Genomic DNA, 225,905 nt, shown 5'->3' on the forward strand with positions numbered 1-225,905 from the left:
ACAGCATCAGCGGCAGGATCAGTACACCAATGCTGCTGCCGGCAAACAGCACCTGAGCCATGGGCACGCCGGTGGCCAGGCTCTTCTTAGAGCCGGCAAAGAGGATGGTGATACGGTCTTCCAGGCCGAAACCCAGCCATTTGCCCAGGCGGCTGGTGATCAGCAGTACCATCGCCAGCAGCGCACAGCACACCAGCACCAGAGTCAGCAGTGTCTGCAACGGTACCTGACGCCACAGGCCGCCGATTATCGCTGCGCTGAAGGCGGTGTAGACCACCAGCAGGATCGAGCTTTGGTCAACGTATTTCAGCCAGCTCTTGTTCTTCGATACCCAGCCACCGATCCAGCGCTGGGCGATCTGCCCGGCGATGAACGGCAGCAGCAGTTGCACGCAGATCTTGCCGATGGCGTCGAGGGTCGAGCCGTTGTCGCCATGGACATCCATCAGGAAGGCCACCAGCAACGGAGTGAGGAAGATGCCCAGCAGACTGGAGGCCGCTGCGCTGCAGATGGCGGCGGGAATGTTGCCGCGTGCCAGCGAGGTGAAGGCGATGGCCGACTGTACCGTGGCGGGCAGGGCACACAGGTAGAGCATGCCCAGGTACAGCTCGCGGCCCAGCAAGGGCTCCATTACCGGTCGCAGGGCCAGGCCGAGCAGCGGGAAGAGTACGAAGGTACAGGCGAACACCAGCAGGTGCAGGCGCCAGTGGCCGGCACCGGCGAGGATGGCCTGGCGCGACAGTTTCGCGCCATGGAGGAAGAACAGCAGGGCGATGGCCAGGTTGGTGATCCACTCGAACAGCGTCGCGATCTGGCCGCTGGCAGGCAGCAGGGTGGCAGTGAGCACCACGGCGAGCAGGGTGAGGGTGAAATTGTCAGGCAACAGGCGGCGCAGGAACATGGCGAATCTCGGACTTGCGATACAGGAGGGCGCCAGACTATCGTCAGTGAAAATTTCCGGCTAACGCCAAAGAGCCAGCAAGTGTCGACAAACAGACATCCCTCCACGGTCTATCGCAACCTTCCCGAGTTACCGAGCCTGCCCAGGCCGCTCTACGGTCGGGTCGAGTCGCTGACCAACCGTGCCCTGACCTTTCGCCATACCCATCCCTGGGTGCAGCTGTCCTATGCCATTGCCGGGGTACTCGAAGTGCAGACCGCCGGCGCCCGTTTCGTCGCGCCACCACAGCGCGCGGTATGGGTGCCGGCCGGTGTCGAGCACCGTGTATTCAGCTCGCCGCGCACCGAGATGCGCAGCCTGTACATCGATGGCGATGTGGTGCCATGGGGGCCGGATGCGTGTCGGGTGCTGGCGGTCAGTCCGTTGCTGCGTGAGCTGATTCGTCGTTTCAGCGATCTACCCGTCGAGTACGACGAGCATGGTGCGCCAGGTAGATTGGTCTCGGTGCTGCTGGATGAGTTGCACGCTGCACCGGAAGTGGCACTGGTGCTGCCGCTGCCGCAGGATGCGCGCCTGCGCGAGGTGTGCCACGGCCTTGAGGACGCCAACCTGCGTCAGTTGGGCCTGGGTGAATGGGGCCAGCGCCTGGGTGTTTCGGAAAAGACCCTGAGTCGGCTGTTCCTGCGTGAAACTGGCTTGAGTTTCCGCGCCTGGCGCCAGCGCCAGCGCCTGCTCGATGCGCTGACTCCGCTGGAGCAGGGCGAGCGTGTCACGGACGTGGCACTGGCTTGCGGCTACGAATCACTATCAGCCTTTATCGCGGCTTTTCGCCGCCAGTTCGGCGCGACACCGGGGGAATTCTTTCGCCAATAGCGTCTGTCTGCAGGGTTATCGCTCGCGTGCGCATTTCGCGGACAAGTCCGCTCTCACGAATCAGTCACAGCCACCTGTGGGAGTGGACTTGTCCGTGAATCTCAGCATCGTGGTGGGCAACAGGGTCGCTGAGCTCGATGCGAAAGGAGCGGCTGGTTTCAGTCCAGAACCACCGGCAGCGCCTTGCCGCCTTCCTGCTGCCAGGTGCCGACTAGGGAGCCATCTGGTTGCAGGTGCAGGTCGAAGCTGGCCGGGGTGTCGCCGCCTTCCTGAAGGCGCAGGCGGCCGTTGTGCAAATCTCGATCATCCAGCTCAATGCGCGTGGCGTACTTGTCGTAGAAGTAGGAGCTGGGTTGCGGGCGGCTGTTCTCGCGGGTGCCGACGACTAGGGTGATGGGATAGCGGCCGCCAATCTTGCCCCAGTACACGCCGCCGGCCTTCAGATCGGCCGGATGCTGGCAATCGCTGCGTCGCTCCAGCAGCAGGCAGCGCCCGTAGATGCTGAGGTCAGCGTCAAGCTCGGCATAGGGCACGCTGTTGGCGAACTCGCCAAGGTCATCCAGGGCTCGTGCTGCATGGGGCGCGCAGCTTTCGGCGGTCAGCGTCAGTTGTTGCTTGCCGAGTTGCAGGCGGTCGTAGCGGAGCTCGGCTTTGCTACGACTGGGCAAACACTGACGATACATATCCCGCTGTTCGTCGCTGCGTTCGTCGTGGTCGTCAGGGGGGAGCGATAACAACTCGTCGGTATGTCCGCCGGGTACCGGAATACCGGCCAGATAGTCTTCGATGCGCTTGCTTCGTTCCCTGCCGATGCGTTCGCCCAGCCGTTGCAGGCCGGCCGATGTGAAGAGTTGGCGCAGGCCAATGGGTTGGCCGCTGGCCAGGTCGAACAGGTAAGTGACATGGCCCATGCTGGTATAGGCCCCGGTGTACTCGCCGCTGATGGTCAAGGACAGAAAGCCGGGTTGCTCCGTGTCGATCCGGTAATCCAGGCTGTTGGTGCCCCAGATCTCACCTTCCTTCGGCCAGATTCGCTCGAAAGGCGAGCGCTCGAAGCGCCCCGGCAACCCTTCCAGTTCCATGACGTGCAGGTAAGTGTTGATTCGCCGCACCGCCAGGCTGTCGCCTTGCAGTACGGGAAAGCGATAGTTCGCCCAGTTGCCGCGTTTGGCTTCCAGGTTTTCGAAGCGTAGTTCGGCGGCCACCGGCATCACGGTAGCGAGCATCAATAGCGCTAGGTAACGCATCCTGTCCTCCCTGGATATGCAACATGCCGAATCAGGCGCGACGCACCTGCAATCCCTGGTAACCGTATTCTCCGGGTTCGCCAGTGAGCGCCAGCTGGCCGGCGGCCGCCAGTTCACGGGCGCGCCAGAACAGAAAGAAATCGGTGGCGAAGAATCCATCGTTGCGCGCCATCACCTCGGCCATGATTCGCGCCAATGGTTGCGCCTGGGCGCTGGCGCTATCGATCAGCGCGGCATCGATGATTTGGTAATTTTCACCGCTGAAGGTCCCCGCTTGCCAGCGGCGGACCGGTGCGTCCTCAGTCACTGCCTCTCGCCACTGCGCAGCCAGTGCGGCCCGGCGATTGACATCGACCAGGCGCGGCTTGGCGATCTGCGCCAGTGTCTCGGGGTTATGCATGGCCACTGCCTTGCGCGTCTGCACACGGCTGTCGCCATTGCCACAAGCCACTTCCCAGAGCTCGACGCTGCTGCCTTGCAACGCGCTGGCGACGCGCGCCAGCAGCAACTGCTCGCTGCTGCTGTCGCCATGCCAGACGCTGACGGGCCGATCCTGACTCGCTAGGCTGGCGAGCCAGCGAGCATCCTCGGCCAGGCCTGTGGAAAAATCTGGTCGTGGTGTTACCGCAGCTGGCCACACTTCGCCCCAGAATACGGCGCGGGCGGTGCAGGGCGGATTGTCCACGTCGCCCAGCGGGCCGACGGCGAGATCGTCACGCAGCACGCGCAGACCAGCCTCGGCAGTCTTCTGGCCGATCACTCGCGTCACACCGGCTACCGCGTTGTCGCCGCAAACCAAGTGCCACACGCGGCTCAGTCCTTCTTCAGCTTCGGATTGGGAAAGAACTGCACTGTCTGCACATTCGGGTCGGCGGCCTTGGGTTTCAGGCCGCTGACGTTGACCCGCGTGGGCAACTCCTTGGGCACCGAGTTGCCGCGTGCGTCGAGGGTGTCGGCGTAGCCGCACTTGACGCATTCACGGTGCGGCACGTCGTCGACGCTCCACATCTTGATGCTGTCGGTTTCGCTGCACGCCGGGCACACGGCGCCGGCGATAAAGCGTTTCGGGGTGCTGTTCACAGGCGCATCGCTCATGCGGCCTCCTGGCTCAGGCCGCTGTGGCGCAGCAGGGCGTCGATGGAGGGCTCACGACCACGGAAGTCGACAAACAGCGTCATGGGTTCCTGAGAGCCGCCGCGAGCCAGGATGGCTTCACGGAAGGCACGTCCGGTGTCCGGATTGAGCACACCTTCTTCCTCGAAACGGGAGAAGGCGTCTGCGCTCAGTACTTCGGCCCACTTGTAGCTGTAGTAACCGGCCGCGTAGCCGCCGGCAAAGATATGGGCGAAGCCGTTGGCGAAGCGGTTGTAGGCCGGCGGGCGCAGTACCGACACCTCGTTGCGCACGGCTTCGAGTACGTCCAGCACGCTGCGGCCGTCGCCGTGGCTGGCGTGCAGTTCGAAGTCGAACAGGGAGAACTCCAGCTGGCGCAGCATCATCAGTCCGGATTGGAAGTTCTTTGCCGCCAGCATCTTGTCCAACAGCGCCTGCGGCAGTGGTTCGCCGGTCTCGTAGTGGCCGGAGATCAGTGCCAGGCCCTTCGGCTCCCAGCACCAGTTCTCCATGAACTGGCTTGGCAGCTCCACTGCGTCCCAGGCCACGCCGTTGATGCCGGAGGCGCCGGCATGCTCGACCCGGGTCAGCAGATGGTGCAGGCCGTGACCGAACTCGTGGAACAGGGTGGTGACTTCATCGTGAGTCAGCAGTGCCGGTTTGCCCGGAGCCGCCGGAGTGAAGTTGCACACCAGGTTGGCCACCGGTGCGATCAGACGGCCGTCGGCGGCACGGCGTTTGTCGCGGGCGCCGTCCATCCAGGCGCCGCCACGCTTGTTGGCGCGGGCGTAAAGATCGAAGAAGAAGCGGCCAACGTGCTCGCCGTTTTCACGGATTTCGAACAGGCGTACGTCCGGATGCCAGCTGTCGAACTCATGCAGCTCGCGGATCTCGATGCCGTAGAGCTTTTGCACGATGGCGAACAGCCCGGTCAGTACCTTGTCGATGGGGAACCAGGCGCGCACTTCCTCCTGGGATATGCTGTAGCGCTGCTGGCGCAGCTTCTCACTGTAGTAGCCGACGTCCCAGCTCTGCAGGTCATCCACGCCCTGCTCGGCGGCGAAAGCCTTGAGCTCGGCCAGATCCTGCTCGGCGAAGGGCTTGCTGCGTACCGCCAGGTCCCGCAGGAAGCTCAGTACCTGATCGGTACTTTCGGCCATCTTGCTGGCCAGACTCAGCTCTCCGTAGTGGACAAAGCCGAGCAGCCGGGCCAGCTCCTGACGTAGCTCGAGGATCTCGGCCATCAGCGGGCCATTGTCATGCTGGCCGGCGTTCGGCCCCTGGTCGGAGGCGCGGGTGCAGTAGGCGACGTAGACCTCCTCGCGCAGAGCACGGTCGTCGGCGTAGGTCATCACCGCGTAGTAGCTGGGGAATTCCAGGGTGATCAGCCAGCCGTCCAGCTCCCTGGCCTCGGCAGCCTGCTTCATCTGCGCACGGGCCGAGTCGGGCAGGCCGGCCAGACGCGCCTCGTCGGTGATGTGGCAGGTCCAGGCCTGGGTGGCATCGAGCAACTGGTTGGAGAAGCGGCTGCTGAGTTCGGACAGGCGCATCTGGATCTCGCCGTAACGTTTCTGCTGCTCGGCCGGCAGGTCAATGCCGGACAGGCGGAAGTCGCGCAGGGCGTGTTCGAGGATGGTTTTCTGCGCCACGTCGAAATCTTCGGCGGCCGGGCTACTGGCCAGTGTGGCGTAGGCTTCGAACAGCGGGCGGTTCTGGCCCAGTTCGGTCCAGTATTCCGACAGCTTGGGCAGGCAGGCCTCGTAGGCGGCGCGCAGTTCCGGACTGTTGCACACCGCGTTGAGGTGGCTTACCGGGCTCCAGGCACGGCCCAGGCGTGCGCCCAGCTCGTCCAGGGCCAGTACCAGACCATCCCAGCTGGGATTGCTCTGCTGGCTTTGGAGCAGTTCGACGATGGCGGCACGGCTGTCGGCGAGGATTTGCTCAATGGCGGGTTCGACGTGTTCCGGTCTGATCTGCGAGTAGGGCGGCAGATCGAAGTCTTGCAGCAGGGGATTGTTCACGGTCACGACGGGATACCTGTAGCGAATAGGGAGACTGGCGGCGATCCGGATCGTGACCCGGATGCGATAACCACCGACATGGGGGCCATCTTAATTACAATCAAGCTTTCCCGCAGCCCAGGAGAACCTATCGTGGCCATTCGCAGTTTCCGACAGCATACCCCCAGACTTGGCGAGCGGGTCTTCATCGACGCCAGTGCCGTGGTGCTAGGCGATGTCGAGATCGGCGATGACAGCTCGGTCTGGCCGCTGACGGTGATCCGCGGCGACATGCACCGCATCCGTATCGGGGCACGTACCAGCGTGCAGGATGGCAGTGTGTTGCACATCACCCATGCCGGGCCCTTCAACCCCGAGGGTTTTGCCCTGACCATCGGCGACGAGGTGACCGTCGGACACAAGGTCACCCTGCATGGCTGCACCCTGGGCAGCCGTATCCTGGTCGGCATGGGCAGCATCGTGATGGACGGTGCGGTGGTCGAAGACGAGGTGATCATCGGTGCTGGCAGCCTGGTGCCGCCAGGCAAGCGCCTGGAAAGCGGCTACCTGTATGTCGGCAGTCCGGTAAAACAGGCCCGTCCACTGACGGAAAAAGAGCGCAGTTTCTTCAGCTACACGGCAGGCAACTACGTCAAACTCAAGGATCAGTACCTCAGCGAGCAGTAATGCTCACCCGGAGATTGCGCGGTCGCGTGGAATGCTTCGCCGCAGCAGGTCGCAGAAATATTCTGCGGCCGGAGTCAGTGGCAGATCGGAGCGGCTGATCAGCACGATATCGGGTGCGTCGAGGTTCTCCTCGACCTCAATGGCCGTCAGCGCATCAGAGGCTATCAAGGTAGTGCTCCACTGCATAGGCAGTATCGCCAGCAGGTCGCTGCTGGCCACAGTGAGCATGACCGAGAACACCGAGAGGCTTTGCATCATCACTCGCGGCTTGGCCAGCCCGTGGCGCAGGAACAGGCGCTCAAGGTCTTCCGTCGCGTTGTAGTCGAGCGAGGTGACGGCCCACTCCTGATCATTCAGGTCGCGCAATGACCGGGCGTGCGCGCATGGATGGCTGCGCCGACACACAACCGTGCGCGAATTGTGGAACAGAGGCTCGTAATTGAAGCCCTGCCCGGGCGGCTGCATGGGGGCGGGCCCTGCGTAGAAGTCGACGCTGCGATCTCTCAGGGCTGCCTCCACTGCCGGAAACGCCCCTTCGATGACATTGATCTTTACATCCGGGAAGCGTAGTCGAAACGGCGACAGAACCTGAGGCAGCAGGCCAGCCAGAAGTGCGAAGGAAAGCCCAATGGACAGCGTGCCGTGCATCTTGCCGCGTATCTGTTCGACCTCTTCGCGGGCTCGCTGCAGCTCATTGAGTACTGCGCTGGCGCGCTGGTGGAACAGCTGGCCAATGGGAGTCAGCACCATGCCCTTGGATTCCCGCTCGAACAGCGGAGCCCCCAGATCCTTTTCCAGCGCCTGCAAACTGCGCGTCAGTGATGGCTGAGGCAGGTTCAGATGCCGGGCGGCTGCACGCAGGCTGCCACGCTCCACGATGGCCATCAGATCACGCAATTGATTGAGCTTCATGATGTTCCCAAAACTTGCACAGGTGATAACAAAATTGTAATCACGCTTATGTTTTTGCCATCTTTTTGAATCCCTGTCACTCGTCAAGAATGAAGCCAAGCCGGCAGTACGCCAGTGTCGGCCCGGGGACCCGCGTGTCCCCTTTTCATAGCCGTTAGAGGCGTCCGCGTTTATTCCGAGCAGCAAAGCGATGTACAGGCAGGTGTTCTTGATCGGCAGCGACGTGCATCCAGAGGTAATGCTTCTGCACATCTACCCGGCTGCCAACTAGCTCGGCGTTTCCAGGCAGGGCAATTCTTCCGCTGCCTTTCCGGGCAAGCCGTGGCTTTTTACCTGGTTGTCTCGGCGCCCAAACAGTCCAGCCACAAACAAGAGCCAGATGAATCCCACGACCTATGCCATCGCCATTTCAAGCCTCGGGGCTGTGGCCGGCACCACGTTTTCCGTCATGACCATCCTGACTATCGGCGATATTGCGGGTGGTCTTTCGGTAAGCGCGGACCAGATTTCCTGGTTCAACACCCTGTTCAACGTCGGTGCGATCTGTGGTTTGCCGATTGTCATGACCATGGCGGCATCACTGGGCAGAGGCCGGGCCATGGCAATTGCCGGGCTCTGCTACGTCCTCGGATCTGTCGCTGTTGCGCTGTCGCCCTCATACGAGTGGGCACTGGTCGCACGTTTTCTGCATGGTTTCTTCAGCGGCATGCTGCCCGTCCTGATGATGCTGATGGTCATGACCAGCCTTTTCCCCGGGAAAGGTCAGCTTGAAGGCATGACACTATTTGCCTTGGCCACCTCAATCGGCACCGGTGTTGCTGCGTCAATCGGCGGATATCTGGTGAGCGAGCTGAGCTGGCGCTGGCTGTTCTGGGTTCAGGTCGTTGTCGGAGTCGTCTACACCCTGCTGGCTTGCAGAGCCTTGCCTGGCGAGCTTGGCAATCTGGACTACCTGCGCACCAAGGACTGGCTCAGCTACTTTTTTCTGACGGCGGGCCTCGGTGGCCTGATGGTGGTCATGGCAGAAGGCGAGCGGCGCTTCTGGCTGGAGACCTGGTGGATACCCGGCCTGCTGCTCGGCAGTCTGGTCGGTCTGGCCTATGGCGCCCACTCATTGTGGAAGGCTGAACGACCACTGCTGGTACTGAGAATTTTCAAGAAGCCGACCTTTACCTGGGCCATCATCCTCTCGCTGATATTCCGTTTCGGCACATTGCTCAGCGTATGGATAGCACCGCAGTACCTGATGCGCATGCAAGGTTTCAAGGCCGGGGATATTGGTGATCTGCTGCTGGTCATGGTGCCAGCGGTGCTTGCAGGCTTTCCCCTGGCCTACTGGCTGGTGAAACGGTTCGACTCGCGGCTGGTGCTTTCGGCAGGGCTGTGTCTCTTCGCTCTGGCCGCTGCGTTATGCGGTGAATTGTCAGCGGACTGGTCAACCGATCAGTTGCGCCTGCCGATCATACTTGTCGGGGTGGGACAGGCTCTCATCTCCGTTGCGCTGCTGCGCTACGCGGTCTTTGGGGTGGGCAAGGAGGAAGGGCCGAGCTGCGGCATCATATTCAATCTGGCTCGTCTGTACGCGTTGCTGGGAGGCTTGGGCGGTCTGTGGCACCTGGTGACCGAGCGCGAGAAATATCACTACGCACGCATTGCTGAAAGCCTGGCCGTCACGGATCCGACCGTGATCCGGCAGCTGTCGCAACAGGCCATGTCACTGGCGCCTTTCACAACCGACAGCGCCGCCGCCCAGGGCGCGGCTCTTGGCGCACTCTATCTTGAAGCCAATCAGCAGGCCTACACCCTGGCATACGGTGATGCCTTTCTGCTAACGGCGCTGGTCATGCTGATCGGCGCGATATTCGTCTGGGCGCTGCCGGGCCTGCCCGAGGCCATTGCCGCAGCCCCGTCTCCGCAACAGTCAGGCAACGAGCCACATCGATGAATACATCCCCGGAAGAAACCAGGAAAACCTCTCGTTCCTTCAGTTGGGCCAGCGCCCGGCGGGTGTTGATTGCCGCCATTACCGCCAACGCCTGCCTGGTGGCGGTAGCTTTCATCTACGCGCAGTGGCACCAGCGTGTGGATTTTGAAGTCACGGACAACGCCTACATCAAGGGTGATCTGACTTTTATCTCGTCGAAGGTTGGCGGCTACGTGATTGCACTGGAAACCGAAGACAACAGATATGTCACGCCGGGTGAGACTCTGGTGCGCATTGATCCGGCGGACTATCAGGTTGCAGTGCTGGCTGCCAAAGCCAGCGTCGAACAGCAGAATGCCGCTCTGGCCGAGCTGCAGGAACAGCAGCGTTTGCAGGGCGCGCAGGTTCGCGTGGCCGATGCAGAAGTCGAAGCGGCGCAGGCCAGCTTCAGACAACAGGAAGCCGAGTACTTGCGAGCCAAGGCACTGGTTGTGAAGGGAGCGGTCAGCCGCCAGTTGTTCGATCAGACGGAGACCGCCTTTATCCGAGCCCGGGCAAGCCTGGCTCAGGCGCGCTCGCAGGCCGAATATGCGCGTCAACAGCTCAAGGTGCTCAGTGCCCAGCAGGACGTCATAGCTGCCCAGTTGAAGGTGGCCAGGGCCAGCCTGCAGCGTGCCCAGATCGATCTCGATCAGACCGAGATCAAGGCTCCTCGGGAAGGACGGGTTTCCGCACGCAATGTCCGCCTCGGCGAATATGTATCGGTGGGTAGCCGGTTGATGGCCATATCCCCAACTCGGGATCTGTGGGTGGAGGCCAACCTGCGTGAAACCCAACTGGCGAGAATGCGCAGCGGCGACCGGGTTCAGATCGAAGTTGATGCCTTCCCCGGACAGGTGTTCTGCGGTTATGTCGAAAGCATATCTGGCGCCAGCGGTTCCGAGTTTGCCGTTATTCCGCCGGATAATGCTTCCGGAAACTTCACCAAGATCGTGCGACGTTTTCCCGTGCGCATTCTGTTCGACCCGGACCAGTCCGGCCTTGAACGCCTGGGCGTAGGTATGTCGGTAGTCCCGGTCATTGCCCTGGGATCAGGCGAGGATGGTCGCTCACAGGGCGGAGTACTGTCGAACCTGCTGCTGGGCACATTCCAGTGCGATAAAGGCTAAGCATTCTTCGCTGTAGCGCAGGCATTCCGAAGAGCGCTGCATGGTCACCGGTGTATAGACCCGAGTCCGTGCAGGGCTTTGTTAATCAGCTGCCTACGCGGCAGTGAACGTTGAGCATGACCTGCACCTCGGGCACGCTGGTTTCTGAGCTGCCTACGCGGCAGTGAACTCGCGGCGGCCAGGGTTGCGGCGGTTGCCTCCTTTCTGAGCTGCCTACGCGGCAGTGAACATTCGCACCGTCGCCACCGCCGTGGTGGGCATTTTCTGAGCTGCCTACGCGGCAGTGAACAGCAACCCATGCATCGGCATCCGTCGCCACCATTTCTGAGCTGCCTACGCGGCAGTGAACTGCCACGCCCTCGTCGCTGATGTCGGCCAGGCTTTCTGAGCTGCCTACGCGGCAGTGAACAAGAATGGTGGCCTCGGGCGTTGATTCGAGGATTTCTGAGCTGCCTACGCGGCAGTGAACGAGATAGCCGTCGCGCACGTCATCAAATCGCATTTTCTGAGCTGCCTACGCGGCAGTGAACTCCGTGAGCCGGAGGATGTGATTGAAGCATGGTTTCTGAGCTGCCTACGCGGCAGTGAACGAAACCACACGGCAGGCCAAGCTGGTTTTAGATTTCTGAGCTGCCTACGCGGCAGTGAACAATTCTCCCGACCATGTGACATTACGCCCAGCTTTCTGAGCTGCCTACGCGGCAGTGAACGAGATCGAGCGCGCCCAGGCGCTGGCGGGCAATTTCTGAGCTGCCTACGCGGCAGTGAACGCGGCCAGCCGGCAGAATCCCCGACTCGCGCATTTCTGAGCTGCCTACGCGGCAGTGAACTCAGTCGTGACCCTGTACATCCTCGACGCTGATTTCTGAGCTGCCTACGCGGCAGTGAACTTTTGCGTGATGGTGCTTCCGGCGCCCGTGCTTTTCTGAGCTGCCTACGCGGCAGTGAACCTGACGCATGAGCTGAGCATCGATGCGCAGACTTTCTGAGCTGCCTACGCGGCAGTGAACACCTCGGGAATCTCCGGGCCGTTGGCGGCATTTTTCTGAGCTGCCTACGCGGCAGTGAACCCTCTGGCGGGCCTTCCCCGAGGCTCGACCAGTTTCTGAGCTGCCTACGCGGCAGTGAACTTTTGGCTGTTCGGGCCGCTGGTCCCGCACAATTTCTGAGCTGCCTACGCGGCAGTGAACAAGAGCCTAATCCGTTACAGACCTTTTGAATACCGGGTTTTTGCCTGTTTGGCAGGTAAAACCCTTTTTCTGGCTGCGCTCCAGGTTATTGATTTCAAAGGGGCTGAAACAGGCTTTCAAAAAAGGGTGGTGATACGGGCGGTACTATCGGTGTTGTTTGGCGCTGCTGGTAACGCCATTGCAGCAGAACGTGATGGCGGGTTTGAGCCGGGCCTGGGTCACAGCTGGTGCAGTGTTATGGCCAGTGTGGAAGGTGGGTGCCCGTTCGTCGCCAGTCGGGACTTTGGGCAGCTATCTCCGGGTCTACGCGACTCGCGTTTAAGACTAACGGAGATAGACGAGATGGCCGGTAAGAAGAACAAGAACGCACCTAACGCACCTCAGGCCGCTGTGGATACAGCGTATCTGAACTCTGACAGCGCCCCCGCGCTGCCGCCGAGGAATACGAAGGCTCACCCAGCCCTGCAGCAAGCCCGGGATGTTGGAGATACGGCCGGTGCGCGTCCTTGCAATGGCAACAAGGCTGACGAATATGGCGAGCAGGCCGCTACTCCTCCTGTCGGTGAGACGACCGGGGATATGTCGGAGCTGGCTTCGGCCAGTTCGCTGAGTGAAGGCAATGATACCGGCAAGAGTGGCAAGCCCGTCGCCCCAGGAGTCTGTCAGGCCGCTGGCTCGCTCGACGGTCATCGCTGTGATGCCAGTGGCCGCCGACTGACCACCAACCAGGGTGTGCCGGTATCGGACAACCAGCACTCGCTCAAGGCCGGCCTGCGTGGCCCTGCGCTGCTCAAGGATTTCGTACTGCGCGAGAAGCTCACTCATTTCGACCATGAGCGCATTCCCGAGCGTATCGTGCATGCTCGGGGTTCGGCGGCCCATGGCTACTTTGAGAGTTATGCCGATCATTCCGCGCTTACCGCTGCCGCGCTGTTGTCGGAAAAGGGCAAGCGCACGCCCGTTTTTGTGCGTTTCTCCACCGTGGCTGGCGAGCGTGGTTCCAAGGATACCGCCCGTGACGCGCGCGGCTTTGCCGTTAAGTTCTATACCGAGGAAGGCAACTGGGATCTGGTCGGCAACAACATCCCGGTGTTCTTCATTCAGGATGCAATGAAGTTTCCGGATCTGGTGCATGCGGTAAAGGCCGAGCCGCATCACGGCATGCCGCAGGCCGCTTCGGCACACGACACCTTCTGGGATTTCGTCACCCTGATGCCCGAAACGGCGCATATGCTGATGTGGGTGATGTCGGATCACGGCATCCCGCGTAGCTACCGGATGATGAAGGGTTTTGCCGTGCACACCTTCCGTTTTATCAACCGTGAGGGAAAGGCCAGCCTAGTGAAATTCCACTGGACGCCGAAGCAGGGCACCCACTCGCTGGTCTGGGATGAGGCGGTGAAGATTTCTGGAGCCGATCCGGACTACCACCGGCGTGACCTGTGGGAAGCGATCGAGGCCGGCGAGTACCCGGAGTGGGAATTGGGCGTGCAGGTGTTCAGCGAGGAGCAGGCCGAGCAGTTCAGCTTCGACGTGCTCGACGCCACCAAGCTGATTCCCGAGGAGCTGGTGCCCGTGACCCCGCTGGGGCGCATGGTACTGAACCGCAACCCGGACAATTTCTTCGCCGAGACCGAGCAGGTGGCGTTCTGTACGGCGCACATTGTGCCGGGCATCGACTTCACCAACGACCCGCTGTTGGCCGGGCGTATCCACTCTTATGTCGATACGCAGCTGTCGCGGCTTGGCGGGCCGAATTTTCACGAGATACCGATCAACGCGCCGGTCGCACCAGTGCACAACAATCAGCGTGATGGCATGCACCGGCAGGCTGTGCACCGCGGCCGGGTTGCCTATGAGCCAAACTCTCTGGCCGGAGGCTGTCCATTCCAGGCCGGCGGTGCCGGTTTTGTCTCCTTCCCCGAGCAGGTGGCGGCGGACGAGCTGCGCGGCAAGCCGGAGAAGTTCGCCGAGCACTACAACCAGGCCCGGATGTTCTATGCCAGCCAGGCGCCGCATGAGCAGAAGCATATCGCCGACGCCTTTGGCTTCGAGCTGTCCAAGCTCACGGTGCCGGCCATCCGGCATCGTGCCGTGGCCCTGCTGCGCAACGTGGATGAAACGCTGGCGCAAAAGGTGGCAGACCATCTGGGCATGCGCGAACTGCCCGAGCCGTTGCCGCTGGCCAGCAAGCAAGGTTACCAGCCTGAGGTGCAGCGTTCCGAACACCTGTCGCTGCTGGCCCACCCTGGTGAAGTGGGTATCCGCACTCGCAAGGTGGCGATCATGTGCGCCGCCGGCACGGATGCTGCGGAGGTGCAGGCCATTGCCCAGCCGCTGATGGATAAGGGCGCCGTCGTGCGTTTGGTCGGCCCGCATGTGGGCCTGATCCAGGCCAAGGGGGGCGAGCTGGATCTGGACGCCAGCTTTGCCAACAGCCCGGGGCCGCTGTTCGATGCCCTGGTGATTGCACCGGGGAGCGAGGCGGTCAAGTCACTGAGTGACGACGGACAGGCTCTGGAGTTTGTCAAGGAGCAGTTCCGTCACTGCAAGCCGCTGCTGGTGATTGGCGAGGCTCGGGAGGTGCTCCAGGCGGCTGGCATCCCTCTCGATAACCCGGACAAGGGTCTGCTTCTGGTCAGCAAGGCCGATGACAAGGCGTTGCGGCAGTTTGTCAGTGCACTTGAGGCTCACCGCCATCCGGAGCGGGAAACGGATCCGCCTCGCGTCTGATCCGGGAGGTCAAACCGAACCGGGCCGGTGCCAGGACTGCTCCGGTTCGGTAAGCCTTGCGCTGTTCCTGCAACCTAGGCGGGTTGTGCCGCCTGTACTGCCATCGTCAGAAAGCCCAGCACTTTTGCCGATAGCCAGGTGCCTTGCGCCAGGCGCGGTTCTTCAGCCAGCGCCTGGCGGATCTTCTGCCGGGTCTGGGGGTCGGGCCCGGCATAGGTGTTGAACATGGCCAGCCAGCGTCCGGCCAGCGCCTGGCCTTGTTCACTGATCGGGCTGGTGTTTTGCTCGATGGCTTCGTTCAGCTCCACCAGCAGGTGTGGCCAGAGAGCCATCTGTTCGAGATAGCGGGGCCGGGTAAAGGCCATTTCCTCGGCGCAAAGATAGCGCACCAGCAGGCTCAGCTTGCTTTCGCCGAAGGCCTGCAGCAGGAAGGCTACCACTTCGGGCGCCAGGCCCAGGTGGGCCTGGAACTCCGGCTCGTTCTCATGCATCTGGCTAATCTTCAGCAGCCATGCGGGGTTCTGCGCGGTGTCGCGCTCAAGAGTGGTCATCCAGCGATGAGCGAGATTCTGCGCCGCCTCACTGGCTGGATCTGGATTTTGCGCATGCAGCGCCGTCGCTTCGTTTGCCAGGGCCAGCCATTCGCGGCTGGCCTGGGGAAAGGGTAGCCGCGAAAGTTCGTCCTGAGTGAAATATTGTTCGTACATAGACATCAGCTCCAAGGTCGTAAGCCAGTCGTCCAGTGCGGGTTCTTCTCCTGCCGCAAGCTGCGCTCTCAGCAGCATTAGGCGTTTGCGCAGCCGGATCTGCTGTCGCAGATTTGCCTCAATGGCTTCGATCTGCCGGTCAAGGGTGGGCAGCAGAGCCTGTCCTGGACGTTCCAGTGCCGTACCGATGGCTGCCAGCGGCATTCCCAGTCCGCGCAACGCCTGGATCTGATGCAGACGTGCAATGTCGTCACGGTTATAGAGCCGGTATCCAGCCTCGGTACGGGTCGAGGGGCGAAGCAGACCGATCTGGTCGTAGTGGTGCAGGGTGCGCACCGTAAGCCCTGTCCGTCTGGCCAGTTCGCCTACTTTCAGCAACATCGCTTTGCTCCTTTTCCTTCGACACCAGCCATGCTGGACCCTGACGCAGCGTGAGGGTCAAGCATAAAAGTCCTGTGTCGCGGCGTCTTTACAGGGTAGAGACGGTAGTCCGCTCAGCTCCAGAGCGCCCCAGCCGGAGTGGTTGCCGGGTAGTGGGTCGCCACCTGCGCCTGTAGCAGTTCGGCGCAGGCCAGGGCGTCGGTCAAGGCGTGGTGGGCGCTGTACAGCGGCAGGCCGTAGCGCAAGCGGCTGTCGGCCAGACGGATGGAGACGGGCTGACGGCCGCGTAGGCGATCCCACCAGCCGAGGCGGCGCTTGGGATGCAGGCGGGCTTCCAGTTCCATGGTGTCGATGATCGGGAAGATCAGTCCTTCGCCCAGATACTGCTGCACGGCCCGGTCGAGAAAGCTGCGTTCGATGCGACCATAGTGTGCGACCACCACCCTGCCGGCCAGCGCCTGCAGCAGTTCGTCCAGTACATTGGCCAGGCGTGGCGCATGGCGGATATCGCTGTGGGTGATGTGGTGGAAAGTGATCGATTCGGCGCTCAGCTCACTGGTCGGTTTGACCACCCAGTAGCGGGCCTCGGCGCAGCGGATTCTCTGCAGGCTCAGGGGTACTAGACCGAGGCTGACGATGGCGTGCCGTTGCGGATCAAGGCCGGTGGTTTCCACGTCCAGGGCGACCAGTGGCAACTGCTCCAGCGGTGTGTCGGCACTGGCGCAGCCGGCGGCGTAGTAGGCCTGCAGGCGCGGGTCGCGGCTGGCTTCGGCACGTTGCCGGAAGAGCTGCGGCCACTCTGGGGTGGTGGCTGTGTTCATTGCCCGCGCCCTGTCGGTTGGGCCGGGTAGCGGAAGCGCAGGAACTTCTGTGCGTTGCTCACCACCTGAAAGGCTTCCTTGAGATGTTGGCGTTCGCTGGCGCTGAATTTTTCCGGCTCGATGTAATTGTCGGGCGGGTTGCCGGCCTCCACGTCGCGGGCCTGATGCCGTGCACGCACCAGGCTGAGGAATTCGAAGGCGTAGCGCAGGTGTTGCAGTGCTTCGCCAGGCAGCAGCCGGGTGGCCGCAATGGCGTCGAGACGATCCAGCGAGTTTTGCGCGGTGGAGCCGCTGGCCAGGGCGTGCACGCGGATCAGGTCGGTCAGCGGTGCGGTGCCACGGCCCTTGAGGTTGATGATGTTGCGGTGTCGGCCGTCGACTTCCATCACGAAGGTGCGGAAGAAGCCCAGCGGCGGCCTGCGGTTGAGGGCGTTACGCGCCAGCGCGGCAAGGAAGGCAGGACTGGCACTGGCCTTTTGCGCCAGCAGCGTCTTGAGGTTTTCCACCAGTGCAGTGTCGCCATGGAGACCATCGAGATCGAAGAAGATGCTGGCGTTGAGCAGGGTCTCCGGGTTGGGACGCTCGATCCAGTTGCTGAAGTATTGGCGCCAGATCTTCAGCGGCTGCCGCCAGCGCGGGTTGCTGGCCATGATGCCGCCCTTGCAATAGGCATAGCCGCAGGCGGCCAGGCCGTCGCTGACGAACTGTGCCAGCTCGGCGAAGTAGGCATCATGCTCGTCAGGGTTGAAGCGGTCGTCGAGCACCAGGGCATTGTCCTGATCGGTGAGCAGCAGCTGCTCGTCGCGGGCCATGGAGCCGGCGACCATAAAGCAGTAGGGCACCGGCGGCGGGCCGAGCTTCTGTTCGGCCAGTTGCAGCAGACGCTGGCTGAAGGCGCGACCGATGCCGCTCATGGCACGGCCGATCATATGTGCACTGGCGTCGTCGGCAACCATCCGTACGAAGGTGGCACGCAGATCCGGCAGCAGGCTTTTGAGGCCGTCCACTGACTGTTGGTTGAAGATGCCGTTGACCAGATACAGGCTGCTGCGTGATTCGTAGCGGACGATGTCGGCCAGGGCGATCACTCCTACCGGCCGGCGACGCTGCAGAATCGGCAGGTGGTGGATGTTGTGGCGCAGCATGCACAGCATGGCCTCGAATACCGAGTCGTCGGCCTGCAGGGTGATGGGATTGGGGGTCATTACCTGGCTGACTGGCGTATCCAGCGGCAGACCTTCGGCCAGTACCCGGGTGCGCAGGTCGCGATCGGTAAGAATGCCGGCCATCACCTCGCGCTGTGGTTCGGCTACCTGTACCTGGGCGGGGTTGGGCCATTGCCGCTGCGGATCCACCACGATTACCGAAGACACGCCGTGCTCGGTCATCACCTGGGCCACCTGCTGGATCGGCGCATGCAGCGGTACGCTGACCGGCTCTCGGCCGATCAGCTTGCGTACACGGATCTTCATCAGTTCGCTGGCCTGGCCGTGGCTGTCTTCCAGTGCGGACTTCAGCCGCGACTGCCCCTCGGCCTCGACGAAGTCGGCAAAGCTGTCGAACTGTTCGCACAACTGCTGAAACAGTGTGGCGGGAATGAAATAGATCAGGCTGTCTTCCAGCGCAGTGGCGCCGAGGCGTACCCGGTTGCCGCGCAGCAGGCCGGCCTGACCGAAGATGTCGCCCTCACTGAGACGGTTGTGCAGCTCGCCACCGCGCCGGTGGATCTCCACGGCACCGCTGCGCACGTAGTGCAGGTCGTGGATTGGTGCACCGACTGCTAGGATTTCGCTACCAGCCTTGAAATAGCCGACCTGAATCTGACAGGCAAGCTCGTCGAGGGTCTGCTCCGGCAGATTGTCGAAGGGGGCGAAGCGGCTGAGGTGGTCGCGGATTTCGATCAGCTCGATCTGCATGCGGGCCTCGCAGAGTGGCAGGCACTACAGGATACGGGCTGCCGTCACGGCGGTGCAAAGCAGCAGACGATTGGCCGGAGGGAAAGAGTCGATGCAGGCGAGCGGGCTTTGGTGGGGAGCAGGCATGTTGCTGGCGCTGGGCGCGCTAGTGGTCTTTTACTACAACCGGCTGGTGTTCAATCGCCATCGCGTCGCGGAAGCCTGGAGCGGTATCGATGTCCAGCTCAAGCGACGCTCCAGCCTGATTCCGGCCCTGGTGGAGTGTGCCCGACAGTACATGACCTATGAGCACGACGCCTTGCAGGCGCTGGTGCAGGAGCGCATGCACGCCGTGCAGCTGGCGGACTCCCCTCTGGGCCAGCGCGCGCCGGTGGAGGCGCAGCTGAGCAGCCAGCTTCGGCAACTGTTCGCGCTGGTCGAGGACTATCCGGATCTCAAGGTCGACAGTCAGTTCCGCGAACTGCAAGGCAGCATCAGCGAGGTGGAAAACCAGATTCAGATGGCCCGGCGTTACTACAACGGCGCCGTGCGTGAGCTGAACGTGCTGGTCGAATCGGTGCCGAGCAACCTGGTGGCGCGGCTGTGCTCTTTTGCCCCGGCCGAGTATTTCAGCCTGGATGATCCGCGCGACATACAGTCGCCACAGATGGAGTTCTGAACATGACGCTCTGCTTGCGGGTGTTGCTGCTGTGCTGGCTGCTGCCGCTGGCAGCCCTGGCGCAGGAGCGGATCGAGGACTTCAGCGTGCGCCTGCAGATTGAGGAGGACGGCAGCCTGCTGGTGACCGAGCGTATTCGCGTGCGCGCTGCCGGGCAGGAGATCCGGCGCGGCATTTACCGTGATCTGCCGGTGCGCTACCAGTTGCCGAGCGGCCTGACGCAAAGCAGTCCGCTGAGCCTGCTGGAGATAACTCGCAACGGCAGCGAGGAGCCAGTGCGCAGCGAGCATAACGGTGCCTGGCAGCGCTTCTACATCGGTACGCCCGAGGTGTTGCTGGAGCCGGGCCGGCATACCTACGTGCTGCGCTATCGGGTGGAGCGTGCATTGTTGCATCACCCGGACTCCGACGAGCTGTACTGGAACGTTACCGGTAATGGCTGGGTGTTTCCCATTCGCCGCGCGATGGTAGAAGTACGCCTGCCGCAAGGAGGCCGAATCACCGACTGGGCCGCCTATACCGGTGCAGAGGGCGAGCAGGGCGAGGATTTCGAGTTGCTGGAGCAGGGCAACGATTACCTGCGCCTGGCAACGACCGGAACGTTGCCCGCCCATCATGGACTGACCGTCGCAGTGGGTTGGCCGGCGGGGTTGGTGCCGCGCCCGGATGTGAGGCAGGAGGCTGTCTGGTTGCTACACGACAACCTAGGGCTGGTGCTGGGGGCGCTGGCTTTGCTGGGGGTGTTGGCGTTCTATCTGCTGGCCTGGCGGCTGGTCGGCCGCGATCCGCAGAAGGGGCTGATCATCCCGTTGTTCCAAGGGCCGGAAGGAATGACACCGTTGCAGGCCGGCTACCTCTGGCATCGGGGGCTGCGTGGTGGCTTTGCGCCGTCGCGAGCATTCAGTGTGTGGCTGACAGACATGGCCATCCGCAGGCAATTGGCGCTGGAGGACAAATCTAAGGGCGGCTTTCTACTGTCGCGGCGCAGGTCGGCAGGCCAGCTGTCGGACGAGCTGGATCGTGAATTGTGCAGGCACCTGTTCGGCCAGAGCGGGGGCAGTGGCTCGCTGCATCTGGATCGGCGGTATGAGCCCCGCCTGGCGGCGGCACTGGGTGAACTGGCAAGCCGGCTGAAAGTGCAGGGGATGGTCTGGTTCAGCAACAATCGTGGGCTCTGGAGTCTTGGCCTGCTGCTGGCTGTGGCCGGCTGTACGGCGATGTTGCTGCTCGACAGCCATGGTGATGAGGAGATGGAATGGGTAGCCGGGCTGGCGCTCATTTTCGGCTTTGGTCTGCCTGCACTTCTGCTGCTGGGCCAGCTCCGCCACGAAGTCGGGCTGTGGCGCCGCATACGGCGTGGTGGGTTGGCGCTGCTGCTGACCGCTCCGGCACTGCTGGGAGTGCTGCTTCTGGGCCAGTCGCTGGCATTGCCGATGCTGATCTTGCTGATGCTGCACGGGGCAGTGGTGGTGCTGTTCTACTATCTGATGCCGGCTCCGACAGTGCAGGGACGGCGCCTGCTCGACGCGCTTGAGGGGTATTACAACTACCTGCAACTGGCCGAGCGCGATGTTCTGGCACTGGCGGATAAGGCGCCGGCCATGAGTATCGCCCTGTATGAGCGGCACCTGCCCTACGCCATGGCGCTGGGAGTGGAGGACAAGTGGAGCGCCCGTTTCGCTGCGGCGCTGGCCAGCGGGTTGATCGACCCGCAGCAGCGCGACTACCAGCCGGCCTGGTACCGTGGCCACGAGCGCTACAGTTCTCCGCAGGCACTGAGCAGCGCCTTGACTGCCGGCCTTGGCAGTGCCACAGCGCTGGCCTCGACGCCGCCATCAAGCAGCTCGTCCGGTGGTGGACTGTCTGGCGGTGGCTCCTCCGGTGGAGGTGGCGGCGGTGGCGGCGGTGGCGGCTGGTAGCGACTCAGTACCAGTTCCAATGGCTCTGCGCGGTGGCATCGTGAGCGTGCAGGCTTTCAGCATGCACAACCTGCAGGTGAAAAGCGCTAACCCGGGGAAAGTGAGCCAGGGCCTTATGCAGGCGCCGCGCGGCATCTTCGCAGAACATCAGGTTCTGGCCATTGGCCAGGGCGAAAGCCTGCTCATCGGCGCGCTTGACGGCTGTCTGCACCGGTGTCCCCAGCGCTTGCTCGGCCTGATCGATCAAGTCCAGCAGCGGTATTGCATGAACGTCAGCAGCAAGACGCAACTGCAGGGTGGCGGTGCTGCGCTGGCTGTGCGGTGTGGCGACTATGCCTTGCGATGAGCCCAGCCAGTCGAGCACTTCGAGGGACTCTGCCTGATGGCAGGGGAAGTCTTCGAGGAAGCGCTGCTGGATCAGTTGACGTGCCAGCGCGGCCGAGCAGGGGCAGGTGGAGGAATAGCTGATCTCCAACTGCAGCTCCACTTGCAGGCCGGCTTCGTCGAGCCGGGCACGAATTTCAAACGGGTAGGACTTCCAGCCGCTTAAAGGGCTGATCAGTGCCGCTCGCTGCAGGGGAACCTCGCCGCGCAGGCTCAGCGTTGTACGAGATGAAAGCCCGCGGTGGCTGGCCAGACAGTCCTCCAGCACCTGACGCAGAGCGTTCACTTCCACCTCCTGGTGCACCAGGCGCTGTACTGCCAGATAAAGCCGTGACATGTGAATGCCGCGAGCGTGGCTGTCATCAAGGTTTACGCCGATGTCGGCGTAGGCAGTCACGGCCTCTCCAGCCAACCTCACAGGCAGCGTAATACCGGTCATGCCAACCCATTCCAGTGGGTGAACATGCTGCGAAGTCTGGGACGCGATATCCGGCAGCGACAGGTCGTTCATTTCCCGATCCACGGTAACTTGCAATTGATATGTTATGTTATAACAAATAAAAATTGCCGTCTAATACCGACTTGCCTTCTTGAGGAATCTCCCATGACCCAGCGTCTACCCGTAACCGTGCTATCCGGCTTTCTCGGTGCCGGCAAGAGCACCCTGCTCAACCACGTACTGAAGAACCGCGAGGGCCGTCGTGTAGCGGTCATCGTTAACGACATGAGCGAGATCAATATTGACGCCAGCGAAGTGCAACGCGGTGTCAGCCTCAATCGCGCCGAGGAACGCCTGGTGGAAATGAGCAATGGCTGCATCTGCTGCACCCTGCGCGAGGATTTGCTGGAGGAGGTCAGTCGCCTGGCCCGGGAAGGTCGCTTCGACTACCTGCTGATCGAGTCCACCGGTATCAGCGAGCCATTGCCGGTGGCCGAGACGTTCACCTTCCGTGACGAGCAGGGACGAAGCCTGTCGGATTTGGCGCGGCTCGACACCATGGTCACGGTGGTCGACGGGGTGAACTTCCTGCGCGACTTTCATGCTGCCGACAGTCTGGCCAGCCGGGGGGAGACGCTGGGCGAGGAAGACGAGCGCTCGATCACGGACCTGTTGATCGAGCAGGTGGAGTTCGCCGATGTAATTCTGGTGAGCAAGATCGATCTGATCAGCCAGGCCGAGCGTGAGGAGCTGATTGCCGTGCTGCGTCGGCTCAATCCTCAGGCCGATGTGCAGGGAATGAGCATGGGCCGGGTTGATTTGGCGAGCATCCTTGATACCGGCCGCTTCGACTTCGAGCGTGCCGCACAGGCACCCGGCTGGCTCAAGGAGCTGCGTGGCGAGCATGTGCCGGAAACCGAGGAATATGGCATCGCTTCAAGTGCCTATCGCGCACGCCGGCCCTTTCATCCGCAACGTTTCCACGACTTCCTTGCTCGGCCTTGGCAGAACGGCCGCTTGCTGCGTTCCAAAGGTTTCTTCTGGCTGGCCAGCAAATACCGTGAGGCCGGTAGCTGGTCGCAGGCTGGCGGCCTGATGCGCTATGGGGTGGCCGGGCGCTGGTGGCGCTTTGTACCGCGCGAACAATGGCCGCAGGACGAAGAGGGATTGCAGGCAATCATGAAACATTGGGATATCGACGTAGGCGATTGTCGCCAGGAGCTGGTATTCATCGGCCAGAACATCGATTTCGACCGCCTGCGGCAAGAGTTGGATGCCTGCTTGCTGAGTGCGGCCGAGATGATGGAAGGCCCGGAAGGCTGGAAGAAACTTCACGACCCCTTCGGTAACTGGCAGCAGGAGGTCGCCTGATGTTCGCGCTGCAACTGCCGCAGCTGACCCGGCAGGTGTTGGGTACGGATCTCCCGGTGCTTGGCGAGGTGCTGCGCGATGGTGTCAATCTGGCCGTCTGGCAGCGTAGCCTGCCGCTGCACATTGCTGATTTCGCCTCGGCGCTTCTGGCCCAGGGTGAACCCCTGGCGCAATCCATGACCCTGGAGCTGCCGCGAGAGGATAGTGAGCCTAATCTGACCGGACTGCTGGAGCAGTATGCTGATCTGCCGGGACAGAACGCCTTCCTTGCCGACGTGGCCTGGCTGGTGCGCATCTTTGCCTGTCTGCTTGACGCCCGCACTGTAGGCTTGCGTCTGCGGGCCCTGGACAAGGCTATGTGCCCACGCTTCCACGTGGATCAGGTGCCACTGCGGCTGATCACTAGTTACGCCGGAGCCGGCAGCGAATGGCTGGAGGCCGCCGCTATGCCGCGCCAGTGGCCTGGTCAGGCCGCTCTCGACGAGCCGGACGAGCGGCTGATTCGGCGTCTGCAGGCCGGCGATGTGGCGCTGGCCAAGGGCGAAAAGTGGCAGGGCAATGAGGGGCGCGGGTTGATTCACCGCTCGCCACAACCCCCGGCCGGACAGCGGCGTCTGTTGCTGACGTTGGACTGGCTGGCCTGAAAGGCTGTCGGTTCAGGGCGTGACCCACTGGCCCCGGTACTGACTGGCGCAGGCCGGTGCCAGAAACAGGGCATCGCTGGCCACACCGTAGTAGTGGATATCCTGTCGGTACAGCTCGCCGCCGCCCTGAGCGTTGCGGCAGATGCCGTAGGCTCCGGGCGGGCACTGTTCAAGAAACTCCACTTCCACCGTCTGGCCCTGCAGCTGCGGCTGGCAGAAACCGTCGAGAAACAGCGAAGCAGGGATGCTGCGGTTCTCCTGACAGAGCTTCACATCCAGGCGCTCGGCCTGGCTGTGCACCACGCAGGCTTCGCCCAGGGCCAGGCCTGGTAACAGGCTGAACAGCAGAAGATAGACGCGCATCGGTATGACTCCGGAAAACCGCCGGTGACTCTAGCATGCAGTCAGAATCACGTCTGTGCTGGCAGTTGCAGCGCAAAACATCGACCATAGGTTTCATGCTCAGCCAAATTCCCACGCATCTCATCGCTGGCCCGCTGGGAGCCGGCAAGACCAGCCTGATCCGTCATCTGCTGGCACAGAAGCCCGCGCAGCAGCGCTGGGCGGTTCTGATCAACGAATTCGGCTCGGTTGGTCTGGACGCCGCTTTGCTGGAGCAGGGCGACGACGATATCGCCCTGGCCGAAGTGGCTGGCGGCTGTCTGTGCTGCGTCAACGGTCTGCCGTTCCAGGTTGCGCTCGCCCGCCTGTTGCGCCGCGCCCGGCCACAGCGGTTGTTGATCGAGCCTTCTGGCCTGGGCCATCCGCAGCAGTTGCTGGAACAGTTGCGTCAATCGCCATGGCTGGGCGTGTTGGCTGTGCAGCCGCCAGTGATGGTGCTGGATGCCGCTGCGCTGGCCGCGGGCCAGCCATTGCCGGCCGTGCAGCGACAGGCGCTGGAGCAGGCCGGGCTCGTATTGCTGAACAAAAGTGAGGGGTTGGACGAAGTCGCGCGCCGGCGGATTGCTGCCGGCTTGCCGGATTTGCCGCTGCTCTGGAGCGAGCAGGGGCGGCTCGATCTGGCAACGTTGCCGCAGCCTGTGCTGCCAGGTGGTGGGCCTGTGGCAGCACGCAGCGTTTTACCGGATGCCGCGCCACCGCTCGCGCGGCTCTGGCGCACGCCGAGCGAGCCGATCTGTCAGGTGCAGGCGCAGGCCGAGGGTTGGAGTATTGGCTGGCGCTGGCACCCGAGTCAGAGCTTCGATCTTGGCAAGGTCAGTCAGTGGCTGCAGGGTTTGAGCTGGAGTCGGGCCAAGGCAGTGTTGCATGGTACCGCAGGCTGGCGCTCGGCCAATGCACTGGCCGGCTGTTCTCTGCAGTGGCAAGACAGCGCCTGGCGCCGGGACTCGCGGCTGGAGCTGATCTTTGCCAGCGCGCAGGAGGTTTCCTTGCTGACTGCCGGGTTCTGCGCCTGCCGGATCGAGCCGGAGCCCTGATACACTCGCCGCGCTCCTGACGCTGCGGATCTTCCTTCCATGCAACTGCTGCCCTGGTCCTTCGCCACCTCAGCCGGATTTACCCTGCGCGGCTGGCATACCCCGCCCTCTGGCCGACCGCTGCTGCACTTCCTGCACGGCAACGGCTACTGTGGACGGGTCTACACGCCCATGCTGGCGCTGCTGGCCGAGGATTTCGACCTCTGGCTGAGTGATGTGCAGGGGCATGGGGACAGCGACCATGGTGGCCGCTTCCACGGCTGGAACCGCAGTGCCGAGCTGGCTGTGGAGGCGTTCGATGCGTTGCGCCAACCCTTCGGTGAAGTGCCTCGCTTTGCCCTTGGCCACAGCTTTGGCGGGGTGCTCACCAGCCTGATTCTGGCGCGCAGGCACGAACTGTTCGAACGAGCCGTGCTGCTCGACCCGGTGCTGTTCAGCCCGGCGATGATCGGTGTCATGGCCTTGTCCGACGTGGTCGGTCTGGCGCAGCGCAGCGGACTGGCAAAGCGGGCGCGCAAACGTCGCCGGCATTGGCCGGATCGGGCCGCTGCCCATGCCGCGCTACATGGCCGGGGTATGTTCCGGGGTTGGGACGAGACCGCTTTCGACGCCTATATCGAGCACGCCCTGCGCGATGTGCCGGACGGTGTCGAACTCAAGTGCCGGCCCAGCCGCGAGGCCGAGATATTTGGTTCCTTCCCGCGTCGCCTGTGGCCGTCGCTGGCGCGGGTCACGACTCGAACCGAAGTGATCCATGGCACGCATACCTACCCCTTCGTCGCTCGTTCGGTAGCCCGCTGGTGCGCCGGCAATCCGCATATCCGCACCCAGATAGTACCGGGCGGACATTGCTTTATGCAGGAATGGCCAGCGGATACGGCAGAGCGAGTCAGCAACTTCCTACTGCAGCGCAGCTAGCGCTGCTGGTTTTTCTGAGCTGCCTGTGCGGCAGTGAAGTTTCGCCGGGCCGCTTCGCGGGCGACCACGATTTTCTGAGCTGCCTGTGCGGCAGTGAAGCAATTGGTCAGCGGCTCGTCCGCGAGCGGCGTTTTCTGAGCTGCCTGTGCGGCAGTGAAGTAAAGCCTTAAGCTCAGCAAGACGGGCGTCCATTTCTGAGCTGCCTGTGCGGCAGTGAAGAATCTGCCACGATTAACCGCCCAGCTCGATTATTTCTGAGCTGCCTGTGCGGCAGTGAAGCGAGGCGGCTGTATACGTTCAGGCGTGTCGCGTTTCTGAGCTGCCTGTGCGGCAGTGAAGGAGCCGGTTCGCGCTGGCAGCCTGATCGACTTTTTCTGAGCTGCCTGTGCGGCAGTGAAGACCGCCGTCTCGAAGGCGTTCAACACCGGCAATTTCTGAGCTGCCTGTGCGGCAGTGAAGTCCGCGGCATCAACCTGGAGTAAAAGGGTAATTTTCTGAGCTGCCTGTGCGGCAGTGAAGGCGCCGTGGCCGGTCTATCTGGCTCTGGCGATTTTCTGAGCTGCCTGTGCGGCAGTGAAGGATGATCGAGGAAGAGGCCGGCATAGACGCACTTTCTGAGCTGCCTGTGCGGCAGTGAAGTTCCATCAATCGATGGCTCAACGGTATTGGTTTTTCTGAGCTGCCTGTGCGGCAGTGAAGCCCGCCTTTCACCTGGCGCTGCGCTTCCTCCATTTCTGAGCTGCCTGTGCGGCAGTGAAGTTCAAACTGGATATTGAGGCGGTCGATCTCAGTTTCTGAGCTGCCTGTGCGGCAGTGAAGATAGTCGGTATGGGATTCCATACCAATTTGGGTTTCTGAGCTGCCTGTGCGGCAGTGAAGAAGAGCTTAACACCCTCCAGGCCTGCGCAGTAAAAGGCCTGGAGGGTGTTGGTGCGTCCAATACCCTATTTTTTAGCCGCTTTGTAACTCATTGATTTTTAAAGAGCTAAATTTACGGCTGAAAAAAGGGTCAGAACCAGGGCACGCTGGCGGTACTGCTTAGGCCGTAGCGGTTGAAGGTTCCGGGTTGTGGGCTGTCGAGCAGTGGCCCGTGGCGGATAAAGAGGTTAAAGCGCTCCCCCGAGCTGTTGCTGCGTATGGCCACATAGGGCAGGTTGCAGCGTTTGCCGGCGCTGTCCGGGATGCGCTGGCGGGCTTCCTCAAGGCTAATGCCGTGGCGCTTGATCAGGCGCCGGCGGGCGCGCTCGGGGTTGCTGTCGACCTGTACGCGGCTGACCAGGCGATGCTTTGCCCCAGCCGGTACCTGTGCCAGCTCTCCGGTATGCAGGTGGTCGCGCATGCCGCTCAGCCAGTTAAGTGCCAGCAGTTTATCCAGTGCCTCGGCGCTGCCGTGCAGGCGCAGACAATCGCCCAGGCCATGCCCGCCTGATTCGACGGCAGGGAAGCTGACGCCAATATCGTTGCGGCCCAGATCGCATAGACCCCGATGGAGTTTGCTGAACAGCGCACTCATCAACTGAGTGGCGGCAAACTCCGGGTCGGGCAGCAGTTTTAGGTCAAGGTAGTAATCCATGGCTTAGCCCTTGTCGGAGTCGCCAAACACACCGCCACGAATCAGCGTGGCCATAACAAAGTGCTGCTGCTCGGTGGCTGGCGCCTTGTCTTTCAGTACCCAGTTATCCAGCAGGTTGTAGAAGTCCATTTTCTGCTTGGGCTGGCGATAGGCTTTGCCTTGTGTGGTGACGGAGCCGTAGGGCTCGATGGCAATAGGGCCGTTGATTTCGGCGCCTTCGTACCAGGTGTCGATGCTGCGCAAAGCGTTGCCGATTTTTTGCGAGTGAATGCCGGCGACTTCGTTAACTTTATAAAGAGTTTTGCTCTTTTCGCCCCGGCCACGGTCAAGGATCAGCTCTTGGGACGGGAAGACCTCCTGCCCATTTCCCATACGGACAAAAGCCGTCACTTGCAGCAGCACATGATGTTCGCCGGCCAGCCCGGAGGCGATCAGGGCGCTAAGTTGTGCGAGATTGTCAGCCTGCTGGTGATCGGCGGGTTTGTCGAAGTTGCGCAGGGAAAAGGCGAAGGCATCGAAGGTCCACTGCTTCTGTGCCTTCCCGTCTACCAGGTGGCTAACCTGCACTTCAACCTGCTCCGCACCGATGCGGTTACGCCACAGGAAGCGGCCGTTGGCCAGGTTATGGGCGTAGCGGCGAGCCAGTTCAGTAAAACCGTGGCTGTCTACGTAGCCTTTTACCGTGGCCAGCAGTTTGTCGCGGTAGGCCGCCTCGTTGCAGGCGGAGGGTTCCCCGGTGCCGGCCAGCACACGCAGGGTGAACTGAACCTTGAGGGTGTCTGCATCAGCAGGCAGGGCGGCAACGTCTACGGTTTGCAGGTTGGGGTTTTCGATGGCGGCATCGAGCTTGGCTGGATCCTGATCCTTGGTTTTCAGGCGGTTGGAAATGGTGCCGCGGACAGACTTCTCGCGCACGGCAATCGGGCTCCAGTCCGCACTGTTGTCGCGCGTGGTCCAGTTGCCGGCGTAGAGCAGGGCGTCGGAGGGGTCCAGCTTGCGCTCAAAAGCCAGTACGGATGCGGTTTTCAGGGCTGCGTTGCTCATCGTTAATATCCTTATCAGTGATTAGTCGAGTTCAATAACCGGCGCTGACCGGTAGTCATTGCGGCAGCGATAGAGGCCGCTTTCGGGTTGGCTGTCGGTGTACCACAGCAGTTGTTGCGGAGCGTTCAGACGGTGCGGGCTGATCCATTCGCCGATGCCGTAGAGGCTTTCGACGAAACAGAACGGCACGCTGCGGTCACGTACATTGGTCACGCTACCTGCGGCGTGCAGCTCGCCAAGAGCGCCGTAGCCGACCGGGATGGGGACGATCCAGCCAAGGCCTTTGCGGTCATGTTGCCAGGCCTCTTTACCCTCATCGTCGGCTTGCCATTGCCAGTTGATACGCGCCAGTGACAGCCAGGCATCCAAGCGGGTGGCCTGCGGTTGGCTGGCTTGCAGCGCTTGATGGCGTTGTTCCAGCAAATCCTCGCGCTCAACCAGGGCAAAACCCGGCAGCAGGCGTAGTTTGAGTTTGCGAAAGAGTTCATCACGGCCTTCTTCATCTCCCGTCATAGACATGACATAGGGACGTTGACGTGCGGATGGCAATGCCGCTTCAAGCACGCTGCCGCCGGCAATGCGCATTTGGCTGAGCAGCTCGCGTACCTGTCTGGCGATATCCACCGCTGTTTGCGGGTTTTCCAGCGCCTGGCTTTGCACGGCAAAAATCAGGCTGATATCCAGGTGGATGCGGCCCTCCTCAACAATGGCCAGGGTGCTGCCGTCTTTGTCGACCGGGTTGCGGGTCAGGCGAAACGCGCTGACGAAGTCGCTATCGGTAATTTGCTCTTCAAAGTCGTGAGCCACCACGCCAACGGCGTTAAAGCGCAGATCCAGCCCGGCGGCCCGGGCCTTGCGCTCCAGCGCCCACATCAGCCCGGTAAAGGCGGTGATGGAGGGAAACCCGTGGGTCAGCGGGCTGGAAATGGCATTGGCGTTTTGTACCCGCAGGCGGGGGATCACCAGCAGGTGTTCAAAGTAGGGGCACTCAGCCATGCTGCACCTCCGCCTCAGGGTTTGCACTGGGCACACGCCGGCGCTGCATGGTCGCTGGCCACTGCGCGTCAATCAGTGCCTGGCGCGCCCAATGTGCGTGTTCGGCATCACCTACCGGCAGGTCATGGCTGCGCAAAATGGCGTTAAGCCAATTGCCGAAGGCATGGGCGACCTGATCGGGCCAATCCTTCTGTTCATAGGCGACTGAGAAGGCCCGGTCTTCTTCCAGGTGGCTCACCCGTGGCGGCAGCGTGGCACGCTCGGGATCCAGCCAGAGTTTTTCGTACTCGGGCAGGCGGCAGTCCGGGTCGCGGCTCCAGCCAGGTTGAAGCTGGGCATGCAGGGTGGCGCCGAATGCGGCCAGTGATTCGCCCAAGGCCCGCTCAATACGCTTGCGCTTATGGCGGGTTTCTAGGGTCGCGGAGGGATTGCTTTTCAGCAGCGCGATCAAGGCCTGAAGCAACTCCGGCACCTCTTCAAAGCGGGCGAAGCGCGGCAATGTTGAGTCAATAAACAGCAAGTGACGCGGGCGGTTGTGCTGCCAGGATGGCGGCAGTGAGGCCAGCAGGTAGTTGACCCCGCCACGCTCACTGTTGAGTTGGCTGATGTTTTGCGGCTTGGTGCCACCGAGCTTACGCACGACTAAGTCGCGGTAATCGCGGTAGGTGTCGTCGTGGCTTTTTTTGTCGCGTTTGGCCTGGCGCGCCAGCTTGTTGCGCTCACCAAAACGCGCCTCGTTAATTTCCTGATGCACCGTATGGGCCAGGCTGCTGGCGAACATCGGTTGCAGCAGGTGATAGCCGCTATCGTCTGCGGGTTCACCGCTGACGCACCAGTAGAGTTGTTTGGCCAGGGTATGAGAGGCCGGTTTATCGCTGCTGCGTAGCAGCCCTTTGAATGCGCTGGCCCATTGCTTGGCAATTTCGCTGTCGGGATGCAAGGCGGCCAGCAGGTCGCTATCGTCGGCCTGGAGCCAATCCAGCAAACGGCGGCCTTCCACCTCGATTTTCAGAAATTTGTACACGTCCAGCGCAGCGGCGTTGCCAACGATGTCGTCATCGTAGTGCTCGCCCAGCAAGTGACTGCCAATTTCGCTGTGTGTGGGCAAGCCCTGTGGCCGGATGTACAGGCTGCTACCCCGTGCATCCGGGTGGGTGGCTTTGAGCACATGGGTCACAGCCTGGATTTGCGACACCCGCCGCGCGGCGTCGGCCAGCCAGGTTGAGTAGTCGTATTTGGCAGCGGCCTCTACCGCCGCATCTTCCTTCAAGCCCTTTAGCTTGGTCTCGCGCCTTTCATCAATGAAGGCGGAGATGGCGTTTAGGAATGCTGTTTTGCGTTCATGTCCCATCGCATCCTCCCATGGCTTAACTCCTGTTTGCCGAGCAGATCATTGGTACAGATCCTTTGGCTTAGTGCTTTCTTCTTCCAAACCCCAACATCGGGTGATAGCGCCAGCCTTGCGTATAGTTCGGCACGCTGACGGTGGTGAAACGTTCGGCGCAGTGTTGCAGTGACAGGCCTTGCGCTTCGGCCTGTTCATTGAGCAGTTTCAGCAGGTCGTGCTGCTCCCAAAAGCTGATGCCAGGACCAAGATTCGGCTGCAGGTAGACGACCTGGCTTTCCGCGCGGGTGTAGATCGCGCGCTGTTTGCCTTTGGCCGCTTGATGAATGCGGTGAACGATCAGTTGTTCGCCGTCATCGTCCGGCAGGAACAGCAGGTCTTCCTCAAAACCCGGATCGTCCCGGAACGGCTGCTGCTGCGGCAGTGCCCAGGTCAGTGCGGCATCAGGAAATTGCCAGGCGCAGGCGGCGTCCAGCTCCAGGCCGGCGGGTTTTACCCCGCGTTGCGCACGGGGAGCAGCGTTGCGCGGCTTGGGCAGCATTTGTTCGGCCAGGCGGGCATGTTCCAGATCGACCAGGCTGGTTTTCGGTTGCCACTGCGGCATGGGCCTTGGCTGGATGCGCGGGGTCGCGGTAATGATCTGGTATTCGTCGGGTTGCAGCAGATTGCCCAGGCGGCGTTTGACCAGCCGGAAGGGGCTGTCAATGCGTCGGCTGTCGCTTTCAAAGCCCGGATGGATAAACGCGGCCAGGGGATAACCCTGATCCCCTTTGTCCGGCGAGAAATACTTCAGGTTGGTCTCGAAAATCAGAATATTGGGCGTCTGGCAGGGCCGATTGCGGTGGCGCTGCACGCGTCCGGCCAATTGGATCAGCGAGCGCATGGACGAAGGCTCGACCACCGCCCAGTCGTAATCGTGGTCGCGGCCCACTTCGGTCACCGGCGAGCCGAGCACCACGAACAACTGATTGGCCTCTGGGTGCTGGTCGATGGCAGCGCGGACGCTGGCGTGCTCATAAGTAGCTTCGGCGTTGCGCCGGTTCAGGCAGGTGTCCAGTTGATGCTCAATGGCCGAGCGCAGCAGCAGTGGGAAGCGTGAGTGATAGACGCACAGGTGGATGCGGTAGCCATCCGGTGCACCGAGGCGCAGCAGCTCCAGCGCAACGTCGAACAGCGGGCCGATATTGGCCATGCGCACCAGGCCGAAACTGACTCGCTTGCCGCTGTGAGGGCAGGTTTCGTGGTGACGCTTGTGGGCCTGAATGATCGCTTTTTGCACCTCGCCGGCAAAGGCGCTGCGCACCGCGTCTTCCTGTTTGGCGCTGATCTCCAGCGGCAGCAGTTCGGCGCGGCGCCTGGCGCCCTCTTGTTCAGTGACCTGCGCCAGTGATTGCACGCGGCGTTGTACAAATTGTTGGTGGGCGCTGTTGAACTGCTGGGCATCGCTGCAGGTGGCCTGTTGCGGGGCGAACTCATCCAGCCACAGGCAGGCAATCTGTAGGGCGCTGTCCTGCCCGCCATGTTGCCCGCGATTGCGCTGGTACTGTTGCCGACCGGCGCGGTAGGCCTGAAACATGCCATCGACCAGTGCTGGCGGCAGCGTGGCCGAGGACAGCAGCACGCGGCTGCCGAGCAGGCCTGCCCAGTGCACCAGACGGGTAAGAGCGGGAAGATCGGCCAGGTCGAAGTCGTCCAGTTCATCCAACACCAGATCGCTGCTCATCAGGCGCAGCATGGGGGCGATTTGCCGTCCGGCGCGCTGGGCTTCGGTGGCGGGCATCAGGTGGTCGATGGTGCAGACCAGCATGGGCGCCGACAGCAGCGAGCGAATGCGCTCATCGTGCATGGCTTTGGCCAGTAGCGGGTGATCGGCGTGCTGGCCTTCGTAGAGCACGTGGCTGTCTTCTTCGAGCAGCGCCTGGATCGACTCCGAGCCAGTGTTGTGGGCTTGCTCCTGGTAGTACTCAAACAGGCGGCGGCTGGCCGAGCCGCCCACGCGGATGGCCAGCTCGTCGTCGCTCAAATGCAGGTCTTCGCGGTAGCTGCGTCCAGTTTGCAGGGTGAGGGTGCGCAGGCCCAGGGCGAAGGTGGCGCGCATGCCCTGCTGCGGATCGGCCAGAGCATAGAGCACACGTGCGTTGGCCAGCGTCTTGCCACAGCCGGTTGAGGCCATGTTGATGATAAATGCGCCGTGTTCGGCGGCCTGTTCACGCAGGGTTGTGGCGGCATCAAAGGCTCTGTCTTGCCAGCGGAAGCGTTCGCTGGCGCTGCGTTTCTTTAAACCGCGATGGCGCGCCAGGCGCGGCAGGTAACGTTCAAAGCCGGGCAGGCTGTGGCAGATGCTGCCCGCCATACGGGCGACGCCCAGCAGGTGCTCGTCCAGCGGCTGCTTCAGTTTCCCGTCGCGGTCGGTATTGGCGTAAAGCCTGCAGGCACTGTCGCCCTTGATGCGCTGTGTCGAATCGGCAGGCAGGCTGGAATAGTGATGGTCAGCCAGCATCAGGCACAGGCGCGCCAGGTGCATCACGTATGGGTTGCCCAGCCAGCTTTGCCGGTCAGCTCTGCTGTTGAGTGCCAACAGGCGAGTGGCCAGTTTGGCGGCCTGGGTACGCCATTTGGGCAGCACCACGGGTAACTCGTCGGCAAACTGCCAATAAGGGCTGATGGCTTCTGGCTCGGCACTTTGGCGCTGTTCGTTCCAGTCGTGCTCCACCATTTGCAGCAGGTTCGCCAGTTGACTGGCATTGAAGGTTTTGGACTTTTGTCCAAACCAGCTCTTGCCATCCTCCGCTGTGGTGCAGGGCAGTACTGGCAGCCGGTGATGGGTGACGACCAGCCAGGCGATGGCTGCAGCCAGTGGCGGCAAGTCTTTAAAGGGCGCTGGAGCCTGTGGGTCTAATCCGTCGCGCCAGTAACGTTCGGGGGCCAGCCAGTGGGTGTCGTCCAGGTTGTCGGGATTGGCCATGCGTTGCAGCCAGGTGACGTCATCATCCGGGCCGACAAAAGCAAGAAACAGGCGCAGCGATACCCATTCGTGGCGATACAGGTTTCTTTCCCGGTGGTTATCACGCAGGCGTTGCTGGAAGGCGACGCTGGCTTTGCCCAGGTCGTGCAATAGCGCCGCCATCTGCGCCAGCAGCTTGATGTCCTCGCCGCTGTGCCAGTCATTCTCGTCATCCTTGCGCAGCACGTCACGGCGGCTGGTATTGGTCGGCACGGCGCCCTGCTCGTTGAAGCGGCTGGCATCGCCGACGATCCACAGCAGCTCGCTATGGTCTTTGCCGCGAATCCAGTGGCAGGCCACGGCGGTGTTCTTACGGGCGGTTTTACGCAACAGTTTGCGCAGAGTATCCAGGCCCGCTTGGGTGATGGGGGTTTGCCAGGTGCGCTCGCCACGGCGCTCGGCGAATTGATCGAGGATGCGGCGGGTTTCGGTCAGTGCGCGTTTTTCGCACTGGGAGATCAGCAGGATGTTCATGCGTCCGTGTGCTCGGCCACGTCCTTGAGGGTGTCGATCATAAAATCCAGTGACCCGCTGCGGGTCAGGTTATCGATACAGGCCTGACGAAATTCTTGCTCCTCATCGCCACGCACCGCCGATATAAACGCCTGCGGCAGAATGGTGGCGTCCTTGACCAAATCGGCCACGTCAAACACCAGCCCACCGCGCCGGGTTTTGCCGTGCAGCACGGCCAGACCGTGGGGATGCCCAGCACCCAGGTAGCGCTGGCCGCCAGGCCGTAGGCCAGATAATTGCCGTGGTCGAGAAAACGGTTGGCCGGGTCGCCGCCAGTACCGTTTTTGGCGCGTACAAAGTCACCGTAACCGGTTGCCCGTGCCGCCAAGGCAAAGAGTTGTTTACTTAGGCGTGCCTCTTCGGTGAGCAGATGGGCGTTGTCGGGCACGCTGTCGATGGTCGTCAGGGAGGCGTCCAGGGCTTTTTCCAGCTCAGGCGCATTGATTTCGAAGCCCGCGTCGCGCAGGGCCCTGTTTTGCCAGCTTTGACGGATGCGCTGTAGACGAGCGCGTTGGAAATGCTTGGCTGCCGTCAGCCTGTGGGCGTCATCGAACCAGAACTTTACCCAACGCTGCAGGTACTCAGTTGGGCGGTACTCACTCTGCGGGGAAAACCAGGCGACTTCCACGCTCACTTCATTGGCTGAAAACAGAGGCGTGCCCCCGCCACCGCAGAACCCGACCAGCACGCCGGCCTTGGCCAGCTCGCGCATGGCCGCTTGGGTAATCGAGGTGCCAGTACCGAGCAGGATTGTGGTGGTATTGGCGATGGGGATATTCCAGTACAGCGACTGTTTTCCTGCATCGGTGACGTACTCGACTCGCCCGCCATTGACCAGCACCCGGCAGTGCTGCAGATAGTACAGATTGGCGCGCTTGGAGTGGAGAATGGTCTTGAGATCAGAAGGGCTGATGTCGTCCATGAGTGACTCCTGATACCGCCGCGAAAGGCTAGGCAACCCATTGGCACATTGCCATCTTTTGCTTGCGGCAGTCCAGTGCCCAAGCGCGTCGCAGGGGTCGGAGTTGGCTGCGAAGCCCAGTAGCAGACCAGCGTGAGATGCCACCTAGGCCCCAGCTTCGGACTTTCAGATTGATGTCTCTATCGAGACATCAGGAGCGTTTATTGTCGGAAACTATGCTGCCGTCTTTCACTCCATCTCGAACAGCCCATCACGCAGCTTTGCCCCGGCAAGGCGTTGGCGGATGTCGTCGTCGATGCGCGGATCGTCCGGGGCGTAGAGCATCAGCTGGCGGTAGGCGTTGACCCGGTTGATCTCGCTGCCCAGGTAGTGCCAGACCACACGGGTGCAGGCCGGGGTTCTCCGGTCGCCGCTGGATACGCCGGTTTTGATACCGTTGAGTCGGTTGATGCGGCTTTTGAAGCTGGGAATCAGAATGGTGTGGCTGATCTCGTTGCCGGTCAGGCTTTCGTAGTCCGTGAGGAAAATCCGATCCTGCAGGAGGAAAGCGGCGCCCAGATAGCGGCAGCGTACCCAGTCTTCGCTGTCACCGCGGGTACGCTCCTGGCGTTCCTGACGTTCCTGGCGCTCGAACAGGTAGGCACCGCGCTCCAGGCGCAGGTGCACCAGTGACAGCAGGACGTGCCCGGGAACCGACATGCAGTTGGCGTATTCAAAATAGTAGCCACAGTAACGATCCAGCGAACTGGCCTGGCGGCGTAGCGGTGAGAACAGTTCCAGCAGCGGGTCGCCATCGGCTGGCAGAGTGCCGCCGTCGCGAACGCCGATCAGGCGGGCGAACTGCTCGCTCGGCATCTCCAGTTCGTATGGCTCGACGCCAAAGAAGTCGCAGATACGCTTGAGGTTATGGGCGGTGGGGCGACTTTGCCCGGCGAGGTAGCGATTGAACTGGGCGCGGTTGAGCGCCAGCTTGCGGCATACCTCGGCAATCGAGCGATAGTGGCTGCACAGCAGTTTCAGGTTGCTGCCGAACTGATTCGACATGGAGGATCCGAAGATGATGCGAGTGTCGCGATTGTAGCATCAAGTCGCATCAACTCTACACGATCAGCGAAATTGCCCGGCGAGGCCTGATCGCCAAACATGCGCCGGCTGCCCAGTGGGCCGCGTTCCGATTTCAAGAACAAGAGAGATAGCCACTCATGCTCGACCTTCTTAACGACCTCATCTGGAGCAAGCTGCTGATCGTGATGCTGATCGGCCTTGGCCTGTATTTCACTCTCGCGTCGCGTTTCGTCCAGTTTCGTTACTTCGGCAGCATGTTCCGCATCTTCGGCGAGGCATTGCAGCGTAAGGCCGGCCAGCTCAGTTCGTTCCAGGCCCTGATGCTGTCGGTGGCCGGCCGTGTCGGCGCTGGCAACATCGCCGGGGTCTCTGTGGCAATCATGCTCGGTGGCCCGGGTGCGGTATTCTGGATGTGGGTGGTTGCGCTGGTCGGCATGGCTACCAGCTACTTCGAGTGTTCGCTGGCGCAGCTGTACAAGCGCCGTGAGAGCGACGGCACCTATCGCGGCGGCCCTGCGTTCTACATTCAGCACGGCTTGGGCCAGCGCTGGCTGGGTATTCTGGTATCGATCCTGCTGCTGGTGACCTTCGGCTTCGGCTTCAATGCGGTGCAGTCCTTCACCGTGGCCAGCTCGCTGCACGACACCTTCGGCCTGCCGACTCTGGCCAGTGGCGTGGCGCTGGCAGTAATCATGGGCTTGATCATCTTCGGTGGCGTACGCCGCATCGCCAGCATTGCTGATGTGCTGGTACCGGTCATGGCCTTCTCCTACATCGGCATGGCACTGGTGGTGATCGGCCTGAACCTGCCGGAAGTGCCGGCTACTCTGGTGCTGATCGTCAAGAGCGCGTTCGGCCTGGAGCCGGCTTTCGCCGGTGGTATTGGCGCGGCCATTCTGATGGGCGTCAAGCGCGGGCTGTTCTCCAACGAGGCTGGCCTGGGCAGCGCGCCCAACGTAGCAGCAGTGGCAGAGGTGAAGCACCCGGCCGCTCAGGGCATCGTGCAGTCGCTGAGCGTGTTTATCGACACCCTGCTGGTATGTACCAGCACCGCGCTGATCATCCTGCTCTCGGGCATCTATCAGCCGGGCAGTGAAATGGCCGGTGTGGTTCTGACCCAGACCGCTCTGGCTGCCGTTGTTGGCGAGTGGGGCCGGGTGTTCGTCAGCCTCGCCCTGCTGCTGTTCGTTTTCACTACGCTGATCTACAACTACTACCTCGGTGAGAACGCCCTGGGCTTCTTCACCAGCAAGCGTTTGCCGGTCATGCTCTATCGCGCTCTCGTGGTATGCCTGGTGCTGTGGGGCTCGGTGCAGGATCTGGGCACGGTGTTCGCTTTCGCCGACGTGACCATGGGCTTGCTGGCCATTTGCAACTTGATCGCCGTGGCTCTGTTGTTCAAAGTTGGCCTGCGCCTGATGCGCGACTACGACAACCAGATCCGTGCCGGCGTGCAGTCTCCGGTATTCGATCCCCGACAGTTCTCCGATCTGGATCTCGATCCGGCTGCCTGGCAGGCCCCTGCAGCAGGTGTGCGTGCCGATCACGAAATAATCGCCGAGCGCCATCAGCGCTGATTGCATCCTGGCAGGACGAAGGGGGCTCAGGCCCCCTTTTTCCTGCCGGCCTTTGCCGAGGAGAGCCCATGGCAACCCCTGAAAACCTGCTGGTGTTGTACACCGGCGGCACTATTGGCATGCAGATGACTTCTTCCGGGCTGGCACCAGCCTCCGGTTTTGAGGCGCGCATGCGTGATCAGGCGCTGGCAGAGAAGCGGCAGGATCTGCCTTCCTGGCAGTTCCGCGAGCTACTGCCGTTGATCGACAGTGCCAACATGACCCCCGCTCACTGGCTGGCTCTGCGTGATGCGGTGGTGCAGGCAGTGGAGAGCGGCGGTCATGATGCCGTGCTGATACTGCATGGCACCGATACCCTGGCCTACAGTGCTGCAGCGCTGAGCTTCCTGCTGCTCGGACTGCAGGTGCCGGTAGTCTTGACCGGTGCCATGCAGCCGGCCGGCGTGCCGGGCGGCGATGCCTGGCCCAATCTGTTCGGAGCGTTGCACGCTCTGGGTGCCGGCGTAGCGCCCGGCGTTTACCTGTATTTCAACGGTCAGCTGTTGCACGGCGCGCGCTGTTCCAAGCTGCGTAGCGATGCCTTTGACGCCTTCCAGGTGCTGGCACGCCAGCGTCGCGCCGAGCATGTCGCCTTCGATGCGCGGATCGACTACCGCTGTATGCGCAATATGGTGAACCTGGCTGTGGTGCCGCTGCATCCGGCGCTGCAAGCGGATCATCTGCGTGCTCTGTTGGTCAGCAGTGTGCAGGGTATTCTGCTGGAGTGTTATGGCAGCGGCACCGGACCGGCCGGTGATGCCGGGTTGATGGCGGCACTGCGTGAGGCCCATTCCCGGGGCGTGGTGCTGGCAGCGATCAGCCAGTGCCAGCAGGGGCATGTAGAGTTCGGCGTCTATGCAGCCGGCAGCCGTCTGGCCGAGGCTGGTCTGATTTCCTGTGGCGGCATGACCCGCGAGGCGGCTCTGGGTAAACTGTTCGCGCTGATCGGCGCAGGGTTGGCGCAGGATGAGGTGGAGTATTGGCTGGCGCGCGATCTGTGTGGTGAGATGAGCGACTGAGCAATCCGCCGAGAGGGAACCACCGTATGAGTGTTTCAATCCGTCCCGTGGAGGCAGCCGATCATGCTGTCTGGCTGCCTCTGTGGCAGGGCTATCAGCGTTTCTACATGACCGAAATCCCGGCCGAGGCCAGCACTGTCACCTGGCAGCGCTTTCTGGATCCGAACGAGCCCATGGGGGCCGCGCTGGCCTGGCGTGACGGGCAGGCCATCGGTCTGGTGCATTGGGTCATCCACCGCTCCACCTGGACAGTCGGCGACTACTGCTACCTGCAGGATCTGTTCGTTGCCAAGGGGCAGCGCAGTGGCGGCGTCGGCCGCCAGCTTATCCAGTTTGTTATCGAGCAGGCGCGTGCCGCCGGCTGTGCTCGGGTGAACTGGCTGACCCATGAGAGCAACAGTCAGGCGATGCTGTTGTACGACCGCATCGGCGAGCGCTCCGGCTTCGTCCAGTACCGCAAGCTGTTGTAGCCGGCCTCAGAACACGGACCAGCCGATGCGCTGGCTGAGCAGCTCCAGCGCCGCCATGCCGGCCAGCGAGTTGCCGGCGGCGTTGAGTTCGGGCGACCAGACGCAGACGCTGAAGCGTCCCGGAACCACTGCGACGATACCACCGCCCACGCCGCTCTTGCCCGGCAGACCGACCCGGTAGGCGAAGTTGCCGGCTTCGTCATACAGGCCGCTGGTGGCCATGATGGCGTTGATCTGCTTGCACTGGCGCGGCGAGAGAATCTGTTCGCCGCTGTGCTTGCAGAACCCCTCGTTGGCCAGGAAGCCGAAGGCGCGGGCCAGATCCACGCAGCTCATGCGCAGCGCGCAGCAACTGAAGTAGCTGCGCAGCACAGCTTCCACCTCGTTGTGGAAGTTGCCGAACGACTGCATCAGGTAGGCCGCTGCCGCATTGCGGGCCCGATGCTGGTATTCCGATTCGGCGACATGGTTGTCTACCACCACTTCCGGATTGCCCGAAAGACGCCGGACGAAGTCGCGCATCGACAGTACCGGTGCGACGAAGCGTGACTGGTTGATGTCGCAGATCACCAGTGCTCCGGCATTGATGAACGGGTTGCGCGGGATGCCTCGTTCGAACTCCAGCTGCACCAGCGAGTTGAACGGCTGGCCGGACGGTTCATGGCCGAGGCGCTGCCAGATTGATTCGCCGCTGTGGCTGATGGCCTGCACCAGGCTGAACACTTTGGAGATGCTTTGGATGGAAAAAGGCGTGCGGGCGTCGCCGGCCGTGTGCAACTGGCCATCGTTGCCATATACGGCGATACCCAATTGATTTGGTTCCACACCGGCCAGCGCCGGGATGTAGTCGGCCACTTTGCCCCGGCCGATCAGTGGGCGGACTTCATCGAGGATTTCGCTCAGCAGTTCTTGCATGGTCAGCTCACGGATACGTCGGGCCATGGCCCGTCAGGTCGAAGGTAGACGCCGGTGGGCATGCTGGAATCACAGCCACTTCTTGCCCTGTGGGGGTCCAAGCCCCTAGGCTCCGTCTCTTCCCATCGCCAGCGTGAACCGATGTCCTCCGTTCTCAACGTCCTGCTGCCCATCTTTGGCCTGATCCTGGTTGGCTACCTGTGCCGGCGTACCAATCGCCTGGGGTCTGCCGCTGCCTCGGAGATGAACCGTTTCGTGGTCTGGCTAGGGCTGCCGGCGCTGCTGTTCAGCCTCACTGCCAAGGCGCAGTGGGCGCAGATCTGGCAGCCGGGTTTTCTGCTGGCCTTCACCGGCGGGATGCTGGCGGTGTTTCTGGCCACCCTGCTGTATCGCTGGAAAAGCACCGGCAGTCTGGTCGATGCCAGCATCGACGGGCTCAGTGCCGGCTACGCCAATACCGGTTACATTGGCATTCCGCTGTGCGTGCTGGTGCTCGGGCAGGATGGCATGGCGCCGGCGCTGATCGCCTCGCTGATGGTGGTCTGCGTGCTGTTCGGCCTGGCGGTGGTATGCATCGAGGTGGGCCTGCAGAGCAACAAGGGTCTGGGCGCCGCGATCGTTCAGGTGGTCACAGCGCTCCTGAAGAATCCGCTGGTGGTAGCACCCTTGCTTGGTGCAGCGTGGGGGGCGGGCGGTATACCGCTGCCTGCGGCGCTGGATGAATTCCTGCGTCTGCTTGGCGGCGCCACCGTGCCCTGTGCGCTGGTCTCGCTGGGCCTGTTCCTGGCCCAGCGCCAGAGCGGGCCGAGCCAGGGCGCCGGGCCGCTGGTGCTGCTCAAGCTGGTGCTGCAGCCGTTGGTGACCTGGTTCATCGCCTTCGTGCTGCTCGACCTGCCGCCGTTCTGGGCGCACGCCGCGCTGCTGCTCAGCGCGCTGCCGACCGGCACCGGACCGTTCATGCTCGCCGAGTATTACCAGCGCCAGGCGGCACTGGTCTCGCGGACCATCCTGTTCTCCACGCTCGGTTCACTGTTGACGCTTTCGCTTATCCTGCTGCTGATCACGCCCTGAGCTGCAGCTCCAGTCCCAACTGTCGCGACAGGCAGGGCCAGCGCTGCCAGGCCGAGCAGGTTGCCGGCGCTGCCAGGCGCTCACGGTAGGCCTGCACCGAGGGTTGCTCGAAGCTGGCCTCATCGAGCATCCCGGCCAGGGCGTGTTGCACGGCTTCGTCGAGCTGGTTGGCGAATGGCTCTCCGATCAACTGATGAGCAATGAGGTTGGCGCGGGTGGTGTCCAGCGGGATCAGCGGCTGGCCGAAGTGGGTGATGTAGCGGTCGTTGACCTCCTCGACCAGGCGATGGGCCAGATAGGCTTCGTCGAGCAGGCCTTCGAGCCCCTCATGCCCATCCAGCAATAGTGGCGGCTGCAGGAAGAATTGTTCGGCAATCTTCAGCACCGGTTTGACTGCGTCTTCGATGCCGGCCTCGCGGGCCACGCTGGCAGCCGCGTCGAGCACGTCCGGCACTTCCTCGATATAGGTGATGACAAAGCTGCTCAGCGCGCCGGGGGCATCGTCCGCCGGAAGGTGGATGGCTGGGTGCAGGCGCTCGAGCTGTGCTTTCAGGAAGTGCTCAAGAGCCTGGTCGGTGCTCTCGTGCTGACGGGCCTTATCGATTATCTGGCGAAGGGCGGTGGTGTTCATGACAACTCCTACAATTCAGGACATGGACGAGAACCTTAGCCGGCGTTCTGGTCAGGCTAAGACGCGATTTTCATAACCTTTTCGTACTTATGCGAGCTCGCTATATCAGAAGCCGGAGCCCTAGGTTCCAGGCCGCATTGGCTGTGGCTTGGAGGCATGGCCGATGTTCATGTGAGGCTGCTTTCTCACACATTGCGGGCTGAAAGTCGCCGTCTATACTCGATTTCGAAAGGCAGTACCTGATGGAACCGGACGAGCTTTGGCACGGTAAGGTTTTGACAGCATTTGCCAGCAGTCAGACAAGCGGGCCCCGGCAGTGAGCCACGGCCAGCTTGTCAGTACGGCAGTCGATCCCTTTAGCCGCAGGCTCAGCCGGCGGGATAACAAGAACAACCAAGGGGAACCCGCGATGATGCGACATCCACGAGTCTGGATGGGTCTCATGCTGTGGCTGGTATTCGACTCGGCGCATGCCCAGTGGGGCATCAACATGAGCCCTGGCGCGACCGAGGTCAGCCGTTCCGTTTTCGATCTGCACATGACCATCTTTTGGATCTGTGTCGTGATCGGCGTGGTGGTGTTCGGCGCCATGTTCTGGTCGATGCTCGTGCACCGTCGCTCCACTGGCCAGCAGCCCGCGCACTTTCACGAAAACACCAGCGTCGAAATTCTCTGGACCGTGGTGCCGTTGCTGATTCTGATTCTGATGGCTGTCCCAGCAACCCGGACGCTGATCGAGATCTACGACACCTCTGAATCGGAGCTGGATATCCAGATCACCGGCTACCAGTGGAAATGGCACTACAAGTACCTGGGCCAGGACGTCGAGTTCTTCAGCAACCTCTCTACTCCGCGCGAACAGATCAATAACCGTGCCGTAAAGGGTGAGCACTATCTGCTGGAGGTGGACGAACCGCTGGTGGTGCCGGTTGGCACCAAGGTGCGCTTCCTGATCACTGCGGCCGACGTCATCCACTCCTGGTGGGTGCCGGCGCTGGCGGTGAAGAAGGATGCCATTCCCGGTTTCATTAACGAATCCTGGACGCGCATCGAGCAGCCCGGCATCTATCGGGGGCAGTGCACCGAACTGTGTGGCAAGGATCATGGCTTCATGCCTGTGGTAGTCGAAGCCAAGAGCAAGGAAGACTTTGCCGTCTGGTTGGCCGAACGCAAGGAGACTGCTGCCGCCGAGCGCGAGCTGACCAGCAAGCAGTGGACCATGGAGGAGCTGATGGCGCGTGGCGAGAAGGCTTACAACACCGCCTGTGCCGCCTGTCACCAGCCTACCGGCGAGGGGCTGCCGCCGATGTTCCCGGCGCTCAAGGGCTCGGCCATCGCCAAGGGGCCGGCTCAGGGCCATATCGAGATCGTTTACAACGGCAAGTCGGGTAGCTCCATGGCCGCCTTTGGCAAGCAGCTGTCGCCGGTCGACCTGGCCGCCATCATTACCTACGAGCGCAATGCCTGGGGCAACAACGTCGGCGACATGGTCACGCCCAAGGACATTCTCGATTTCGCCAAGGCTCAGGAGTAAGGACATGAGTGCAGTGATCGACCACGGTCATACTGACCACCACCATGGCCCGGCCAAGGGCCTGATGCGCTGGGTGCTGACCACCAACCACAAGGACATCGGCACCATGTACCTGTGGTTCAGCTTCTGCATGTTCCTGCTTGGCGGCTCGATGGCGATGGTGATTCGCGCCGAGCTGTTCCAGCCGGGCCTGCAGATCGTGCAGCCGGAATTCTTCAACCAGATGACCACCATGCACGGCCTGATCATGGTCTTCGGTGCGGTGATGCCGGCCTTCGTCGGCCTCGCCAACTGGATGATCCCGCTGATGATCGGCGCACCGGACATGGCTCTGCCACGGATGAACAACTTCAGCTTCTGGCTGTTGCCGGCGGCCTTCGGCCTGTTGGTCAGTACGCTGTTCATGGAGGGAGGCGGGCCGAACTTTGGCTGGACTTTCTATGCGCCGCTGTCGACCACCTACGGGCCGGAAAGCACCACCTTCTTCATCTTCGCCATTCACCTGATGGGTATCAGTTCGATCATGGGCGCGATCAACGTGATCGCCACCATCCTCAACCTGCGTGCCCCGGGCATGACCCTGATGAAGATGCCGCTGTTCGTCTGGACCTGGCTGATTACCGCCTTCCTGCTGATCGCGGTGATGCCGGTTCTGGCTGGCGTGGTGACCATGATGCTGATGGACATTCACTTCGGCACCAGTTTCTTCAATGCCGGCGGCGGCGGTGATCCGGTGCTGTTCCAGCACGTGTTCTGGTTCTTCGGCCACCCCGAGGTGTACATCATGATCCTGCCGGCCTTTGGTGCGGTCAGCTCGATCATTCCGGCCTTCGCGCGCAAGCCGTTGTTCGGCTATACCTCGATGGTCTACGCCACGGGGGCGATCGCCTTCCTCTCGTTCATCGTCTGGGCGCACCACATGTTCACCGTCGGCATTCCGCTGACCGGCGAATTGTTCTTCATGTACGCCACCATGCTGATCGCCGTGCCTACCGGGGTGAAGGTGTTCAACTGGGCTACCACCATGTGGCGTGGCTCGATGACCTTCGAGGCACCGATGTTGTTCTCGGTGGCCTTCGTCATCCTGTTCACCATCGGTGGTTTTTCCGGGTTGATGCTGGCCATTGCCCCGGCAGACTTCCAGTACCACGACACCTACTTCGTGGTGGCGCACTTCCACTACGTGCTGGTACCAGGTGCGATCTTCGGCATCTTTGCATCCGCCTACTACTGGCTGCCGAAGTGGACCGGTCACATGTACGACGAGGTGCTTGCCAAGTTGCACTTCTGGATGAGTTTCGTCGGCATGAACCTGGCGTTCTTCCCGATGCACTTCGTCGGTTTGGCCGGCATGCCGCGGCGCATCCCCGACTACAACATGATGTTCGCCAACTTCAACATGGTTTCCAGTATCGGCGCCTTTCTGTTCGGGGCGACACAACTGCTGTTCCTGTTCATCGTCATCAAGTGCATTCGTGGCGGTAAGCCGGCACCGGCCAAGCCCTGGGACGGTGCCGATGGTCTGGAGTGGACGGTGCCTTCGCCGGCGCCCTACCACACCTTCAGCACGCCGCCGGAAGTGAAGTAGGAGCCTGGCCGTGAACGCAGCCATCGGTACCCGGCGCCTGGTCATCCGCCTGTTGGGCGTGGTAGTGGCCATGTTCTGCTTCGGCGTGTTCGTCCTGCCGCCGTTCTATGACGCCATGTGCCAGGCGTTCGGCATCAACGGCAAGACAGCCGGCGCCTACCAGGGTACGCAGGCGGTCGACGAGCAGCGTCAGGTGCGGGTGCAGTTTCTGGCAACCAACGCGGACGGGATGGTCTGGGAGTTCGGCCCGCTGGCCGACGAACTGGTGGTTCATCCGGGAGAGGCGCGCGACATGCTGTTCGTCGCCTACAACCCAAGCGACAGGCCGATGACCGCTCAGGCCATCCCCAGTGTTTCGCCTTCCCGGGCGGCGGCATTTTTCCACAAGACCGAGTGCTTCTGCTTCACCCAGCAGGTACTGCAGCCGGGCGAGCGGATCGAGATGCCGGTGCGTTTCATTGTCGACCGCGACCTGCCGCAGGATGTGAAGCACCTGACGCTGGGCTACACCCTGTTCGATATCACCGAGCGCAAGCCGCCAGTGGTACAGGCGACGCTCGCACGGGCGACTCCATAAGGAGAACAACAATGTCGAGTCACGAAAACTACTATGTCCCGGCCCAGAGCAAATGGCCGATCATCGCTACCCTCGGGCTGCTGGTCAGCGTCTACGGGGTTGGTACCTGGTTCAATGACCTGTCGGCCAGTCGTGACGAGTCCAGTGGCCCGCTGATCTTCTTCGTTGGCGGTCTGATCCTGGCCTACATGCTGTTTGGCTGGTTCGGCAATGTCGTTCGGGAGAGCCGCGGCGGGCTGTACAGTGCGCAGATGGATCGCTCGTTCCGCTGGGGCATGAGCTGGTTCATCTTCTCCGAGGTGATGTTCTTCGCCGCGTTCTTCGGCGCCCTGTTCTACATCCGCTCATGGGCCGGCCCGTGGCTAGGGGGTGAGGGCGACAAGGGCATCAGCAACATGCTCTGGGAGGGCTTCGAGTACAGCTGGCCGTTGCTGCAGAATCCGGACTCCAAGCTGTTCCCGCCGCCGAGTGCAGTGATTGATCCATGGCATCTGCCGCTGCTCAACACCATCCTGCTGGTGGCGTCGAGTGTGACGGTGACCATTGCGCATCATGCGCTGAAGAAGAACAGGCGCGGCCCGCTCAAGGCCTGGCTGGCGCTTACCATTCTGCTGGGCGCGACGTTCCTGTTCTTCCAGGTCGAGGAATACATAGAGGCGTACAACGAACTGGGCCTGACCCTGGGTTCGGGCATCTACGGCGCGACCTTCTTCATGCTTACCGGTTTCCACGGTGCACACGTGACCATCGGCGCGATCATCCTGACGGTGATGCTGGTGCGCATCCTGCGTGGGCACTTCGATGCGCAGAGTCACTTCGGTTTTGAGGCCGCTTCCTGGTACTGGCACTTTGTTGATGTGGTCTGGTTGGGCCTGTTCATCTTCGTCTACGTATTGTGAGGACATTTACCAGGTGGCGTGGGATATCAGTTGTCCCGAATAGAAGCCCCATGCCACCAGGGCGACGGTCAGAGCAGTAAGCACCACGCGAACGGTCAGGGCGTTGATCACGCGGGTGGCGCGGCTGTCGTCCTTGACCAGGAAGAACAGACCGCTGAACAGGCTGGTGAGGGTTGCCAGCAGCAAAAAGATGATCGCGGCCTTGAGCATGTGTAGCTCCGGGGGGAGTGGGTGATGAGTGGCAGTATAGCCAGCCGGCAGAGTGACAACGGAGGCATCCTGTGAGCGGCTTTCGGCCCGGCTGGCTGCCCAGTGTACTGGTGCTTTTGCTGATGCCGGTTCTGCTTGGCCTGGGCTTGTGGCAGTTGCAGCGCGGTGAGCAGAAGCAGCAGCTGCTCGACAGCTTCGAGGCCCGTCGGCAGGCCGCTCCGGTTTTTGCTGACGCACTACTACACAGTGCTGATCCGGGCTATCAGCGCGTTCGTCTGCAAGGCTACTTCGACCGTGGGCACAGCCTGCTGCTGGATAACCGCGTGCGTGACGGCCACGCCGGGGTTGAATTGCTGCAACCCTTTCATGATCAGCTCAGCGGCCTTTGGGTGCTGGTCAACCGCGGCTGGCTGCCTTGGCCGGATCGTCGGGTTGCGCCGGCCTTCAGCACTCCGGATGGCACACTGCAACTACAGGCCTGGGCCTATGTGGCACCGGGTGGCGCCCTGCAACTGGGTGGCGGCGCAGACGGAGAAGGCTGGCCGCGTCTGGTCACGACCGTTGAGGCCGATTCGCTCTGGCGGCAGCTTGGCCGCAGCGGACTGCCGTTCGAACTGCGTCTGGAGCCGGGGCCGGCCAGCTATCGGCTGGGCTGGCCGGTTGTGGCCATGAGCCCTGGAAAACACCAGGGCTACGCAGTGCAGTGGTTTGCCCTCGCCACAGCCCTGCTCGGCCTATACATCTATCTTGGAATTCACAATGCACGGGAGCATCGTCATGAACCCAGCCATCGCCATGCCTGAAGTACCGCGAAAGGGCCGTGGGCGCCTGCAACTGCTGCTGCTGCTGGCCATTGCCATCGGCCCGATGCTGCTGGCCAGCGCCATGTATCAGTGGCGTTTCTGGGTGCCGGAAACACGCAGCTATCACGGTGTACTGATCGGTGACGGGCGCACGCTGGCCGATCTCGGTGTTCAGGGGGAGCTGGCTCAACGCTGGCTGATTTTGGTGACAGCTCCCGAGGCGTGTGCGGCTGACTGCCAGGAACTGGTCTACCTGGCGCGGCAGATCCATATCGGTCTGAACCGCGAGGCTTCCCGCGCCGAGCATGCACTGGCCTTGGCCAATCCCCTGGACGACGGTTATCGAGCCAATCTCAGACGCGAATATCCCCGCCTTGGCCTGCACTCACTGGATCCGGCCGTTTATTCACGGGTAGCCGGGGACGAGTCGGGCGCGCAGCTGTGGCTGGTGGATCCGCACGGCAACCTGGTGTTGCGTTACCCAGCCGGCAGCAACGGCAAGGCGATACTCGATGATCTGCGTTACCTGCTGAAGGTTTCCCTGATTGGCTGATGTCAGGCCTTGTTCATTCCACTGATGGCCCAGAGCCTGAGGAGTAGAGATGCACAAGCCCGGATACCGAATCGCGTTGTTCGCCACCCTGCTCGCGGCTGTGGTTGTGGTGCTGGGGGCTTATACCCGTCTGACCCATGCTGGCCTAGGCTGCCCGGACTGGCCCGGCTGCTACGGCTTTCTTGGCGTGCCAATGAGCGAGCATAAGCAGGCGATCGCCGAGGCGCGCTTTCCCGAGGCTCCGCTGGAGGTAGCCAAGGGCTGGTATGAAATGATCCACCGCTATTTCGCCGGAACCCTGGGGTTGGTGATTCTCGGTCTTGCCATGCAGGCATTGAGGCTGCGTGGTGAACCCGGACAGCCATTCAAACTGCCGCTGTTCCTGCTCGCGCTGGTTGCCTTGCAGGTCCTGTTCGGCATGTGGACGGTCACTCTGAAACTCTGGCCCCAGGTGGTCACGGCTCATCTGCTTGGTGGCTTCGCCACCCTGAGCCTGCTGTCGCTTTTGACGATGCGACTGTCCGGGCGCATGGCCGCAGAGGCGGTTTGTCCAAGCCTGCGAAGGCTGAGCCTGGCGTGCCTGTTGCTGGTGATCGGGCAGATTGCCATTGGCGGCTGGGTCAGCTCCAACTACGCCGCGGTGGCTTGCGCCGATCTTCCTACCTGCCATGGGCAGTGGTGGCCGGCGATGGATTTCGGCAAGGGCTTTCATCTGACTCAGCATATTGGCCCCAACTACCTCGGTGGCCAACTGGACAGTGATGCCCGTACGGCCATTCACATGAGCCATCGAATTGGCGCGCTGCTGGTCACTCTGGCGCTGCTGCTGCTGGCCTGGCAACTGCAGCGAACCGGGCTTTCCCGGCTGGCCGGTTTGCTGTTGATGGCGCTGGCTATGCAGGTCGGCCTCGGCATCAGCAATGTGATGTTCCATCTGCCGCTGTTGGTGGCGGTGGCGCACAACGCCGGTGGTGCGGCGCTGCTGCTGGTTCTGGTGCTGATCAGCTATCGCTTGCGTGCGGTCACACCACAGCCGGCTGCCGGGTCGGCAAAAGAACCAATGGCACGGCTGCTGGTGCAGACCGGCAAATAAAAAGAGCAAGGAGAAAGGCCATGGCGACAACTCTGAGCGTTCATTCCGGTCATGCCACCTGGCGCGACTACCTTGAGCTGACCAAGCCGCGGGTGGTGTTGCTGATGCTGATCACCTCGCTGGTTGGGATGTTCCTTGCCACCCGTGCCGGCGTGCCCTGGACCGTATTGCTGTTCGGCAACCTGGGGATCGGTTTGTGTGCCGGTTCGGCGGCGGCAGTCAACCATGTGGTTGACCGTCGTATCGATGCGATCATGGCGCGTACCCGCAAGCGCCCGGTGACTACCGGAAGGGTGTCGCCGCTGGCGGCACTGACCTTCGCACTGGTGCTGGCGCTGGCTGGCATGACGCTGCTGCTGGTGTTTACCAACGCCCTGGCGGCGTGGCTGACCCTGGCTTCGCTGCTCGGTTACGCGGTGATCTACACCGGCTTTCTCAAGCGCGCCACACCGCAGAACATTGTCATCGGCGGCCTGGCCGGTGCGGCACCGCCGCTGCTTGGCTGGGTGGCGGTCACCGGCCATCTGAGCGCCGAGCCGCTGCTGCTGGTACTGATCATCTTTGCCTGGACGCCACCGCACTTCTGGGCCCTGGCCATCCATCGCAAGGAGGAATACGCCAAGGCCGACATCCCCATGCTGCCGGTCACTCATGGCGAGCACTACACCAAGGTTCACATCCTGCTCTATACCCTGGCGATGTTTGCCGTGACCCTGCTGCCTTACGCCATCCATATGAGCGGACCGCTCTACCTGGCCAGTGCGATGGTTCTGGGTGGGCGGTTCCTCTACTGGGCCTGGGTGCTGTACCGTGACAGCAGACCGCATGCCGCGATCAACACCTTCAAGTACAGTATCTGGTATCTGTTTCTGCTGTTCATCGCGCTGCTGGCGGATCACTACCTGCTGCTGAATATCTAGCGTTTCGCCGAGGGATTAATGACTCGTACCCACGCCACCGTCTTCGTCCTCGTCGCCATCGTTGCTCTGGTGCTTGGGCTTACCGTCAACAAGGTGCTCACCAGAAACGGCCAGGGCGACCCGGCGGCGCTACTCGATGCGGGGATCGTGCTGTTGCCGCAAAGTCGCAGCCTGCCGGCACTGAGCCTGTTGAACCAGGACGGTGAGACGGTGATGGTGGATCAGCTCAAGGGCAAGTGGAGTCTGCTGTTCTTCGGTTACACCTTCTGCCCGGATATCTGTCCGGCGACCCTGGCTCAGTTGCGTCAGCTGCAGGGGCAGTTGCCCGAGGAAACCCTGGAGCGGCTTAAGGTGATGATGGTCAGCGTGGACCCGCATCGTGACACGCCTGAACAGTTGAGCAAGTACCTTGGTTACTTCGACGCCGGCTTCCAGGGCCTGACCGGGCAGGAGGAAACCCTGCAGAAGTTCGCCAATGCCGTCAGCATCCCCTACATTCCGGCCGATACCAGCAAGGAAAACTACACCGTCGACCACAGCGGCAATCTGGTGATCATCGGCCCGGATGGTACCCAGCGCGGTTTTATCCGTGCCCCCATAAATCCAGCCAAGCTGGCTGCGCAGCTGCCGGGGCTGGTGGCCGGCAGCTGATGCATCGAGGGCGCTTCTAGAGAGCGAAGGGCAGCGCCAGGTCGATCTGCTGGCGTTGCGCCAGGCGCTGGCGGAATTCGTCCGGATCGTGAATCAGTACTTCCTGCCCGGCGAAGGATTCGGCGGCGATCAGGCGTGACAGCCAGAAGCGTACACAGGCGATGCGCAGCATGACCGGCCATAGCTCGGCCTCGGCTGCACTGAACGGCCGCAGTGCTGCATAGGCGCCGAGCAGCGTACGGGCGCGTACCGGGTCGAGACTGCCGTCCTCGTGCGAGCACCAGTCATTGAGGGTGATGGCCAGGTCGTAGAGCATCGGCCCGGAGCAGGCATTGTAGAAGTCGATCACCCCGGTCAGATGGTTGCCGTCGAACAGGACGTTGTCGCGGAACAGGTCTGCATGCAGATTGGCCCGGGGCAGGGCGCGCAGACGGGGAGCCAGCTCGGAGATTTCCGCCAGCACGGCATTGAGTAATGGCACATCGGCCTCTGCCAGTTTTGCCGCCTGGCTCTTTCCTTCGCGCAGCATCCAGTCCAGGCCGCGGTCACTCGGTCGTTCGAGGCACTGGTCGCGGGTCGCCAGGTGCAGACGTGCCAGCAACTGGCCGACCTCCTGACAATGGTGGGCATGAGGTGTGCGCACATGTCGGCCCGACAGTCGCGGCTGCAGCAGCGCCGGCTTGCCGGCCAGGCTGCGCAGGGCTTCGTCGTCCTGCGTGCGCAGGGCATAGGGCACGGGCAGGCCGGCATCATGCAGCACATCGAGCAGTTCTATGAAAAACGGCAGATCATCCACCGGGCCGCGTTCAACCAGGGTGAGCACGAACTCGCCCTGTTCCAGACTGACGAAGAAGTTGCTGTTCTCGCTGCCTGCCTCGATACCCTGGAAGTCGATCAGGCGACCGAGGCCGTAAGGCCTCAGAAAAGTTTCGAGTTCATGACGTTCCAGGGGAGTGAATACCGACATATCAGACCTTAATTGCCTTACCAGCTGAAGAGTTGCCACGCAGGGATCAGCATGTCCGGGTCGTCCGCCCGGATAAAGTTGCCGTCGCTGCCGTCGGCGCGAACGAGGAAGTAGGGTTTGCCGTTTTTCGGGGTGACCTTGATGGCATAGAGGAAGCCGTTGACCCGGTATTCCTCGATGGTGCGGTCGCCGTCCTGGCGGATGGTTACGTCGGGATCCGCGGAAACCGGCTCATCGGCCGCAGCTCCCAGCGGAAGGCAGGCCAGCAGGCCAACCAGTAACAGGCGATTGAGTGTACCCATGGTAACCTTGCTCCTTAATGTTCACCGATGCAGCCATTCTAACAGCACGCCGAGAAACTACCCGTGTCGCCGCCGTGTTCGGTACGGGCGCCTCCTTCCGGGGGCTGCGGCAGGTCGATGGCGCTGCATCCGCCGAAAAGGTTGATTCCGCGCATGAGCCAAGCTCCCCTCGTTCTGGTCGACGGTTCCTCGTATCTGTACCGCGCCTTCCACGCCCTGCCGCCGCTGACCACCTCCCGGGGCATGCCCACCGGAGCAGTCAAGGGTGTGCTGAACATGCTCAAGAGTCTGCGCCGGCAGTACCCGGACAGCCCCTTTGCGGTGGTATTCGACGCCAAGGGCGGCACCTTCCGCGATGAGCTGTTTGCCGAGTACAAGGCCAACCGGCCGTCCATGCCGGACGAACTGCGTGTTCAGGTCGAACCGCTGCATGCGGCGGTGCGCGCCCTGGGTCTGCCCTTGCTGTGCGTCGAGGGGGTGGAAGCCGACGACGTGATTGGCACTCTGGCCCGCCAGGCTGCCGGCGAGCAGCGCGACGTGGTGATATCCACCGGCGACAAGGACATGGCGCAGCTCGTTTGCCCGCACGTTACGCTGGTCAACACCATGACCGGAAGCGTTTACGACGAAGGTGGCGTAAAAGAGAAATTCGGTGTCGGGCCTGAGCTGATCATCGACTACCTGGCCCTGATGGGCGACAAGGTGGACAACATCCCGGGTGTGCCCGGAGTCGGCGAGAAAACCGCACTGGGCCTGCTGGTCGGTCTCGGTGGTGGCCTCGATGTGATCTACGCCAATCTCGACAAGGTGCCTGCCTTGCCCATTCGCGGCGCCAAGAGCCTGCCGGCCAAGCTCGAGGAACACCGCGACATGGCCTACCTGTCCTACCAGTTGGCCACCATCAAGATCGACGTGGCGCTGAATATTCGGACGGACGAGCTGTATCCGGGGGAGCCGGACAGCGTTGCGCTTGCGGAGCTGTATGGCGAGCTGGAGTTCAAGAGCTGGCTGGACGAACTGTTGCGACAGGACAAGGCGCTTGCCGCTCGGACTTTGGCGCCGGCAGGTGATCTGTTCGCCGAGGCTGCTGGCGAGTCTGCCGGAGAAGCTGCCGAGCCGACGCAGGTAAGCGTTGAGGACTACCAACTGATACTGGAGCAGGCGCAGCTCGACGACTGGCTGGTAAAGCTGGAACAGGCCGAATTGATCGCCTTTGACTGTGAAACCACCAGCCTCGACGCGCAGCAGGCGCAACTGGTCGGCCTGTCGTTCGCGGTCAGGCCCGGTGAGGCGGCCTATGTGCCGCTGGCGCACAGCTACATGGGCGTACCGCCGCAGCTGGATCGGGATGCGGTGCTGCGCGCACTCAAGCCGATCCTCGAGGATCCGGCCAAGATCAAGGTTGGCCAGCACGCCAAGTACGACATCAATGTACTGGCCAATGCCAGCACTCCCATCACCGTGCGCGGCGTGGCTTTCGACACCATGCTCGAGTCCTATGTGCTGGACTCCACCGCCACCCGCCATGACATGGACAGCCTGGCGTTGAAATACCTCAACCACAGCACCGTGCGTTTCGAGGACATCGCCGGCAAGGGTGCCAAGCAGCTGACCTTCGACCGGATTCCGCTGGAGCAGGCCGGCCCCTATGCCGCCGAGGATGCCGACGTGACCCTGCGCCTGCATCAGGAATTGTGGGGCCGTCTCCAGGCCGTGCCATCGCTGGCCAAGGTGCTGCGTGAAATCGAGATGCCGCTGGTGCCGGTGCTGGCGCGTATCGAACGCAACGGCGCGCTGGTCGACGCCCGGCTGCTTGGCCAGCAGAGTCTGGAGCTGGGTGAGAAACTGGTGGAGCTGGAACGCCAGGCCTTCGCCATTGCCGGCGAGGAGTTCAACCTGGCATCGCCCAAGCAGTTGGGCGTGATCCTTTACGAAAAGCTCGGCTATCCGGTACTCAGCAAAACCGCCAAGGGCCAGCCGTCCACCGCCGAGGCGGTGCTTGCCGAACTGGCCGAGCAGGACTACGAGCTGCCCAAGCTGCTGATGCAGTACCGTTCCCTGAGCAAGCTCAAGAGCACCTACACGGATCGTTTGCCGGAGCAGATCAATCCGCGTACCGGCCGTATCCACACCAGCTACCACCAGGCGGTGGCTGCCACCGGCCGGCTGTCGTCCAGCGATCCGAACCTGCAGAACATCCCGATCCGCACCGCCGAGGGGCGGCGCATCCGCCAGGCTTTCGTGGCTCCGTCGGGTTACCGCCTGATGGCGGCCGACTATTCGCAGATCGAGTTGCGCATCATGGCTCACCTGGCCCGGGACGAGGGTTTGCTGGAGGCTTTCCGCAACGATCGCGACGTGCACCGGGCGACCGCTGCCGAGGTCTTCGGAGTGGCGCTGGACGAGGTGACTGCGGATCAGCGGCGCAAGGCCAAGGCTATCAACTTCGGCCTGATCTACGGCATGAGCGCTTTTGGTCTGGCCAGACAGATCGATGTCGAGCGCAAGGAGGCCCAGGCCTATATCGACCGTTATTTCGCCCGCTATCCCGGAGTACTGGCCTATATGGAGCGAACCCGCACGCAGGCTGCCGAACAGGGCTATGTGGAAACGGTATTCGGCCGTCGCCTGTACCTGCCGGAGATTCGCGCGCAGAACCAGGCGTTGCGCAAAGGTGCCGAGCGAGCGGCGATCAACGCGCCGATGCAGGGCTCGGCGGCGGACATCATCAAGCGGGCGATGATCGCGGTGGATGTCTGGTTGCAGGACAGCGGCATCGACGCACGCATCCTGCTCCAGGTACACGACGAACTGGTGCTGGAAGTGCGTGAGGATTTGGTCGAGCAGGTTGCTGAGCAGCTCAAGACACTGATGGGCGCTGCTGCCGAGCTGGCGGTGCCGCTGCTGGTGGAAGTGGGCGTCGGCGCCAACTGGGATGAAGCACACTGAGCGGGGAGCCATTACGACCACTGGTCGTAATGGCTAAGGCCTGATTGAGAAGTTTTTCAATTTCCGCTGAACTTTTTGGAAAGGCTCTCGTCAGAGTAACTGAATGGCCGCGAAGCCCTTCATTGCTCCTTTGTTGTGTTAAGTGTTGGCAGACATCTGAACCCCGCCCTAGCGGTTCAGACCTTGAACCCCGAACTTCCCCCTCCCCATACGAAGCTCGGGGTTTTTTTTGTCTGCGTAACTCCTGGCGGCGACCTGCGGACCTAAAAATACGTCCGGCAATTTTTGCCGGCGGCTCAGGCTTCTTCGCCGCCAGCATCCTCGTTTTCAATCAGGCCCAGCCATTGCGCCAGGACGAGCTGCGCCTCTTCCACTCCCATGCGCTTGGGAGCCGAGAACAACTGGATGGTGATTCCGCCGTTCCATTGCTTGCGGATTTCCTGATGCACCTTGAGCAGCGTGTTCTTGGCCGCGCCGAAGGCCAGCTTGTCGGCCTTGGTCAGTAGTACGTGCAGAGGCATGCCGCTGGCCACGGACCAGTCGAGCATCATCCGGTCGAATTCGGTCAGTGGGTGGCGGATATCCATCAGCAGCACCAGACCGCAGAGACTCTCGCGGCTGCCCAGGTAGGCTTCAAGGTGCTTCTGCCAGTGTTGCTTGAGCGGAATCGGTACCTTGGCGTAACCGTAGCCGGGCAAATCGACCAGGCGCCGCTGGTCGTCCAGGCGAAAGAAATTGAGCAACTGGGTGCGCCCCGGGGTTTTCGAGGTGCGTGCCAGGCTGGCATGGGTCAAGGTATTGAGAGCGCTCGACTTGCCGGCGTTGGAGCGTCCGGCGAAGGCGACCTCTAGGCCGCTGTCCTCGGGGCACTGGTCGACCTTGGCGGCACTGGTGAGAAAGCTGGCCTGCTGACACAGACCGATGATGGGATTCTTCGGGAGCATGGGGTATCCGGTGATGGCCCGGATCGGCAGATCGGGGCTTGCGACATTTCCGCGCACCTGCTGCACGCCGCGTGGCGCGGCAAGAGGCGTCGTTTCCGTTTCGGCATTGCCAGTATATAATGCCGCAGATTTTGTGTGCGCTTTGTCCCACCCGCAGGAATTATGTAGCCGGGAACGATTAGATTTGCTGCCCATAGAAGGCAAACGTTCCTACCCTGATGAGGTTGACCTGATGAAGAAGATGCTGCTCGCAGCGGCCTTGATGACCATGTCTTACAATGGTTTTGCCGCTCAGGAACCGCAGGCCGTGTATGACCGTAGCTGCGGCATTTGCCACGGTGGCCAGATTCCGACTGCGCCGCAGAAGGGCGACAAAGCCGCCTGGGAGCCGCGCCTGGCCAAAGGAATGGATGCGCTGGTACAGAGCGTTACCAATGGTTTGAATGCCATGCCGCCCCGCGGCCTGTGCATGGACTGCACGGACGAGGACTACCAAGCGGTCATCAAGCTGATGACCGAATGAGTGGTTCCGGACGATAACCCTTTTCTCTCTTAGCCGTAGTTGGATTAGCTGATGAACAAAGTACTCGTGAGTCTGCTGTTGACCCTGGGCCTCACCGGCGTGGCGCAGGCTGCTGGCGACGCCGAAGCCGGTCAGGGCAAAGTCGCTGTCTGTGGCGCCTGCCATGGTGTCGATGGCAATAGCCCCGCGCCGAACTTCCCCAAGCTGGCTGGTCAGGGCGAGCGCTATCTGCTCAAGCAAATGCACGATATCAAGTCCGGCGCCCGTCCGGTCATCGAGATGACCGGCATGCTGGATAGTTTCAGCGACCAGGATCTGGAAGACATCGCGGCTTACTTCGCCAGTCAGAAAATGAGCGTTGGTGCTGCCAACGGTGATCTGGTCGAGCGTGGCGAGGCGCTGTTCCGCGGCGGCAAACTGGCCGAGGGCATGCCGGCCTGCACCGGCTGCCATTCGCCGGATGGCGCCGGCCTGGCAGCGGCCGGCTATCCGAAGCTGGGTGGTCAGCATGCGCAGTACGTGGCCAAGCAACTGACCGACTTCCGTGAAGGCAACCGTACCAACGACGGCGACACGATGATCATGCGCAACATCGCGGCCAAGCTGAGCAACAAGGATATCGAGGCGGTTTCCAGCTTCCTCCAGGGGCTGCACTGATCTCCTGCGGCGATATGCCGCAGCTTGCTTCAGGCAATGACGAAGGGTGGCTCAGGCCACCCTTTTTCGTATTGGGCGCGGTTACAATGAGCGGAACCGGCCCGGCTGCTATCTGTCATAGTTTCGGATCGCCCTCGGGCGAGGCCTATCCAGTCAAGGAGTACATCGATGCGTAATCTGATCTTCGGCGCCGCTCTGGCGATCAGCAGCCTGTTCGGCATCAGCGCTCATGCCGAGCCGGTCGCCGGCCAGCAGTATGTCGAGCTGAGTAGCCCGGTGCCGGTATCCAAGCCGGGTCAGATCGAGGTGGTCGAGCTGTTCTGGTACGGCTGCCCGCACTGCTATCAGTTTGAGGCAACGCTCAACCCCTGGATCGAGCAACTGCCCGAGGACGTCAACTTCGTACGCATTCCGGCCCTGTTTGGCGGAATCTGGAACGTCCACGGCCAGGCCTTCCTCACCTTGGAAAGCATGAAGGTTGAAGCCAAGGTGCATGAAGCGGTTTTCAACGCCATCCACCAGGAAAAGAAGAAGCTGGCCTCTGCCAATGAGTTCGCCGACTTTGTCGCTACTCAGGGCGTTGATCGTGATGCCTTCCTCAAGACCTTCAACTCCTTCGGCATCAAGAGCCAGATGGAAAAGGCCCGTAAGCTGGCCATCTCCTATCAGATCACCGGTGTGCCGGTGATGGTTGTCGGCGGCAAGTACCGCTTCGACATCACGTCCTCTGGCGGCCCGCAGCAGACGCTGCAGGTAGCCGACTATCTGATCGAGAAGGAGCGCGCCGCCAACTGAGCGGCGACTCGGGTATGACCGTGCTGCGCCGCTGGCGACAGCCTCGCGAGGTCGGCCTGTGCGATCCGCAGGTCAATCCGCACTGCCCGTCGCCGACCGGCTGGCCGGAGGACGGTTTGCTGCGCCTGCTGAGCTTTAACGTGCAGGTGGGCATCAACACCCAGCGCTATCACCATTACCTGACCCGCAGCTGGCAGCATGTGCTGCCGCATGCCGGGCGAACCCTGAATCTGCAGCGTATCGGTGATCTGCTTGCCGACTTCGATCTGGTGGCCTTGCAGGAGGTTGACGGCGGCAGCCTACGCTCGGGCTACATCAATCAGGTCGAATACCTGGCACAGTTGGGAGCCTTCCCCTACTGGTATCAGCAACTCAATCGCAACCTCGGTCGCCTTGCGCAGCACAGCAATGGTGTACTCAGTCGCCTGCGGCCGACGCTGCTGGAGGACCATCCGCTGCCGGGCCCGCCCGGGCGTGGCGCGATTTTCCTGCAGCTCGGCGAGGGCGAGCATGCGCTGGGAGTAGTGGTGATGCACCTGGCGCTTGGCGCACGAACCCGTACCCGACAGTTGGCCTATATCCGTGAGCGTGTTGGCCAGTTCCGTCATCTGGTACTGATGGGGGACATGAACACCCACGCTGTCGACTTGCTGGAAAACTCTCCACTGCGGGATCTCGATCTCCTGGCGCCGCAGGTATGCGCTACCTTTCCCAGCTGGCGGCCGCAGCGCTGTCTCGATCATATTCTGCTGACGCCCGGACTGGAGCTGGGGCGGGTCGAGGTATTGAGTGAACCGATTTCCGATCACCTGCCGGTTTCCGTGGAAATCCGCTTGCCGAGAGCACCGAGTAGTGGCAAAACGCCGATACTGAATTCGTCGGACATCGGATAGAACGCGTCATGAGCGACGAAGCGCAACGCTGGAAGGACAAGTACCTGATCAGCCTGGAGCAGCAGGAGCAGCTCGAGCAGCGCTGGGCCGGACGTGTGGATTTGTTGCGTCGTGGGTTGGTGCGCAGCAGTTTGGCGGCCGAAGGGGTTGATAAGGCGGTGGATGCGTGCATGAAGGAGATGCGCGAGATTCTCCGTCGTGACGACATAGATAGTGCACTTGGCGAGTTGATCCCGCGGCTGGAGAAGGCCGTGCTGGATTCCGATCAGCGTCGTCAGCAGCGTACCGGCGAGGCGCTGGAGGCTCTTCAGTCCATGGTGGTGCAGTTGTTGAAACTGGAGCCGCCACGCGAGGTGCGTAAATCTCTCAAGGATCTCGGCCGGCAGCTGGAAGATGCTGCCGGGCAGGTCTATCTGTTGCCGGCCGTGCTCAGTCGTCTGAGCAGGTTACAGGGGCAGAGTCTGGAGCAACTGCGTGACGCACTACCGGAGCCGCCAGGCCTGCTGCAGCGGCTGTTTGGTTCTCGTGGCGAGGGTCAGCCTGCTGGTTCACCGGCAGACGATGCGGAGCGGCTGGCAACGCCACTGTCGCAAGCGGTGCTAGCGGACTCGCTGCCGGTACCACTGACCGCTCCCCCCGCCGCAACGGTTTTGCTCGACAGCCTGCCGCTGTCGGCTGCCCTGTTTCTGGCCGAAACCGATCAGGCATACGACCTGCCGGAACGTGAGCCCGGTTACAGTGCTATTGCCCCTCGCGTTGCCGACAGCCTGCGGCACCTGCTGAGTGAGCTGGAGCTGCCTGTCCGCCATCAGCCGCAGGGCGAGGCATTGTTGCAGCGCCTGCAGGGGCCGCTGAACTGGTACGAACTCATACCGGTACTGGATGACCTGGCGGTGTTGGTACTGGCGGCGGCCGACAGCGGCCAGCGCGAATTCGCCGTGTATCTCAAGCAACTCAACGAACGCCTGGAAGCCTTTATCGGTACTCTCAGCCAGGCTGGCGAGGGTTATGGTGAGGCCTCCGAATGCGCCCGCCACTTTGACCGTGAGCTGCGGGCTCAGGTGGCGGACTTGCAGAATAGCGTGCAGGGTGCTGCTGACCTTGAGTCGCTAAAGCAGGCTTTGGAGCAGCGTTTGGAAGGTCTGCTACAGAGCGTTAGTGTCCATCAGCGCCAGCGTGACGAGCTGGAAGGGGTGGTTGCCGAGCGGCTGCGCGGGTTGATGCAGAAAGTGGCCGAGATGGAGGAGGAAGCGCAGCAGTTTCGTCAGCACATCGAAGAGCAGCGACGGAAGTCGCTGCTCGATCCTCTGACCGGTTTGCCCAACCGGGCTGCCTGGAACGAGCGGCTGGAGCTGGAAGTGGCGCGCTACCAGCGTTATGGCGGCCAGTTGCTGCTGGCAGTGCTGGACATTGACCATTTCAAGCGAATCAATGACGGCTACGGTCACCTTGCAGGAGACCGGGTTCTGAAGATCATCGCCGCGGAGCTGCAGAAGCGCTTGCGCAAGACAGATTTCATCGCCCGTTTTGGCGGCGAGGAGTTTGTGCTGCTGATCCCTTCGACGCCGCTGGAGGGCGGGCTGCAACTGCTGGAGACTCTGCGTGCAGCTATTGAGGCCTGTCCCTTCCACTTCAGGGGAGAGCCGGTAACCGTCACGCTTTCTGCCGGTGTTGCACCCTTCAGCGAGGGGGCGAGTGGTGATGCGGTATTCGAGCAGGCCGATCAGGCGCTGTACCGTGCCAAGGGCGCCGGGCGTAACCGGGTTGAAGCCGCCTGAGCAGATGCTTTGTCCAAGCTTGACTCCCAGCTTTCGAACAGGGTGCGAGTAAATCGCCGCCGGCCTTTGCCGCAGGCCGGCGGCGCTGATTCAATCAATTGCCCGTACAGCAGGTCGCCTAGGACACAACCCCTTGCTGCTGCCTTTCGCCGACAGTGGCATTGCGTGGTTGTGTCGGTGGAGCATGTTCGTCCTGTTCCCCGTCTATAAGGGGTACTTCGTTGCCCTGAGCGTCGTACAGCTTGCCATCGACGAAGCGGTCTCCGTCGTGTAGGGCGGCGATGTCCTGATAGCGCAGACTGCGTTCGGTGCCGGCGACGAACACCGATTGCTGATCCGAGTTGCCCGCAGTGAGGTGGTTGAACAGCAGGTTGAGCAGAATCGCCATGATTGCTGCCGAGCTGATGCCCGAGTGGAAGATGGTCTCAAACCAGGACGGGAAGTTCTGGTAGAAGCTCGGCATGGCAATCGGAATCATGCCGAAGCCGATGGAGGTCGCCACGATGATCAGGTTCATGTTGTTGCGGTAGTCCACCTTGGCCAGGGTGCGGATGCCACTGGCGGCCACGGTGCCGAACAAAACGATACCGGCCCCGCCTAGCACTGAGGTGGGCACGGCAGCAATCACGCGGCCGATGATCGGCAGAAGGCCCAAGGTCACCAGGATCAACCCTCCAGTGGCCACCACGTAGCGGCTCTTGACCCCGGTGACGGCCACCAGACCGACGTTCTGGGCGAAGGCGCTCTGGGTGAAGGAGCCGAACAGCGGTGCCACCATGCTGGAAATCATGTCTGCGCGCAGGCCGTTGCCCAGTCGTCGCGAATCAATCCGGGTGTCGATGATGTCGCCAACGGCAAGGATGTCCGCCGAGGTTTCCACCAGGGTCACCATTATCACGATAAGCATGGAAATGATTGCCGCGACCTGGAATACCGGCATGCCGAAGTGCAGGGGGGTGGGGAAGGCCACCACCGGCCCGTCAGCGACCTTGGAAAAGTCGGCCATGCCGAACGCCAGAGCTACCAGGGTGCCGATCACCATGGCGATGAGAATGGAAAGTCGCGAGATGGTAGCGCTGCCGATCTTGCTCAGTAGCAGCACGGTGGCCAGGGTGAAGGCTGCAAGGCCGATGTTGGCCATGCTGCCGAAGTCTGCCGCCTGACTGTTGCCGCCCATGGCCCAGCGTGCCGCAACCGGCATCAGCGTCAGGCCGATGGTGGTGATGACGATGCCGGTCACCAGCGGCGGGAAGAATCGGGTGATCTTGGAGAACACCGGGGTGATTAGCAGGCCGATAAAGGCCGCGCTGATCACGGCGCCAAACACTACGGGCAGGCCGCCCTCTCCTCCTTTGGTGCCGACGATTGCCACAATGGTGGCGACACTGGCGAAGGACACCCCCTGCACCAATGGCAACTGGCAGCCAAAGAAGGGCAGGCCGATGGTTTGCAACAGGGTGGCAGCACCGCCGACGAACAGCGAAGCAGCAATCAACAGGCCAATCTCGGCGGGTGAAAGGCCGGCTGCCTGGCCGACAATCAGGGGCACGGCGACAATGCCGCCGTACATGGTCAGGACATGCTGCAGGCCATACAGCAGGTTGGCTCCCAGACCAAGGTTTTCATCCTCTGGGCGCGGCTTTGGGGAGGGGGCGATAGAGGTCATGGTGATGTGCTACTCGCTGTTGTTCTTGTTCGATCAATGTAGACACTTTTTTGTGTATTTGGCTACTATTTTGTATACATTCTTACGAGCGGCGCACGAATGACCAATCAGGCGGGGTTGGATCAGCAATGGTTTGATCGCACATGCCAGCGCACGGCTTTCTGCGTGACGCATCAGCCTTGAGCCTCTTTAAAAAAGTGCCCATGCACAGTCAAAGTGGCGTAAGGACAAGGTCTAAATGCTTGTTTACAGTGCGTAAGCCGTACTTGCGCAGAAGTTCTTGCCCGCCAGCGCTTTGCTCGACGACCTTTCGTACAGAACCTAGACTATGGGCCTCATTCTGCGGAGGCACCCATGGACATTTTCAGCATTGCTGTGCTGATCTTTCTGGTCACCGACCCTTTCGGCAACATAGCCATCTACATTGCCGCGCTGAAAAACCTCGAACCGCGTCGGCGGCTTTGGGTGGCTGCGCGCGAGCTGCTGTTTGCCCTCGGCCTGCTGCTGCTGTTCCTTACTTTTGGCGATATGTTCCTCAGCAGCCTGGGGCTGTCACGCGAGGCGATTGCCATTGCCGGTGCGATCATTCTGTTCGTCATTGCCATGCGCTTGATCTTTCCCAGTCCGCAGGGACTGCTCGGTGATGTGCCGGACGGCGAGCCGATGCTGGTTCCGCTGGCCACGCCGGCGGTGGCCGGTCCGTCAGCCCTGGCGGTGCTGATGACTCTGCGCAATACCCATACCGGGCCGCTCTGGGAGCTTTACCTGGCGCTGGTGCTGGCCTGGGCGGCCACTGCCTTCATCCTGCTGCAGGCTTCCTGGTTGCAGCGGCTGTTGGGCAGCCGCGGACTGACCGCAGTAGAGCGTCTGATGGGCATGTTGCTGATCATGCTCAGCGTCGATATGTTGCTGGACAACCTGCAGAGTGTGTTTGCCCACACATGAAGTCTTTCATTCTGATTCTCGCTCTGGCATTGCTTGCCGGTTGCCAGGGTAGCCTGCACATCGACGACAGTTATGTCGCTCAGGGGCAAAACAGCCGCGTGCAGTACGTGGTATTGCACTACACCTCGGCTGATCTGCAGCGTTCGCTGCAGTTGCTGACGCAGACCGATGTCAGCAGTCACTACCTGATCGGCGACAGGCCGGCCACGGTCTATCGTTTGGTGGATGAAAACCGCCGGGCCTGGCACGTGGGGGACAGCGAGTGGCAGGGGCGAACCTGGCTCAACGCGACCACCATCGGTATCGAGCTGGTCAATCAGGGGTATTACGATACCCCTGCCGGGCGCTACTGGCAGCCGTTCTCACCGCAGCAGATCGACAAGCTGATCGTGCTGCTCAAGGATATCGTCCGGCGTCATCAGTTGCCGCCAGGAGCGATCATCGCCCACAGTGATGTGGCACCGCAGCGCAAGGTGGATCCGGGGCCGCTATTTCCCTGGAAGAGGCTGGCCGATGAAGGGCTGGTGCCCTGGCCCGATGAAACCGCAGTGGCCCGGCAGCAGGCGCTATTTGATGCCAGCTTGCCCAGTGTCGGCTGGTTTCAGGCGCAACTGGCGCAGCAGGGTTACAGCGTGCCGCAGCACGGTGAGCTGGACGAGGCGACGCGTAATGTTATTGCCGCGTTCCAGATGAAGTACCGCCCGGCCCGTTACGACGGCCAGCCAGATGGCGAAACTGCGGCGCGCCTGCTGGTTCTGAATCAGCAGCGAGCCGGTTAGGCAGGGGCCTTTAGTTGGTCCGGCGACGCCAGTCCTCAAGGTGGATTACATTGCCAGGGTGCTGCACTGCCACCGGTTCGGGCTGGGGTTCCAGTACGGGATGTGGTTCCAGTTCGATGTGCCCCAGATGCTGGCCGAACATGGACAGTTGACCGCGCAGACGCTGCTCGCCAGTAACCGTGAACTCGAAGTCGTAGAGCCGGGCCAAACGCCGATAGCCCTTGCCGTCGCGGCGGATGGCCAGGCGCCGCAGTGCCACGGCGCCGTCAAGCAGCTCCACATCCAGTCTGGCACAATGCTGCTGGGCCAGTAGCAGAGCTCGCTCGCGAATGCCGTGCCCGCGCCACAGCCAGGCACAGACCGCAGCGAACAGGATCAGTAGAAAAACATCGAATAGATTGATCATGCGGGCTCCAGCATGGCAGGACGTACTCGGCTGTTGGCGTCAGCGCCCGCAGAGTACAGCTGGCATGTGGGCGGGCGCGTCTGCAAGTTTACAGGCTGTACTGGCAACTGGCGCGCCTGTCGGCCATGACAGGCGCCGATTTTAGCCAGGCATTCAATGTGGCCGTAGGGCGCCGGTGAAGCGCAGAGCGAATCTGCCAGTCAGTTCTCAGTATGGCGCTTGTGGCAATCAGTTGGTGGCGCTAACATCCGCTTCTTGCTCGCAAAGGGATTTCGCCATGCCCTGTCTGCCCTGCCCGGCTGCAACCTGCCTGACTGCAGAGTCATTCCGAACTACTTGACGATTGAGTCTGGTGCTTTTCATCGGCCAGCGCCCGGTAGCGCTGTTGCAGTTCTTCGCGGATCTGTCGGCGCTGACGAGCCTGACGCTGCCGGCGCAGGCCATCGGCGGTAGTTGGCTGCAGCGGCGGCACAGCCACCGGTCGTCCCTGGCTGTCGACCGCGACCATGGTGAAGAAGCAGCTGTTGGTGTGGCGTACGGAGCGTCCGCGGATGTTTTCGGTGATTACCTTGATGCCGATTTCCATGGAGGTGCGTCCGGTGTGGTTGACCGAGGCGAGGAAGGTGACCAGTTCGCCTACATGCACCGGCTCGCGGAAAATCACCTGATCCACCGACAGGGTCACCACGTAGCAGCCGGCGTAGCGGCTGGCGCAGGCGTAGGCAACTTCGTCGAGGTATTTCAGTAGTGTGCCGCCATGAACGTTGCCGGAAAAATTGGCCATGTCCGGGGTCATTAGTACGGTCATCGTCAGTTGTGCGGTTCCGGCTTCCATGATGACTCCGAGAGGGATCGTGTCGGCAATGCCGGCTGCAACCCCGATAGAGAAGGATTTGTCTTTTCTTGGATGAAAACAGATGAACAAACGCCACATTTCGTTCGTGTTCGCCATGTCAACTCCGGCGCTGGCGGTTGGCGGGGTGTGCGACAGTGCCGCGCAGTGCAATCAGGCCGGAACCGCCGCCTATCAGGCGAATCGTCTGGACGAGGCTATCGAGTCCTTCGAGCGGCAGTTGCGCCGGGTCGAGGGTGTGGATATATCCGGCCTGGAACTGGCCCTGAACAACCTGATCGTTGTCAATCTGCGTGCCGGCAGGTCCGGCATGGCGCGGGCCTGGTTGGAGGTGGCGCTGGACAACAATCTGGCAGGATCGGCCACCCGTCACAATCTGGCCAGCGTCACCCGGGTTCTGGACTATCCAGCCCTGGAGGCTTCGCCGGAGGGGCGCTACCTACGTTATGCCGGGCAGGCCGCCTGGAGCGAGGTGGTAATTAGCGCGGACGGTCAGGGCGGATACCATGCCAGCTTCGCAGCAGTACGTGCCGGCCAGCAGTACGAAAGCTACGGGCCGGCTGCCATCGGTGAGCTGCAGGGGCGGCTGCGGGGCGATGCACGGCAGATGCGTCTGGAAAGCGCGGATCTGAGTGACGACTGCGCAGTGCAGTTGCTGCGTGAAGGGCTACGCCTGCAGGTACTGGAAGTGTTCGCCCCGGGTTGTCAGGACTATGCCGGTATGGGCATCAGCCTTGCCGGCAGCTATCTCAAGGTACAGCCATGAAGGGCAGCAGCACTGCTGACGGGGGCGGCAATGAAACGCTGGGTCAAGGTAGCGCTGGGGGGACTGGCCGGCGTGGTGGTGCTGACCGGTTTGTGGCTGTGGGACGAGCCTCTGCAGCCGCAGGCGCAGCAGTGGCTGAGTCACGACGGCAGTGGTGAAAGCCAGGCCTTTCTGCAACTGCTGGGCATGGCGGCGCCGGCGGGAGTCGATGTGCGGGATTACGCTCGTCAGTTGCTACAGCGCCATCGCCAGTTCGGGCTGAACGACGCCATGCCGGAGGGTTCGCAGAGCCTTGCGCTACCGGAGTTGTGCCGGCTCGGCGAGGGGCGATGTCTGGCACGTCTGCAGACGCGGCCGGAACAGATCGGGCGCTGGCTGGAGGAGCACGCCGAGCTGCGCCGGCGCTATCTGGAGTTGCTGCCGCTGAGCGACTATCGCAGTCTCACCTCGCCAGGGCCGGACGAGCCGTTGCCGGCATTTATGGTGCTGGAGCGGGCTAACCGGCTGCTGGCTCTGGAGGCCCTGCAACTGGCCAGCCAGGGGCAGGCACAGCAGGCCATGAATTTGCTCACGGACAAGCTGGCTCATCTGCGGCGCTGGTTGGCACAGTCGGATCGGCTGGTGATGAAGATGGTGCTGGTGAGCCTGATCAGCCATGATCTGGAAAGCCTGGCGGCGCTTTATCAAGCCGGGCTGATCGGGCGACCGCCGACGCTCGCGCCACTCAGTGCCGAGGAACTCTCAATGCTGGTGCCGTTGCGCCACGAATTTGCCGCGGTAGCTGAAGGCCTGAGAGCCCTGCCTGTCGGCCTTGCCGACGAGGTGGGCTGGCAGATGTTCTGGCTGTTCAAGCCCAACATGAGTGTCAACGATCTGCTGCCGCGTTACCAGGCTGCCCTGCAGTGGCCGGCGGTGACGGACGAGTTGCCGACCGGGCCTGACTTCTGGCGCCGGCTGCGCAATCCGATCGGCTCAATCCTTGTAAGCGTGGCGAGTCCGGATCTGTCTCGCTACGTGGCACGGGTGCACGATCTTGACCGCAAGATTGAGCTGTTCAACCAGCTTGGACGTTCGCGCCCGCAGTCGGCCCGCTGGGACGAGGTGCGTCGGGCCTACTGTGCCGATGGGCCGCTGGAGGACCCGCGCGGGCTGCGTTGCCTGCCCTGGCCGGTTCCTGCGCAGTAGGCCCGACCTATTTGCCGGCGGACAGGCCCAAGTCGATGGCCAGGTCGGCACCGGTGATGGCGGCGGCCTGAGGCTGGCAGAGGAAGTAGACCAACTCGGCCACTTCCTCCGGCTGGATGAAGCGAGCTGCCTCACCCTGCGGATACTTGGCCAGCAACTCGGCAAAGTAAGCCTGTGGATCGCCGTTGCCGTAGCGTTCGGCCTGGAACTGCAGCATCGGCGTGGCAATGTCGCCAGGCGACACGGTGTTTACCCGTACGCCGTAGGGCGCCAGATCCAGTGCCAGGGTCTTGCCGAAGAGGGTCAGACCGCCCTTGCTGGCACAGTAGGCGGCGGCATTGCGGTTGCCCTGATGGCCGGCGTCACTGGAGACGTTGACGATACAGCCACGGCTTGCCTTCAGATGGGGAATGGCGGCCGAGCACATGAAAAACGGTGCCTTCAGGTTGGCAGCCATGACCAGATCGAAGTCCTCTTCGGAGAATTCCTCCACCGGCCCTTCGCGCCAGACGCCAGCGGCGTTGACCAACGCATCCAGACGGCCAATACGGCCGACGCAGCGTTCGACCACCTCGCGGCAGCTTGCCGCGCTGCGCAGATCCGCAGCCGTGGAGCCGGCCAGCGGCAGCTCGTGACCCAGTTGCGCCAGGCCGACAGCATCCAGATCCGTAACGGCCAGGCGCCAGTTGCCCTGGTGAAAGCGCCGGGCCAGGGCGCGGCCGAGGCCGCCGGCAGCTCCGGTGATCAGTACGACGGGTTGCATGGAGGTTTCTCCGTAAGGGGGAGCGGATGATATGGGGCGTTTTTCAGGCGTGGCTGAGGTACCAGCGCCAGTCCTGCTCGCCCACCTCGCTCATGAATTGACGCAGTTCCTCCCACTTGATTGCCAGGAACACCTTGAGGAAGTCCTCGCCCAGTGCCTCGCGGGCCCAGGCCGATCCTTCCAGGTTGCGCAGTGCGGTCAGCCAGTCGGTGGGCAGGGTTTCGCGAACCTGATCGTAGCCGTTGCCGACGACGGGCGCGCCCGGATCGATGCGCTCGCGGATGCCTTTGTGGATGCCGGCCAGAACTGCCGCAGCGGCAAGATAGGGATTGGCGTCTGCTCCGCAGATGCGGTGTTCGATATGGCGGCTTTTGGCCGGGCCACCAGGTACGCGGAATGAAACGGTGCGATTGTTCACCCCCCAGCTCTTGGCCAGTGGTGCGTAGCTGTTGGCCTGAAAGCGGCGGTAGGAGTTGGCGTTGGGGCAGAAGATCGCCAGGGCGTCGTCGAGCGTGGCCATCATGCCGCCGATCGCATGCTTCAGCAGCGGCGTGCCGTGCGGGTCTTCGCTGGCCATCAGGTTGTTGCCGTCGGCATCGGCCAGGCTCACATGCAGGTGCAAACCGCTGCCGGCCAGATCGCCGAACGGTTTGGCCATAAAGCAGGCCTGCAGGCCATGGCGGTTGGCTACGCCCTTGACCAGACGCTTGTAACGCACGCCTTCATCCACCGCCTGCAGGGCATCGAAGCGGTGCTCCAGGGTCAGCTCCAGCTGGCCGGGGGCGTATTCGGAGATCGCCGTGCGCACCGGCAGGCCCTGCACCTCGCAGGCGGCGTAGAGGTCGTCGAGGAACGGCTGCAGCTGCTCCAGCTCGTACACGCCGTAGACCTGCGGCGCCTGTGGTCGTACGCCGTTGGCCTGCAGCGCGGGTTGCGGCCGGCCACTGGCGTCGCGCTGTCTGTCGAGCAGGTAGAACTCCAGCTCCACGGCCATTACCGGGTGATAGCCGTCGGCTTTCAGTGCATCAATGGTGCGTGCCAGTACATGGCGCGGGTCGCCCGGAGTGGCGGGCATGCCCTGATCCGGATGCATGCTCACCTGAACCTGGCCGGTGGGCACCTCGCGCCAGGGTTGCAGGGTCAGGCTGCCGGGCAGCGGATAGGTCAGGCAATCGGCGTCGGCAACCTCCCAGACTAGTCCGCTCTCCACAACGTCCTCGCCCTGGATAGTCAGCGAAAGGATCGAGCTGGGCAGTGGCCGGCCGTTCTCGTACATGGCCAGCAGCTCGTCGCGGTGCAGCAGCTTGCCGCGCGGAATGCCGTTGGCGTCGATCAGCATCAGCTCGATGCTGCGCACTTCGGGATGCTGTTGCAGAAAGTCTCGGGCTTCTTGCGGATCGGCAAATAGCATCATGCAATCTCTCGTAGGGTGGAAATCCGCGCAACGATTTCCACCGGATGGGGAACAGGGGAAAAGGCCTGGCGGCCGTTTTCCACCCTGCCTCGGGTATGGGATGGTGGACATCCGCGCAGCAATGTCCACCGTGCGGGTCATTCGCGGGCGCCGGGAATCGCCAGCAGCTCGCTCAGCGCTTCATCCAGCGTGGCGATCAGCCTGTCCACATCCTCTGCCGTGGTGCTCGGGCAGCACAGGGTCATGTTGTGGAACGGGGTGATCAGGATGCCGCGGTTGATCAGGTACAGGTGCAGGGCCATCTGCAGCTCGTCGTGGAAGGCGGCTTCGGCCTCGGCCCCGGTCTTCGGCGATACCGGGCAGAACTGGAACTCGCTGCGCGCGCCCAGCTCGGTCACCGACCACTTCAGCTCGTACTTGGCGATCAGCGAACGGAAGCCGTCGGCCAGGCGTTTGGCCAGCGGCAGCATGTGCGCGTAGGCGGCCGGGGTCATCACCTGTTCCAGGTTGGCGCGCATGCAGTGCATGGCCAGGGCGTTGGCCGATAGTGTGGTACCCATGCCGCTGTGACCGTGGCCATGGCTGTTCTCGCTGGCGCGCTGACGCGCTTCGGTCATGGCTTCGGCCATTTGCGCGCTGCAGCCGAAGATGCCGCAGGGTACACCCCCGGCAATCGGCTTGCCGACCACGAAGAAGTCCGGATCAAGGTTCCACAGCCTGGTGCAGCCACCGATATCGGTGGAGATGGTGTGGGTTTCGTCGATGATCAGCAGGCTGCCGTATTTGCGGGTCAGCTCGCGGCATTTCTGCAAAAAGCCCGGCTCCGGCAGGACCATGCCGATGTTGGTCATCGCCGGCTCGCACAGCAGGGCACAGACGTCGCCCTGAGCCAGCGCGGCTTCCAGCGCCTGAACGTCGTTGAAGGGAATCGAGCGGCTGTGCTGGGTCAGATCGTAAGCCTGACCGATCAGCCCGGAGCGATGCACGGTCTGGCCGTCGCGATAGCGCACCATCACATCATCGACGGTGCCGTGGTAGCAGCCGTCGAATACCAGCAGGGTCTTGCGGCCGGTGATGGCGCGGGCCCAGCGCAGCACGTAGCGGTTCGAATCCGTGGCGGTGGCGGTGACCTGCCAGAACGGCAGGCCGAAGCGCTCCGCCAGCAGCTCGCCGCAGACCACGGCGTCCTCGCCCGGCAGCATGGTGGTCAGGCCGTTGTTGCCCTGTTCGGCGATGGCCTGGGCAATGGGATCCGGCGAGTGGCCGAACATGGTGCCGGTGTCGCCCAGGCAGAAGTCGATGTACTCGTGGCCGTCCACGTCATAGAAGCGCGCGCCCTTGGCGCGTTCGACGAACAATGGCACCGGCGTCGACCAGTCGGCCATCCAGTGCATCGGCACGCCGCCGTACAGCGAATGGCGGGCACGCTCGGCAAGGGCGACGGACTTCGGGTTGCGGGATAGGAAACGCTCGCGTTCACGGGCGGCGAAGGTTTCCACTGCTGCTGGACTGATACCGCTGGCGGTCATTCTGAACACCTCGTTTTATTTTCGAAACATCGTGCATTTGTGATCACAATTCTGTCAATATCTTTGGAAGAAACGCCAGTAAAGGCGATTGGTTGATATTTTGTGATCACAGGGAATCTGTCATGACTGAGATATTGAGCGGGCAGGTTGCGTTGGTCAGTGGTGCCGGCGCCCATGACGGGATCGGTATGGCCATCGCCCGGCAACTGGCTCGACAGGGGGCGCGGGTACTGCTGACAGCCAGCAGCGAGCGTGTCCACCAGCGCGTTGCCGAGTTGCATGCCGAGGGTTTCAGCGCCGCCGCTGCGGTGGCGGATCTGACCGACGAGAATCAGGTCCGGCGTTTGGCGGACTGGGCTCAGGCTCAGTTCGGCCCGGTGCAGATCCTGGTGAACAATGCCGGGATGGCCATGCAGGGTAGCCCGGAACCCTTTGCCGAAGTGGTGGCAATGGATCTTCCCACCTGGGAGCTATCGATCTCGCGCAACCTGAGCACGGCCTTCCTGCTGACCCGGGCGCTGCTACCGGGCATGCTTGAGCGCGGCTACGGACGCATCGTCAATATCAGCTCCACCACAGGCACCCGTGGCGCCAATGTCGGCGAGGCCGCCTATGCCGCCGCCAAGGCCGGCATGCTGGGGCTGAGCATGGGGCTGGCGCTGGAGGTGGCAAGGCTGGGCGTGACGGTCAACAGTGTGGCACCCGGCTGGATCGCCACCGGTTCCAGTACCGAGGAGGAGCGTCACGCCGCCAGCTATACGCCCATGGGCCGCGCCGGACGCCCTGAGGAGGTGGCCGCAGCTGTGGCTTTCCTCGCCTCACCGCTGGCCAGCTACATCACCGGCGAAGTGCTGGTGGTGGACGGTGGCAACTGCCTGATCGAAAACAAGGCGCCCTGCTAGCTGCTGCGCTGATCTGCTGTCGCAGCACATGCTCACTGGCCAGGGGCGGTCAGCTTCGATTTAACTTTCAGAACCGTGGAGAATTCCATGCGCAACTGTCTGCTTACCTTGTCCCAGCTTCCTGCACCACCAGGAGGGCACTGAAATCATGGCCGACAACCTGCAGGAGGTGATGTATCAGAATCTGCGTTCGGCTCTGCTGGCTGGGCGTTTTCAGCCGGGGCAGCGGCTGAAGATCCGTGATCTGGCCGCGCTCTGGGGAACCAGTTCGATGCCGGTGCGGGCGGCGCTGCAGCGGCTGGTGGCCGAGGGCGCGCTGGAGGGGGAGCCGCAGCGTTCGGTACGCGTGCCGCAGATGACCCGTGAGCGTTATGAGGCGATCTTTCAGGTGCGCATCGCTCTGGAAGGGCTGGCGGTGGAGCTGGCCGTGCCGCGCCTGGGCGCGGAGGATCTGGCGAAGCTGCGTGACTGCGTGGCGCAAATGGAGGCCGCTATCGGCCTGCGACAGGTGCAATCCTATCTGGAGGCCAACAGCCGTTTCCATTTGCTGCTATACGGCGCGTGCGGCAATCCGGTGCTTTTGCGTTCGATCGAGTCTCTTTGGCTGCAGATAGGACCTTTTTTCAACCAGTTGTTTACCGAGTCCGACCTGTCGTTGCGCCTCAACGATTTTCACGAACAAGCCTTTGCCGCCATTGAGACCGGCGATGCACAGGGGGCCAGGCAGGCCATGGAGCAGGATATGACCTATTTCGCTCGCTATCTGCTCAACTTGCTGGCGCTGCAGGAGGGGACATAGTCTGTGAGGCCTAGCTTTCCAGCCAGACGTCGCGGCACCAGTGCCAGACCGAGTCCCAGCTCTCGTCGGTCAGTTCGCCTTCGTCGCCATCCCACAGCCAGACCGTGCCCTCCACGTCCACCGCATAGTAGTTGCGGCCGTCCTGGCACAGTGGCACCAGGTCGCGTGGCAGGCCGAGATCCCAGGCCTGGGCGGCTACTTCGGGCAGGTAGGTGTGCGACTGCGGGTCGCTGGCGGTGACCGGCTCCAGGCGGCCGTAGACCACATCGCTGGCCTTGAGCAGGAATTCACGCAGCTCAAAGGGCAGGTGGATCAGGATCTGCTCTTGGATCTCGACCAGGGTTTCCTCGTCCGGCAGCTCCAAGGGGACCGGAACCGGCTCGTTGAGTTCGCGCAGTTGTTCGATAACTTCTTCCATTGGGCGACTCCTGCAGATTGAGGAAGCGTTTATACCGAAGCCTTGGGGCACTGTCTGCCCGCAGGCAAGGTTTTGATCGACTGCGACGCTGGCAAGAAGGTGACACCTTTGCGAGCATATCCGGGTTGGTCGATTGTGGATAAATTCCCAGAGTGCTCGTTGCCTCGCAGGAGGCGCGGTGTCCCGGATCGTCGTACTGTTGTTCAATTCAGGAAATCTTATGTTGTCTCTCTCTATCGATCAGCAGGTACAGCAGTGGCGATTGCTGCTCGCACAATTCCCTGCCAGCCTCGCGGTACGGCTGCAGGAGCTGATCGAGCGTCATCAGGCTGAGCTGGCCGGCTATTTTTACGAGCGGATGCTGGCCGACGAGGCCGCTTCGCAGTTTCTTTCCCATGACGAGGTCAAGCTACGTCTGGATAGTGCGCTGCAGCGTTGGTTGCGAATGCTGTTTTCCGCCTCGCTGACCAACGACCTGCAGCCGCTGGTGGGGCTGCAGAAGCAGGTCGGCGAGATCCACGCGCGCATCGGCGTGCCGGTACATCTGGTGTTGCAAGGCGCCGGCTGCCTGAAGCGGCGCTTCTATGCCCTGCTTGAAGATGAGGGCTGGAGCGATGCTGACAGACTGCTGGCGCAACGCATGTTCGTCGAGCTGATCGATCACGCCATGGAGATCATCAGCCGTGCCTATGCCAGCTCGCACGATCGCAACGCGCGCAACGAGGAGGCATACCGGCTGTTTTCGGTAGCGCAGAACGTCGGTGCCGAGAAGGAGCGTCAGCGTGCCGCCCTGCTGGACTGGGAGAACCAGTTGATGTTCGATCTGGCCATGGGCCTGGAGTCCCAGCAGTTGCCACGCTTGGGCGCTTCCGAGTTTGGTCTGTGGTTCCGCCACAAGGGTTCGTACGCCTTTCAGGGCACCACAGAGGTGAATCAGATCCTGGAAAGCATGGAGCGTATCGATAACGTACTGCTGCCCATGTTTGGCGGCAGAGAGGTGGATGCCGAGACGCGCATGCAGCGGTTACGTGACTTGCGTGAGCAGGCCAAGAGTGTGGTTTTCCACCTCGATACGCTGTTTGAACAGGTCAATGAACTGGAGAGCGGCCGCGATGTGCTCACGCGCATGCTCAATCGCAAGTTCCTGCCGGTGGTAATGGCCAAGGAGGTGGCCTACTCGCGCAAGAGCGGGCGGCCGTTCGCCGTGCTGGCCATCGACATCGACCACTTCAAGATGATTAACGATACCCACGGTCACGAGGCCGGCGATCTGGTGTTGCAGCAGGTTGCTCTGCTGTTGAGCAACCACAGTCGTGGCGGTGACTATGTGTTCCGACTTGGTGGCGAGGAGTTCCTTATGCTGCTGGTGGATATCAGTGCGTCCGGCGCGGTGGGGGTAGCCGACAAGCTGCGCCGGCAGGTCGAGAAGGAGGTGTTCCGCCTGCCGCGTGAGCAGAGCCTGCAGCTCACCATCAGTGTTGGCGTGGCCGGCCATGACGGCCATCCGGATTACCAGAATCTGCTGCGCGCAGCTGACGAGGCGCTGTATCGCGCCAAGCACGGTGGGCGCAACCGCGTCGAGCTGGCCTGAAACGAACGAAAAGGCCCGGGGAAGCTCCCGGGCCTTTTGGTCTTGCGCAAGATGGAACCCGGCCTTGGCCGGGCTTCGCCAGTATCAGTTCTGACGGATACCGGCGACCAGCCAGGGCTGGTTTTCGCCCTGCACGCGCTCCAGACGCCAGCTCTCGCTGAACGGCTCGCCCTGGTCGAAGCGCGAGGTCTTGGCCACGCCGCTGAAGGTCAGGGTGGCGATGGTCTTCTCGGCATTGTCGTCGACGCCGTCGAGTTGTACCTGCAGGTTGTCGATGTAGGTGGACTGGAAACCGTCGCCCAGCTCGGCGCGTTCGCGCTTGAGGAATTCCAGCAGTTGCGGGGTGACGAACTCGGCGATCTTGTCCATCTCGTTGGCATCCCAGTGCTGCTGCAGGCTCATGAAGTGCTCACGGCCGGCGGCAATGAAGCTCTGCTCGTTGAACCAGGCCGGAGCATTGATTACCGGGGCAGCCGGGGCCAGACGGGAGCCAAAAATATTGCTGCCAGCGGCTGGCGCAGCGGGGCTGTCCGGCATTTCGCGCTGGAAGGGGACGCCACCGGCGGCGGCCATTTGCGGTTGCTGGCGGGCACGGCGTGCGGCGAGGAAGCGGAACAGCAGGAAGGCGATCAGGCCGAAGATCAGGAAGTCCATGATCTGCAGGCCTTCGAAGCCGTCACCCATCAACATCGAAGCCAGCAGGCCGCCAGCAGCCAGACCGGCCAGTGGGCCGAGCCAGCGCGAGGCGCCACTGGCCGCGGCAGCCGGTTGCTGGCGACCGGGCGCCTGAGCGGTAGGTTGCGTCTGCGGAGCAGCCTGACGGGTCTGGTGGCTCGGCGCAGAGCCGAAGGATTTGCCGCCGCCGAAGCGCTTGGCGTGGGCCTCGAAACTGAAGGTCAGTGCCAGGCAGATCACCATGGCGATACTGAGGAGACGCTGCATCACGGTTTTCTCTCTTGTGGGAAACGCTGGCGGGCATCTTGCCCGTCATGCGCGGCGCTGACTAGTCACAGAATGTTTCCGGCTTTTGCCCGGGATCGCCGCCACGGATGCAGCCACAGTGCCGGTGACATAACAGTCGGTATGCTCAGCGCCAGTTATACAGCTCCTGCTCCGACAGCCTGTGCATCGACTCGGCCTGGGCCTGGAAGGCCTTCATCGAAGCTCGGATGCGGCCGTTCAGTTCGTTCTGCGCCGCCAGCTCGGTCAGTACCTGTTCGGTCTCGCGCTGCATGGCCTGCAGTACTTCGTCGGGGAAGCGCTTGAGCAGGGTGCCGTGTTTTTTCAGCTCATCCAGAGCCAGAGCATTGTGGAATACGTAGTCGTCCATCATGTCGAGGGTTGAAGCCCGGGCCGCCTCGCGGACGATGGCCTGCAGATCAGATGGCAGGGCATCGAAGGCCTTCTGGTTGATCAGCAGTTCCAGCACCGATTGCGGTTCCTGCCAGCCCGGATAGTAGTAGTACCGTGCAGCCTTGTGCAGGCCGAAGGCCAGGTCGTTGTACGGGCTGACCCAGTCGGTAGCATCGATGGCGCCGCTCTGCAGCGCGGTGAAGATTTCGCCGCCCGGCAGTACCACGGTGGTGGCGCCGAGGCGGCTCCAGACCTCGCCGCCAAGCCCGGGCATGCGGATCTTCAGGCCGCGGATGTCGTCCAGGCCATTGATCTCCTTGTTGAACCAGCCGCCCATCTGCATGGTGCTGTTGCCGGCGGTCAGCGGTTTCACGCCAAACGGTGCGTAGGCCTCGTCCCATAGCGCCTGACCGCCGCCATGGCTGAGCCAGGCGTTCATCTCCAGGGTGGAAAGGCCGAATGGTACGGCCCCGAAGAATTGCGCGGCCGGAACCTTGCCCTTCCAGTAGTAAGGAGTGCCGTGGCCCAGTTGGGCAGTGCCGCGTGAGACGGCATCGAACACTTCCAGGGCCGGAACCAGTTCGCCGGCGGCGTAGACCTTCACTGTCAGGCGTCCGGCGCTCATGGCGTTGATGCGTTCGGCCAGGCGTTCGGCAGCGGTACCAGTGCCTGGCGCGTTCTTTGGCCAGGTGGTGACCATTTTCCAGTAAAAGCTCTGTGCCGGCGTGACGGCTTGGGTAGCAGGCGCCGGCTCGTCCTTGCAGCCGGTCAGGCCAAAGGCAAGCAGGGGCAGAAGTAGCAGGGAGGCAAGGCGCATGGGCATTGGTCCACATGAAAAGCGGGGCCGGTACGGCCCCGTAGATAAGCGATCAACGCCAGTTGTACAGCTCTTTTTCGGACAGCTCGTGCATGGCGCTGGCCTCTTCTAGGAAGGCCTTCTGCGAAGCCAGGATGCGCGCATGCAGGTCGTTCTCGGCCGCCAGGGCTTCGAGTACGGCCTCGGACTGCTGGCGCATGGCCTGCAGCACGTCGTCGGGGAAGCGGCGGAACTGTACGCCTTGCTCGCGCAGGCTCTGCAGAGCCTTGGCGTTGTTGAACACGTAGTCATCCATCATGTCCAGGGTGGCGGCGCGGGCGGCTTCGACGACAATGGCCTGCAGGTCGGCCGGCAGGGCGTCGAAGGCCTTCTGGTTGACCATGGACTCGACTACCGCTTGCGGCTCCTGCCAGCCCGGGTAGTAGTAGTACTTGGCTACCTTGTGCAGACCGAAAGCCAGGTCGTTGTACGGGCTGACCCAGTCGGTGGCATCGATGGCGCCGGTTTGCAGCGAGGTGAAGATTTCACCGCCGGGCAGGTTGATGGTGGTGGCGCCGAGTTTGCTCCAGACTTCGCCGCCGAGACCGGGCATGCGCATTTTCAGCCCGTGGATGTCGGCCAGGCTGTTGATTTCCTTGTTGAACCAGCCGCCCATCTGCATGGTGGTGTTGCCGGCCGCCAGCGGTTTTACGCCGAAGGGGGCGTAGGTTTCTTCCCACAGGGACTGGCCACCACCGTGGCTGAGCCAGGCGTTCATTTCCAGGGTGGAGAGGCCGAACGGCACGCTGCTGAAGAACTGCGCGGCCGGCACCTTGCCCTTCCAGTAGTAGGGGGTGCCGTGACCCATTTCGGCGGTGCCGCGGGAAACTGCGTCAAATACTTCCAGTGCCGGCACCAGTTCGCCGGCAGCGTAGACCTTGACGGTCAGGCGCCCGGCGCTCATGGCATTGATGCGCTCGGCCAGACGCTCGGCAGAAGTCCCCAGGCCGGGAAAGTTTTTCGGCCAGGAAGTGACCATCTTCCAGTGGAAGGTCTGCGCCGGAGCAGTGCTTGTGGTGGCCGGGGCGGACTCGGCCTTGTTGTCCTCCTTGCAGCCGGCCAGGCCGAAGGCGGCCATCAGAGCCAGGGCAGCGCCGAACAGGTTACGGCGATTCATTGCGTGTTCTCCAGATACGGTAGTTTGTCGAGGCCGTTCAGGCTGCGCGAGCCGCTTTTCCAGCGGCTGCAGCGCTACCGGAGCGGCGCCTTACAGGGGCTGTAGCTTGGCATACGCCAGCATCAGCCATTTGCTGCCTTCGTTTTCGAAATTCACCTGTACCCGCGCCTGTGCTCCAGCTCCCTCGAAATTGAGGATGGTACCTTCGCCGAACAGGCTGTGTGATACGCGCTGACCGAGGCTGAAGGGGGTTTGCGGTACGGCACTGCCGGCAAACAGGTTGCCGCCACCCATCGCACTGGTGCTCACGGGGCGGCTGACGCTGCCTGACAGACGTACTTCCTGAATCAGCGGCGCGGGGATCTCGCGGACGAAGCGCGACACCTTGTTATAGGTCTCGCTACCGTAGAGACGCCGGGTTTCGGCGTAACTGATCACCAGCTTCTGCATGGCACGGGTAATGCCGACATAGGCCAGGCGGCGTTCTTCTTCCAGTCGGCCCGGTTCTTCCAGGCTCATTTTGTGTGGGAACAGGCCCTCCTCCATGCCGACCAGGAACACCAGGGGGAATTCCAGGCCCTTGGCACTGTGCAGGGTCATCAGTTGAATACTGTCCTCGTTTTCGGCGGCCTGGGTATCACCGGCCTCCAGCGAAGCGTGGGTGAGGAAGGCCTGCAGTGGTGTCAGCTCGTCGTCCTCGTCGTTTTCAAAGGCGCGTGCGGCGCTGACCAGCTCCTCCAGGTTCTCTACCCGGGCCTGGCCCTTCTCGCCCTTTTCCGCCTCATGGTAGGCGAGCAGACCGCTCTTTTCGATGACCACCTGGGTCATCTGGTGCAGGGGCATGGCCAGCACCTGTTTGGCAAGGTTGTCGATCAGCTCGGTGAAGCCGACCAGCGCGGCGGATGCCCGGCCCGGCAGGGCCTTGTTGGCGAGCATCAGGCGGATCGCCTCCCACATGTGTACACCGTGGCTGCGTGCATATTCGCGGAGGGCCTCGATGGTCTTCTCGCCGATGCCGCGCGGTGGCACGTTGATGATGCGCTCCAGTGCCGCATCGTTGCCGCGGCCGTCGAGCAGACGCAGATAGGCCATGGCGTTCTTGATCTCTGCGCGTTCGAAGAAGCGCTGGCCGCCGTAGATGCGGTAGGGGATCTTTTCGCGCAGCAGCGCCTCCTCCAGCACCCGCGACTGGGCGTTGGAGCGATACAGGATGGCAATCTCGCTGCGCTTGAGACCGTCCTTGCGCAGGGCGTCCTCGATGCTCTCGACCACGTAGCGTGCTTCGTCGTGCTCGTTGAAGGCGGCATACAGGGAAAGCGGCTCGCCGTCACCTCCGTCGGTGCGCAATTCCTTGCCGAGGCGCCCCTGGTTGTTGGCGATCAATGCGTTGGCGGCATTGAGGATGTTGCCGGTGGAGCGGTAGTTCTGCTCCAGGCGAATGATCTCCGCGTCCGGGAAGTCCTGATCGAACTGCTGGATGTTCTCGATCCGCGCGCCGCGCCAGCCGTAGATCGACTGGTCGTCGTCGCCAACTACCATCAGGCTCTCGCCGCCCTTGGCGAGAAGGCGCAGCCAGGCGTATTGCACAGCGTTGGTGTCCTGGAACTCGTCCACCAGAATATGGCGGAAGCGCCGCTGGTAGTGTTCCAGCAGCCCCGGGTTGTCACGCCACAGATCGAGGGCGCGCAGCAGCAGCTCGGCGAAGTCGATTACGCCGGTGCGCGCGCAGGCTGCCTCATAGGCCTCGTAAATGCCGCGCATGGTGGCCAGGAAAAGGTCGCCGCTGGCCTGGATGCCGGTCGGGCGGATGCCTTCGTCCTTTTGCCCGTTGATAAACCACTGTGCCTGCTTGGCCGGCCAGCGCTGCTCGTCCAGACCCAGTTCGCGGATCACTCGCTTGATCAGTCGCTGCTGGTCGTCAGAGTCGAGGATTTGAAAGTTCTCCGCCAGCCCCGCTTCGCGCCAGTGAGCACGCAGCAGTCGATGGGCCAGGCCATGGAAAGTGCCGACCCACATACCGGTTGGGCTGATGCCTAGCATCTGTTCGATACGCGCACGCATCTCGGCGGCGGCCTTGTTGGTGAAGGTCACCGAGAGGATCGAGTGCGGCGAAGCATTCATCCGCTGGATCAGGAAGGCGATACGGTGTACCAGCACCCGAGTCTTGCCGGAGCCGGCACCTGCCAGCACCAGTTGGCGGCCGGGTGGCGTAGTAACCGCATGGAACTGGGCGGGGTTGAGGTTGTTTAGCTGCTGTTCGAGGTCGTTTTGCATCGCGGCATTCTAGGGGGCGTGGCGGGGCAGGGCAAACCGCGTCGACGAGGCGAAACAGGTCGAGTAGCCAAGGCATGCAAGGGGTGACTGGCAGCGGCTACAGCATTTTGCCGGTTATCCCTGTCTGGCTGGTTGGGCAGCTCGCCGCTCTCGGGTATTCTGCCGGGACAACAAGGCTGTACGCGTTGGATAAACGCGACACAGAGCCCCGCACAGCCATCGAAGAAACCGTCTATGACCGCCACACCTAGCGCCGTAGTACATGAGGTGACGCTGGACCCGCAGCAGGTGGAGCGCCAGTTTTCCAGGGATATCGCCGCTGAGCGAACGCGTTTGCTGTATCAGGGCTCGCGGTTGCCGACCCTGCTGATGTTGCTGGTCGGTATCGTTGGCGGGGTGTTGCTGTGGAGCCAGCAGGATCTGGTGCTGCTGACTGGCTGGAGCGCCTGGGTCGGGTTGCTGGTGTTGCTGCGCCTGACACAGGTGAAAGCCTTTGCCGAGGCTTCGCCGGCCGGCCAGGCCCGTCCATATTGGCGCCGCATGTTCCTGGTGGGGGCCGGCGTTTCCGGACTCACTCTGGCTTTTGCCGTGATCGCACTGCTGCCGGCTGACGTGTTTTATCAGCAGGCGCTGATTTACGGTCTGATTGCTGCGGCGATCCTTTCGGCCAGCGTTGCCTACGCCGTCAGTCTGCCCGCCTTTCTTGCCTTTGCCCTGCCCTGTCTGCTGCCGTCGACCGCCGTCCTGCTGTTTAGCGAGAGTGGCCTGCTGCGCGGTTGGGGGTTGCTCGGACTGATTATCTTTGTCGCGTTGTTGCTGGTGGCCTGGCAGGTCAATCATCTGGTGCAGCGCAGCCTTATCCGGCGCTTCCAGAACCAGGCTCTGATTGCACATCTGCAGCTGGCCACGGAGCAGGCCGAAAGCCTCAATACCGAACTGGCTCATGAGGTGGAGCAGCGGCGTCTAGCCGAGCGCGAGTTGCGCAGTGCCCATGACCAGTTGGAGATGCGCGTTGCCGAGCGTACCCGGGAACTGGACGAGGCCACCTGTGCGCTGAGCAAGAGCCAGGCCCGCCTGAGTCTGGCCCTGGAGGCCAGTGAGCTGGGGCTGTGGGACTGGGACCTGCAGAGCGATCAGGTCTATCACTCACACCTGCATGAACTGTTCGGTCTGTCGTCCGAGCAGGTGCAGGTAATGCTGCGCGACCTCACTCCGCGGTTGCACCCGGATGACCTGCCGACGCTGCGCCGTGCTCTGGTGGCGCACATGAAGGGACGCAGCGAGGACTACCAGGTCGAGTACCGCGTGCGGCATGCCAATGGTCATTGGGTGTGGGTCGAGGATCGCGGCCGGGCGGTGGAGCGTAACGCTGATGGCCGGGTACTGCGCATGCTCGGTACTCGCCGCGACGTTAGCGCCCGGCGCCAGCAGCAGGAGCAGCAGCGGCTGGCGGCGACGGTGTTCGAGGCGGCCAGCGAAGGCATTTGCATCCTTGACCCGGACTACCGCCTGCTGGATGTCAACCGCGCCTTCAGCGCGGTCACCGGCTACAGTCGCGAGGAGGTATTGGGGCAGCCGGCCACCCGGATGATGGGCAGTCGGGAAATGCGCCAGCAGTACCAGATCATCCGCCAGGAACTGGAGCGCAGCGGCAGCTGGCAGGGCGAACTGATCGAGACGCGCAAGAACGGTGAGCTCTACCCGCAGTGGCTGCAGCTGAATCTGGTGCGTGACGAGGCCGGGAGGCCCAGCCATATCGTCGGCTTCTTCGCCGACCTGAGTGCGCGGCGCGAGGCCGAGGAACGGTTGCGTTACCTGTCGCATTACGACGAGCTGACGGGGCTGGCCAACCGCACCCTGTTCCGTGAGCGGTTGCACGACGCCAGCCTGCGCGCCCGCCACAGTGGCCGCAGTATTGCCCTGGTGCAGGTGGATCTGGATCGATTCAAGCTGCTCAATGACAGTCTTGGTCACGAAGTAGCGGATCAACTGCTGCGGCAGGTGAGCCGCAGGCTGACTCAGACCGTGCCGGAGGCCGACTGCATTGCTCGGCTGTCGGGTGACGAGTTCGCCATCATCTTCGATGCCTATGGCAGCGTCTCCAGTCTGGCGCGGGTAGCCAGCCGGCTGCTGGCCAAGCTGCGGGTGCCGATGACCGTGGCGGGTCACGAATTGGTGATCAGTGCCTCGCTGGGTATCAGCTTGCTGCCCGACTATGCACGCGAGACCGGTGCACTGATCAGTCAGGCCAACATGGCGGTGCAGCACGCCAAGCATCTGGGTGGCAATACTTTCCAGTTCTTCACCGAGAACCTGCAGGCCTGCACTCTGGAGCGTCTGCAGCTGGAAAACCGCCTGCGCAAGGCGATCAGTGAGGGACAACTGGAAGTGTTCTATCAGCCCAAACTGGATTTGCGCGACGACACTATCAGCGCCGCCGAGGCGCTGGTGCGCTGGCGCCATCCGGAGCAGGGGCTGGTGGCCCCGGGCGAGTTCATCGGTTTGGCCGAGGAAACCGGATTGATTGTACCAATCGGCGAGTTCGTCCTGCGCCAGGCCTGTCGCCAGGCCTGCGAGTGGCAACGCCAGGGGCTGGCCGGTATCCGCGTATCGGTCAACCTGTCGGTGCAGCAGCTCCGCCAGGGTAACCTTGCCAGTCTGGTGCGTCAGGTGCTGGAGGAAACCGGCCTGGAACCGCAGCGGCTGGAGCTGGAACTGACCGAGAGCCAACTGCTGGATAACGTCGAAAGTGTCACCACGACTTTCCGCCAGCTGCGCAACCTGGGCGTCAAGCTGGCCATCGATGACTTCGGTACCGGTTATTCTTCGCTCGGCTACCTCAAGCTCTTGCCGGTGGACTTCGTAAAGATCGACAAGACCTTTATCCGTGATCTGTCGGCAGGCGGCGAGGATGCAGCCATCACCCGCGCGATTATCGCCATGGCGCGCAGCCTGGATCTGAAAGTGGTCGCCGAGGGTGTCGAGACCTTGGTACAGATGGATTTCCTCAGAGACCAGGACTGCGACGAGGTTCAGGGCTATCTGATCAGCCGGCCGGTCGAGTCCGAGGTCTTTGCCGAGCTGCTGCGCCGACGCATCAGCCTGGCATAGGCCGCGCGATCCGGTTACTTTGCAAATAGCTGGCCGATGTCACGAAAGGCCTTGAACTCCAGGGCATTGCCACAGGGGTCGAGAAGAAACAGGGTGGCCTGCTCACCGACCTGACCCTTGAAGCGTACATAGGGCTCGATGACGAAACGGGTGCCGTAACGACGCAGGCGTTCGGCCAGCGCCTCCCAGTCTTGCCAGCTCAGCACCACACCAAAATGCGGCACCGGTACATCGTGACCATCGACCGGATTGCTGTGCGCGGCCTCCTGGTGGGGCATCTTTGGCGCCTGGTGGATAACCAGCTGATGGCCGAAAAACTCGAAGTCCACCCAGTGATCGCTGCTGCGGCCTTCGGCGCAGCCAAATACTTCACCGTAGAAATGGCGCGCGGCGGCCAGATCGTGGACGGGAATCGCCAGGTGAAAGGGGGCAAGGGACATTGCATTATTCCTCTGTGGTTTTGCACCAGCCTATCAACGAAAGTTTTGCTGAAAAGCGAATATCCTTGCTGGCAAGCTCAAAAATATTTGATCAATAGAGGTGGCAGTGCTGCGCGAGCTGAAAACCTTCGTGACCGTCGCCCGGCTTGGCACTTTCGCGGCAGCCGGGCAGCAGATTGGGCTGACCCAGTCCGCGGTCAGTGCGCAGATACGCGTGCTAGAGCAGCACCTTGGTGTGCGCCTGTTCGATCGTAGCGGACGTGCTGCGGTGCTCAATGCGGCCGGTCGGCACGCCTTGCCGCTGGCTGAGCAGATGCTTGCTCTGTATGCACAAATGGCTCTGCCGCAGAGTGCCGGACAGTTTTGCGGCGAGTTGCGGGTCGGCGCCATTGCCACCTTGCAGACTGGCCGGTTGGCCGAGGCGCTACCACGCTTCCGGCAATTGGCACCACAGGTGGACTTGAAGCTGGTACCTGGTGTGTCGTTGCAGTTGTTCAGCCAGCTGGATGCCGGCGAGCTTGATCTTGCCCTGCTGATTCGGCCGCCCTTCCCGCTGCCCAAGGAGTTGCTGGAGGTAGAGCTGGCGTGCGAACCCTTTGTGCTTATTGCGCCGCTGGATGTGGTTGGCGACGATCCGTTGCAATTGCTCTCTGAGCAACCCTTCGTCCGCTACGACCGCACCTCGTTCGGCGGTCGCCAGGTCAGTCGTTTCTTGCGTGAGCAGCGCCTGAACGTTCGTGAGGCTCTGGAGCTGGACGAACTGGAGGCCATCGTGCGGCTGGTGGAAAACGGCATGGGCGTGTCCCTGGTACCGCGCGCCGGGCTGTGGCTGCAGCGGCCGGCGCAGTTGCGGGTGATCGAACTGGGCGAGCTGACTTTCCATCGCGAGCTGGTAGCGCTGTTGCGCCGGGCGCAGCGCCAGCCAGCCCTGGACTGCCTGCTGGAGTGTCTGGATGCAGCGAATTAAGCCCGCGCAAGGCGGCGAGTGCATCGTCAGCGCTGCCATCCTTTACACTGTTGCGCCTATTTCATGATCCGGCCCGACCGGATTTTCATCACTGGCGTCATGCTGAAACGGGAGAGAGGATGAAGCGTGCGGACGTGAAACGCAGACTCGCCGAGGGTGTGTTATTCGACACCCAGATACTGGTCAATCCAGCCAATACCTGCGAGTGGATCGTGTTCTTTAAAAAGAACGCCGGCCGCAGTTTCCTGCTGGTAGACGAGAACGACCAGGTGGAGACATTCGCCAGTCTGGACAGGCTGATCAGCGAGCTGCGCAGTCTCGGCATCAAGCGTACGGAAGTCCGGCTCTAGGTTCTGCACGCCGCATTACCGGGAGCAGGTACTTTTCGTTCCGCACCCAACCTGCGGCCTTGCCCACAGTCGCCGTGGATCAGCCTGTGGATATCCTGTCCAATGTTGTCTGTGTCCTTCTGCTCACGGGCGCTCCGGCGATTCGTGCAGAATTTGAGCAGACATGCGGGCCTTTTCCACAGAAAGATGGGATAACTTCCGGGCAAAGCTGTGAATAGATTGCTGGGGAGACCGCTTGGCGGGATTTTCAGCCTTATGGACGGTTTTTTCTCAGTGGTTGCAGCATTGCCTGTGGGTAACTGCCCCGTTCCACGTGGAGCTGATTGTTCAGCGAGCCAGCGGCAGAGCGACGCCAATAAGCATGAACAGTATGCCGCAGCAGCGGTTGAAGGCGCGTCCGCCACGCTCCAGCCAGGGCCGCACACGGAACGCCAGTAGTGCCAGCAGCAGCTCGACAAGGAACTCCACTGCCGCAAAGGTGGCGGCCATTACCACAAACTGCACGGCCAGGCCGCGCTGCGCATCGACGAACTGCGGCAGGAAGGCGCCGTAGAAGAGTATTACTTTGGGGTTCGCCAGAGCTGACAGCAGTCCCTGGCGAAACAGGCCTGTCGCGCGTGGGCGCACGCCGCTGTCGACCAGCATCAGGCTCATCGGCGGCGAGCGCCAGAGCTGAACTCCCAGCCATATCAGGTACGCGCCTCCCAGCCATTTCAGTGCCAGCAGTGCGGCGGGAGCGGTTTTCAGTAACGCACTGAGGCCGAACATGGCCAGGGCGATCAACAGGCTGAAGCCCAGCACGCCGCCGAGGATGGTAGCCAGCGCCAGGCGGGCGCCGTAAAGGCCGCCATGGGTCAGGGCCAGCAGGCTGTTGGGGCCGGGCGTCAGGGCCAGGCCGAGGGTGGCAAGGAAGTAGACAAACCAGAGATCTAAGGCCATGCGGCTCTCCTGTGCGGGGTGGCGGCCAGTCTAGTCAGCGCTGTGATACCAATTGAGGTAGATTCTGGTCATCCAGTGGTAGATTTCGGACGTCATCAATGTACCAGACCCCGATCCTGCGATTTCTCCTGCTGCCTTTGCCGGAGTTCGCCCTGCTGCCGTTTGGTGGCTTCCTCGACACTCTGCGTTTCAGTGCCGACGACGAGGATTACAGTCGCCAGCGTTACTGCACCTGGTGCATCTCCGGGTTGCAGGCGGGGCAGGTGCAGGCCAGCAGTGGCGCTGCGCTACAGGTCGAAGCGGTGCCCGAGGCGCTGGAGATCTTCGACTATCTGGTGCTGTTCGGTGGACGCAATGCTCAGGCCACAGCGGCGCTGGCGCCGGCATACCGGCCGCTGCTGCGTCGCGCCGTACGTGCCGGACTGAAGCTGGTGGCGATCGATAACGCCAGCTTTCTGCTGGCCGCGTGCGGTCTGCTTGAAGGCCACCAGGTGGCGGTGCACTGGCGTCATGAGGCGGAATTTCGCTCCAGCTTCCCGCAGCTGCGACTGGCGCGCGGTCGACTGTACTGTCTCGATGGCGCGCGAATTTCCTGTGCTGGCGGCGCTGCGGCAATTGACCTGGCGGTAGAACTGCTGGCCCGCGACAGCGGCCGGTCGCGAGCGCTAAAGGGCCTGGCCGACATGCTGGTGGACGAAACGCGCAGCAGCCAGCATGCGTTGCGCTCGCTGCAGGTGGCGTCGAGTGGCGAGCGTCATGTGGATCGCGCTGTCGCACTGATGCGTCGTGGTCTGGCCAGTACCGACGGTATCGAGCAACTGGCCGGCCGTGTCGGCCTCAGTCGTCGTCAGCTCGACCGTCTGTTCCGGGCGCGGCTGGGCATGAGTGCCCGTGCCTACTGGAACGAGCTGCGCCTGCAGCATGTCTGCTGGCGACTGCGCAATTCCAGCCACAGCCTGGCGCAGATTGCCGACGAGATCGGCGTTGCCGATGCCAGTCACCTGGGCAAGCTGTTTCGCCAGCGTTTCGGCCTCAGCCCCGGGGCGTATCGCCGCCAGAACTAGTTGCTGAACTTGCCTGCCAGCAGCGCCGGCAGCCATGCCGAGGCCAGCAGCAATAGCGCCATCAGACGATTGAACAGCAGCGCTCTCGATGGCTTGCCCAGCAGGTGCGCACTGCCGGCGCCGAGCAGCCCCCAGAGCATCAGACAGGGCGTCGATAGCAGCAGAAACAGCAGCGCGTACTGGCCGACGCTGGCCAGCGTGTTGGCGCCGTCGAGGAAAATGGCGCTTACCGACAGGCTCATCAGCCAGGTCTTGGGATTGACCAGTTGCAGTCCGGCGCCCTGCAGCAGGCCCTGACGTCTGTCCACGGAGGCGGTCTGCAGGGTGGCAGGATGGTGCTGCATCAGACGCCAGGCCATAAAGCTGATCCAGGCCACTCCGACCCAGGTCATGGCCAGTTGCAGCAGAGGGCTGCGCAGCAGTAGTCCTCCCAGGCCGAGCCCTACGACCAGCAGCATGGTGCTGGCGGCGACGCTGGCGCCCAGGGCAATGGCCAGGGCCAGGGGCAGGCCGAAGCGGGCAGCGCTGCCGAGGATCAGCAGGTTGGTCGGCCCAGGCGTGACCGAGGCGGCCAGGACGAACAGGATAAAGGGCAGCCACTGGCTCATGACTCGCTCCGCAGGCGTTGGCAGAACATTGCTGCTGGCATCCGTGAAGATGCCGGGCAGCAATTGTCATGGGCAGGTTTTCAGCGGTCTTGAAGCTTTGTGCGCAGGTTGCGGTAGGTGCCCGGGGTGAAGCCGTTGGCACGGCGGAACCAGCGGCCGAGGTGGCTCTGGTCGGCAAAGCCCAGGTCGCTGGCGACATCTGCCGGGGCCGCGCCCAGGGCCAGAAGGCGACGTGCCTGGGCCAGGCGCAGCTGGATCAGGTAGCCATGAGGAGCGATGCCGAAGGCTGCTTTGAAGGCACGGCTGAGATGAAAGCGGTCGACCTCGCAAACCCGTGCCAGCGCCTCCAGGCCGATGTTTTCCTGATAGTGGGCGTGCAGGTATTCGCGGGCGCGCAACGCCACTGCCGGAATCTGTGCGCTGCAGGCGGTGCGCTGGCGCCAGCTGAGGTTGCGCGAGATGCGTTCGAGCAGCGCGTCCAGTGCTGCATCGCGCACCATGCGTGGTTCGCCATCGCGTAGCGCATGCAGGGCATGGGCAATATAGGGCAGCAACTGCGGATCTTCCGGCTGAGTGCGCGGTACGCCCGGCAGGCAGTCGCTCGGGGCCTGTTCGAACAGCGCTGCAAGCGCCTGCTGCAGCCAGTTCGGATGCAGGTACAGGGTGGAGTAGGTGAAGCCGCCCGGAGTCGGGGCGTGTCCGTCGTGGATGTCGCCAGGTTCGAGGAAGAAGGTCTGCCCGGCCACGCTGCTGACCAGGGTGCGACGGCAGTGAAACTGCTGCACGCCCTGCTCGGTGAAGCCGATCAGGTAGCTGTCGTGCCAGTGCGGGTCGTAGGCATGGCCGACGAAATGGGCACGGATGACCTCAATGCCGGTATCGACATCCTGCCTGAGATCGACCCACGACTGCTTCTTCATCGTCTGTTATGTGCCTCCGTATCCGGTCTTCGAGGATAACGCGTCCGGTGCTTGGCACTAGAAGATTTGTGCAGGTGGCGGGCAGTCGTCGGCTTCGCTGAACCGACCAGAGAAAGTACCGGTCTTTTGAACGAGGCTCGCTGTTTATCCACAGGCCAGGAGGGACGACCATGCTCACGCAACTGCCCACTGCTCTAAGGGAACTCCAACTGCCGCTGCGCCTGCAGCTTTGGGACGGCAAGCAGATCGACCTGGGGCCCAGGCCCCGGGTAACGCTGGTGCTGAAGGATCCCGGCCTGGTGCAGCAACTGATGCGACCCAGCCTGGATGCACTGGGCGCAGCCTATGTCGAGGGCCGGCTGGATCTGGAGGGGCCGATTGACCAGGCCATCGAGGTTGGTGATGCGCTGAGCGCGGCACTGCTGGACGAGGATGCGTCCACTACAGTTGCCTATGGTCGCCATGACAAGCACAGCGACGCAGAAGCCATCAGCTATCACTACGATCTGTCCAACGATTTCTACCGCCTGTGGCTGGATCGCGACATGGTCTATTCCTGCGGCTATTTCGAAAGTGGTCGGGAAGATATCGATCAGGCCCAGCAGGCTAAGCTACGCCATCTGTGTCGCAAGCTGCGCTTGCAGCCGGGGGAGCGTTTGCTGGATGTCGGCTGTGGCTGGGGCGGGCTGGCGCGTTTTGCCGCGCGCGAGTTTGGCGTCGAAGTTCATGGCATCACCCTCAGCCGCGCGCAACTGGAACTGGCGCAGCAGCGGGTCGTCGAGGAGGACCTTCAGGAGCGGGTGACGCTGGAGTTGCTCGACTACCGCGACCTGCCGCAGGACGGTCGTTTCGACAAGGTGGTCAGCGTCGGCATGTTCGAGCATGTCGGTCATGCCAATCTGGCCCTGTACAGCCAGCGTCTGTTCGCGGCGGTTAGACCAGGCGGACTGGTGATGAACCACGGTATCACCTCGCGCTTCACTGATGGGCGGGCGGTAGGCCGAGGTGCTGGAGAGTTCATCGACCGCTATGTGTTCCCTCAGGGCGAGCTGCCACACCTGTCCACCATCATTGCTGCCGTCAGTGAGGCTGGGCTGGAGGTCGTCGATGTCGAGAGCCTGCGTCTGCATTACGCGCGTACTCTGCAGCTTTGGAGCCAGGCCCTGGAAAGGCAACTGGCACAGGCCGCGCAGTGGGTGCCGGAGAAGTCCCTGCGCATCTGGCGACTGTATCTGGCCGGCTGCGCCTACGGCTTCCGGCGCGGTTGGATGAATTTGCATCAGATCCTGGCGGTGAAGCCGCTGGCGGACGGTAGTCACGAGCTGCCCTGGACGCGTGCCGATCTCTATCGCTGAGCTGGCGGCATCGACGTCGTATGCTGGGTTAACATGCGGCCTTCCTCGCCGATGGGTTGGTCATGTTCCGACTGCCGCAACGTCGCCAGCGCCTGCTGGCCATCATCCTGCCGATTTTGCTCGGTCTGCTGCTCTGCGCATGGCTGGCCGGGCGCTATGCCGAGCAGCGCGCCTGGATCGAGCGCAGCGCCGAGGCGCGCGGCCAGCTGCAGTTGTATGCGCAGTCGATTCGAACGCTGATCGAGCGTTTCAATTCTGTGCCGGCGGTGCTTTCGCTCGACAGCGATATCCGCAGCCTACTGCGGGCGCCGCAGGATCGCCACCTGCGCATGGCGCTTAACCTGCGCCTGGAGCAGTTGAACAAGGCCGCCGGATCCACCGTGCTGTATTTGCTCGACACCGAGGGTGAAACCCTGGCAGCGAGCAACTGGCGGGACTGGAGCAGTTTTGTCGGTAACAACTATGCCTTCCGTCCCTATTTCCAGAATGCCCTGCGTGAGGGGGGCGCGCGTTATTTTGCGGTGGGCGTGACGACAGGGGTTCCCGGCTACTTCCTGTCGCATGCGGTGCGTGAGGAGGATGGAACGCTGCTGGGGGTTCTGGTGGTCAAGCTGGAACTTGAGGAGCTGCAGCGTCAGTGGGTCGAGCAGCCGGGCGTACTGCTGGTGACCGATAGCCACCATGTTGCAATTCTCAGCAACCGCCCGGCCTGGCGCTTTCGTGCGCTGCAGTCGCTGGACGAGCAGGCCCGTGCCGAGCTGGTGGAGGTGCGCCGTTACGCTGAACAGGCGCTGCAGCCGTTGCCCGGACGCCTGTTGCGGCAGATCGACGAGGACACCGCCTGGATGCGTCTGGATGGGCCCGAGGGTAACCGCGAATATCTCTGGCAGCGACTCGATCTGCCGCAGGAAGAATGGACGCTGTACCTGCTCAGCGAACCGACCTCACTGACGACCGCCCGCCGCAGCTATGCACTGGCTGCGGCCGGAGTCTGGCTGGCACTGGCCTTCCTGCTGCTGTTTCTTGCTCAGCGGCGCAAGAACCAGCGCCTGCAGGCCGGTATTCGCGAGCGTCTGGAGCGCGAGGTGGAAATGCGTACCGCCGAGTTGCGTCAGGCTCAGGAAGAGCTGGTGCATGCGGCTCGAATGGCTGCCCTGGGGCAAATGTCGGCCGCCATGGCGCATGAGATCAACCAGCCGTTGACGGCTCTGCAGATGCAGCTGGGCAGCCAGCGCCTGTTGCTGGAAAGCGGTCGCCCACAAGCCATGCGTGAGGGCCTGCAACGTATGGAGGGCTTGCTACAGCGGATGGCAGCGTTGACCAGCCATCTCAAGACCTTTGCCCGCAAGAGCCCTGCCGGCCTCGGCGAGCGGTTGCGGCTGGACGAGGTACTGGGGCAGGCGTTGCAGTTGCTGGCGCCACGCATCCGCGTCGAGCAGGTGGAGTTGAACGTCCGTGCCGTCAGCGATGCCTGGGTGCAGGGCGATGCCATTCGCCTCGAACAGGTGCTGCTGAATCTGCTGAACAACGCTCTGGATGCCATGCAGGACAGCGAGTGGCGGATCGTTGATGTGCTTATCCAGCGTCAGGGGGAACGCTGCAGGCTGACTGTCGAGGACAGTGGCGGCGGTATCGACGAGGAGGCACTGCAGCATGTGTTCGAGCCGTTCTTCACCACCAAGCCGGTAGGTCAGGGGCTCGGACTGGGCCTGGCGGTGTCCTACGGCATCGTTCGCGAGCTGGGCGGCACCTTGAGCGCCGCCAACGGAACGTGCGGCGCGGTGTTCATTCTGGAGCTGCCGGCGGTTTCCTGACGGCACGGATGGATGGTGCGTGGAGCAGGGTTCGCCGGCTCTTCATCCGGGATAAACTGCCGCGATCGAAAAGGGAGGTGCCATGAGCGATCAGGTGATAGTGGTCGATGACGAAGCAGCGATCCGCGAGGCCATCCAGCAGTGGCTGGAGCTGTCCGGCCTGGCGGTGCGAACCTGCGGCAGTGCCGATGCGGCCATGGCGTTGGTCGATCATGACTATCCCGGCATCGTTATCAGTGATGTGCGCATGCCCGGTAGTGACGGACTGCAGTTGCTCGACCGGCTGATGCAGCTCGATGCGGATCTGCCGGTGATCCTGATTACCGGTCATGGTGATGTGCCGATGGCGGTACAGGCCCTTCGTCAGGGGGCCTACGACTTCATCGAGAAGCCCTTCGCGCCCGAGCGTCTGCTCGACAGCGTACGCCGGGCCTTGGACAAGCGCCGGCTGGTCTGCGAGAACCGCCAGCTGCGCCGCCAGGTGGCGGACAAGGGGCGCATCGAGAGTCAGTTGATCGGTATGTCGCGGGCGATGGAAAACCTGCGGCGACAGATTCTCGAACTGGCCGGCACCTCGGTTAACGTGCTGATTCGCGGCGAGACCGGCAGTGGCAAGGAACTGGTGGCTCGCAGCCTGCACGAGTTCAGCCCGCGTACTGAAAAGCCCTTTGTTGCACTGAACTGCGCCGCCATTCCCGAAACCATCTTTGAGAGCGAGTTGTTCGGCCACGAGAGCGGTGCCTTCACCGGTGCCCAGGCCCGGCGCATCGGGCGCATGGAACATGCCGATGGCGGCACCCTGTTCCTCGACGAGGTGGAAAGCATGCCACTGGCGCAGCAGGTCAAGCTGCTACGGGTGCTGCAGGAAAAGACCCTGGAGCGGCTTGGATCGAACAAGAGCATCAAGGTGGATCTGCGGGTGATCAGTGCGGCCAAGCCGGATCTGCGGGAAGAGGTGCAGGCCGGGCGTTTTCGTGAGGATCTGCTCTATCGGCTCAACGTCGCCACCCTGCAAATCCCGCCTCTGCGAGAGCGTCGCGAGGACATTCCGTTGCTGTTCGAGCACTTCGCCAGTGAGGCTGCGCGCCGCCATGAGCGTGAAGTGCCGCCCCTGGCCCCCGGACAGTTGGCCCAGCTGCTGAGCCACGACTGGCCGGGCAACGTGCGAGAACTGGCCAATGCTGCCGAGCGGCATGCGCTGGGGTTGTCGGCTGCAGCCGTGGAGGAGCCTGCGGCCGTTCAGTCGCTGGCGCAGCAGATGGAACGCTTCGAGGCGCAGTGCCTGCGCCAGGCGCTGCAGCAGTGCCGGGGCAATATCGCTGCGGTGATGGAACAACTGCAGCTGCCAAGGCGTACGCTCAACGAGAAGATGCAGCGCCACGGCCTGAGTCGTACCGACTATCTGCCGGGAGGCGCCGAATAGGCGCAGGGATTCTGCCAACAATAGGCGGATTTTTGCCGATCGATTCGGGGCGGATAGGCGGTGTCTCGCTTATAGGGTGCTCTGAAAATCTGGTTTTTCCTTTTAAATCAATATTTTGACTCTTTGGCATGGTGCCTGCTTAAGGGATTGTCAGCTGTACAGCCTTCCAACGGCTGACGGCCTACAACAATCACAAAAGGCTATCAGTTGCACCTGCGTCCGGTTTGACCGGGCCGCATCAAGTCTTTTGGGCGACTCGCATGTCGCCGTCCGTGTCTCTCTGAGCCGGGTTGATTGCTTGCCGCCAATCAATAAGAAAAACGGAGAAACCTCCATGCGACTGACCAGGAAAATCAGCTTGTTCGCCGCTGCTGCGGTGTTCACTGCCAGTACTGCGGCGTTTGCCGCTCCTACCTTCATCAACGTGCTCACCGGTGGCACCAGCGGGGTCTATTACCCCATCGGTGTGGCCCTGTCGCAGCTCTATGGGCAGATCGACGGAGCTCGTACCTCTGTGCAGGCGACCAAAGCGTCGGTGGAAAACCTCAACCTGTTGCAGTCCGGCCGTGGTGAACTGGCGTTTGCCCTGGGTGACTCGGTGGAGGACGCCTGGAACGGCGTCGAGGATGCCGGCTTCAAGGCACCGCTGAAAAAGATCCGCGCCCTGGCCGGTACCTACCCGAACTACATCCAGATCGTTGCCAGCAAGGAATCGGGCATCAAGACTCTTGAAGACCTCAAGGGCAAGCGGATTTCCGTGGGTGCACCGCGTTCGGGCACCGAGCTTAATGCCCGCGCCATCTTCAAGGCTGCCGGCATCAGCTATGACGACTTCGCTCGCGTCGAGTACATGCCCTATGCCGAGTCTGTAGAGCTGATCAAGAATCGTCAGATCGACGCCACTCTGCAATCCTCCGGTTTGGGTATGGCAGCCATCCGTGACCTTGCGTCCATGGTGCCGCTGAATTTCGTAGCTGTACCGCAGGAGGTCGTTGCCAAGATCGACAGCAAGGCCTATCAGGCCGGCGTGATTCCGGCCGGCACCTATGACGGTCAGGACGAGGACGTGCCCACCGTGGCCATTACCAACATCCTGGTTACCCATGAAGGAGTATCCGAGGAAGTGGTCTACCAGATGGCCAAGCTGATGTTCGACAACCTCGGTCGTCTGGCCAACGCGCATTCCGCTGCCGCCGACATCAAGCTGGAAACTGCCACCAGCAACCTGCCGATCCCGCTGCACCCGGGCGCCGAGCGCTTCTACAGGGAAAAAGGCCTGATCCAGTAAACCCCGGATCTGCCCGGTGGCCGGCAGCATGCCTCAATCCGGTCGCCGGGTAAGCGCCCAGCCCCTCTCCCTGAGTCCAGGGAGTGCCACCTTTAGCCCCAGAGAGCTTGCATCATGAGCGAACAAGAAGGGCTGCATGCCAGCCCCAGCCAATGGCCGAAGACACTGTTCTATGTGGCATTGGCCTTCTCCGTCTATCAGATCGTTACAGCCGCCTTTCACCCCGTATCCAGCCAGGTATTGCGTGCCGGTCACATCGGCTTTCTGTTGCTGCTGGTGTTTCTCTGCTATCCGGCGATCGGCAACAAGCGTCCGTTCCAGCCTGTGGCCTGGGTTCTGGGTTTGGCCGGCATGGCCACTTTCGGTTACCAGTGGTACTTCGAGGCAGACCTGATCCAGCGCTCTGGTGACCTCACCACCACCGACATGATCATCGGTCTGACCCTGATGGTGCTGGTGTTCGAGGCGGCGCGCCGGGTCATGGGCATTGCCCTGCCGATCGTCTGTGGCACCTTCCTGCTCTATGGCATGTTCGGACAGTACCTGCCGGGCGACCTGGCCCACCGGGGCTACGGGCTGGACCAGATCGTTAACCAGCTGTCGTTCGGCACCGAAGGCTTCTACGGTACGCCGACCTACGTTTCGGCCACCTACATCTTCCTGTTCATCCTGTTCGGCGCCTTCCTCGAGCAGGCCGGGATGATCAAGCTGTTCACCGACTTCGCCATGGGCATGTTCGGCCACCGTACCGGTGGCCCGGCCAAGGTTTCGGTGGTGTCCTCGCTGCTGATGGGCACCATCACCGGTTCCGGCGTGGCCAACGTGGTCACTACCGGTCAGTTCACCATCCCGCTGATGAAGCGCTTCGGTTACAAGCCGGCCTTCGCCGCGGGCATTGAGGCTACCGCCAGCATGGGCAGCCAGCTTATGCCGCCGGTAATGGGCGCCGTGGCCTTCATCATGGCCGAGACCATCAACGTGCCGTTCGTCGAGGTGGCCAAGGCCGCGCTGATTCCGGCGTGCCTGTACTTCGGCTCAATCTTCTGGATGGTTCATCTGGAAGCGGTGAAGAACAACCTCAAGGGCCTGCCGAAGGACGAGTGCCCGAGCGCCTGGGCTGCGGTCAAGGAACGCTGGTTCCTGCTTATTCCGCTGGGCGTGCTGGTGTACCTGCTGTTCTCCGGCTACACGCCGATGTTCTCCGGCACCGTGGGCCTGGCCCTGACCGCCATCGTCATCCTCGGTTCGGCGATCATCCTGCGTTTCAACTCGTTCTGGCTGCGCATGGCCTTCTGGGTCGCGCTGGGCGTACTTTGCGCCGGTTTCTTCCAGATGGGTATCGCGGTGATCTTCGGCGTCATCGCCGCGCTGGTCGCCGGTTGCTGGTTCGTCAAGGGCGGTCGCGAGACCCTGCGTGCCTGCGTGCACGCGATGGTCGAGGGCGCCCGTCACGCCGTTCCGGTGGGCATCGCCTGTGCATTGGTCGGGGTGATCATCGGTATCGTGTCGCTGACCGGCATCGCCTCGACGTTCGCGGGCTACATCCTCGCCATCGGCCAGGACAACCTGCTGCTGTCGCTGGTGCTGACCATGCTCACCTGCCTGGTGCTGGGCATGGGCATTCCGACCATCCCCAACTACATCATCACCAGCTCCATCGCCGCACCTGCGCTGCTGGAACTGGGTGTGCCGCTGATCGTCTCGCACATGTTCGTCTTCTACTTCGGCCTGATGGCGGACCTGACGCCGCCGGTGGCGCTGGCCTGCTTCGCTGCAGCACCGATCGCCAAGGAGAACGGCCTGAAGATCAGCCTGGTAGCGGTCAAGGTGGCCATTGCCGGCTTCATCGTGCCGTTCATGGCGGTCTATGACCCGGCGTTGATGATGCAGGGCGATGACTGGGGGGCGACCGTCTACATGGTGATCAAGACCATGTTCGCCATCGTTCTGTGGGGCATCGCCGTGGTGGGCTACTACCGCTTGCCGCTGTCCTGGATCGAGCGTCTGGTCGCCGTCGGTGCGGGTTTCGCGCTGGTGCTGGCGATGCCGATCAGCGATGAAATCGGCTTTGTTGTGGGTGCCGTGCTGCTGGCTCAGCACATCTGGCGTGCGCGCCGTCGGGCGCAACTGGCGGCTGCGTGATCGGTCTATGTCTGGGTTTGGCCGGTGTGGTCTGGGCAGAACTGCCTGTGCCGGCCTTCACCCTGGCCTGGGATCACACAATCGAGAAAATCCGCTGGGAAGAGGATTACCGAGTCAGCGCCGAGGGTTTGCTTCTCGGCGAGGCACGGATCAAGGGTTCCGGCGCCGGGATGGAAGTCCCGGACGGCGCCGAACTGCGCAATGGCAGCTGGCACTACCAGCGTCAGCTACCGCCTTTGCAGCCTTTGCGTCTCGGGCGTACGCCCGAGGCCGGGGACTATCAACTCTGTATTGACCAGCACTGTCGCCCCTTGAGCGACTGGCTCGGCCCGCCACAAGCGAGCCAGCCGATGCTGGAGTTCTGGAGCTGCGGGCCTGGCTCGGCTGTCTCCGGATAATTCCCTCTCAGGTGAGGGAGGAGGAAACCCCCATGCGGTGAGAGCTGCTGGGGGTTTTGTTCGTGCGCTGCCTGCTAGGCTTCAGGAGGCATTCGTTCAGGAGGTTCGTTATGCGCTTAGCTCTTCATCTGGTTATCCCGCTGACCTGCTGCCTGTCGTCAGTGCCAACCTGGGCTGTGGATATCCGGCCAGGATTATGGGAAGTCAGTCAGCATCAGGTTAGGGTCGGTGATAAGCCCATACCCGCCATACAGGTTCTTCTGGGACAGATGCAGAACCTGCCACCCGAGCAGCGCCGGAAGATGGAGGAAGTGCTGGCTGAACAGGGCATCTGGCTGGATGCGGGTGGTGTACGGATATGCCTTACCGAAGAGCAGATCCGCGAGGAGAAGCTGCCATTGCACGATTCGGAGTCCGGCTGCAGCAGCGAAATTCTCGAACGCAGCGCGATGCTGTGGCGGTTTCGCTTTACCTGTCCGCAAGCCAGTGGTGAAGGAGAGACGCGCTTCGTCAGTGACAGGGAGTTCACCTCCCGGATCCAGGGTATCTACAACGGACAGTCCAGTAGCATGGAAAGTCGGGCACTTTGGCTTGGCGAGGATTGCGGATCACCAAGAGCCAATTGAGATTAGCTGGTAAATGTAAGTCAATTGTATTGACTGAGATGGGCGTCTGTTGCGAGAATCTTATCGATAATTGTTATCGTTTGCATTATTTGCGGCGCCGTCAATGAGACAGTTGGCTGCAAATGGACTTTCTGCAGCTATCGAAAGTGCAACAGGAGCCCCCTTGTTCAGCAGAAAAACCCGACTGGTCCTGGCGATTGCCTCGGCCTGCGGCCTCGGTCAGGCCATGGCAGAGGAAGCACGGCAGCTGGAGCTCGATGCCCAGACCGTTACCGCCAGCCCTGAAGCAGTCAACACCGACAGCTATCGCGCACCATCAAGCAGTGCAGCGACCCGGCTTGACCTGACGCCGCGGCAGACACCGCAGGTGATTTCGGCTATCGGCCGGGCGCAGATCGACGACTTCCAACTCAACGGCATCAACGACGTACTCAAGTTCACCCCAGGTATCACCGTCGAGGAGATCGAAACCGATCGAACCTATTTCACCGCCCGCGGTTTTGACATCACCAACTTTCAGTTCGACGGCGTTGGCATTCCGTTTTCTTCCGGCGGCCAGGAGGGGGCTGTGGATCTCGCGCCGTTCGAGCGGGTGGAGGTGTTGCGCGGCGCCAACGGCCTGATGAGCGGCACGGGCAATCCGTCGGCGACCGTCAACTTCGTACGCAAGCGTCCCACCATGGCGCCGCAGGCGCGCGTGGACATGAGCGCAGGCTCCTGGGACAAGCGCCGCATCGAGGCCGATGTATCAGGCGCGCTGACCGATAGCGGCAACATCCGCGGGCGCGCGGTGTATGCCCACGACGCCAAGAACTCCTATCTCGACCGCTACTCACGGGAAAAGCACGTATTCTATGGCGTGGTGGAGGCCGACCTGCGTGACGATACGCTGCTCTCCGTCGGCTATACCCTGGACAAGACGGCCGCCAACAGCCCGCTGTGGGGAGCTCTACCGCTGTTCGATTCGGCGGGCAGGCCGACACGTCTGTCGCGTTCCACCAGCACTGCTGCCGACTGGTCCTGGTGGGATAATCAGGAGCAGCGCATTTTCTCTGAGTTGACCCACACCTTGGCCAATGGCTGGCAGGTAAAGGGCAGTTTGACCCGTGTTAAGAGAGAGAGCGACTCAGCACTGTTCTATGTATTCGGTACGCCGGATGCCGCCACCGGAGAGGGGCTGTTTGGTTACCCTTCAACGTACACCGGCGATACACACCAGTGGATAGCCGATCTGTCGCTGGGAGGTGCGCTCAACCTGGCCGGGCGTGAACATGAGCTGGTGTTCGGTACCAACTGGTATCGCTCTGAGGTGGATGAGCGATCACGGTATATCCCGGGCAACTCCCTGGCATTGCCCTCGGACATCATTTTCGATGGTGACTTTCCCAAACCGGACACGTGGGATCGCAGTGGCGGCGGAGGCTACGAGGACAAGCAGAAAAGCTTCTATTCGGCTGCGCGTCTGAGCCTCACCGATGCGCTTACGCTGATTGCCGGTGCCCGGGTGGTGGAGCTGGAGAGCGAGGGTCTCTCGTACGGACAGGATCGTCAGCGCAAGGATGATGCGGTTCTGCCTTATGCCGGGCTGGTCTACGACCTGAACGAGCAGTTGTCGCTCTATGCCAGCTACAGCGAGATCTTCAATCCGCAGAAGGAGGAGGGTGCCGACCTGCGTCGCCTTGATCCGGTCGAAGGGGAGAATTACGAGATCGGCGTCAAGGGAGAGTTGCTGGATGGGCGGCTCAATGTCTCGGCAGCAATGTTTCGCACCAAGCAGTCGAACCTGGCCGAATCCATTGGTTTTGATAGCGGCAGTGGCAAGCAGATCTACGCCGGGGCTGATTATCTGAGCGAAGGTTATGAACTGGAGGTGTCCGGCGAGCTGTTGCCGGGGCTGCAGATCATGGGCGGCTATACCTATGTCGACATCCAGAATGCCGATCATAGCCATGGCCGTACCTATGCACCCAAGCACATGTTGCGGGCTTCCACCGTCTACCGCGTGCCGCAACTGCCGCAACTGAAGGTTGGTGCGAATCTCAGCTGGCAGGACGACATCTACCGTGCTGTCACTCTGGCTGATGGCAGTCGTGCCCGGATCGAGCAGGATGACTATGCCCTGCTTGGTCTGATGGCCAGTTACGACATCGACCCGAACTGGAGCGTGTCGGCCAACCTGAACAACCTGACCAACGAGAAATACATCTCCAGCCTCTACTGGGAGCAGGGCTTCTACGGTGCGCCGCGTAACGCCAGCATGACCCTGAGCTGGAAGTACTAGGACATACCATGCGCCAGATCTTGGTATTGCTGCACCGCTGGTGCGGCCTGTTCATCGCCTTGTTCCTGTTCGTCGCCGGCCTGACCGGGGCGGTAATCTCCTGGGATCATGAGCTGGACGAGTGGCTTAACCCGCACCTGTTCGACGCTCGCAGCGAAGGGCTTGTGCAGGATCCGCTGCAGTTGGCCGATGCGCTGGAAGCACGTGACCCGCGCCTGCAAATTAGCTTCATGCCGTTGGCTCTTGAGCCTGGGCATGCACTGAACGTTTTCGTCGATCCGCGTATTGACGAGCGCACCGGCAAGGCCTACGAGTTGGGCTTCAACCAATTGGGAATCGACCCGGTAAGCGGCGAGATCCAGGGCCAGCGCGAGTGGGGAGCGATTTCTCTGAGTCGGGAAAACCTCCTGCCGTTTCTCTACAAGCTGCACTACAGCCTGCATATCCCGGACGGCTTCGGCATTGAGCTGGGTGTGCTGTTCTTCGGTATCGTCGCCATGGTCTGGTGCATCGACTGCCTGGTGGCGCTGTGGTTGTCGTTCCCCAATCGTCGTAGTTGGCGCAAGTCCTTCGCCTTCCGCTGGCGTCAGGGAGGCTACAAGCTCAACTTCGACCTGCACCGCTCAGGCGGCGTCTGGCTCTGGTTGCTGCTGCTGATTCTCGCCGTCACCTCGGTATCGATGAACCTGGAACGCCAGGTCGTCCGACCGCTGGTGGAAGTGTTTTCGCCGCTGACACCGAGCCCGTTTGCCAGCCGTACGCCAGTTACCCTCGACCAGCAGATCGTGCCGCAGATCGACCGGCACAAGGTGATTGCCATCGCTTCGGCCGAGGCACAGAGACTGGGTTGGGAGTCACCCGCCGGAGGGCTGTTCCACTCCGCCGAGTTTGGCGTGTATGGCGTCGGTTTCTATGCGCTGGGTGAGGATCACGGCGATGCCGGGCTGGGCAATCCGTGGATCTATGTCGACAGCCGTAGCGGCGAGCTGGCCGGAGCGCATGTACCGGGCAGTGGTAGCGCCGGTGATATCTTCCTGCAGGCACAGTTCCCGCTGCATTCTGGACGCATCATCGGCTTGCCCGGACGCATTCTGGTGTCGCTGCTGGGGCTGGTGGTGGCTGGCTTGTCGGTCACGGGCGTGGTGATTTGGGCGAAGAAGCGCCGCTCACGCCAGCTGAGCGAGCAGCGTCAGCGCGACGGCCAGGCTTTGCCGGTGCGCAGCTGAGTCTCAGAGAACCGGGGAGATCAGCCGCGCCACGCGCATGCCCAACTGCTGCAGGCGGCGAAGGTTTCGTCGATCCTCGTTGACTAGCTCGCGAGCCTGGCTGAAATCCTCTTCCAGCATGGCTGCGACCTCGGCATTGAAGCCCGGGTCGAAGGTCAGCAGGCTCACCTCGAAATTCAGCCGAAACGAGCGGTTGTCCAGGTTGGCGCTTCCCAGCACGCAGGCGTCATGGTCGATCAGCAGCGCCTTTTGGTGCAGGAAGCCGGGCTGGTAGCGAAACACCCGTACACCGGCGCGTAGCGCCTCGAAGGCATACAGGCTGGAGGCGGCGTAGACCACGTGGTGATCCGGGCGCGCCGGCAGCAGCAGGCGCACATCTACTCCACGCATTACCGCCAGGCGCAGGGCAGCGAACAGCGCCTCATCGGGGACGAAGTAGGGGCTGCTCAGCCAGACACGTTCGCGGGCGGCGTGGATCGCCTCGACAAACATCAGTGAGCAGGTTTCCTGCGGATCCGCCGGGCCGCTGGCGATTATCTGGCAGAGCAGGCCGGGCTCGTCCTGCTTGCTTGGCATCAGCATGGGCGGCAACTGCCGGCAGGCCCAGTACCAGTCTTCGGCGAAGGCTTCTTGCAGGCTGGCCACTACTGGCCCGCGCACTTCCACATGGGTGTCGCGCCAGGGGGCCAGTGGTGGTTTCTGTCCGAGGTATTCGATACCGACGTTGAGCCCGCCGAGAAAGCCGACTTCACCGTCGACCACAACGATCTTGCGGTGGTTGCGGAAATTCAGTTGAAAACGGTTTAACACTCCTGCACGGGTGGGGAAGGCGTGTATCTTTACGCCTCCCTGGCGCAGGCTGTCGATATAGGTACGCGGCAGTGCGTGGCTACCCACGCCATCGTAAAGCACATGCACTTTCACACCGGCCGCCGCACGCTCCAGTAGCAGTTGGTGCAGGCGGCGGCCGAGTTCGTCATCGCGGATGATAAAGAACTGCAGCAGGATCACCCGACGAGCGCTGGCCAGCGCCTCGAACATAGCGGCAAAGGTGGCCTCGCCATTGATCAGCAGCCGCGCGCGGTTGCCGGTCAGCCCAGGCAGGTGGGATAGCCGCGGCAGCGCCCGCAGGCGTTCGTAGGCAGGTGACAGACTGGCGGCCTTGGCCTCTTCGACCCAGGGTCGCCAGTCCTGAGCAGCCATGGCCAGGTGCATGGCCTTGTCCGCCTCGCGCCGCGCTCGCACATAGGCATCAAAGCGGCTGCGGCCGAAGATCAGATAGGGCAGCAGCGTGAGGTAGGGCATGAAGAACAGCGACAGCGCCCAGGCCAGCGCGCCCTGGGCGGTGCGCACGGTAAGCACGGCATGAATCGCGGCGAGCATGCCGAAAGCGTGAATGGTGGCAATCAGGTAGCCAAACAGGTGCGGAATGCCAAAGTCGACGGGCATGCGGGATTGTCCTTTGAACCGGGCAGCGGGTGCCGGGCAGGCCGTAAACGCCGCTGTTGTGCGGCCATCGTGCCACGCCAAGGAATGTAATGGCAGGGGCTGTCACCTGGCCATTATTTGTAATTTTCAGCGCTAATTCCTTCTACGTGAAATAAATTCATGTGTTACCCTCTTTCGTTCGACTCAAGTTCGGGTCGTCTTTAATTCGAGGAGGGCATCCAGTCCTGTTCACGCTCGTCTAGCGAGTCAAACGCATCAAGGAGTACGCCACGTATGGGAAACATTCCTTCGCCTGAAACGACCCCGCCATCCACAGTGGACACAGCAGACGGCATCCCGGCTCCGTCCGGAGCAGCAAACCTGATCGACACCGACTATGTCATCGGCCAGGACAACATCCGCGGTCAGTTCGTATTCTCCCTGGACATTCACGGCAAGGTCTTCACCATCTCCGCACTGGTCGCGGTAATCTTTGTCATTCTCACTCTTGCCCTGCAGACTGAAGTGGAGCCGTTGTTCACCGCACTCAGGGACTGGCTGACTCATCACATGGCCTGGTTCTTCCTTGGTGCCGGCAATATCTTCGTATTGCTGTGTTTGGGCCTGATCATCTCGCCGTTGGGGCGAGTGCGCATCGGCGGCCGCGAGGCGACGCCTGACTTCTCCTACCTGACCTGGTTCTCCATGCTGTTCGCTGCCGGCATGGGCATTGGCCTGATGTTCTACGGCGTGGCCGAGCCGGTGTCGCACTTCAGCGCTGCACTGGGCGGTGTGACGATGGAGAACGGTGTGCGTACCGACTGGGCACCACTCGGCGGAGCCGCCGGAAATGCTGTTGAGGCGCAGCGTCTGGCGATGGCCGCCACCATCTTTCACTGGGGCCTGCATCCCTGGGCGATCTACGCCATCGTGGCCCTGGCGCTGGCAATCTTTTCCTTCAACAAGGGCCTGCCGCTGGCGATCCGCTCGATCTTCTATCCGATCCTTGGCGAGCGGGTATGGGGCTGGCCAGGTCACGTGATCGATATCCTCGCCGTGTTCGCTACGCTGTTTGGTCTGGTTACCTCTTTGGGTATCGGTGCAGAGCAGGCGGCCGGTGGCATCGAGCATTTGTTCGGCATCGAGGCCAACAATGCCAGCAAGGTCCTGCTGATCATCGCCATTACCCTGGTGGCGCTGGGTTCGGTAGTGTCCGGGCTGGACAAGGGCGTGCGCCGCTTGTCGGAAATCAACATCTTCCTGGCCTTCGTACTGCTGGCGTTCGTGGTCATCGCCGGGCCAACCCTGGCCATTGCCCTGGGTTTCTTCGACAACCTGGGCGCCTATCTGAGTTATCTGCCGGCGCTGTCCAATCCGGTCGGGCGTGAGGACGTCAACTTCACTCAGGGCTGGACCGCCTTTTACTGGGCCTGGTGGATCAGTTGGTCGCCATTCGTTGGCATGTTCATCGCCCGCATCAGCCGCGGCCGCAGCGTGCGCGAATTCCTTATCGCCGTGTTGCTGGTGCCATCGCTGGTCTCGGTGCTGTGGATGACCACATTTGGTGGTAGTGCCTTCGCCCAGATCGGTGCAGGACTCGGTGGAGTGGTAGACGCGGCGCTGGAGCTGAAGCTGTTTGCACTGCTCGGTGAATATCCTCTGAGCGGAATCACCTCGTTCGTCACCATCCTGCTGGTGGTGTTGTTCTTCATCACCTCGTCGGATTCCGGCTCACTGGTGATCGATACCATCACTGCAGGCGGCAAGGTCAATGCGCCTGTGGTACAGCGGATATTCTGGGCCAGCATCGAGGGGGTGATCGCCATCGCCCTGCTGCTCGGCGGCGGCCTAGTGGCGTTGCAGGCGATGGCCGTGTCCACCGGCTTGCCATTCGCCGTCGTGCTGCTGTTGGGCTGTATTTCCGTCGTGCGGGGGCTGATGAGCGAGCCGCGCTGAGGCTCTGCAACTCATCCCGCCGCTTACGCGGCGGGATGAGTGATCTTACTGCCAGTTGGCGGAAATCAGCAGATCCAGCTGCTCGCGCTGCGGTACGGACAGATCCAGTTCACCACCGTCTGGGCTGCCGAACGCGGCCATGGCATCCACCAGGTTGTTGACCTGTTTGAAGTTTAGGGCGCGCCCGTCGTCGAGCTGGAACTGCTCGAGCTGGTTGACTGTGCCGCGATACCAGTCACGGATGATTACCTGATCCTCACTGCCCAGCAACTGCACCTGCAGGTCGTTGCCGCTACGACCGAGCCAGAGGTGCTCGGCAGCGATACCCTCGCCAAAGTGCAGGACGTCGACTGCACCACTGTTACTACCTGTCTCGATGATGGTGTCGACACCATCGCCGAGGTTGAACAGGTAGGTATCGCTGTGATTGCTGCCGTAGAGGGTATCGTCGCCGGTGTCGCCGACGAAGAGGTTGTCACGGGCAGAGGTGCTGACCTTGAGCACATCGTTGCCGGAGCCGCCATAGAGGCGGTTGGAACCACTACCACCATCGAGCAGGTCATCGCCTGCACCACCATAAAGCTGGTCGTTCTGCGCTGTCCCGGTCAGGTGATCTGCGGCGGCGCTGCCGAGCAGCAGTGTGGGGCCGAATTCGCCCTGAAGTTGCTGCTGCTCTGCCGGGCTCAGTTTCTCCACCCAGTTGAGCAGCGATATGCTGACGAAGTCAGCGAGCAGACTACCGTTGAAAGCCTGATGCTTCTGCAGATCGAATAGATCGGATACGGCTTTTGCGACGTTCTGCTCGGCAACCTGCTCAAGTATTTCGGTGATGCCGGAGTAGTCGAGTTCGACCCCATCAACTCCAAGTGTCAGGCCGATGGCATCGACATAAGGCTTCAGGCGTGTTTGCAGTAGCAGACCTTCGTAAACGGAATCCAGCAGTGCCTGGTAAGCGGATCGAATACCTGCCATCTGTTGTGGGCCAAAAGAGAAGGAACTCTCGGTAATGTAGGTCGTGCCCCCCAGAACTGCCGCAAGAGCGACACCAGAGCGCTGCTGTGCTCCAGCCTTATGATTTAGCGAGGTCTGTCCGCTGCTCGTGATAGTGGGCGCGTCGAAACTGAAAAAGTACTGGTTATTGAATACCTCCAATACCTTGATCTTCTCCAGAAGCTCTTTCCTTTCCAACTGTGTAACCGTGAGCCCAGAGTTGTTTCCAGCGTTTCCCATCGTGGCCGATCCACCACCACTTCCTCCGCTGCCCATTGCATCCGAACCATGCACGGTCCAACTGTAAGCAAACGCGAAATTGTAAGGTGTGCCGTTGCCCAGATCGCCAATGCGCTGATCGAAGGTACGAAATTCAGCGGTTTCCGACCAAGCGCTGACAACTTGCTCCAGCAAGGCTTTCTGGGCCGTGCTCGTTTCAGCCTGTGCATAGCTGGTGAGCAGATCCTGCAATTTTTGGCTGCCTACGGCCGCTTCGCGCAAATCGCGTACTGCACCGGAGCCTTGCATATCCGGCAGCCCACGAAGCGTTTCGGGAATCTCGATACGGTCGCCAAACTTGCGGTAGAACTGATTGTCTTCGAAGTACACGTCACCGCTGACACCGGTGCCGCCACCACGGCTTTCGTCCCACTCGAAGGTACTGAAACCATCGATATGGTTGTTATTGCCCAGGTTCTGGAGTTTGCCGTCCGAACCGGTATTGATGCTCTTGATACCCAGTTCTTCCAGAGTGAACAGTTCGCCACCTTGGCTGATACCGTCGCCATTGAGATCGCGCCATACGCGCAGGTCGGCCCACACGGCATCGCTGGCATCCAGTTTCCCATCGCCGTTCCCGTCGACCGCCTGCATGGCCTCGAAGCCGTCACGGGCCTTCTGTCCATTGGCCAGCAGGGTGTTTTCACCGAATAACTCCAGACCGCTATCGATGGTGCCATTGCCATTGCGATCCAGCACCAGCAGGCCGTCGTCGGACTTGACCCAGCCGGTTCCGTGTTTATTACCATCACCATCGTGGTCGAATAGTACCTGGCCATGGGCGCCGAAGGTTTCGATGCCATCGCCGTCGAGGTCTAGGACGATGGGGGATGCGGTTTTTAGTGCAAGATCAAAGTGGGTGTTGACATCGGAGTTGATCCCGAAGGGGTCGAAGTAATCAAAAAGGAAGTTGGCCAAGGCTTCTACTCCCATTCCGAGACCAACGACTAGCAGAACAGCCGGGATTCCTACGATGCCCGCCGCTGCAAGGCCCGCCGCTATAGCGATGCCGGCACCAAGGGCAATTAGCGATGAGGCTGCTCCGTAGTAATTGCCTTCTGCAGCCTGCCATCCCATGTTGGCGATATCTGCCAATGGGCCAAGGAAGTCCGCCCCCTTGGCGACTAATTGGCGATTGACACTACTCAGGAGGCTTTGGTCAACCTTATCCAAGGCACTCATCCCTTGGGCTCTCAAGTTCTCCGCATGCTGTCTGAAGGCTAAAGAGGTACTATCGAGTGCATTCTGGGCAGAGTTCCTCATATCCATACCTGCTTGAGATGCACTCTTGGCCAAGTCAGACGCTCTCTGGGAGAAGTAATCGAACTGGCTAGCTAGGGTGTTCGCAATTTCTTGTTGTTTTACTGCGTTGTTGAAATCCGCCTGGGAGTAAGAAGAGGATATTTCTCTGAGAGTGCCAGTTAACGTGTTTGTTATACTTGTCCAATACTGATTAAGGATGTCACTGTTGTTTGGTGCTGTAGTGTCATTAGCCATTATAAGTCCCTTTGGTGGTTGCTGCTGAAATTAGAAATGCTGTTATCCATAGGTAGATGAATACAATCAGTGCCGCGCCAACCCAATCCCAGTTATGAATAAAAAAAAGTGCTAGCTTGCTGTACTTTGTATTTCTTTCCAGTGGGACGATGTCTAGCGCCATGGGTAGGGATATGAAAGTTAGGGTAATTAAGAAGAATTTCCCTTTGATTGATTTTGTTTTTGACTTGAAGCCGTGTTTGCGCATAAGGCAGATGATAATTGGCAGCGTTGCCAAATATGTGAGGCAGGCGAGCAGGAATGACGAAGCGTCATCTACTTTTCGCGACAAATTGCTATAGATGTGCAAGTTTACGATTGCACTATCTGAAGTAATTGTGGGTAGCAAATTGGCTGCAGTTATGCCGAGCAGCAACCAAGCAAAAGAAATATAGGCTAATTTCTTGGATATTTTTAATTTGTTGCTTTTTGGGTGCATGGATTAGCCTTTATAGGGGTGGTGATAAATATATAGAGGCATTCAAGCAGGCTCTTTGTGAGTTCGTTATGTATGAATTAATTTTTTAAAGTTTGCTCGTGGTTGGCTATTGCGTTTTTCTGGTGCTCCGACCGTCTCACGGTTTCATTTTTCTCTTTGATACACCAATGGCCCTCATGGGGACGCCTCCCCTCTGTCTGAGGGTTAAGATATGTAGAGTCTTTGGGGGCGATCTTGACTGTTACTGTATAACTCATAAGGTCTCCTATACCTTAGAGTTGTGTCGAAATACAGCAAGATAAGTCTCGAGTGGCTTGTATTTACCTACAGGCCTCGTGGTGTGATAGCTTATCTTGTAATTCCCTTTTTCTAACCAAATTGCTTTTAGTATCTTGTGATGTCCATCTTCAACTTGCCCATTCAGTCTGAAGGCGTGTCTCCCGTCAGTTCCTGTTACATTGAACTGCCCTTCAAAGACAACGCTCTTGCCATTCTTCAGAGTTATGCTAAGTCTAGGAGCGCTACTGGATGGCTCTCTGATTATTTTAGAGAATTCCTCGTATGAAAACGAACTGGGAGGGTCTCGAAAAATAACCCCTACCGTGTACCAGCCCTCTTCCTTTATGCTGACATCTTCTGATCGTTGTGTTTTCTCATCCCAAAGCTCGACAGGGTAGAGTTGCTCTAGCCCTGAATTGATGCATCCTGTTAATCCAAGTATTGATAGTATTAGAACTGGAAGCTTCACTGTTATCTCCTTCGGATCGTGATCTTGTTTGCTTTCAAGAATGCACCGGAAAAACAAATTCGCTTTGCTTTACGGTCAATATCTGAGCGCTCAGTTTTTCTAGGCGCGCGGTAGTAGACAGAGATGTCTAAGAAATATCTGGTGAATAAAGTACATTCATGTGCAGCCCTCCTTGGGCTCCTGATTAGCGGACTGTCAGCGCTCTGCCAGGCTCTCGTCCACATACTGCTGCAACGGGCTGAGGAAGTAGTCGATCACCTTGCGCTTGTCGGTCTTCACCTCGGCCCTGATCGCCATCCCCGGCGACAACGGCACCTGCTGGCTGCCCACCAGGATGCTGTTTTCCCTGAGCTGGATCCGTGTGCTGTACACCAGCCCCAGGCGCTCGTCCTCGATGGCATCGTCGGAAATGCTCTGCACCGTGCCATGCACCACGCCGTACTTGGTGAAGGTGAAGGTATCCACCTTGACCTCCACTTCCTGGCCCGGACGCACAAAGCCGATGTCCTTGTTCTCCAGCAGGGCCTCGACTTCCACCGGCTGATTGCTCGGCACGATGACCATCAGTGGCTGGGCTTCGGTCACCACCCCGCCCGTGGTGTGGATGGCCAACTGCTGGACGGTGCCGTCCACCGGCGCGGTGAGGTGCATCAGGCGGTTGCGCTGTTCGGCCTTGCTCAGTTCCTGCTGCAGACCGGCGGCGCGTTGCTGCGATTCGTGCAACAGGTCGAGCATGGCCCGACGGGTCTGCGCCAGTACACTCTGGCGGCGGCTTTCGGCCTGTTGCCTCGCCGCCTGCAGCTCCAGTACGCGGGCTTGCTGTACGGCCAGTTCGCGCTCCTGATCCAGGCGCTGCTGTTCCTTTTCCAGGTAGGCATGCTTGGCGATATAGGCCTTGTCCAACAGGCGTTTGTAGTCCGCCGCCAGTTGCTGGGCGATGGGCAGGGATTCCTGCAGCTTGGCTACCCAGGCGCGGGCGGCCTGGATTTCCGCCGTGCGCTGGGCGATCTCGGCGTCGCTCTGCTGCAGTGCGCTTTGCAGTTCCAGGTATTGGCCTCTCAGCCAGGTCTGGGCCGATAGCTGCTGTGACTCGGCGACCTGGGGAATGCGCGTGGCCAGGGAGGCGGGTTCACGGTTCTCTTCGATGGCTTCGAGCAGGCTACTGGCCCGCGCGCTGTCGATCTGGGCCGCCAGCAGGTCGCTCTTCAGGCGCTGGACGTCCGCGCCGGTGATCTGGGTATCCAGCTCGACCAGCAGCTCCCCGGCTTTCACGGTCTGTCCGTCGTAGACATGGATCGCCTTGACCACCGCCACTTCGCTGGGCTGGATGACCTTGCTCTTGCCGCTGGGGACGATCTTGCCGGTAGCCGTGGCGACCACATCGATTTCACCGATGCAGGCCCAGAGCAGTGCCAGGGCGGCGAAGGCCATGATCGTCCACTGGATGATCCGCGGCGCAGGATGTACCGGTGCTTCCTGCAAGGCCAGGGCGGCGGGCAGGAAGTGCACTTCGTGACTCAGGCGTGGCGGCGCATCCATGCTTCTGCGCCGTTGCCAGGCATGGCGCCAGGCCTGGCGGTAGCGCTCGATCAGCTCGCGTTTGGCACTCATGCGGCACCGCCTTGTTGCAGGCGGTGCAGACGGGAGTAGTGGCCAGCCTGGTGGGCGAGCAGTTCGGCATGGCTGCCCTGTTCGACGATCTGGCCGCGGTCCATGACCAGAATACGGTTGGCATCGCGCACGGCGCTCAGGCGGTGGGCGATGATGATCACCGTACGGCCCTTGCAGATGGCCTGCATGTTCTGCTGGATGATGCGCTCGGACTCGTAGTCCAGGGCGCTGGTGGCCTCGTCGAAGATCAGGATGCGCGGGTTGCCGATCAGCGCGCGGGCGATGGCGATACGCTGGCGTTGCCCGCCGGACAACGAGGCGCCGTGCTCGCCGACCACCGTGTCGTAGCCTTCCGGCAGTTCCAGGATGAATTCGTGGGCGCCGGCCATCTTGGCGGCCTGCATCACCTGCTCGATGGGCGCGCCCGGATCGGTCAACGCGATGTTCTCGCGGATGCTGCGGGCAAACAGCATGTTGTCCTGCAGCACCACGCCGATCTGCCGGCGCAGCGAGGAGACGTCGGCCAGCGCCAGATCCATGCCATCGACCAGCACCCGGCCGCGCTCGGGCGTATAGAGACGCTGCAACAGTCGGGTCAGGGTGCTCTTGCCCGAGCCGGAACGGCCGACCACGCCGATCACTTCGCCGGGCTGGATGTGCAGGCTGATACCCCGGAGGATTTCCGAGCCGTCCGGCCGGTAGCGGAAGTGCACCTGATCGAACTCGATCTGCCCCTTGAGCGGCGGCAAGGCGCTGCGGGTGGCCTGGGACAGTTCGGTGCGGGTGTTGAGGATGTCGCCCAGGCGCTGCACCGAGACGCCGGTCTGCTGGAAGTTCGTCCACAGCTGGGCCAGGCGCATGATCGGCTGCGAAACCCGCCCGGCGAGCATGTTGAAGGCGATCAGTTGCCCCACTGTCAGATCGCCTTCGATCACCAGACGCGCGCCCAGCCAGAGCGTGGCCACGGTCACCAGCTTGCCGACGAAGCCGACGCTTTCATTGGCGAGGGTGGACAGGTTCTGGGTCTTGAAACTGGCGGCCACATAACCCGCAAGCTGGTTGTCCCACTTGCGGTTGATCTGCGGCTCGACCGCCATGGCTTTCAGGGTGTCGATGCCGTTGACCGTCTCGACCAGAAAGGCCTGGTTCTCGGCGCCACGCGAGAAGCTTTCGTTGAGCCGGGCGCGCAGTACCGGCGTTATCAGCAGCGAGATCACGAAGTACAGCGGCAGCGACAGGATCACTACCAACGTCAGCCAGCCGCTGTAGAAGAACATCACGGCGATGAACACCACCGAGAACAGCACGTCGAGAATCAGCGTGATGGCATTGCCGGTCAGGAAGCTGCGGATGTTCTCCAGCTCGCGTACCCGCGCCACCGAGTCGCCTACCCTGCGCGCCTGGAAATAGGCCAGTGGCAGGGTCACCAGGTGACGGAACAGCCTCGAACCCAGCTCCACGTCGATACGGCTGGCCGTGTGGGCGAACACGTAGGTGCGCAGACCCGACAACAGGGTCTCGAAGATCATGATGCCGAGCAGGCCGATGGCGATCACGTCCAGCGTCGACAGGCCACGATGCACCAGCACCTTGTCCATCACCACTTGGAAGAACAAGGGCGTGAGCAAGGCGAAGATCTGCAGCACGAAGGACACCAGCAGCACCTCGCCGAGCAGCTTGCGGTACTTGACGATGGCCGGGATGAACCAGGTGAAATCGAAGCGCGACAGCTCGCCAGCCATCGAGGCTTCGGAGCGGATCAGGATCAGCTCGCCCGTCCAGCGCGCTTGCAGGTGTTCGAGCGAGACGACTTCGGGGCGTTGCGCCTGGGGATCGTGAATCAGTGCCTGATGCTTGCTTTCGTCGACACGGGCGATGATGAAGAAGCGGCCATCCTGATCAGCCGCAATTGCAGGCAACGGGACATGCGGCAGGCGCTCGAGTGAACTGCGTGCGGACTTGGCCTTGAGGTCGAGCTTCTTCGCCGCCAGCAGCAACTCGGCGCGACCGAATGCGTGGCCATTTTCGGCGAACTCATGGGCGAGCTGTTCAGGCGAGGCGGCCACGTTGTGGAAACGAGCCAGAATTACTAGGCATGCGAGGCCACTGTCGGAGAGGAAGGGCTGATCAGGCTGCCGATTTTCTTGAGTTTGCATTCCATTGCACCAGAGCGGGTCGGATGACTGGGCCGGCAATTTACTGGAGGTGACAGTACCCTGTTCGGTTGGTATGCAATCGTGTCAAGCTCGTCACGCAAGTCTTGTGAAATCTGCCACAAGCACATTGGAGGCAAGGTGTTGCGTCTCCAGAGTAGCTTCGCTCAGCAGTTTCGCTGTTACTTGCAATGAGGCTTTGTTCTGTTGCAGGCGATGCCGAGCGTTCCGGCATATCGAAGAGCGTATTCAATATGATCTGTGATCATCTCCGGCGTTCATGTGGAGACGTCCGCGTCCGATTGGCTGCTCCCGTCCTCTAGGGAGTTAAGCTTCCTGCGCCTGGCAAGTGGAGTATTCAGCTGTGTGGGCCCTGAGACACGTCCTGTAAGCCCCGAACTGCAGGATGGTTGTTATCGGCTAGTCTATCGAAGGGCCTGCCGAGGGATGGCAGGTGCCCGGCTCTACAGGGAGGTGAGCATGAGTATTCGGGACTGGCCTGCGGCGGAGCGGCCGCGGGAAAAGCTTTTGCAGCAGGGGGCTAGGGCGCTGACTGACGCTGAGTTGCTGGCGATCTTTCTGCGCACCGGAGTGGTTGGTTGCAGCGCCGTGGAGTTGGCGCGCCGGCTGCTGGCCGAGTTTGGCAGCCTACGGGCTTTGCTGGAGGCGGATTTGCCGAGTTTCAGCCGGCATCTGGGGCTGGGGCCGGCCAAGTATGCGCAGTTGCAGGCTGTGTTGGAGATGGCGCGGCGGCACCTGGCTGAGCGGCTCAAACGGGATTCTGCGCTGGAAAGCCCGCAGGCGGTACGGGACTATCTCAAGGCCATGCTGCGCCACGAGCCGCATGAGGTATTTGGCTGCCTGTTCCTCGATGCCAAACATCGTGTGCTGGCGTTCGAGGTGCTGTTTCATGGCAGCATCGACAGTGCCAGCGTCTACCCCAGGCAGGTGGTAAAGCGAGCATTGGCACACAACGCTGCTGCGCTGATCCTGACTCATAACCACCCCTCTGGTGTAGCCGAGCCGAGTCAGGCCGATCAGGCGCTGACCCGGCGTTTGCGCGACGCTCTGGCGCTGGTCGACGTGCGCGTGCTCGACCACTTCATCGTCGGTGACGGTGAGCCGCTGTCGATGGCTGAGCAGGGCTGGATTTAGCCTCAGTCAACGTGGCTCACCTCAGAAGCTGACTCGTGAGAAGTCCTGGCGGCCGAACGGGTTGACCTTGTAACCCTGCACGCGGTTGTCCAGTAGAGCAAAAGCGGTCGGATGGGCCAGCGGCAGCCACAACGCCTGCTCCTGAATGATTCTCTGCGCCTGCCGGTAAAGCCGGCTGCGCTCTTGCTGGTCGCTGCTGGCTTTGCCGTCGGCGATCAGTTTGTCCAGCGTTTCGTCGCAATAACGGGCGAAGTTGAGGCCGGATTCAACCGAAGCGCAGGAAAATTGCGGCGTCAGGAAGTTGTCCGGATCGCCGTTGTCGCCGGCCCAGCCCATGAACAGCAGGTCGTGTTCGCCGGCCTTGGCGCGGCGGATCAGCTCGCCCCATTCGATCACACGGATTTCCGCATCGATGCCGGCCTTGGCCAGGTCGGCCTGCAGCAGTTGCGCGCCGAGGCTGGGATTGGGGTTGAGCAGACTGCCGCTGGGGCGTGTCCAGATGGTGGTCTTGAAACCCTCGGGCAGGCCGGCCTCACTCAGCAGGGCGCGGGCTTTTTCGGGATCATGACGGTAGCCGGGCAGATCACCGGCATAACTCCAGGTGTTTGGTGGGTAGGGGCCGCTGGCCGGTTCGGCGCTGCCCTCGAACACGGCCTTGACGTAGCTGGCCTTGTCGAACGCTAGGTTGATCGCCTGGCGCACCTGCGGCTTGTCCAGTGGCGGGTGCTGGCTGTTGATGCCGACGAAGGCGGTCATGAAGGCGGCGGTCTGTGCGCTTTTCAGCCTGGCGTCGCCGGCGATGGCCTGCACATCCTGGGGTTTGGGCGACAGGGCAACCTGGCATTCGCCGCGCCGCAGCTTTTGCAGGCGCACATTGCTGTCCGGGGTGATGGAAAAGATCACTCGCTCCACAGCGGGCTTTCCGGCGAAGTAGTCAGGGTTGGCGCGATAGCGCACCACGGCGTCTTTCTGAAAGCGCTCGAAGATGAACGGGCCGGTGCCGATGGGGGCAGTGTTGAGCTTTTCCGGTGTGCCGTTGGCTAGCAGGTGTTCGGCATATTCGGCTGGATAGATGGAGGCGAAGCCCATGCTCAGAGTGGCGAGGAAGGTGGCGTCGCGGCGGCTGAGGGTGATGCGTACGCGGTGTGCTTCCGGCGCCTCGATGGCGCTGATCAGGCTTGGCCACTGCATTGACTGAGCATGCGGGTAGCCGCTGGCAGCCGTGGCATGCCAGGGATGCGCGCTATCGAGCATGCGGCGGAAGCTGAACAGTACGTCCTCGGCGTTCAGCTTGCGGCTGGGGGTGAACTCGGCGCTCTGGTGAAAGCCGACGTCGTCGCGCAGGATGAACTCGTAGGTCAGCCCGTCTTCGGATACTGTCCAGCTATGCGCCAGGCTCGGCAGCAGTTGGCCGCGCTCGGCGTCAAACTCCACCAGGCGGTTCATCAGCATGTCGGCTGAGGCGTTGGTGGTGGTCAGCGAGTTGTACTGCACCACATCAAAACCTTCCGGGCTCGCCTCGGTACAGACGCTCAGGGTGGCTGCCTGGGCCAGAAGGGGAGTGCACAGCAGGGTGGCGAAGAGCAGGCGCATAGGGACTCCTTGTTATCCGAATGCCGGTATGCTGATGGCAGACCTGCAACCCTAGACGATTTGCCAGGCGCTGGATACCATCGACGGGCGACGAATGGTAGAGTCGTTTCGGACGCCTACAGTGCCGGCCCCGCGTGGCGCTACGCCATCTTGCGGATGGGCGTGTCCTGCGTTTTTCCTTGTTGCCTGCCCGGCTTTCTGGTATAAAGCAGCGCTCTTTTCTAGGGGCTCGGTTCCTGCGAATGCAGGTGCATCCGGTAAGACCCTCGAGAAACGCGGCGCACGGCGCCAAAATGACATTGAGTTTAAGCGGCCAACCCATGCCGGGTTGGGCATGTGGTTTTAGAGGGCTGAGGCATGTCGAGAGTCTGTCAAGTTACCGGTAAGGGTCCGGTAACCGGGAACAACATTTCCCACGCGAACAACAAAACCCGCCGTCGTTTCCTGCCGAACCTGCAGCACCATCGCTTCTGGGTCGAGTCCGAGAAGCGCTTCGTACGTCTGCGCGTCTCCGCCAAGGGCATGCGTGTAATCGACAAGCGTGGCATCGACGCTGTACTGGCCGAGCTGCGTGCTCGCGGCGAAAAGGTTTAAGGAGAGAGTCATGCGTGAACTGATCCGTTTGGTGTCCAGCGCCGGTACCGGCCACTTCTACACCACTGACAAGAACAAGCGCACTACCCCCGACAAGATCGAAATCAAGAAATACGATCCGGTCGTGCGTAAGCACGTGATCTACAAGGAAGCCAAGATCAAGTAATTGATCGAGTGCCTGCGGGCACTCTGGCTACCTAAAAAATCCGATGGCGGTTTCCGTCATCGGATTTTTTATGCCTGCAGGAAGGTGGGAGCGTTTCAGGCGAGCCAGTCGGCGAGCAGGGCTGGCAGTTCGGCCAGGCTGGAGATCTGGGCGTCCGGGCCTGTCTCGTTCTGCCACTCAAGGCCTTGCGGGTTAAACCAGATGGCGCGCAGGCCGGCGGCTTGGGCGCCGGCGATGTCGTCGTGCGGATGGTCGCCGATGTGCACGGCCTGCCCGGCATTCACTCCGGCTCGCCTCAGGGCCTCGTGGAATGGCACGGGATCAGGTTTGCCCACGCCCAGTTCTTCGGCACAGAGGGTGAAGCGGAAGTAGTCGGCCAGGCCCAGGCGGCGCACGTCAGCGTTGCCATTGGTGATCACGCCAAGGTGGTAATGGTCGGCGAGATGTTCCAGGGTCGACAGCGTCTCCGGGAAGAAGGTGATGCGGTGGCGAGCCTCGAGCATTGCCTGAAAGGCGCCCTCGGCCAGCTGCAGGGCCTGTTTCTGGCTGTAACCGACTTCCATCAGGGCGTGGAACAGGGTGCGTCGGCGCAGTTCGCTGAGGCGATAGCGTAGACCAGGTTCCTGTGTCAGCAGGCGGCTGCGCACGGCAGGAAGGAAGTCCGCCGGCTGTTCTGCCAGGTGCGGGCTGTGCAGTGCCAGCCAGTCGTGCATGGCGGTTTCGGCGCCCTGGATAACCGGGCGGTTGTCCCACAGGGTGTCATCAAGGTCGAAAGTGATCAGGCGAATGCTCATTGGTCGGCTCCGCCACGGCGTTTAGCTCGCGGGTGGGCGCTGTCGTAGACGTTGGCCAGGTGCTGGAAATCCAGGTGGGTATAGATCTGCGTGGTGGCGATGTCGGCATGCCCGAGCAGCTCCTGTACCGCGCGCAGATCCTGTGAGGATTCCAGCAGGTGGCTGGCGAAGCTGTGACGCAACATATGCGGGTGCAGATGCTGGCCCAGCTCACGTACGCCGGCCTGGCGCACCCGCAGTTGCACGGCGCGGGGGCTGAGGCGGCGGCCCTGGCGGCCGATGAACACGGCTCCGTCAGCTGGATTTGCCAGGCGGCGCAGGGGGAGCCAGTGTTCCAGTGCCTGGCGTGCCAGGCGGCCGACTGGCAGTTCGCGCACCTTGTTGCCTTTACCGCGTACGCGCACCAGGCCGGCGGCCAGATCCAGACCGTCGAGATTCAGGCCAACCAGCTCGGACAGGCGCAGGCCTGAGGAATAGAACAGCTCCAGCATGGCCTGGTCGCGGCGAGCGATGAAGTCGTCTTCCACTGCGCCATCGAGCAGTTGAGCACTGCGGTCGGCGTCCAGTGTGCGCGGCAGGCGTCGCTCGCGTTTCGGGGGGCTGAGTCCTGTGGCTGGATCGTGATGGCACAGGCCTTCACGCAGCAGGTAGCGATACAGTCCGCGAGTGGCGGAGAGCAGACGAGCCAGACTGGTGCTGGAGTGGCCCTGGCCATGTAGCCGGGCCACCAACCGGCGCAGACTGCGGGTATCCAGCTTTGCCCAGTTGTCCAGCGCCTGTTCCTCACAGAACTGCACAACCTTGCCGAGGTCGCGGCGGTAGCCGTCCAGCGTATGGGGGGAAACCTGGCGTTCGCGGCGCAGGTGCTCCAGATAGGCGTCGAGGTGGGCTTGAAGTGTCACGTGGCGGATTCTCTCCGGCGGCTGTCATTCACCTGTCGCGTCGTTTGGCGAAAGGCCCCGGAGCTGCGACGGTACCTAGCGAACCGAGCGCAGCGGTGTGGCGAAGTTCGGCAGCACGCGTGACAGCACTTCGGCTATGTAACCGAGGAATAGTGTGCCGAGCGAGCTTTTATAGTGCTGCGGATCGGCGCTGCCGATGGCCAGTACGCCGTGCAGACCCTGGTGATTGAGGCTGACTACGGCGGCGGAGCCAACCTGTGTGGCTTCCTCGGCGCCGAAGAGGAACTCCAGCTCGTGCGGGCGCAGCACACCGCATATGGTCTTGCCGCCGCTGAGCAGGCCGCCGATCTGTTGGTGTGCTTCGGCCAAGCTGACCGAGCGGCCGACCGGCAGTTTGTTGTCGCTGAACAGAATCAGGCCGACGAAGGGCACCTGAAACTCGTGGCGCAGGCTGTCTTCTACAGCGCCTACCACTTCTTCCAGGCTGCCGGCATCGAGTAGATCGAGCACCAGGCGGCGGGTCTTGTCGAACAGCCGATCATTGTCGCGCGCCACATCCATCAGTTGCCCGAGGCGGTGGCGCATCTCGATGTTGCGTTCGCGCAGCAGCTTGACCTGACGCTCCACCAGTGACACGGCATTACCCGGTTGGTGCGGAATGCGCAGTTCGGGGATGAGTTCCTCATGGTCGATGAAGAACTCCGGATGCAGGCGCAGATAGGCGGCAATCGTTTCCGAGTCGAGTGGCTTGGCGGAATCCTGCTGGTCGGTCATAGGCGAACCTGTCCTTCGTATACGCGGGCAGCGGGTCCGGTCATCATAACCGGCTGTCCTTCGCCTGCCCACTCGATAGACAGCCGTCCGCCCGGTAGTTCCACCTGCACCGGGGAATCCATCCAGCCCTGGCGGATGGCGGCCACGGCAGCGGCGCAGGCACCGGTACCGCAGGCCTGGGTCTCGCCAGCACCGCGCTCCCACACACGCAGGCGTGCATGCTTGCGGTCGAGTACCTGAAGAAAGCCGACGTTGACCCGCTGCGGAAAGCGCGGGTGGTGTTCCAGTTTCGGCCCGAGCGTGTGCACCGGCGCGCTGTCGACATTATCGACGCGCAGCACGGCGTGCGGGTTGCCCATTGACAGGGCGGCCAGTTCGACGCTCTGACCATCGACATCGACGCGATAACTGAGGGCGGCCTGTTCGGCCTGGAACGGTACCTGGGGCGGATCCAGCCGCGGTGCGCCCATGTTCACGCAGACCTGGCCGTCGTTCTGCACGCGTAGTTCGATGATGCCGCCTTTGGTCTCGACGCGTATGACCTTCTTGGTGGTCAGGCGCTTGTCCAGCACAAAGCGGGCGAAGCAGCGTGCGCCATTGCCGCACTGTTCCACTTCCGAACCATCGGCGTTGAAGATGCGGTAGCGGAAATCGACATCCGGCTGGCTTGGCGGCTCGACGATCAGCAACTGGTCGAAACCGACGCCGGTGTGGCGGTCGCCCCACTGCCGGGCATGCTTGGGCTGCACATGGGCGTGCTGGCTGATCAGATCAAGCACCATGAAGTCATTGCCCAGGCCGTGCATCTTGGTAAAGCGCAATAGCATGGCGTCGCCCTCAGGTCGGCAGCAGGCTTTCGCCGGCGTAGAGCTCTTGGATGGTCTCGCGGCGACGGACTTCGTAGGCCTGCTCGCCATCGACCATCACCTCGGCTGCTCGGCCGCGGGTGTTGTAGTTGGAACTCATGACGAAACCGTAGGCACCGGCCGAACGCACGGCCAGCAGGTCGCCTTCCTCCAGCACCAGATCACGCTCCTTGGCGAGAAAGTCACCTGTCTCGCAGATCGGTCCGACCAGGTCGTAGCAGCGGGCTTGCCCTTCGCGAGGCTGTACCGGCGAAACATCCATCCAGGCCTGGTACAGGGCCGGGCGGATCAGGTCGTTCATCGCTGCGTCGATGATGGCGAAGTCCTTGTGCCCGGTGTGCTTGAGGTATTCCACCTGGGTCAGCAGGACACCGGCGTTGGCCACGATAAAGCGGCCCGGCTCGAACACCAGAGTCAGATCCCGGCCTTCCAGGCGCTTGCGCACGGCGGCAATGTAGTCGCCGGCCAGCGGTGGCTGCTCGTCGCGGTACTGCACGCCGAGACCACCGCCCAGATCCAGGTGCCTGATCCGGATGCCGCGAGCTGTCAGTCTGTCCACCAGTAGCAGCAGGCGATCCAATGCATCGAGGAAGGGATCGAGGGTGGTCAGTTGCGAGCCGATATGGCAGTCGACGCCGATCACCTCCAGATTCGGCAACTCGGCGGCGCGGGCGTAGACGGCCTCGGCCTGCTCGATGTCGATGCCGAACTTGTTTTCCCGCAGGCCGGTGGAAATGTACGGGTGGGTGCCGGCGTCCACGTCCGGGTTGACGCGCAGCGACACCGGGGCCTTGACGCCCAGCTCGGCAGCTACCTTCTGCAGGCGCTCCAGCTCCACGCTGGATTCGACGTTGAAGCAGTGCACGCCGACTTCCAGCGCCCTGCGCATGTCGTCACGGCTTTTGCCGACGCCGGAGAACACGATCTTGCCCGGCTCGCCGCCGGCGGCCAGTACCCGCTCAAGTTCGCCACTGGAGACGATGTCGAAGCCGGCGCCCAGGCGCGCCAGCACGTTCAGCACGCCGAGATTGGAGTTGGCCTTGACTGCGAAGCAGACCAGGTGCGGCATACCGGCCAGCGCATCAGTGTATGCCCGGTACTGCGCCTCGATGTGGGCGCGGGAGTAGACGTAGGTGGGGGTGCCGAAACGGCGGGCCAGCGCGGACAAGGCGACGCCCTCCGCGTACAGCTCGCCGTCGCGGTAGTTGAAGGCTTCCATGGTGGGCTCCTGTCAGAATTCGAAACGGTCTCGGCTGTTGCCGGCATTTTCGTCGCCCGGCAGATACAGCGGGCCTTTCTGGCCGCAGCCGGCCAGCAGGCAGGCAGCGGCGAGGAGCGCGAGGGTCAGTCGCTTCATGGGGTGATCCTTGAAAATTAAGCATGAATTGCGCTGGAGTATACCGGCCCCCCGTCCCCTTGCCTATGCGCAGGCGCCCGTCCGGCGGGGCATCAGACGGGATCCGCAGCGTTCTTGAGCGTCGCTGGGTGTTACGGGTTGGTATGGGGCGCATTACGAGGAGAGATGATGGAAAACCCTGCGATTCTCGCCGGCTCGGTGTCGGTGGCTTACCTGCAGGGGCTGGTCGAGCATCTGCAGCGTCGTGATATCGCGCCGGAGCGACTGCTTGCCCATGTCCAACTGACACCCGAGATTCTCTCTCAGCGCGATCAGCGTATTGCCGCCAGTGCCTACCTGAGTCTGCTTGGCGCTGGCGTACGGTTGAGCGGTGACGACAATCTTGGTCTGCATCTGGGCGAAGCCGTCCGCCCCGGTTATTACGGCGTGCTTGGTTACCTGGTGATGAGCTGCGCGACGCTGGCCGATGCCCTGCACCGTCAGGCCCGCTATGCCGCGCTGGTGGGTGGCCTGGGACTGGTCAGTCTTGATGACGAACCGTCGCGTGACGGCAGTGAACCGCTGGTAGCGCACAGATGGAAGCCGCTTCTGCCGCAGCAGCAACGTCAGCAGTGTGAAGAAACCCTGGCCGGCTGGGTCAGTTTCGGGCGCTGGATCAGCGGCCTGGACATCGCGCCTACGGAAGTACGTTTCCAGCATCCTGCACCGCCCGATATCCGCGAACATCAGCGCATCTTCCGTTGTCCGGTACTGTTCGGTCAGGCGGACAACGCACTGGTGTTTCCCCGGCGCTTGCTCGGGGTCCCGTTGGGGCAGGCGGATGCGCAGGTGCAGCGCATGCTCGATGCCTACGCCGAGCGTTTGCTGGGCGAGCTACGCAGCAGTCATGCTGTGCTCGACCAGGCTCGTCTGGTTCTATCCCGGCAACTGCCCGAGCAGGGGCCGGATCTGGAGGCCGTGGCCGGTGCGCTGGCGCTCAGCCCGCGTACCCTGCAACGGCGTTTGCGCGAGGCTGGCCTGTCGTTCAGTCAGCTGGTGGATGAGACCCGCCAGCAATTGGCGCTGCACTACTTGCGCGATCCGGCGCTGGAGCTGGCGGAAATCGCTTTTCTGATCGGTTTCAGCGAGCCCAGTTCGCTGACTCGTGCGTTCCGTCGCTGGACGGGAGAGAGTCCTGGCGAGTACCGTCGCCACCTTTCCGGCCTGTCAGACTGTGCAGAGTGCGTGTCGCTATAACTGGCAGTGCGTTTACGCCGGCCTTTTCAGATAACTTCTTTATTTGCTGTACCCATTGAGGACAACCCGATGAGTCTTAACGAAGCCCGATTCCATGATCTGGTCGATGCCACCCAGCAGGCGGTGGAGGACATTTTCGACGACAGCGGCCTGGACGTTGATCTGGAAAACACCGCGGGTATTCTCACGGTGCGTTTCGACAATGGAAGCCAGCTCATCTTCAGCCGTCAGGAGCCCATCCGCCAACTGTGGCTGGCTGCGCGTTCCGGTGGTTTTCACTTCGACTACGACGAGAGCGAACTGAGCTGGATTTGCGACACCAGTCACGAGCGGTTGGGCGAGATGCTGGCGCGCATCACTCTTGAGCAGGTAGGCGTCGAGCTGGAGTTCGACGAACTCTGAGCCATGCCCCGCTTGTGCAGGGGGCAGTCTTGTTTATTTATCCGGCTGTGGTAGGGTCGGCAGGACATTTTGCAGAACCCCGCCTTCGGGCGGGGTTTTTACTTTTTGAAAACCGTTCAGGATGGTGGCCGTCGGAGTCACGCAAGCCGGTGCGGGAGAGGGGCGCTGGCCTGATCCTTCCTGCCCGCTGTTTGTGCCCGACTGCTGGCGCTGAACGGTTGAGAAGACCTATGCAAGGAGACTGCTTGGGATCATGAATAAAACACCCGCCATTACCGTAACCCGCCTCGATATGCAGCGTCTGGAGCGCCTGCTCGACAGCCTGGACGACTTCGGCCCTGCCGCTATTGCGTTGCAGGCCGAACTGGATCGTGCCGAGGTTGTGGGGCACGAAGAAGTGCCGGCAGGGGTGGTGACCATGAACTCGCGTGTGCATTGCCGCGAAGAGAGCAGCGGCAAGGATTACCACCTGACCCTGGTCTATCCACAGGATGCCGGTGGCGAAGGCAAGGTCAGCATCCTGGCGCCGGTAGGCTGTGCGTTGCTCGGACTGACGGTTGGCCAGGAGATCGACTGGCCGGCGCCCGGTGGCAAGCAGCTGAAGCTCAAGCTGTTGTCGGTCGAATATCAGCCGGAAGCTGCAGGCGACTACGACCTCTGAGTACGTCTGTGCTCACCAGAAAGGCCGCCAGCCTCCCGCTGGCGGCCTTGTTTTTGTGGCGTGCATCGGTGTCCACAGAACCAATTTCGTTGGCTAAGCGCCCTGTATTCGGGGCCCCGCGCGCGCGTTGCCTCACGGCTGTCGGCAATGAAGCCTTCCTGTAGAAATCGCTCTCTCGCGGCGAAGGGAATGATGCTGGTATCCGGGCACGGCGTTGATCCGGGCTGGAGGCCTTAGGGCGTGCGTAGGGCCTGGTTCAGGGCATCCTCCAAGCTGGCCTTGTAACGCAGGTAGCGCACTGTCGACGGCGGACGTTTGCCCGTCAGTGCCGAGAGATCCAGATCCGTGATGTAACAGGGGTAGCGCTCGTTGTTGCGTCGATGGGCCAGAATGTGCCGGGCTACGCGGGCATACAGCGCCTGGCCGTGTTCCAGTTCGGAGAACTCGCGATGATTGCAGTACAGGGTGACCTGGCGCTGGCGGCCTTCGCCGGCTTTGATGATGGCCTGCACCTCGTAGAACGGCTGGCCGGCGCATGCCTGTGGGGCGGGACGTGGTTCGATACTGCGCGGACGTAACGGTGCATCCGGCAGTATCTGGTAGTAAAGCACTTCCAGCGGTGCGGCAGCGGCAGTGCCGTCCAGCGGTAGCTGGGCATTGCGCCGGTACAGCAGTGACTGCAGGAAGCGTTGCAGCGGCGTGAGCAGGCTTTGTTCGTCACGGAACGGTACGCGCCGGCGCCACAGCGCGTTGTATTCGTCGATTACGGTCAGCTCGGCTTCGTCTTGCGCCTCGTTGAGGCGATAGAAAACCTGAATTGCCTGTGGTCGGGCCATGGGCAGGATCAGTGCCAGATCCGTGTCATGCAGTGCGTAGCGATCCAGTCGCAGGGGACTGTAGTCCTTTTGCTCGGTGCCGAGATGATCCAGCAGAGCCTGCAGATCACCCAGCGCGACGTGTCGTACCTGGCCGGGTTTGAGGTATAGCACGTGATAGTGCTGACGTATTTGCAGCACATAGCGCGAGTGAATACCGCTGGAGTAGCAGTCCAGCAGACCGCGCAGCAGTTCCTCGACCCGTTCGGCGATGGCCTTGGCACGATTGCGACAGAAACAGCGCACGCGAATGTCTATTGGAGTGCCTGGTGGTAGCTGGTTGAGCAATTCGCTGAGGCAGTCGAGCAGGGCATCTTCGCCGTCGTGGCGGGACACCAGCAGTTCGTTCCAGCTGTTAAGGCTGACCTGATCAAGAGTCAGTACCAGATTCTCCCGCATGCCCGAATAGCCGAGTGCATCGGTGCGCCCTGTGGTCATGTGCAGGTTCATCTGGCTGTGCTGTCTCAGTGGATCCACTCCGACGTTGATCAGCAGCAGGATTCGTGTCGGCTGGCTGGCGCGCAGCAGTGCGGTGTCGTCCATGGGCGGCAGCGGCAGGGGGAAGCATTGCTGCAGGCTTGCGATCAGGTTGGTCAGCTCGAATTCGTTCAGGTCACTGACGCCCGGGTGCAGGGACAACCGGGTACTGGCGTCGATTACCCCGTTGCGGTGACACCAGGCCAGCAGTTCGATCAGCTCCCGGCTACGCCGGATCGGTGCAAAGTCCGGCCAGTCTTGCGCGCCCAGGCTGCCGCCGAACAGTGCCCAGTGGTTTTCCTCCGGGATTTCCGTACTGGTCTGGTGCACCAGGGTCAGGGTGTCCTCGGCCAGATCCGGAGCGATGCCCGGGTTGGTGAATTCCACCTTGCCGGCCCGTCGCTCAAAAGCGGCGTACAGGCGCCGGCCGAGCACGGCCAGGTCGCGATTGTTCGGCAAGCTGCTGATGCCGGCGTTACGGGTAAACTGGCCGAGGAAGCGGTAGCTGTAATTGAGCTCGTTGACCAGCACGCGGCGCTCGGCGCTGACCTGGCGGACTTTCCACTGACTGCGGCTGTCGAGTACGGCCAGTTGGCGCAGCGGCCAGCCCCAATCGCCGGTCAGACGCTCCAGCAGCACGCGCTGCCAGCTTTTCTGGCGGCCGCGTGCTGGAGGCCGGCTGATCTTCTTGTTCACCTTGAGGTACAGGCAGCGGCGTACCAGCTCGAGGCGCTCGTGGTCGCCGCGGGCGCCGAGATAGTCCTCCAGACGACGGTAGACCATGATGTAGGGGTCGAGCTCGTCAAGATCGAGGCGACCCTGGTAGACCGCCTGCTTGAAGCGCAGCGCGAGGCATTCGACCCGCGGATATTCGCTGGCATAGACCTCGGTCAGCAGCAGTTTGAGGGCTGACTTGTAGGGCGATTCGATGCCTTTGTACAGCTGCCATAGACCGGCACCTAGGAATTCCTGCGGTGGAATATGCGCCAGGTGGCCGAGGTCGAGTACATCCTCCTCGCGTACGAAGCGCTTGTTCAGCAGCGTTCGGCAGTACTCTTCGTAGCGGCTCTCCTCGTACACCGGAACCAGCCACCAGATCGGCGTACGTCCGGCGAGCCAGATCGCTGTACGGTAGAATTCGTCGAGCAGCAGGTAGTGCTGGGTGGTGCCGCAGTCGTCCGAACTCAACGTGGCGGCGCGCTCGCCCTGAACGAAACGCTGCGGGTCGATCAGGAAGATATGTGCCTCGGCTCCCTGGGTGGTTGCCCATTCCTCCAGCAGGCGGCACTTGCGGTTCAACTCCTGCAGGGCTTGCGCAGTCAGGTTCGTGCTGTGGCACAGCCACAGATCCATATCGCTCTGCTCAGCCTGCGCTATTGTGCCCAGGCTGCCCATCAAAAACAGCCCGTGAAGTGGTGCGGCACCCTGGCCGCGGCGCGGCTTGTAGGCGAACGAACGGGCCAGGCGCTGGATTTCGGCCAGGCTGTCGTCGTCCGGCTCGAAGCCGCTGAGCCCGGCCGGGGTGGTGGCCGAGACGTAGCCGGGCAGCAAAGGATGATTGACGTGCAGCAAAAGCGGTAGCAGTCGCAGCACCAGTTGCTGGCGCGGAGACAGAGCCTGCAGGGTACGCTCCAGCCGACCCTGGTTGATTCGCAGAAAGCGGCTGCGCAGTTGTGCCAGAACCTTGCGGTCAATGCCGTCGTCGATATCCGGGCGAATTTCCTGCATGCGCGTCATGTTCGAACTCTACTGGTCAGGCTGCAAGCCTATCAGCGGTGTGCCGGCCAGAGCAGTCTCCATGACGTCATCTTGCCCGCCGCCGACTTGTTTGTACGGCGGCGGGCACAGATTTCAGGCGGGGGAGGTCTGGCGGGAAGCGAGAATGGCCAATAGTGCCTGCGTGTGCTCAGCCGCATCAATGCCCAGGCTAGTCAGGTAGCCGCCATCGGCCTGGCTGACCAGACCCTTCTGATGCAGGCGGGTAATGGCGCCCTGGGCCTTGAACGAGGCGTTGTTGTGTACCTTGAGACCTTCCTGGAGGTTACCCAGGTTGTACAGGGCGAGGATTTCCAGCTCATCGATCAGATCAGCAGTGAATGACTTCATGGTGGCTCCGCTTTCCGCTAGGACGTGCATGGAGTGTAGACCCCATGGCGTCACATGCGCGGCCGTTACTGTTCCTCGTCGGGCAGCGTCGGCAGCTCCCGCAGAGCCTGTTCGTACCGAGCGCCGTCGAAGGGGCGGTCCTCGCGCAGCATGGCGTCGACTTCATGCGCCAGCACCAGAGCCATCAGCTCGAGAATCTCCTCGCGCTCGTAGCCGACCAGCGTGAGCTTGTTGTACACCGCCTTGGCGGCGGCAGGTTCGCCGCTTTCCAGCTGGTTCTCGATCGCCTGGATCAGGGTGGCCTCGGCGAAGTCTTCGTCTTCCTGGTCGTTGTTCTGGCTCATGTCGGATTCCTCATTGATTACCGGCGGCAAAGTCCAGCAGGGCCTGGCCGGTCAGGCGATAGGTGGTCCACTCGCTTTGCGGGCGGGCGCCGAAGGACTCATAGAAGTCGATGGCCGGCGTGTTCCAGTCCAGCACTGACCACTCGAAGCGACCGCAGCCGCGCTGCACGGCGATCCTCGCCAGATGCTGCAGCAGGGCCTTGCCGGCACCCATGCCGCGAGCCTCGGGGCTGACGTAGAGATCTTCCAGATACAGGCCGTGCCTGCCCAGCCAGGTGGAGTAGTTGAAGAAATACACTGCGTAGCCGATGGGCTTGCCGTCGTGCTCGCAGATCAGGCCGTGAGCGGTGCTGCCGTCAGCGAACAGGCTGTCGCGGATGCCTGCGGCGTCGGTTTTCACCTCGTGCTCGGCCTTCTCGTAGATGGCCAGGTCGGTGATGAAGCGCAGGATCAGCTCGGCGTCTTCAGGGGTGGCGGGGCGGATGTCTATAGGCATGGAAATGTCTCGTGGCAGCGTTCAGCTGTAAGTGGCGGTCAGCCACGTCAGGGGCAGGCCAACCAGGCAGAGAAAGCCGAACGTTGCGACCCAGGCGCTGCGCGAACCCATCGAATCGGCCACGCGCAGCGGCAGGCGCGGGTAGCGCCCTAATGTCAGCAGTCGTAGTGCCAGCCAGCCGGTCGTGTAGAAGACGTAGCCGATGATGATTTCAAGCGCGATCTCGGCCAGTAACGCCAAGCCGCGCAGCAGTAATTCAGGCATGGGAACTCCTTTTCCCGTTTCTTGCCAAGCGCTGCTCAGCGGTTGGCCAGCAAATCCTTGCCACGCGCCACCGCCGCACGCACCTGGGCCGGTGCGGTACCGCCGATATGGTTACGGGCATTCACCGAACCTTCCAGAGTCAGCACGGCGAATACGTCCTGCTCGATCTGGTCGCTGAACTGGCGCAGCTCGTCCAGCGTCATTTCCGCCAGGTCCTTGCCGGTTTCGACGCCGTACTTCACCGCGTGGCCGACGATCTCGTGGCAGTCGCGGAACGGCAGGCCCTTGCGCACCAGGTAGTCGGCCAGGTCGGTTGCGGTGGAGAAGCCGCGCAGCGCCGCTTCACGCATGATGGCGTGCCTGGGCTTGATCGCCGGGATCATGTCGGCGAAGGCGCGCAGCGAATCACGCAGGGTGTCGGCGGCGTCGAACAGCGGTTCCTTGTCTTCCTGGTTGTCCTTGTTGTAGGCCAGCGGCTGGCCCTTCATCAGGGTCAGCAGGCCGGTCAGGGCGCCGAACACGCGGCCGGTCTTGCCACGCACCAGCTCCGGCACATCCGGGTTCTTCTTCTGCGGCATGATCGAGCTGCCGGTGCAGAAGCGGTCGGGCAGGTCGATGAACTGGAATTGGGCGCTGGTCCACAGCACCAGCTCTTCGGAGAAGCGCGACAGGTGCATCATCGCCAGGCTGGCGGCAGCGCAGAATTCGATGGCGAAGTCGCGATCGGACACGCCGTCTAGGGAGTTGCCGCCCACGGCTTCGAAGCCCAGCAGTTCGGCAGTGATTTCACGCTGGATCGGATAGGTGGTGCCGGCCAGCGCGGCAGAACCCAGGGGCATGCGGTTGGTGCGCTTGCGGCAGTCGACCAGGCGCTCGTAGTCGCGCGAGAGCATCTCGAACCAGGCCAGCAGATGGTGGCCGAAGGTCACCGGCTGGGCGGTCTGCAGGTGGGTGAAACCGGGCATGATGGTGTCGGCCTCGGCTTCGGCCAGATCCAGCAGCCCCTGCTGCAGGCGGGTGATCTCGGCGAGGATGGTATCGATCTCGTCGCGCAGCCAGAGGCGGATATCGGTGGCTACCTGGTCGTTGCGGCTGCGTCCGGTATGCAGTTTCTTGCCGGTGATACCGATGCGATCAGTCAGGCGCGCCTCGATGTTCATGTGCACGTCTTCCAGATCGACGCGCCAGTCGAAGGTGCCGGCTTCAATCTCGCCCTGGATCTGCTTGAGGCCATCGATGATCGCATCTCGTTCGGCATCGGTGAGCACGCCGACCTTGGCCAGCATGGTGGCGTGGGCGATGGAGCCCATGATGTCGTGGCGATACAGGCGCTTGTCGAATTCGACCGAAGCGGTGAAGCGGGCGACGAAGGCATCGACGGGCTCGCTGAAGCGGCCGCCCCAGGACTGATTGGTTTTTTCGCTGCTCATGGTTTGGGCTCTGGATCGGGCAGGCCATGTTGCTGGCCGGCATGGCGGACAAAAGTGGGGCGATGATAACAGGGTCCGGAAGAATTTCGCCGATCCGGCTACGCGGCTGGTCGCTTCGGCAGCGCTCGTCCTCCAGGTGTCGGCTGCTTCACAGTTTTGTCGTGATGGAAGCATTTCGGTGCAATATTTCGCCCGGCCGGGCCCGTTGAACTTGCCGCCTGGCGGGCCTGAGCGGACACTGCGGGCATGAATATTCGATCCCTTGCCAAGAACTCTCGCAACCTCGTCGTCGACGAGTTTTTCGTTCCTGAGCTGTGCCAGTCAGAGGCCTTGCTGAGCATGGTGCTGCTGGCCGAATTGCTGGTGCTGGTACTGGTGCTGGCCGAGCCCATGGGCGCCGGCTTCGACTGGATGAGGCTGGCGCTGACCTCGCTGTTCGTGCAGTGGATCGTGCTGCTCTCGGCAGCCCTGCTTTGCCGCTTGCGCCCCCTGTTGGCCCGTTTGCGCCCGGCTCTTGCTGGTGGACTGTGCTGCTTGCTGGTGGTGCTGTTGACCCTGGGCTGCACAGCTGTGGCCGGGCACTACGGACTTGGCAGTGCTGGCAGGCCGGGCGAGGAGGGCAACCTTTATCTGCGCCATGCCCTGATCAGCCTGATCATGTCGGCACTACTGCTACGCTATTTCTATCTGCAGAGCCAGTGGCGCAGGCAGGAACAGGCTGAGCTGCGTGCGCGGATCGAGTCGCTGCAGGCGCGAATCCGCCCGCATTTTCTGTTCAACAGTCTCAACAGCATCGCCAGTCTGGTCACGTTCGATCCGGCCAAAGCCGAGCAGGCAGTATTGGATCTTTCGGATCTGTTTCGCGCCAGTCTGGCCAAGCCGGGCAGCCTGGTGACGTGGAGTGAGGAGTTGGAGCTGGCGAGGCGCTATCTGTCGATCGAGCACTATAGGCTCGGCGACCGTCTACAGTTGCAGTGGGAGGTCGAGGATGTGCCGGAGGATTTGCCGATTCCCCAGCTCACCCTCCAGCCTCTATTGGAGAACGCGTTGATCTACGGCATCGCGCCGCGCGTCGAAGGCGGCCTGGTACGTATTGAGGCGAGTTACCAGGAAGGTGTGTTCAGCTTGTGTGTCAGCAATCCGTATGAAGAACGGGACGAGCCATACCGGTCACGGGGAACGCAGCAAGCGCTGGGCAATATTGATGCGCGTTTGACGGCACTTTTCGGGCCGCATGCGAGTCTCAGCGTGGAGCGCCGTGACGGCCGTCACTACAGCTGTCTACGCTATCCATGTGCGAGACTCACGCAGGAAGCCAGAGCAATATGAATGTCCTGATTGTCGATGATGAACCTCTTGCCCGCGAGCGTCTCACCCGCTTGGTCGGTGAGCTCGAGGGCTATCGGGTTCTGGAGCCCTCCGCCAGTAACGGCGAAGAGGCTCTAGCCCTGATCGATAGCCTTAAGCCGGAAGTGGTGTTGCTGGATATCCGCATGCCCGGCCTCGACGGCCTGCAGGTGGCCGCCCGGTTGTGCGAGCGCGAGGCGCCGCCGGCGGTGATCTTCTGCACGGCACACGACGAATTTGCCCTGGAGGCGTTCCAGGTCAGTGCCGTTGGCTATCTGGTCAAGCCTGTGCGCCCTGAAAGCCTCAGCGAGGCGTTGAAGAAGGCCGAGCGACCCAATCGGGTGCAGTTGGCGGCCCTGACCCGGCCGGCAGCCAAGAGTGGCGCTCCACGTAGTCACATCAGCGCCCGCACCCGCAAGGGTATCGAGCTGATACCTCTGGAGCAGGTGATCTACTTTATCGCCGATCACAAGTACGTGACCCTGCGCCACGAGGGGGGCGAAGTGCTGCTGGACGAGCCACTGAAGGCGCTGGAAGATGAATTTGGCGATCAGTTTGTGCGCATCCACCGCAATGCTCTGGTAGCCCGTGAGCGTATCGAGCGTCTGCACCGAACGCCGCTGGGGCACTTTCAGCTCTTTCTAAAGGGGCTTGAGGGGGATTCGCTGGTGGTCAGTCGCCGGCACGTGGCCGGTGTACGCAAACTGATGCAGTCGCTGTAGGGCAGCCCCGGATGCGGCCGATGGCCGCCTCCGGCAGTCCTCCGCGGGCGAGCCTGTTATGATGCGCGGCAATCATTTTCTGGAATGAATTGCCTTATGCCCCGCGAAATCCGTATCGCCACCCGCAAGAGTGCCCTGGCCCTGTGGCAGGCCGAATACGTCAAAAGTCGTCTGGAACGGGCCCACCCGGGCCTGCAGGTCAGCCTGGTGCCGATGGTCAGTCGTGGCGACAAGCTGCTTGATGCGCCACTGGCAAAGATCGGCGGCAAGGGTCTGTTCGTCAAGGAACTGGAAACTGCTCTGCTGGAAAACGAGGCTGATATCGCCGTGCACTCGATGAAGGACGTGCCCATGGAGTTTCCAGAGGGGCTTGGCTTGTACTGCATTTGCGAGCGCGAGGATCCGCGCGACGCCTTCGTCTCCAACATCTTCGACAGCCTCGATGCCCTGCCCGCCGGCAGCGTGGTCGGCACCTCCAGCCTGCGCCGTCAGGCCCAGTTGCTGGCACGTCGTCCGGATCTGCACATCCGCTTCCTGCGCGGCAACGTCAACACCCGTCTGGCCAAGCTGGATGCCGGTGAGTACGACGCCATTATCCTCGCTGCGGCGGGACTGATCCGCCTTGGTTTCGAGACCCGCATTCGCAGCTTCATCAGTGCTGAAGACAGCCTGCCGGCTGGTGGCCAGGGCGCCGTGGGGATCGAGTGCCGCAGCGCTGACCAGGAAGTCCATGCTCTGCTGGCGCCGTTGCACCACAGCGAGACTGCACTGCGGGTGACGGCCGAACGCGCGCTGAACCGCCGGCTCAATGGTGGCTGCCAGGTACCGATAGCCTGTTATGCGCTGTTCGAGGACCGCCAACTATGGCTGCGCGGCTTGGTTGGCCAGCCTGACGGCAGCCTGCTGCTGCGGGCGGAGGCGCGTGCTGACGCTGACGAGGCTGAGGCCCTCGGTGTGCGTGTAGCCGAAGCGCTGCTGGCGCAGGGTGCCGATGCCATCCTCAGTGCCGTCTACGGCGAGACCGTTGATTCGTGAGGCACTGGCGTCTGCTACTGACCCGGCCCGCCGAGGACTGCGCCCATCTGGCGCAGACTCTGGCGCAGCAGGGGGTCGTCGGCAGTTGCATGCCGTTACTGGCGATTGAGCCGCTGGTCGAGACGCACGAACAGCGCGATACCTTTGCTGCCCTGCAGCGCTACCAGGCGGTGATAGTGGTAAGCAAGCCCGCCGCCCGGCTGGGGCTGGAGTTATTGGCGCGACATGCGCCGCACCCCAGACCGTCGCTGGCCTGGTTCACGGTGGGGGTTGCCACCGCGATGGTGCTGCGGGAGCAGGGACTCACTGTGCACTGCCCGCAGCAGGGCGACGACAGCGAGGCACTGCTTGCTCTGCCGGTGCTACGCCAACTGCTGGCGACGACGCCTTCGCCCCGCGTGCTGATCCTGCGTGGCGAAGGCGGTCGTGAATTCCTCGGCCAGAGCTTGCGCAGACAGGGCGCGACAGTCGACTATCTGGCCCTGTACCGCCGTTGCCTGCCGGAATATCCCGCCGGGGAGCTGATGCGACGGGTGCGAGCGGAACGCCTGAACGGCCTGGTGGTCAGCAGTGGACAGGGATTCGAGCATTTGCTGCAGCTGGCAGGCGATGACTGGCCGAGCCTGGCTCGACTACCCTTGTTTGTGCCCAGTCCGCGCGTTGCCAAGCAGGCGAGCCTGGCTGGTGCGGCGCAGGTTGTGGATTGCCGTGGTGCCAGCGCTGCGGCCTTGCAGGCAGCTCTGGAACAGTTCCCGGCTGCCGCCTTGTAGAAGGACGGATACGTGAGCGAAGCACCTACCCCGAAGACGCCCGATGAAACCCCGGCCGACGAGTTTCAGCCGGTCATGCCGGTTACTGTCGAGTCGAAGCCCCGTCGTGGTGCGACGGCCTTGGCAGGTTTTGCCTTGCTGGTCGGCCTGGCTGGTGTGGCGGCCGGAGGCTGGAGCCTCTGGCAGTTGCAGCAGATGCAGATCCAAGATCAGCAGCAGGCAGAGGCACTGCAATCGGCGCGTGATGACAATGCCCGGCGCTTGCAGGGGCTGGCGCAGCAGTTGGACTCGCGACTGGCGGCGCTACCGACGCCTGCCGAGCTGGACGAGCGCCGGCGTCTGCTTGCCAATCTGCAGAGCGACCAGCAGCGCCTGAGTCACCGTCTGGAGTCCGTGCTGCAAGGCACCCGCCAGGACTGGCGTCTGGACGAGGCGGAGCATTTGCTGCGCCTGGCCGCGCTGCGGCTTTCCGCCATGCAGGATGTGACCACCGCCGAAACACTGGTGCAGGCAGCGGACGACATTCTGCGTGATCAGGACGACCCGGCCTCTTTCGCCGCCCGCGAGCAACTCAGCCTCAGCCTGGAGGCGCTGCGAACCACTCCGCGGCCGGATCGTGTCGGTTTGTTCCTGCAGCTGGGTGCGCTGCGTGAGCAGGCGGCCCGCCTCACGCCGCTGGCACCCACCTTTGATGGCCAGGGCGATGTACTTTCCGATCTGGCTGCCGAAGGGGATGGTGCGGCCTGGTGGAGCGAGTGGCTCAAGACACTGTCCGAATACTTCCGTATCGAGTTCGACGCAGACAGCAATATCCGTCCGTTGCTGTCCGGGCAGAGCCTATCCCGGGTGCGTCTGAGTCTGGCGCTGGCGCTGGAACAGGCGCAGTGGGCCGCCCTGCACGGACAGCCTCAGGTGTACAGGCAGGCGCTCGAACAGACCGGGCAGATTCTTGATGCCCATTTCAATCTGGATAATCCGGACAGCCGGGCACTGCGCCAGCGTCTGGGCGAATTGGCCGAAGCCCGCGTCGAGGTTGAAACGCCGAATCTTGATAATGCGCTCGATGCGCTGCGCGCCTACCTGCAGCGCAACCAGGCCCGGCGAGCCGCCGTGGCCGAGGAGGCGCCATGAAGCGTCTGGTCTGGCTTGCCTTGCTGCTGCTGGCCGCAGCTGCACTGTACGGCCTGAGTCTGGCGGTTGAAGCGGATCGCGGCTATGTGCTGTTCGCCTACAAGGGCTTTCGTTACCAGTCCGGACTGTGGGCCTTTCTCGGTCTGCTGCTGGTCATAGTTCTCCTGGTTTATCTGATTCGTCTGCTGCTGCGTCTGTTGCTCAGTTCGACGCGTCTGGCCAATCCCTGGTCGCGCCTGCATCGTGAGCGTCGTGCCCGGCAGGCTGCCGCTCAAGGCATGCTCGACCTTGCCGAAGGGCGCTGGGCTCAGGCGTTACGTCAGCTTAGCCGTGCCGCCGAGGCCGACAGTCAGCCGCTGATTTACTACCTGGGCGCGGCGCGGGCGGCGCACCGGCTTGGTGATCACGAGCAGAGCGATGCATTGCTCGAACGGGCGCTCAACCGTCAGCCGCATGCCGAACTGGCGATCGCCCTCACCCATGCCGAGTTGCAGCGTGGACGCGGCGAGAGCGATGCCGCGCTGGATACCTTGCAGGCCATGCGTGAGCGTCATCCGGGGCAGCATGAGGTGTTGCGCCAGCTGCACAATCTGTACCTGCAGCGTCAGGACTGGTCGGCTCTGCTCGGGCTGCTGCCGGAGCTGCGCAAGGAAAAGGCGCTGCCAGCTGCCGAGCTGGATGAGCTGGAACGGGAAACCTGGCGTGGGCGTCTGGCCGCTGCCGGACAGACATCCGCAGAGGATGCGCTGCAGCCGCTGATGCAGGCCTGGGGGCAGTTGTCCGCGTCCTTGCGCCAGGAGCCGGAGCTTATCGCAGCCTATGTCGAGCAACTGCGTCGACTGGGGGCTCAGGAAAGCGCCGAGGAAGTGCTGCGCGCCGCGTTGAAGCGTCGTTACGACAGTCGCCTGGCGCGCTTCTATGGCGTCGTGCGCGGTGCCAATCCGGCCCAGCAGCTGCAGACTGCCGAGCTCTGGTTGCGCCAGCATCCGCAGGATCCCGCGCTGCTACTGACCCTTGGGCGACTGTGCCTGCAGAATCAGCTGTGGGGCAAGGCGCGGGACTACTTCGAAAGCAGCCTGAGTCTTGAGCGACATCCGGAAACCTGTGCCGAGTTGGCGCGTTTGCTGGCCCGGCTGGGTGAGCTGGAGCGCAGCAATCAATTGCTGCTGGAAAGCCACAGTCTGTTGCACCAGGGTCTGCCACAGCTGCCACAGCCGGCCGCTACGCAGGCCTGAACGGACGGAATGGCTGTTGTACCGGACGAGCCGTCGTCCGCCAGGTGCCGGGAGCCTTGAAAGGCTCCCTCGCTTTCCTCTACCGTACTGCCCTCGAATTTCCTCCCGGAGCCGTCATGCAACTGGCCAGTCCGCGTTCCCTGTTTCTTCTGGCATTTCTTGGCTGCGTGCTGCTGATGGCCGTGGCGCTCTATCTGGAGCACGTGGTGGGACTCGAACCCTGCCCTATGTGCATCGTCCAGCGCATCTGTGTGATCGGTTTCGGCCTCGTCTGCCTGGTGGCGGCACTGCACGGCCCTGGGCGTCTGGGGCGGCGCGTCTATGCGTTGTTGTCCCTGCTGTTCGTGCTGGTCGGCGGTGCTACGGCAGGCCGGCAGATCTACCTGCAGAGCGTGCCGGCTGACCAGCTCGAAGCCTGTCTGCCGAGCTTGGAATTCATGATGCAGGCCTTGCCGATGCAGGACATCGTGCGTCTGGTGTTTCAGGGTTCGGCAGATTGCGCTGAGGTGAACTGGACGCTGTTCGGCATGAGTATTCCGGAGTGGAGCCTGCTGGCCTTTATCGGCATGCTCGGTTTCTGTCTGCTCCAGCTCCTGCGTCGCGACTGAGCTCAAAGCCGCGGCAGCTTTGTCTTGCCGATCAAACAGTCGTATGAAATTACTCGTCGGCATGCCTTGATGGTGTCTTTCGGCGGGCATAATCTGGCCAGCATGCACCGCCCGAATGCCATTGTGCGGTTGCCTTCCCAAGACAAGCACTGCTCGGCAGGAACCTGTCGCGGCGGTGACGTATAACATGCACATCGATAAGGGAAGCGAGGCTCATCATGCTGGAGAGTTGCAGGAACGCCCAGGAGCGCTGGGGAGGGGTTCACCAACTGATTGATCGCTGGCTGGGGGAGCGCCGGGAGCTGGTGCAGGCCTATACGGATCTGACCCGAGCCTCGCAGGCACCAACGGTCAATGGCGAGGCGCTTGAGAACTTCTGCGAGCTGCTGTTGGACTATGTCTCGGCAGGTCATTTCGAAGTCTACGAGCAGCTCACCAGTGAGGCTCGGGCCTTCAATGACAGTCGTGGTCTGGAGCTGGCACAGCAGATTTACCCGCGTATTCAGGCCATCACCGAAGTGGCGCTGACCTTCAATGACCACTGCGACAACGGCGACTGCCGCGACAGCGTATCGCTGGTGGCCGAGCTCAACAGTCTGGGGCAGCTCCTGCATGAACGCTTCGAACTCGAAGACTGTCTGATCGAGGTGTTACACAACGCCCATCAGGAGCAGGCTGAGGCGCTTTGAGCTGCCTCAGTCGGCAATCTCGATCAGTTCCAGTTCAAACAGTAGTGGGCTGTGGGGCGGAATCAGTTCGCCGGCGCCGTCGCGACCATAGGCCTGGGCCGAGGGAATGGCCAGCCGCCAGCGGGATCCCTTGGGCATCTGGCGCAGAGCGGTCTGCCAACCTGAAATCAGGCTGTCGAGGCGGAACCATTGCGGCGATTCGCTTTCATCGAACACTTCACCATTGGCCAGGGTGCCACGGTAGTGCACCAGAACCCGACTGCCTGGCGAGGGGCGCGGGCCGTTACCTGTGCGCAGTTCATTGACGATAATTCCGCCTTCCAGTTCACGGGCCCCGGCGCGCGCACGTTCACTTGAGAGAAAGCGTTGCTCCGCTGCGATGACTTCATTCGTTGCCGGCAGATTGGCTGCGAGCCGGGCTTCGTGAGCTTCCAGCAACCGTTCGATGTGCTCGGGAGGCAGCCGCAGTGGCTCGTCTCGGTAGGCCTGGCGCAAGCCGTCCAGCAGGTCTTCCAGCGGCAGCTCCGGCATTTCCGCCTGCAGGCGCTCGCCCAGTCGTACGCCCAGGCTGTAGGCCAGATCCCGCTGTAGCGGATCGGCTCCGGCCGGCAGGCTGCAGCAGAGAAGAACGACGGCAGGCAGGATGCGCTTCATGACGGAGCTTCCGATCAGGCAGGAAGGTGATTATGCCAGCGCGCACCAGTTTGCGTATGCGTGGCGAAAAGGTCTATGGCGGTGCATGGCGCCTGCGTCTAGTATGGTCGCATCCACATCCGCCAGGAGGCGCGCCATGTCGGCCAAGAAGAAAACCATTACCACTCCGCTGCACCTGCTGCATCAACTGTCTGCCAGTCTGCTCGAACACCTCGAGAGCGCCTGTTCCCAGGCTCTGGCCGATGCCGAGAAACTGTTGACCAAGCTCGAAAAACAGCGGGGCAAGGCTCAGGAAAAGCTGCACAGGGCCCGTGGCAAGTTGCAGGATGCCGCGAAAGCCGGCAAAGCCAAGGCGCAGGCCAAGGCCAGGAAGGCTGTTGATGAGCTGGAAGAACTGCTTGAGGCGTTGCAGTCCAGCCAGCGCGACACACGAGACTACATTGCTCAGCTCAAGCGCGATGCCCAGGAGAGCCTTAAGCTGGCACAGGGTATTGGCAAGGTGCGTGAGGCAACTGCCAGGGCATTGTCCAGCCGTGAAGAGAAGGCGACGGTCAAGAAGCCGGTAGAAGGTAAGGTGGAAAAAGCACCGGCTGCCGCTAAGGCGACTACCAAAACTGCTTCCAAGCCCCCCGCCAGCAAACCTGCCGCCCGACCGGGCGCCCGGGCCGCGAAGTCGGCCACTGCCAAGACTGCTGCAACTAAGGCGCCGGCCCGGAGAGCCGCAACAACCACCGGGAAACCGGCCAGCAAGCCAGCCGAAAAACCATCAGTGAAGAAGCCGGCGGTACGTCGTAGGGCAACACCGAAGCCGGCGGCTGCGCCTGCTCCGGCTGCAAGCCCGGAAACCGCTGCACCTGTCAGCGCCTCCTAGTCACTGCTAAAGCCTGTGGGCGGCGTCGCGCAGCCGTTGCAGCGCGGAGCCGTCTCCTTGCGCAAGCTGCTCCAGCCACGGCTGGCCGGCATTGCCGCATGGCCAGTCGGCACAGAGTGCCTGCAGTCGCTGCAGCAGCAGGTGCTCGGCCTGCAGTTCCAGTTCCTTGACCTGCTTGCGCAGTTCGGCCAGCCCGGCATCATTACCGGCCTGTTCGCGCCAGGCGCAGCGGATTTTCCGCAGTGGGCCAATGACCTGTTGTTGCCAGGGGCCGGCCAGTGCCTTCAACTCATCCCTTCGGGCGTCGCTGTAAAGGCTGTGGCGTTGTTCGAGCCAGGCTGCAGTCAGCAGCAGGCAGACATCACTGCCGCTCTGCTGCAGTTGTAGGCAGTCGTCCTCCACGCCGGGGCAGGCGTACAGGCGCAGGGCAAAACTCCACAGGTCGGGCATACAGCCTCCGCAAGGGGCAGCCGACCGCCCCGTTCAAATGTTGTCGGAGCTTTCCCCATGCGGTGTTTGCAAAAACGCCTGCGCCGCAGTTGTGCTGTACCGGGACTGCCCCTAGACTCCGCGCCATTATGATCCGACTCCAGAACCTGACTCTACAACGCGGCCCGCAGCGCCTGCTTCAGGGCGCCGAGCTGACCCTGCACGCCGGCCAGAAGGTCGGTCTGATCGGTGCCAACGGTGCCGGTAAATCTAGCCTGTTTGCCCTGCTGCGCGGCGAGCTTGGCCCTGACGCCGGGGACTGCCAGCTGCCGCCTGACTGGCGCATTGCCCACATGCGCCAGGAAGTCGATGATCTTGAGCGGCTGGCAGTTGACTATGTGCTCGATGGGGACCAGCAACTGCGCCAGGTGCAGCGCGAGCTGGCGGCCGCCGAAGCAGCCCACGACGGCGCCGCCATCGCCCGCCTGCATAGCGAACTGGACAATGCCCAGGGCTACAGTGCGGATGCCCGCGCCCGCAAGCTGCTGGCCGGGCTCGGCTTTACCAGTGAACAGATGGAGCGCCGCGTCGGTGACTTCTCCGGTGGCTGGCGCATGCGCCTGAACCTGGCCCAGGCGCTGATGTGTCCGTCTGAGCTGCTGCTGCTCGACGAGCCGACCAACCACCTCGATCTCGACGCCATCCTCTGGCTGGAGGAGTGGCTCAAGGGCTACCCCGGTACCTTGCTTCTGATCTCCCACGACCGCGATTTCCTCGATGCCGTGGTCGACCACGTGGCGCATCTGGAGCAGCAGAAGCTGACCCTCTACCGCGGTGGTTACTCGGCTTTTGAGCGCACCCGTGCCGAACGCCTGGCGCAGCAGCAACAGGCCTACGAGAAGCAGCAGACACGGCGTGCGCACATGGAGGACTTCATCCGCCGCTTCAAGGCCAAGGCGACCAAGGCCCGCCAGGCGCAGAGTCGGATCAAGGCGCTGGAGCGTCTGGAGGAACTGGCCCCGGCTCACGTCGATTCGCCTTTCGACTTTGCCTTCCGCGAGGCGGACAAGGTCTCCAGTCCGTTGCTCAATCTGTCCGAAGCGCGCCTTGGTTACGGCGACAAGACCGTGCTGGACAAGGTCAAGCTGAGCCTCGCCCCCGGCGCGCGCATTGGCCTGCTCGGGCCCAACGGCGCCGGCAAGTCGACCCTGATCAAGACCCTGGCCGGCGAGCTGACGGTGCTCGGTGGCGAGCTGGCTCGTGGAGAGAATCTCGCTATTGGCTATTTCGCCCAGCATCAGCTCGATGCCCTGGACGCCAAGGCCAGCCCGCTGCTGCATCTGCAGCGCATTGCTCCGAGCGAGCGCGAGCAGACCCTGCGCGACTTCCTTGGCGGCTTCGACTTCCGCGGCGAGCGCTGCGAGGAGCCGGTACTGAACTTCTCCGGCGGTGAGAAGGCGCGCCTGGCCCTGGCGCTGATCGCCTGGCAGAAACCCAATCTGCTATTGCTCGACGAGCCGACCAACCACCTCGATTTGGAAATGCGCCTGGCCCTGACCATGGCCCTGCAAGGCTTTGCCGGCGCAGTGCTGGTGGTTTCCCACGACCGGCATCTGCTCAAGAGTACTACTGACGAATTCCTGCTGGTGGCTGACGGTCGCATCCAGTCGTTTGATGGCGACCTGGACGATTATGCCCGCTGGCTGGTCGACTACCGTGCCCGCCAGCAGCCGCAGAGCAGTACCACTTCGGTCACCGAAAAAACCGACAAACGCGCCCAGCGCCAGGCTGCTGCCGCTTTGCGTCAGCAATTGGCTCCACACAAGCGCGAAGCGGAAAAGCTGGAGAGGGAGCTGGGCAAGCTGCAGGAAAAACTTGCCGAGGTGGAAACCCGTCTGGGCGACAGCGCTCTGTACGAGGCCGCCCGCAAGGATGAGCTGCGCAGTTGCCTGACAGAGCAGGCACGGCTCAAGGCCCGTGAGGTGGAGCTGGAAGAAGCCTGGTTGCAGGCGCTGGAAGCTCTGGAGGTGCTGCAGCAACAGCTGGAGGAAAGCGAATGATGGAATACATCGAACTACTGACCAGCTGGAGTGATCCTCTGGTGCGCACCGGCCAGGTGCTATTGATCCTGCTGTTGGCCTGGCTTGCCCAGCGCATTCTGACTCGCGCCATCAGTCGTCTGGGGGCGCGCTACAGCCTGTTGCCGCCAGAAGTGTTGCTGCCGCTGCGCGGGCTGGTGCGCTGGCTGATCATGGGCAGTGCACTGCTGATGGTGCTGGAGCGTCTGGGCGTCTCGGCCACGGTATTGTGGACGGCGATCACCGGCTTTACAGCAGTGGCTGCGGTGGCCTTCTTCGCCATCTGGAGCGTGCTGTCGAATATGTTCTGCGCGCTGCTGATCTTCACCATGGGCCCCTTTCGCATCGGCGACACGGTGGAGGTGATCGATAGTGCCGATAAACCGGGGGTCAAGGGGCGGGTGGTGGCCATCAATCTGTTCTATACCACTATGCAGGATCTTGCCGAGGAAGCCGCCGGGGCGATGTTGCAGGTGCCCAACAGCCTGTTCTTCCAGAAATCCGTACGGCGTTGGCGTTAACCCGAGAGAATAGCCGCAATCCATTGTCTGTATGCAGGAACGCGCCGTGCAGGTACTGGCCTGTCCGATCCTATCAATCTGAAATCTTTTCGGAGTAAGCGCAAATGGAATGGTTGAGCAGCCCGGAAATCTGGGTCGCATTTCTGACCCTGACTGCCCTGGAAATCGTCCTGGGCATAGACAACATAATTTTCATCTCCATTCTGGTTAGTCGTCTGCCGGTCGAGCAGCAGCCCAGGGCACGGTTCTTTGGCCTGGGATTGGCGATGGGAACCCGCATCCTGCTGCTGCTGTCGATCAGTTGGGTGATGCAACTGACGACGGATCTGTTCCATATTTTCGGCGAGGGTATTTCCGGACGGGATCTGATCCTGTTTTTCGGCGGCCTGTTCCTGCTGTTCAAGAGTACTGCCGAGATCTATCACAGCCTGGAAGGCGATGAGGGTGGGGAGGAGGGGGCGCCGAAGAAGAGCTACGGCTTTCTCGGCATCATCATTCAGATCGCCATCATCGACATCGTTTTCAGCCTCGACTCGGTGATTACCGCCGTCGGCCTGGTGCAGCACGTACCGGTGATGATTGCGGCCATTGTCATCTCGGTGATCGTGATGATGCTTTCGGCCGGCACTATCTCCGCATTCATCGACAAGCATCCGAGCCTGAAGATGCTGGCATTGTCGTTCCTCATCGTGGTCGGCACCGTTTTGATTGCCGAGAGCTTCGATGTGCATGTGCCCAAAGGCTACGTGTACTTCGCTATGGCCTTCTCGCTGGGGGTGGAAGCGATCAACATCCGCTTGCGCAGCCGTATAAGCAAGAAGGCCAAGAGCGAGCCGGTGCGCTTGCGCAAGGGGGCACGCAGTTAGGCCATGACGTGGCGCCTGCGGGCGTCACGCAGCAGGCCCGTATGAAACTCGTGCCGGAGTAACGATGCTGGAGTAAGCTGTGGGTGCTCCGTTCCCTTTCCTGTTCGAGGTGCAGCGCCATGGCTCTGGAAACCTGGCTCGCTTTCTTCATTGCCTGCTGGGTGATCAGCCTGTCACCCGGCGCCGGTGCGGTGGCTTCAATGTCTGCCGGGCTGCAATATGGCTTCTGGCGCGGTTACTGGAACGCGGTGGGGCTGCAACTGGGCCTGGCCCTGCAGATCGCCATTGTCGCTGCTGGTGTGGGTGCCGTATTGGCCACCTCGGCCATGGCCTTTAGTCTGATCAAGTGGTTCGGTGTGGCCTATCTGGTCTATCTCGGCTACAAGCAATGGAAGGCATTGCCCAGCGATCTGACGGCCGATGCTGCCGAGCGGCCTATTGGGCGCCCGCTGACGTTGATGTTGCGCGGCTTTCTGGTGAATTCCAGCAATCCCAAGGCCATCGTCTTCATGCTGGCGGTGCTGCCGCAGTTCATTGATATGCATGCACCGCTGCTGCCGCAGTACCTGCTGATGGGAGTCACCATGATTCTGGTGGATCTGATCGTCATGGCCGGTTATACCGGTCTGGCCTCGCACGTGCTGAGGGCCTTGCGCACGCCGCGCCAGCAACGCCTGATGAACCGCAGCTTTGCCGCATTGTTCGTCGCTGCCGCCGGCCTGCTGGCCACGGTCAAGCGCGCTGCAGTCTGATTCGGAAGGAGAGCGCGGCGTCCGCAGCGGTCGCTGCGGACGCCGTTGCATGGCGGGTTCAGTGCAGGATGACCGGCGCCTCGTCCGGGGGCAGTTGGCCGCCGCCGGAGGGATCACCATAGCCTGCCGGGCGGCTGCCCAGCAGTTGTTCCTGCAACTGGGCGGCGACATCCTCGCCCAGTGCCTTGGAGACATCACGGATAACCCGGCCACGGTTCGGGGTGACGCGGACATCGTAGCTGTTGACCAGCTTGACGTCCTGCGCCTCGCCCATGGCGGTGAAGGCTGAGGTGATCTCGTAGGTTTTGGTGTTGATAAGGCTGAAATCGGCCACCAGGGTCAGGCCGAAAACCTTCGAGTAGCTGTCGGTGTTGGCGATGTCGTTGACGTCCATGCGGAAGTTGATGTCCGAGACGCTACCGAACAGCACGTAGTCGGCGCCCTGGAAATGCCCCTGCTTGATGCGTGCGATCACATCGTACAGGCTCTCGTTTTCCTTGGCGGTATACGGCCGGCCCTGAATCAGCTGGAACATTCGCGACTTGAGGATCTCGCCCTTGATATCGCCGCCGAACTTGCGCAGCTCACCGCGATCCACGTAGCTGTAGGTGCCCTCCAGCTCGCTGTAGCTGGCCGAGCCACTGGCGCTGAAAGTGCTGGCCTGGGCCTGGCTCTGCGAGCTGACCACACGGATGTACTCACGTACCCGTTCCTCGTAGGCCAGGTCGGTCACAGCCACCTTGGGAGCTGCCTGGCACAGGCCGGTAAGGCCGAGCAGCAGTAATACGATCAGATGCTTCATGTCATCAGCGCTCCGTGGTCTTGCGGATTTCCTTCTCGTCCATCCATTCCGCCAGGCCGCTTTCCACGTCGATCAGTTGCAGGCTGAACTTGTAGAATACGTCCTTGTAGTCGCTGCTACGTTTGACGATGGAGCTGATCGAACCTTCCAGACGGTACTTGGCGGCGATCATGTTGCCGGTCTTGGCCACGGTCGAGTCCTTGTACAGGCCGCTCTGATTTTGCAGCTTGAGCTGGTCGATCTGGCTTTGCATATCGGTGTTGTCGCTGGCGAAGCGAGCGACTCCGGACTTCATCAGCTGAGTTTTGATCGAGGTGGTGATCTCGCGGGTATCGATGTACTCGCTGGTCTTGTTCTTCACGTCGTACACCTGCACCACCGGGCGACCCTGTAGAACGCCGGACTGGGCCAGGGAGCGGGTCATCGACTCGGCGATCATTTGCAAGTCGGTGGAGCCGAACTCGTTGGTGATCAGCTCGACGGCCTTGCTGTCGCCGTAGCTGATGTTGCCGCCGCCGAGCACGGGCGAGGAGGTGGAGGCGCAGCCGCTGGCCAGCAGAGTGAGGGCGGTGATGAGGGAAAGGCGTGCAAACAGCATGGCGGGCTCTCTTAACGGAACAGGTTGACGGAGTTTTCAGGCGTCTGCACTTCCAGGCGGAAGTCAGTGGCCTGGGGCACTGGTGCAATAGCCGGCAGATAGCTGGTCTGGGTGCCGTAGAGCGTCAGGCTCTTCCAGCTTTCCTCGTCAGCCACCGGGAAACCGTCGTTTCCAAGCCAGGCGAAGCGGTAGTACATCGACTTGTTCTTGTGGCTGGTATTGGTCAGTTCCACCTTGACGGTGAGAAAGCCGTTTTCGCGAGCCACACGCATGGCGCCGACTTCGATGTGCTTCATGCTGCCGAGGGAAACCACCTTGCTCGCAGCACTCCCGGGGGGCGGCGGTGGTGGGCTGGCGCAGCCCGCTACAAGGGCGAGGGCAAGCATGGCGTAGAGGGGGCGGGACATCAGAGATCTCCTTATAGGCTGGTGGCCTGCGCTACATTCTGTAGCGACTCCGTGTTGAGAGGGGTGACGCTATTACCGCTGGTGAAAATCTGGCTGCCAAGCAGACGCAGTGGAACTACCTGATAGTCACGTTCGACGTTCAGTCGCAACTGGGTAGCGCCCAGCTGCAGCTGATGCTCGCCCTTCTTCAGGCGCAGGCGCACGATCTGCGTGCTGTCCGGCAGGGTGCGCCAGGTGCGCTCGTCGGCACCTTCGGTGATGGCTGAGGCAAGACCCACGGCCAGGCCGGCCAACGGGTTGACTTCGTTGAGCTGCTTCTGCGCGATGGTACGGGTGGCGGCGCGTACGCTGGTGCGCAGGATGATGCCGGGCATGTCGTCACGCAGGGCTCGGCGCGACATGGCCTCGGTGCTGTTGAGTTCGGTCAGGGGCAGTACTTCACCGTTCAGGCTAAGGCTCTGCAGGCTAATGCTGGAGGTGTCGCTCTTGATCACCGGGAACGACAGCGGAGTGATGATCAGGCCGTCGGGTGTCGGGATGGGCAGGGGAATGCGTACCGAGTCGCGCGCCGGGGCCAGGCCGCTCTGCACCACCAGTAACACGTCGCTCTCATCGGAGCCACGACTCAGTGGCTTGTCCAGATCCAGCAAGGCTTGCTCCAGCAGCGGGGTGTCCGGGCGCAGCTCGACCGCCTTGCGGTAGCCCGGGGCAGCCAAGCCACGCTCACCCAGCGCCTCGTAGACAAAGCCAGACAGGTAGTGGCTGAAGGCACTTTGGTAGCTATTCTTCAGGGCAAGTACTTCCGGAGCGTTGAGAGTTTCCACCGGGTATCCCTGCAAGTCCTTCATCTCGGCGGTAATGCCCTGCTGCTCGGCTTCCTCTTCACGCTTGAGGTATTCCTTATCCCGCAGTTCGGCAATCAGCGCCTCACGCTCATGGGTTTTCTTGATTTCGACGCGGGCCGCTTCGAAGTCACCCAGGGCCAGATGGTTGACTGCCATCTGGGTGGTCAGCATGACCTTCTCGTAGTCATAGCCTTCGTAACGGCGGACGCGGTCATTGACCAGCAGGCTGCCGATATTGGCAAGGTGTTTGGCCGGATCGCTGCGTACCGATTCCTCCCACTCGAAAATCTGCCGATCGGCCTGGGCCCAGGCCTCCAGACTGCCCTGCAGGTCGCCTTTGTTGCGTAAAAGCTCGCCCTTTTCGAGGTAGTAGAGGAGATCCTTGTTCTCTCCGCTGTTATTGCTCTCCAGCAGGGCGATGGCTGCGTCCACGTTGCCGCTCTGCAGGTGCAGGCTGGTCTGGGTCAGCTCGTTTTCATAGCTGCGGAAGGTTTCGCAACCGCTGAGGAAGGTGGAGCAAAGTGTCAAGGCCACTAGAGCTCGGAATTGCATCGTAAACACACCTAGTCCTTTTAAGTTGAAGTTCGTAAATGCAGCTGATTCCCTTGATCGGCCTGGCTCTATCCACCGGTATCCGTTGTAGCTGGCCGCGCATCAGAGTGCGTGAGGCTAACGTCCAGTTACCTATGTGGAGGGTCGCAAGTATATTCAGAAACAGCTGTCAGACAGTGGCTATTTATCATTCTTTCAATATCACCAGGATATTAGTCCGGATTTCATGACAGGTGGAGATATCAATGCGTGAACGGCTGCCGCGACAGAGCCGGCGACGGGTTCTAGGCTGGCTGAAATCTTTCGTAGAGCCCCAGCATGTCCGCATCCATACGTCACACTCGTTATGCCGACAGCCCGGATCTGGCATTGGCACCTCTGCAGCATCAGGCGCTGGAGCAGGCACTGGCAGCGGCCTGTGCCCAGCTCGAGATACAGCAGGCCTATCTGGCAGCACTCCGTGATCCGGCACGCGGACGGCAGCCGAGTCTGCTGCTGGCGGTGGCCGGAGCTGACGAGCAGGCCTTGCGGCGCCTGGCTATACTGGCAAGTGAGCTGCTGCCGGATCGGCTGGAGCTGGATCTGATCGAGCTGGCCGACGACAGCCTGTCAGACGCATTGCGGGAGCATTGCGAGGCCTTCTACCGGCGTTAGCAGCACACAAGCTGGCATACTGGGTGCCGGATTTGCGGCTTCGAGGGTGACATGCGTGTATGGATTGACGCCGACGCCTGCCCACGGGCGGCTCGGGATCAGGTGGTCAAGTTTGCTCTCAAGCGGAGCTTCGAGGTGGTGCTTGTGGCCGGGCAGGTCGTTGCCCGGCCGAATTTTACCTGTGCCAGGCTGGTGGTGGTGCCGAGCGGCCCGGATGCAGCCGATGACCACCTGGTGGAGCATGCGCAGCCGGGAGATCTGGTGATCTGCAGCGATGTACCGCTGGCAGACCGGTTGCTGAAGAAGGGCGTGGCCGCGCTGGATCCGCGTGGGCGCGAATTCGACGAGCGCAACATGGGCGAGCGTCTGGCACTGCGCAACCTGTTCACCGATCTGCGCGAGCAGGGACAGGTCGGCGGTGGTCAGGCGCCATACTCGGACAAGGATCGACAGGCTTTCGCCAATTCGCTGGATCGTCTGCTTACCCGCCTGATCCGGCCCCTGTCGTCAGCGCCTTAGGCAAGGCGGCTGCTTCCGGCTAGCCGCACAAATAGGTGCCGGTGCCCACGGCCACCAGCACACCCTCCTCGTTATGCAGTTCCATGCGGATCACCGCCACCTTGTTGCCGGCGCGCAGTGGTATGGCCGTGGCGATAAAACGCTGGCCGCGTCCCGGGCGCAGGTAGTCGATGCGCAGGTCGATGGTGCCCAGCTTCGACAGGCGGCTCATACGTTCCGCAGCCGGCAGGTGCTGATGGTTGGCGAAGGCTCCGATCAGGGCCATGGCACCGCCGCAGACATCGAGCAGCGAGGAAATCACGCCGCCATGAAGGATGCCGTGGAGAAAGTTGCCGATCAGCTCGGGTCGCATCGGCAGGTGCATGGTTACTTGCTGTTCGCTCAGCTCATCGATTTCGATGCCAAGCAACTGGTTGAACGGGATGCGCTGGAAGAAGGCGGAGACTGCCTGATGCAGTTCCGGGCTGAGCACGAAGGCGGCAGACACGGCGGTTACTCCCTGGAGTTTTTTGCCACGCTGCCGCAGCACTGGCGACTTGACCAGCCGAACGGCAGGGTTGCCCTGTGCTATGACCGAAGAGCCCTTTACAGGGCCTGCCCGTGCCTGTCACAGCCGAAGCAGGCACTGGCCGGTATGTTGTTTTGCGCCGTTCTCAGGAGTGAGTCAGTTCAAGTACCCGGTCGACCAGCTTGTTGATGCCGGCGGCTGCTTCGGAAATGGATTTGGCCAGCATATAGGCCGGAGTGGTGACCAGCTTGCGCTCGCTGTCTTCGATGATGTCGCTGACTTCGCACTCCTCGTGTCGGGCGCCCATTTGGCTCAGGGCTGCGGCGGTATCGGCATCGTTGCCGATGGTGCAGGTCACCCCTTCACCGAAGATTCTTGCTGCCAGTGCCGGGGCGATGCATATCAGGCCGACTGGCTTGCCGGCGTCCACGAAGGCCTTGCAGGCTGCCAGTACGTCCGGTTGCACGCTGCAGTTGGCGCCGCTGACGGCGAAATCGGAAAGGTTTTTGGCTACGCCGAAGCCGCCTGGCAAGATCAGGGCATCGAAGTCGGCCACGTGCAGCGCTTTAACGTCCTTGATCTGGCCACGGGCGATGCGTGCCGATTCGACCAGCACGTTGCGTGTTTGGTCCATCTCGTCGCCGCTGTAATGGTCGACCACGTGTAGTTGCGGGATGTTGGGTGCAAAGCAGCCCACCTCGGCACCACGCTGATCGAGACGCAGCAGGGTGATCACGCTTTCGTGGATCTCGGCGCCATCATAGACGCCACAGCCGGACAGAATCACTGCCACTTTCTTGCTCATGCTCGACTCCTGGTGAGGACGGGCGCGCCGCAGGGCGGGCGCGCTTGTTGATTATTCTGGTAACGCAGGCTGCTGGCGTTAAATGCCGCTTGGGTTGTCATTTGCCGCCGTGAGGCCTGCTGGCTGATCGCATAGGATGAATAACAGCTCAATCCCGATACAAGTACAACGATGTGGCGCAGTCATGAACTATGTCCTTTACGCAGTGCCTTTTTTCTTTCTGCTGATCGGTCTGGAGTTGCTTGCCGACCGCTGGCGAGGCATGCACAACTACCGTCTCGCCGACGCCCTCAACAGTCTGAGTGCCGGAGTGCTGTCCCAGGCGGTCGGGATACTGACCAAGGTAGTTGGTCTGCTCACCTATACCTTCGCCTGGGAGCATCTGGCGCTGCTGGAGCTGTCTGCCAGCGATCTTTGGGTCTGGGTGTTTGCCTTCGTCTTCTATGATTTCTGCTACTACTGGAATCATCGCCTGGGACATGAACGCAACGTGCTCTGGGCCGCTCATGCGGTGCACCATCAGAGCGAGGACTACAACCTCTCCACCGCACTTCGCCAGACCAGCACCGGTTTTCTTTTCAGCTGGATCTTCTACTTGCCGCTGGCGTTGCTCGGAGTGCCGCCGCTGGTGTTTTTGAGCGTGGCGGCACTCAATCTGCTCTACCAGTTCTGGGTGCATACAAAACACATTCCCAAGCTCGGCTGGCTGGAGTGGCTACTGATCACCCCGTCCAATCACCGTGTTCATCATGCACAGAATCCTCTTTACATGGATCGTAATTACGGCGGTGTGTTCATTGTCTGGGATCGACTGTTTCGCACTTACCAGGAGGAGTTGGAAGAAGAACCGGTGATCTTCGGTGTGACCGTCCCGCTGGCCAGCTGGAACCCGCTATGGGCCAACCTGCAGGTGTATGCCGGGCTCTGGTGTGATGCGCGTAGAGCCGCCTCCTGGTGGGACCGGTTGCGCATCTGGTTTATGCCCACCGGCTGGCGTCCGGCCGATGTGGCTGCGCGTTACCCGCAGGAGAAGCCGGATCTGAGCCGCTTCCGCAAGTTCGAGGTGCCGTTGGGACGTGGCGCGCAGGTTTATGCGCTGCTGCAATTCATCGTTTATCTGCTGGGCGGTGTCTGGCTGCTGGCGCAGGGTGACGGGCTGAGCACTGTTGCGGCCCTGCTGGGCTGCATTTGGGTGGGGCTGGGCCTGTATAGCATCGGCTGTGTGCTGGAGAGCCGCCGCTGGGCCAGGAGGGTGGAACTGTTGCGTCTGACGCTGAACCTGCCGCTGTTCTGGCTGGCTGATGCGCTGGGTGTGCTGAGCATGGGTGTTGCCGCCTGGGCTGCTCTGCTGCTCTATGGGGGGCTCAGCCTGCTGGGCTTGTGGTGGCTGCGCCAGGACGACTCAGCCCCGGCGTCGCTGACGCCATCGATATAGCCAGCCGAGGCCGATCAGCAGTACCACGAGCAGCAACAGCAGCAACTGATAGCGGCGTAGTTCCTGCAGAAGCCCCTCCATGGCCTGGCCCAGATTGTAGGCCAGCAGGCTCAGGCCGGTGGCCCATAGGCCAGCGCCGATGGCATCGAGCAGCAGATAGCGGCGCCAGGAGTAGCCGGACAAACCAATAGCCAGTGGCATTACCGTACGCAGGCCGTACATAAAGCGAAAGCCGAGCACCCATAGATCCGGGTGGCGGGCCAGCATGGCATTGGCGCGAGCGCCCAGCGGTTGCCAGGCCGGCTTTCGCTGTAGCAGGGCGCGGCCATGGTGGCGGCCCAGGTAGTACCACAGCTGATCGCTGGCAAAGGTGCCGAGGAAGGCGCAGGCTATCACTCCCTCGATACGGAGCAGGTCGCGTACGGCCAGGTAGGCGGCCAGCAGCAGGGACACCTCGCCCTCAAGGAAGGTGCCCAGTACCAGCGCCGGGTAGCCGAACTGGGCGATCAGGTCTTGCAGCATGCGGAACACTCAGGCCAGGAGGAGGCATCAGCCTAACCCGACGGCGATGCCGCAGAAAGATGGCGGGCGTGCCACAATGAGCGACCAGCTATGCGACCTGCCGTCGCACGGAGCCATGTGGCTGTCATCATCCGGTCATAATGGCTGCTTATAACTGTCACACTGGCCCGCCCGTGCGGGCTCTGGAGTCTGCCGTGAGCGTTACCCTCGCCAACCGCCTGTTCCCCGCCACCCGCCTGCGTCGCAACCGTCGTGACGAGTTTTCCCGTCGCCTGGTGCGTGAGCACCGCCTGAGCGTGGATGACCTGATCCTCCCGGTGTTCGTTCTTGATGGTGAAAGCCGCCGCGAGGCCGTGCCCTCCATGCCGGGCGTCGAGCGTCTGTCCATCGATCTGCTGTTGAAGGAGGCCGAACACTGGGTGGAGCTGGGCATACCGGCGTTGGCGCTGTTTCCGGTTACGCCGCTGGAGAAGAAGTCGCTCGACGGCGCTGAGGCGTGGAATCCGGACGGCATTGCCCAGCGTGCGATACGTGCCCTGCGCGCGAAGTTTCCGGAGCTGGGAGTGATCAGTGATGTAGCCCTGGATCCCTTCACCACTCATGGCCAGGACGGCATCCTTGATGCCGACGGTTATGTGCAGAACGATGTCACCGTCGATGCGCTGGTCAGGCAGGCGCTGTCTCACGCCGAGGCCGGTGCCCAGATTGTGGCTCCGTCGGACATGATGGACGGACGCATCCAGGCGATCCGCGAAGCACTGGAGCTGGCCGAGCACACCAACGTGCGCATCATGGCTTACTCGGCCAAGTACGCCAGCGCCTATTACGGACCGTTCCGCGATGCGGTCGGCTCGGCGGCGAACCTCGGCAAGGGCAGCAAGAACACCTACCAGATGGATCCGGCCAACGGTGACGAGGCGCTGCACGAAGTGGCGGCGGATCTGGCCGAAGGCGCCGACATGGTCATGGTCAAGCCGGGTATGCCCTATCTGGACATCGTCTGGCGAGTGAAGGAGGCCTACAAGGTGCCTACCTTCGCCTATCAGGTCAGCGGCGAGTACGCCATGCACATGGCGGCGATCCAGAACGGCTGGCTGTCCGAGGCGGTGATCCTCGAATCGCTGACCGCCTTCAAACGCGCCGGCGCCGATGGCATCCTCACCTATTTCGCCGTGCGTGCGGCAGAACTGTTAAAACAGGGGTGATACCCCTCAGGAACCCAGTGATGAACAGCGAAGGACTCAACAGTGATGTACTCGACAGCAGCCCAGCAGCGTCGCTAGAGGCACCCATGGAGCCGGTTGTGGTGGAAACTCCCCCGCCCCCGCCACCTGTGCCGGGGTTGGACGATATCAGCCTGTACATCCATCGCGAGCTGTCGCAACTGCAGTTCAACATCCGCGTGCTGGAGCAGGCACTGGATGAGTCCTATCCGCTGCTTGAACGTCTGAAGTTCCTGCTGATTTTCTCCAGCAACCTCGACGAGTTCTTCGAGATTCGCGTTGCCGGGCTGAAGAAACAGATCAACTTTGCCCGTGAGCAGGCTGGTGCTGACGGCCTGCAGCCACACCAGGCGCTGGCGCGGATCAGCGAGCTGGTGCACGAGCAAGTCGAGCGCCAGTACGCCATCCTCAACGACACACTGTTTCCGGCGCTGGCCAAGCACAACATCAACTTCATTCGCCGGCGGCACTGGACGACCAAGCTCAAGAGCTGGGTGCGCCGCTATTTCCGCGACGAGATCGCGCCGATCATCACGCCCATTGGTCTTGATCCGACGCACCCCTTCCCGCTGCTGGTGAACAAGAGCCTTAACTTTATCGTCGAGCTTGAAGGCATCGATGCCTTTGGCCGCGATTCCGGCCTGGCGGTCATCCCGGCGCCGCGCTCGCTGCCGCGGGTGATCCGCGTGCCGGAGGAGGTAGGCGGGAGCGGCGATAATTACGTGTTCCTCTCGTCGATGATCCATGCTCATGCCGACGATCTGTTCCACGGCATGAAGGTCAAGGGCTGCTACCAGTTCCGCCTGACTCGTAACGCCGATCTGTCGGTAGATACCGAGGATGTCGAGGATCTGGCCCGCGCCCTGCGCGGCGAGCTGTTTAGCCGTCGTTACGGCGATGCGGTACGCCTGGAAGTGGCAGATACTTGTCCTAAGCACCTGTCGGATCAGTTGCTCAAGCAGTTCGGCCTGTCGGAAAACGAACTGTATCGGGTCAACGGCCCGGTGAACCTGACCCGGCTGTTCTCCATCACCGGTCTGGACAACCACCCGGAGCTGCAGTACATGCCCTTCACTCCGGTGATTCCCAAGCCGCTGCAGAATGCCGAGAACATCTTCAACGTCATCAGCAAGCAGGACATCCTGCTGATGCACCCCTTCGAGTCCTTCACTCCGGTGGTCGACTTGCTTCGCCAGGCTGCCAAGGATCCGCATGTACTGGCGATCAAACAGACCCTGTACCGTTCCGGCGCCAACTCGGAGATTGTCGATGCCCTGGTAGAGGCTGCACGCAACGGCAAGGAGGTCACTGCGGTGATCGAGCTGCGCGCACGTTTCGACGAGGAGTCCAACCTGCAGTTGGCCACTCGCCTGCAGCAGGCCGGTGCGGTGGTGATCTACGGCGTGGTGGGCTTCAAGACCCACTCGAAGATGATGCTGATCCTGCGCCGCGAGAATGGCGAGATCCGCCGTTACGCGCACCTGGGCACCGGCAACTACCACGCCGGCAACGCTCGCCTGTACACCGACTACAGCATGCTCACCGCCGACGTGGCGCTGGGTGAGGACGTCGGCAAGCTGTTTAGCCAGTTGATCGGCATGGGCAAAACCCTGCGCATGAAGAAGCTGTTGCATGCGCCCTTCACCCTGAAGAAGACCCTGCTCGACCTGATCGCCAGGGAAACGGCAGCGGCCAGCGAAGGGCGACCGGCGCACATTATGGCCAAGGTCAACGCGCTGACCGACCCGAAGATCATCCGTGCGCTGTACAAGGCCAGCCAGAGCGGCGTCAAGATCGATCTGGTGGTGCGCGGCATGTGCTGTCTGCGCCCGGGCATTGCCGGGGTTTCGCACAATATTCAGGTGCGTTCGATTGTCGGCCGCTTCCTTGAGCACAGCCGGATCTACTACTTCCTTAACGGTGGCGACGAGCTGGTTTACCTGTCCAGCGCCGACTGGATGGAGCGCAACCTCGACAAGCGGGTTGAGACCTGCTTCCCGGTCGAAGGCAAGAAGCTTATCAGCCGGGTCAAGAAGGAGCTGGAGCTCTATCTGAGCGACAACACCCAGGCCTGGGTGCTGCAGTCGGACGGCCGCTATGTGCGCCAGCAGCCAACCGGCAACCAGAACCCGCGCAACGCCCAGGCGGCTCTGCTGGAGAAGCTCACCGCACCGATCGTGGTAACCCGTTGAGCACGTTCACAGCCAGCCCGGTGCAGTCGCCCTGTGCCGGGCTCAGAGCCGGGCGCGCACCTGCCTGGGGCTGATGCCGAAGGCGCGCTTGAATGCTGTGGAAAAGTTTGCGGCGCTGCTGTAGCCGGCAATCCAGGCCGCCTGGCTGACGCACACACCCTGCTGTTCCAGCGCGTCACGCGCCTGTTGCAGCTTGCGCTGGCGCTGATACTCGAAGATCGACAGACCATTGACCGCCTGGAAGTGACGCTGCAGGGTGCTGGCGCTGCAGCTCACGGCTTGGGCGATTTGCTCCAGCGACCAACCGTCGGCCTCGCCGCTGTGCAGTAGCTCCAGAGTACTGCGAATGCGCTGATGCTCGTGCGGGCGCAGCCTGGCTGAGGCAGCCGGTGCTTGTCGGGTGATCTGGCCGAGTGCCTCGCCGGCGATTTCCAGGGCCCGACTTTCCAGATACAGGTTCTCCAGCAGTCGGTTGCCACCGGCCGGGTGCAGAACCTGCTCGGCCAGGGTCAGCAGGCGCGCTGAAGGTCTCCAGCGCAGCACGTTGAGTGGCCGGTAGTCGCCCTGTAACAACGCTTTCAGTTCGGTCTGGCCGTCGAAACCGCAGGAGTCGAACCATTCCTCGCTCAGGCTGATCGATACCTTGCGAATGTGCTGGCCACGGCGGGCATGGCGAGCGAACTGCATCGGCTCGTTGAGTGCGATGATCACCCCTTCGCCGCTGCCGCCAGAGGTGCCGAAGGTGAAGGGGCGGCCGTTGTAGCTGACTTCGCTGCGGCCCTGCAGGAAAAGGATGAGGTTAAGGTGCGGGTGTGCCTGCGCCCGAGTGGCGAAGTCCTGCAGCTCCACGCAGTCGGAGCAGTGCAGTGACAGGCCTTCGCGCAGTTGGCGCCAGCTCAGGTGGCCGCGGAACAGGCTGTCGCGACTGCACTGGCCATTGACCAACTGAATCTTGTCGCCCGACAGCTGCGCCAACTCGGCGGCGCGGACGACATGGTTCTGGGCGTTCATAAGCACTCCCTCGATGCATCTGGCGCAAAGAACAAATCCCGGCGCGCAAACCTTTTGTTACATCCAGGCTGGCAGACTACGCCTCGTTCTTTACTGATGCAAATCATTCGCATTTAAATTGTGCGTCTTCCTGGCGGGGAAGCGCGAGGAGGGAACGATGCATCTGCCACCACTTAATCAGTTTTCCATCAGGCCGTTGAGTCTGGCCGTACTGTTGGCGCTGCCACCTCTGAGTCTGGCAGCCGAGCCTGTCGAGTTGCAGGCTACCGAAGTGCTCGGTACTGCCCAGGAGGAGTTGCGCCAGGCGCTGGGTGTTTCCCTGATTACTGCCGAGGACATCCGCAAGGCGCCACCGGCCAATGACATTGCCGAGATCATCCGCAAGCAGCCAGGGGTGAATCTGACCGGTAACAGCGGCTCCGGTGCGCGCGGCAACAATCGGCAGATCGACATCCGCGGCATGGGGCCGGAAAACACCCTGATTCTGATCGATGGCAAGCCGGTCAACTCGCGTAATGCCGTGCGCTACGGCTGGCGTGGCGACCGCGATACCCGCGGTGACTCCAACTGGGTGCCTGCCGAGCAGATCGAGCGCATCGAAGTGCTGCGTGGCCCGGCGGCAGCCCGCTACGGCAGCGGTGCGGCTGGCGGGGTGGTCAATATCATCACCAAGAAGGCGGGCATCGAGCATCAGGGCAATCTCAGTCTCTATGCCAACATGCCGCAGCACAGCGAAGAGGGTGCTACCCGGCGCTTCAGCTTTGGTCTTAGCGGCCCGCTGAGCGAAACCCTGTCGTACCGTGTGTACGGCAATCTGAACAAGACGGACTCGGACGACGAAGACATCAACGAAGGTCGTGCGGCGAGCCCCGACAGTTCCGCCGTGGCCGGCCGCGAAGGTGTGCGCAATCGTGATATCGACGCCACGCTGAGCTGGCGTATGGATGAGTCGCAGACCCTCGATCTGCAGGCTGGCTTCAGCCGGCAGGGCAACATCTACACCGGCGACAGCATGAACAATCTGTCCAGCTCGGCACCCATCAATGCCATACGCTCGAACTGGATTGGCCGCGAAACCAACCGCATGCTGCGCAATACCTACGCCATCACCCACCATGGCGACTGGGACTTCGGTACCACGCTGAACTACCTGCAGTACGAGCGCACGCGCAACAACCGTCTCAAGGAAGGTCTGGCCGGCGGTCCGGAAGGTGCCATCAACGGCAACGAGTTCGGCACCATCGAGCTGGAAAACCTGACCGCACACAGTGAGGTCAGCCTGCCGCTGTCGGCCGGCTTCGAACAGGTGCTGACCCTGGGCGCGGAGTGGAACGAGCAGCGCATGGACGACGGCGTCTCCGATCTGGCTGTGGTACAGAACATCGGTTACACCGACGCCTTCAAGGGCGAGACGACGATGCGTACCGCATCGCTTTTCGTCGAAGACAACATCGAGCTGCGACCGGGCACCATCCTTACTCCCGGGCTGCGCTTTGATCACAACAGCTTCTCCGGCAGCAACTGGAGCCCGGCGCTCAACCTTTCGCACAGGCTGGACGAGAACTTCAGCCTCAAGGCCGGTATCGCCCGCGCCTACAAGGTACCCAACCTGTACCAGAGCAACCCCTCCTACGCGCTGTACAGCAATGGCATCGGTTGCTGGGGAACGGTCGGCGTCGGCTGTTTCCTGGTCGGCAATGACAGTCTCAAGGCTGAAACCAGTGTCAATAAGGAACTGGGGCTGGAGTTCGAGTCCGGTGAGTACCAGGCCAGCCTGACCTGGTTCCGCAACGACTACCACGACAAGGTCGAGGCCGGGCGCACGCCGGTAGCCAATATCACCGCCAACATCATGGGCAACAACCGCCAGGTCGATGTGTTCCAGTGGAGCAACGTGCCAAGGGCGGTGGTCGAGGGTTTTGAAGGCAACCTGAAAATGCCGCTGGCCGAGCGTCTGAGCTGGAATACCAACTTCACCTGGATGCTGCAGTCGAAGAACAAGGAAACCGGCGAGCCGCTGTCGATTATTCCCGAGTTCACCGTCAACTCCACACTCGACTGGCAGGTAAGCGACCCGCTTTCGCTGCAGGCCACGGTCACCTGGTATGGCCGGCAGACCCCGGGCAAGTATGACTACAAGGGCAATGTGCTGGAGGGCGATGCCCGTCGTGAAATCTCGCCCTATGCGCTGGTTGGCATCGGCGGCAATTACCAGATCGACAAGAACTGGAGCGTTGGCGCGGGCATCAGCAACCTGTTCGACAAGCGCCTGTATCGCGAGGGTAATGCCCGTGAGGCCGGTGCCTACACCTACAACGAACCGGGGCGTACCTTCTACGCCAGCCTCAGCACCAGCTTCTGAGTCTCGAGCGGGAGGCCATGGCCTCCCGCTTGCCACTCGTTGCCACGATAATCAGGCGGGACCACCCGCCAGCCAGATGAGTCTTCCTGCATGATTCGATTTCAAGGTAGCGCGGCGACCACCTCGGCCTCGCTGTATATGACCAAGCTGTGCAAGCACTTTCGCCACAAAATCAGCGTCGAGTTCGATGAGCAGAGCGCTGATGCTCACTTTCCCAACGGGCGCTGCCTGATGCAGGCCGAGGCCGGAGCGCTGCACTTCGACTGTAGCGCCGAGAATGCCGAGGCGGCGGCGCGCATCCGCTTCGTGCTGGACGACCATCTGCAGCGCTTCGCCCGCAAGGAAAACCTGTCCATCGCCTGGCGTGCGGACATTGCCGATGAGGGCTAGGCTGCTCGGTTTTCTGCTGCTGACACTGGCGCTGCCGGCGCTGGCCGGAGAATCTGCCTGGCAGCCGGCGAGTCTGGTGCAGGCCGAAATGCGCGAAGTGCAGTCGCAGCATACTGGGCGCAGTTATCGGCTGTACCTGTCCCGGCCGCAGGGGGAAGCACCGGCGCAGGGCTTTCCGGTGGTCTACGTGCTTGATGCCAACCTGTTTTTTCCCCTGCTTTCGCAGCAGGCGTTGATGTACCAGCCCCATGCTGCGCGTGAAGGTCGCGAAGCGGTGCTGGTGGTCGGCATCGGGCATCCCCATGACAGCCCTTTCGACCTTGCCGCGCGCGCGGAGGACTTTACTCCGCCGGCCCCTGACCTGAGCGATACCGGAGACCGTTCCGGGCGGCCGCAGGGTGGTGCGCAGCGTTTTCTGGACTTCCTTGAGGATGAGGTCAAGCCACTGGTGGCTGCGCGTTATCCTGTGGATCCGCAGCGCCAGACCCTGTTCGGCCATTCCTACGGCGGACTGTTCACCGTCTACACCCTGCTCACCCGGCCCGAGGCTTTTCAGCGCTACTACGCCGCCAGCCCCTCGCTGTGGTGGAATCGGCGCCATGTCTTTGGGTTGCTGGAGACGTTCGCTCGAAGCCGGCCGCATCCATCCGTGCGGCTGATGCTAAGTGTTGGTGGTGCCGAACAGCCGGCTTTCGATGTGGCGCCGACCGACCCTCGTCAGCGGCAACTGGCCGAGCGGCGCATGTTGGACAATGCCCGTGAGCTGCAGGCGCGTTTGGTTGATCTGGGCATTGCCAGCGACCTGCAGGTGCCGCCTGCTACCGATCATGCCGGCAACGGTTTTATCAGTAGTGTGCAGGTGCTGGATTTCGCCCTGACGCGGTGAGTGCCTTCAGCGCACGCTGAGGCTCAGGTCGATGCGCTTGAGCCATTCGGCCTCGGCCTCGAAGTCGGCCTGGGTCAGCGGGTTGGCGGCTAGCCAGCCCTCGGGGAAGACGATTTCCAGACTGTCCTCGCTGGCCTGCAACTGTACCTCCGGCATGCTCTGGGTGCCGCGGATGTGATGGAAGAGGATGGCGAAGCGCAGCAGCACGCACAGGCGCATGAGTTTAATGCCGTCCTCGCCGAACTCGGTGAACTTGTCACGGGGAATGCTGCGCCGGTGGCCGCGTACCAACAGTGCCAGCATCTGCTGATCCTGGCGCGAGAAACCTGCCAGATCCGAGTGCTCGATCAGATAGGCGCCGTGCTTGTGGTAATGGTAGTGGGCGATGGCCAGGCCCACTTCATGCACCCGGGCTCCCCAGCTGAGCAGCTCGCGCAGCCAGTCGTCGGTCAGTTGCCAGGCCTGGGCCACTTCGTTCAGAGCAAAAATTGCCTTGGCTTCGACCCGGGCGGCCTGCTCCAGGTCGACGTGGTAGCGCTCCATGAAGGCCGACAGGGTGCGTTCGCGTACATCCTCGTGCTTGCGCCGGCCGAGCAGGTCATAGAGCAGGCCTTCTCGCAGCGCCCCCTCGGAGTGACTCATGCGCTGGATTTCGCAGGCGTCGAAGATTGCTTCCAGAATGGCCAGGCCCGCCGGGAAGATTGCCCGGCGATCCGGTTTGATGCCTTCTAGGTCGATTCTGTCCACCTCACCCAGCTTGAACAGCCTGCGCTTGAGCCAGGCGAGGCCTTCCTGAGTGACCTCACCGCTGCCCAGTCCGGCGGCCTTGATCGCCAGGCCCACGGCCTTGATCGTGCCGGAGGCACCGACAGCATCTTCCCAGCCCAGCCGGCGCATGCTCTGCTCGATGTTCATCAGCTCCAGCCGTGCCGAGGTGTAGGCCTGGGCATAGCGGGCCGGCGTGATCTTGCCGTCGCGGAAGTAGCGCTGGGTAAAGCTGACGCAGCCCATCTGCAGGCTTTCGCGCAGCAGCGGCTCGAAACGCTGGCCAATGATGAACTCGGTGCTGCCGCCGCCAATGTCGGCTACCAGGCGCTTGCCCGGGGTGTCGGCGATGCTGTGGGAGACCCCGAGGTAGATCAGCCGCGCTTCCTCGCGGCCGGATACCACCTCCACCTGATGACCGAGAATCTCCTCGGCGCGGCGGATAAATACCGCACGGTTGCGGGCTTCGCGCAGCGCGTTGGTACCGACGATGCGCACCGAACCCTCCGGCAGGCAGGCGGTGAGCTGGGCGAAGCGGCGCAGGCAATCAAGCCCGCGAACCATTGCCTCTTCGCTGAGTTGACGCGTTTCATCGATGCCGGCAGCCAGCTGCACTTTGTCACCCAGGCGTTCGAGAATGCGAATTTCGTGATTGTCGGTCTTGGCCAGAACCATGTGAAAACTGTTCGAGCCCAGATCGATGGCGGCAATCAGGGGGAAATTCTCGGGAGCTTCTGGGGGCATGTCGGGGCATCTCGTTTCTGGACGGCGCAATCGTGCCACGACTGGGGCCATGAGCCAACGCAAAGGAGATGACAGCGGAGTTGAATCGGATGGCTTGCCTAGCCAGTCAGACGTTCTACTGGCGGCAGTTGCATGGCCTGAACCTCGGCCAGCAGGTAGTCGCGCAGACGCTGCAGACGCGCCTGAGTGCGGTGGCCGCGGGGCCAAACCAGGTAATAGCTGTCGCCGCTGAACACCGCTGTCGGCCAGGGCAGGCCGAGGCGGCCGGCCTGTACGTCCTCGGCCACCATCAGCAGATCACCTATGGATACGCCGTAACCGCGTGCAGCAGCCACTATGCCCAGCTCCAGCATGTCGAACAGTTGGCCGGTCTTCAGTGGAACCTGCTCACTTAGTCCGGTCACCTGCAGCCAACGCCGCCAGTCGCGTCGATCCGGGGTCGGGTGCAGTTGTTCGGCTTCCAGCAGGCGGGATAGCGTCCAGGGGCCGGCGGCAGCATCGGTGGTGGCGCAGACAGGTATCAGCCATTCTTCGAACAGCAGGGTGCTTTCCCAGTCCTCGGGAAACTGGCCGTCTGACAGGAGCACCGCGCAGTCGAACGGTTCGTGGCGAAAATCCACCTTGTCCACATCCATCCAGGCGCTGGTCAACTGAACCTCGCTGTCGGGGTTGGCCAGGCGGTAGTGTGAGAGCCGTGCCAGCAGCCAGCGCATGGTCAGGGTCGAGGGTGCCTTGAGGCGCAGCGCATGGTCGTCTGCGCGCAGGGCTGCGCTGGCCCGCTCGAGGGCATCGAAACCATCGCTGATTCCTGGCAGCAGAGCCCGGGCCGGGTCGGTCAGTTGCAGACTGCGGCCACGGCGCTCGAACAGGCGGCAGCCGAAGTACTGTTCCAGAGTCCGGATATGCCGGCTCACCGCGCTTTGGGTTAGAGCCAGCTCCTCGGCTGCGCGGGTGAAGGAGGCGTGGCGCGCGGCGGCCTCGAAGGCGCGCAGGGCGTAGAGCGGTGGCAAACGTCGGGTCACGGCATCAAACCATGAGTTTTAATCATGTCAGACATGGTTATTTTCCTTTTGTGGGTAATTCGCTCAAGCCGGAGAATAGTCGCCATTGCTCATTCCTGGACAGCCCGGGGATGCTTGTCCTGCCGAAGTTTTACTCATCATGAATCGTTCCCTTGGTCACGAGCTGGGTGCATTGCTGCGTCTGGCCGCCCCGTTGATCTCCGCCCAGTTGGCCCACGCGCTGATGATTTTCACCGACACGCTGATGATGGCCATGCTTGGCCCTCAGCAGTTGGCCGGTGGCGCACTGGGCGCTACCTGCTATTTCATCTTCTCGATCTTCTGCACCGGAGTGATCGCTGCCGTGGGCAGTCTGGTTGCCATCCGCCATGGCGCCGGAGATCCTGGCGCGGTCACGCGGCTGATGCGCAATGGCTTATGGCTGGCCATTTCGCTGGGGATCGTCAGTGCGCTGTGCCTCAATGCTCTGGGCCCGTTGCTGCCACATCTTGGCCAGGATCCTGCGGCGGCCAGCCAGGCTCTGGAGTTCCTCCGCCCGCTGTCGTTGGCCTTGCCTGGCTACCTGTGCTTCATGGCCTTGCGCGGTTTCACCAGTGCCATCGGCTACCCTGGCCCGGTCATGGCCATCAGCATTGTCGGTACCGTGGCCAACTTCGTTATCAATTACGCTTTGGTCAAGGGCTGGTTTGGCCTGCCCAGTCTGGGCCTCGCCGGCATCGGCATGACCACTGCGCTGGTCAGCAGCGCGATGGCTCTGGCCCTGGCGCTGTACATCCTTATTTCACCGACCTATCAGCATTATCAGTTGCGCGCAGGCCTTGGTCGCCCGCAACGTGCGGAAATGCGTGCGCTGTTGCGTCTTGGTCTGCCCATCGGCGGCACCTACGCTGCGGAGCAGGGGCTGTTCACCTTCGCTACCCTGTGCATGGGAGCCCTTGGCAGCGTGCAATTGGCAGCGCATCAGATCGCCATACAAACAGTGGCGCTGGCGTTCATCGTGCCGCAGGGGCTGTCCTATGCGGTGACCTTCCGTGTCGGCCTGCATTACGGTGCCGAACGCCTGCACCTGTCACGTCTGTCCGGACACCTGGGTATGATCCTTGGGGCGTCGCTGATGCTGCTGTTTGCCCTGCTGTTCTGGCTGCTGCCGGAGTGGATCATCGGTCTGTTCCTTGACCGTCATGACCCGGCCTTCGCCGAGATCGTCGCCCTGGCGGTGAGCCTGCTGGCGATAGCCGCCTGGTTCGAGCTGTTTGATGGTCTGCAGAGCATCGCCATGGGCGCGATAAGAGGGCTTAACGACGGCCGGACAACCCTGTTGATCGGTCTGACCGGCTACTGGTGCATCGGCGCACCACTGGCCTGGCTGCTTGCCTTCCCGCTGGGTTGGGGCGCGCCCGGTGTATGGTGGGGCCTGGCCGCCGGCCTGGCGGTCACGGCTACGGGCCTGGTGCTGGGCTTCGAATGGAAGCTCAGGCAGATGAGCTGGCGCCGGACCGGTTCTCGGGCGACGCCAGCTTCTAGTGATCAACTCGCCTAGCGACGATCAAGCGCGCTGCAGTTGCCGTTTCCAACGCTGCTCGACGCTTTCCACCGAGGTCAGACCGAATTGGGCCCGATTGGCACCGGTAGACCAGGCCCACAATTGATTGCCGAAGTCGTAGTGCCACCATTCACTGGCCAGATTGCTGAAGCCGGCAGCCAGCATGGCGTTGTAGAGCATGCGGCGACGTGCACGAACCTCCTGCTCGTCGACACTCGGCTCTGCGATTTGCTCGTAGTAGTGGGTGAAGGAGCGCGCACAGGCCGCATCGAACTCACTGCCCATGTCCAGCCAGCGACCAGCCTCGTCGGTCAGAATGACGTCCACCGAGCCGCCCGTGAGGTGGGGGCTCGGTGCCTCCGGGCATACGCTGGGTACCGAGACAAACTGTCGGGTCAGCGTCAGCAACTGCTCTGCATTCAGTCCGGGATTGGCCCCGGCAATCGCCTGAGTCAGGCTGCGATACAGGTGTTGCTGCACCGCCAGCGGGCGCCAGCCATCGAGCACCGCCAGGCGCACGCCTGACGGCAAGGCCGCCGCCGCCAGCAACAAGCGCTCGAACACCTCGTGGCGCACATGACAGTCCGGCAGCGCCTCTGGCACTCCCAGCCGGTGGTAGGCCGGATAGACCACCAGGCGCTGGCTAAGGCCTAGTGCCACCAGCGGCTGGTCACTCTCGACGATGGGGATCGCGGCACAGGCATTCCAGTCAGGTTCGTCCTGTAGCGGGATCGGTTTTAGTAGATCAGTCATGGTCAATGAAACACCGAAGGCAGCCACAGTGTCAGCGAGGGGAAGATGATCAGCAGCGCAAGTACGACCAGCGCCACTGCGATGAACGGCAGAATGCCCGTGAACATCTCGACAATATCCAGCTTGCTGATGCTGGCGACGATGAACAGGCAGGCCCCCATCGGTGGTGTGATCAGCGCGATGGTTACGTTGAGGGTGAAAATCAGGCCCAGATGCACCGGGTCGATACCCGCGGCCAGGGCGACAGGGGCGATCATCGGGGTGAGCAGCATGAGCACCGAGACCTCCTCCATGAACATGCCGCACAGGAAGATCACCCCACTGATGACGAACAGCAGCAGTGTTGGCGAGTGCATAAACGGGTGCAGCAGTTCGGCAAACTGCGCGGCTACCTGGGTATAGGAAAGCAGCCAGTTGAGCACCGAGGCCGAGGCGATGATGGCGTAGATACACGCGGTCAGGCGCGCCGTTTCGGTGAACGCAGCCCACAGCCGAGCGAGGCTCAGGTTGCGCTGAGCCAGGCCGGCGACGATGACATACAGCGCCAGCAGGGCACCGGATTCGGTCGGCGACACCAGGCCGAAGACGATACCTGCAACGATGATCACTGGCGCGACCAGAGCCGTCGCAGCACCGCTCACCGCAGCCAGCAGCTCGCTCAGGGTCGCGCGTTTGCCGCTGGGTGCCAGGTTGTGGCGATGTGCATGCACGGCGTTCATCAGCAGAAACGCCATGGCCAGAATAAAGCCTGGAATGACCCCGGCCAGGAACAGATCGCCCACCGATGTATTGGTCAGGGACGAATACAGGATCATGAAGATGCTCGGCGGGATGATCGGGCCGATCAGCGAACTTCCTGCGGTCAGGCCTGCGGCGAACTTGCGGCTATAGCCCTCCTTCTCCATGGCCGGCACCAGCAAGGTGCTGAGTGCCGAGGCATCCGCGGCAGCCGAGCCGTTGACCCCGGCAAAGAACACGCCAGCGACCACGTTGACGTGGCCAAGACCTCCGCGAAAGTGACCGACCAGTGTATTGGCCAGGCGAATCAGACGTGGAGTCATCCCGGAGTTGTTCATCAGGTTGCCGGCCAGGATGAACAGAGGGATGGCCATCAGCGAGAACACGTCCATCCCACCGAAAAAGCGCTGCGGCAAGGTGTTCATGAACAGGCCGGGATCGATGAAGAGAAATCCTACGGCTGCGGCCAGCAGCATGCAGACGAATAGCGGCACACCCAGCAGCAGGTTGATGATGAAAACGGCGAACATCGCGTAGGTCATGGATCGACCCCTTCATGCAGACGATTGAGGTGTTCCTGCCGCGGCCACGGGCCTTGCAACAGCAGTTGTATCCACAGCAGGCCGAAGCCCAGCGGCACCACCAGCAGTGGCCAGGTTCGGCTGATGCCCAGCCCCATCGAGCGGAAACGTCCGGCATTCAGGGCATAGCGATAGCTGGCCCAGGCCGCGAAGCCGAACAGCACCAGCGCCAGCAGCCATTTGTACAGGTGCACCCAGCGCATCCAGCGTGCCGGCAGGCGTTGATCGAGCAGACTGACCTGCATATGGCCGCTTTCGACCCAAACCGCACCCACGGCGATCATCACGCAGCCGATCACCAGATAACGGGCCAGTTCATCCGACCAGATCGGCGAACCGCCAAACAGGTAACGCGCAGCGATACTGCCGATCAGCAGCAGCAGATTGAGTAACAGCAGCACAGCCGCGCCATGAATCAGCCAGCCACGCAGCCGATAGACGAAGGGAAGGGAAGCCATTGGGCGAACTCCAGCATGGAAGCAGCGCACGGAGCCAGAGCGGCTCCGCGCGAGAGGGGGTTTTACAGGCCCAAGCCCACGTCTTGCAGGGCCTTATCGATCCAATGCTGATCGATATTCTGTTTCTTCAGCCACTCAATGTAGGACGGTTGGGCAGCCTCACGGAACGCTTTCAGGTCATCAACATCCGGCTGAATGATCTGCATGCCGTTGGCAGCCAGAAACTCCAGATCTTTCTCCTGCGCCACAGCAATGGCCTGGCGGTTGAGCACGGTGGCTTCCTGTGCCGCTTCGGTCAGAGCCCGGCGGTCAGTTTCGCTCATGTCGGCGAGCATTTCCCCGTTGGCTACCAGGAACTGATCCGAATACTGGATGTTGGCCAGGGTCAGGTACTTCTGCACCTGATACAGACTGCCCATGATGATGTAGGAGGTCGGGTTCATCTGGCCGTCGACCACACCAGTACGCAGCCCCATGTACAGCTCGGTCCATGGAATCGGGGTGCCGGAGGCGCCGAACGACTCATACAGGGCGATCTGGCTCGGATCCATGGCGCGGAAGCGCAAGCCCTTGAAGTCCTTCGGCGACTTGATCGGCTGCTTGTTGTTGGTGAAGTTGAGGAAGCCGCCTTCCTCTACCACCGCCAGCAGCTCGGTATTGGTGCGCTTGGCGAACTCCGCCTTGGCGGACTGCCAATAGCTCCCCTTGTCGAAGAACTCATGGGCTGCCGCCGCGTCTTTGAACATGAACGGGATTGCGCTGACGTAGATTTCCTCGAACAACGGCGCGATGCCGCCGAACGAAGCGATGTTCAGGCCTGGCGAGGTCATGACCTGCTCCATGCGCTGCTCTTCTTCACCCAGCATGCTGTTGGGGTAGAGCTTGATCTGCAGGTTGCCGCCACTTTTCTCTTCAGCCAGGCGCTTGAAGTTCTCGGCGAACAGGTGAACCGGGTTCTTCTCGGCATCGGATGTGCCGTTGTAGCTGAGGTTGATGGTGGTCGCGGCCAAGGCAGGCGCCCCCGAGGTCAGGCCTCCAAGCAGGCAAAATGACAAACAGAGACGACGCACCACAGTGCTGAGACTATTCGATTGCATACATTTGTACCTTGTAGTTATGGCAGTTCGAACAAGGAGAGACTCGCAGCGTCCTCTTAAGCGGGAACGCTTGCGTTAGCGGGAAGGAAGCTATTCGTTGCGCTGTTGACTATTCAAGCCCTAGGATGATGCATTAATTGCAACACCTGCCAGGTGCATCGCTGCTGAAGAAACGGGTCGCGTTGCGCAGATACTCCAGACAGGCACTACTTGCCAGGCTCAGCTCGCGATCACGGTGGCTGACGATGCGCGCTCTTGCCCCCCGTAATGCAGGTGCCGCGACCGGCACACAGCAGATGCTGCCCTGCTCGATCTCATGCTGCACGGTCAGGCGCGGCATGAAGGTCACGCCGATGCCGCTTTTGACGAAATGCGTGAGTACGGCCACCGAGTTGGTGCGCAGCTTCGGTTTTAGCTCGACCTGTTCCAGACGCGCGGCGATCAGGGCCAGTTGACCCATCCCGGTGCTGCTGTGAATCAGCGCCAGCGATTCACCCTCTATGGCGCGCATGCTGATCGGCTCGCTGCTGGCGAGCAGCGGATGCCCCGGCGGTGTAATCAGCTCCATGGGCTGCCAGGTATCGGCATGCACCAGGAGCTGGCCATCCTCGGGGGGCGAATAGATAAAGGCGAAATCCACCGCGTCCTCCTTGACCAGCCCGACGGCCTCATTGGCTCCTGCCATGCGTACTTCCAGCTCGATACCCGGGTGCTTGCGCAGGAAAGCCTGCAAGGGGTGGGCGATCAGGTCGGCGATAAACCCTTCGCCGACGGCAATGCGCACCTGCCCTTCGTGCAAGCCGCGCAAGGCGCCAAGGCGCGACAGCGTGGCGGCCTGGCTGGCCAGTTGCTGGCGGTGAAAATCGATCAGTAAGCGGCCTGCTGCAGTCGCCCGTGCACCCTGCGGCGAACGTTCCAGCAGGCGCTGGCCAACGGTTTCCTCGAGGATACTGAGCTGTCGACTGATGGCAGAGGGATCGATATTCAAATGCTGCGCCGCCCGACGCAACGAGCCATGGTGGATCACCTCGCAGAGGTAAGCCAGGGCGCGGGGACTGAGACTGATCATCGCAAGACTCGCGGCATATCAAATGACAGGAGAGGCACTGCCTTGCCGGCTGCGACTGTATCGCCTCACCTCTGGCAGATAAAGTCCTTGAGCTAATGACTGCTCAACAGCGGCTGGTGCATGCCGAACACCAGAAAACGCGCCAGCTCGGCCAGAGGCACGGCCTTGCTGATCAGGTAGCCCTGCACCTGATCGCAGCCGAACTGACGCAGCATGTCTAGCTGTTCGACGCTCTCCACCCCTTCTGCCACTGCTTCGAGGTTGAGGTTGTGTGCCAGGTTGATCATGGCCCGAACCAGCTGGCGATTCTCCGCCCGGTCGCTCATGCCGCCGACAAAGCCCTTGTCGATTTTCAGCAAGGCGATTGGCAGGTTGTTGAGATGGACGAAGGAGGAGAAACCGGTGCCGAAGTCGTCCAGTGAGAAGCGCACCCCCAACTGTGCCAGCGCCTGCATGGTCTGCTGCACCTGCTCGCTGCGACGCATCACCGCGGTCTCGGTCAGTTCGAACTCCAGCCACTGTGCATCCACTCCGCGTTCTTCGATCAGGCGACTGAGGGTGGTCAACAACTGGCTGTCCTGGAACTGGCGAAACGACAGGTTGATGGCCATGTGCAGCGGCGGCAGGCCGCGTCCGAGCAGCCACTGCATGTCGCGCAGAGCGCGGGCGATGACCCAGTAACCGAGTGGCACGATCAGCCCGCTTTCCTCGGCCAGCGGCACGAATTCGCCGGGGGCAAGCAAGCCGCGCTGCGGATGCTGCCAGCGCACCAGTGCCTCTAGGCCGACGATACGTCCGCTTTTCAGGCATAGTCTGGGCTGGTATTGCAGTTCCAGCTCGTCGCGGCGAAGTGCCCGGCGCAATTCTCCTTCGAGATCGGCGCGGCTGCGTGCCCCCCGGTTAAGGCGCTCGTCATAGAAATGAAAGGCGCAACCCTGCTGACTCTTGGCTTGCTGCATGGCGATGTGTGCGTGCCATAGCAGCGGATCCGCCGTTTCTCCGGGGTGGGCATGGGCCAGGCCCAGGCTGCAGCCCAGCAGCAGGCTTTCGCCGTCGATCCAGTAGGGTTCGGCGAGCGCCTCGGTGATGCGTTCGGCCAAGTGCCCGGCGCGCTGTGGATCGCGGCCTACATCCAGCAGCAGGGCAAACTCGTCGCTGCCCAGGCGTGCCATCTGATCACCGGGTTGCAGCAGGGCGGAGAGCCGTGTCACCACCTGCAGGATCAGTCGGTCACCACTCTGGTAGCCAAGCGCGTCGTTGACGTGGCGGAAGTTGTCCAGGTCGAGGTGGCCCAGTACCAGACCGCCTTCACGACACTCGCTCAGGCGAGCGTTGAGCAGGGCCTGGAAGCCCTGGCGGTTGGCGATGCGGGTCAACGGATCCTGCTCGGCCAGCCGTTGCAGGCTGTATCTGAATCGGTTCTGCTCATGCAGATAGCGCAGGCAACGACGCAGTACATCGGCGTTGAGGCTGCTGCGCACCAGCCAGTCACTGACTCCGGCAGGTGGCTGATCGGGTTCCTGCTCCAGTAGCAGCACTACCGGCAGCGGGCACTGATCCAGGGAGGGCAGTCGATCCGGTGTGGCCAGCAGCAGGCCGTTGTCGGGGCTGTCGAACAAGCTGCTGGCCGCCTCCCAGTTCGGTGCGGTGATCAGCGGGGAGGGGTTGTCGATGGTGTTCAGCAACTGGCCGAGCAATTCAGCCCACTCCGACGAGTCGGCGAGCAGAACCATGCGCAACGGTTCGACGAGCGTGGACAAACAACCTCCCCAATGCCTCAAGAATGATGACGAGCAGTCTTACCCGATTGCGCCGTGATCGGCGTCTAATTCACCACATCCCTGCGGAAATACACTGCTGATCCTGAACCATAGTCGCCAAAGCGGCAAGGCGCAGCAGAGTACTTCAGTCGATTCGGCCGACCCGTTGTTATCTGCGATATCGTGTACTGGATCACGCTTCCAGCCGGTCAAGGCATTCATCTTCAGGCCTGCTAGAATGCGTGCCTTTTCTTAGCGAACGACTCCATGTCCCGACTGAACCCCCGGCAACAGGAAGCCGTGAACTACGTCGGCGGCCCGCTTCTGGTGCTCGCCGGCGCCGGTTCAGGCAAGACCAGCGTGATTACCCGCAAAATTGCCCATCTGGTGCAGAACTGCGGGATTCGTGCCCAGTACATCGTCGCCATGACTTTCACCAACAAGGCGGCGCGTGAGATGAAGGAGCGTGTCGGCACGCTCCTTCGTGGCAGCGAGGCACGTGGCCTGACCGTGTCCACTTTCCACAACCTGGGGATGAACATCATCCGCAAGGAGTATGTGCGGCTCGGTTACAAGCCCGGTTTCTCGATCTTCGATGACGGCGATATCAAGGCCCTGCTGAGCGACATCATGCAGAAGGAATACGCCGGCGATGATGGTGTGGATGAAATCAAAAGCCTGATCGATGGCTGGAAGAATGACCTGATCCTGCCCGAAGAGGCTCTGTCCGGGGCCCGTGGCGCCAAGGAGCAGACCGCCGCCATCGTCTACCTGCACTACCAGCGCACGCTCAAGGCGTACAACGCGGTGGATTTCAACGACCTGATCCTGCTGCCGGTGAAGTTGTTCCAGGAACACCCGGACATCCTCGAGAAATGGCAGAACCGTGTTCGCTACCTGCTGGTGGATGAATACCAGGACACCAACGCCAGCCAGTACCTGCTGGTGAAACTGCTGGTGGGTATGCGCAACCAGTTCACCGTGGTGGGTGATGACGACCAGTCGATCTACGCCTGGCGCGGTGCGCGTCCGGAAAACCTGATGCGCCTGAAGGAGGACTACCCCTCTCTGAAGGTGGTGATGCTGGAGCAGAACTACCGTTCGACCAGCCGCATCCTCAAGTGCGCCAACGTACTGATCGCCAACAATCCGCACGTGTTCGAGAAACAGTTGTGGTCGGAGATGGGGCACGGCGACCCGATCCGAGTGATCCGTACCCGCAATGAGGATGCCGAGTGCGAGCGGGTGGCGCTGGAGATCCTTACCGAGCACCTGCGCACCGGCCGCCCCTATAGCGACTTCGCCATCCTCTACCGAGGCAACTACCAGGCCAAGCTGATGGAGCTGAAGCTGCAGCACCACCAGATTCCCTATCGCCTGTCCGGCGGCACCAGTTTCTTCGCTCGCCAGGAGGTGAAGGATCTGATGAGTTACTTCCGCCTATTGGTTAACCCGGACGATGACAACGCCTACCTGCGGGTGATCAACGTACCACGCCGGGAGATCGGCTCGGCGACGCTGGAAAAACTCGGCAATTACGCTAGCGAGCGCGGCATTTCCATGTACGCCGCCAGCGACGAACTCGGCCTGGGCGAGCACCTCGATGCCCGTTACACCGAGCGTCTGAGTCGCTTCAAGCGCTACATGGACAGGCTCCGCGAGCTGTGCGCCGGTGATGATCCGATCGGCGCAATCCGCAGCATGATCATGGACATCGACTACGAAACCTGGCTGCGTTCCAATGCCTCCAGTGACAAGGTGGCTGAGGCGCGCATGGGCAACGTCTGGTTCCTGGTCGAGGCGCTGAAAAACACCCTGGAGCGCGACGAAGACGGCGACATGACCATCGAGGACGCCATCGGCAAGCTGGTGCTGCGCGACATGCTCGAACGCCAGCAGGAAGAAGAGGAAGGCGCTGAAGGTGTGCAGATGATGACCATCCACGCTTCCAAGGGCCTGGAATTTCCCTCGGTCTACATCCTCGGCTTCGAGGAGGACATTCTCCCGCATCGTTCCAGCATCGAGGCCGACACCATCGAAGAGGAACGCCGCCTGGCCTATGTCGGCATCACCCGCGCCAAGCGCAACCTGGCACTGACCTTCGCCGCCAAGCGCAAGCAGTACGGTGAGGTGATCGATTGCTCGCCCAGCCGTTTCCTCGACGAGCTACCGCAGGAGGATCTGGTCTGGGAGGGTCAGGAGGACGCGCCGCAGGAAGTGAAGAAGGCCAGCGGCCAGTCGGCGCTGGCCGATATCCGCGCCATGCTTCGACGCTGACTCCTACCGTTCGCCTGATTGCCCGCTATCGGCCTCTACAAGAACGGCGCGTTTTGAGCGAAAATGGGCCGCTTTCACCCAGAGGTAGTCATCGTGGAAGCGCTGAAACAGAAAATTCGCGACGAGGGCATCGTACTGTCGGAGCAGGTGCTCAAGGTCGATGCCTTCCTCAATCACCAGATCGACCCGGTGCTGATGCAGAAGATCGGCCTGGAGTTCGCCCGGCGTTTTGCCGGCCAGGGGATCACCAAGATCGTCACCATAGAAGCGTCGGGCATTGCACCGGCGGTGATGGCAGGGCTTGAACTGGGTATCCCGGTGATCTTCGCGCGCAAGTTCCAGTCGCTGACGCTCAAGGACGATCTGCTGATTTCCCGGGTGTTCTCCTTCACCAAGCAGACCGAGAGCACCATCGCCATTTCTGCCCGTCACCTGACCTCGCGCGACAAGGTGCTGGTGATCGACGACTTTCTGGCCAACGGCCACGCTGCCAAGGCGCTGATCGACCTGATCCAGCAGGCCGGGGCCGAAGTGGCGGGGATCGGCATCGTTATCGAGAAATCCTTCCAGGACGGTCGTGGCCTGCTGGAGAGTGAAGGTTACCGGGTTGAGTCGCTGGCCCGCATCGCGGCGCTGGAAAACGGCCAGGTTCGCTTCCTCGACGACTGCTGCGCGGACTGAGTCGCCAGACACGCTGGTGGCAATGCTCCTGCAGCAATCACGCCCTTTGCGGGAGTGCACCCCAGCGGCGAACAGGCCCTTCCACTATCTCCGGCGAAAGAGCTTGTGTTGCCTGAGGGAACCCAGGCCCGGCTTTCGCATCTAGACTCAGGTATCCAGACGCCATGTCCGGGTACGTCCATGCAACGAGAGGAATCATCATGAGTCTGTTTGCCTTTGTAAAAGATGCCGGGGTCAAACTCTGGGAGTCATTGGTGGGTCAGGAAGCACAGGCCGCCGAATCACTGAAGGAACATGTGGCCAAGGTGGGCCTGGGCAATCCGGCCATTGAACTCAGCGTTGAGGGCGACAAGGTCATCGCCCGCGGTGAGGTGGCTACTCAGGAGGAAAAGGAAAAGATCCTGCTGGCCCTGGGCAATGTCGCCGGGGTTGGCGAGGTGGATGACCAGATCAGTGTGGCCACGCCTGCGCCGGAGGCGCGCTTCGTCACGGTGAAGAAGGGCGATACCCTAAGCGCTATTGCCAAGGCCGAGTACGGCAATGCCAACGCCTACATGAAGATTTTCGAAGCCAACAAGCCGATGCTCAGTCACCCGGACAAAATCTACCCGGGTCAGGTGCTGCGTATTCCTGAATAAGCCGTCCGGTATCACGGATGCGATCCGGGGCGCCGCAATGGCTCCCCGGATGACTCTGCCGGCAGGCCTTTCAGCAGTTGTCGATAATCCTCGACAGCGGCGAACTCCTCGGTGTCTTTCGCGGCGCCGCGGCTGTCCGGCAGGCGCACGGCGAGCCGGTGGGCAATGCCGAAACGACCGGCACTACGCAGGATCGGCAAGCTGTCGTCGATAAACAGGCTGCTTGCCGGATCGAAGCCGACATCCGAATGCAACGCCTGCCAGAACTGCTGATCCTCCTTGGGGAATCCATAGTCATGGGAGCTGATCAGGCGCTCGAACCAGGGCGCCAGTTCCACCCGCTCCAGTTTCAGCGAAAGCGAGTCGCGGTGCGCGTTGGTGATCAGCAGCACACGCTTGCCGGCTCTGCGCAGGGCGCGCAAGAAGGGTTCGGTGTCCGGACGAGGGGCAATCAGATGGGCTACCTCGCGCTTGAGGTCGCGTATCGACAGGCGCAGCTCGCGGCTCCAGAAGTCCGTGCAGTACCAGTTCAGTGTCCCGGCATGCTGGCGGAAAAGCGCTAGCAGCTCCGAATGGGCCTGCGCCAGGCTGATACCGTGATGTTCAGCATAGCGTTGCGGCAGGTGGGTCAGCCAGAAGTGGTTGTCGAAGTGAAGATCGAGCAGGGTGCCGTCCATATCCAGCAATACGGTGTCGATCTCGTTCCAGGGTAAAAGTGGCATGCAGGTTTCTTCTCATCGGGCCGGATCGGCGCACTGTTTTGCGGCAATGCAATCTCGACCGCAGACAATCGGACGAGGCGCTGTATGATAACCCGCCAGGTTCCGCCAAGGAGTTGTCCCATGCGTCAGAAGCCCACGGTGCTCGCTCGCGAAATTGTCGCCAGCAGCCGACTGTTTCGTGTCGAGCAAGTGCAGTTGCGTTTTTCCAACGGCACCGAGCGAACCTACGAGCGTCTGGTCGGCAGGGGCACTGGTCATGGTGCGGTGATGGTGGTGGCGCTGCTTGATGACGAACACGCGGTGCTGGTGGAGGAGTACTGCTGCGGTACGGATGACTACCAGCTATCACTGCCCAAGGGCTTGATCGAACCAGGTGAGGACGTTCTGCTGGCCGCCGACCGTGAGCTCAAGGAGGAAGCGGGCTTCGGTGCCCGGCGTTTGGAGCACATCACCGAACTCAGCCTGTCACCGGGCTACATGAACCAGAAGATTCAGGTGGTGTTGGCCCGCGATCTATACGAAGAGCGCCTACCGGGTGACGAGCCGGAGCCAATGCGGGTTGACCGCGTCAGCCTGCGAGAGCTGTCGGATCTGGCGCAACACCAGCAGTTCAGCGAGGGACGCGCACTGGCGGCGCTCTATCTGGTGCGTGATCTGCTGATTGGCAGGGGGGAGCTGAAGCTGTGATGCAGCCACCGATCGACGCCGTTATCGCGCTGGTAAGGCAGGCCGGTGCGGCCATTCTGCCGTACTGGCGCAGCCATCTGGCGGTGATCGAGAAGGCCGACGCCTCACCGGTCACTGCGGCGGATCTGGCGGCCCACCGGCTGCTGGTTGATGGTTTGCAGGCACTGGCGCCGGATATTCCGGTACTGTCCGAGGAGGCTGCCGATATTCCTCTGGCTGAGCGCGCTACCTGGGAACGCTGGTGGCTGGTCGATCCGCTGGATGGTACCAAGGAGTTCATTGCCGGCTCCGAGGAGTTCACCGTTAATGTCGCTCTGATCGAGCGAGGCCGGGTTGTATTCGGGGTAGTCGGCATTCCCGCTACCGGGCGCTGTTATCACGGTGGCGCCGGTATTGGTGCCTGGCGCAGCGAGAGTACCGGGACGGCGCAGCCGGTTCGGGTACGTCTGGCACCTGCCGCCGGTTTCACCCTGGTGGCCAGCCGGCGCCATTCCAGTGCACAGCAGGAGCGCCTGCTCGATCGCCTTGGAGAGCGCTTCGGCCAGCCACGCCTGACTAGCATCGGCAGCTCGCTGAAGTTCTGTCTGCTGGCCGAGGGCGAGGCCGACTGCTACCCGCGGCTGGCACCCACCTCGCAGTGGGATACCGCATCGGCGCAGGGAGTGCTGGAGGGAGCCGGCGGAGAGGTGCTCGACCTTGCCGGTGCGGCGCTGAGCTACGAGGCGCGTGATGATTTTCTCAATCCGCATTTCCTCGCGTTGCCCGCCGCTGCCGAGTGGCGCGCGGCGCTAATCGAACTGGCCGGCGCGCTGTAGAGCAGGGCGATTTTTCAGTCGAGCATATCGCTGTAGCGCTCGTCCTTGCGGAACACCAGCGGCTGCTCGAAGCCCGGTACCCGTACCTGCTCGTGACTGATGCTGATCGCCTGATCGTCGATCATGTTGTTGCCGAAGTTGTAGATGATGTCCAGCCTGCCCTGCAGCGCCTGTTGGTCATAGGCCGCGGCTGCGGCACGGGTGACCTCGCGGCGCGCCAGGTAGGCGTCAAAGGCCGCCTGGCCGTGACGCTTGCGCAGCATGCGTTCGGTCACGTGCGGAGCCAGTACCAGAGCGCTGGCATTGTTGCCGCCAAAGCCCTTGGAGTTGATCAAGGCCACATCCAGTGCCCGTTCGCCAAACTGGCGATCACTCAGCGACAGACTCAGGCGCTCCTGGTGCACGTCGCCGGCGACCGCGTCGATGGTCTTGAGGCCAGGTACTATGCCGTAGCGGAAGCTACCGAGGGCGGCGATCACCTGGTCGCCGCTGGCGGTGGCCAGAGAATGACCGACAAAGGCCTTAACTGCGGTAACCGGCCATTGCTCGATGCCGAAGGCGGTGGCGACGCGATCAAGGATCTCCGACTCGGTGACCCGGTTGGCCGGCGTGCTGGAGCCATGGGCATGGACGAAGCTGCGTGTGCGCACGGCCTCCAGGCCAAGCAATTGCACGGCACTGGCCACTGCCTTGGCCACGGTCAGGTAGTTGCCCGGGCCGGGGGCGGAGATGGACTTCTTGAAACCGTCGGCATTGATGAAAACATCCGGTACCGCGCCGTGGATGTCGGCGCCCAGCTCCAGCGCCAGTTCATCGTCCATCAGCACCACGAACTGGCAGGCCTCGGCCAGGGTGAAACCGCAGTTGTCGCCAAATGGCCGGCTGGCGCGGCGGAAGTCCACTTCCTGCTTGCCTTCGATCTGGCGCAGGCCTTCTTCGGTAGCCAGAGCACCCATGGCGCCATAGCCCTCGATGCACTCCTGGTTGATCGGGGCCTCGCTGCTGCCGACGATCACCACCCGTGCCTTGCCCGAAGCGATCTGTTCGATACCCTTCTGCAGGTTGTAGAGGAAGGTGGCGCAGGCGCCGGTGATGCTGCCAGTGGTGCCAACACTGCCGAGCACGTAGGCGTTGATGAAGTCGGCCGGCATGCTGTTCAGACCCAAGGCCAACTGCTTGGCAGTGACGCGGCCGCCTTTCAGACGCGCCTGCATCATGCCACCGAAACCGTTCTCGTCGAGCTGGCTCATGATGCAGCTGACGAACACGGCAATTTCGTCCGGCGCCACATGGCTGACGATGCGTTGCCAGTCGATGCCCACCGAGTGCAGGGCATCGGTGACGCCGACCACGCTCATGGCCAGTCCGCGCGGGTGGAAGCGCGAGTTGTACAGCTCCGCCGGCTCAAAACCGGTGGGCAACTGGCCGGCGGATTTCACCGCCAGCGGACGGTAGCTGTCCACCTTGAACTCGCAACAGCCGTGCAGGGTGACGCGCACTTCGCCTCCTTCCAGCTCCTCGATCGACCAGTTGGCGGGCAGTGGTTCGGGGAGGTGCTTGCGCGGGGTGATGAAGCTCAGGCTGGTGCCGTTTTCCGGTGTCACGGCGATGTTCTTGTGCCAATGCGCGGCGTCCGGATCCAGATGCTGGCGCTCGATCCGGCGCACCAGGGTGCCGTCGAGAATCTGCCGGCTGTAACGCTGCTCGATATCGGCCAGGCTCAGTGGCTGGCCGTCCTGATCCTGGTACTGACTATCGACCACTCGCACCAGCTTCATCATCTGTGCCAGACCGGCCAGGGTTTCCTGACGGGCTCGGGGCTCCAGAGATTCTTGCACCATGCGGCGGAATCCATGGTGGAAGGAGCTGCGTCCAGCTGCGTTGTAACCCCCAAAACCCACGATCACGGGTAAGCGCGACATAAATCAAAAGCTCCTGAACAAGGCCAGCGCAATGCCAGGCCGGCGCCGTCGGGGCGCGGACAGGCTTATGGGGCGGTGGCGTTTGGAAATTTCCGGATGCCTATCCTGACGTGAATCATGACTGTCGAGTCACGCCTTCGTCCAATGTCGATGTGCAAACACAGATGCTGGTTCAATGACGAGCCGGTGAGTAATGAGTGGGAGAGGGCCCGCCAGACAGCGGGCCGGAAAGGTCAGCGCGCGTAGCTGATACGACCGTCGAGCAGGGTGTAGCGCACGGCGCCCGGCAGTTGCTGACCGATAAAGGGACAGTTGCGCCCGCGCGAGTGCCAGGTTTGCCCGGCCTCGGTGCTGCCCTGCGGGTCGAACAGAACAATGTCGGCAGCGCTGCCGATGCTCAGTTGGCCAGCCGGCAGGCGCAGGGCCCGGGCTGGACCGCAGGTCAGGCGAGCCAGTAGGGTGGGCAGATCCAGCAGGCCATCTTCGACCAAGGTCAGAGCCAGCGGCAGCAGCAGTTCCACGCTGCTGATTCCTGGTTCAGTTGCGGCGAACGGAGCCAGCTTGGCGTCGCGCTCGTGAGGCTGGTGATGGCTGGCGATGGCCGAGATCACGCCGGCCTTCAGTGCTTCGCGCAGACCGTCGCGGTCGGCCTGCGAACGCAGCGGCGGCTGTACGTGATAGAGGCTGGAGAAACCTTCCAGTGCCTCGTCGGTAAGCAGCAACTGATACATGGCCACGTCTGCCGTCACTGGCAGGCCGCGGGCCTGTGCCTGGGCGATCAGCTCGGCGCCACGGGCGCTGGTGATCTGGCTGAAGTGCGCGCGTACACCGGTCTGTTCGACCAGCAGCAGATCCCGCGACAGGGCCACGGTCTCGGCAGTTTCCGGAATTCCCGCCAGACCGAGGAAACTGGCGGTGGGGCCTTCGTGGGCCAGGCCGCCTTCGGCCAGATCGGCATCCTGGGAGTTAAAGACTACCTGCAGGTCGAAGGTGGCCGCGTATTCCAGCGCACGGCGCAGGGTGCGGCTGCTGCGGAAGTTGTTCAGGCCGTTGCCGAAGGCCACACAGCCGGTGTCGCGCAGGGCCACCAGTTCGGCCAATTGCTCGCCGGCCAGGTCGCGGCTCAGGGCGCCGATGGGAAATACCCGGGTGTGTCCGGCCTCGCGGGCGCGATCCAGGATCAGTTCGGCCACTGCCGGGGTATCGAGGATCGGCCGGGTCAGTGGCGGGCAGCACAGGCTGGTGACGCCACCGGCAGCTGCAGCCAGGGTTTCGCTGGCGATATTGCCCTTGCGGCTGTAGCCGGGCTCGCGCAGGGCTGCGGATAGATCAACCAGGCCCGGGGCGGCTACAAGACCACGGGCATCCAGCGTCTGTTCGGCGGCAAAGCCGGCCGGCACCTGGCCGATGGCTGCCAGCTTGCCGCTATCGATATAGAGATCGGCGACCTGATCCAGGCCGTTGGCAGGGTCGATGATGCGGGCACCCAGGATTGCAATGCGCATCAGTTGGCCTCCTCGGTGTTGAGCTGACGTTGCGCGGCCTGGCCGCTCATGGCCATCGACAGTACAGCCATGCGGATAGCGATGCCGTAGGTCACTTGATTGAGAATTACCGATTGCGGCCCATCAGCCACCGCCGACTCGATTTCCACGCCGCGGTTGATTGGTCCCGGGTGCATCACCAGGGCATCGGGCTTGGCCAGTGCCAGGCGCTGCTCGGTCAGGCCGAACAGGCGGAAGAATTCTCCCTCGCTGGGCAGCAGGCCGCCCTGCATGCGTTCGCGCTGCAGGCGCAGCATGATGACCACGTCGACATCCTTCAGGCCTTCGCTGGCGTCGCTGAACACGCGCACGCCGTAGCGTTCTTCCAGGCCCACGGCCAGCAGGGTTTTCGGTGCGATGACACGAATGTCCGGGCAGCCCAAAGTCTTGAGTGCCAGCATGTTCGAACGTGCCACCCGCGAGTGCAGGATGTCGCCGACGATGGCTACCGAGAGGTTCTCGAAGCTGCCCTTGTGGCGACGGATGGTGAGCATGTCGAGCATGCCCTGGGTCGGGTGTGCGTGGCGCCCGTCGCCACCGTTGATGATGGCCAGGTTCGGGCACACGTGTTCGGCGATGAAGTGTGCGGCGCCGGAGTCGGAATGGCGCACGACGAAGATGTCGGCAGCCATGGCCTCAAGATTGCGCAAGGTGTCGAACAGCGTCTCGCCCTTGCTGGTGGAGCTGGTGGAGACATTCAGGCTGATGACGTCGGCCGACAGGCGCTGGGCCGCCAGCTCGAAGGTGGTGCGGGTGCGCGTGGAGTTCTCGAAGAACACGTTGCACACGGTTTTGCCGCGCAGCAGCGGGACTTTCTTCACCGCACGGGCGCCAACCTCAAGGAAGGAGTCGGCGGTGTCGAGGATCTCGGTCAGCAGTTCGCGCGGCAGGCCGTCGAGCGAGAGGAAATGGCGCAGCTGACCTTGGTCGTTCAGCTGCAGCGGGCACTTGGCGGTGAGTGGCGTCATCGCGGGGGTCTCAGTTGGCGAGCGTCTGGAGTTCGAGGGTCAGGGGCGTAGGGCCGGTCAATTTTACCCGCTCGTTGGCCGCCAGCGACAGGGTGGCACCGATTACGTCCGGACGGATCGGCAGTTCCCTTGCGCCCAGGTCGAGCAGCGTGACCAGGGTCACGCTGGCTGGGCGGCCGTAGTCGAACAGCTCGTTCATGGCGGCACGGATGGTGCGCCCGCTCATCAGTACGTCGTCAATCAGCACCAGGTGCTGGCCTTCGATCTCAAACGGCAGCTCGGAAGGTTGCACCTGCGGGTGCAGGCCGTTTTGGGTAAAGTCGTCGCGGTAGAAGGATACATCGAGAATGCCCAGCGGCTCGTCGCGGCCCAGCTCGGCCAGCAGGGCCTGGGCCACCCAGATGCCACCAGTGCGAATGCCGATGAAGCGTGGTTCGTCGATCCGGCGTTGCTGCAGGTGGCGGGTGAGATCGCCGGTCATGGCCGGCAGCAGGTCGTGGGGGTTGGGTAGCATGGCGATACTCCAGAGGAAACGTCTGCCGAGAGCGTAAGCGAAGCTGTTGGAGACAGGCAAAGAGCTGGTTTCAGTCTGCCGTATGCTGTTCCAGCCAGCCCTGCAGCAGCAGGGCTGCGGCCAGGGCATCCACCGGGCGCTGCCGGTAGCCGCCGTTCTGGCCTTGTTGCAGGCGTTGGCCCTTGGCTTCAAAGGTGGTCAGGCGCTCGTCGTGGGTGTAGGCCGGCAGGTTGAAGCGACCGTTGAGCCGACGGGCGAATTTTTCCGCCCGGGAGCACATTTCGCTGGGTGTGCCGTCCATATTCAGCGGCAGGCCAACCACCACGGCGTCCGGCTGCCATTCGTGAATCAATGCTTCGACCTGCTGCCAGTCCGGGACGCCGTTCTGGGCCTTGAGCACGCAAAGCTCCCGGGCCTGGCCGGTGATCACCTGGCCGACGGCAACGCCGATCTGTTTGGTGCCGTAATCAAAACCCAGCAGCAGGCGTAATGGTTTGTCGCTCATTATGCGTGTCCGGCCTGAGTGGTTATCAGGCTGAGGTTGATTCCCAGGCATGCGGCGGCGGCGTTGAGTCGCTGGTCGTGCGGCAGATCGAAGAGGATGCTGCTGTCGGCGGGGCAGGTCAGCCAGGCGTTGTCGGCCAGCTCCGCCTCCAACTGGCCGGCTTCCCAGCCGGCATAGCCGAGGGTGATCAGATGGCGTTCCGGGCCACGCCCGTCGGCAATGGAGAACAACACGTCCTGAGAGGTGGAAAGACCCAGTTCGCCTAGTTCGATGGTTGCCTGAAAGCGTGGGCCAAGCGGGTGCAGGACAAAGCCGCGATCCGTCTGCACCGGGCCTCCGGCGAAGATCGGCAGGTCGTGGCAGCGTGCATCGGGCTGCTCGTCCGGACGCAGTTGTTCCAGTACATCGGCCAGGGTGAGCCCGTTGGGTTTGTTAATGACCAGGCCCATGGCGCCCTGCTCGTTGTGTTCAACCAGGTAGGTGACGGTGTGCGCGAAGTTCGGATCGGCCATATGCGGCATGGCGATCAGAAAATGGTGCTTGAGAGAAATGGAGGCTGAAGTCTTCATGGCACCTAGTTTGGAGCGACACGCAGCAAGCTACAAGCCGGGAGTGCTGAGGCGCCCTCCGGCCCTAGTTGCTGGACAGGCGGTCGCCGCGCTCGAAGCGCCAGGTCCGGATGATTTCCAGGCGGTCGATGTCGGCCAGATCGCCGGTGAAAGGGGCGTAGGGTGCGGCCAGGCGAACGATGCGCAGCGCGGCCTGATCCAGCACTGGCTGGCCGGACGACTCCAGCACCTGCACCTCGTACAGCGAACCGTCGCGATTGATCGATACCAGCAGGCGCAGGCTGCCGTAGATACGCTGGCGGCGTGCCTCGTCCGGATAATTGAGATTACCGATGCGCTCGACCTTCTTGCGCCATTCATCCTTGTACCAGGCGCCTTTGTCGCGCATGGTCGAAGCGGCACTGAGACGGTGGATCTTCGGTCGCTTGGCGTAAGCTTGGACTTCCTGGGCCAATTCGGCTTCCAGGCTGGCGATTTCCGCCGAGAGCTGAGCCGCGTCAAACACCGGTGCTGGTCGCGTCTGCGGAGTGGCTTTGACCTGCTCGTGCTTGGCCGGTGCTTTCTGTGGCTGGGGCGTGCGTGTGGCAACGGCCGCCTTGGGTGCTTCCTGGCGGGTAGCGGGCTGTTGTGGAGTGGCTGGCGGCGAGACTTTGCGTACTTCGTTGTTCTGGAATGTGGCCTGCTCGGTGGTTTTGGGGGCTGCGGCGTGTTCGAGCGAACCGCTGCCCTGCTGATTGTCCTGAGCGAGGAAGTCGGCCTTCTCCGGTGTCTTCTCGCTGTTGAAGGTGGACAGGGTGATTTCCAGCGTCTTGCTGATTTCCGGTGGTGGCTCCAGGGTGAAGCCGACACCAAGAATCAGCGCCACATGCACGGCTGCGGCGAGAAACAGGGTGAATCCCAGTCGATCCGCCGGGCGGACGGTGGCCGAGGATGCGGTGGCTGCTGCGTTCATCACGTATCGGGTCTGCTTGCGAATGGTGCGCAGTCTGCCGGGTGGCGATGGGCGCCTGCAAGTTGCAGACGTCAGGCTGCCACCTGCGTCAAGCTTTTAGACCGCGCTTGCTGGCAATGCAGTCCATCAGGCGTTCGCCGATGCGAGTATCGAAAGCCGCATCAATCTCGCGGATGCAGGTCGGGCTGGTGACGTTGATTTCGGTCAGATGCTCGCCGATCACGTCCAGACCGACAAAGATCAGCCCCTTTTCGCGTAGGGTAGGGCCGACTGCCATGGCAATTTCATGGTCACGGGCTGTCAGTGGGCGTGCCTCGCCACGGCCTCCGGCAGCCAGGTTGCCGCGGGTTTCGCCGGCAGCGGGAATGCGCGCCAGACAGTAGGGCACCGGCTCGCCGTCTATCATCAGAATGCGCTTGTCACCATCCTTGATGGCTGGCAGGTAGGCCTGCGCCATGATTTGCTGGCGCCCGTGCAGGGTCAGGGTTTCGAGAATCACCGAGAGGTTGGGATCGCCTTCGCGGTGGCGAAATATCTGCGATCCGCCCATGCCGTCCAGGGGTTTGAGAATGATGTCACGGTGCTCAGCGGCAAACTCGCGCAGAATATCCGGGCGCCGACTGACCAGGGTCGGCGGCGTGTATTGGGGAAACCCGGTGGCGAAGAACTTTTCATTGCAGTCGCGCAGGCTCTGCGGCCGATTGACCACCAGCACGCCGTCGCGCTCGGCCTGTTCGAGCAGATAGGTGGAGTAGACGAACTCGTTGTCGAACGGCGGATCCTTGCGCATCAGGATCACGTCCAGCTCGGAAAGCGGGTTGTCTTGCTCTGCGTCAAGGACGAACCAGCGATCAGGATTGTTGAATACCTGCAGCGGGCGCATGCGGGCGCGGGCTTGGCCACGTGCCTGATAGAGATCCTGCTGTTCCATGTAGAACAGTGTCCAGCCGCGAGCCTGGGCAGCCAGAAGCATGGCCAGGGAGCTGTCCTTCTTGAAGGAGATGCTGGTAATTGGATCCATGACGATGCCGAGGCGAAGGCTCATTGGAAGGTCTCCGTGAGTGGTGGCAGGCTGGATGGATGATGGACGAGTTGGCCTGCGGGAGGTCGAAGGAATTTCAGCTAGTCTAAAGGAGCCCTTCGGGGCAGTGGCAAATGCTTCGGGAGGATGCCGCACGATTGATGTCGGCAGGCGGCCAAGAGTGGCGCTGTACGAGGGGACGGTCAAGGCCTGGCGGGCTTATAGCTTGCATTTGGAGAGTGTGCTACAAAGGCCGAGCGACTGGGCAAACTCCGTCGAACAAGGCCTCAGGCATACTGATAACGCGAAAATAACGACTCACCGAGGCGATGGTAGGGCGAACATGGAACAGCATTCCGACGGTTTGAAAGTGATGGTGATTGACGACTCGAAAACGATTCGTCGCACCGCGGAAACTTTGCTGAAGAAGGTGGGTTGCGAGGTCATCACTGCGGTCGACGGCTTCGATGCTCTGGCCAAGATTGCCGACACCCATCCTAGAATCATCTTTGTCGACATCATGATGCCGCGTCTCGATGGCTATCAGACCTGTGCCCTGATCAAGAACAACAGTGCGTTCAAGTCCACTCCGGTGATCATGCTGTCCTCCAAGGACGGCCTGTTCGACAAGGCCAAGGGTCGCATCGTGGGGTCTGATCAGTACCTGACCAAACCCTTCAGCAAGGAAGAACTGCTCGGTGCAATCAAGGCCCATGTGCCGGATTTCACACCGGTTGAGCAAGCCTCCTGATGTAGGCCCCGTGAGGGCTGCACGCCACTTCTTTATTGGGAAACACCATGGCTCGAATTCTGATTGTTGATGACTCCCCAACCGAGATGTACAAGCTGACTGCCATGCTGGAAAAGCATGGTCATCAGGTTCTTAAGGCAGAAAACGGTGCCGATGGCGTGGCGCTGGCTCGTCAGGAAAAGCCTGATGCCGTGCTCATGGATATCGTTATGCCCGGTCTTAACGGCTTCCAGGCCACTCGCCAACTGACCAAGGACGCCGAGACCAGCCATATTCCAGTGATCATCGTTACCACCAAGGATCAGGAAACCGACAAGGTCTGGGGTAAGCGCCAGGGTGCCAAGGACTATCTGACCAAACCGGTGGACGAAGACACCTTGCTGAAAACCCTCAATTCGGTACTGGCCGGCTGATGCCGAGTCGTCCCTGCACTAAATAAATAAGAAGGCCACGGCTGGCATGTCGGACGCGCAGAGCCCTTTCCAGATTCTCCTCGAGATCGACCAGCGTTGCAGAGCTCTGGCGGCCGGCCTGCCGTCGCAGCAGGCGGCGATACAGACCTGGAGCGGCATTGGCTTTCGCATGGGCGATCGCCATTTTGTGGCGCCCATGGGCGAGGTTGGGGAAATTCTGCACGAGCCGCGCTACACGCTGCTGCCAGGAGTGAAGAGCTGGGTCAAGGGCGTGGCCAACGTACGTGGTCGTCTGTTGCCGATCATGGATCTGTGTGGCTTTTTCGGCCATGAACTGTCGCCGCTGCGCAGGCTGCGGCGCGTGTTGGTGGTCGACCATCGGGAGATTTTCGCCGGCCTGACGGTCGACGAAGTCTTCGGCATGCAGCATTTTCCCGTGGATACCTTTTCCGAGCAGTTGCCGCCTCTCGAGGCGAGCATCGTGCCGTTCATCCATGGAGTATTTCAACGCGAACAACCCTGGCTGGTATTCAGCCCGCATGCGCTGGCGACCGATCCGGGGTTTCTTGATGTCGCGTACTAGCAGGATTTCGGTTGGGCCGGTTCTTCCGGCTCTTTGGCGTTACATGGGAACCGTAGTGCGGTCGGTCCAGGCGGGGGCCAGATGATGAAAAAACTCAATGCAGGCAAATTGTTGGTCGGGGTACGCAGTAGCACGCTGATCGCAGCGCTGTTCGTCGTGCTCATCGTTTCCATCGTGCTGTTGTTCGCGAACTTCGCCTACATCAACACTCAGTCCAACTACGATACCGAGTACATCAGTCACTCTGGCGAGCTGCGCGTACTGTCCCAGCGTATCGCCAAGAACGCCACCGAAGCTGCGGCCGGTACCGCCGAGGCCTTCAGCCTGCTGCGCGATGCCCGCAACGACTTCCAGCGTCGCTGGGGCTTCTTGACAGACGGTGATGCGAGTACCGGTCTGCCGCCGGCACCCGATTCGGTTCAGGCGCAGATGGCCATGGTACAGAAGGACTGGGACAGCCTTCGGCAGAACACCGATGCCATTCTGGCCAGCGAACAGACCGTATTGTCGTTGCACCAAGTAGCCTCCACCCTGGCTGAAACCATTCCGCAATTGCAGGTCGAGTACGAAGAAGTAGTCGATATCCTGCTGGAAAGCGGTGCACCGGCGGCTCAGGTTTCCGTGGCTCAGCGCCAGTCGCTGCTGGCAGAGCGTATTCTCGGCTCGGTAAACAAGGTTCTGGCCGGTGACGAGGACTCGGTACAGGCCGCCGACATGTTCGGTCGAGACGCCAGCCTGTTCGGCCGGGTGCTGGCTGCGATGCTGGAAGGCAACGCAGCAATGGAAATCAGCCAGGTGACCGACGAGGAGGCGCTGGAGCGTCTGGCCGAGATTTCCGAGCTGTTCGAATTCGTTTCCGGTTCGGTGGACGAGATTCTTGAAACCTCGCCGGAGCTGTTCCAGGTGAGGGAGTCGGCGCACTCCATCTTTACCGTGTCGCAGACCCTGCTTGACCGCGCCTCCGAGCTGGCACTGGGTTTTGAGGGGTTGGTCGAAGGACGCGCCATCAACACCCTGATCGGCTATGTGCTGGGTGCTCTGGCACTGGCATCCATTATCCTCATCGGTCTGGTGATGGTTCTCGAGACCAACCGCCGTTTGGCCGAAACTGCCGAGAAGAACGAGCGCAACCAGGCAGCGATTCTGCGACTGCTCGACGAGATCGCCGACCTTGCAGACGGTGACCTGACCGTGGCCGCGACGGTAACCGAAGACTTCACCGGTGCCATCGCCGACTCCATCAACTACTCCATCGACCAGCTGCGTGATCTGGTGGAAACCATCAACCAGACTGCCGTGCAGGTGGCTTCTGCCGCCCAGGAGACCCAGGCTACGGCAATGCACCTGGCCGAAGCGTCTGAGCACCAGGCGCAGGAAATCGCAGGTGCTTCCGCAGCAATCAACGAGATGGCCGTGTCGATTGACCAGGTATCGGCTAACGCCGCGGAATCCTCTGCGGTAGCGGAGCGCTCCGTAGCCATTGCCAACAAGGGCAACGAGGTGGTGCACAACACCATCACCGGCATGGACAACATCCGCGAGCAGATCCAGGACACCTCGAAGCGGATCAAGCGCCTCGGTGAATCCTCCCAGGAGATCGGTGACATCGTTAGCCTGATTAACGACATTGCCGACCAGACCAACATTCTCGCGCTGAACGCCGCGATCCAGGCGTCCATGGCCGGTGACGCAGGCCGCGGCTTCGCGGTGGTAGCGGACGAGGTACAGCGCCTTGCGGAACGTTCCTCGGCAGCGACCAAGCAGATCGAGGCGCTGGTAAAAACCATTCAGACCGATACCAACGAAGCGGTTATCTCCATGGAGCAGACCACCGCGGAAGTGGTACGTGGTGCCCGCCTGGCGCAGGACGCCGGTGTGGCTCTGGAAGAGATCGAGAAGGTATCCAAGACCCTCGCGGCCCTCATCCAGAACATTTCCAACGCTGCTCGTCAGCAGGCCTCTTCGGCCGGCCATATTTCCAACACCATGAACGTGATCCAGGAGATCACCTCGCAGACGTCCTCGGGTACCACCGCCACCGCCAAGAGCATTGGTAACCTGGCCAAGATGGCCAGCGAGATGCGTAAGTCGGTGTCCGGTTTCACCCTGCCGGACGCTCGATAAAGGAGCGCGGTGGCTGCCTGCAGCCGCCGCTACATGGCCATGACCCAGGGCGAAGGTATGCAGTCAGCGGGTGTGTGGGCCTTGCGCCCTGTGGCAGATATGTCGCAAGCCGATTTCCACGACTGGCAGACGTTGCTCGAGGCGCGTACCGGGGTGGTGATCAGCGAGCGTCGTCGCTCCTTTCTGCAGACCAACCTGAGCGCACGAATGCGCGAACTGGGCGTGAACGATTATGCCAGCTACTACCGCCAGGTCATCCATGGGCCGCGTGGTGCGGTGGAGTGGACGACTCTGCTCGATCGCCTGACGGTGCAGGAAACCCGCTTCTTTCGCCATCTGCCATCCTTCGAGGTGCTGGGACAGTACTTGCGGTTACGAGTGGCGCGGGGGCTGGGCAAACCATTGGAGTTGTGGAGCGTAGGTTGTTCCAGTGGTGAGGAGGCGTACTCCCTGGCGATCATGGCCGCCGAGGCCCTCAGCGGCAGTGAGACGCCCGAACGCTTTGCGGTGACTGCTACCGATATCAGCCAGGCGGCGCTGAGCAAGGCGCGCGCGGGCTGCTACTCGGAGCGACGCATGGAGCAGGTCGGAGCACAGTGGCGCGAGCGCTACTTCCTCATGCAGCCCGACGGAAGCTTCAAAGTAGTACCGAGCCTGGCGGAGCGAGTGTGCTGTGCCCGGCTCAATGTGCTGGAGTTGGCCAAGGCGCCGATGTCCGGCATGGATGTGATTTTCTGTCAGAACTTGCTGATCTATTTCCGCCGCTGGCGTCGCCGCGACATCCTCAACTGCCTGGCTGAAAGGCTGGCGCCGGGTGGACTGCTGGTGGTGGGTGTAGGCGAAATGGTCGGTTGGCAGCATCCGGAGCTGGAGCCGGTGCCCGACGAGCGAGTACTGGCGTTTACCCGCAAGGGATAAGGCCAAGTTTATGAGTGGAGTGGCTATGGGTGATCGGCATGACTATGTCGCCCTGGAGTGGGTAAAAGGCGAGATCGCGGAAACCCTGAAGCAGGCGCGGCAGGCCCTGGAGGCGTTCGTCGAGAACCCGCAGGATCCGACGCGCATGCGTTTCTGCCTGACCTATGTGCATCAGGTTCACGGCACCTTGCAGATGGTCGAATTCTATGGCGCGGCTCTGCTCGCCGAGGAAATGGAACAGCTGGCCAAGGCGCTGCTGGACGGCCGTACGGCCAACCAGGGCGAAGCGCTGGAAGTGCTGATGCAGGCCATCCTGCAGCTACCGGTGTATCTGGATCGAATCCAGACCGCCCGACGCGACCTGCCGATGGTACTGCTGCCGCTGCTCAACGATCTGCGTGCGGCCCGTGGCGAGAAGTTGCTGTCGGAAACCAGCCTGTTCTCTCCGGACATGTCTTCCCGCCTGCCGGCCCTGCCGGAAGGCAGTATGGTGCTCCTGCGTACTGCCGAACTGCCGGTGCTGCTGCGCAAGCTGCGGCAGATGATGCAGATGGCGCTGGTCGGGGTGATCCGCAACCAGGATCTGCCGACCAACCTCGGTTACCTGGCGCGTGTCTTCGCCCGCCTGGAGGCGCTGTGCAAGGAGGCTCCGCTGGGAAGCCTGTGGCAGATTGCTTCCGGCCTGGTCGAGGGGCTAGCCAACGGCAGTGTGGTCAACGGCACCTCCGTGCGCACTTTGTTGCGTCAGGTCGACAGAGAGTTAAAACGTCTGGTTGAGCAGGGCGCCGACGGCATTAATCAGTCGGCCCCGGATGAGCTGGTCAAGAACCTGCTGTTCTACGTGGCTAAGGCGCAGAGCCAGTCGCCGCGCATTCGCGCACTGAAGGAGCGTTACCGCCTCGACGAGGCGCTGCCGGACAGTGCCGTGGTAGACGAGGAACGCGCCCGCTTGGCCGGTCCGGATCGAGATGCCATGCGATCGGTAGTGACTGCACTGTGCGAGGAACTGGTTCGGGTCAAGGACAACCTCGATCTCTTCGTGCGTAGTGATCGCAGCCGCACCGCCGAGCTGGATGCCCTGCTGGCACCGCTCAAGCAGATCGCCGACACCCTGGCGGTACTGGGCTTCGGTCAACCGCGCAAGGTGATCCTCGATCAGATTGATGTGGTACAGGCGCTGTCGCTGGGGCAGCGCGAGCCGAATGATGCGGTGCTGATGGATGTGGCTGGCGCACTGCTGTACGTCGAGGCGACGCTGGCCGGCATGGTCGGCCCGAGTGACGACAGCCAAAACGAGCAGAACCATCTGCCGACCACTGATGTGGCGCAGATTCACCAACTGGTGATCAAGGAGGCGCGCAACGGCTTGGAGCAGGCCAAGGATGCGATCATCGAATTCATTGCTTCGCAATGGAATCACGAGCACCTGGCTCGCGTACCGGAACTGCTGACCCAGGTGCGCGGCGGGCTGGCAATGATTCCGCTGCAGCGCGCCGCCGACCTGCTTAATGCCTGCAACCACTATATCCAGGAGCAGTTGCTGGCGCGCAAGGCAGTGCCCAACTGGCAAAGCCTGGACACTCTTGCCGATGCTATTACCAGTGTCGAGTACTACCTTGAGCGCCTGGCCGAGGAGCACGGCCCGCAGGGCGACCTGATTCTCGATGTGGCCGAGGAAAGCCTGGAGAACCTGGGTTATCCGCTCAGGGAGCGACTCTCGATCCTCGACCTTGTTGAAGAATCGGTCGAGACACCGGCGCCGCTGGCCGATCCGCTGCAGGAAGTCGAAGTCCTGGTGGCAGGGCCGGCGAATGTCGATGAACCGCTAGGGCTGCCCGAGGCGGAAACCTATGACCTTGCTACTGAGTCCTTTGAGCAGGTAGGCGAACTGCAGCCGCTTGATGACGAGCCGGCGCTGGCCGAGCTGCCGGCTTTGGGCGAGCTGGAGTCGCTGACCTCGGCCGACGAGGCACCGCAGCTGCCAGAGAGTGGATTCGAGCCTGAATTCGTGCTCGAGGAACTGAGCCTGGAGCCATTGCCGGAAGAGCCCGTGCAATGGGACGATCTGGAACTGGAAGCACTGGAGCTGCCCGAGGTGGAGCTACCCAGTGCTCCAGAGGTCGTAATGCTGACCGAAGAGGCACCGACGGAAAAGCAGCTGTCGATTGCCGATGTCATGGCTGCGCCGGTGCAGGCGATCAACCCGCCTGCTGCCGACGTTCCGCCAAGCCTGCTGCCGCCACCGGCCGATGAAGAGCCGGTGGATGAAGAGCTGCTCGAGGTCTTTATCGAGGAAGCCGGCGAGGTGTTGGAGACCATTGCCGAGTACTTGCCGCAATGGCAGACCGACACTGAAAACCGCGATGCGCTGGTGGAAGTACGTCGGGCCTTCCATACCCTCAAGGGCAGTGGCCGGATGGTGCGGGCATTGGTGATCGGTGAGCTGGCCTGGTCCATCGAGAACCTGCTCAACCGGGTGCTGGATCGCAGTATTGAGGCCAATGCGCCCGTGCAGCAGGTGGTGGTCGACGTGGTCGCCTTGATGCCGACGCTGGTTGAGGAGTTTGCTGCCAAGGCGCAGCGTCAGCGCGACGACGTCGATCACCTGGCTGCCACCGCCCATGCGTTGGCCAAGGGACTCACTCCCCCAAAATCTGACGCCCCGGCTGTCGCGCAGGTAGCTGATTCCGTGGGCGTTACCCAGGCTACCGATGTGCTTGAGTCAAACAGCACAGCCGTTGCCGAGAGCAACGATGACGAGTCGCCGGATCCGCAGTTGCTGGAGATTTTCCGCAACGAGGCCGAGACCCACCTCGATACACTGGTGGGCTTTCTCGCCGACTGCGCACAGGAGTTGCCGCAGCCGGTTACGGATCAGTTGCAGCGTGCCTTGCACACCCTCAAGGGCAGCGCCTATATGGCCGGCATTCTGCCGATGGCGACTATTGCCGCTCCGCTGGAGAAACTGGTCAAGGAATTCAAAACCAACCTGGTTCAGGTGGATCTGACTGCTGCCGAACTGCTGAGTCGTGCCGAGCAACTGTTCCGGGCCGGTCTGGAGAATCTCGAGCGCCAGCCGTTGGCGCCGATCGAGGGTGCTGATGAGTTCCTCGAGCGCGTCCAGGCCCTGCATCAGGAGCATCTGGCCAGTGCTGAGGACGAGCGCCAGGTACAGAGTGGTGAGACCCGCGATCCGCAGTTGATCAGCATCTTCCTGGCCGAGGGCATGGACATTCTCCTCGACGCCGAGGGGTTGCTGCGCAAGTGGCGCGAGCATCCGTCCGAGCGTCAGGAATTGTCGGCCCTGCTGGAAGAACTGACCACTCTGGGGCGTGGCGCGGAAATGGCCGAGCTGCCGCAGATCGACGAGTTGTGCGAAGCCCTGCTGGATCTCTACGGTGCGGTGGAGGAAGGCAGCCTGGCGGTCAGCGAGCGTTTCTTCGATGAGGCGGAAAGGGCCCATGAAGCCCTGATCGACATGATGGATCAGGTTGCTGCGGCGTTGCAGGTCAGTGCCCGGCCCGAACGGGTAGAGGCGCTTCGGCAACTACTTGGCGAGGCCATCGATCCGGCTGCCCTGGCACTGCTTACTCAGGGTGAGCAGAGTCCGCAGCTGATCGAGCTGGAGGCCGCCACCGCAACTCTGCAGGCCAAGGAAGCTGAACCGGAGGAGCAGGTCGATACGTCCGTTGCAGCCTCTGCTCAGCCAGCGGATAACCCCGAGCCAGCCTTCAGCCCGGAGGAGGTCAATCTCGACGAGGAAATGGTGGAGATTTTCCTCGAAGAGGCTGTGGACATCCTCGACAGCGCCGGCCAGGCCCTTGAGCGTTGGCTCGGTGAGCCGGACAACACATTGCCTCTGTCTGCACTGCAGCGCGACCTGCATACCCTCAAGGGGGGGGCGCGAATGGCCGAGATCAGCCAGATAGGAGATCTTGGTCACGAACTCGAATCTCTCTACGAAGGCCTGGTCGATCGCCGCTACGGTTACAGCCCTGAGCTGGGCAATCTGTTGCAGCAAAGTCACGACTACCTGGCGCAGATGCTGGAGCAATTGCAGAATCGTCAGCCGCTGGCCGGTGCAGAACGACTGATAGAGGAAATTCGCGCGTTTCGGCAGGACGCCGCCCGCCAGAGTCTGGCAGCAAGTGCACCGCTGCCTGAGACGGAGCAGCCTGTCGAGGTTGAGCCGGCCTGTGTTGATGCCTCACAAGTGCATGATGAGGTACCAGAGACTGTGGCGGTCGAGCCACTGGACGTTCATTTGCCGCCGGTCACAGAGCTGGATGAGGCAGCTCTTGAGGAAGAGGCCGCGCCGCCAATCGAATGTACTTTAGAGCCTGAGCCTGAGCCTGAGCCTGAGCCTGAGCCTGAGCCTGAACTCCAGGCCATCGAGCTGGCAGAACCGGTTTTCGAAAGCGATCCGCGTGAGCAGGCGCAAGCGTCGGCTGCCAGTCCCGTCGGGGATGCAGTCGAGAGCCTGGTGCCCTCCGACTGGCACGACGAACGCGATCCAGAGCTGGTAGAGATCTTCCTTGAGGAGGGATTCGACATTCTCGACAGTGCCGGTACTGCATTGCAGCGCTGGATGGGCGATGTCGATAACAGTTTGGAGCTGGAAGCCTTGCAGCGTGACCTGCACACCCTCAAGGGCGGTGCGCGCATGGCCGAAATTCGCGAGATCGGCGACCTGGCCCATGAGCTGGAGTTTCTCTACGAAGGGCTCTGCGGCGGCCGTCTGCGCGCCAGTCCGGAGCTATTCAACCTGCTGCAGACCTGTCACGACCGCATGGCCGAGATGCTTGAGGCTGTACGCGACCGGCGTGCACTGCCGTCTGGTGAGGTGCTGATCAACGCCATCAGGCGCTTCCGGGCCAATCCGGATGAGCAACTGAGCATACCGTCGGCGGTACAGCTCAAGGCTGTGGCCGAGGAAGATCGTGTCGAAGAAGCGGACAGCGACATTCTCGGCATCTTCCTCGAAGAGGGTGATGACCTGCTTGAGGAGATGGAGCTCGCCATTGGTAAGTGGGAAAACCAGCGTGACGATGTCACGCCCATCGACGAGATGTTGCGCATCCTGCACACCCTCAAGGGTGGTGCGCGTCTGGCTGGTCAGCGTCGTCTGGGTGACCTGAGTCACGACCTTGAGCAGCACCTGAGTGAGGCGTTGCAACAGGGGGCGCCATGGCCAGAGAGTCTGTTCCACGATGTTCAGGCCGGCTTTGATGGTTTGCAGAAAGAACTTGAACAACTGCGTGGACGACTGGATGCCAGCCAGGCTGCCGAGCCGCAACCGGAGCCAGTCGAACCGCCTGCAGCAGCTTCCACGCTGGTGGCTCCTATCGTGGCGGCCAGTCAGGAGCCGGTGCAGGTCGAGGCGCCCAAGGTGCTGCCCTTTGTCCAACGTGCTCAGCAGGCCGCTGCCGAGGCAGCCGCTCGGCGTGCCCCGCAGGAGTTGGTCAAGGTGCCGGCCGAACTGCTCGAAGGTCTGGTCAACCTGGCCGGTGAGACTTCGATCTTCCGAGGCCGTGTCGAGCAGCAGGTAAGCGACGTCGGTTTCACCCTGAGCGAGATGGAAGCAACCATCGACCGGGTGCGCGATCAGTTGCGCCGTCTCGACACCGAGACCCAGGCACAGATCCTCAGTCGCTACCAGGCCGAGGCCGAACGTGCCGGCTACGAGGATTTCGACCCGTTGGAGATGGATCGTTACTCGCAGTTGCAGCAGTTGTCCCGGGCGCTCTTCGAGTCGGCCTCCGACTTGCTTGACCTGAAGGAAACCCTGGCGGCGAAGAACCGTGACGCCGAGACCCTGTTGCTGCAGCAGGCACGGGTCAATACGGAGTTGCAGGAAGGTTTGATGCGTACCCGCATGGTGCCCTTCGACCGTCTGGTACCGCGTTTGCGGCGGATTGTGCGACAGATCGCCGGTGAGCTGGGCAAGCAGGTCGAATTCGTCGTCGGCAACGCCGAAGGGGAAATGGATCGGACGGTGCTCGAACGCATTGTCGCACCGCTGGAGCACATGCTGCGTAACGCCGTCGACCATGGTATCGAACCATTGGCTCAGCGTCGTGCGGCAGGCAAGCCGGAGAGTGGCACGATTCGCCTGAACCTTGGCCGCGAGGGGGGAGACATCGTTCTGACCCTGGAGGACGATGGTGCCGGCATCCGCCTGGAGGCTGTGCGGCGCAAGGCGATCGAGCGTGGTCTGATGGATACCGACAGTGACCTTTCGGATCATGAGATCCTGCAGTTCATCCTTGAGGCTGGCTTCTCCACCGCCGAGCAGGTGACCCAGGTATCCGGGCGCGGCGTCGGCATGGATGTGGTGCATTCGGAGGTCAAGCAGCTCGGTGGCTCGATGAGCATCGACTCGACGCCAGGGCAGGGAACGCGCTTTACCATCCGCCTGCCGTTTACCGTATCGGTCAACCGGGCGCTAATGGTTTATTCGGGCGAAGATCTCTATGCCATCCCGCTCAACACCATCGAAGGTATCGTGCGGGTTTCGCCGTACGAGCTGGAGGCCTACTACGCCCCTGATGCGCCGCGTTTCGAGTACGCCGGGCAGGCTTATGAACTGAAGTATCTGGGCGACCTGCTGAGCAATGGCCAGCAGCCCAAGCTGGTTGGCCAGAGTCTACCGCTACCGGTGATCCTGGTTCGCTCCAGCGAACACGCGGTGGCGGTGCAGGTGGACAGTCTGGCCGGTTCGCGCGAGATCGTGGTGAAAAGCCTCGGCCCGCAGTTTGCCGGGGTGCACGGTATCTCCGGTGCGACCATCCTCGGTGACGGTCGGGTGGTGGTGATTCTCGACCTGCTGGCGACCATCCGTGTGCTGCACGCACACCTGCAGGGGCAACTGGCTCCGCGGCTTGCGTCGCGTCAGCTGGCCGTTAGTGATGAGATGGAGGTTGAGCGTCCAACGCTGGTCATGGTGGTGGACGACTCGGTCACCGTGCGCAAGGTCACCAGTCGCCTGCTCGAGCGCAACGGCATGAACGTGATCACCGCCAAGGACGGGGTGGACGCCATCGCCCTGCTGCAGGAGCAGAAGCCCGACATCATGCTGCTGGACATCGAGATGCCACGCATGGACGGCTTCGAGGTGGCGACGCTTGTGCGTCACGACGACGGTCTCAAGGATCTTCCAATCATCATGATCACTTCGCGTACCGGCGAGAAGCACCGCGAACGTGCCATGGCTATCGGCGTCAACCAGTACCTCGGCAAGCCTTATCAGGAGACCCTGCTGCTCGATACCATCGCACAACTGGTGGGTAGCCACAGGGTTAGAAGGACATGACAGAGAAATCCTCGGCACGCATTGCAGTGATCGCCGACACCTCGTTGCAGCGCCATGTGCTGCAGCAGGCACTGTCCGGCGGAGGTTATCAGGTGGTGCTCAACAGCGATCCGGCCCGTCTCGAAACTGAGGCCCTCGGCGTTTGTGAACCGGATCTTTGGCTGGTGGATCTGGCTCAGTCGGAGGACTCACCGTTGGTTGACCACCTGCTGGAGCATGCCAGCGCACCGGTTCTGTTCGGCGAGGGGCATGCTCCGGAACGGCATTCGGAGAATTACCCGCGCTGGGAGCGGCGTCTGTTCGGCAAGCTCAAGCGCCTGGTGGGCGATCCCGCCGAGGCCGTAGGGCCGAGCCTTCAAGCATTGCTTGACGAAGCGCAGCGGCCTGCACGTTTGGAGCTGCCGCCGGCGCTCGCCGAGACGCCGCTGAAGGCTGGAGAGCCCGCCGAGCGGGTGTGGCTGCTGGCGGCATCGCTGGGCGGGCCGGCTGCAGTCAAGGAGTTTCTCGATGCATTACCGGGTGGTTTGCCGATCGGCTTTATCTATGCCCAGCATATCGATGCCAGCTTCGAGTCGCTGTTGCCGCAGGCGGTAGGTCGCCACAGCCAGTGGCACGTTGGCCCGGCGCGACAGGGCGAGCCGGTGCGTTGCGGCGAAGTGGTGGTCGTTCCCATCGCTCACGAGCTGGCTTTTTCCGAGGATGGCAGCATGCGCATTGCCGGACATGGCTGGCCGGAGCCTTACAGTCCTTCCATTGATCAGATGATGCTCAACCTGGCCCAGCAGTTCGGTGACCGGTGCGGGGTGATCGTGTTCAGCGGTATGGGCAGTGATGGTAGTGCTGCTGCCGCCTATGTCAGGCGTCAGGATGGTGTGATCTGGACGCAGCGTAGCGAAAGCTGTGCCAGCCCAAGCATGCCGGAAAGCCTGCGCGAGGCGGGGTACGCCAGTTTTACTGCCGATCCCCGGGAGCTGGCCTTAGCGTTGGTCAACCTGCTTGCCGAACACTGCAGCTGACGGTGCCAAGACCTGTCGAACCTGTACGAAAAGCGCTTGAGCGCAGTTATCAGAGGATGTTTCCATGAGCCAAGCCGTCGCCACACAGAACAGTGCAGCCAGCCTGACCGGGCTGCTGGTGCCGCTGGCGGATCGCACCCTACTGCTGCCGAACGTGGCCCTGGCCGAATTGATTCCCTATCGCTCTGCGCAGCTCAGTGAGGGCACTCCGGACTGGTTTCTGGGGCAGATCGCCTGGCGTGATCTGAGCCTGCCGCTGCTTTCATTCGAGGCCGCCAGTGGCGGTCAGGCGCAGGTTTCGGGCAGCTCCCGTGTGGCGGTGCTTAACGCCTTGGGTGGTCGTTCGCAGGTCAAATTCATCGCTTTGCTGATCCAGGGTATCCCGCGTTCTTTGAAAGTTGCCAGCGATCTGCCGGCGGCGACAGTAGACCTGGCGCCATTGGAGCTGGCCGCTGCCCGGGTTGGTGAGGATGTGGTGCGAATTCCGGATCTGGTCGGCTTGGAGCAACGGCTGGCCGATGCCGGACTGATCTGAGCCTGGTCTGTCTCGCCCATGTATCGTGCTTATTGACTAATCAGGCCGGCTCTGTCCTGCCTGTATGAAGTCCTCTTCGTACATCTGAACCTGAAAAACACGAAACCCTGCGAGGTGATACCTCGCAGGGTTTCGCTTGGCCCCTGGGCGGGGCCTTTCAATGCGCAGAGTAAGGAGAATCAGCGCTGGGGCTGTGTACCCTTCTTGGACGCCAGCTTGTCGTTTTGTTCGGCCAGCTGTTTGACGACGCTTTCGTCAAGCCAGTAGTCGGCATTCTTGATGCCAAGCTTTTCCGGATGGAAGACCGGATCTTTGCCTTCGTCCAGTTGCTGCTCGTAGTCCTTTAGGCACTTGTAGGCGACCTTGTGCATGAGCAGGATGGCGATGATGTTCAGCCAGGCCATCAGACCTACACCGAGGTCGCCCAGATCCCAGGCGAAGGTGGCAGTATGCACGGTACCGTAGACGGTGGCCGCGATGATACCGATCTTTAGCAGCAGGACGAGGATGGGGCGTTTCACCTTGCGGTTGATGTAGGCGATGTTGGTTTCAGCGATGTAGTAGTACGCCAGAATGGTGGTGAAGGCGAAGAAGAACAGTGCCAAGGCTACGAAGGCGTTGCCGAAGCCGGGCATCATGTTTTCCATCGCGGTCTGCACGTAGCCTGGGCCTGCGGCAACACCGGCGATACCGGTGAACAGCGCACTGCCATCAGGCGCCTGTACATTGTACTGGCCGGTGATCAGCAGCATGAAGGCGGTGGCGGAGCAGACGAACAGGGTGTCGATATAGACCGAGAAGCCTTGAACAAGACCTTGCTTGGCCGGGTGGCTGACAGCAGCTGCCGACGACGCATGAGGGCCGGTGCCCTGACCCGCTTCGTTGGAATAAACGCCACGCTTGACACCCCACTGGATGGCCATGCCGACGATGGCACCAAAGCCGGCTTCGAGGCCGAAGGCGCTTTTGATGATCAGCATCACCACTTCCGGCAGTTTCTCGATGTTCAGCAGAATGATCACCAAAGCCACCATGATGTAGCCCAGTGCCATGAACGGTACGACTACCTGGGTGAAGTGCGCGATACGCTTGACACCGCCGAAGATGATCAGACCGATCAGCACGGCCAGTACGGCTGCCGTCACGTTCGGATCGATGCCGAAGGCGGTGTTGACGCTAGAGGCGATCGAGTTGGCCTGTACGCCCGGCAGCAGCAGGCCGCAGGCGAACACTGTGACGACAGCAAACAGCCAGGCATACCACTTCAGCCCGAGACCGCGCTCGATGTAGAAGGCCGGGCCACCACGGTACTCACCGTTGAGCTTTTCCTTGTATACCTGACCGAGGGTGGATTCGACGAAGGCCGAGCTGGCGCCGAGGAAGGCTACCATCCACATCCAGAATACGGCGCCCGGACCACCGAAGGTGATCGCGGTGGCTACACCGGCGATGTTGCCGGTACCGACGCGACCGGCGAGGGTCATGGTCAGAGCCTGGAAGGAGGTGATGCCGTGTTCATCGGTCTTGCCGGTGAACATCAGGCGAATCATTTCCTTGAAGTGGCGAACCTGGAGGAAGCGTCCGCGCAGGGAGAAGTAGAGACCAACGCCGAGACACAAATAAATCAGCGCCGAGCTCCAGACCAGACCGTTCAAGGTCGAGACGAGTTCGTTCATGCATTGCTCCTGGGCATCAGCTTGCCTTTTGGGCGTGGCTTGGGCCCTTGATTGTTATTGGAAGAGGAACGACGCATTGGGGGCGTCGGCCTCGGACGGGCACGGATGCTGGTTGAGTAGGCGATGCCCGCAGGCGTTGAGCATGACAAAGCTAGCTGCTTTTGCAATTTCACCAAGTCGCATTTTGTTACGTCTTTGCGACATTTTTCTTCTAAAGGTCGCCCCATAGAAGCTGAACGACGCTAAGAGCCACTACCGGTGCGGTTTCCGTACGGAGAATTCGTGGTCCTAGGCTTGCCGGTAGGAACTCCAATTGCCCGGCACGCGCCACTTCGTCATCGCTCAGGCCGCCCTCCGGGCCAATCAGTACGGCCAGCGAACGTGGCGGCGTATGCTGCTGCAGCGGGGTGGCTACCGGGTGCAGCACCAGTTTCAGATCGGCCTGAACCTGCTGCAGCCAGGCGTCCAGCTCCAGAGGCGGATGGATCAGCGGCAGCACCGAGCGCCCGCACTGTTCACAGGCGCTGATGGCTACCTGGCGCCAGTGGGCCAGGCGCTTGTCGGCGCGTTCATCCTTCAGGCGTACTTCGCAGCGTGCCGAGATGATTGGGGTGATTTCGCTGACACCGAGCTCCGTGGCTTTCTGGATCGCCCAGTCCATGCGCTCGCCGCGTGAAAGACCCTGGCCAAGATGGATGCGCAGCGGCGACTCCGCCAGACCGGCGATACATTCGCGCAGCTCGACGCGCACGCTTTTCTTGCCCACATCGATCAGCTCGCCCAGGTATTCCTGACCACTGCCGTCGAACAGCTGCACGGCATCGCCCGCTGCATGGCGCAGTACACGGCCGATGTAATGGGCCTGTGCCTCGGGCAGCTCATGCTGACCGAGAGAGAGTGGGGCATCGATGAAGAAGCGGGACAGGCGCATGGCTTACCAACCTTGAACAGAGGCGCGGATTCTAGCTGCAGAGGCCGCGTGGTGCATCTCAGCCCGGATCGCGATGATCCGGATAGTGGCTGTTATTCACCGCCACGCTGACCGATTCGCGGGTGGCGATGTCGATGCCCTCGCCAGCCACTTCAGCGAGGAAGTCGATCTGCTCCGGGCTGATCACATAGGGCGGCAGGAAGTACACCACGCTGCCCAGAGGACGCAGCAGCGCGCCGCGCTCCAGCGCGTGCTGGTAGACGCGCAGGCCGCGCCGCTCCTGCCAGGGGTAGGGCGTTTTGCCGGCCTTGTCCTGCACCATCTCGATGGCCAGAGCCATGCCGGTTTGGCGTACTTCGGCCACATGCGGATGATCCTTCAGGTGTTCGGTGGCGCTGGCCATGCGTGCGGCCAGGGCCCTGTTCTTCTCGATGACGTCGTCGTCACGGAAGATGTCCAGGGTCGCCAGTGCGGCGGCGCAGGCCAGCGGATTGCCGGTATAGGTGTGCGAGTGGAGAAAGGCGCGCAGGGTGGCGTAGTCGTCGTAGAAGGCCGCGTAGATCTCGTTTGTAGTGAGCACGGCAGCCATCGGCAGGTAGCCGCCGGTCAGCGCCTTGGATAGCACCAGGAAGTCTGGGGTGATGCCGGCCTGCTCGCAGGCGAACATACTGCCGGTACGGCCGAAGCCGACGGCGATCTCGTCGTGGATCAGGTGTACGCCGTAGCGGTCGCAGGCTTCGCGCAGCAGTTTGAGGTAGACCGGATGGTACATGCGCATGCCGCCAGCACCCTGGATCAGCGGTTCGACGATGACCGCAGCGATCTCGTCGGCATGTTCGACCAGACACTGCTCCATGTGTGAGAACATCGTGCGTGAGTGTTCCTCCCAACTGACCCCTTCCGGGCGCAGGTAGCAGTCCGGACTGGGTACTTTCAGAGTGTCGAGCAGCAGAGCACGGTAGGTGTCGGTGAACAGTGCCACATCGCCCACGCTCATGGCTGCCACGGTCTCACCGTGGTAGCTGTTGCTGAGGGTAACGAAGCGTTTCTTTTCTGGCCGGCCGTTGTTGAGCCAGTAGTGGAAGCTCATTTTCAGCGCCACTTCAATGCCCGAAGAGCCATTGTCGGCGTAGAACACCTTGTTCAGGCCGGGCGGGGTGATCTGCACCAGGCGCTCGGACAGCTCCACCACCGGCTCATGGGTGAAGCCGGCCAGCATGACGTGTTCAAGGCTCTCCAGCTGTTCGCGGACGCGCGCATTGATGCGTGGATTGGCGTGGCCGAAGACATTGACCCACCAGGAGCTGACGGCATCGAGGTAGCGGCGGCCGTCAAAATCCTCCAGCCAGACCCCGGAGGCCCGACGGATCGGCACCAGTGGCAGGCGCTCGTGATCCTTCATCTGGGTGCAGGGATGCCAGAGCACTTCGAGGTCGCGCTGCATCCAGTGGTCATTGAGGCTCATAGATGCTCTCTCCCGGTTGGCGGATCAATAGCTTCGGTTCTGCGACGTCGTCCATCAAGTCCGTATCACAGCCCGTCGGAGGTTCTGCCTTGCCGGACAAATCGTAACTTATTGCTGCAAAGGCGGAACTTGTCGGTCACTCGCAGTCTTAACCAGTCTGCGCCTAATGCCGTTTCGCTTGGGCGCTGTCGGTAAAGACCCGGGCAGGTCGACTGGGAAATGGACGAGAGATCTGTTTTTTAGATTATTTATAGCGAAATTTTCTGCTTTAAACCGATAGGTTTGACGTTAGTCTTGTCCAATCACTTGGTAACGGAAGTTTTTCATGCAATGGCGTAATACCCCGGCACGTTATGGTCTGGTCAGCATCACTCTGCACTGGTTGGCGGCGTTGGCTGTATTTGGCCTGTTCGCTCTTGGCTACTGGATGGTCGGGTTGAGCTACTACGATCCCTGGCGTCAGACCGCCCCGGATCTGCACAAGAGCATCGGTCTCCTGCTGTTCGCGCTTATGTTGCTGCGAGTGCTGTGGCGTCTGTTCAACCCGACGCCGATGGCTCTGGCCAGTCACGGCCGGCTCACTCGGCTGGCCTCTAAACTGGGGCACGGCGTACTTTATCTGGGGCTGTTCGGAGTGATGATCTCCGGCTACCTGATTTCCACTGCTGACGGCCGCGGCATCGAGGTGTTCGGTCTATTCAGCGTGCCGGCGACTGTCACGGATATTCCCCGTCAGGAAGATATCGCCGGCGCCGTCCATCAGTACCTGGCATGGGGCTTGGTGATTCTTGCCGGCCTGCATGCGCTGGCAGCGTTCAAACACCACTTTTTCGATCGCGACAACACCCTGTTGCGTATGTTCGGGCGCTGAAGACTCACCACCGGGCGGATGCCCATCAAGATCGACAACCTCGCAAGGAGAACACCATGTTGAAGAAAGCACTCGCTGCACTGGTTCTGGGTTCCGCACTGATCGGCGGACAGGCCATGGCGGCCGATTACGTCATCGACAAGCAGGGTCAGCACGCCTTCGTCAATTTCAAGATCAGCCACCTGGGTTACAGTTGGCTGTATGGCACCTTCAAGGACTTCGACGGCAAGTTCAGCTTTGACGCTGCCAAACCTGAAGCCAGCTCGGTCAGCGTGACCCTGAAGACCGCCAGCGTCGATACCAACCATGCCGAGCGTGACAAGCACATCCGTAGCGCCGATTTCCTCAACGTGGACAAGCATGGCACTGCTACCTTTGAATCCACCTCGGTCAAGTCCACTGGTGAAGGCACTGCCGACATTACCGGTAATCTGACTCTCAATGGAGTTACCAAACCGGTAGTCATCGCCGCCAAGTTCATCGGCGAAGGCAAGGATCCGTGGGGTGGCTACCGTGCCGGTTTCGAAGGTACCACCACGCTGACGTTGAAGGACTTCGACATCAAGTCGAACCTCGGTCCGGCATCGGAGACGGTCGAGCTGATTATCTCGGTGGAAGGCATTCGCCAGTAAGCACGCAGTGACTCTGGCGAGCCCAGAGCCCGCTGGAAAAACCAAAACGCCGCCCCAGTGGGCGGCGTTTTGGTTTACAGGACAGCCTACTCGTCGCGGTTGCGCGTAAGCAGAGCCGGCTTCTCCCCGCGCGGGCGTGTGCTGTTGCTCAGCTCGTCAAGCTGTTCGGCAGTGGGAAAGCGATCCAGGCGCGAACTCTTGTGCATGATGATCGGCTGGCGCTCGCGGGTGCTGCGTACAGCGGCCTCGACCCGTGGCAGTTCATCGCGGTCGAGCGAAGTGATGCGGCCGCTGTCGTGGCCAGGTCGGCCACGGCCGCGATTACCGCGCCCCTGATTCTGGCCCTGTGCGGCGCCCTGGCGGCGGTTCTTGCCACCGCCGGTAGTGTTGCCACGTGCACCCTTGCCACCTCCCTGGCGCTGACCGACAGGGGCGCCGCCACCGCCATTGCGACGGCCACGGCCCGGCTGGGTGTTTTGCAGCGGACTGACGTAGTCGATGCGGTTGCCGAAGTTGTCGATCTCGTCGTCGAGGAATTCCTCTGGGTCACGATCCGGTGGCAACTGAGGGATGGTCGCGACCGGCTGCGGCTGACTTTCGCCACGCTTACCGCGACGATTCTGGCCCTGAGTTCTGGGCTTGGAGGCCTTACTGCCGTCCTTATCCTTACCCTTGTCCTTGCGGCCGTTGCCGCGCTGCTCGCCTTTGGGCTTATCGCCGGCTGCGGCCTTCTGCTTCTTCGGCTGCGCGGCATTGCGTGGTTGGCGTGGCTCACGTGCTTCGGGGCGTTCGGCTTCGACCGCGCTGGCATCAAAGCCCATCGGGTCGCCGTCCGGGATCCTCTGTTTGGTCATGCGCTCGATGCTCTTGAGCAGCTTTTCCTCGTCCGGGGCGACCAGCGAGATGGCCTCACCACTGCGGCCGGCACGGCCGGTACGACCGATGCGGTGTACGTAGTCTTCCTCGACGTTGGGCAGCTCGAAGTTGACCACGTGCGGCAGTTGGTCGATATCCAGGCCGCGGGCCGCAATGTCGGTGGCCACGAGGATGCGGATCTTGTTGGCCTTGAAGTCGGCCAGTGCACGGGTGCGGGCGTTCTGGCTCTTGTTGCCATGAATCGCAGCAGCCGGCAGACCGTGCTTGTCGAGGTATTCGGCCAGACGGTTGGCGCCATGCTTGGTCCGGGTAAAAACCAGCACCTGCTCCCAGGCGCCCTGAGTGATCAGGTGAGCGAGCAGTGCACGCTTGTGGCTGGCGGGCAGGCGGAATACGCGCTGCTCGATGCGCTCGACCGTGGTGTTCGGTGGTGTGACCTCAATGCGCTCCGGGTTGTGCAGCAGCTTGCTGGCAAGATCCGTAATGTCCTTGGAGAAGGTGGCCGAGAACAGCAGGTTTTGCCGTTGTGCCGGCAGGCGGGCGAGAACCTTCTTGACGTCGTGGATAAAGCCCATGTCGAGCATGCGGTCGGCTTCATCCAGCACCAGGATCTCGACGTGGGACAGGTCCACGCTGCCCTGGCCTGCCAGGTCAAGCAGACGGCCAGGACAGGCGACCAGAACATCGACGCCCTTGGCCAGCGCCTGAATCTGGGGATTCATTCCGACGCCACCGAAGATGCAGGCGCTGACGAATTTCAGGTCACGAGCGTAGGTCTTGAAACTGTCGTGTACCTGGGCAGCCAGTTCGCGGGTGGGCGTCAGTACCAGCACGCGCGGCTGTTTCGGGCCGTGGCGCTGCTCCCGGTCCGGATGGCCGGCGGGGAATAGGCGTTCGAGAATCGGCAGGGCAAAGCCTGCGGTCTTACCCGTGCCCGTCTGAGCCGCCACCATCAGGTCGCGGCCTTGCAACACGGCGGGAATGGCCCGCTGTTGCACCGGAGTGGGCTGGGTGTAGCCGGCGGATTCGATCGCACGGACTAGAGCCTCGGAGAGACCGAGGGAAGCAAAGGACATGGGCAATCCTGTACGTAGTGAGGGCGTGGCCCTATGGGATGAATTGCCGGACTTGAATCACACGTGAGCTGCGTGATCCCGTCCGGTACTGTCGGCCTCTGTGACTCTGCTTGCGATCTGCCGTGAGGCAGAGAGGGCAGGCCCCGGACTGCGGGTCTGCACAGGTAGGTTCTGCGTCTTCGCCCGCATGCCGGAGGGCACGGAGCGCGCAAATCGCAAACAGGTTCTGGACCGGCATCCGGACGCAAGCCTGGCGGGAAGGCCTGATTATAACAGAGCTTGCGTCTTGCGCAGCTATCAGCCTGTCGGTTACTTCACGCAATGGCGACGGACCGGCCCGCATCAGTCTATTCGACCACCCGATAGCAAGGTTCGTAGGTGTTGCCGCCAGGCAGCTTCATCCGGTGCTGTTCGACAAAGGCCTGCAGCAGGCGGTCGAGCGGACGCATGATGGTGGCCTCTCCACGGATCTCGTAGGGGCCGTGCTCTTCGATCAGGCGAATACCGTTTTCCTTGACGTTGCCGGCAACGATGCCGGAAAAAGCGCGACGCAGGTTGGCTGCCAGTTGGTGCACCGGCTGGTTACGGCTCAGGTCGAGAGCAGCCATGGCTTCGTGAGTCGGCTCGAAAGGGCGTTGGAAATGCTCGTCGATCTTCAGCAGCCAGTTGAAGTGGAAGGCGTCATTGCGCTCACGCCGGAACTGATGCACGGACTTGATGCCAGCGGTCATTTCCCGGGCTACTTCGGCGGGATCGTTGATGATCATGCGATAACGTTGCTGAGCGGCATTCCCCAGGGTCGCGCCGATGAAATCGTGCAACTGCTGCAGGTAGGCGCTGGCGCTTTTCGGGCCGGTGAGGATGACTGGGAAGGGCAGCTCGTGGTTGTCCGGGTGGGTGAGGATACCCAGCAGATAGAGAAATTCCTCGGCAGTGCCGACACCACCCGGAAACACGATGATGCCGTGGCCAACGCGAACGAAGGCTTCCAGGCGTTTTTCGATGTCCGGCAGGATGACCAGCTCGTTGACGATGGGGTTGGGCGCTTCGGCGGCGATGATTCCCGGTTCGGTCAGGCCCAGGTAGCGGCCGTTGCAGATGCGCTGTTTGGCGTGGGCGATGGTAGCACCCTTCATTGGGCCCTTCATTACCCCCGGGCCGCAGCCAGTGCAGATGTCTAGGCCGCGCAGGCCCAGCTCGTGACCGACTCGCTTGGTGTACTTGTACTCCTCGGTGCTGATCGAGTGGCCGCCCCAGCACACGACCATCTTCGGCTCCAGGCCGCTGCGCAGGGTCCGGGCATTGCGCAACAGATGGAAAACGTAGTCGGTGATGCCTTCGGAGCTGTCCAGGTCGATACGTTTGCTCTCCTGCTCGCTCTGCGTATAGACGATGTCGCGCAGGGCGCTGAACAGCATCTCGCGGGTACTGGCGATCATCTCGCCGTCGACAAAGGCATCGGCCGGGGCGTTGATCAGCTCCAGACGAATGCCGCGATCCTGCTGATGGATCTTCACCTCGAAGTCCGGATAGGCTTCAAGGATGGTCTTGGCATTGTCGCTGTGCGAGCCGGTATTGAGGATCGCCAGGGCGCATTGGCGGAACAGGCGGTAGACGCTGCCGGAGCCGGTCTCACGCAACTGTTGAACCTCGCGCTGGGAAAGGGTTTCCAGGCTGCCTTTGGGGCTGATGGAGGCGTTGATCTTGGGGCGTTTGAGCATTGATGGTGTCCTGCGGGCAGTGTGGCGCCATGAGTGGGCACAAAGTCGGTCTGGTCGCCGGCTGTATTCATTGAATGTTGGATGGCCGGGAGCCGGCCGCGTCACGTGGATTGAGTAGAAATACCACGTAACTGCGTGGCCGGGAGCTTGCTATTGGCCCTGCCGGATCAGGGCGACAGAAAATGGCATCTGCGATGCCGTGGCGGCCCTGATCGGTCTGCATGGCTGTTTCGCCGACGATTTCGCCGAGCCGATTCAACACGGCTGGACTGGCAGGGCTAGAGGGGCTGGTGTGGCAAGATCATGGGCTCATCCTTGAAAGGGCCAGGGGCCGCGGGCGGCCCCGGCTCAGCAGTGTCAGCGCTTGAGATTGAGGTTGTTCCAGATGGCCAGGCTCGGGCCAGCCTGGTTCAGTGTGTAGAAGTGCAGGCCGGGAGCGCCGCCAGCCAGCAGACGTTCGCACATCTCGGTGATTACCTGTTCGCCGAAGGCCTGGATGCTTTCGATGTCGTCACCATAGGCTTCGAGTTGCTTGCGAATCCAGCGCGGGATGTCCGCGCCGCAGGCGTCGGAAAAGCGCGCCAGCTTGCTGTAGTTGGTGATTGGCATAATGCCGGGCAGTACCGGAATGTCCACGCCCAGCCTGGTGATGCGCTCGACGAAGTAGAAATAGCTGTCGGCGTTGAAGAAATACTGAGTGATGGCGCTGTTGGCGCCGGCCTTGGCCTTGCGCACGAAGTTGGCGATGTCGTGCTCGAAGTTGCGCGCCTGCGGGTGCATCTCCGGATAAGCGGCGATTTCGATATGGAAGTGGTCGCCGGTCTCGGTGCGAATGAATTCCACCAGCTCATTGGCGTAGCGCAGCTCGCCGCTGGCCATACCCATGCCGGACGGCAGGTCACCGCGCAGGGCGACGATGCGACGGATGCCGGCATCGCGGTACAGGGTCAGCAGTTCGCGCAGTTCGGCCTTGCTGTCGCCGACGCAGGACAGGTGCGGTGCGGTGGGTACCTGGACTTCGCGATCGAGCTGCAGCACGGTATTGACGGTGCGGTCGCGGGTCGACCCCCCGGCACCGTAGGTGCAGGAGAAGAAGTCGGGGTTGTGGCCCGCCAGTTGGCGCGCCACGTTCATCAGTTTTTCGTGCCCGGCTTCGGTTTTGGTGGGGAAGAACTCGAAGCTGTAACGACGTTCCTGGCTCATCTGAGGATTCCACATGCATGGGACTGGCAGGCGCGAGGCCTGCCGGTCATCGGTTCAGGCGGCGGGCGGCGTTGCTGCCCGCTTTGTGGTGCGCTAAGGCTCAGTAGCGGTAAGTGTCCGGTTTGAACGGGCCTTCCACGCTGACGCCGATGTAGTCGGCCTGAGCCTTGGTCAACTGGGTGACCACGCCACCGAAGCCTTTGACCATCTCCAGTGCCACTTCCTCGTCGAGCTTCTTGGGTAGCACTTCCACGGTCAGTCGCTTGGCTTTCTCGGTGGCTGGCAGGTCGGCAAATTTCTGCTCGTACAGGTGGATCTGCGCCAGCACCTGGTTGGCGAAGGAGCCGTCCATGATCCGGCTCGGGTGGCCGGTGGCATTGCCCAGGTTCACCAAGCGCCCTTCGGCCAGCAGGATCAGGTAGTCGTCATTGGCTGGATCGAAGCTGTCGGCGCCGGTGCGGTGGATCTTGTGCACCTGCGGCTTGACCTCCTCCCAGGCCCAGTTCTGGCGCATGAAGGCGGTGTCGATTTCGTTGTCGAAGTGACCGATGTTGCACACCACGGCACGCTTTTTCAGCGCCTTGAGCATGCCGGCGTCGCAGACGTTGGTGTTGCCGGTGGTGGTGACGATCAGGTCGATCTTGCCCAGCAGCGTTTTGTCGATGCAGGCGTCGCTGCCATCGTTGATGCCGCCGATGTATGGCGAAACTACCTCGTAACCGTCCATGCAGGCCTGCATGGCGCAGATCGGGTCGACTTCGGAAACCTTGACGATCATGCCTTCCTGGCGCAGAGAAGCAGCCGAGCCCTTGCCCACGTCGCCGTAGCCGATGACCAGCGCCTGCTTGCCCGACAGCAGGTGGTCGGTGCCGCGCTTGATGGCATCGTTGAGGCTGTGGCGGCAGCCGTACTTGTTGTCGTTCTTGCTCTTGGTCACCGAGTCGTTGACGTTGATCGCCGGGACTTTCAGGGTGCCGGCCTTGAGCATGTCGAGCAGGCGGTGCACGCCGGTGGTGGTTTCTTCGGTGATGCCGTGGATCTTCTCCAGCATCTGCGGGTATTTCTGGTGCAGGGTCGCGGTCAGGTCGCCGCCGTCGTCCAGCACCATGTTGGCGTCCCACGGCTGGCCGTCCTTGAGGATGGTCTGCTCGATGCACCACTCGTACTCTTCTTCGGTCTCGCCTTTCCAGGCGAATACCGGGATGCCGGCAGCGGCGATGGCAGCGGCAGCATGATCCTGGGTGGAGAAAATGTTGCAGCTCGACCAGCGCACTTCGGCGCCCAGTGCAATCAGCGTCTCGATCAGTACGCCGGTCTGGATGGTCATGTGGATGCAGCCGAGGATCTTGGCACCCTTGAGCGGCTGACTGGCCGCGTACTTGCGGCGCAGGCCCATCAGTGCCGGCATCTCGGACTCGGCAATGGTCAGTTCCTTGCGGCCCCAGTCGGACAGGGAAATATCGGCAACTTTGTAATCTGTGAAGGCGGCGCTCATGCAGTCACTCTCCGTTGGTCGTCTGCGCTCGGTCTTGCGAAAAAACGGTATGTGCCCGGGGCGGCAAGGAGAGGCCCTGTACTTGGCCGCTGCTGGCCAGCCAGCATCCGTCATGCCGACGATCGTTCACCACGTTTTCACGCAGTCCGATTGGGCGCCGTTGATGCGTATGGTTAACGCCCGGTCCGAGCCTGACAGAGCCTGCTGCATCCGATGGATGGAAGCGACTTCTCTGCTGCAGCGCCCCTCGGACGGGTGGCGGGATTCGGCCGAATGATCCGGCCGGACAGCGGGCAATTATAGCGGCTCGATGCCGCAAGCCCAAGGAGTTCCATCAACTGGCGTCAATTTGTCGAGATAATGTCAATTTGATGGCTCGGCTTCTGACGCAGTGCTATAAAAATAGCGCTGTTCCCCCGTAATCCCGGGCTGGTGCGCTGACATCGGCTCCCTTCGCTCTCCGGAGAATCCGCGAATGTCGACCTCCTCGGTATTCGACCAGCTCTTGCGCTCTATTGGTCTGCGCACCCTCAACCAGCAGTTCCTCTTTTCCTATGCGCTCATGTTCGTACTGGCAGTGGTGGCCTCGGTGGCGCTTTACCTGAGCATGTCCGTGTCGCCGGAGACGATCAACGTGGCCGGGGCGCAGCGTATGCTCAGCCAGAAGATGGCTAAAGAGGCGCTGCTGCTGCGGGAGGGAGTGCTGCCGGCGGCGAATCTGGCAGCTACCATCGACCAGTTCGAGTCGGCGCATCGTGATCTCATCAACGGGAACCAGCAGCGCAATATCAGCGCTGTGCGCGACAGTGCGGTGGTCGCTCAGCTGGATAGCGTCGGTGAGCTTTGGAACGTTTATCGAGACCTGCTACAGCGCATTGCCGCGGGAGAGTCAGGGGCTGAACTGGGGGATCTGGAGCGGCGTTCCGGCGAGCTGTTGAAAAGCATGAATCAGGCCGTAGGGATGATGAGTGCGCTAGCCGAGAATCAGCAGCGTCAGCAGCTCTGGCTGGCCTTCGGCTGTGTCTTGGGGATTCTGGCGCTGGTAGTGCTGGGGCGGCAGTTCGGCCTCAAGCCGCTTATGGCCAGCCTCGCCGAGGTAGAGCAGGCGCTGGTGCAGCTGGGCGTCGGGGATTTCACCCGTTCACTGGATACCCATCAGGTCGACAACGAGATCGGCCGCATTCTCGAAGGCTACAACCGAACCCGGCAGCAGGTGCGCAGTCTGCTTGGCGCCGTCAAGCAGAGTGGTGGGAATAGTGCCGGCCACGTCGGCGAGATTACCCGGGCCATCGAGCTGGCTGGCGAAGGCGTGCGCCAGCAGTACGAAGAACTGGATCAGGTTGCCACGGCAATGAACGAGATGAGTGCCACGGTGGCCGAAGTGGCGCGCCATGCGGCACAGGCGGCCGCCTCTGCACACAGTGCTGATAGCTGTGCGCAGCATGGCCGGCAACTGGTGCAGAGCAGTGTGGAGCATATCGAGCAACTGGCTCAGCAGCTGCGTCACGGTAGCGAGCAGATCCTTGCCTTGCACCAGGAAACCGCCAGCGTCGGCAAGGTCGTCGAGGTAATTACCGGTATCGCTGAGCAAACCAACCTGCTGGCGCTCAACGCAGCTATAGAAGCGGCGAGGGCCGGCGAAGCGGGGCGCGGTTTCGCGGTGGTGGCCGACGAAGTTCGAACTCTGGCCAGTCGCACTCAGCAATCCACTGGCGAGATCCAGGCAATCATCCAGCGGCTTCAGGAGGGAGCGCAGGGCGCGGTGGAGTCGATAACCCAAAGTGGCGAGCTGATCGATGCCAATCTGACTCATATTCGCCAGGCCAGCGAGGCGCTGGAGACCATCGTCGCGGCCGTCGACGGCATCAAAGCGATGAACACCCAGATTGCCACTGCTGCCGAGGAGCAAAGTCAGGTTGCTCAGGATATCGATCAGCGTGTCACGCACATCTCCAGTTTGGCCGAGCAGACCCAGCAGCATGCCGTGGTGGTGGAGCAAACCAATGAGCGGATCCGTGGCGAGGTGCGGGTACTCAATGACCAGTTGGGTCACTTCCGTATCTGAGTGAAAGGATCTCGACAGGTGTTGTGACAAGCGGTCGCTTGGCCTTGGCAGGCGAAGCCGTGATACTTGGCAGCTCCCTGCTGATTCGGAAGGCGAGTCGATGAAACTGAAGATGCTCCTGTCTGTCTGCGCATGCCTGATGCTGGTTGCCTGTGGCGGCGTCGATCCCGATTCGCCGCTGGGCAAGCGCCAGGCCCTGTTCAAGGAAATGCTCAAGGTAAGCGAGGATCTTGGCGGCATGCTGCGTGGGCGCATTGCCTATGACGAAGCCGGTTTCGTCGCTGGCGCCGCTGCGCTGGACCGGTTGTCGCGCGAGCCCTGGCAGCACTTTCCTCAGGTGCGCGACGACGAGCGCAGCAAGGCAACCGCGGAAGTCTGGCAGCGTCAGGAAAAGTTCCAGAAGATGGCCAGTGAGCTGGAACAGGCTACTGCCGAGCTGGTGCGCATTACCACCGCTGCACCACTGCGCCGCAGCGAGCTGGAGGGGGCGGTACAGCGTATCGAGGATAGTTGCGAGTCTTGCCACAAGGTCTTCCGCGCCTACTGATCGGATTGCCCTCCGGTCGTCAGTCTGTGCGAGTCGGGCTGAAAGGCCGGTATCCCTTCGTTCTGTAGCTGGCTGCCCAGTGCCCGAACTTCGGGGTGGTGGAAGAAGGCTGCAAGCCGCCGGGCTTTCTGCCGGTTGATTCCGGGTTGTGAGAGCCAGCCTGCCAGGTCGCGGTGAGTCAGGCTGTGCCAGTCCGTCACAGCTCTGCTGTCGTAACCGGACGGTGCGCCTAGGGCATCGAGCCACTGTCGTAGCGGCCGCTGGCGCGCTTGGGCGAAAGTTTCCAGCAGCTGCTTGGCTCGGCGCTGACCGATGCCCGGTAGTCGTTGCAGGGCTTTGGCATCCAGTGTCAGCCAGTCGAGCAGGTGTTCCAGCGGAAGGGCATTCCAGGTGTTCGGGCCAATGCCGCTCATGGCCAGTCCGCGACGACTGCTTAGCCAGGCCAGGCGGGCCTGGAACTGCTGTTGGCAACCTGGAGTCGGACGCCAGCAGCTCAGTTCGTGGTAGTCCTCGGGGCGGGGAATGCTGAGCGCGGTACGCTGCGGGCTACGCCAGATCACCTGGTCGAGTCGTGGAATGGTCTGCCCGGCCAGGCTGATGGCAACCTGGTCGCCCGGGTGCACGTCGAGTGCCTGCCAGCGCTGCAGCGAGCCCAGCGCTACCCGGCTGATGCGGCGTTCGTCGAGGTCGGCCGGCTGCAGGTGCAGAATTGGGGTAATCCGGCCGCTGCGACCGATGCTGAATTCCACTCGCTGTACCACGGCCAGCGCCTGATGTGCCGGGTGCTTCCAGGCGATAGCCCAGTTTGGCGCCTCTGCCCTCCAGCGATTTCCCGGCGGTCGACTGCCCTGACGGATGACTACGCCGTCGGTGGCAAAGTCTTGTGGTTGCTGGTACCAGTGCTGGCGCCATTGCCGGGCCTGGTTGATGTCGTGCAAGGGGTGGGTATGGGTCTGGCTATCCGGGAAGCCCAACTGTGCTAGCTGTTGCAGGCGCTCGCTCATCTCCGCTGGGCCGTCAGGCCAGTCCCAGACAAACAGGCCGATGGCCGCCGCCTGCTGTGTATCCGGTTGCTGCCGGGCCATGGCGCCGGCCACCTTGCCGCGTGCCCCGGCACTGCCATCACGAGCCTGTACGTGCTGCTTCAGGCGCCAATACAGTTCACCCTGCAGGACGGCGTCCAGGGGACGTGGCAATTGTTGGGGGACAGCTGGCAGCTGTTTTACCCGTGCGCTCCAGTCCTGCCCGCTGCGGCCGTTGCCACGGCTGATGGCCTGTTGCAGGCGGCCATTGCGGTAGACCAGGGTGACCGCGACGCCGTCCACCTTGGGCTGAATCCACAGATTCTGGCGGCTGGCGATCCAGGCCGCGGTGTCGGCATCACTGAGCTTGTGCAGACCGGTCTGTGGTACCGGATGATCGAGAGAGCCAGCGCTGCCGGTCAGTGGTCCGGGAAGCTCCGGCAAGGTCGAGGGATAGCAGCGCTGCCAGTCCAGCAGGCGCTGGCGGGCCTGGTCGTAGAGCTCGTCTGCTACCTGAGTCTGGCCGTGGTTGTGGTAGGCGTCATCCCACCGGGCAATCTGCCGGGCAAGGGCAGTGATCTCGCTGGCAGCACGCTGCGCGGGCCAGTCGGGGCAGGGCGAGGCATGGGCCAGCAGGGGTAGCAGAAATGGCGCGATCCAGCGCTGCATGGCAAGCATCCGTGCTTGTAAGGAACGGGCTGAGTCTAGTTCAGCCGGCAGGCTGGCGCGAGTTCTGTTCCGCAAAGCGAGAAGCCCCGCACGGGGCGGGGCTTCTCGGTGGTGCGGTCGGTTTACAGTCCGGCGGCAGCGCGTAGGGCCTCGACCTTGTCGGTCTGCTCCCAGGTGAAGGTGGTGAAGTGGTCGTCGCCCACGCTCTTCTGCTCCGGGGCACGGCCGAAATGGCCGTAGGCCGCAGTGGCCTGATACATCGGGTGCAGCAGATCAAGCATGCGGGTGATGGCGTACGGGCGCAGGTCGAATACTTCGCGCACCAGGGCGATGATCTTCTCTTCGGCGATCTTGTGGGTGCCGAAGGTGTTGACTGAGATGGAGGTCGGCTGGGCCACGCCGATGGCGTAGGACACCTGGATCTCGCAGCGGTCGGCCAGGCCGGCAGCGACGATGTTCTTGGCTACGTAGCGGCCGGCGTAGGCAGCCGAGCGGTCCACCTTGGACGGATCCTTGCCGGAGAAGGCGCCGCCGCCGTGACGGGCCATGCCGCCGTAGGAGTCGACGATGATCTTGCGTCCGGTCAGGCCGCAGTCACCCACGGGACCGCCGATGACGAACTTGCCGGTCGGGTTGATATGGAACTGGGTGTCCTTGTGCAGCAGTTCGGCCGGCAGGGTGTGCTTGACGATCAGCTCCATCACCGCCTCGCGCAGGTCGCTCATCGAGACATCCGGGTTGTGCTGGGTCGACAGTACCACGGCGTCGATCCCGACTACCTTGCCGGCTTCATAGCGGCAGGTGACCTGGCTCTTGGCGTCCGGGCGCAGCCACGGCAGCAGGCCGGATTTGCGTGCTTCGGCCTGGCGCTCGACCAGGGCGTGGGAGAAACGGATCGGCGCCGGCATCAGCACGTCGGTCTCGTTGCTGGCATAGCCGAACATCAGACCCTGGTCGCCGGCACCCTGATCTTCCGGTTTGGCCCGGTCGACGCCCTGGGCGATGTCCGGGGACTGCTTGCCGATGATGTTAATGATGCCGCAGGTAGCGCCGTCGAAGCCGACATCGGAGCTGTTGTAGCCGATGTCGAGGATGACCTTGCGCACCAGTTCTTCCAGGTCGACCCAGGCGCTGGTGGTGACTTCGCCGGCAACAATGGCCACACCGGTCTTGACCAGGGTTTCCACGGCCACGCGGGCGTGCTTGTCCTGGGTGATGATGGCGTCGAGCACCGCATCGGAAATCTGGTCGGCGATCTTGTCCGGATGCCCCTCGGACACGGACTCGGAAGTAAACAGGGAATATTCGCTCATCTATCGGTTCCTTTCTTGCCGGAGGCTGAAGGCGCTGTGCGCATCGGGTTTGGCAAAGTGCCGTAACTGGATCTGGAAGCCGTTTTTCAGGCCGATGTAAAGGCTTTCGCCTGGCACGAGGCCGGCGGCCGTCGCCCAGTGGGCCAGGTCTTCCTGTTCGAAGCCGAGCCACAGGTCGCCACAGGCTTCGCGCGCCCAGCTTTGGTCGTGGCTGCACAGTTCGCTGAGCAGCAGGCTGCCGCCTGGCGCGACCAGGCCGGCAAGTCTGCGAAAGGCCTCGGCCGGCGTGGCGAAGTGGTGCAGCACCATGTTCAACACCACGCAGTCGGCGGGTTGCTGTTCATCCTGTAGTGCATCGGCCAGTTTCAGCTCGACGTTGTGCAGGTTTTCCGCGGCGCAACGCTGGCTGGCCAGTTCGAGCATAGCCGGACTGTTGTCCAGTGCCGTGACGTGTGCGAACCGGCGGGCCAGCTCCGGCAGGAAGGCGCCGTCGCCGGGGCCAATCTCCAGAGCGCTGGCGGCAGGGCTGAAGTGCAGTGTGTCGAGCAGGGTGAGCAGGCTGTCACGGTATTGCGGCAGGCTGGCGATCAGATCCTGCTGGGCCTGGAACTGTGTGGCCATACGGGCGAAAAAGTCGCGGCTGACGGCTGCGCGTTGCTGATGCACGGCGGCGATGCCTGCCTGCAGCTTCGCCGGCAGTGGCAGCGCGTCGATCTCTTCGAGCAGTGCGGCATGCAGGCGGCCGCCAGGCAGGCTGCGACGGTAGAAGATGGCATTGCCCTCGCGACGGGTAGCCACCAGGGCGGCCTGTGCCAGTACCTTCAGGTGATGGCTCATGCCGGACTGGCCGACGGCGAAGATCTGCGCCAGTTCCAACACGCCAAACGAATCGTTGCTCAGTGCGCGCAGTACGTTCAGGCGCAACGGGTCACCGGCAGCCTTGCACAGGACGGCAAGGTCGTCGCAGGGATCGTATTCGGGGTTGGGGGCGCGCAGGTTCATGGGTCGCAGTCTAGTCGGTCATTTTTCATACAGCAATATCAATATCAAAATATTTCGATATTGCCTGGCGGCGTTTCCAGAGCACCGAATGACAGGTGTCGCGCGCTATGTAGGGTATTTGATTGCCTTTCTGCGACCATCTGTCATTGCCCCGCAAGGGCCGGCTGGGCGAAAATGCGCGTTTTTCGCACCCTCAGCCCCCGTAGGAGATTTCAGCGATGCCCAGCCGTCGTGAGCGAGCCAATGCCATTCGTGCCCTCAGCATGGATGCCGTGCAGAAAGCCAACAGCGGCCACCCCGGTGCCCCAATGGGGATGGCGGATATCGCCGAGGTGTTGTGGCGCGACTATCTCAAGCACAACCCGCAGAACCCCAACTGGGCTGACCGCGACCGCTTCGTGCTGTCCAACGGCCACGGCTCGATGCTGATCTATTCGCTGCTGCACCTGACGGGCTACGACCTGTCGATCGACGACCTGAAGAACTTCCGTCAGTTGCACAGCAAGACTCCGGGTCACCCGGAGTACGGCTATACCCCCGGCGTGGAAACCACCACCGGGCCGCTCGGTCAGGGCATCGCCAATGCCGTTGGCTTTGCCATCGCCGAGAAGGTACTGGCTGCACAGTTCAACCGCGAAGGTCACACCATCGTCGACCACAATACCTACGTGTTCCTCGGTGACGGCTGCATGATGGAAGGCATCAGCCACGAAGTCTGCTCGCTGGCCGGCACCCTTGGTCTGGGCAAGCTGATTGCCTTCTACGACGACAACGGCATCTCCATTGATGGTGAGGTCGAGGGTTGGTTTAGCGACGACACTCCGGCGCGCTTCCAGGCCTACGGCTGGCAGGTGATCCGCAATGTCGACGGCCATGACGCCGAAGAGATCAGGATGGCCATCGAAACCGCTCGAAAGACGCCGGATCAGCCGACCCTGATCTGCTGCAAGACCACCATCGGCTTCGGTTCGCCGAACAAACAGGGCAAGGAAGAGTGTCACGGCGCTCCGCTGGGCAACGATGAGATCGCCCTGACCCGTGCCAACCTGGGTTGGAACTTCGGCCCGTTCGAGATTCCCGCCGAGATCTACGCCGAGTGGGATGCCCGCGATGCCGGCGTCGCCGCCGAAGCGGCCTGGAACGAGAAATTCGCGGCCTACGCCGCCGCCTACCCGGAGCTGGCTGCCGAGTTCCAGCGCCGCATCAAGGGCGAGCTGCCGGCCGACTTCGCCGAGAAGGCAGCCGCCTACGTACGTGAAGTGGCCGAGAAGGGCGAAACCATCGCCAGCCGCAAGGCCAGCCAGAACACCCTCAACGCCTTCGGCCCACTGCTGCCGGAATTGCTCGGCGGTTCGGCGGATCTGGCCGGTTCCAACCTGACCCTGTGGAAAGGCTGTCAGGGCGTTTCGGCCAGCGACGCCTCCGGCAACTACCTGTACTACGGTGTGCGCGAGTTCGGCATGAGCGCCATCATGAATGGGATCGCTCTGCACGGCGGCTTCGTCCCCTATGGCGCCACCTTCCTGATCTTCATGGAGTACGCACGCAACGCCGTGCGCATGAGTGCGCTGATGAAGCAGCGTGTGCTCTATGTATTCACCCACGACTCCATCGGCCTCGGCGAGGATGGTCCGACCCACCAGCCGATCGAGCAACTGGCCAGCCTTCGTGGCACGCCGAACCTCAACACCTGGCGTCCAGCCGACGCAGTGGAGTCCGCGGTGGCCTGGAAGCATGCCATTGAACGTGCCGATGGTCCGTCCGCGCTGATCTTCAGCCGTCAGAATCTGCCGCACCAGCAGCGTGACGAGCAGCAACTGGCCGATATCGCCCGCGGTGGCTATGTGCTCAAGGACTGTGCTGGCGAGCCGGAGCTGATCCTGATTGCCACCGGTTCGGAAGTCGGCCTGGCCATGCAGGCTGCTGCAAAGCTGGAAGAGCAGGGACGCAAGGTGCGCGTGGTATCGATGCCGTCGACCAGCGTGTTCGACCAGCAGGACGCCACCTACAAGCAGGCAGTGCTGCCGCTGCAGGTCGGTGCGCGCATCGCCATCGAAGCCTCCCATGCCGACTACTGGTACAAGTATGTGGGCCTGGAGGGCCGCGTCATCGGCATGACCAGCTTCGGCGAGTCGGCTCCGGCAGCGGCGCTGTTCGAGCACTTCGGCTTCACCGTGGAGAACGTCGTCGCCACTGCCGAGGAACTGCTGGACGCCTGAGCGAGAACGACGCTGTAGGGCGGGTGACGCTCTTTTCACCCGCCGTTACGCCGACGGTGGATCGATAGAGCGTGTCCACCCTACGTCCATACGAGACTTACCATGTCCAATCGCCCCTATCGTGTCGCCCTCAACGGCTATGGCCGTATTGGTCGCTGCGTGCTGCGCGCCCTGTATGAGCGGGGTGGAGCGAATCTGGAGATCGTTGCGCTCAACGATCTGGCCGATCAGGCCAGCGTCGAGTACCTGACTCGCTTCGACTCCACCCACGGCCGCTTTCCCGGCCATGTACGGGTCGACGGCGACTGTCTGCATATCAACGGAGACTGCGTGAAGGTGCTGTGCCAGAGCGAGCCTGAGGCCATCGACTGGGCTGAGCTGGGCATCGATCTGGTGCTGGAGTGTTCTGGTCAGTATGTCACCCGTGCCGATGGCGAGCGCTTTCTGCAGGCTGGTGCGCCGCGCGTGCTGTTCTCCCAGCCGATGGCCGGTGAGGCGGATATCGACGCCACCGTGGTCTATGGCGTCAATCAGAATGACCTAAGCGGCCGCGAGCGACTGGTCTCCAATGCCTCCTGCACCACCAACTGCGGCGTGCCGCTGCTCAAGCTGCTCAATGAGGAGGTGGGGCTGGAGTACGTTTCCATCACCACCATCCACTCGGCGATGAACGACCAGCCGGTGATCGACGCTTACCACCACGAGGATCTGCGCCGTACGCGTTCGGCCTTCCAGTCGGTGATCCCGGTGTCCACTGGTCTGGCACGTGGGATCGAGCGCCTGCTGCCGGAACTGGGCGGGCGCATTCAAGCCAAGGCCATTCGCGTGCCGACGGTGAACGTCTCCTGTCTCGATATCACCCTGCAGACTGCCCGTGATACCAGTGCAGAAGAGATTAACCGCATGCTCCGTCAGGCTGCGGAGAGTGGCCCGCTCAAGGGCCTTCTGGCCTACACCGAGCTGCCGCACGCCAGCTGTGACTTCAACCATGATCCGCACTCGGCCATCGTCGACGGCAGCCAGACCCGGGTGTCCGGCCCGCGCCTGGTCAACCTGCTGGCCTGGTTCGACAACGAGTGGGGCTTTGCCAACCGTATGCTCGATGTTGCCGAACACTTTTTACTTAAAGCCAATCCTGCACCGTGAAGGACTGATCCATGACCGTTCTGAAGATGACCGACCTCGACCTCGCCGGTAAGCGCGTGCTGATCCGTGAAGACCTCAACGTCCCGGTGAAGGACGGTGTGGTCAAGAGCGACGCACGTATTCTTGCCTCGCTGCCTACTATCAAACTGGCTCTGGAAAAGGGTGCAGCGGTGCTGGTCTGCTCGCACCTGGGCCGTCCGGAAGAGGGTGTCTACAGCGAGGAAGACAGTCTGGCTCCTGTCGCTGCTTACCTGAGCAAGGTGCTCGGTCGTGAGGTGCCGCTGGTCAAGGACTACCTCGGCGGTGTCGAGGTCAAGCCCGGGGAGCTGGTGCTGCTGGAAAACGTACGCTTCAACAAAGGCGAGAAGAAAAATACCGACGAGCTGGCCCAGCAATATGCGGCGCTGTGCGATGTGTTCGTGATGGATGCTTTCGGCACCGCTCACCGTGCACAGGGCTCGACCCATGGCGTGGCCAAGTTTGCCAAGGTTGCCTGCGCCGGCCCGCTGCTGGCCGCCGAGCTGGAAGCCCTGGGCAAGGCGCTGGACAAGCCGAATCGTCCGATGCTGGCGATTGTCGCCGGCTCCAAGGTATCGACCAAGCTGGATGTGCTTAACTCACTGGCCGATATCTGCGACTCGCTGATCGTCGGCGGCGGTATTGCCAACACCTTCCTCGCTGCCGCCGGCCTGCCGGTGGGCAAATCGTTGTACGAGGCTGATCTGGTGGAAACCGCCAAGGCCATTGCGGCCAAGGTCAGCGTACCGCTGCCGGTGGACGTAGTGGTAGCCAAGGCCTTTGCCGAGGACGCCGAGGCTACCGTGAAGCTGGTCAAGGACGTGGCCGAGGACGACATGATCCTCGACATCGGTCCGCAGACCGCAGCGCAGTTCGGCGAGATGCTCAAGGCTTCGCAGACCATTCTGTGGAACGGCCCGGTCGGGGTGTTCGAGTTCGATCAGTTCGGCAACGGTACCAAGGCACTGGCTCAGGCCATCGCCGAGAGCCCGGCATTCTCCATTGCCGGTGGCGGCGATACCCTGGCGGCCATCGACAAGTACGGCGTGGCCGAGCAGATCTCCTATATTTCAACGGGTGGCGGTGCCTTCCTCGAGTTCGTCGAGGGCAAGGTGCTGCCGGCCGTGGAGGTACTGCAGCAGCGCGCCGGCTGAGTCAGTCTGGGCGCGGTGGACAGCCACCGCGCCACAGACAAAACCCTGACGTGAGCCCGTGGTCTGTAGAAGGAACCACCACGCGAGGATCACGTCATGAAACAGTTAGCCATTTTTGCACTGGCGGCACTGTGGCTGGCCGGTTGCAGCAGCGGCAGCCAGGAGGCCGCCTGCGAAGTGTTCAGCCCGGCCACCATTGATCAGCCGGGGCCCGGTGTCGACCCGTATGTGGAGCCAGGACGAGCTGATCCGGCAGCGTCGGTACCGCAGCAGCGTTGCTGACGAGGAGAGAAGGATGAATATGACGAGACTGACGGTTCTGGCATTCGCCGCGCTGCTGCTGAGCGCGTGCAGCAATCAGCCGCCTGCTCCAGGTGTCTGGCAGCATTGGGTGTGCGACAGTGGCGCCGAGTTGCAGTGGCGTTTCAGCGACGAGCGCTTCGAGCAGGTGGATGTGCGTCTGGGCGGTGACGATATCGTCTACCGTCTGAGCCAGGAGCTGGCTGCTTCCGGGGTACTGTACAGCGATGGCCGGCTGTCGTTCCACACCAAGGGCGAGCAGGGGCTGATCTACTGGACGGCTACCGACGATCTGATCGGTAGCAACTGCCGGGCGCGCTAACCGCGTCGGTGATGGCGCCCTGGCATGACGAAACTTGAACAACGCCTGTCCCTGCGGCAGGCTTGCACCATCAACGACCTCCAAACCGGGAGACAGTAACACCATGGCACTTATCAGCATGCGCCAGATGCTCGACCACGCCGCCGAGTATGGCTATGGCGTGCCGGCCTTCAACGTCAATAACCTCGAGCAGATGCGTGCCATCATGGAAGCGGCCGACAAGACCGATTCACCGGTCATCGTCCAGGCTTCTGCCGGTGCCCGCAAATACGCCGGTGCGCCCTTCCTGCGCCACCTGATCCTCGCTGCCATCGAGGAATTCCCGCACATTCCGGTGTGCATGCACCAGGACCATGGCACCAGCCCGGACGTGTGCCAGCGTTCCATCCAACTGGGCTTCTCTTCGGTGATGATGGACGGATCGCTGCTCGAAGACGGCAAGACCCCGGCCGACTACGACTACAACGTCCGCGTGACCCAGCAGACCGTGGCTTTTGCACATGCCTGTGGTGTGTCCGTGGAGGGCGAACTGGGTTGCCTGGGTAGCCTGGAAACCGGTATGGCCGGTGAGGAAGACGGTGTCGGCGCCGAAGGCGTTCTCGATCACAGCCAACTGCTGACCGATCCGGAAGAAGCCGCTGCGTTCGTTAAGGCCACTCAGGTGGACGCGCTGGCGATTGCCATCGGCACCAGCCACGGTGCTTACAAATTCACCAAACCGCCAACCGGCGACGTGTTGTCGATTCAGCGTATCAAGGAAATTCACGCGCGTATTCCCAACACTCACCTGGTCATGCACGGCTCCTCCAGCGTTCCGCAGGAGTGGCTGAAGGTGATCAACGAGTTCGGCGGTGACATCAAGGAAACCTACGGTGTGCCGGTCGAGGAGATCGTTGAGGGCATCAAGCACGGCGTGCGTAAGGTCAACATCGATACGGATCTGCGTCTGGCTTCCACTGGTGCCATGCGCCGCTTTATGGCGCAGAATCCCAGCGAGTTTGATCCGCGCAAGTTCTTCGCCAAGACCATCGAGGCCATGCGCGAAATCTGCATCGCACGCTACGAGGCTTTCGGTACTGCCGGCAATGCCTCGAAGATCAAGCCGATCTCACTGGAGAACATGTACAAGCGCTATGCCAGCGGTGAGCTGGACGCCAAGGTGAACTGAGCCTGAAGCTGTAAACGAGCCCCGCCATTGGCGGGGCTTTTTCTTGGAGACGCCGATGCACTGCCGGATTGCCGTATTGCTCTGCCTGTTGCTGTTGAGTGCCTGCAGTTCGGTCACGCGTATGCCGCAGCCGTTGCAGCCACCACAGCAAGCGCTGGCTGCCGACCCGCTAAGCTGCCAGACGCGGGCTGAATGCACCACCAAGGTGGCCCGGACGCTGCTGTTTGTTTTCGACTATGCCGCCGCCGGAGCCCCGCTGGTGCAGCGTGACGGACGCCTGCTGTTTACCCCGGAGGACGCCGCGCCTGATGACTGGCCGGCGTTGCATATTCGTCTGGCCGAGCCGCTTGGCGGGCGCTTCGTGCTCGACAGTCATTGTCGTGTGGCAAGCTGCCGCGTTGCTCCGGCTGCCGTGCAGCAGGCCTACCGGTACTATCTGCAGGGCGGAGCCTGTGGCTGGCAGGCCGGGCACTGCGTGCCACAGGCAAGGTAAAACCCTGTAAAACACCGGAGGTATCCGGGGGGATGGGGTAGGCCATAATCGCGCTCATAGTCGCAGGGAAACAAACCCTCATGTCCAGCAAGTCACGTCTGCTGCTCGCCTTTGCCCTAGCGGTGGGGCTGACGTCGCTACTCGCTTCGGTATTCCAGACCCAGAGCAACCTGGCTGCACTGCAGGAACTTGGTGCACCGGTGCCGGTACAGGTACGGTTGCTCACCACGGGGCACGACCTGCTAGGTTTTGCGCCGTTGTTTGCCCTGCTCTGTGCGTTGGCCTTCGCTGTGGCTCTGCCAGCGGCTGTTGGCTGCGCCCTGCGCTTGCCGACGCTGCGCTGGCCGATCTTTGCCCTGGCCGGTGCGTTGGCCATCTGGTGTGTGCTGGCCTTGGCCAACGCGTTGGCGCCGATGCCTACCCTGGTCGCTGCTGACCGTAACCTGCCGGGGACGCTCGGACTGATGCTCTGCGGCAGTCTCGGTGCTCTCTTGTTCGCCTGGCTCGCGCCGCAGCGCCATAGCCATGATGCAGTGGCTTGCGACGGACTTTCCTGACAAGGCGGTGTCCATGCTGAAACCTATTCGTACCGTGTTGCTGGGTTGTCTTCTGGCTGTTGTCCCGTTGTCGGCCCTTGGCTATCGCATCGAGGTGCTCAGCGAGGGGCTGGAGCATCCCTGGTCGCTGGCTTTCCTGCCGGATGGCCGCATGCTGGTTACCGAGCGGGTCGGACGGCTGCGAATCCTCGAAGCCGATGGCCGTATTGATCCGGAGCCGGTGGCCGGGTTGCCGGAGATTTTTGTCACCGGCCAGGCGGGTTTGCTGGAAGTAGCGCTGGACCCGGATTACCACGACAATCGCTGGATCTACCTGAGCTATTCCTATGGTGACGCCGAAGCCAACAACACGCGGCTGGCCCGCGCCCGACTGGTGGACGGCGAGTTGCAGGATCTGCAGGTACTCTTTACCGCCCGTCCGCTCAAGGCTGGCGCTGCCCACTATGGCGGGCGCATGACCTTTCTTGCTGACAAGACCCTGATACTGACCTTGGGTGATGGCTTCGACTGGCGTGAGGAAGCACAGAATCCGACCAATCACCTGGGCAAGATCGTGCGCCTGAGCCGTGATGGCAGCGTGCCGTCAGATAATCCGCTGGTGGGGCAGGCGGGGAATGCCCCAGAAATATACAGCCTCGGCCATCGCAACGTGCAGGGTATCTTCTTCGATGCCGAGAACGGCCGCCTGTACAGTCACGAGCACGGCCCACGCGGCGGTGACGAGCTGAACCTGATCAAGCCTGGGAACAACTACGGCTGGCCGCTGGCGACCTTCGGTGTCGACTATACCGGTGCGCGCATTAGCCCCTACAGCAGCCTGCCCGGCCTGAGCGATCCGCTGCTGCACTGGACACCCTCGGTGGCACCTGCGGGTCTCACGCTGTATCGCGGCGAGTTGTTCCCGCAGTGGCAGGGGGATCTGTTTGTCGCCACTCTGGCGGAGGGCAGCGTACGCCGGATCCGCATTCACGGAGACAGGCTCGCTGGTGAGGACATTCTGTTCGAAGAGTTGGGGGAGCGTATCCGTGACGTGCGCAGCGGTCCGGATGGAGCGCTCTACCTGCTTACCGACAGTGAAGAGGGGCGTCTGCTGCGCGTGCTGCCCAGCGAATGAGCCTGGATCCGTTAGACTGGCGATTCCCGATGCGGATGGAAGTGGTGCATTGAAATATCTTCAGGGTTATCCCGTGGCGGTGCAGCAACAGGTGCGCCAGCTGATCGCAGATGATCGTCTGGGCGATTATCTGGCCCGGAGGTATCCCGGTCGTCACGACGTGCAGAGCGACAAGGCGCTGTACAACTACGTGATGACGCTCAAGCAGGCACATCTGAAGAATGCCCCGGCCATCGACAAGGTGCTTTACGACAACCGGCTGGATCTTACCCATCGTGCCCTCGGCCTGCACACAACGATTTCCCGCGTGCAGGGCGGCCGGCTCAAGGCGAAGAAGGAGATTCGCGTCGCCTCGTTGTTCCGCGATGCGGCGCCTGCCTTTCTGCAGATGATCGTGGTGCATGAGCTGGCGCACCTGAAAGAGGCCGAGCACAACAAGGCCTTCTACAAGCTCTGTGATTACATGCTGCCGGGCTATGCGCAGATCGAGTTCGACCTGCGCATGTATCTGACCTGGCGCGAGATGACGGCGTCTGCCTGAGGCGGATGTTTAAGCCGGCAGTGCTCAGCCGCGCAGGCGTACGTCGAGCTGATCCACCACTTCGGCCTAATCGGCATCCTCGAGGATTTCCTCTCGCAGGAAGGCGGCTTGGACCGGGCTCCAGAAGGGCGCATCGGCCAGCCTGCAGTTGTCCGGCAGCGGCGCATGGCGACGGATGAAGGCTTCGATGGCGGCCGGCTCATTGGCCAGGCCGAGCTGCTTGAACAGGGCTGGGAGGTCGTGGACGGGCTGTTGCATGGTGGGGCTCCGTGGCAGGCTGCGGGGGGCGTCGGACAGGCAGGGCTTGCGCCCGGTGCCGGTTGGTTCGGACACTGGAAACCCTAGGTTCTGTTCGACGGCTTGTCGAGCGAAGTCCGAAACTTACCTGTCAGGCGCTTCCCGGTGCAGTGTTCCGCCGCACGGGCACGGTTGCGCAGATGGGCGCTACTTACCGTACCTCCAGCACCTCGCAGCGCTGCAGGCCACTGGGCAGGCTCAGTTCTACCTCGTCGCCCGGCCCCTTGCCGAGCAGGGCGCGTCCCAGCGGGGCACCGCTGCCGAGAACCTGCACGAGCACGCCGTCGTGGTTCAGCCTGATGCTGGCCCCCGGTGGGCCGAGGAACAGCCAGCGTGGCGTGCCTTGCTCGTCCAGTAGTTGTACCAGGGCGCCGAGTTCGATGCCGCGCTCCGGGACGAACGCACGCGGCTGCAGTTGCCCCCAGGTGATCAGTGTTTGACGCAGTTCGTCGACCCGGCGTGCCTGGCCGCTGGCCAGGTAGGCGGCCTCCAGGCCCAGGGTGTCGTACTTGTTTTCGGCAATGCTTTCTTCGTGAGTGGCGGCTTCGTGAGCGACCAGCGCGGCGTGCTGAGCCTGGTCCAGATCATCCTGCAACTGGCGGAGCACGTCGGCCAGCAAGCGTTTCTTGTCCATGTTATGTTTGTCTATGGGCTGGTGAGGCGAGTCTTGTCCAGATGCGCACTCAGGGTACGCAGCGGAGCCAGTTGGCGGCAGATCAGGGCCAGTTGGATCTGTACCAGACGCTGGGTCTCGTCGGCATCCTCGGCGATCTGTTCCAGTTCCTGGGCTAGAACCTGTTCCTCGTCACTGTGAATGGCCAGCGTGCCGGTTCCGCGCAGGCCCGCAGCGATTTCGTCGAGGCTACTGGCGAGACTCTCGGCCTGTGTCAGCAGATGGCTCTGGATCGGCTGCGGCAGACGCTCGCCGCGGTGGGCGCCAAGGGCCGACAGGTAACCCAGTAAGGTGTGCGAGAGCACCAGGAAGCGGAAGCCCAGGTCGGCATCCTTACGGAAGTGTCCGGGTTCTAGCAGCATATTGCCTAGGGTCACCGACAGCGCGGCATCGGCATTGTGTGCGTTGCGTCGGGCCAGCCGATAGCCGAGGTCATCGCGCTTGCCCTGGGCATACTGGGTGATGATCTGCCGCAGGTAGGCGCTGTTGCAGCTCAGTGTGTTGGCCAGCAGGTGACCCAGGCGTCGGCCCTGCCAGTCCGGCAGGATCAAGAAAACTGC

204 protein-coding genes, 2 CRISPR repeat arrays and 1 riboswitch (2 of these 207 only partly in view) are annotated in these 225,905 nt (G+C 62.1%); of the genes, 106 read left to right on the forward strand and 98 right to left on the reverse strand.

Features of this window, described 5'->3' with window-relative positions; all coding sequences use genetic code 11:
* Positions 1-901: the 5' portion of a bile acid:sodium symporter family protein gene (locus NCCP436_RS00830; protein ID WP_220801896.1), read on the reverse strand. The gene continues 86 nt to the left of window position 1, outside the view; only the first 901 of its 987 coding nucleotides appear in the window; its start codon is at positions 899-901; its stop codon lies beyond the left edge, outside the window.
* Between the two features lie 81 nt (positions 902-982).
* On the opposite strand from NCCP436_RS00830, the gene NCCP436_RS00835 reads away from it, so the two are divergent.
* On the forward strand, positions 983-1,774 hold the full coding sequence (locus tag NCCP436_RS00835; RefSeq protein WP_220801897.1) for a helix-turn-helix transcriptional regulator: 792 nt from the start codon (positions 983-985) through the stop codon (positions 1,772-1,774).
* Between the two features lie 158 nt (positions 1,775-1,932).
* On the opposite strand, the gene NCCP436_RS00840 is transcribed toward NCCP436_RS00835, so the two are convergent.
* Genes NCCP436_RS00840 through prlC form a run of 4 tightly spaced genes read right to left on the reverse strand, consistent with a single transcriptional unit; the run spans position 1,933 to position 6,161 of the window.
* Positions 1,933-3,021 (reverse strand): DUF3298 domain-containing protein, encoded by a 1,089-nt coding sequence (locus tag NCCP436_RS00840; protein WP_220801898.1) that lies wholly within the window; start codon positions 3,019-3,021, stop codon positions 1,933-1,935.
* 31 nt (positions 3,022-3,052) lie between these two features.
* Entirely contained in the window at positions 3,053-3,829 is a 777-nt protein-coding gene (locus NCCP436_RS00845) for a DUF1835 domain-containing protein (protein ID WP_220801899.1), read from the reverse strand.
* 5 nt (positions 3,830-3,834) lie between these two features.
* On the reverse strand, positions 3,835-4,116 hold the full coding sequence (locus tag NCCP436_RS00850) for a YheV family putative zinc ribbon protein (protein WP_220801900.1): 282 nt from the start codon (positions 4,114-4,116) through the stop codon (positions 3,835-3,837).
* A complete protein-coding gene (gene prlC, locus NCCP436_RS00855; RefSeq protein ID WP_220801901.1) occupies positions 4,113-6,161 on the reverse strand; it encodes an oligopeptidase A in 2,049 nt (682 codons plus the stop codon). Before prlC ends, NCCP436_RS00850 begins: the two co-directional genes overlap by 4 nt.
* A 126-nt stretch (positions 6,162-6,287) precedes the next feature.
* On the opposite strand from prlC, the gene NCCP436_RS00860 reads away from it, so the two are divergent.
* Positions 6,288-6,821, forward strand: coding sequence for a gamma carbonic anhydrase family protein (locus NCCP436_RS00860; protein ID WP_220801902.1), 534 nt, complete (start codon positions 6,288-6,290; stop codon positions 6,819-6,821).
* Between the two features lie 3 nt (positions 6,822-6,824).
* On the opposite strand, the gene NCCP436_RS00865 is transcribed toward NCCP436_RS00860, so the two are convergent.
* Positions 6,825-7,733 (reverse strand): LysR substrate-binding domain-containing protein, encoded by a 909-nt coding sequence (locus tag NCCP436_RS00865; protein WP_220801903.1) that lies wholly within the window; start codon positions 7,731-7,733, stop codon positions 6,825-6,827.
* Between the two features lie 379 nt (positions 7,734-8,112).
* On the opposite strand from NCCP436_RS00865, the gene NCCP436_RS00870 reads away from it, so the two are divergent.
* From NCCP436_RS00870 to NCCP436_RS00880, 3 genes are all read left to right on the forward strand, one after another.
* Entirely contained in the window at positions 8,113-9,678 is a 1,566-nt protein-coding gene (locus NCCP436_RS00870) for an MFS transporter (protein WP_220801904.1), read from the forward strand.
* On the forward strand, positions 9,675-10,826 hold the full coding sequence (locus tag NCCP436_RS00875) for an HlyD family secretion protein (RefSeq protein ID WP_220801905.1): 1,152 nt from the start codon (positions 9,675-9,677) through the stop codon (positions 10,824-10,826). The genes NCCP436_RS00870 and NCCP436_RS00875 overlap by 4 nt, the downstream gene beginning before the upstream one ends.
* 81 nt (positions 10,827-10,907) lie before the next feature.
* A CRISPR array of direct repeats spans positions 10,908-12,016; the repeat unit is 28 nt; unit sequence TTTCTGAGCTGCCTACGCGGCAGTGAAC.
* 579 nt (positions 12,017-12,595) lie between these two features.
* Positions 12,596-14,749 carry a catalase gene (locus NCCP436_RS00880; RefSeq protein WP_220801906.1) on the forward strand — a complete coding sequence of 718 codons (2,154 nt, stop codon included), beginning with the start codon at positions 12,596-12,598 and terminating at the stop codon, positions 14,747-14,749.
* A 74-nt stretch (positions 14,750-14,823) separates the two neighbouring features.
* Here NCCP436_RS00880 and NCCP436_RS00885 read toward each other — a convergent pair whose 3' ends face one another.
* The 3 genes from NCCP436_RS00885 to NCCP436_RS00895 all read right to left on the reverse strand — a co-directional run bounded on the left by NCCP436_RS00885 (position 14,824) and on the right by NCCP436_RS00895 (position 18,574).
* Positions 14,824-15,837, reverse strand: coding sequence for a MerR family transcriptional regulator (locus NCCP436_RS00885; protein ID WP_220801907.1), 1,014 nt, complete (start codon positions 15,835-15,837; stop codon positions 14,824-14,826).
* A 113-nt stretch (positions 15,838-15,950) separates the two neighbouring features.
* Positions 15,951-16,658: a 3'-5' exonuclease gene (locus tag NCCP436_RS00890; protein ID WP_220801908.1), complete on the reverse strand. Its 708-nt coding sequence runs from the start codon at positions 16,656-16,658 to the stop codon at positions 15,951-15,953.
* Positions 16,655-18,574: a DUF294 nucleotidyltransferase-like domain-containing protein gene (locus NCCP436_RS00895; RefSeq protein WP_220801909.1), complete on the reverse strand. Its 1,920-nt coding sequence runs from the start codon at positions 18,572-18,574 to the stop codon at positions 16,655-16,657. Before NCCP436_RS00895 ends, NCCP436_RS00890 begins: the two co-directional genes overlap by 4 nt.
* A gap of 124 nt (positions 18,575-18,698) precedes the next feature.
* Between NCCP436_RS00895 and NCCP436_RS00900 the strand changes: the two genes are divergently transcribed.
* Positions 18,699-19,232, forward strand: a complete 534-nt coding sequence (locus NCCP436_RS00900; protein ID WP_259651424.1) for a LemA family protein — start codon at positions 18,699-18,701, stop codon at positions 19,230-19,232.
* 2 nt (positions 19,233-19,234) lie between these two features.
* Positions 19,235-21,151: a DUF2207 domain-containing protein gene (locus NCCP436_RS00905; RefSeq protein ID WP_220801911.1), complete on the forward strand. Its 1,917-nt coding sequence runs from the start codon at positions 19,235-19,237 to the stop codon at positions 21,149-21,151.
* Between the two features lie 4 nt (positions 21,152-21,155).
* On the opposite strand, the gene folE2 is transcribed toward NCCP436_RS00905, so the two are convergent.
* Complete coding sequence (gene folE2 / locus NCCP436_RS00910; RefSeq protein ID WP_220801912.1) at positions 21,156-22,046, reverse strand: GTP cyclohydrolase FolE2; 891 nt, start codon at positions 22,044-22,046, stop codon at positions 21,156-21,158.
* Positions 22,047-22,139: 93 nt separating this feature from the next.
* Between folE2 and zigA the strand changes: the two genes are divergently transcribed.
* On the forward strand, positions 22,140-23,345 hold the full coding sequence (gene zigA, locus NCCP436_RS00915) for a zinc metallochaperone GTPase ZigA (protein WP_220801913.1): 1,206 nt from the start codon (positions 22,140-22,142) through the stop codon (positions 23,343-23,345).
* Entirely contained in the window at positions 23,345-23,989 is a 645-nt protein-coding gene (locus NCCP436_RS00920) for a DUF1826 domain-containing protein (RefSeq protein WP_220801914.1), read from the forward strand. Before zigA ends, NCCP436_RS00920 begins: the two co-directional genes overlap by 1 nt.
* 12 nt (positions 23,990-24,001) lie before the next feature.
* On the opposite strand, the gene NCCP436_RS00925 is transcribed toward NCCP436_RS00920, so the two are convergent.
* Complete coding sequence (locus NCCP436_RS00925; RefSeq protein WP_220801915.1) at positions 24,002-24,352, reverse strand: NADH:ubiquinone oxidoreductase; 351 nt, start codon at positions 24,350-24,352, stop codon at positions 24,002-24,004.
* A gap of 95 nt (positions 24,353-24,447) precedes the next feature.
* On the opposite strand from NCCP436_RS00925, the gene NCCP436_RS00930 reads away from it, so the two are divergent.
* Both NCCP436_RS00930 and NCCP436_RS00935 read left to right on the forward strand, forming a co-directional pair.
* On the forward strand, positions 24,448-25,425 hold the full coding sequence (locus NCCP436_RS00930) for a GTP-binding protein (RefSeq protein WP_220802124.1): 978 nt from the start codon (positions 24,448-24,450) through the stop codon (positions 25,423-25,425).
* A gap of 39 nt (positions 25,426-25,464) precedes the next feature.
* On the forward strand, positions 25,465-26,343 hold the full coding sequence (locus NCCP436_RS00935; protein ID WP_220801916.1) for an alpha/beta fold hydrolase: 879 nt from the start codon (positions 25,465-25,467) through the stop codon (positions 26,341-26,343).
* An 11-nt stretch (positions 26,344-26,354) separates the two neighbouring features.
* A CRISPR array of direct repeats spans positions 26,355-27,222; the repeat unit is 28 nt; unit sequence TTTCTGAGCTGCCTGTGCGGCAGTGAAG.
* A 130-nt stretch (positions 27,223-27,352) separates the two neighbouring features.
* Here NCCP436_RS00935 and cas6f read toward each other — a convergent pair.
* From cas6f to NCCP436_RS00970, 7 genes are all read right to left on the reverse strand, one after another.
* Complete coding sequence (gene cas6f / locus NCCP436_RS00940; RefSeq protein ID WP_220801917.1) at positions 27,353-27,916, reverse strand: type I-F CRISPR-associated endoribonuclease Cas6/Csy4; 564 nt, start codon at positions 27,914-27,916, stop codon at positions 27,353-27,355.
* Between the two features lie 3 nt (positions 27,917-27,919).
* Positions 27,920-28,960, reverse strand: a complete 1,041-nt coding sequence (gene csy3 / locus NCCP436_RS00945; protein ID WP_220801918.1) for a type I-F CRISPR-associated protein Csy3 — start codon at positions 28,958-28,960, stop codon at positions 27,920-27,922.
* 21 nt (positions 28,961-28,981) lie between these two features.
* Entirely contained in the window at positions 28,982-29,956 is a 975-nt protein-coding gene (gene csy2 / locus NCCP436_RS00950) for a type I-F CRISPR-associated protein Csy2 (RefSeq protein WP_220801919.1), read from the reverse strand.
* Positions 29,949-31,307 (reverse strand): type I-F CRISPR-associated protein Csy1, encoded by a 1,359-nt coding sequence (csy1, locus tag NCCP436_RS00955; protein ID WP_220801920.1) that lies wholly within the window; start codon positions 31,305-31,307, stop codon positions 29,949-29,951. Before csy1 ends, csy2 begins: the two co-directional genes overlap by 8 nt.
* Positions 31,308-31,368: 61 nt before the next feature.
* Positions 31,369-34,779 carry a type I-F CRISPR-associated helicase Cas3f gene (gene cas3f / locus NCCP436_RS00960; RefSeq protein WP_220801921.1) on the reverse strand — a complete coding sequence of 1,137 codons (3,411 nt, stop codon included), beginning with the start codon at positions 34,777-34,779 and terminating at the stop codon, positions 31,369-31,371.
* A gap of 64 nt (positions 34,780-34,843) precedes the next feature.
* Positions 34,844-35,740, reverse strand: coding sequence for a type I-F CRISPR-associated endonuclease Cas1f (gene cas1f, locus NCCP436_RS00965; protein WP_259651425.1), 897 nt, complete (start codon positions 35,738-35,740; stop codon positions 34,844-34,846).
* Between the two features lie 228 nt (positions 35,741-35,968).
* The gene (locus tag NCCP436_RS00970; protein ID WP_220801922.1) at positions 35,969-36,784 is read right to left on the reverse strand and encodes a helix-turn-helix transcriptional regulator; all 816 of its coding nucleotides are present in this window, start codon (positions 36,782-36,784) and stop codon (positions 35,969-35,971) included.
* A gap of 158 nt (positions 36,785-36,942) precedes the next feature.
* Between NCCP436_RS00970 and NCCP436_RS00975 the strand changes: the two genes are divergently transcribed.
* The 3 genes from NCCP436_RS00975 (at position 36,943) to NCCP436_RS00985 (ending at position 39,910) form a co-directional block, all read left to right on the forward strand.
* Positions 36,943-38,382 (forward strand): sodium:alanine symporter family protein, encoded by a 1,440-nt coding sequence (locus NCCP436_RS00975; RefSeq protein WP_220801923.1) that lies wholly within the window; start codon positions 36,943-36,945, stop codon positions 38,380-38,382.
* Between the two features lie 68 nt (positions 38,383-38,450).
* On the forward strand, positions 38,451-39,440 hold the full coding sequence (locus tag NCCP436_RS00980) for an asparaginase (protein WP_220801924.1): 990 nt from the start codon (positions 38,451-38,453) through the stop codon (positions 39,438-39,440).
* Between the two features lie 26 nt (positions 39,441-39,466).
* Positions 39,467-39,910 carry a GNAT family N-acetyltransferase gene (locus tag NCCP436_RS00985; RefSeq protein WP_220801925.1) on the forward strand — a complete coding sequence of 148 codons (444 nt, stop codon included), beginning with the start codon at positions 39,467-39,469 and terminating at the stop codon, positions 39,908-39,910.
* A 6-nt stretch (positions 39,911-39,916) separates the two neighbouring features.
* Here NCCP436_RS00985 and glsB read toward each other — a convergent pair whose 3' ends face one another.
* On the reverse strand, positions 39,917-40,825 hold the full coding sequence (glsB, locus tag NCCP436_RS00990; RefSeq protein ID WP_220802125.1) for a glutaminase B: 909 nt from the start codon (positions 40,823-40,825) through the stop codon (positions 39,917-39,919).
* A gap of 141 nt (positions 40,826-40,966) precedes the next feature.
* Between glsB and NCCP436_RS00995 the strand changes: the two genes are divergently transcribed.
* Positions 40,967-41,896: an AEC family transporter gene (locus tag NCCP436_RS00995; RefSeq protein ID WP_220801926.1), complete on the forward strand. Its 930-nt coding sequence runs from the start codon at positions 40,967-40,969 to the stop codon at positions 41,894-41,896.
* On the opposite strand, the gene NCCP436_RS01000 is transcribed toward NCCP436_RS00995, so the two are convergent.
* On the reverse strand, positions 41,886-42,527 hold the full coding sequence (locus NCCP436_RS01000) for a hypothetical protein (protein WP_220801927.1): 642 nt from the start codon (positions 42,525-42,527) through the stop codon (positions 41,886-41,888). The genes NCCP436_RS00995 and NCCP436_RS01000 overlap by 11 nt on opposite strands.
* Before the next feature lie 409 nt (positions 42,528-42,936).
* Here NCCP436_RS01000 and coxB point away from each other — a divergent pair, with 409 nt between their 5' ends.
* From coxB to NCCP436_RS01020, 4 genes are read left to right on the forward strand one after another with little or no spacing between them, the layout of a single operon-like run.
* Complete coding sequence (coxB, locus tag NCCP436_RS01005; RefSeq protein ID WP_220801928.1) at positions 42,937-44,061, forward strand: cytochrome c oxidase subunit II; 1,125 nt, start codon at positions 42,937-42,939, stop codon at positions 44,059-44,061.
* 4 nt (positions 44,062-44,065) lie between these two features.
* Positions 44,066-45,649: a cytochrome c oxidase subunit I gene (ctaD, locus tag NCCP436_RS01010; RefSeq protein WP_220801929.1), complete on the forward strand. Its 1,584-nt coding sequence runs from the start codon at positions 44,066-44,068 to the stop codon at positions 45,647-45,649.
* 10 nt (positions 45,650-45,659) lie between these two features.
* Positions 45,660-46,226: a cytochrome c oxidase assembly protein gene (locus tag NCCP436_RS01015; protein ID WP_220801930.1), complete on the forward strand. Its 567-nt coding sequence runs from the start codon at positions 45,660-45,662 to the stop codon at positions 46,224-46,226.
* Between the two features lie 11 nt (positions 46,227-46,237).
* On the forward strand, positions 46,238-47,125 hold the full coding sequence (locus tag NCCP436_RS01020; RefSeq protein ID WP_220801931.1) for a cytochrome c oxidase subunit 3: 888 nt from the start codon (positions 46,238-46,240) through the stop codon (positions 47,123-47,125).
* A gap of 6 nt (positions 47,126-47,131) precedes the next feature.
* Here NCCP436_RS01020 and NCCP436_RS01025 read toward each other — a convergent pair whose 3' ends face one another.
* Positions 47,132-47,335, reverse strand: coding sequence for a twin transmembrane helix small protein (locus tag NCCP436_RS01025; RefSeq protein ID WP_220801932.1), 204 nt, complete (start codon positions 47,333-47,335; stop codon positions 47,132-47,134).
* A gap of 71 nt (positions 47,336-47,406) precedes the next feature.
* On the opposite strand from NCCP436_RS01025, the gene NCCP436_RS01030 reads away from it, so the two are divergent.
* From NCCP436_RS01030 to NCCP436_RS01050, 5 genes are read left to right on the forward strand one after another with little or no spacing between them, the layout of a single operon-like run.
* Positions 47,407-48,138 carry an SURF1 family protein gene (locus NCCP436_RS01030; RefSeq protein ID WP_220801933.1) on the forward strand — a complete coding sequence of 244 codons (732 nt, stop codon included), beginning with the start codon at positions 47,407-47,409 and terminating at the stop codon, positions 48,136-48,138.
* Positions 48,113-48,691: a hypothetical protein gene (locus NCCP436_RS01035; RefSeq protein WP_220801934.1), complete on the forward strand. Its 579-nt coding sequence runs from the start codon at positions 48,113-48,115 to the stop codon at positions 48,689-48,691. The genes NCCP436_RS01030 and NCCP436_RS01035 overlap by 26 nt, the downstream gene beginning before the upstream one ends.
* Before the next feature lie 49 nt (positions 48,692-48,740).
* Positions 48,741-49,784, forward strand: a complete 1,044-nt coding sequence (locus NCCP436_RS01040; protein ID WP_220801935.1) for a heme A synthase — start codon at positions 48,741-48,743, stop codon at positions 49,782-49,784.
* Positions 49,785-49,804: 20 nt separating this feature from the next.
* Positions 49,805-50,704, forward strand: a complete 900-nt coding sequence (gene cyoE / locus NCCP436_RS01045; RefSeq protein WP_220801936.1) for a heme o synthase — start codon at positions 49,805-49,807, stop codon at positions 50,702-50,704.
* Positions 50,705-50,722: 18 nt separating this feature from the next.
* The gene (locus NCCP436_RS01050; RefSeq protein WP_220801937.1) at positions 50,723-51,355 is read left to right on the forward strand and encodes an SCO family protein; all 633 of its coding nucleotides are present in this window, start codon (positions 50,723-50,725) and stop codon (positions 51,353-51,355) included.
* 16 nt (positions 51,356-51,371) lie between these two features.
* Here the strand turns inward: NCCP436_RS01050 and NCCP436_RS01055 are convergent, their stop codons facing one another.
* Complete coding sequence (locus NCCP436_RS01055; protein WP_220801938.1) at positions 51,372-52,322, reverse strand: homoserine kinase; 951 nt, start codon at positions 52,320-52,322, stop codon at positions 51,372-51,374.
* 17 nt (positions 52,323-52,339) lie between these two features.
* Positions 52,340-52,624: a DUF2782 domain-containing protein gene (locus tag NCCP436_RS01060; RefSeq protein WP_220801939.1), complete on the reverse strand. Its 285-nt coding sequence runs from the start codon at positions 52,622-52,624 to the stop codon at positions 52,340-52,342.
* Positions 52,625-52,777: 153 nt separating this feature from the next.
* Here NCCP436_RS01060 and polA point away from each other — a divergent pair, with 153 nt between their 5' ends.
* Positions 52,778-55,573, forward strand: coding sequence for a DNA polymerase I (gene polA / locus NCCP436_RS01065; RefSeq protein WP_220801940.1), 2,796 nt, complete (start codon positions 52,778-52,780; stop codon positions 55,571-55,573).
* A gap of 296 nt (positions 55,574-55,869) precedes the next feature.
* Here polA and yihA read toward each other — a convergent pair whose 3' ends face one another.
* Complete coding sequence (yihA, locus tag NCCP436_RS01070; RefSeq protein WP_220801941.1) at positions 55,870-56,517, reverse strand: ribosome biogenesis GTP-binding protein YihA/YsxC; 648 nt, start codon at positions 56,515-56,517, stop codon at positions 55,870-55,872.
* A 232-nt stretch (positions 56,518-56,749) separates the two neighbouring features.
* Between yihA and NCCP436_RS01075 the strand changes: the two genes are divergently transcribed.
* The 5 genes from NCCP436_RS01075 (at position 56,750) to NCCP436_RS01095 (ending at position 61,163) form a co-directional block, all read left to right on the forward strand.
* Positions 56,750-57,040: a cytochrome c5 family protein gene (locus NCCP436_RS01075; protein ID WP_220802126.1), complete on the forward strand. Its 291-nt coding sequence runs from the start codon at positions 56,750-56,752 to the stop codon at positions 57,038-57,040.
* 51 nt (positions 57,041-57,091) lie between these two features.
* Positions 57,092-57,697: a cytochrome c gene (locus NCCP436_RS01080; protein ID WP_220801942.1), complete on the forward strand. Its 606-nt coding sequence runs from the start codon at positions 57,092-57,094 to the stop codon at positions 57,695-57,697.
* Positions 57,698-57,865: 168 nt separating this feature from the next.
* Positions 57,866-58,492, forward strand: a complete 627-nt coding sequence (locus NCCP436_RS01085; protein WP_220801943.1) for a thiol:disulfide interchange protein DsbA/DsbL — start codon at positions 57,866-57,868, stop codon at positions 58,490-58,492.
* Positions 58,493-58,512: 20 nt separating this feature from the next.
* Positions 58,513-59,385: an endonuclease/exonuclease/phosphatase family protein gene (locus NCCP436_RS01090; protein WP_220802127.1), complete on the forward strand. Its 873-nt coding sequence runs from the start codon at positions 58,513-58,515 to the stop codon at positions 59,383-59,385.
* 8 nt (positions 59,386-59,393) lie between these two features.
* Positions 59,394-61,163, forward strand: coding sequence for a GGDEF domain-containing protein (locus tag NCCP436_RS01095; RefSeq protein WP_220801944.1), 1,770 nt, complete (start codon positions 59,394-59,396; stop codon positions 61,161-61,163).
* 118 nt (positions 61,164-61,281) lie between these two features.
* Here the strand turns inward: NCCP436_RS01095 and NCCP436_RS01100 are convergent, their stop codons facing one another.
* The gene (locus NCCP436_RS01100; protein WP_220801945.1) at positions 61,282-62,829 is read right to left on the reverse strand and encodes a nucleobase:cation symporter-2 family protein; all 1,548 of its coding nucleotides are present in this window, start codon (positions 62,827-62,829) and stop codon (positions 61,282-61,284) included.
* A 354-nt stretch (positions 62,830-63,183) separates the two neighbouring features.
* On the opposite strand from NCCP436_RS01100, the gene NCCP436_RS01105 reads away from it, so the two are divergent.
* Together NCCP436_RS01105 and NCCP436_RS01110 are read left to right on the forward strand one after the other, a co-directional pair.
* Positions 63,184-63,774, forward strand: coding sequence for a MarC family protein (locus tag NCCP436_RS01105; RefSeq protein ID WP_220801946.1), 591 nt, complete (start codon positions 63,184-63,186; stop codon positions 63,772-63,774).
* Positions 63,771-64,553, forward strand: coding sequence for an N-acetylmuramoyl-L-alanine amidase (locus NCCP436_RS01110; RefSeq protein WP_220801947.1), 783 nt, complete (start codon positions 63,771-63,773; stop codon positions 64,551-64,553). Before NCCP436_RS01105 ends, NCCP436_RS01110 begins: the two co-directional genes overlap by 4 nt.
* Positions 64,554-64,563: 10 nt before the next feature.
* Here NCCP436_RS01110 and NCCP436_RS01115 read toward each other — a convergent pair whose 3' ends face one another.
* Both NCCP436_RS01115 and NCCP436_RS01120 read right to left on the reverse strand, forming a co-directional pair.
* Entirely contained in the window at positions 64,564-64,959 is a 396-nt protein-coding gene (locus NCCP436_RS01115) for a DUF3301 domain-containing protein (RefSeq protein WP_220801948.1), read from the reverse strand.
* 322 nt (positions 64,960-65,281) lie between these two features.
* Entirely contained in the window at positions 65,282-65,794 is a 513-nt protein-coding gene (locus NCCP436_RS01120; RefSeq protein WP_220801949.1) for an acyl-CoA thioesterase, read from the reverse strand.
* A gap of 82 nt (positions 65,795-65,876) precedes the next feature.
* On the opposite strand from NCCP436_RS01120, the gene NCCP436_RS01125 reads away from it, so the two are divergent.
* Together NCCP436_RS01125 and NCCP436_RS01130 are read left to right on the forward strand one after the other, a co-directional pair.
* Entirely contained in the window at positions 65,877-66,578 is a 702-nt protein-coding gene (locus NCCP436_RS01125; RefSeq protein ID WP_220801950.1) for a tetratricopeptide repeat protein, read from the forward strand.
* Positions 66,579-66,608: 30 nt separating this feature from the next.
* Positions 66,609-67,763, forward strand: a complete 1,155-nt coding sequence (locus tag NCCP436_RS01130; RefSeq protein WP_220801951.1) for a hypothetical protein — start codon at positions 66,609-66,611, stop codon at positions 67,761-67,763.
* Positions 67,764-67,770: 7 nt separating this feature from the next.
* Here the strand turns inward: NCCP436_RS01130 and NCCP436_RS01135 are convergent, their stop codons facing one another.
* From NCCP436_RS01135 to NCCP436_RS01145, 3 genes are all read right to left on the reverse strand, one after another.
* The gene (locus NCCP436_RS01135) at positions 67,771-68,526 is read right to left on the reverse strand and encodes an SDR family NAD(P)-dependent oxidoreductase (RefSeq protein WP_220801952.1); all 756 of its coding nucleotides are present in this window, start codon (positions 68,524-68,526) and stop codon (positions 67,771-67,773) included.
* Positions 68,527-68,569: 43 nt separating this feature from the next.
* Positions 68,570-69,937 carry a glutamine synthetase family protein gene (locus NCCP436_RS01140; RefSeq protein WP_220802128.1) on the reverse strand — a complete coding sequence of 456 codons (1,368 nt, stop codon included), beginning with the start codon at positions 69,935-69,937 and terminating at the stop codon, positions 68,570-68,572.
* A 140-nt stretch (positions 69,938-70,077) separates the two neighbouring features.
* A complete protein-coding gene (locus NCCP436_RS01145; RefSeq protein ID WP_220801953.1) occupies positions 70,078-71,469 on the reverse strand; it encodes an aspartate aminotransferase family protein in 1,392 nt (463 codons plus the stop codon).
* Between the two features lie 122 nt (positions 71,470-71,591).
* Between NCCP436_RS01145 and NCCP436_RS01150 the strand changes: the two genes are divergently transcribed.
* Both NCCP436_RS01150 and NCCP436_RS01155 read left to right on the forward strand, forming a co-directional pair.
* Positions 71,592-72,371, forward strand: a complete 780-nt coding sequence (locus NCCP436_RS01150; RefSeq protein ID WP_220801954.1) for an SDR family NAD(P)-dependent oxidoreductase — start codon at positions 71,592-71,594, stop codon at positions 72,369-72,371.
* 148 nt (positions 72,372-72,519) lie between these two features.
* Positions 72,520-73,170 (forward strand): GntR family transcriptional regulator, encoded by a 651-nt coding sequence (locus NCCP436_RS01155; RefSeq protein WP_220801955.1) that lies wholly within the window; start codon positions 72,520-72,522, stop codon positions 73,168-73,170.
* Positions 73,171-73,180: 10 nt separating this feature from the next.
* On the opposite strand, the gene NCCP436_RS01160 is transcribed toward NCCP436_RS01155, so the two are convergent.
* Entirely contained in the window at positions 73,181-73,588 is a 408-nt protein-coding gene (locus tag NCCP436_RS01160; protein WP_220801956.1) for an SMI1/KNR4 family protein, read from the reverse strand.
* A gap of 220 nt (positions 73,589-73,808) precedes the next feature.
* On the opposite strand from NCCP436_RS01160, the gene NCCP436_RS01165 reads away from it, so the two are divergent.
* Complete coding sequence (locus tag NCCP436_RS01165; protein WP_220801957.1) at positions 73,809-75,179, forward strand: diguanylate cyclase; 1,371 nt, start codon at positions 73,809-73,811, stop codon at positions 75,177-75,179.
* Between the two features lie 84 nt (positions 75,180-75,263).
* Here NCCP436_RS01165 and NCCP436_RS01170 read toward each other — a convergent pair whose 3' ends face one another.
* The 4 genes from NCCP436_RS01170 to uvrD form a co-directional block, all read right to left on the reverse strand.
* Positions 75,264-76,121: a Tim44 domain-containing protein gene (locus NCCP436_RS01170; RefSeq protein WP_220802129.1), complete on the reverse strand. Its 858-nt coding sequence runs from the start codon at positions 76,119-76,121 to the stop codon at positions 75,264-75,266.
* Between the two features lie 145 nt (positions 76,122-76,266).
* Positions 76,267-77,349 (reverse strand): TRAP transporter substrate-binding protein, encoded by a 1,083-nt coding sequence (locus tag NCCP436_RS01175; protein ID WP_220801958.1) that lies wholly within the window; start codon positions 77,347-77,349, stop codon positions 76,267-76,269.
* A 52-nt stretch (positions 77,350-77,401) separates the two neighbouring features.
* Positions 77,402-78,505: a TRAP transporter substrate-binding protein gene (locus NCCP436_RS01180; protein ID WP_220801959.1), complete on the reverse strand. Its 1,104-nt coding sequence runs from the start codon at positions 78,503-78,505 to the stop codon at positions 77,402-77,404.
* Positions 78,506-78,595: 90 nt separating this feature from the next.
* Positions 78,596-80,779: a DNA helicase II gene (uvrD, locus tag NCCP436_RS01185; RefSeq protein ID WP_220801960.1), complete on the reverse strand. Its 2,184-nt coding sequence runs from the start codon at positions 80,777-80,779 to the stop codon at positions 78,596-78,598.
* A gap of 234 nt (positions 80,780-81,013) precedes the next feature.
* Here uvrD and NCCP436_RS01190 point away from each other — a divergent pair, with 234 nt between their 5' ends.
* Positions 81,014-83,890, forward strand: coding sequence for a bifunctional diguanylate cyclase/phosphodiesterase (locus NCCP436_RS01190; protein ID WP_220801961.1), 2,877 nt, complete (start codon positions 81,014-81,016; stop codon positions 83,888-83,890).
* 14 nt (positions 83,891-83,904) lie between these two features.
* On the opposite strand, the gene NCCP436_RS01195 is transcribed toward NCCP436_RS01190, so the two are convergent.
* On the reverse strand, positions 83,905-84,330 hold the full coding sequence (locus NCCP436_RS01195) for a VOC family protein (RefSeq protein ID WP_220801962.1): 426 nt from the start codon (positions 84,328-84,330) through the stop codon (positions 83,905-83,907).
* A 106-nt stretch (positions 84,331-84,436) separates the two neighbouring features.
* Between NCCP436_RS01195 and NCCP436_RS01200 the strand changes: the two genes are divergently transcribed.
* Both NCCP436_RS01200 and NCCP436_RS01205 read left to right on the forward strand, forming a co-directional pair.
* Complete coding sequence (locus tag NCCP436_RS01200; RefSeq protein WP_220801963.1) at positions 84,437-85,297, forward strand: LysR family transcriptional regulator; 861 nt, start codon at positions 84,437-84,439, stop codon at positions 85,295-85,297.
* Positions 85,298-85,416: 119 nt separating this feature from the next.
* Positions 85,417-85,647: a hypothetical protein gene (locus tag NCCP436_RS01205; RefSeq protein WP_220801964.1), complete on the forward strand. Its 231-nt coding sequence runs from the start codon at positions 85,417-85,419 to the stop codon at positions 85,645-85,647.
* A 327-nt stretch (positions 85,648-85,974) separates the two neighbouring features.
* Here NCCP436_RS01205 and NCCP436_RS01210 read toward each other — a convergent pair whose 3' ends face one another.
* Positions 85,975-86,586 carry a LysE family translocator gene (locus tag NCCP436_RS01210; protein WP_220801965.1) on the reverse strand — a complete coding sequence of 204 codons (612 nt, stop codon included), beginning with the start codon at positions 86,584-86,586 and terminating at the stop codon, positions 85,975-85,977.
* 98 nt (positions 86,587-86,684) lie between these two features.
* Between NCCP436_RS01210 and NCCP436_RS01215 the strand changes: the two genes are divergently transcribed.
* Positions 86,685-87,650, forward strand: coding sequence for a GlxA family transcriptional regulator (locus NCCP436_RS01215; RefSeq protein WP_220801966.1), 966 nt, complete (start codon positions 86,685-86,687; stop codon positions 87,648-87,650).
* Here the strand turns inward: NCCP436_RS01215 and NCCP436_RS01220 are convergent.
* Together NCCP436_RS01220 and NCCP436_RS01225 are read right to left on the reverse strand one after the other, a co-directional pair.
* The gene (locus tag NCCP436_RS01220; RefSeq protein WP_220801967.1) at positions 87,647-88,258 is read right to left on the reverse strand and encodes a LysE family translocator; all 612 of its coding nucleotides are present in this window, start codon (positions 88,256-88,258) and stop codon (positions 87,647-87,649) included. The genes NCCP436_RS01215 and NCCP436_RS01220 overlap by 4 nt on opposite strands.
* Positions 88,259-88,338: 80 nt before the next feature.
* On the reverse strand, positions 88,339-89,178 hold the full coding sequence (locus NCCP436_RS01225) for an AraC family transcriptional regulator (protein WP_220801968.1): 840 nt from the start codon (positions 89,176-89,178) through the stop codon (positions 88,339-88,341).
* Between the two features lie 170 nt (positions 89,179-89,348).
* On the opposite strand from NCCP436_RS01225, the gene cfaB reads away from it, so the two are divergent.
* The 9 genes from cfaB to NCCP436_RS01270 all read left to right on the forward strand — a co-directional run bounded on the left by cfaB (position 89,349) and on the right by NCCP436_RS01270 (position 101,731).
* Positions 89,349-90,533 (forward strand): C17 cyclopropane fatty acid synthase CfaB, encoded by a 1,185-nt coding sequence (gene cfaB / locus NCCP436_RS01230; RefSeq protein ID WP_220801969.1) that lies wholly within the window; start codon positions 89,349-89,351, stop codon positions 90,531-90,533.
* Positions 90,534-90,595: 62 nt separating this feature from the next.
* Entirely contained in the window at positions 90,596-92,347 is a 1,752-nt protein-coding gene (locus NCCP436_RS01235) for an ATP-binding protein (RefSeq protein WP_220801970.1), read from the forward strand.
* 82 nt (positions 92,348-92,429) lie between these two features.
* Positions 92,430-93,770 carry a sigma-54 dependent transcriptional regulator gene (locus tag NCCP436_RS01240; protein WP_220801971.1) on the forward strand — a complete coding sequence of 447 codons (1,341 nt, stop codon included), beginning with the start codon at positions 92,430-92,432 and terminating at the stop codon, positions 93,768-93,770.
* A 334-nt stretch (positions 93,771-94,104) separates the two neighbouring features.
* Complete coding sequence (locus NCCP436_RS01245; RefSeq protein ID WP_220801972.1) at positions 94,105-95,058, forward strand: TAXI family TRAP transporter solute-binding subunit; 954 nt, start codon at positions 94,105-94,107, stop codon at positions 95,056-95,058.
* A 111-nt stretch (positions 95,059-95,169) separates the two neighbouring features.
* Positions 95,170-97,200 carry a TRAP transporter permease gene (locus NCCP436_RS01250; RefSeq protein ID WP_375709460.1) on the forward strand — a complete coding sequence of 677 codons (2,031 nt, stop codon included), beginning with the start codon at positions 95,170-95,172 and terminating at the stop codon, positions 97,198-97,200.
* Positions 97,197-97,598, forward strand: coding sequence for a DUF1850 domain-containing protein (locus tag NCCP436_RS01255; protein WP_220801974.1), 402 nt, complete (start codon positions 97,197-97,199; stop codon positions 97,596-97,598). Before NCCP436_RS01250 ends, NCCP436_RS01255 begins: the two co-directional genes overlap by 4 nt.
* Positions 97,599-97,708: 110 nt before the next feature.
* Positions 97,709-98,224, forward strand: a complete 516-nt coding sequence (locus tag NCCP436_RS01260; protein WP_220801975.1) for a DUF3617 domain-containing protein — start codon at positions 97,709-97,711, stop codon at positions 98,222-98,224.
* Positions 98,225-98,387: 163 nt separating this feature from the next.
* A complete protein-coding gene (locus tag NCCP436_RS01265) occupies positions 98,388-100,505 on the forward strand; it encodes a TonB-dependent siderophore receptor (RefSeq protein WP_220801976.1) in 2,118 nt (705 codons plus the stop codon).
* A gap of 8 nt (positions 100,506-100,513) precedes the next feature.
* A complete protein-coding gene (locus NCCP436_RS01270) occupies positions 100,514-101,731 on the forward strand; it encodes a PepSY domain-containing protein (protein ID WP_220801977.1) in 1,218 nt (405 codons plus the stop codon).
* A gap of 3 nt (positions 101,732-101,734) precedes the next feature.
* Here NCCP436_RS01270 and cls read toward each other — a convergent pair whose 3' ends face one another.
* Positions 101,735-103,180: a cardiolipin synthase gene (gene cls, locus NCCP436_RS01275; protein WP_220801978.1), complete on the reverse strand. Its 1,446-nt coding sequence runs from the start codon at positions 103,178-103,180 to the stop codon at positions 101,735-101,737.
* 273 nt (positions 103,181-103,453) lie between these two features.
* On the opposite strand from cls, the gene NCCP436_RS01280 reads away from it, so the two are divergent.
* A complete protein-coding gene (locus NCCP436_RS01280; RefSeq protein ID WP_220801979.1) occupies positions 103,454-105,115 on the forward strand; it encodes a BCCT family transporter in 1,662 nt (553 codons plus the stop codon).
* A gap of 45 nt (positions 105,116-105,160) precedes the next feature.
* On the opposite strand, the gene NCCP436_RS01285 is transcribed toward NCCP436_RS01280, so the two are convergent.
* The 5 genes from NCCP436_RS01285 to NCCP436_RS01305 all read right to left on the reverse strand — a co-directional run bounded on the left by NCCP436_RS01285 (position 105,161) and on the right by NCCP436_RS01305 (position 112,874).
* Positions 105,161-107,881, reverse strand: coding sequence for a calcium-binding protein (locus NCCP436_RS01285; protein ID WP_220801980.1), 2,721 nt, complete (start codon positions 107,879-107,881; stop codon positions 105,161-105,163).
* Positions 107,874-108,359, reverse strand: coding sequence for a hypothetical protein (locus tag NCCP436_RS01290; RefSeq protein WP_220801981.1), 486 nt, complete (start codon positions 108,357-108,359; stop codon positions 107,874-107,876). The genes NCCP436_RS01285 and NCCP436_RS01290 overlap by 8 nt, the downstream gene beginning before the upstream one ends.
* A 265-nt stretch (positions 108,360-108,624) precedes the next feature.
* Positions 108,625-109,107 (reverse strand): hypothetical protein, encoded by a 483-nt coding sequence (locus NCCP436_RS01295; protein ID WP_220801982.1) that lies wholly within the window; start codon positions 109,105-109,107, stop codon positions 108,625-108,627.
* A 195-nt stretch (positions 109,108-109,302) separates the two neighbouring features.
* Complete coding sequence (locus NCCP436_RS01300) at positions 109,303-110,718, reverse strand: HlyD family type I secretion periplasmic adaptor subunit (RefSeq protein WP_220801983.1); 1,416 nt, start codon at positions 110,716-110,718, stop codon at positions 109,303-109,305.
* Positions 110,715-112,874, reverse strand: coding sequence for a type I secretion system permease/ATPase (locus NCCP436_RS01305; RefSeq protein ID WP_220801984.1), 2,160 nt, complete (start codon positions 112,872-112,874; stop codon positions 110,715-110,717). Before NCCP436_RS01305 ends, NCCP436_RS01300 begins: the two co-directional genes overlap by 4 nt.
* A gap of 477 nt (positions 112,875-113,351) precedes the next feature.
* Here NCCP436_RS01305 and radC point away from each other — a divergent pair, with 477 nt between their 5' ends.
* Entirely contained in the window at positions 113,352-114,026 is a 675-nt protein-coding gene (gene radC, locus NCCP436_RS01310) for a DNA repair protein RadC (protein ID WP_220801985.1), read from the forward strand.
* A gap of 21 nt (positions 114,027-114,047) precedes the next feature.
* Here radC and NCCP436_RS01315 read toward each other — a convergent pair whose 3' ends face one another.
* Positions 114,048-115,619 (reverse strand): ABC transporter substrate-binding protein, encoded by a 1,572-nt coding sequence (locus NCCP436_RS01315; protein WP_220801986.1) that lies wholly within the window; start codon positions 115,617-115,619, stop codon positions 114,048-114,050.
* Between the two features lie 357 nt (positions 115,620-115,976).
* Between NCCP436_RS01315 and rpmB the strand changes: the two genes are divergently transcribed.
* Both rpmB and rpmG read left to right on the forward strand, forming a co-directional pair.
* Positions 115,977-116,213, forward strand: coding sequence for a 50S ribosomal protein L28 (gene rpmB / locus NCCP436_RS01320; protein WP_003290799.1), 237 nt, complete (start codon positions 115,977-115,979; stop codon positions 116,211-116,213).
* Positions 116,214-116,223: 10 nt separating this feature from the next.
* Positions 116,224-116,379 (forward strand): 50S ribosomal protein L33, encoded by a 156-nt coding sequence (rpmG, locus tag NCCP436_RS01325; RefSeq protein WP_012703270.1) that lies wholly within the window; start codon positions 116,224-116,226, stop codon positions 116,377-116,379.
* Between the two features lie 95 nt (positions 116,380-116,474).
* On the opposite strand, the gene NCCP436_RS01330 is transcribed toward rpmG, so the two are convergent.
* From NCCP436_RS01330 to NCCP436_RS01355, 6 genes are all read right to left on the reverse strand, one after another.
* The gene (locus NCCP436_RS01330; protein ID WP_220801987.1) at positions 116,475-117,173 is read right to left on the reverse strand and encodes an HAD family hydrolase; all 699 of its coding nucleotides are present in this window, start codon (positions 117,171-117,173) and stop codon (positions 116,475-116,477) included.
* Positions 117,170-118,075 carry a tyrosine recombinase XerC gene (gene xerC, locus NCCP436_RS01335; RefSeq protein WP_220801988.1) on the reverse strand — a complete coding sequence of 302 codons (906 nt, stop codon included), beginning with the start codon at positions 118,073-118,075 and terminating at the stop codon, positions 117,170-117,172. Before xerC ends, NCCP436_RS01330 begins: the two co-directional genes overlap by 4 nt.
* Positions 118,076-118,150: 75 nt before the next feature.
* The gene (locus NCCP436_RS01340) at positions 118,151-118,849 is read right to left on the reverse strand and encodes a DUF484 family protein (RefSeq protein ID WP_220801989.1); all 699 of its coding nucleotides are present in this window, start codon (positions 118,847-118,849) and stop codon (positions 118,151-118,153) included.
* Positions 118,846-119,676, reverse strand: coding sequence for a diaminopimelate epimerase (gene dapF / locus NCCP436_RS01345; RefSeq protein WP_220801990.1), 831 nt, complete (start codon positions 119,674-119,676; stop codon positions 118,846-118,848). The genes NCCP436_RS01340 and dapF overlap by 4 nt, the downstream gene beginning before the upstream one ends.
* 10 nt (positions 119,677-119,686) lie before the next feature.
* Positions 119,687-120,934 carry a diaminopimelate decarboxylase gene (lysA, locus tag NCCP436_RS01350; protein ID WP_220801991.1) on the reverse strand — a complete coding sequence of 416 codons (1,248 nt, stop codon included), beginning with the start codon at positions 120,932-120,934 and terminating at the stop codon, positions 119,687-119,689.
* A 12-nt stretch (positions 120,935-120,946) separates the two neighbouring features.
* On the reverse strand, positions 120,947-121,072 hold the full coding sequence (locus NCCP436_RS01355) for a lipoprotein (RefSeq protein ID WP_220801992.1): 126 nt from the start codon (positions 121,070-121,072) through the stop codon (positions 120,947-120,949).
* Between the two features lie 168 nt (positions 121,073-121,240).
* Here NCCP436_RS01355 and NCCP436_RS01360 point away from each other — a divergent pair, with 168 nt between their 5' ends.
* From NCCP436_RS01360 to rnk, 3 genes are all read left to right on the forward strand, one after another.
* Entirely contained in the window at positions 121,241-122,308 is a 1,068-nt protein-coding gene (locus NCCP436_RS01360) for an AraC family transcriptional regulator (protein WP_220801993.1), read from the forward strand.
* A 69-nt stretch (positions 122,309-122,377) separates the two neighbouring features.
* The gene (gene cyaY, locus NCCP436_RS01365; protein WP_220801994.1) at positions 122,378-122,710 is read left to right on the forward strand and encodes an iron donor protein CyaY; all 333 of its coding nucleotides are present in this window, start codon (positions 122,378-122,380) and stop codon (positions 122,708-122,710) included.
* A gap of 253 nt (positions 122,711-122,963) precedes the next feature.
* Entirely contained in the window at positions 122,964-123,371 is a 408-nt protein-coding gene (gene rnk, locus NCCP436_RS01370) for a nucleoside diphosphate kinase regulator (RefSeq protein WP_220801995.1), read from the forward strand.
* A 233-nt stretch (positions 123,372-123,604) separates the two neighbouring features.
* On the opposite strand, the gene NCCP436_RS01375 is transcribed toward rnk, so the two are convergent.
* From NCCP436_RS01375 to argH, 6 genes are all read right to left on the reverse strand, one after another.
* Entirely contained in the window at positions 123,605-126,460 is a 2,856-nt protein-coding gene (locus NCCP436_RS01375) for a class I adenylate cyclase (RefSeq protein ID WP_220801996.1), read from the reverse strand.
* Positions 126,461-126,574: 114 nt separating this feature from the next.
* On the reverse strand, positions 126,575-126,829 hold the full coding sequence (locus tag NCCP436_RS01380) for a TIGR02647 family protein (RefSeq protein ID WP_220801997.1): 255 nt from the start codon (positions 126,827-126,829) through the stop codon (positions 126,575-126,577).
* 65 nt (positions 126,830-126,894) lie between these two features.
* On the reverse strand, positions 126,895-127,173 hold the full coding sequence (locus tag NCCP436_RS01385) for a hypothetical protein (RefSeq protein WP_220801998.1): 279 nt from the start codon (positions 127,171-127,173) through the stop codon (positions 126,895-126,897).
* Between the two features lie 10 nt (positions 127,174-127,183).
* A complete protein-coding gene (locus tag NCCP436_RS01390) occupies positions 127,184-127,669 on the reverse strand; it encodes a GNAT family N-acetyltransferase (RefSeq protein ID WP_220801999.1) in 486 nt (161 codons plus the stop codon).
* Between the two features lie 21 nt (positions 127,670-127,690).
* Positions 127,691-127,933, reverse strand: coding sequence for a hypothetical protein (locus NCCP436_RS01395; protein ID WP_220802000.1), 243 nt, complete (start codon positions 127,931-127,933; stop codon positions 127,691-127,693).
* Between the two features lie 35 nt (positions 127,934-127,968).
* A complete protein-coding gene (argH, locus tag NCCP436_RS01400; protein ID WP_220802001.1) occupies positions 127,969-129,363 on the reverse strand; it encodes an argininosuccinate lyase in 1,395 nt (464 codons plus the stop codon).
* A 246-nt stretch (positions 129,364-129,609) separates the two neighbouring features.
* Between argH and NCCP436_RS01405 the strand changes: the two genes are divergently transcribed.
* From NCCP436_RS01405 to rsd, 8 genes are all read left to right on the forward strand, one after another.
* Positions 129,610-130,692 carry a sensor histidine kinase gene (locus NCCP436_RS01405; RefSeq protein WP_220802002.1) on the forward strand — a complete coding sequence of 361 codons (1,083 nt, stop codon included), beginning with the start codon at positions 129,610-129,612 and terminating at the stop codon, positions 130,690-130,692.
* Positions 130,689-131,432 (forward strand): LytTR family DNA-binding domain-containing protein, encoded by a 744-nt coding sequence (locus NCCP436_RS01410; protein ID WP_220802003.1) that lies wholly within the window; start codon positions 130,689-130,691, stop codon positions 131,430-131,432. The genes NCCP436_RS01405 and NCCP436_RS01410 overlap by 4 nt, the downstream gene beginning before the upstream one ends.
* 96 nt (positions 131,433-131,528) lie before the next feature.
* Entirely contained in the window at positions 131,529-132,467 is a 939-nt protein-coding gene (gene hemC / locus NCCP436_RS01415) for a hydroxymethylbilane synthase (protein WP_375709457.1), read from the forward strand.
* Positions 132,464-133,237 carry a uroporphyrinogen-III synthase gene (locus NCCP436_RS01420; protein ID WP_220802005.1) on the forward strand — a complete coding sequence of 258 codons (774 nt, stop codon included), beginning with the start codon at positions 132,464-132,466 and terminating at the stop codon, positions 133,235-133,237. Before hemC ends, NCCP436_RS01420 begins: the two co-directional genes overlap by 4 nt.
* A gap of 12 nt (positions 133,238-133,249) precedes the next feature.
* A complete protein-coding gene (locus NCCP436_RS01425; RefSeq protein ID WP_220802006.1) occupies positions 133,250-134,368 on the forward strand; it encodes a uroporphyrinogen-III C-methyltransferase in 1,119 nt (372 codons plus the stop codon).
* A complete protein-coding gene (locus NCCP436_RS01430; RefSeq protein ID WP_220802007.1) occupies positions 134,365-135,603 on the forward strand; it encodes a heme biosynthesis HemY N-terminal domain-containing protein in 1,239 nt (412 codons plus the stop codon). The genes NCCP436_RS01425 and NCCP436_RS01430 overlap by 4 nt, the downstream gene beginning before the upstream one ends.
* Positions 135,604-135,719: 116 nt before the next feature.
* Positions 135,720-136,211 carry a disulfide bond formation protein B gene (locus tag NCCP436_RS01435; protein WP_220802008.1) on the forward strand — a complete coding sequence of 164 codons (492 nt, stop codon included), beginning with the start codon at positions 135,720-135,722 and terminating at the stop codon, positions 136,209-136,211.
* A 218-nt stretch (positions 136,212-136,429) separates the two neighbouring features.
* A complete protein-coding gene (gene rsd / locus NCCP436_RS01440) occupies positions 136,430-136,900 on the forward strand; it encodes a sigma D regulator (RefSeq protein ID WP_220802009.1) in 471 nt (156 codons plus the stop codon).
* Positions 136,901-136,906: 6 nt separating this feature from the next.
* On the opposite strand, the gene NCCP436_RS01445 is transcribed toward rsd, so the two are convergent.
* The gene (locus NCCP436_RS01445) at positions 136,907-137,554 is read right to left on the reverse strand and encodes an FKBP-type peptidyl-prolyl cis-trans isomerase (RefSeq protein ID WP_220802010.1); all 648 of its coding nucleotides are present in this window, start codon (positions 137,552-137,554) and stop codon (positions 136,907-136,909) included.
* Between the two features lie 136 nt (positions 137,555-137,690).
* Between NCCP436_RS01445 and NCCP436_RS01450 the strand changes: the two genes are divergently transcribed.
* A complete protein-coding gene (locus NCCP436_RS01450) occupies positions 137,691-138,425 on the forward strand; it encodes an AlgP family protein (protein ID WP_220802011.1) in 735 nt (244 codons plus the stop codon).
* A 6-nt stretch (positions 138,426-138,431) separates the two neighbouring features.
* On the opposite strand, the gene NCCP436_RS01455 is transcribed toward NCCP436_RS01450, so the two are convergent.
* Positions 138,432-138,875, reverse strand: a complete 444-nt coding sequence (locus tag NCCP436_RS01455) for a TIGR02444 family protein (protein WP_220802012.1) — start codon at positions 138,873-138,875, stop codon at positions 138,432-138,434.
* A gap of 128 nt (positions 138,876-139,003) precedes the next feature.
* On the opposite strand from NCCP436_RS01455, the gene NCCP436_RS01460 reads away from it, so the two are divergent.
* From NCCP436_RS01460 to NCCP436_RS01475, 4 genes are all read left to right on the forward strand, one after another.
* A complete protein-coding gene (locus NCCP436_RS01460) occupies positions 139,004-140,914 on the forward strand; it encodes an ATP-binding cassette domain-containing protein (protein WP_220802013.1) in 1,911 nt (636 codons plus the stop codon).
* On the forward strand, positions 140,914-141,453 hold the full coding sequence (locus NCCP436_RS01465; protein WP_220802130.1) for a mechanosensitive ion channel family protein: 540 nt from the start codon (positions 140,914-140,916) through the stop codon (positions 141,451-141,453). The genes NCCP436_RS01460 and NCCP436_RS01465 overlap by 1 nt, the downstream gene beginning before the upstream one ends.
* 104 nt (positions 141,454-141,557) lie before the next feature.
* Positions 141,558-142,319 carry a TerC family protein gene (locus NCCP436_RS01470; RefSeq protein WP_220802014.1) on the forward strand — a complete coding sequence of 254 codons (762 nt, stop codon included), beginning with the start codon at positions 141,558-141,560 and terminating at the stop codon, positions 142,317-142,319.
* A gap of 119 nt (positions 142,320-142,438) precedes the next feature.
* Entirely contained in the window at positions 142,439-143,071 is a 633-nt protein-coding gene (locus NCCP436_RS01475) for a LysE family transporter (RefSeq protein WP_220802015.1), read from the forward strand.
* A 58-nt stretch (positions 143,072-143,129) separates the two neighbouring features.
* Here the strand turns inward: NCCP436_RS01475 and NCCP436_RS01480 are convergent, their stop codons facing one another.
* From NCCP436_RS01480 to NCCP436_RS01495, 4 genes are read right to left on the reverse strand one after another with little or no spacing between them, the layout of a single operon-like run.
* Positions 143,130-143,873: a penicillin-binding protein activator LpoB gene (locus tag NCCP436_RS01480; protein WP_220802016.1), complete on the reverse strand. Its 744-nt coding sequence runs from the start codon at positions 143,871-143,873 to the stop codon at positions 143,130-143,132.
* A 4-nt stretch (positions 143,874-143,877) separates the two neighbouring features.
* Positions 143,878-144,468, reverse strand: a complete 591-nt coding sequence (gene lpoB / locus NCCP436_RS01485) for a penicillin-binding protein activator LpoB (protein WP_220802131.1) — start codon at positions 144,466-144,468, stop codon at positions 143,878-143,880.
* A gap of 14 nt (positions 144,469-144,482) precedes the next feature.
* Entirely contained in the window at positions 144,483-144,878 is a 396-nt protein-coding gene (locus tag NCCP436_RS01490; RefSeq protein WP_220802017.1) for a YcfL family protein, read from the reverse strand.
* Between the two features lie 11 nt (positions 144,879-144,889).
* The gene (locus NCCP436_RS01495; RefSeq protein WP_220802018.1) at positions 144,890-146,275 is read right to left on the reverse strand and encodes a COG3014 family protein; all 1,386 of its coding nucleotides are present in this window, start codon (positions 146,273-146,275) and stop codon (positions 144,890-144,892) included.
* A gap of 318 nt (positions 146,276-146,593) precedes the next feature.
* Here NCCP436_RS01495 and NCCP436_RS01500 point away from each other — a divergent pair, with 318 nt between their 5' ends.
* Positions 146,594-146,929, forward strand: coding sequence for an enhanced serine sensitivity protein SseB C-terminal domain-containing protein (locus NCCP436_RS01500; RefSeq protein WP_220802019.1), 336 nt, complete (start codon positions 146,594-146,596; stop codon positions 146,927-146,929).
* Positions 146,930-146,980: 51 nt separating this feature from the next.
* Positions 146,981-147,448 (forward strand): YaiI/YqxD family protein, encoded by a 468-nt coding sequence (locus NCCP436_RS01505; RefSeq protein WP_220802020.1) that lies wholly within the window; start codon positions 146,981-146,983, stop codon positions 147,446-147,448.
* A gap of 19 nt (positions 147,449-147,467) precedes the next feature.
* On the opposite strand, the gene NCCP436_RS01510 is transcribed toward NCCP436_RS01505, so the two are convergent.
* Complete coding sequence (locus NCCP436_RS01510) at positions 147,468-147,935, reverse strand: thioesterase family protein (protein ID WP_220802021.1); 468 nt, start codon at positions 147,933-147,935, stop codon at positions 147,468-147,470.
* A 166-nt stretch (positions 147,936-148,101) separates the two neighbouring features.
* Complete coding sequence (elbB, locus tag NCCP436_RS01515) at positions 148,102-148,761, reverse strand: isoprenoid biosynthesis glyoxalase ElbB (RefSeq protein ID WP_220802022.1); 660 nt, start codon at positions 148,759-148,761, stop codon at positions 148,102-148,104.
* Positions 148,762-148,945: 184 nt separating this feature from the next.
* On the opposite strand from elbB, the gene NCCP436_RS01520 reads away from it, so the two are divergent.
* Positions 148,946-150,196 carry a sterol desaturase family protein gene (locus NCCP436_RS01520; RefSeq protein WP_220802023.1) on the forward strand — a complete coding sequence of 417 codons (1,251 nt, stop codon included), beginning with the start codon at positions 148,946-148,948 and terminating at the stop codon, positions 150,194-150,196.
* Here NCCP436_RS01520 and NCCP436_RS01525 read toward each other — a convergent pair.
* Positions 150,164-150,718 (reverse strand): DedA family protein, encoded by a 555-nt coding sequence (locus NCCP436_RS01525; protein ID WP_220802024.1) that lies wholly within the window; start codon positions 150,716-150,718, stop codon positions 150,164-150,166. The genes NCCP436_RS01520 and NCCP436_RS01525 overlap by 33 nt on opposite strands.
* A 194-nt stretch (positions 150,719-150,912) precedes the next feature.
* Here NCCP436_RS01525 and hemB point away from each other — a divergent pair, with 194 nt between their 5' ends.
* Both hemB and ppk1 read left to right on the forward strand, forming a co-directional pair.
* Positions 150,913-151,923, forward strand: coding sequence for a porphobilinogen synthase (hemB, locus tag NCCP436_RS01530; protein ID WP_220802025.1), 1,011 nt, complete (start codon positions 150,913-150,915; stop codon positions 151,921-151,923).
* A 20-nt stretch (positions 151,924-151,943) separates the two neighbouring features.
* Complete coding sequence (gene ppk1, locus NCCP436_RS01535; RefSeq protein ID WP_220802026.1) at positions 151,944-154,133, forward strand: polyphosphate kinase 1; 2,190 nt, start codon at positions 151,944-151,946, stop codon at positions 154,131-154,133.
* A 42-nt stretch (positions 154,134-154,175) separates the two neighbouring features.
* Here ppk1 and NCCP436_RS01540 read toward each other — a convergent pair whose 3' ends face one another.
* On the reverse strand, positions 154,176-155,144 hold the full coding sequence (locus NCCP436_RS01540) for an AraC family transcriptional regulator (RefSeq protein ID WP_220802027.1): 969 nt from the start codon (positions 155,142-155,144) through the stop codon (positions 154,176-154,178).
* Between the two features lie 157 nt (positions 155,145-155,301).
* Here NCCP436_RS01540 and NCCP436_RS01545 point away from each other — a divergent pair, with 157 nt between their 5' ends.
* The 3 genes from NCCP436_RS01545 (at position 155,302) to NCCP436_RS01555 (ending at position 158,782) form a co-directional block, all read left to right on the forward strand.
* Positions 155,302-157,506 carry a TonB-dependent siderophore receptor gene (locus NCCP436_RS01545; protein WP_220802028.1) on the forward strand — a complete coding sequence of 735 codons (2,205 nt, stop codon included), beginning with the start codon at positions 155,302-155,304 and terminating at the stop codon, positions 157,504-157,506.
* A gap of 90 nt (positions 157,507-157,596) precedes the next feature.
* Complete coding sequence (locus NCCP436_RS01550) at positions 157,597-157,896, forward strand: DUF2218 domain-containing protein (protein ID WP_220802029.1); 300 nt, start codon at positions 157,597-157,599, stop codon at positions 157,894-157,896.
* Complete coding sequence (locus tag NCCP436_RS01555) at positions 157,886-158,782, forward strand: alpha/beta hydrolase (protein WP_220802030.1); 897 nt, start codon at positions 157,886-157,888, stop codon at positions 158,780-158,782. The genes NCCP436_RS01550 and NCCP436_RS01555 overlap by 11 nt, the downstream gene beginning before the upstream one ends.
* A 6-nt stretch (positions 158,783-158,788) precedes the next feature.
* Here NCCP436_RS01555 and ppx read toward each other — a convergent pair whose 3' ends face one another.
* Together ppx and NCCP436_RS01565 are read right to left on the reverse strand one after the other, a co-directional pair.
* Positions 158,789-160,291, reverse strand: a complete 1,503-nt coding sequence (ppx, locus tag NCCP436_RS01560; RefSeq protein WP_220802031.1) for an exopolyphosphatase — start codon at positions 160,289-160,291, stop codon at positions 158,789-158,791.
* Positions 160,292-160,389: 98 nt separating this feature from the next.
* On the reverse strand, positions 160,390-161,313 hold the full coding sequence (locus NCCP436_RS01565; protein ID WP_220802032.1) for a LysR substrate-binding domain-containing protein: 924 nt from the start codon (positions 161,311-161,313) through the stop codon (positions 160,390-160,392).
* Between the two features lie 139 nt (positions 161,314-161,452).
* Here NCCP436_RS01565 and NCCP436_RS01570 point away from each other — a divergent pair, with 139 nt between their 5' ends.
* On the forward strand, positions 161,453-162,853 hold the full coding sequence (locus NCCP436_RS01570; RefSeq protein WP_220802033.1) for a NorM family multidrug efflux MATE transporter: 1,401 nt from the start codon (positions 161,453-161,455) through the stop codon (positions 162,851-162,853).
* Between the two features lie 6 nt (positions 162,854-162,859).
* Here NCCP436_RS01570 and NCCP436_RS01575 read toward each other — a convergent pair whose 3' ends face one another.
* The 6 genes from NCCP436_RS01575 to NCCP436_RS01600 all read right to left on the reverse strand — a co-directional run bounded on the left by NCCP436_RS01575 (position 162,860) and on the right by NCCP436_RS01600 (position 169,285).
* Positions 162,860-163,609, reverse strand: a complete 750-nt coding sequence (locus tag NCCP436_RS01575; protein WP_220802034.1) for a M15 family metallopeptidase — start codon at positions 163,607-163,609, stop codon at positions 162,860-162,862.
* A 2-nt stretch (positions 163,610-163,611) separates the two neighbouring features.
* Entirely contained in the window at positions 163,612-164,889 is a 1,278-nt protein-coding gene (locus tag NCCP436_RS01580) for a TRAP transporter large permease (RefSeq protein ID WP_220802035.1), read from the reverse strand.
* The gene (locus NCCP436_RS01585; RefSeq protein WP_220802036.1) at positions 164,886-165,386 is read right to left on the reverse strand and encodes a TRAP transporter small permease; all 501 of its coding nucleotides are present in this window, start codon (positions 165,384-165,386) and stop codon (positions 164,886-164,888) included. Before NCCP436_RS01585 ends, NCCP436_RS01580 begins: the two co-directional genes overlap by 4 nt.
* Before the next feature lie 62 nt (positions 165,387-165,448).
* Positions 165,449-166,483, reverse strand: a complete 1,035-nt coding sequence (gene dctP / locus NCCP436_RS01590; protein WP_220802037.1) for a TRAP transporter substrate-binding protein DctP — start codon at positions 166,481-166,483, stop codon at positions 165,449-165,451.
* A 133-nt stretch (positions 166,484-166,616) separates the two neighbouring features.
* Positions 166,617-167,552, reverse strand: a complete 936-nt coding sequence (locus NCCP436_RS01595) for a LysR family transcriptional regulator (RefSeq protein ID WP_220802038.1) — start codon at positions 167,550-167,552, stop codon at positions 166,617-166,619.
* A gap of 92 nt (positions 167,553-167,644) precedes the next feature.
* Complete coding sequence (locus NCCP436_RS01600) at positions 167,645-169,285, reverse strand: bifunctional diguanylate cyclase/phosphodiesterase (protein ID WP_220802132.1); 1,641 nt, start codon at positions 169,283-169,285, stop codon at positions 167,645-167,647.
* A 294-nt stretch (positions 169,286-169,579) separates the two neighbouring features.
* Between NCCP436_RS01600 and rep the strand changes: the two genes are divergently transcribed.
* From rep to lysM, 3 genes are all read left to right on the forward strand, one after another.
* Positions 169,580-171,589 carry a DNA helicase Rep gene (rep, locus tag NCCP436_RS01605; RefSeq protein ID WP_220802039.1) on the forward strand — a complete coding sequence of 670 codons (2,010 nt, stop codon included), beginning with the start codon at positions 169,580-169,582 and terminating at the stop codon, positions 171,587-171,589.
* A gap of 93 nt (positions 171,590-171,682) precedes the next feature.
* Complete coding sequence (locus tag NCCP436_RS01610) at positions 171,683-172,270, forward strand: xanthine phosphoribosyltransferase (RefSeq protein ID WP_220802040.1); 588 nt, start codon at positions 171,683-171,685, stop codon at positions 172,268-172,270.
* 200 nt (positions 172,271-172,470) lie between these two features.
* Positions 172,471-172,908: a peptidoglycan-binding protein LysM gene (gene lysM / locus NCCP436_RS01615; RefSeq protein ID WP_220802041.1), complete on the forward strand. Its 438-nt coding sequence runs from the start codon at positions 172,471-172,473 to the stop codon at positions 172,906-172,908.
* 11 nt (positions 172,909-172,919) lie between these two features.
* On the opposite strand, the gene yrfG is transcribed toward lysM, so the two are convergent.
* Positions 172,920-173,630, reverse strand: coding sequence for a GMP/IMP nucleotidase (gene yrfG / locus NCCP436_RS01620; RefSeq protein ID WP_220802042.1), 711 nt, complete (start codon positions 173,628-173,630; stop codon positions 172,920-172,922).
* 120 nt (positions 173,631-173,750) lie between these two features.
* On the opposite strand from yrfG, the gene nudE reads away from it, so the two are divergent.
* Together nudE and cysQ are read left to right on the forward strand one after the other, a co-directional pair.
* A complete protein-coding gene (nudE, locus tag NCCP436_RS01625; RefSeq protein ID WP_220802043.1) occupies positions 173,751-174,317 on the forward strand; it encodes an ADP compounds hydrolase NudE in 567 nt (188 codons plus the stop codon).
* A complete protein-coding gene (gene cysQ, locus NCCP436_RS01630) occupies positions 174,317-175,132 on the forward strand; it encodes a 3'(2'),5'-bisphosphate nucleotidase CysQ (RefSeq protein ID WP_220802044.1) in 816 nt (271 codons plus the stop codon). Before nudE ends, cysQ begins: the two co-directional genes overlap by 1 nt.
* 14 nt (positions 175,133-175,146) lie before the next feature.
* On the opposite strand, the gene NCCP436_RS01635 is transcribed toward cysQ, so the two are convergent.
* The 8 genes from NCCP436_RS01635 to gshB all read right to left on the reverse strand — a co-directional run bounded on the left by NCCP436_RS01635 (position 175,147) and on the right by gshB (position 183,151).
* Positions 175,147-177,054 (reverse strand): beta-ketoacyl synthase, encoded by a 1,908-nt coding sequence (locus NCCP436_RS01635; protein ID WP_220802045.1) that lies wholly within the window; start codon positions 177,052-177,054, stop codon positions 175,147-175,149.
* 233 nt (positions 177,055-177,287) lie between these two features.
* Complete coding sequence (locus tag NCCP436_RS01640) at positions 177,288-178,559, reverse strand: dihydroorotase (protein ID WP_220802046.1); 1,272 nt, start codon at positions 178,557-178,559, stop codon at positions 177,288-177,290.
* Positions 178,559-179,566 (reverse strand): aspartate carbamoyltransferase catalytic subunit, encoded by a 1,008-nt coding sequence (locus NCCP436_RS01645; RefSeq protein WP_220802047.1) that lies wholly within the window; start codon positions 179,564-179,566, stop codon positions 178,559-178,561. Before NCCP436_RS01645 ends, NCCP436_RS01640 begins: the two co-directional genes overlap by 1 nt.
* A gap of 10 nt (positions 179,567-179,576) precedes the next feature.
* Positions 179,577-180,080: a bifunctional pyr operon transcriptional regulator/uracil phosphoribosyltransferase PyrR gene (pyrR, locus tag NCCP436_RS01650; protein WP_220802048.1), complete on the reverse strand. Its 504-nt coding sequence runs from the start codon at positions 180,078-180,080 to the stop codon at positions 179,577-179,579.
* A gap of 70 nt (positions 180,081-180,150) precedes the next feature.
* Positions 180,151-180,588: a Holliday junction resolvase RuvX gene (gene ruvX, locus NCCP436_RS01655; protein ID WP_220802133.1), complete on the reverse strand. Its 438-nt coding sequence runs from the start codon at positions 180,586-180,588 to the stop codon at positions 180,151-180,153.
* Positions 180,585-181,154 carry a YqgE/AlgH family protein gene (locus NCCP436_RS01660; RefSeq protein ID WP_220802049.1) on the reverse strand — a complete coding sequence of 190 codons (570 nt, stop codon included), beginning with the start codon at positions 181,152-181,154 and terminating at the stop codon, positions 180,585-180,587. The genes ruvX and NCCP436_RS01660 overlap by 4 nt, the downstream gene beginning before the upstream one ends.
* A 64-nt stretch (positions 181,155-181,218) precedes the next feature.
* On the reverse strand, positions 181,219-182,106 hold the full coding sequence (locus NCCP436_RS01665) for an energy transducer TonB (protein ID WP_220802050.1): 888 nt from the start codon (positions 182,104-182,106) through the stop codon (positions 181,219-181,221).
* A gap of 88 nt (positions 182,107-182,194) precedes the next feature.
* Positions 182,195-183,151, reverse strand: coding sequence for a glutathione synthase (gene gshB / locus NCCP436_RS01670; protein WP_220802051.1), 957 nt, complete (start codon positions 183,149-183,151; stop codon positions 182,195-182,197).
* Positions 183,152-183,470: 319 nt separating this feature from the next.
* Between gshB and pilG the strand changes: the two genes are divergently transcribed.
* From pilG to NCCP436_RS01710, 8 genes are all read left to right on the forward strand, one after another.
* A complete protein-coding gene (gene pilG, locus NCCP436_RS01675; RefSeq protein WP_220802052.1) occupies positions 183,471-183,878 on the forward strand; it encodes a twitching motility response regulator PilG in 408 nt (135 codons plus the stop codon).
* 47 nt (positions 183,879-183,925) lie between these two features.
* Positions 183,926-184,291, forward strand: a complete 366-nt coding sequence (pilH, locus tag NCCP436_RS01680; RefSeq protein WP_220802053.1) for a twitching motility response regulator PilH — start codon at positions 183,926-183,928, stop codon at positions 184,289-184,291.
* 46 nt (positions 184,292-184,337) lie between these two features.
* Entirely contained in the window at positions 184,338-184,874 is a 537-nt protein-coding gene (locus NCCP436_RS01685) for a chemotaxis protein CheW (RefSeq protein ID WP_220802054.1), read from the forward strand.
* Between the two features lie 84 nt (positions 184,875-184,958).
* Positions 184,959-186,998 (forward strand): methyl-accepting chemotaxis protein, encoded by a 2,040-nt coding sequence (locus NCCP436_RS01690; RefSeq protein ID WP_220802055.1) that lies wholly within the window; start codon positions 184,959-184,961, stop codon positions 186,996-186,998.
* A 57-nt stretch (positions 186,999-187,055) separates the two neighbouring features.
* Entirely contained in the window at positions 187,056-187,916 is an 861-nt protein-coding gene (locus NCCP436_RS01695; RefSeq protein WP_220802134.1) for a protein-glutamate O-methyltransferase CheR, read from the forward strand.
* Positions 187,917-187,941: 25 nt separating this feature from the next.
* A complete protein-coding gene (locus tag NCCP436_RS01700; protein ID WP_220802056.1) occupies positions 187,942-195,228 on the forward strand; it encodes an Hpt domain-containing protein in 7,287 nt (2,428 codons plus the stop codon).
* A complete protein-coding gene (locus tag NCCP436_RS01705; protein WP_220802057.1) occupies positions 195,225-196,244 on the forward strand; it encodes a chemotaxis protein CheB in 1,020 nt (339 codons plus the stop codon). The genes NCCP436_RS01700 and NCCP436_RS01705 overlap by 4 nt, the downstream gene beginning before the upstream one ends.
* A gap of 64 nt (positions 196,245-196,308) precedes the next feature.
* Entirely contained in the window at positions 196,309-196,779 is a 471-nt protein-coding gene (locus NCCP436_RS01710; protein WP_220802058.1) for a chemotaxis protein CheW, read from the forward strand.
* Between the two features lie 179 nt (positions 196,780-196,958).
* On the opposite strand, the gene NCCP436_RS01715 is transcribed toward NCCP436_RS01710, so the two are convergent.
* From NCCP436_RS01715 to NCCP436_RS01725, 3 genes are all read right to left on the reverse strand, one after another.
* Positions 196,959-198,455, reverse strand: coding sequence for a sodium:alanine symporter family protein (locus NCCP436_RS01715; protein WP_220802059.1), 1,497 nt, complete (start codon positions 198,453-198,455; stop codon positions 196,959-196,961).
* A 211-nt stretch (positions 198,456-198,666) separates the two neighbouring features.
* A complete protein-coding gene (locus NCCP436_RS01720) occupies positions 198,667-199,386 on the reverse strand; it encodes a 16S rRNA (uracil(1498)-N(3))-methyltransferase (protein WP_220802060.1) in 720 nt (239 codons plus the stop codon).
* 58 nt (positions 199,387-199,444) lie between these two features.
* The gene (locus tag NCCP436_RS01725) at positions 199,445-200,851 is read right to left on the reverse strand and encodes an adenosylmethionine--8-amino-7-oxononanoate transaminase (protein WP_220802061.1); all 1,407 of its coding nucleotides are present in this window, start codon (positions 200,849-200,851) and stop codon (positions 199,445-199,447) included.
* Between the two features lie 325 nt (positions 200,852-201,176).
* Between NCCP436_RS01725 and NCCP436_RS01730 the strand changes: the two genes are divergently transcribed.
* Together NCCP436_RS01730 and NCCP436_RS01735 are read left to right on the forward strand one after the other, a co-directional pair.
* Positions 201,177-201,722, forward strand: a complete 546-nt coding sequence (locus tag NCCP436_RS01730; RefSeq protein ID WP_220802062.1) for a cytochrome b — start codon at positions 201,177-201,179, stop codon at positions 201,720-201,722.
* Positions 201,723-201,778: 56 nt separating this feature from the next.
* Positions 201,779-202,354: a YceI family protein gene (locus tag NCCP436_RS01735; protein ID WP_220802063.1), complete on the forward strand. Its 576-nt coding sequence runs from the start codon at positions 201,779-201,781 to the stop codon at positions 202,352-202,354.
* 86 nt (positions 202,355-202,440) lie between these two features.
* Here the strand turns inward: NCCP436_RS01735 and NCCP436_RS01740 are convergent, their stop codons facing one another.
* From NCCP436_RS01740 to ahcY, 4 genes are all read right to left on the reverse strand, one after another.
* Entirely contained in the window at positions 202,441-204,306 is a 1,866-nt protein-coding gene (locus NCCP436_RS01740; protein ID WP_220802064.1) for a DEAD/DEAH box helicase, read from the reverse strand.
* A gap of 347 nt (positions 204,307-204,653) precedes the next feature.
* A complete protein-coding gene (ppnN, locus tag NCCP436_RS01745; protein WP_220802065.1) occupies positions 204,654-206,027 on the reverse strand; it encodes a nucleotide 5'-monophosphate nucleosidase PpnN in 1,374 nt (457 codons plus the stop codon).
* Between the two features lie 357 nt (positions 206,028-206,384).
* On the reverse strand, positions 206,385-207,230 hold the full coding sequence (metF, locus tag NCCP436_RS01750) for a methylenetetrahydrofolate reductase [NAD(P)H] (protein ID WP_220802066.1): 846 nt from the start codon (positions 207,228-207,230) through the stop codon (positions 206,385-206,387).
* A gap of 100 nt (positions 207,231-207,330) precedes the next feature.
* Complete coding sequence (gene ahcY, locus NCCP436_RS01755; RefSeq protein ID WP_220802067.1) at positions 207,331-208,725, reverse strand: adenosylhomocysteinase; 1,395 nt, start codon at positions 208,723-208,725, stop codon at positions 207,331-207,333.
* Between the two features lie 145 nt (positions 208,726-208,870).
* A riboswitch (S-adenosyl-L-homocysteine riboswitch) is annotated at positions 208,871-208,980 on the reverse strand.
* Between the two features lie 220 nt (positions 208,981-209,200).
* On the opposite strand from ahcY, the gene NCCP436_RS01760 reads away from it, so the two are divergent.
* Positions 209,201-210,790 (forward strand): methyl-accepting chemotaxis protein, encoded by a 1,590-nt coding sequence (locus tag NCCP436_RS01760; protein ID WP_220802068.1) that lies wholly within the window; start codon positions 209,201-209,203, stop codon positions 210,788-210,790.
* Between the two features lie 100 nt (positions 210,791-210,890).
* Positions 210,891-211,337: a cytochrome c gene (locus NCCP436_RS01765; protein WP_220802069.1), complete on the forward strand. Its 447-nt coding sequence runs from the start codon at positions 210,891-210,893 to the stop codon at positions 211,335-211,337.
* Here NCCP436_RS01765 and ligB read toward each other — a convergent pair.
* From ligB to NCCP436_RS01780, 3 genes are all read right to left on the reverse strand, one after another.
* Entirely contained in the window at positions 211,331-213,028 is a 1,698-nt protein-coding gene (ligB, locus tag NCCP436_RS01770) for an NAD-dependent DNA ligase LigB (RefSeq protein ID WP_220802070.1), read from the reverse strand. The two genes, NCCP436_RS01765 and ligB, sit on opposite strands and share 7 nt — an antisense overlap.
* Positions 213,029-213,150: 122 nt before the next feature.
* Entirely contained in the window at positions 213,151-214,341 is a 1,191-nt protein-coding gene (gene metK / locus NCCP436_RS01775) for a methionine adenosyltransferase (protein WP_220802071.1), read from the reverse strand.
* A complete protein-coding gene (locus tag NCCP436_RS01780) occupies positions 214,342-215,343 on the reverse strand; it encodes a metalloregulator ArsR/SmtB family transcription factor (RefSeq protein WP_220802072.1) in 1,002 nt (333 codons plus the stop codon).
* 218 nt (positions 215,344-215,561) lie between these two features.
* Between NCCP436_RS01780 and tkt the strand changes: the two genes are divergently transcribed.
* From tkt to NCCP436_RS01830, 10 genes are all read left to right on the forward strand, one after another.
* Positions 215,562-217,562: a transketolase gene (tkt, locus tag NCCP436_RS01785; protein WP_220802073.1), complete on the forward strand. Its 2,001-nt coding sequence runs from the start codon at positions 215,562-215,564 to the stop codon at positions 217,560-217,562.
* Between the two features lie 102 nt (positions 217,563-217,664).
* The gene (gene epd / locus NCCP436_RS01790; protein ID WP_220802074.1) at positions 217,665-218,708 is read left to right on the forward strand and encodes an erythrose-4-phosphate dehydrogenase; all 1,044 of its coding nucleotides are present in this window, start codon (positions 217,665-217,667) and stop codon (positions 218,706-218,708) included.
* A gap of 11 nt (positions 218,709-218,719) precedes the next feature.
* Positions 218,720-219,880 carry a phosphoglycerate kinase gene (locus NCCP436_RS01795; RefSeq protein WP_220802075.1) on the forward strand — a complete coding sequence of 387 codons (1,161 nt, stop codon included), beginning with the start codon at positions 218,720-218,722 and terminating at the stop codon, positions 219,878-219,880.
* Between the two features lie 96 nt (positions 219,881-219,976).
* Positions 219,977-220,162, forward strand: coding sequence for a hypothetical protein (locus tag NCCP436_RS01800; protein WP_220802076.1), 186 nt, complete (start codon positions 219,977-219,979; stop codon positions 220,160-220,162).
* Between the two features lie 13 nt (positions 220,163-220,175).
* Positions 220,176-220,502: an MliC family protein gene (locus tag NCCP436_RS01805; RefSeq protein ID WP_220802077.1), complete on the forward strand. Its 327-nt coding sequence runs from the start codon at positions 220,176-220,178 to the stop codon at positions 220,500-220,502.
* Between the two features lie 103 nt (positions 220,503-220,605).
* Complete coding sequence (gene fba / locus NCCP436_RS01810) at positions 220,606-221,670, forward strand: class II fructose-bisphosphate aldolase (protein ID WP_220802078.1); 1,065 nt, start codon at positions 220,606-220,608, stop codon at positions 221,668-221,670.
* Positions 221,671-221,725: 55 nt separating this feature from the next.
* Complete coding sequence (locus tag NCCP436_RS01815) at positions 221,726-222,163, forward strand: hypothetical protein (protein ID WP_220802079.1); 438 nt, start codon at positions 221,726-221,728, stop codon at positions 222,161-222,163.
* 80 nt (positions 222,164-222,243) lie between these two features.
* The gene (locus NCCP436_RS01820) at positions 222,244-222,720 is read left to right on the forward strand and encodes a hypothetical protein (protein ID WP_220802080.1); all 477 of its coding nucleotides are present in this window, start codon (positions 222,244-222,246) and stop codon (positions 222,718-222,720) included.
* Between the two features lie 13 nt (positions 222,721-222,733).
* Entirely contained in the window at positions 222,734-223,834 is a 1,101-nt protein-coding gene (locus tag NCCP436_RS01825) for a PQQ-dependent sugar dehydrogenase (RefSeq protein WP_220802081.1), read from the forward strand.
* 49 nt (positions 223,835-223,883) lie between these two features.
* On the forward strand, positions 223,884-224,375 hold the full coding sequence (locus tag NCCP436_RS01830) for a YgjP-like metallopeptidase domain-containing protein (protein WP_220802082.1): 492 nt from the start codon (positions 223,884-223,886) through the stop codon (positions 224,373-224,375).
* Positions 224,376-224,441: 66 nt separating this feature from the next.
* Here NCCP436_RS01830 and NCCP436_RS01835 read toward each other — a convergent pair whose 3' ends face one another.
* The 3 genes from NCCP436_RS01835 to yccS form a co-directional block, all read right to left on the reverse strand.
* Positions 224,442-224,633, reverse strand: coding sequence for a DUF2789 family protein (locus NCCP436_RS01835; RefSeq protein WP_220802083.1), 192 nt, complete (start codon positions 224,631-224,633; stop codon positions 224,442-224,444).
* Between the two features lie 190 nt (positions 224,634-224,823).
* The gene (locus NCCP436_RS01840; RefSeq protein WP_220802084.1) at positions 224,824-225,306 is read right to left on the reverse strand and encodes a GreA/GreB family elongation factor; all 483 of its coding nucleotides are present in this window, start codon (positions 225,304-225,306) and stop codon (positions 224,824-224,826) included.
* Positions 225,307-225,317: 11 nt separating this feature from the next.
* Positions 225,318-225,905, reverse strand: the final stretch of a protein-coding gene (gene yccS / locus NCCP436_RS01845) for a YccS family putative transporter (protein ID WP_220802085.1). It continues 1,593 nt past the right edge of the window; the window shows 588 of its 2,181 coding nt (coding positions 1,594-2,181); the start codon falls outside the window, past its right edge; it ends in the stop codon at positions 225,318-225,320.

The sequence above is a fragment of the Pseudomonas sp. NCCP-436 genome, from assembly GCF_019656335.1.
Classification (GTDB): Bacteria; Pseudomonadota; Gammaproteobacteria; order Pseudomonadales; family Pseudomonadaceae; genus Aquipseudomonas.

Coding starts and splice junctions, on each gene's coding strand:
- tkt (WP_220802073.1), top strand. CDS start 215,562: ATGCCCAGCCGTCGTGAGCGAGCCAATGCCATTCGTGCCCTCAGCATG.
- rpmB (WP_003290799.1), top strand. CDS start 115,977: ATGTCGAGAGTCTGTCAAGTTACCGGTAAGGGTCCGGTAACCGGGAAC.
- epd (WP_220802074.1), top strand. CDS start 217,665: ATGTCCAATCGCCCCTATCGTGTCGCCCTCAACGGCTATGGCCGTATT.
- NCCP436_RS01470 (WP_220802014.1), top strand. CDS start 141,558: ATGGAATGGTTGAGCAGCCCGGAAATCTGGGTCGCATTTCTGACCCTG.
- NCCP436_RS00865 (WP_220801903.1), bottom strand. CDS start 7,733: ATGAAGCTCAATCAATTGCGTGATCTGATGGCCATCGTGGAGCGTGGC.
- NCCP436_RS01815 (WP_220802079.1), top strand. CDS start 221,726: ATGCACTGCCGGATTGCCGTATTGCTCTGCCTGTTGCTGTTGAGTGCC.
- NCCP436_RS00900 (WP_259651424.1), top strand. CDS start 18,699: ATGTTGCTGGCGCTGGGCGCGCTAGTGGTCTTTTACTACAACCGGCTG.
- NCCP436_RS00980 (WP_220801924.1), top strand. CDS start 38,451: ATGGCAACCCCTGAAAACCTGCTGGTGTTGTACACCGGCGGCACTATT.
- NCCP436_RS01740 (WP_220802064.1), bottom strand. CDS start 204,306: ATGTCCTTTGCTTCCCTCGGTCTCTCCGAGGCTCTAGTCCGTGCGATC.
- rep (WP_220802039.1), top strand. CDS start 169,580: ATGTCCCGACTGAACCCCCGGCAACAGGAAGCCGTGAACTACGTCGGC.
- gshB (WP_220802051.1), bottom strand. CDS start 183,151: ATGAGCCTTCGCCTCGGCATCGTCATGGATCCAATTACCAGCATCTCC.
- csy1 (WP_220801920.1), bottom strand. CDS start 31,307: ATGGGACATGAACGCAAAACAGCATTCCTAAACGCCATCTCCGCCTTC.
- NCCP436_RS01710 (WP_220802058.1), top strand. CDS start 196,309: ATGAGCCAAGCCGTCGCCACACAGAACAGTGCAGCCAGCCTGACCGGG.
- NCCP436_RS01520 (WP_220802023.1), top strand. CDS start 148,946: ATGAACTATGTCCTTTACGCAGTGCCTTTTTTCTTTCTGCTGATCGGT.
- NCCP436_RS01460 (WP_220802013.1), top strand. CDS start 139,004: ATGATCCGACTCCAGAACCTGACTCTACAACGCGGCCCGCAGCGCCTG.
- NCCP436_RS01260 (WP_220801975.1), top strand. CDS start 97,709: ATGCGCTTAGCTCTTCATCTGGTTATCCCGCTGACCTGCTGCCTGTCG.
- NCCP436_RS01025 (WP_220801932.1), bottom strand. CDS start 47,335: ATGCTCAAGGCCGCGATCATCTTTTTGCTGCTGGCAACCCTCACCAGC.
- NCCP436_RS01305 (WP_220801984.1), bottom strand. CDS start 112,874: ATGCAAACTCAAGAAAATCGGCAGCCTGATCAGCCCTTCCTCTCCGAC.
- radC (WP_220801985.1), top strand. CDS start 113,352: ATGAGTATTCGGGACTGGCCTGCGGCGGAGCGGCCGCGGGAAAAGCTT.
- NCCP436_RS01570 (WP_220802033.1), top strand. CDS start 161,453: ATGAATCGTTCCCTTGGTCACGAGCTGGGTGCATTGCTGCGTCTGGCC.
- NCCP436_RS00925 (WP_220801915.1), bottom strand. CDS start 24,352: ATGCGCGTCTATCTTCTGCTGTTCAGCCTGTTACCAGGCCTGGCCCTG.
- NCCP436_RS01205 (WP_220801964.1), top strand. CDS start 85,417: ATGAAGCGTGCGGACGTGAAACGCAGACTCGCCGAGGGTGTGTTATTC.
- NCCP436_RS01105 (WP_220801946.1), top strand. CDS start 63,184: ATGGACATTTTCAGCATTGCTGTGCTGATCTTTCTGGTCACCGACCCT.
- NCCP436_RS01315 (WP_220801986.1), bottom strand. CDS start 115,619: ATGCGCCTGCTCTTCGCCACCCTGCTGTGCACTCCCCTTCTGGCCCAG.
- NCCP436_RS01780 (WP_220802072.1), bottom strand. CDS start 215,343: ATGAACCTGCGCGCCCCCAACCCCGAATACGATCCCTGCGACGACCTT.
- NCCP436_RS01765 (WP_220802069.1), top strand. CDS start 210,891: ATGAAACTGAAGATGCTCCTGTCTGTCTGCGCATGCCTGATGCTGGTT.
- NCCP436_RS01490 (WP_220802017.1), bottom strand. CDS start 144,878: ATGTCCCGCCCCCTCTACGCCATGCTTGCCCTCGCCCTTGTAGCGGGC.
- NCCP436_RS01080 (WP_220801942.1), top strand. CDS start 57,092: ATGAACAAAGTACTCGTGAGTCTGCTGTTGACCCTGGGCCTCACCGGC.
- NCCP436_RS01495 (WP_220802018.1), bottom strand. CDS start 146,275: ATGCAATTCCGAGCTCTAGTGGCCTTGACACTTTGCTCCACCTTCCTC.
- cls (WP_220801978.1), bottom strand. CDS start 103,180: ATGCCCGTCGACTTTGGCATTCCGCACCTGTTTGGCTACCTGATTGCC.
- NCCP436_RS01580 (WP_220802035.1), bottom strand. CDS start 164,889: ATGACCTACGCGATGTTCGCCGTTTTCATCATCAACCTGCTGCTGGGT.
- NCCP436_RS01715 (WP_220802059.1), bottom strand. CDS start 198,455: ATGAACGAACTCGTCTCGACCTTGAACGGTCTGGTCTGGAGCTCGGCG.
- NCCP436_RS01445 (WP_220802010.1), bottom strand. CDS start 137,554: ATGAAGCGCATCCTGCCTGCCGTCGTTCTTCTCTGCTGCAGCCTGCCG.
- NCCP436_RS01435 (WP_220802008.1), top strand. CDS start 135,720: ATGCAACTGGCCAGTCCGCGTTCCCTGTTTCTTCTGGCATTTCTTGGC.
- NCCP436_RS01525 (WP_220802024.1), bottom strand. CDS start 150,718: ATGCTGCAAGACCTGATCGCCCAGTTCGGCTACCCGGCGCTGGTACTG.
- NCCP436_RS00880 (WP_220801906.1), top strand. CDS start 12,596: ATGTCGGAGCTGGCTTCGGCCAGTTCGCTGAGTGAAGGCAATGATACC.
- NCCP436_RS01110 (WP_220801947.1), top strand. CDS start 63,771: ATGAAGTCTTTCATTCTGATTCTCGCTCTGGCATTGCTTGCCGGTTGC.
- NCCP436_RS01100 (WP_220801945.1), bottom strand. CDS start 62,829: ATGACCTCTATCGCCCCCTCCCCAAAGCCGCGCCCAGAGGATGAAAAC.
- hemC (WP_375709457.1), top strand. CDS start 131,529: ATGCCCCGCGAAATCCGTATCGCCACCCGCAAGAGTGCCCTGGCCCTG.
- NCCP436_RS01175 (WP_220801958.1), bottom strand. CDS start 77,349: ATGCGCCTTGCCTCCCTGCTACTTCTGCCCCTGCTTGCCTTTGGCCTG.
- NCCP436_RS01820 (WP_220802080.1), top strand. CDS start 222,244: ATGTCCAGCAAGTCACGTCTGCTGCTCGCCTTTGCCCTAGCGGTGGGG.
- NCCP436_RS01690 (WP_220802055.1), top strand. CDS start 184,959: ATGAAAAAACTCAATGCAGGCAAATTGTTGGTCGGGGTACGCAGTAGC.
- NCCP436_RS01800 (WP_220802076.1), top strand. CDS start 219,977: ATGAAACAGTTAGCCATTTTTGCACTGGCGGCACTGTGGCTGGCCGGT.
- NCCP436_RS01150 (WP_220801954.1), top strand. CDS start 71,592: ATGACTGAGATATTGAGCGGGCAGGTTGCGTTGGTCAGTGGTGCCGGC.
- NCCP436_RS01160 (WP_220801956.1), bottom strand. CDS start 73,588: ATGGAAGAAGTTATCGAACAACTGCGCGAACTCAACGAGCCGGTTCCG.
- NCCP436_RS01720 (WP_220802060.1), bottom strand. CDS start 199,386: ATGCGCCTGTCCCGCTTCTTCATCGATGCCCCACTCTCTCTCGGTCAG.
- NCCP436_RS01180 (WP_220801959.1), bottom strand. CDS start 78,505: ATGAATCGCCGTAACCTGTTCGGCGCTGCCCTGGCTCTGATGGCCGCC.
- NCCP436_RS01125 (WP_220801950.1), top strand. CDS start 65,877: ATGAACAAACGCCACATTTCGTTCGTGTTCGCCATGTCAACTCCGGCG.
- NCCP436_RS01135 (WP_220801952.1), bottom strand. CDS start 68,526: ATGCAACCCGTCGTACTGATCACCGGAGCTGCCGGCGGCCTCGGCCGC.
- NCCP436_RS01145 (WP_220801953.1), bottom strand. CDS start 71,469: ATGACCGCCAGCGGTATCAGTCCAGCAGCAGTGGAAACCTTCGCCGCC.
- NCCP436_RS01385 (WP_220801998.1), bottom strand. CDS start 127,173: ATGAGCCAGAACAACGACCAGGAAGACGAAGACTTCGCCGAGGCCACC.
- NCCP436_RS01700 (WP_220802056.1), top strand. CDS start 187,942: ATGGGTGATCGGCATGACTATGTCGCCCTGGAGTGGGTAAAAGGCGAG.
- glsB (WP_220802125.1), bottom strand. CDS start 40,825: ATGCAAGAACTGCTGAGCGAAATCCTCGATGAAGTCCGCCCACTGATC.
- NCCP436_RS01330 (WP_220801987.1), bottom strand. CDS start 117,173: ATGAGCATTCGCCTGATCACTTTCGACCTTGATGACACCCTGTGGGAC.
- NCCP436_RS01840 (WP_220802084.1), bottom strand. CDS start 225,306: ATGGACAAGAAACGCTTGCTGGCCGACGTGCTCCGCCAGTTGCAGGAT.
- csy3 (WP_220801918.1), bottom strand. CDS start 28,960: ATGAGCAACGCAGCCCTGAAAACCGCATCCGTACTGGCTTTTGAGCGC.
- NCCP436_RS01155 (WP_220801955.1), top strand. CDS start 72,520: ATGGCCGACAACCTGCAGGAGGTGATGTATCAGAATCTGCGTTCGGCT.
- NCCP436_RS01600 (WP_220802132.1), bottom strand. CDS start 169,285: ATGGTTCTGCTCGCCGACTCGTCGGAGTGGGCTGAATTGCTCGGCCAG.
- NCCP436_RS01665 (WP_220802050.1), bottom strand. CDS start 182,106: ATGAACGCAGCAGCCACCGCATCCTCGGCCACCGTCCGCCCGGCGGAT.
- fba (WP_220802078.1), top strand. CDS start 220,606: ATGGCACTTATCAGCATGCGCCAGATGCTCGACCACGCCGCCGAGTAT.
- rnk (WP_220801995.1), top strand. CDS start 122,964: ATGAATAAAACACCCGCCATTACCGTAACCCGCCTCGATATGCAGCGT.
- NCCP436_RS01130 (WP_220801951.1), top strand. CDS start 66,609: ATGAAACGCTGGGTCAAGGTAGCGCTGGGGGGACTGGCCGGCGTGGTG.
- rpmG (WP_012703270.1), top strand. CDS start 116,224: ATGCGTGAACTGATCCGTTTGGTGTCCAGCGCCGGTACCGGCCACTTC.
- NCCP436_RS01195 (WP_220801962.1), bottom strand. CDS start 84,330: ATGTCCCTTGCCCCCTTTCACCTGGCGATTCCCGTCCACGATCTGGCC.
- NCCP436_RS01115 (WP_220801948.1), bottom strand. CDS start 64,959: ATGATCAATCTATTCGATGTTTTTCTACTGATCCTGTTCGCTGCGGTC.
- NCCP436_RS01685 (WP_220802054.1), top strand. CDS start 184,338: ATGTCGGACGCGCAGAGCCCTTTCCAGATTCTCCTCGAGATCGACCAG.
- dapF (WP_220801990.1), bottom strand. CDS start 119,676: ATGCTATTGCGCTTTACCAAGATGCACGGCCTGGGCAATGACTTCATG.
- NCCP436_RS01545 (WP_220802028.1), top strand. CDS start 155,302: ATGCATCTGCCACCACTTAATCAGTTTTCCATCAGGCCGTTGAGTCTG.
- NCCP436_RS01245 (WP_220801972.1), top strand. CDS start 94,105: ATGCGACTGACCAGGAAAATCAGCTTGTTCGCCGCTGCTGCGGTGTTC.
- polA (WP_220801940.1), top strand. CDS start 52,778: ATGAGCCAAGCTCCCCTCGTTCTGGTCGACGGTTCCTCGTATCTGTAC.
- NCCP436_RS01475 (WP_220802015.1), top strand. CDS start 142,439: ATGGCTCTGGAAACCTGGCTCGCTTTCTTCATTGCCTGCTGGGTGATC.
- NCCP436_RS01575 (WP_220802034.1), bottom strand. CDS start 163,609: ATGACTGATCTACTAAAACCGATCCCGCTACAGGACGAACCTGACTGG.
- elbB (WP_220802022.1), bottom strand. CDS start 148,761: ATGAGCAAGAAAGTGGCAGTGATTCTGTCCGGCTGTGGCGTCTATGAT.
- NCCP436_RS00975 (WP_220801923.1), top strand. CDS start 36,943: ATGCTCGACCTTCTTAACGACCTCATCTGGAGCAAGCTGCTGATCGTG.
- NCCP436_RS01035 (WP_220801934.1), top strand. CDS start 48,113: ATGAACCCAGCCATCGCCATGCCTGAAGTACCGCGAAAGGGCCGTGGG.
- cyaY (WP_220801994.1), top strand. CDS start 122,378: ATGAGTCTTAACGAAGCCCGATTCCATGATCTGGTCGATGCCACCCAG.
- NCCP436_RS01480 (WP_220802016.1), bottom strand. CDS start 143,873: ATGAAGCATCTGATCGTATTACTGCTGCTCGGCCTTACCGGCCTGTGC.
- NCCP436_RS01380 (WP_220801997.1), bottom strand. CDS start 126,829: ATGAAGTCATTCACTGCTGATCTGATCGATGAGCTGGAAATCCTCGCC.
- pyrR (WP_220802048.1), bottom strand. CDS start 180,080: ATGCTACCCAACCCCCACGACCTGCTGCCGGCCATGACCGGCGATCTC.
- NCCP436_RS01795 (WP_220802075.1), top strand. CDS start 218,720: ATGACCGTTCTGAAGATGACCGACCTCGACCTCGCCGGTAAGCGCGTG.
- pilG (WP_220802052.1), top strand. CDS start 183,471: ATGGAACAGCATTCCGACGGTTTGAAAGTGATGGTGATTGACGACTCG.
- NCCP436_RS01725 (WP_220802061.1), bottom strand. CDS start 200,851: ATGAGCCTCAATGACCACTGGATGCAGCGCGACCTCGAAGTGCTCTGG.
- cysQ (WP_220802044.1), top strand. CDS start 174,317: ATGCAGCCACCGATCGACGCCGTTATCGCGCTGGTAAGGCAGGCCGGT.
- cas3f (WP_220801921.1), bottom strand. CDS start 34,779: ATGAACATCCTGCTGATCTCCCAGTGCGAAAAACGCGCACTGACCGAA.
- NCCP436_RS01595 (WP_220802038.1), bottom strand. CDS start 167,552: ATGATCAGTCTCAGTCCCCGCGCCCTGGCTTACCTCTGCGAGGTGATC.
- NCCP436_RS01075 (WP_220802126.1), top strand. CDS start 56,750: ATGAAGAAGATGCTGCTCGCAGCGGCCTTGATGACCATGTCTTACAAT.
- NCCP436_RS01140 (WP_220802128.1), bottom strand. CDS start 69,937: ATGCTATTTGCCGATCCGCAAGAAGCCCGAGACTTTCTGCAACAGCAT.
- NCCP436_RS01055 (WP_220801938.1), bottom strand. CDS start 52,322: ATGTCGGTATTCACTCCCCTGGAACGTCATGAACTCGAAACTTTTCTG.
- NCCP436_RS01120 (WP_220801949.1), bottom strand. CDS start 65,794: ATGGAAGCCGGAACCGCACAACTGACGATGACCGTACTAATGACCCCG.
- cyoE (WP_220801936.1), top strand. CDS start 49,805: ATGGCGACAACTCTGAGCGTTCATTCCGGTCATGCCACCTGGCGCGAC.
- NCCP436_RS01020 (WP_220801931.1), top strand. CDS start 46,238: ATGTCGAGTCACGAAAACTACTATGTCCCGGCCCAGAGCAAATGGCCG.
- NCCP436_RS01735 (WP_220802063.1), top strand. CDS start 201,779: ATGTTGAAGAAAGCACTCGCTGCACTGGTTCTGGGTTCCGCACTGATC.
- NCCP436_RS01050 (WP_220801937.1), top strand. CDS start 50,723: ATGACTCGTACCCACGCCACCGTCTTCGTCCTCGTCGCCATCGTTGCT.
- yrfG (WP_220802042.1), bottom strand. CDS start 173,630: ATGCCACTTTTACCCTGGAACGAGATCGACACCGTATTGCTGGATATG.
- lysA (WP_220801991.1), bottom strand. CDS start 120,934: ATGGAAGCCTTCAACTACCGCGACGGCGAGCTGTACGCGGAGGGCGTC.
- NCCP436_RS01505 (WP_220802020.1), top strand. CDS start 146,981: ATGCGTGTATGGATTGACGCCGACGCCTGCCCACGGGCGGCTCGGGAT.
- cas6f (WP_220801917.1), bottom strand. CDS start 27,916: ATGGATTACTACCTTGACCTAAAACTGCTGCCCGACCCGGAGTTTGCC.
- ligB (WP_220802070.1), bottom strand. CDS start 213,028: ATGCAGCGCTGGATCGCGCCATTTCTGCTACCCCTGCTGGCCCATGCC.
- NCCP436_RS01240 (WP_220801971.1), top strand. CDS start 92,430: ATGAGCGATCAGGTGATAGTGGTCGATGACGAAGCAGCGATCCGCGAG.
- NCCP436_RS01660 (WP_220802049.1), bottom strand. CDS start 181,154: ATGAAGACTTCAGCCTCCATTTCTCTCAAGCACCATTTTCTGATCGCC.
- NCCP436_RS00930 (WP_220802124.1), top strand. CDS start 24,448: ATGCTCAGCCAAATTCCCACGCATCTCATCGCTGGCCCGCTGGGAGCC.
- NCCP436_RS01355 (WP_220801992.1), bottom strand. CDS start 121,072: ATGAAGCGACTGACCCTCGCGCTCCTCGCCGCTGCCTGCCTGCTGGCC.
- NCCP436_RS01270 (WP_220801977.1), top strand. CDS start 100,514: ATGCGCCAGATCTTGGTATTGCTGCACCGCTGGTGCGGCCTGTTCATC.
- NCCP436_RS01450 (WP_220802011.1), top strand. CDS start 137,691: ATGTCGGCCAAGAAGAAAACCATTACCACTCCGCTGCACCTGCTGCAT.
- NCCP436_RS00985 (WP_220801925.1), top strand. CDS start 39,467: ATGAGTGTTTCAATCCGTCCCGTGGAGGCAGCCGATCATGCTGTCTGG.
- ppx (WP_220802031.1), bottom strand. CDS start 160,291: ATGCCCCCAGAAGCTCCCGAGAATTTCCCCCTGATTGCCGCCATCGAT.
- NCCP436_RS00935 (WP_220801916.1), top strand. CDS start 25,465: ATGCAACTGCTGCCCTGGTCCTTCGCCACCTCAGCCGGATTTACCCTG.
- metF (WP_220802066.1), bottom strand. CDS start 207,230: ATGAGCCAGGAACGTCGTTACAGCTTCGAGTTCTTCCCCACCAAAACC.
- lysM (WP_220802041.1), top strand. CDS start 172,471: ATGAGTCTGTTTGCCTTTGTAAAAGATGCCGGGGTCAAACTCTGGGAG.
- NCCP436_RS01705 (WP_220802057.1), top strand. CDS start 195,225: ATGACAGAGAAATCCTCGGCACGCATTGCAGTGATCGCCGACACCTCG.
- NCCP436_RS01340 (WP_220801989.1), bottom strand. CDS start 118,849: ATGACCGACCAGCAGGATTCCGCCAAGCCACTCGACTCGGAAACGATT.
- NCCP436_RS00875 (WP_220801905.1), top strand. CDS start 9,675: ATGAATACATCCCCGGAAGAAACCAGGAAAACCTCTCGTTCCTTCAGT.
- NCCP436_RS01555 (WP_220802030.1), top strand. CDS start 157,886: ATGAGGGCTAGGCTGCTCGGTTTTCTGCTGCTGACACTGGCGCTGCCG.
- NCCP436_RS01430 (WP_220802007.1), top strand. CDS start 134,365: ATGAAGCGTCTGGTCTGGCTTGCCTTGCTGCTGCTGGCCGCAGCTGCA.
- NCCP436_RS01000 (WP_220801927.1), bottom strand. CDS start 42,527: ATGAACACCACCGCCCTTCGCCAGATAATCGATAAGGCCCGTCAGCAC.
- NCCP436_RS01550 (WP_220802029.1), top strand. CDS start 157,597: ATGATTCGATTTCAAGGTAGCGCGGCGACCACCTCGGCCTCGCTGTAT.
- nudE (WP_220802043.1), top strand. CDS start 173,751: ATGCGTCAGAAGCCCACGGTGCTCGCTCGCGAAATTGTCGCCAGCAGC.
- ppnN (WP_220802065.1), bottom strand. CDS start 206,027: ATGCTCAAACGCCCCAAGATCAACGCCTCCATCAGCCCCAAAGGCAGC.
- NCCP436_RS01280 (WP_220801979.1), top strand. CDS start 103,454: ATGGGAAACATTCCTTCGCCTGAAACGACCCCGCCATCCACAGTGGAC.
- NCCP436_RS01360 (WP_220801993.1), top strand. CDS start 121,241: ATGGAAAACCCTGCGATTCTCGCCGGCTCGGTGTCGGTGGCTTACCTG.
- NCCP436_RS01540 (WP_220802027.1), bottom strand. CDS start 155,144: ATGAACGCCCAGAACCATGTCGTCCGCGCCGCCGAGTTGGCGCAGCTG.
- NCCP436_RS01645 (WP_220802047.1), bottom strand. CDS start 179,566: ATGACGCCACTCACCGCCAAGTGCCCGCTGCAGCTGAACGACCAAGGT.
- cfaB (WP_220801969.1), top strand. CDS start 89,349: ATGCTCACGCAACTGCCCACTGCTCTAAGGGAACTCCAACTGCCGCTG.
- NCCP436_RS01760 (WP_220802068.1), top strand. CDS start 209,201: ATGTCGACCTCCTCGGTATTCGACCAGCTCTTGCGCTCTATTGGTCTG.
- pilH (WP_220802053.1), top strand. CDS start 183,926: ATGGCTCGAATTCTGATTGTTGATGACTCCCCAACCGAGATGTACAAG.
- NCCP436_RS01060 (WP_220801939.1), bottom strand. CDS start 52,624: ATGGGTACACTCAATCGCCTGTTACTGGTTGGCCTGCTGGCCTGCCTT.
- NCCP436_RS01290 (WP_220801981.1), bottom strand. CDS start 108,359: ATGCACCCAAAAAGCAACAAATTAAAAATATCCAAGAAATTAGCCTAT.
- NCCP436_RS01285 (WP_220801980.1), bottom strand. CDS start 107,881: ATGGCTAATGACACTACAGCACCAAACAACAGTGACATCCTTAATCAG.
- NCCP436_RS01465 (WP_220802130.1), top strand. CDS start 140,914: ATGGAATACATCGAACTACTGACCAGCTGGAGTGATCCTCTGGTGCGC.
- NCCP436_RS01165 (WP_220801957.1), top strand. CDS start 73,809: ATGTTGTCTCTCTCTATCGATCAGCAGGTACAGCAGTGGCGATTGCTG.
- NCCP436_RS00905 (WP_220801911.1), top strand. CDS start 19,235: ATGACGCTCTGCTTGCGGGTGTTGCTGCTGTGCTGGCTGCTGCCGCTG.
- NCCP436_RS01375 (WP_220801996.1), bottom strand. CDS start 126,460: ATGACGCGCATGCAGGAAATTCGCCCGGATATCGACGACGGCATTGAC.
- NCCP436_RS01695 (WP_220802134.1), top strand. CDS start 187,056: ATGCAGTCAGCGGGTGTGTGGGCCTTGCGCCCTGTGGCAGATATGTCG.
- NCCP436_RS01835 (WP_220802083.1), bottom strand. CDS start 224,633: ATGCAACAGCCCGTCCACGACCTCCCAGCCCTGTTCAAGCAGCTCGGC.
- metK (WP_220802071.1), bottom strand. CDS start 214,341: ATGAGCGAATATTCCCTGTTTACTTCCGAGTCCGTGTCCGAGGGGCAT.
- NCCP436_RS00995 (WP_220801926.1), top strand. CDS start 40,967: ATGTCCTCCGTTCTCAACGTCCTGCTGCCCATCTTTGGCCTGATCCTG.
- ctaD (WP_220801929.1), top strand. CDS start 44,066: ATGAGTGCAGTGATCGACCACGGTCATACTGACCACCACCATGGCCCG.
- cas1f (WP_259651425.1), bottom strand. CDS start 35,740: ATGGACGACATCAGCCCTTCTGATCTCAAGACCATTCTCCACTCCAAG.
- NCCP436_RS01730 (WP_220802062.1), top strand. CDS start 201,177: ATGCAATGGCGTAATACCCCGGCACGTTATGGTCTGGTCAGCATCACT.
- NCCP436_RS01640 (WP_220802046.1), bottom strand. CDS start 178,559: ATGCGCATTGCAATCCTGGGTGCCCGCATCATCGACCCTGCCAACGGC.
- NCCP436_RS01170 (WP_220802129.1), bottom strand. CDS start 76,121: ATGCAGCGTCTCCTCAGTATCGCCATGGTGATCTGCCTGGCACTGACC.
- ahcY (WP_220802067.1), bottom strand. CDS start 208,725: ATGAGCGCCGCCTTCACAGATTACAAAGTTGCCGATATTTCCCTGTCC.
- NCCP436_RS01390 (WP_220801999.1), bottom strand. CDS start 127,669: ATGCCTATAGACATCCGCCCCGCCACCCCTGAAGACGCCGAGCTGATC.
- NCCP436_RS00885 (WP_220801907.1), bottom strand. CDS start 15,837: ATGTTGCTGAAAGTAGGCGAACTGGCCAGACGGACAGGGCTTACGGTG.
- NCCP436_RS01215 (WP_220801966.1), top strand. CDS start 86,685: ATGTACCAGACCCCGATCCTGCGATTTCTCCTGCTGCCTTTGCCGGAG.
- NCCP436_RS00870 (WP_220801904.1), top strand. CDS start 8,113: ATGAATCCCACGACCTATGCCATCGCCATTTCAAGCCTCGGGGCTGTG.
- NCCP436_RS01085 (WP_220801943.1), top strand. CDS start 57,866: ATGCGTAATCTGATCTTCGGCGCCGCTCTGGCGATCAGCAGCCTGTTC.
- folE2 (WP_220801912.1), bottom strand. CDS start 22,046: ATGAACGACCTGTCGCTGCCGGATATCGCGTCCCAGACTTCGCAGCAT.
- NCCP436_RS01190 (WP_220801961.1), top strand. CDS start 81,014: ATGACCGCCACACCTAGCGCCGTAGTACATGAGGTGACGCTGGACCCG.
- NCCP436_RS01220 (WP_220801967.1), bottom strand. CDS start 88,258: ATGAGCCAGTGGCTGCCCTTTATCCTGTTCGTCCTGGCCGCCTCGGTC.
- NCCP436_RS00895 (WP_220801909.1), bottom strand. CDS start 18,574: ATGCAGATCGAGCTGATCGAAATCCGCGACCACCTCAGCCGCTTCGCC.
- yihA (WP_220801941.1), bottom strand. CDS start 56,517: ATGCTCCCGAAGAATCCCATCATCGGTCTGTGTCAGCAGGCCAGCTTT.
- zigA (WP_220801913.1), top strand. CDS start 22,140: ATGACCCAGCGTCTACCCGTAACCGTGCTATCCGGCTTTCTCGGTGCC.
- NCCP436_RS00970 (WP_220801922.1), bottom strand. CDS start 36,784: ATGTCGAATCAGTTCGGCAGCAACCTGAAACTGCTGTGCAGCCACTAT.
- ppk1 (WP_220802026.1), top strand. CDS start 151,944: ATGAACAGCGAAGGACTCAACAGTGATGTACTCGACAGCAGCCCAGCA.
- NCCP436_RS01585 (WP_220802036.1), bottom strand. CDS start 165,386: ATGGCTTCCCTTCCCTTCGTCTATCGGCTGCGTGGCTGGCTGATTCAT.
- rsd (WP_220802009.1), top strand. CDS start 136,430: ATGCTGGAGAGTTGCAGGAACGCCCAGGAGCGCTGGGGAGGGGTTCAC.
- uvrD (WP_220801960.1), bottom strand. CDS start 80,779: ATGCAAAACGACCTCGAACAGCAGCTAAACAACCTCAACCCCGCCCAG.
- argH (WP_220802001.1), bottom strand. CDS start 129,363: ATGAGCAGCGAAAAAACCAATCAGTCCTGGGGCGGCCGCTTCAGCGAG.
- NCCP436_RS01405 (WP_220802002.1), top strand. CDS start 129,610: ATGAATATTCGATCCCTTGCCAAGAACTCTCGCAACCTCGTCGTCGAC.
- NCCP436_RS01825 (WP_220802081.1), top strand. CDS start 222,734: ATGCTGAAACCTATTCGTACCGTGTTGCTGGGTTGTCTTCTGGCTGTT.
- NCCP436_RS01500 (WP_220802019.1), top strand. CDS start 146,594: ATGTCCGCATCCATACGTCACACTCGTTATGCCGACAGCCCGGATCTG.
- NCCP436_RS01210 (WP_220801965.1), bottom strand. CDS start 86,586: ATGGCCTTAGATCTCTGGTTTGTCTACTTCCTTGCCACCCTCGGCCTG.
- csy2 (WP_220801919.1), bottom strand. CDS start 29,956: ATGGCTGAGTGCCCCTACTTTGAACACCTGCTGGTGATCCCCCGCCTG.
- NCCP436_RS01225 (WP_220801968.1), bottom strand. CDS start 89,178: ATGAAGAAGCAGTCGTGGGTCGATCTCAGGCAGGATGTCGATACCGGC.
- NCCP436_RS00920 (WP_220801914.1), top strand. CDS start 23,345: ATGTTCGCGCTGCAACTGCCGCAGCTGACCCGGCAGGTGTTGGGTACG.
- dctP (WP_220802037.1), bottom strand. CDS start 166,483: ATGCAATCGAATAGTCTCAGCACTGTGGTGCGTCGTCTCTGTTTGTCA.
- coxB (WP_220801928.1), top strand. CDS start 42,937: ATGATGCGACATCCACGAGTCTGGATGGGTCTCATGCTGTGGCTGGTA.
- NCCP436_RS01805 (WP_220802077.1), top strand. CDS start 220,176: ATGAATATGACGAGACTGACGGTTCTGGCATTCGCCGCGCTGCTGCTG.
- NCCP436_RS00890 (WP_220801908.1), bottom strand. CDS start 16,658: ATGAACACAGCCACCACCCCAGAGTGGCCGCAGCTCTTCCGGCAACGT.
- NCCP436_RS01095 (WP_220801944.1), top strand. CDS start 59,394: ATGAGCGACGAAGCGCAACGCTGGAAGGACAAGTACCTGATCAGCCTG.
- NCCP436_RS01300 (WP_220801983.1), bottom strand. CDS start 110,718: ATGAGTGCCAAACGCGAGCTGATCGAGCGCTACCGCCAGGCCTGGCGC.
- NCCP436_RS01235 (WP_220801970.1), top strand. CDS start 90,596: ATGTTCCGACTGCCGCAACGTCGCCAGCGCCTGCTGGCCATCATCCTG.
- NCCP436_RS00850 (WP_220801900.1), bottom strand. CDS start 4,116: ATGAGCGATGCGCCTGTGAACAGCACCCCGAAACGCTTTATCGCCGGC.
- NCCP436_RS01455 (WP_220802012.1), bottom strand. CDS start 138,875: ATGCCCGACCTGTGGAGTTTTGCCCTGCGCCTGTACGCCTGCCCCGGC.
- NCCP436_RS01040 (WP_220801935.1), top strand. CDS start 48,741: ATGCACAAGCCCGGATACCGAATCGCGTTGTTCGCCACCCTGCTCGCG.
- NCCP436_RS00840 (WP_220801898.1), bottom strand. CDS start 3,021: ATGCGTTACCTAGCGCTATTGATGCTCGCTACCGTGATGCCGGTGGCC.
- NCCP436_RS01635 (WP_220802045.1), bottom strand. CDS start 177,054: ATGTCGCGCTTACCCGTGATCGTGGGTTTTGGGGGTTACAACGCAGCT.
- NCCP436_RS01395 (WP_220802000.1), bottom strand. CDS start 127,933: ATGCCTGAATTACTGCTGCGCGGCTTGGCGTTACTGGCCGAGATCGCG.
- NCCP436_RS01410 (WP_220802003.1), top strand. CDS start 130,689: ATGAATGTCCTGATTGTCGATGATGAACCTCTTGCCCGCGAGCGTCTC.